Annotated in this window: 221 protein-coding genes, 2 tRNA genes and 1 riboswitch (2 of these 224 only partly in view); of the genes, 143 read left to right on the forward strand and 80 right to left on the reverse strand. The window is 70.7% G+C overall.

The genetic code is table 11. The features are described 5' to 3' along the window. On the forward strand, positions 1 to 30 hold the end of the coding sequence (locus tag K4B79_RS12330) for an HNH endonuclease (protein ID WP_232026559.1). It extends 504 nt beyond the left edge of the window; only the last 30 of its 534 coding nucleotides appear in the window; its start codon lies beyond the left edge, outside the window; its stop codon occupies positions 28 to 30. Positions 31 to 32: 2 nt separating this feature from the next. Here the strand turns inward: K4B79_RS12330 and K4B79_RS12335 are convergent, their stop codons facing one another. The 3 genes from K4B79_RS12335 to K4B79_RS12345 form a co-directional block, all read right to left on the reverse strand. Next, complete coding sequence (locus K4B79_RS12335; protein ID WP_232026560.1) at positions 33 to 257, reverse strand: hypothetical protein; 225 nt, start codon at positions 255 to 257, stop codon at positions 33 to 35. A gap of 323 nt (positions 258 to 580) precedes the next feature. Continuing rightward, positions 581 to 1,036 carry a DNA (cytosine-5-)-methyltransferase gene (locus K4B79_RS12340; protein WP_232026561.1) on the reverse strand — a complete coding sequence of 152 codons (456 nt, stop codon included), beginning with the start codon at positions 1,034 to 1,036 and terminating at the stop codon, positions 581 to 583. Then, the gene (locus K4B79_RS12345; RefSeq protein WP_308280431.1) at positions 993 to 1,607 is read right to left on the reverse strand and encodes a DNA cytosine methyltransferase; all 615 of its coding nucleotides are present in this window, start codon (positions 1,605 to 1,607) and stop codon (positions 993 to 995) included. Before K4B79_RS12345 ends, K4B79_RS12340 begins: the two co-directional genes overlap by 44 nt. Before the next feature lie 354 nt (positions 1,608 to 1,961). Here K4B79_RS12345 and K4B79_RS12350 point away from each other — a divergent pair, with 354 nt between their 5' ends. The 29 genes from K4B79_RS12350 (at position 1,962) to K4B79_RS12490 (ending at position 25,144) form a co-directional block, all read left to right on the forward strand. Beyond that, on the forward strand, positions 1,962 to 2,357 hold the full coding sequence (locus K4B79_RS12350) for a hypothetical protein (protein WP_232026562.1): 396 nt from the start codon (positions 1,962 to 1,964) through the stop codon (positions 2,355 to 2,357). Between the two features lie 805 nt (positions 2,358 to 3,162). Beyond that, a complete protein-coding gene (locus K4B79_RS12355) occupies positions 3,163 to 3,567 on the forward strand; it encodes a hypothetical protein (protein WP_232026563.1) in 405 nt (134 codons plus the stop codon). A gap of 83 nt (positions 3,568 to 3,650) precedes the next feature. Further along, on the forward strand, positions 3,651 to 4,421 hold the full coding sequence (locus K4B79_RS12360; protein WP_232026564.1) for a hypothetical protein: 771 nt from the start codon (positions 3,651 to 3,653) through the stop codon (positions 4,419 to 4,421). A 157-nt stretch (positions 4,422 to 4,578) separates the two neighbouring features. After that, positions 4,579 to 5,040: a hypothetical protein gene (locus K4B79_RS12365; RefSeq protein ID WP_232026565.1), complete on the forward strand. Its 462-nt coding sequence runs from the start codon at positions 4,579 to 4,581 to the stop codon at positions 5,038 to 5,040. 69 nt (positions 5,041 to 5,109) lie between these two features. Further along, the gene (locus K4B79_RS12370) at positions 5,110 to 5,355 is read left to right on the forward strand and encodes a hypothetical protein (protein ID WP_232026566.1); all 246 of its coding nucleotides are present in this window, start codon (positions 5,110 to 5,112) and stop codon (positions 5,353 to 5,355) included. A gap of 109 nt (positions 5,356 to 5,464) precedes the next feature. Continuing rightward, positions 5,465 to 6,184, forward strand: coding sequence for a DUF2786 domain-containing protein (locus tag K4B79_RS12375; RefSeq protein WP_232026567.1), 720 nt, complete (start codon positions 5,465 to 5,467; stop codon positions 6,182 to 6,184). 74 nt (positions 6,185 to 6,258) lie between these two features. Further along, positions 6,259 to 6,555, forward strand: coding sequence for a hypothetical protein (locus K4B79_RS12380; RefSeq protein WP_232026568.1), 297 nt, complete (start codon positions 6,259 to 6,261; stop codon positions 6,553 to 6,555). Positions 6,556 to 6,621: 66 nt separating this feature from the next. Continuing rightward, positions 6,622 to 6,807 carry a hypothetical protein gene (locus tag K4B79_RS12385; protein ID WP_232026569.1) on the forward strand — a complete coding sequence of 62 codons (186 nt, stop codon included), beginning with the start codon at positions 6,622 to 6,624 and terminating at the stop codon, positions 6,805 to 6,807. A 13-nt stretch (positions 6,808 to 6,820) separates the two neighbouring features. Next, positions 6,821 to 7,045 carry a hypothetical protein gene (locus K4B79_RS12390; RefSeq protein ID WP_232026570.1) on the forward strand — a complete coding sequence of 75 codons (225 nt, stop codon included), beginning with the start codon at positions 6,821 to 6,823 and terminating at the stop codon, positions 7,043 to 7,045. Positions 7,046 to 7,075: 30 nt separating this feature from the next. Continuing rightward, positions 7,076 to 7,486, forward strand: a complete 411-nt coding sequence (locus tag K4B79_RS12395; RefSeq protein WP_232026571.1) for a hypothetical protein — start codon at positions 7,076 to 7,078, stop codon at positions 7,484 to 7,486. A 20-nt stretch (positions 7,487 to 7,506) separates the two neighbouring features. Then, the gene (locus tag K4B79_RS12400; protein WP_232026572.1) at positions 7,507 to 8,106 is read left to right on the forward strand and encodes a hypothetical protein; all 600 of its coding nucleotides are present in this window, start codon (positions 7,507 to 7,509) and stop codon (positions 8,104 to 8,106) included. 72 nt (positions 8,107 to 8,178) lie between these two features. Further along, the gene (locus K4B79_RS12405; protein WP_232026573.1) at positions 8,179 to 8,880 is read left to right on the forward strand and encodes a hypothetical protein; all 702 of its coding nucleotides are present in this window, start codon (positions 8,179 to 8,181) and stop codon (positions 8,878 to 8,880) included. A gap of 26 nt (positions 8,881 to 8,906) precedes the next feature. Then, the gene (locus K4B79_RS12410; protein ID WP_232026574.1) at positions 8,907 to 9,470 is read left to right on the forward strand and encodes a deoxynucleotide monophosphate kinase family protein; all 564 of its coding nucleotides are present in this window, start codon (positions 8,907 to 8,909) and stop codon (positions 9,468 to 9,470) included. Positions 9,471 to 9,499: 29 nt separating this feature from the next. Beyond that, a complete protein-coding gene (locus K4B79_RS12415; protein ID WP_232026575.1) occupies positions 9,500 to 9,931 on the forward strand; it encodes a hypothetical protein in 432 nt (143 codons plus the stop codon). A 19-nt stretch (positions 9,932 to 9,950) separates the two neighbouring features. Next, entirely contained in the window at positions 9,951 to 10,199 is a 249-nt protein-coding gene (locus K4B79_RS12420; protein WP_232026576.1) for a hypothetical protein, read from the forward strand. Positions 10,200 to 10,218: 19 nt separating this feature from the next. Next, positions 10,219 to 10,461, forward strand: a complete 243-nt coding sequence (locus K4B79_RS12425; protein ID WP_232026577.1) for a hypothetical protein — start codon at positions 10,219 to 10,221, stop codon at positions 10,459 to 10,461. A 121-nt stretch (positions 10,462 to 10,582) separates the two neighbouring features. Next, positions 10,583 to 10,765 carry a helix-turn-helix domain-containing protein gene (locus tag K4B79_RS12430; RefSeq protein ID WP_232026578.1) on the forward strand — a complete coding sequence of 61 codons (183 nt, stop codon included), beginning with the start codon at positions 10,583 to 10,585 and terminating at the stop codon, positions 10,763 to 10,765. Between the two features lie 39 nt (positions 10,766 to 10,804). Then, complete coding sequence (locus tag K4B79_RS12435) at positions 10,805 to 12,052, forward strand: tyrosine-type recombinase/integrase (protein ID WP_232026579.1); 1,248 nt, start codon at positions 10,805 to 10,807, stop codon at positions 12,050 to 12,052. A 75-nt stretch (positions 12,053 to 12,127) separates the two neighbouring features. Beyond that, entirely contained in the window at positions 12,128 to 12,688 is a 561-nt protein-coding gene (locus K4B79_RS12440; RefSeq protein ID WP_232026580.1) for a hypothetical protein, read from the forward strand. A gap of 186 nt (positions 12,689 to 12,874) precedes the next feature. Further along, the gene (locus K4B79_RS12445; RefSeq protein ID WP_232026581.1) at positions 12,875 to 13,387 is read left to right on the forward strand and encodes a hypothetical protein; all 513 of its coding nucleotides are present in this window, start codon (positions 12,875 to 12,877) and stop codon (positions 13,385 to 13,387) included. A 106-nt stretch (positions 13,388 to 13,493) separates the two neighbouring features. Further along, on the forward strand, positions 13,494 to 14,324 hold the full coding sequence (locus K4B79_RS12450) for an oxidoreductase (protein WP_232026582.1): 831 nt from the start codon (positions 13,494 to 13,496) through the stop codon (positions 14,322 to 14,324). A 73-nt stretch (positions 14,325 to 14,397) separates the two neighbouring features. Beyond that, the gene (locus tag K4B79_RS12455) at positions 14,398 to 16,656 is read left to right on the forward strand and encodes a DEAD/DEAH box helicase (RefSeq protein WP_232026583.1); all 2,259 of its coding nucleotides are present in this window, start codon (positions 14,398 to 14,400) and stop codon (positions 16,654 to 16,656) included. Positions 16,657 to 16,800: 144 nt separating this feature from the next. Then, positions 16,801 to 18,363 (forward strand): S8 family peptidase, encoded by a 1,563-nt coding sequence (locus K4B79_RS12460; protein ID WP_232026584.1) that lies wholly within the window; start codon positions 16,801 to 16,803, stop codon positions 18,361 to 18,363. Between the two features lie 171 nt (positions 18,364 to 18,534). After that, the gene (locus K4B79_RS12465) at positions 18,535 to 19,665 is read left to right on the forward strand and encodes a DUF4190 domain-containing protein (protein ID WP_232026585.1); all 1,131 of its coding nucleotides are present in this window, start codon (positions 18,535 to 18,537) and stop codon (positions 19,663 to 19,665) included. 162 nt (positions 19,666 to 19,827) lie between these two features. Beyond that, positions 19,828 to 20,580 (forward strand): GntR family transcriptional regulator, encoded by a 753-nt coding sequence (locus K4B79_RS12470; RefSeq protein ID WP_232026586.1) that lies wholly within the window; start codon positions 19,828 to 19,830, stop codon positions 20,578 to 20,580. 345 nt (positions 20,581 to 20,925) lie between these two features. After that, positions 20,926 to 21,117: an SPOR domain-containing protein gene (locus K4B79_RS12475; RefSeq protein WP_232026587.1), complete on the forward strand. Its 192-nt coding sequence runs from the start codon at positions 20,926 to 20,928 to the stop codon at positions 21,115 to 21,117. Positions 21,118 to 21,151: 34 nt separating this feature from the next. Further along, the gene (locus tag K4B79_RS12480; RefSeq protein WP_232026588.1) at positions 21,152 to 21,556 is read left to right on the forward strand and encodes a (deoxy)nucleoside triphosphate pyrophosphohydrolase; all 405 of its coding nucleotides are present in this window, start codon (positions 21,152 to 21,154) and stop codon (positions 21,554 to 21,556) included. 195 nt (positions 21,557 to 21,751) lie between these two features. Next, positions 21,752 to 22,183: an ATP-binding protein gene (locus K4B79_RS12485; protein ID WP_232026589.1), complete on the forward strand. Its 432-nt coding sequence runs from the start codon at positions 21,752 to 21,754 to the stop codon at positions 22,181 to 22,183. Positions 22,184 to 22,519: 336 nt separating this feature from the next. Then, positions 22,520 to 25,144 carry a SpoIIE family protein phosphatase gene (locus tag K4B79_RS12490; protein ID WP_232026590.1) on the forward strand — a complete coding sequence of 875 codons (2,625 nt, stop codon included), beginning with the start codon at positions 22,520 to 22,522 and terminating at the stop codon, positions 25,142 to 25,144. Positions 25,145 to 25,174: 30 nt separating this feature from the next. Here K4B79_RS12490 and K4B79_RS12495 read toward each other — a convergent pair whose 3' ends face one another. Then, a complete protein-coding gene (locus tag K4B79_RS12495) occupies positions 25,175 to 26,641 on the reverse strand; it encodes a hypothetical protein (RefSeq protein WP_374208468.1) in 1,467 nt (488 codons plus the stop codon). 233 nt (positions 26,642 to 26,874) lie between these two features. Between K4B79_RS12495 and K4B79_RS12500 the strand changes: the two genes are divergently transcribed. The 3 genes from K4B79_RS12500 (at position 26,875) to K4B79_RS12510 (ending at position 30,155) form a co-directional block, all read left to right on the forward strand. Continuing rightward, positions 26,875 to 27,999, forward strand: coding sequence for a glycosyl hydrolase family 18 protein (locus tag K4B79_RS12500; RefSeq protein WP_232026591.1), 1,125 nt, complete (start codon positions 26,875 to 26,877; stop codon positions 27,997 to 27,999). A gap of 103 nt (positions 28,000 to 28,102) precedes the next feature. Further along, positions 28,103 to 29,113, forward strand: coding sequence for a phosphotransferase family protein (locus K4B79_RS12505; RefSeq protein WP_232026592.1), 1,011 nt, complete (start codon positions 28,103 to 28,105; stop codon positions 29,111 to 29,113). 91 nt (positions 29,114 to 29,204) lie between these two features. Next, positions 29,205 to 30,155, forward strand: a complete 951-nt coding sequence (locus K4B79_RS12510) for a class I SAM-dependent methyltransferase (RefSeq protein ID WP_232026593.1) — start codon at positions 29,205 to 29,207, stop codon at positions 30,153 to 30,155. A gap of 9 nt (positions 30,156 to 30,164) precedes the next feature. Here the strand turns inward: K4B79_RS12510 and K4B79_RS12515 are convergent, their stop codons facing one another. The 4 genes from K4B79_RS12515 to K4B79_RS12530 are packed head-to-tail and all read right to left on the reverse strand — an operon-like array spanning position 30,165 to position 34,047. After that, positions 30,165 to 30,941 (reverse strand): succinate dehydrogenase/fumarate reductase iron-sulfur subunit, encoded by a 777-nt coding sequence (locus tag K4B79_RS12515; RefSeq protein WP_232026594.1) that lies wholly within the window; start codon positions 30,939 to 30,941, stop codon positions 30,165 to 30,167. Further along, the gene (locus K4B79_RS12520; protein WP_232026595.1) at positions 30,938 to 32,881 is read right to left on the reverse strand and encodes a fumarate reductase/succinate dehydrogenase flavoprotein subunit; all 1,944 of its coding nucleotides are present in this window, start codon (positions 32,879 to 32,881) and stop codon (positions 30,938 to 30,940) included. The genes K4B79_RS12515 and K4B79_RS12520 overlap by 4 nt, the downstream gene beginning before the upstream one ends. Further along, on the reverse strand, positions 32,881 to 33,720 hold the full coding sequence (locus K4B79_RS12525) for a hypothetical protein (protein WP_232026596.1): 840 nt from the start codon (positions 33,718 to 33,720) through the stop codon (positions 32,881 to 32,883). Before K4B79_RS12525 ends, K4B79_RS12520 begins: the two co-directional genes overlap by 1 nt. A 36-nt stretch (positions 33,721 to 33,756) precedes the next feature. Then, positions 33,757 to 34,047, reverse strand: coding sequence for a hypothetical protein (locus tag K4B79_RS12530; RefSeq protein ID WP_232026597.1), 291 nt, complete (start codon positions 34,045 to 34,047; stop codon positions 33,757 to 33,759). Between the two features lie 309 nt (positions 34,048 to 34,356). On the opposite strand from K4B79_RS12530, the gene K4B79_RS12535 reads away from it, so the two are divergent. From K4B79_RS12535 to K4B79_RS12575, 9 genes are all read left to right on the forward strand, one after another. Continuing rightward, complete coding sequence (locus K4B79_RS12535; RefSeq protein WP_232026598.1) at positions 34,357 to 36,579, forward strand: ABC transporter family substrate-binding protein; 2,223 nt, start codon at positions 34,357 to 34,359, stop codon at positions 36,577 to 36,579. A 111-nt stretch (positions 36,580 to 36,690) separates the two neighbouring features. Beyond that, the gene (locus K4B79_RS12540) at positions 36,691 to 37,371 is read left to right on the forward strand and encodes a hypothetical protein (RefSeq protein ID WP_232026599.1); all 681 of its coding nucleotides are present in this window, start codon (positions 36,691 to 36,693) and stop codon (positions 37,369 to 37,371) included. A 138-nt stretch (positions 37,372 to 37,509) separates the two neighbouring features. Next, positions 37,510 to 39,417, forward strand: coding sequence for a translational GTPase TypA (typA, locus tag K4B79_RS12545; protein ID WP_232026600.1), 1,908 nt, complete (start codon positions 37,510 to 37,512; stop codon positions 39,415 to 39,417). 678 nt (positions 39,418 to 40,095) lie between these two features. Then, positions 40,096 to 41,721, forward strand: coding sequence for a peptide ABC transporter substrate-binding protein (locus K4B79_RS12550; protein ID WP_232026601.1), 1,626 nt, complete (start codon positions 40,096 to 40,098; stop codon positions 41,719 to 41,721). Between the two features lie 144 nt (positions 41,722 to 41,865). Continuing rightward, a complete protein-coding gene (locus K4B79_RS12555) occupies positions 41,866 to 42,798 on the forward strand; it encodes an ABC transporter permease (protein WP_232026602.1) in 933 nt (310 codons plus the stop codon). Next, on the forward strand, positions 42,791 to 43,741 hold the full coding sequence (locus K4B79_RS12560; RefSeq protein WP_232026603.1) for an ABC transporter permease: 951 nt from the start codon (positions 42,791 to 42,793) through the stop codon (positions 43,739 to 43,741). Before K4B79_RS12555 ends, K4B79_RS12560 begins: the two co-directional genes overlap by 8 nt. An 11-nt stretch (positions 43,742 to 43,752) precedes the next feature. Beyond that, the gene (locus K4B79_RS12565; RefSeq protein WP_232026604.1) at positions 43,753 to 44,802 is read left to right on the forward strand and encodes an ABC transporter ATP-binding protein; all 1,050 of its coding nucleotides are present in this window, start codon (positions 43,753 to 43,755) and stop codon (positions 44,800 to 44,802) included. After that, positions 44,795 to 45,943 (forward strand): ABC transporter ATP-binding protein, encoded by a 1,149-nt coding sequence (locus tag K4B79_RS12570; RefSeq protein ID WP_232026605.1) that lies wholly within the window; start codon positions 44,795 to 44,797, stop codon positions 45,941 to 45,943. Before K4B79_RS12565 ends, K4B79_RS12570 begins: the two co-directional genes overlap by 8 nt. A gap of 81 nt (positions 45,944 to 46,024) precedes the next feature. Next, complete coding sequence (locus K4B79_RS12575; protein WP_232026606.1) at positions 46,025 to 46,414, forward strand: VOC family protein; 390 nt, start codon at positions 46,025 to 46,027, stop codon at positions 46,412 to 46,414. Here K4B79_RS12575 and K4B79_RS12580 read toward each other — a convergent pair. From K4B79_RS12580 to K4B79_RS12605, 6 genes are all read right to left on the reverse strand, one after another. After that, positions 46,404 to 47,381, reverse strand: a complete 978-nt coding sequence (locus tag K4B79_RS12580; protein WP_232026607.1) for an ABC transporter ATP-binding protein — start codon at positions 47,379 to 47,381, stop codon at positions 46,404 to 46,406. The genes K4B79_RS12575 and K4B79_RS12580 overlap by 11 nt on opposite strands. Beyond that, positions 47,378 to 48,373: an ABC transporter ATP-binding protein gene (locus K4B79_RS12585; RefSeq protein ID WP_232026608.1), complete on the reverse strand. Its 996-nt coding sequence runs from the start codon at positions 48,371 to 48,373 to the stop codon at positions 47,378 to 47,380. Before K4B79_RS12585 ends, K4B79_RS12580 begins: the two co-directional genes overlap by 4 nt. Beyond that, positions 48,370 to 49,278: an ABC transporter permease gene (locus tag K4B79_RS12590; protein WP_232026609.1), complete on the reverse strand. Its 909-nt coding sequence runs from the start codon at positions 49,276 to 49,278 to the stop codon at positions 48,370 to 48,372. The genes K4B79_RS12585 and K4B79_RS12590 overlap by 4 nt, the downstream gene beginning before the upstream one ends. Beyond that, positions 49,275 to 50,318, reverse strand: a complete 1,044-nt coding sequence (locus K4B79_RS12595) for an ABC transporter permease (protein ID WP_232026610.1) — start codon at positions 50,316 to 50,318, stop codon at positions 49,275 to 49,277. Before K4B79_RS12595 ends, K4B79_RS12590 begins: the two co-directional genes overlap by 4 nt. Next, positions 50,311 to 52,179, reverse strand: coding sequence for an ABC transporter substrate-binding protein (locus K4B79_RS12600; protein WP_232026611.1), 1,869 nt, complete (start codon positions 52,177 to 52,179; stop codon positions 50,311 to 50,313). Before K4B79_RS12600 ends, K4B79_RS12595 begins: the two co-directional genes overlap by 8 nt. A gap of 330 nt (positions 52,180 to 52,509) precedes the next feature. Further along, positions 52,510 to 53,046 (reverse strand): hypothetical protein, encoded by a 537-nt coding sequence (locus K4B79_RS12605; protein WP_232026612.1) that lies wholly within the window; start codon positions 53,044 to 53,046, stop codon positions 52,510 to 52,512. A gap of 317 nt (positions 53,047 to 53,363) precedes the next feature. Between K4B79_RS12605 and K4B79_RS12610 the strand changes: the two genes are divergently transcribed. The 5 genes from K4B79_RS12610 to K4B79_RS12630 all read left to right on the forward strand — a co-directional run bounded on the left by K4B79_RS12610 (position 53,364) and on the right by K4B79_RS12630 (position 59,266). After that, positions 53,364 to 55,004, forward strand: a complete 1,641-nt coding sequence (locus tag K4B79_RS12610; RefSeq protein WP_232026613.1) for a peptide ABC transporter substrate-binding protein — start codon at positions 53,364 to 53,366, stop codon at positions 55,002 to 55,004. A 9-nt stretch (positions 55,005 to 55,013) separates the two neighbouring features. Continuing rightward, positions 55,014 to 55,937 carry an ABC transporter permease gene (locus K4B79_RS12615; protein ID WP_232026614.1) on the forward strand — a complete coding sequence of 308 codons (924 nt, stop codon included), beginning with the start codon at positions 55,014 to 55,016 and terminating at the stop codon, positions 55,935 to 55,937. Beyond that, a complete protein-coding gene (locus tag K4B79_RS12620; protein WP_232026615.1) occupies positions 55,930 to 56,937 on the forward strand; it encodes an ABC transporter permease in 1,008 nt (335 codons plus the stop codon). The genes K4B79_RS12615 and K4B79_RS12620 overlap by 8 nt, the downstream gene beginning before the upstream one ends. Positions 56,938 to 57,228: 291 nt before the next feature. Beyond that, positions 57,229 to 58,212 (forward strand): ABC transporter ATP-binding protein, encoded by a 984-nt coding sequence (locus K4B79_RS12625; protein ID WP_232026616.1) that lies wholly within the window; start codon positions 57,229 to 57,231, stop codon positions 58,210 to 58,212. Then, positions 58,196 to 59,266 (forward strand): ABC transporter ATP-binding protein, encoded by a 1,071-nt coding sequence (locus tag K4B79_RS12630; RefSeq protein WP_232026617.1) that lies wholly within the window; start codon positions 58,196 to 58,198, stop codon positions 59,264 to 59,266. Before K4B79_RS12625 ends, K4B79_RS12630 begins: the two co-directional genes overlap by 17 nt. Positions 59,267 to 59,437: 171 nt before the next feature. On the opposite strand, the gene K4B79_RS12635 is transcribed toward K4B79_RS12630, so the two are convergent. Further along, positions 59,438 to 61,555, reverse strand: coding sequence for a S9 family peptidase (locus tag K4B79_RS12635; protein ID WP_232026618.1), 2,118 nt, complete (start codon positions 61,553 to 61,555; stop codon positions 59,438 to 59,440). Positions 61,556 to 61,743: 188 nt separating this feature from the next. Between K4B79_RS12635 and K4B79_RS12640 the strand changes: the two genes are divergently transcribed. From K4B79_RS12640 to K4B79_RS12675, 8 genes are all read left to right on the forward strand, one after another. Next, complete coding sequence (locus K4B79_RS12640; RefSeq protein WP_053749487.1) at positions 61,744 to 61,938, forward strand: hypothetical protein; 195 nt, start codon at positions 61,744 to 61,746, stop codon at positions 61,936 to 61,938. 117 nt (positions 61,939 to 62,055) lie between these two features. After that, positions 62,056 to 62,940 carry an N-acetyl-1-D-myo-inositol-2-amino-2-deoxy-alpha-D-glucopyranoside deacetylase gene (mshB, locus tag K4B79_RS12645; RefSeq protein WP_232026619.1) on the forward strand — a complete coding sequence of 295 codons (885 nt, stop codon included), beginning with the start codon at positions 62,056 to 62,058 and terminating at the stop codon, positions 62,938 to 62,940. Beyond that, the gene (locus K4B79_RS12650) at positions 62,937 to 63,353 is read left to right on the forward strand and encodes a DUF6113 family protein (protein ID WP_232026620.1); all 417 of its coding nucleotides are present in this window, start codon (positions 62,937 to 62,939) and stop codon (positions 63,351 to 63,353) included. Before mshB ends, K4B79_RS12650 begins: the two co-directional genes overlap by 4 nt. Positions 63,354 to 63,511: 158 nt before the next feature. Beyond that, the gene (locus K4B79_RS12655; protein WP_232026621.1) at positions 63,512 to 66,094 is read left to right on the forward strand and encodes a hypothetical protein; all 2,583 of its coding nucleotides are present in this window, start codon (positions 63,512 to 63,514) and stop codon (positions 66,092 to 66,094) included. Between the two features lie 115 nt (positions 66,095 to 66,209). Then, positions 66,210 to 67,121, forward strand: a complete 912-nt coding sequence (locus K4B79_RS12660; protein ID WP_232026622.1) for an ABC transporter ATP-binding protein — start codon at positions 66,210 to 66,212, stop codon at positions 67,119 to 67,121. Continuing rightward, positions 67,118 to 67,858 (forward strand): ABC transporter permease, encoded by a 741-nt coding sequence (locus K4B79_RS12665; protein ID WP_232026623.1) that lies wholly within the window; start codon positions 67,118 to 67,120, stop codon positions 67,856 to 67,858. Before K4B79_RS12660 ends, K4B79_RS12665 begins: the two co-directional genes overlap by 4 nt. Next, entirely contained in the window at positions 67,858 to 69,018 is a 1,161-nt protein-coding gene (locus tag K4B79_RS12670; RefSeq protein WP_232026922.1) for a sensor histidine kinase, read from the forward strand. Before K4B79_RS12665 ends, K4B79_RS12670 begins: the two co-directional genes overlap by 1 nt. Continuing rightward, on the forward strand, positions 69,015 to 69,632 hold the full coding sequence (locus tag K4B79_RS12675; RefSeq protein ID WP_232026624.1) for a response regulator transcription factor: 618 nt from the start codon (positions 69,015 to 69,017) through the stop codon (positions 69,630 to 69,632). The genes K4B79_RS12670 and K4B79_RS12675 overlap by 4 nt, the downstream gene beginning before the upstream one ends. 106 nt (positions 69,633 to 69,738) lie before the next feature. Here K4B79_RS12675 and K4B79_RS12680 read toward each other — a convergent pair whose 3' ends face one another. Together K4B79_RS12680 and K4B79_RS12685 are read right to left on the reverse strand one after the other, a co-directional pair. Further along, positions 69,739 to 70,590: a transglutaminase family protein gene (locus K4B79_RS12680; RefSeq protein WP_232026625.1), complete on the reverse strand. Its 852-nt coding sequence runs from the start codon at positions 70,588 to 70,590 to the stop codon at positions 69,739 to 69,741. 32 nt (positions 70,591 to 70,622) lie between these two features. Further along, complete coding sequence (locus K4B79_RS12685) at positions 70,623 to 71,636, reverse strand: GNAT family N-acetyltransferase (RefSeq protein WP_232026626.1); 1,014 nt, start codon at positions 71,634 to 71,636, stop codon at positions 70,623 to 70,625. 140 nt (positions 71,637 to 71,776) lie between these two features. Between K4B79_RS12685 and fdxA the strand changes: the two genes are divergently transcribed. Both fdxA and K4B79_RS12695 read left to right on the forward strand, forming a co-directional pair. Continuing rightward, entirely contained in the window at positions 71,777 to 72,094 is a 318-nt protein-coding gene (gene fdxA, locus K4B79_RS12690; RefSeq protein ID WP_007384503.1) for a ferredoxin, read from the forward strand. 121 nt (positions 72,095 to 72,215) lie between these two features. Next, positions 72,216 to 73,313, forward strand: coding sequence for a bifunctional succinyldiaminopimelate transaminase/glutamate-prephenate aminotransferase (locus K4B79_RS12695; RefSeq protein WP_232026627.1), 1,098 nt, complete (start codon positions 72,216 to 72,218; stop codon positions 73,311 to 73,313). Between the two features lie 71 nt (positions 73,314 to 73,384). Here K4B79_RS12695 and K4B79_RS12700 read toward each other — a convergent pair whose 3' ends face one another. After that, entirely contained in the window at positions 73,385 to 73,837 is a 453-nt protein-coding gene (locus tag K4B79_RS12700) for an ATP-binding protein (RefSeq protein WP_232026628.1), read from the reverse strand. Between the two features lie 273 nt (positions 73,838 to 74,110). Continuing rightward, positions 74,111 to 75,082 carry a heavy metal transporter gene (locus K4B79_RS12705; protein ID WP_232026629.1) on the reverse strand — a complete coding sequence of 324 codons (972 nt, stop codon included), beginning with the start codon at positions 75,080 to 75,082 and terminating at the stop codon, positions 74,111 to 74,113. 83 nt (positions 75,083 to 75,165) lie between these two features. Between K4B79_RS12705 and dapE the strand changes: the two genes are divergently transcribed. Then, positions 75,166 to 76,245, forward strand: coding sequence for a succinyl-diaminopimelate desuccinylase (dapE, locus tag K4B79_RS12710; protein ID WP_232026630.1), 1,080 nt, complete (start codon positions 75,166 to 75,168; stop codon positions 76,243 to 76,245). Between the two features lie 147 nt (positions 76,246 to 76,392). After that, positions 76,393 to 77,151, forward strand: a complete 759-nt coding sequence (locus tag K4B79_RS12715; RefSeq protein WP_232026631.1) for an LOG family protein — start codon at positions 76,393 to 76,395, stop codon at positions 77,149 to 77,151. A gap of 228 nt (positions 77,152 to 77,379) precedes the next feature. Here K4B79_RS12715 and folP read toward each other — a convergent pair whose 3' ends face one another. After that, positions 77,380 to 78,240, reverse strand: a complete 861-nt coding sequence (gene folP, locus K4B79_RS12720; RefSeq protein WP_232026632.1) for a dihydropteroate synthase — start codon at positions 78,238 to 78,240, stop codon at positions 77,380 to 77,382. A 153-nt stretch (positions 78,241 to 78,393) separates the two neighbouring features. On the opposite strand from folP, the gene K4B79_RS12725 reads away from it, so the two are divergent. Then, positions 78,394 to 78,741 (forward strand): DivIVA domain-containing protein, encoded by a 348-nt coding sequence (locus K4B79_RS12725; RefSeq protein ID WP_232026923.1) that lies wholly within the window; start codon positions 78,394 to 78,396, stop codon positions 78,739 to 78,741. Beyond that, a complete protein-coding gene (locus K4B79_RS12730) occupies positions 78,738 to 79,319 on the forward strand; it encodes a DNA-3-methyladenine glycosylase I (RefSeq protein ID WP_308280433.1) in 582 nt (193 codons plus the stop codon). The genes K4B79_RS12725 and K4B79_RS12730 overlap by 4 nt, the downstream gene beginning before the upstream one ends. 36 nt (positions 79,320 to 79,355) lie before the next feature. On the opposite strand, the gene K4B79_RS12735 is transcribed toward K4B79_RS12730, so the two are convergent. Next, positions 79,356 to 80,147, reverse strand: a complete 792-nt coding sequence (locus tag K4B79_RS12735) for an enoyl-CoA hydratase/isomerase family protein (protein ID WP_232026633.1) — start codon at positions 80,145 to 80,147, stop codon at positions 79,356 to 79,358. Between the two features lie 377 nt (positions 80,148 to 80,524). Here K4B79_RS12735 and K4B79_RS12740 point away from each other — a divergent pair, with 377 nt between their 5' ends. Next, positions 80,525 to 80,692, forward strand: a complete 168-nt coding sequence (locus tag K4B79_RS12740; RefSeq protein WP_003966491.1) for a DUF3117 domain-containing protein — start codon at positions 80,525 to 80,527, stop codon at positions 80,690 to 80,692. Between the two features lie 87 nt (positions 80,693 to 80,779). Here the strand turns inward: K4B79_RS12740 and K4B79_RS12745 are convergent, their stop codons facing one another. Then, a complete protein-coding gene (locus tag K4B79_RS12745) occupies positions 80,780 to 81,412 on the reverse strand; it encodes an O-methyltransferase (protein ID WP_232026925.1) in 633 nt (210 codons plus the stop codon). 229 nt (positions 81,413 to 81,641) lie between these two features. Here K4B79_RS12745 and sigE point away from each other — a divergent pair, with 229 nt between their 5' ends. The 5 genes from sigE (at position 81,642) to K4B79_RS12770 (ending at position 86,927) form a co-directional block, all read left to right on the forward strand. Then, positions 81,642 to 82,415, forward strand: coding sequence for an RNA polymerase sigma factor SigE (gene sigE, locus K4B79_RS12750; protein WP_232026634.1), 774 nt, complete (start codon positions 81,642 to 81,644; stop codon positions 82,413 to 82,415). Continuing rightward, a complete protein-coding gene (locus tag K4B79_RS12755; protein ID WP_232026635.1) occupies positions 82,412 to 83,410 on the forward strand; it encodes an anti-sigma factor family protein in 999 nt (332 codons plus the stop codon). The genes sigE and K4B79_RS12755 overlap by 4 nt, the downstream gene beginning before the upstream one ends. Positions 83,411 to 83,517: 107 nt before the next feature. Beyond that, positions 83,518 to 85,356: a S1C family serine protease gene (locus tag K4B79_RS12760; RefSeq protein WP_232026636.1), complete on the forward strand. Its 1,839-nt coding sequence runs from the start codon at positions 83,518 to 83,520 to the stop codon at positions 85,354 to 85,356. Positions 85,357 to 85,556: 200 nt separating this feature from the next. Then, positions 85,557 to 86,000 carry a sec-independent translocase gene (locus K4B79_RS12765; RefSeq protein ID WP_232026637.1) on the forward strand — a complete coding sequence of 148 codons (444 nt, stop codon included), beginning with the start codon at positions 85,557 to 85,559 and terminating at the stop codon, positions 85,998 to 86,000. Positions 86,001 to 86,270: 270 nt separating this feature from the next. Beyond that, positions 86,271 to 86,927 carry a hypothetical protein gene (locus K4B79_RS12770; protein ID WP_232026638.1) on the forward strand — a complete coding sequence of 219 codons (657 nt, stop codon included), beginning with the start codon at positions 86,271 to 86,273 and terminating at the stop codon, positions 86,925 to 86,927. A gap of 112 nt (positions 86,928 to 87,039) precedes the next feature. On the opposite strand, the gene K4B79_RS12775 is transcribed toward K4B79_RS12770, so the two are convergent. From K4B79_RS12775 to K4B79_RS12785, 3 genes are read right to left on the reverse strand one after another with little or no spacing between them, the layout of a single operon-like run. Continuing rightward, on the reverse strand, positions 87,040 to 88,173 hold the full coding sequence (locus K4B79_RS12775) for an Mrp/NBP35 family ATP-binding protein (protein ID WP_232026639.1): 1,134 nt from the start codon (positions 88,171 to 88,173) through the stop codon (positions 87,040 to 87,042). Positions 88,174 to 88,216: 43 nt separating this feature from the next. Beyond that, positions 88,217 to 88,810 carry a DUF1003 domain-containing protein gene (locus K4B79_RS12780; RefSeq protein WP_232026640.1) on the reverse strand — a complete coding sequence of 198 codons (594 nt, stop codon included), beginning with the start codon at positions 88,808 to 88,810 and terminating at the stop codon, positions 88,217 to 88,219. Continuing rightward, positions 88,800 to 90,266, reverse strand: a complete 1,467-nt coding sequence (locus tag K4B79_RS12785; RefSeq protein ID WP_232026641.1) for a magnesium transporter MgtE N-terminal domain-containing protein — start codon at positions 90,264 to 90,266, stop codon at positions 88,800 to 88,802. The genes K4B79_RS12780 and K4B79_RS12785 overlap by 11 nt, the downstream gene beginning before the upstream one ends. 223 nt (positions 90,267 to 90,489) lie before the next feature. Here K4B79_RS12785 and K4B79_RS12790 point away from each other — a divergent pair, with 223 nt between their 5' ends. Beyond that, positions 90,490 to 91,239 (forward strand): hypothetical protein, encoded by a 750-nt coding sequence (locus tag K4B79_RS12790; RefSeq protein ID WP_374208457.1) that lies wholly within the window; start codon positions 90,490 to 90,492, stop codon positions 91,237 to 91,239. Positions 91,240 to 91,270: 31 nt separating this feature from the next. On the opposite strand, the gene K4B79_RS12795 is transcribed toward K4B79_RS12790, so the two are convergent. Then, positions 91,271 to 91,783 (reverse strand): hypothetical protein, encoded by a 513-nt coding sequence (locus K4B79_RS12795; protein WP_232026642.1) that lies wholly within the window; start codon positions 91,781 to 91,783, stop codon positions 91,271 to 91,273. A gap of 23 nt (positions 91,784 to 91,806) precedes the next feature. After that, positions 91,807 to 92,925 (reverse strand): magnesium and cobalt transport protein CorA, encoded by a 1,119-nt coding sequence (locus K4B79_RS12800; protein ID WP_232026643.1) that lies wholly within the window; start codon positions 92,923 to 92,925, stop codon positions 91,807 to 91,809. A gap of 464 nt (positions 92,926 to 93,389) precedes the next feature. Here K4B79_RS12800 and K4B79_RS12805 point away from each other — a divergent pair, with 464 nt between their 5' ends. Next, positions 93,390 to 93,986 carry a suppressor of fused domain protein gene (locus tag K4B79_RS12805; RefSeq protein ID WP_232026644.1) on the forward strand — a complete coding sequence of 199 codons (597 nt, stop codon included), beginning with the start codon at positions 93,390 to 93,392 and terminating at the stop codon, positions 93,984 to 93,986. Between the two features lie 42 nt (positions 93,987 to 94,028). On the opposite strand, the gene K4B79_RS12810 is transcribed toward K4B79_RS12805, so the two are convergent. Then, entirely contained in the window at positions 94,029 to 95,279 is a 1,251-nt protein-coding gene (locus K4B79_RS12810; RefSeq protein ID WP_232026645.1) for an MFS transporter, read from the reverse strand. A 171-nt stretch (positions 95,280 to 95,450) separates the two neighbouring features. Between K4B79_RS12810 and K4B79_RS12815 the strand changes: the two genes are divergently transcribed. From K4B79_RS12815 to K4B79_RS12825, 3 genes are all read left to right on the forward strand, one after another. After that, complete coding sequence (locus tag K4B79_RS12815) at positions 95,451 to 96,092, forward strand: DUF6758 family protein (RefSeq protein ID WP_232026646.1); 642 nt, start codon at positions 95,451 to 95,453, stop codon at positions 96,090 to 96,092. Positions 96,093 to 96,216: 124 nt separating this feature from the next. Continuing rightward, entirely contained in the window at positions 96,217 to 97,074 is an 858-nt protein-coding gene (locus K4B79_RS12820; RefSeq protein ID WP_232026647.1) for a PHP domain-containing protein, read from the forward strand. 181 nt (positions 97,075 to 97,255) lie between these two features. Then, positions 97,256 to 97,861, forward strand: a complete 606-nt coding sequence (locus K4B79_RS12825; protein ID WP_232026648.1) for a MarC family protein — start codon at positions 97,256 to 97,258, stop codon at positions 97,859 to 97,861. A gap of 79 nt (positions 97,862 to 97,940) precedes the next feature. Here the strand turns inward: K4B79_RS12825 and K4B79_RS12830 are convergent, their stop codons facing one another. After that, positions 97,941 to 98,093, reverse strand: a complete 153-nt coding sequence (locus K4B79_RS12830) for a hypothetical protein (protein ID WP_007384531.1) — start codon at positions 98,091 to 98,093, stop codon at positions 97,941 to 97,943. Positions 98,094 to 98,299: 206 nt separating this feature from the next. On the opposite strand from K4B79_RS12830, the gene K4B79_RS12835 reads away from it, so the two are divergent. Further along, positions 98,300 to 99,193 (forward strand): NYN domain-containing protein, encoded by an 894-nt coding sequence (locus K4B79_RS12835; protein ID WP_232026649.1) that lies wholly within the window; start codon positions 98,300 to 98,302, stop codon positions 99,191 to 99,193. A 43-nt stretch (positions 99,194 to 99,236) separates the two neighbouring features. Here the strand turns inward: K4B79_RS12835 and K4B79_RS12840 are convergent, their stop codons facing one another. Beyond that, positions 99,237 to 100,115 carry an alpha/beta fold hydrolase gene (locus K4B79_RS12840; RefSeq protein WP_232026650.1) on the reverse strand — a complete coding sequence of 293 codons (879 nt, stop codon included), beginning with the start codon at positions 100,113 to 100,115 and terminating at the stop codon, positions 99,237 to 99,239. 111 nt (positions 100,116 to 100,226) lie between these two features. Then, on the reverse strand, positions 100,227 to 103,022 hold the full coding sequence (locus K4B79_RS12845; RefSeq protein ID WP_232026651.1) for a DEAD/DEAH box helicase: 2,796 nt from the start codon (positions 103,020 to 103,022) through the stop codon (positions 100,227 to 100,229). A gap of 471 nt (positions 103,023 to 103,493) precedes the next feature. Between K4B79_RS12845 and K4B79_RS12850 the strand changes: the two genes are divergently transcribed. Next, the gene (locus K4B79_RS12850) at positions 103,494 to 104,261 is read left to right on the forward strand and encodes a ferritin-like fold-containing protein (RefSeq protein WP_232026652.1); all 768 of its coding nucleotides are present in this window, start codon (positions 103,494 to 103,496) and stop codon (positions 104,259 to 104,261) included. Between the two features lie 107 nt (positions 104,262 to 104,368). Here the strand turns inward: K4B79_RS12850 and K4B79_RS12855 are convergent, their stop codons facing one another. The 4 genes from K4B79_RS12855 to K4B79_RS12870 form a co-directional block, all read right to left on the reverse strand. After that, the gene (locus K4B79_RS12855; RefSeq protein ID WP_232026927.1) at positions 104,369 to 104,638 is read right to left on the reverse strand and encodes a hypothetical protein; all 270 of its coding nucleotides are present in this window, start codon (positions 104,636 to 104,638) and stop codon (positions 104,369 to 104,371) included. Positions 104,639 to 104,808: 170 nt separating this feature from the next. Beyond that, positions 104,809 to 105,036 (reverse strand): DUF3107 domain-containing protein, encoded by a 228-nt coding sequence (locus tag K4B79_RS12860; protein ID WP_019754243.1) that lies wholly within the window; start codon positions 105,034 to 105,036, stop codon positions 104,809 to 104,811. Positions 105,037 to 105,186: 150 nt separating this feature from the next. After that, complete coding sequence (locus tag K4B79_RS12865) at positions 105,187 to 105,828, reverse strand: TetR/AcrR family transcriptional regulator (RefSeq protein WP_232026653.1); 642 nt, start codon at positions 105,826 to 105,828, stop codon at positions 105,187 to 105,189. A gap of 213 nt (positions 105,829 to 106,041) precedes the next feature. Beyond that, on the reverse strand, positions 106,042 to 106,266 hold the full coding sequence (locus K4B79_RS12870) for a hypothetical protein (protein WP_232026654.1): 225 nt from the start codon (positions 106,264 to 106,266) through the stop codon (positions 106,042 to 106,044). A gap of 193 nt (positions 106,267 to 106,459) precedes the next feature. Here K4B79_RS12870 and K4B79_RS12875 point away from each other — a divergent pair, with 193 nt between their 5' ends. From K4B79_RS12875 to moeZ, 12 genes are all read left to right on the forward strand, one after another. Continuing rightward, complete coding sequence (locus K4B79_RS12875) at positions 106,460 to 107,479, forward strand: alpha/beta fold hydrolase (protein WP_232026655.1); 1,020 nt, start codon at positions 106,460 to 106,462, stop codon at positions 107,477 to 107,479. A gap of 8 nt (positions 107,480 to 107,487) precedes the next feature. Beyond that, a complete protein-coding gene (locus tag K4B79_RS12880; protein ID WP_374208458.1) occupies positions 107,488 to 109,113 on the forward strand; it encodes a DUF3152 domain-containing protein in 1,626 nt (541 codons plus the stop codon). 57 nt (positions 109,114 to 109,170) lie between these two features. Then, on the forward strand, positions 109,171 to 109,263 hold the full coding sequence (locus K4B79_RS48600; protein ID WP_374208459.1) for an Ms4533A family Cys-rich leader peptide: 93 nt from the start codon (positions 109,171 to 109,173) through the stop codon (positions 109,261 to 109,263). 164 nt (positions 109,264 to 109,427) lie between these two features. Further along, complete coding sequence (locus K4B79_RS12885) at positions 109,428 to 111,146, forward strand: ABC transporter substrate-binding protein (RefSeq protein ID WP_232026656.1); 1,719 nt, start codon at positions 109,428 to 109,430, stop codon at positions 111,144 to 111,146. Between the two features lie 4 nt (positions 111,147 to 111,150). Continuing rightward, complete coding sequence (locus tag K4B79_RS12890; RefSeq protein WP_232026657.1) at positions 111,151 to 112,146, forward strand: ABC transporter permease; 996 nt, start codon at positions 111,151 to 111,153, stop codon at positions 112,144 to 112,146. Further along, positions 112,143 to 113,141, forward strand: a complete 999-nt coding sequence (locus K4B79_RS12895) for an ABC transporter permease (RefSeq protein ID WP_232026658.1) — start codon at positions 112,143 to 112,145, stop codon at positions 113,139 to 113,141. The genes K4B79_RS12890 and K4B79_RS12895 overlap by 4 nt, the downstream gene beginning before the upstream one ends. Beyond that, a complete protein-coding gene (locus tag K4B79_RS12900) occupies positions 113,138 to 114,781 on the forward strand; it encodes a dipeptide ABC transporter ATP-binding protein (protein ID WP_232026659.1) in 1,644 nt (547 codons plus the stop codon). The genes K4B79_RS12895 and K4B79_RS12900 overlap by 4 nt, the downstream gene beginning before the upstream one ends. Before the next feature lie 190 nt (positions 114,782 to 114,971). Further along, the gene (locus tag K4B79_RS12905) at positions 114,972 to 116,660 is read left to right on the forward strand and encodes a DUF3492 domain-containing protein (protein WP_232026660.1); all 1,689 of its coding nucleotides are present in this window, start codon (positions 114,972 to 114,974) and stop codon (positions 116,658 to 116,660) included. Continuing rightward, positions 116,660 to 117,940 carry a hypothetical protein gene (locus K4B79_RS12910; protein WP_232026661.1) on the forward strand — a complete coding sequence of 427 codons (1,281 nt, stop codon included), beginning with the start codon at positions 116,660 to 116,662 and terminating at the stop codon, positions 117,938 to 117,940. The genes K4B79_RS12905 and K4B79_RS12910 overlap by 1 nt, the downstream gene beginning before the upstream one ends. A gap of 408 nt (positions 117,941 to 118,348) precedes the next feature. Then, positions 118,349 to 119,320 carry an NAD-dependent epimerase/dehydratase family protein gene (locus K4B79_RS12915; protein WP_232026662.1) on the forward strand — a complete coding sequence of 324 codons (972 nt, stop codon included), beginning with the start codon at positions 118,349 to 118,351 and terminating at the stop codon, positions 119,318 to 119,320. Beyond that, positions 119,308 to 120,096 (forward strand): spherulation-specific family 4 protein, encoded by a 789-nt coding sequence (locus tag K4B79_RS12920; protein ID WP_232026663.1) that lies wholly within the window; start codon positions 119,308 to 119,310, stop codon positions 120,094 to 120,096. The genes K4B79_RS12915 and K4B79_RS12920 overlap by 13 nt, the downstream gene beginning before the upstream one ends. Positions 120,097 to 120,159: 63 nt before the next feature. Continuing rightward, a complete protein-coding gene (gene moeZ, locus K4B79_RS12925; RefSeq protein WP_232026664.1) occupies positions 120,160 to 121,338 on the forward strand; it encodes an adenylyltransferase/sulfurtransferase MoeZ in 1,179 nt (392 codons plus the stop codon). A 101-nt stretch (positions 121,339 to 121,439) separates the two neighbouring features. Here moeZ and K4B79_RS12930 read toward each other — a convergent pair whose 3' ends face one another. From K4B79_RS12930 to K4B79_RS12940, 3 genes are all read right to left on the reverse strand, one after another. Next, positions 121,440 to 122,969 (reverse strand): alpha/beta hydrolase, encoded by a 1,530-nt coding sequence (locus K4B79_RS12930; protein WP_232026665.1) that lies wholly within the window; start codon positions 122,967 to 122,969, stop codon positions 121,440 to 121,442. Positions 122,970 to 123,219: 250 nt separating this feature from the next. Further along, on the reverse strand, positions 123,220 to 124,764 hold the full coding sequence (locus K4B79_RS12935; protein ID WP_232026666.1) for an alpha/beta hydrolase: 1,545 nt from the start codon (positions 124,762 to 124,764) through the stop codon (positions 123,220 to 123,222). 82 nt (positions 124,765 to 124,846) lie between these two features. Continuing rightward, on the reverse strand, positions 124,847 to 127,591 hold the full coding sequence (locus K4B79_RS12940; protein ID WP_232026667.1) for a lysylphosphatidylglycerol synthase domain-containing protein: 2,745 nt from the start codon (positions 127,589 to 127,591) through the stop codon (positions 124,847 to 124,849). A gap of 186 nt (positions 127,592 to 127,777) precedes the next feature. On the opposite strand from K4B79_RS12940, the gene K4B79_RS12945 reads away from it, so the two are divergent. The 5 genes from K4B79_RS12945 to nudC all read left to right on the forward strand — a co-directional run bounded on the left by K4B79_RS12945 (position 127,778) and on the right by nudC (position 138,155). Continuing rightward, positions 127,778 to 128,230, forward strand: coding sequence for an MGMT family protein (locus K4B79_RS12945; protein WP_232026668.1), 453 nt, complete (start codon positions 127,778 to 127,780; stop codon positions 128,228 to 128,230). 266 nt (positions 128,231 to 128,496) lie between these two features. Next, positions 128,497 to 131,901 (forward strand): ATP-dependent helicase, encoded by a 3,405-nt coding sequence (locus K4B79_RS12950; protein ID WP_232026669.1) that lies wholly within the window; start codon positions 128,497 to 128,499, stop codon positions 131,899 to 131,901. Between the two features lie 105 nt (positions 131,902 to 132,006). Continuing rightward, on the forward strand, positions 132,007 to 135,633 hold the full coding sequence (locus K4B79_RS12955) for an ATP-dependent helicase (protein WP_232026670.1): 3,627 nt from the start codon (positions 132,007 to 132,009) through the stop codon (positions 135,631 to 135,633). A gap of 10 nt (positions 135,634 to 135,643) precedes the next feature. Further along, positions 135,644 to 137,056: a dipeptidase gene (locus K4B79_RS12960; protein WP_232026671.1), complete on the forward strand. Its 1,413-nt coding sequence runs from the start codon at positions 135,644 to 135,646 to the stop codon at positions 137,054 to 137,056. A gap of 154 nt (positions 137,057 to 137,210) precedes the next feature. Next, positions 137,211 to 138,155 (forward strand): NAD(+) diphosphatase, encoded by a 945-nt coding sequence (nudC, locus tag K4B79_RS12965; RefSeq protein ID WP_232026672.1) that lies wholly within the window; start codon positions 137,211 to 137,213, stop codon positions 138,153 to 138,155. Positions 138,156 to 138,238: 83 nt separating this feature from the next. Here the strand turns inward: nudC and K4B79_RS12970 are convergent, their stop codons facing one another. After that, on the reverse strand, positions 138,239 to 138,481 hold the full coding sequence (locus K4B79_RS12970; RefSeq protein WP_009293545.1) for a mycoredoxin: 243 nt from the start codon (positions 138,479 to 138,481) through the stop codon (positions 138,239 to 138,241). Positions 138,482 to 138,662: 181 nt separating this feature from the next. On the opposite strand from K4B79_RS12970, the gene K4B79_RS12975 reads away from it, so the two are divergent. The 5 genes from K4B79_RS12975 to K4B79_RS12995 all read left to right on the forward strand — a co-directional run bounded on the left by K4B79_RS12975 (position 138,663) and on the right by K4B79_RS12995 (position 142,565). Next, on the forward strand, positions 138,663 to 140,870 hold the full coding sequence (locus K4B79_RS12975; protein WP_232026673.1) for an ATP-dependent DNA helicase UvrD2: 2,208 nt from the start codon (positions 138,663 to 138,665) through the stop codon (positions 140,868 to 140,870). A gap of 166 nt (positions 140,871 to 141,036) precedes the next feature. Next, positions 141,037 to 141,357, forward strand: coding sequence for a hypothetical protein (locus K4B79_RS12980; RefSeq protein WP_232026674.1), 321 nt, complete (start codon positions 141,037 to 141,039; stop codon positions 141,355 to 141,357). Positions 141,358 to 141,533: 176 nt separating this feature from the next. Next, complete coding sequence (locus tag K4B79_RS12985; RefSeq protein WP_019754617.1) at positions 141,534 to 141,902, forward strand: WhiB family transcriptional regulator; 369 nt, start codon at positions 141,534 to 141,536, stop codon at positions 141,900 to 141,902. Further along, entirely contained in the window at positions 141,899 to 142,222 is a 324-nt protein-coding gene (locus K4B79_RS12990) for a hypothetical protein (protein WP_232026675.1), read from the forward strand. The genes K4B79_RS12985 and K4B79_RS12990 overlap by 4 nt, the downstream gene beginning before the upstream one ends. 136 nt (positions 142,223 to 142,358) lie before the next feature. Continuing rightward, positions 142,359 to 142,565: a hypothetical protein gene (locus tag K4B79_RS12995; RefSeq protein ID WP_232026676.1), complete on the forward strand. Its 207-nt coding sequence runs from the start codon at positions 142,359 to 142,361 to the stop codon at positions 142,563 to 142,565. Between the two features lie 13 nt (positions 142,566 to 142,578). Here the strand turns inward: K4B79_RS12995 and K4B79_RS13000 are convergent, their stop codons facing one another. Together K4B79_RS13000 and K4B79_RS13005 are read right to left on the reverse strand one after the other, a co-directional pair. Further along, positions 142,579 to 143,949 (reverse strand): ABC1 kinase family protein, encoded by a 1,371-nt coding sequence (locus K4B79_RS13000; protein WP_232026677.1) that lies wholly within the window; start codon positions 143,947 to 143,949, stop codon positions 142,579 to 142,581. Continuing rightward, positions 143,942 to 145,186, reverse strand: a complete 1,245-nt coding sequence (locus K4B79_RS13005; protein WP_232026929.1) for a TOMM precursor leader peptide-binding protein — start codon at positions 145,184 to 145,186, stop codon at positions 143,942 to 143,944. The genes K4B79_RS13000 and K4B79_RS13005 overlap by 8 nt, the downstream gene beginning before the upstream one ends. 273 nt (positions 145,187 to 145,459) lie before the next feature. Here K4B79_RS13005 and K4B79_RS13010 point away from each other — a divergent pair, with 273 nt between their 5' ends. The 4 genes from K4B79_RS13010 to K4B79_RS13025 all read left to right on the forward strand — a co-directional run bounded on the left by K4B79_RS13010 (position 145,460) and on the right by K4B79_RS13025 (position 149,203). Further along, positions 145,460 to 146,056 (forward strand): M48 metallopeptidase family protein, encoded by a 597-nt coding sequence (locus K4B79_RS13010; protein WP_232026678.1) that lies wholly within the window; start codon positions 145,460 to 145,462, stop codon positions 146,054 to 146,056. 138 nt (positions 146,057 to 146,194) lie between these two features. Beyond that, on the forward strand, positions 146,195 to 147,763 hold the full coding sequence (locus K4B79_RS13015; RefSeq protein WP_232026679.1) for a TerD family protein: 1,569 nt from the start codon (positions 146,195 to 146,197) through the stop codon (positions 147,761 to 147,763). Between the two features lie 5 nt (positions 147,764 to 147,768). Then, positions 147,769 to 148,446, forward strand: a complete 678-nt coding sequence (locus K4B79_RS13020) for an AIM24 family protein (RefSeq protein ID WP_232026680.1) — start codon at positions 147,769 to 147,771, stop codon at positions 148,444 to 148,446. A 19-nt stretch (positions 148,447 to 148,465) separates the two neighbouring features. Then, a complete protein-coding gene (locus K4B79_RS13025) occupies positions 148,466 to 149,203 on the forward strand; it encodes an AIM24 family protein (RefSeq protein WP_232026681.1) in 738 nt (245 codons plus the stop codon). 90 nt (positions 149,204 to 149,293) lie between these two features. Here K4B79_RS13025 and K4B79_RS13030 read toward each other — a convergent pair whose 3' ends face one another. Together K4B79_RS13030 and K4B79_RS13035 are read right to left on the reverse strand one after the other, a co-directional pair. Further along, positions 149,294 to 149,809 carry an NUDIX hydrolase gene (locus K4B79_RS13030; RefSeq protein ID WP_232026682.1) on the reverse strand — a complete coding sequence of 172 codons (516 nt, stop codon included), beginning with the start codon at positions 149,807 to 149,809 and terminating at the stop codon, positions 149,294 to 149,296. Continuing rightward, positions 149,806 to 151,245, reverse strand: coding sequence for a zinc-dependent metalloprotease (locus tag K4B79_RS13035; RefSeq protein ID WP_232026683.1), 1,440 nt, complete (start codon positions 151,243 to 151,245; stop codon positions 149,806 to 149,808). Before K4B79_RS13035 ends, K4B79_RS13030 begins: the two co-directional genes overlap by 4 nt. A gap of 193 nt (positions 151,246 to 151,438) precedes the next feature. Here K4B79_RS13035 and K4B79_RS13040 point away from each other — a divergent pair, with 193 nt between their 5' ends. From K4B79_RS13040 to K4B79_RS13055, 4 genes are all read left to right on the forward strand, one after another. Beyond that, positions 151,439 to 152,551: an SDR family oxidoreductase gene (locus K4B79_RS13040; RefSeq protein ID WP_232026684.1), complete on the forward strand. Its 1,113-nt coding sequence runs from the start codon at positions 151,439 to 151,441 to the stop codon at positions 152,549 to 152,551. Between the two features lie 136 nt (positions 152,552 to 152,687). Further along, positions 152,688 to 153,149, forward strand: coding sequence for a molybdenum cofactor biosynthesis protein MoaE (locus K4B79_RS13045; protein WP_232026685.1), 462 nt, complete (start codon positions 152,688 to 152,690; stop codon positions 153,147 to 153,149). 126 nt (positions 153,150 to 153,275) lie between these two features. After that, positions 153,276 to 153,440: a hypothetical protein gene (locus K4B79_RS13050; protein ID WP_232026686.1), complete on the forward strand. Its 165-nt coding sequence runs from the start codon at positions 153,276 to 153,278 to the stop codon at positions 153,438 to 153,440. A gap of 53 nt (positions 153,441 to 153,493) precedes the next feature. After that, on the forward strand, positions 153,494 to 154,588 hold the full coding sequence (locus K4B79_RS13055; protein WP_232026687.1) for a YlbL family protein: 1,095 nt from the start codon (positions 153,494 to 153,496) through the stop codon (positions 154,586 to 154,588). A 9-nt stretch (positions 154,589 to 154,597) separates the two neighbouring features. Here the strand turns inward: K4B79_RS13055 and K4B79_RS13060 are convergent, their stop codons facing one another. Beyond that, complete coding sequence (locus tag K4B79_RS13060; protein ID WP_232026688.1) at positions 154,598 to 155,140, reverse strand: PPA1309 family protein; 543 nt, start codon at positions 155,138 to 155,140, stop codon at positions 154,598 to 154,600. Between the two features lie 164 nt (positions 155,141 to 155,304). On the opposite strand from K4B79_RS13060, the gene K4B79_RS13065 reads away from it, so the two are divergent. The 4 genes from K4B79_RS13065 (at position 155,305) to K4B79_RS13080 (ending at position 160,831) form a co-directional block, all read left to right on the forward strand. Then, complete coding sequence (locus K4B79_RS13065; RefSeq protein ID WP_232026930.1) at positions 155,305 to 158,238, forward strand: UPF0182 family membrane protein; 2,934 nt, start codon at positions 155,305 to 155,307, stop codon at positions 158,236 to 158,238. A 92-nt stretch (positions 158,239 to 158,330) separates the two neighbouring features. Beyond that, positions 158,331 to 158,404: transfer RNA gene (locus K4B79_RS13070), tRNA-Met, on the forward strand. A 229-nt stretch (positions 158,405 to 158,633) separates the two neighbouring features. Further along, a complete protein-coding gene (locus K4B79_RS13075) occupies positions 158,634 to 160,454 on the forward strand; it encodes a tetratricopeptide repeat protein (RefSeq protein WP_232026689.1) in 1,821 nt (606 codons plus the stop codon). Positions 160,455 to 160,757: 303 nt separating this feature from the next. Then, positions 160,758 to 160,831 (forward strand) — tRNA-Met (locus K4B79_RS13080). A 48-nt stretch (positions 160,832 to 160,879) separates the two neighbouring features. On the opposite strand, the gene K4B79_RS13085 is transcribed toward K4B79_RS13080, so the two are convergent. The 6 genes from K4B79_RS13085 to hisN form a co-directional block, all read right to left on the reverse strand. After that, a complete protein-coding gene (locus tag K4B79_RS13085; protein ID WP_232026690.1) occupies positions 160,880 to 162,019 on the reverse strand; it encodes an ABC transporter substrate-binding protein in 1,140 nt (379 codons plus the stop codon). After that, positions 162,016 to 162,879 carry an ABC transporter permease gene (locus K4B79_RS13090; protein ID WP_232026691.1) on the reverse strand — a complete coding sequence of 288 codons (864 nt, stop codon included), beginning with the start codon at positions 162,877 to 162,879 and terminating at the stop codon, positions 162,016 to 162,018. Before K4B79_RS13090 ends, K4B79_RS13085 begins: the two co-directional genes overlap by 4 nt. After that, positions 162,876 to 163,670, reverse strand: coding sequence for an ABC transporter ATP-binding protein (locus K4B79_RS13095; RefSeq protein ID WP_374208460.1), 795 nt, complete (start codon positions 163,668 to 163,670; stop codon positions 162,876 to 162,878). Before K4B79_RS13095 ends, K4B79_RS13090 begins: the two co-directional genes overlap by 4 nt. 162 nt (positions 163,671 to 163,832) lie before the next feature. Beyond that, positions 163,833 to 164,249: a Fur family transcriptional regulator gene (locus tag K4B79_RS13100; protein ID WP_232026692.1), complete on the reverse strand. Its 417-nt coding sequence runs from the start codon at positions 164,247 to 164,249 to the stop codon at positions 163,833 to 163,835. A gap of 150 nt (positions 164,250 to 164,399) precedes the next feature. Further along, positions 164,400 to 164,792: a CBS domain-containing protein gene (locus K4B79_RS13105; RefSeq protein WP_232026693.1), complete on the reverse strand. Its 393-nt coding sequence runs from the start codon at positions 164,790 to 164,792 to the stop codon at positions 164,400 to 164,402. Positions 164,793 to 164,984: 192 nt separating this feature from the next. Further along, entirely contained in the window at positions 164,985 to 165,785 is an 801-nt protein-coding gene (gene hisN / locus K4B79_RS13110; RefSeq protein WP_232026694.1) for a histidinol-phosphatase, read from the reverse strand. 177 nt (positions 165,786 to 165,962) lie between these two features. On the opposite strand from hisN, the gene K4B79_RS13115 reads away from it, so the two are divergent. Further along, positions 165,963 to 166,571, forward strand: coding sequence for a TetR/AcrR family transcriptional regulator (locus K4B79_RS13115; RefSeq protein WP_232026695.1), 609 nt, complete (start codon positions 165,963 to 165,965; stop codon positions 166,569 to 166,571). Between the two features lie 8 nt (positions 166,572 to 166,579). On the opposite strand, the gene K4B79_RS13120 is transcribed toward K4B79_RS13115, so the two are convergent. From K4B79_RS13120 to K4B79_RS13135, 4 genes are all read right to left on the reverse strand, one after another. Next, on the reverse strand, positions 166,580 to 166,903 hold the full coding sequence (locus tag K4B79_RS13120; protein WP_232026696.1) for a DMT family transporter: 324 nt from the start codon (positions 166,901 to 166,903) through the stop codon (positions 166,580 to 166,582). A gap of 140 nt (positions 166,904 to 167,043) precedes the next feature. Beyond that, positions 167,044 to 168,054 carry a ribosome small subunit-dependent GTPase A gene (rsgA, locus tag K4B79_RS13125; protein ID WP_232026932.1) on the reverse strand — a complete coding sequence of 337 codons (1,011 nt, stop codon included), beginning with the start codon at positions 168,052 to 168,054 and terminating at the stop codon, positions 167,044 to 167,046. Positions 168,055 to 168,064: 10 nt separating this feature from the next. Then, entirely contained in the window at positions 168,065 to 169,390 is a 1,326-nt protein-coding gene (gene aroA, locus K4B79_RS13130; protein ID WP_232026697.1) for a 3-phosphoshikimate 1-carboxyvinyltransferase, read from the reverse strand. Between the two features lie 52 nt (positions 169,391 to 169,442). Then, entirely contained in the window at positions 169,443 to 170,165 is a 723-nt protein-coding gene (locus K4B79_RS13135; RefSeq protein WP_232026698.1) for a M50 family metallopeptidase, read from the reverse strand. 50 nt (positions 170,166 to 170,215) lie between these two features. Between K4B79_RS13135 and K4B79_RS13140 the strand changes: the two genes are divergently transcribed. The 10 genes from K4B79_RS13140 (at position 170,216) to K4B79_RS13185 (ending at position 180,250) form a co-directional block, all read left to right on the forward strand. Beyond that, on the forward strand, positions 170,216 to 171,031 hold the full coding sequence (locus K4B79_RS13140; protein ID WP_232026699.1) for an SOS response-associated peptidase: 816 nt from the start codon (positions 170,216 to 170,218) through the stop codon (positions 171,029 to 171,031). Between the two features lies 1 nt (position 171,032). Next, positions 171,033 to 171,662, forward strand: coding sequence for an alpha/beta hydrolase family protein (locus tag K4B79_RS13145; protein ID WP_232026700.1), 630 nt, complete (start codon positions 171,033 to 171,035; stop codon positions 171,660 to 171,662). 258 nt (positions 171,663 to 171,920) lie between these two features. Further along, entirely contained in the window at positions 171,921 to 172,613 is a 693-nt protein-coding gene (gene sigR / locus K4B79_RS13150; protein ID WP_232026701.1) for an RNA polymerase sigma factor SigR, read from the forward strand. Next, the gene (gene rsrA / locus K4B79_RS13155; protein ID WP_232026702.1) at positions 172,610 to 172,912 is read left to right on the forward strand and encodes a mycothiol system anti-sigma-R factor; all 303 of its coding nucleotides are present in this window, start codon (positions 172,610 to 172,612) and stop codon (positions 172,910 to 172,912) included. The genes sigR and rsrA overlap by 4 nt, the downstream gene beginning before the upstream one ends. A 152-nt stretch (positions 172,913 to 173,064) precedes the next feature. Beyond that, positions 173,065 to 174,405, forward strand: coding sequence for an HD-GYP domain-containing protein (locus K4B79_RS13160; RefSeq protein WP_232026703.1), 1,341 nt, complete (start codon positions 173,065 to 173,067; stop codon positions 174,403 to 174,405). Next, positions 174,402 to 175,646, forward strand: a complete 1,245-nt coding sequence (locus K4B79_RS13165; protein WP_232026704.1) for an HD-GYP domain-containing protein — start codon at positions 174,402 to 174,404, stop codon at positions 175,644 to 175,646. Before K4B79_RS13160 ends, K4B79_RS13165 begins: the two co-directional genes overlap by 4 nt. A 104-nt stretch (positions 175,647 to 175,750) precedes the next feature. Further along, entirely contained in the window at positions 175,751 to 176,788 is a 1,038-nt protein-coding gene (locus tag K4B79_RS13170) for a tetratricopeptide repeat protein (RefSeq protein ID WP_232026705.1), read from the forward strand. Between the two features lie 74 nt (positions 176,789 to 176,862). Beyond that, positions 176,863 to 177,513 carry a peptide deformylase gene (gene def, locus K4B79_RS13175; protein WP_232026706.1) on the forward strand — a complete coding sequence of 217 codons (651 nt, stop codon included), beginning with the start codon at positions 176,863 to 176,865 and terminating at the stop codon, positions 177,511 to 177,513. A gap of 287 nt (positions 177,514 to 177,800) precedes the next feature. Further along, entirely contained in the window at positions 177,801 to 178,886 is a 1,086-nt protein-coding gene (cyc1, locus tag K4B79_RS13180; protein ID WP_232026707.1) for an epi-isozizaene synthase, read from the forward strand. After that, positions 178,883 to 180,250 carry a bifunctional albaflavenone monooxygenase/terpene synthase gene (locus K4B79_RS13185; protein WP_232026708.1) on the forward strand — a complete coding sequence of 456 codons (1,368 nt, stop codon included), beginning with the start codon at positions 178,883 to 178,885 and terminating at the stop codon, positions 180,248 to 180,250. Before cyc1 ends, K4B79_RS13185 begins: the two co-directional genes overlap by 4 nt. 18 nt (positions 180,251 to 180,268) lie before the next feature. Here K4B79_RS13185 and K4B79_RS13190 read toward each other — a convergent pair whose 3' ends face one another. Further along, the gene (locus K4B79_RS13190) at positions 180,269 to 181,234 is read right to left on the reverse strand and encodes a GlxA family transcriptional regulator (RefSeq protein ID WP_232026709.1); all 966 of its coding nucleotides are present in this window, start codon (positions 181,232 to 181,234) and stop codon (positions 180,269 to 180,271) included. Between the two features lie 92 nt (positions 181,235 to 181,326). On the opposite strand from K4B79_RS13190, the gene K4B79_RS13195 reads away from it, so the two are divergent. Beyond that, the gene (locus tag K4B79_RS13195) at positions 181,327 to 181,554 is read left to right on the forward strand and encodes a hypothetical protein (protein ID WP_232026710.1); all 228 of its coding nucleotides are present in this window, start codon (positions 181,327 to 181,329) and stop codon (positions 181,552 to 181,554) included. Here the strand turns inward: K4B79_RS13195 and K4B79_RS13200 are convergent. From K4B79_RS13200 to K4B79_RS13240, 9 genes are all read right to left on the reverse strand, one after another. Further along, on the reverse strand, positions 181,521 to 181,970 hold the full coding sequence (locus K4B79_RS13200) for a hypothetical protein (RefSeq protein ID WP_232026711.1): 450 nt from the start codon (positions 181,968 to 181,970) through the stop codon (positions 181,521 to 181,523). The genes K4B79_RS13195 and K4B79_RS13200 overlap by 34 nt on opposite strands. Positions 181,971 to 182,031: 61 nt before the next feature. After that, entirely contained in the window at positions 182,032 to 183,039 is a 1,008-nt protein-coding gene (locus K4B79_RS13205) for a ribonucleotide-diphosphate reductase subunit beta (RefSeq protein WP_232026712.1), read from the reverse strand. A 56-nt stretch (positions 183,040 to 183,095) separates the two neighbouring features. Continuing rightward, positions 183,096 to 185,462, reverse strand: coding sequence for a ribonucleoside-diphosphate reductase subunit alpha (locus K4B79_RS13210; RefSeq protein WP_232026713.1), 2,367 nt, complete (start codon positions 185,460 to 185,462; stop codon positions 183,096 to 183,098). 120 nt (positions 185,463 to 185,582) lie between these two features. Then, positions 185,583 to 185,711: riboswitch (cobalamin riboswitch) on the reverse strand. A 52-nt stretch (positions 185,712 to 185,763) separates the two neighbouring features. After that, on the reverse strand, positions 185,764 to 186,264 hold the full coding sequence (locus K4B79_RS13215) for a GNAT family N-acetyltransferase (RefSeq protein WP_232026714.1): 501 nt from the start codon (positions 186,262 to 186,264) through the stop codon (positions 185,764 to 185,766). Positions 186,265 to 186,407: 143 nt separating this feature from the next. Then, positions 186,408 to 188,036: a monocarboxylate uptake permease MctP gene (gene mctP / locus K4B79_RS13220; RefSeq protein WP_232026715.1), complete on the reverse strand. Its 1,629-nt coding sequence runs from the start codon at positions 188,034 to 188,036 to the stop codon at positions 186,408 to 186,410. Continuing rightward, a complete protein-coding gene (locus K4B79_RS13225) occupies positions 188,033 to 188,284 on the reverse strand; it encodes a DUF3311 domain-containing protein (RefSeq protein ID WP_232026716.1) in 252 nt (83 codons plus the stop codon). Before K4B79_RS13225 ends, mctP begins: the two co-directional genes overlap by 4 nt. 147 nt (positions 188,285 to 188,431) lie before the next feature. After that, a complete protein-coding gene (locus tag K4B79_RS13230; RefSeq protein WP_067439348.1) occupies positions 188,432 to 188,629 on the reverse strand; it encodes a YbdD/YjiX family protein in 198 nt (65 codons plus the stop codon). After that, on the reverse strand, positions 188,604 to 190,739 hold the full coding sequence (locus K4B79_RS13235; protein ID WP_232026717.1) for a carbon starvation CstA family protein: 2,136 nt from the start codon (positions 190,737 to 190,739) through the stop codon (positions 188,604 to 188,606). Before K4B79_RS13235 ends, K4B79_RS13230 begins: the two co-directional genes overlap by 26 nt. A 108-nt stretch (positions 190,740 to 190,847) precedes the next feature. Continuing rightward, complete coding sequence (locus K4B79_RS13240) at positions 190,848 to 191,612, reverse strand: GntR family transcriptional regulator (RefSeq protein ID WP_232026718.1); 765 nt, start codon at positions 191,610 to 191,612, stop codon at positions 190,848 to 190,850. 306 nt (positions 191,613 to 191,918) lie between these two features. Here K4B79_RS13240 and K4B79_RS13245 point away from each other — a divergent pair, with 306 nt between their 5' ends. From K4B79_RS13245 to K4B79_RS13260, 4 genes are all read left to right on the forward strand, one after another. Then, positions 191,919 to 193,205 carry an extracellular solute-binding protein gene (locus K4B79_RS13245; RefSeq protein WP_232026719.1) on the forward strand — a complete coding sequence of 429 codons (1,287 nt, stop codon included), beginning with the start codon at positions 191,919 to 191,921 and terminating at the stop codon, positions 193,203 to 193,205. Positions 193,206 to 193,351: 146 nt separating this feature from the next. After that, a complete protein-coding gene (locus K4B79_RS13250; protein ID WP_232026720.1) occupies positions 193,352 to 194,335 on the forward strand; it encodes a carbohydrate ABC transporter permease in 984 nt (327 codons plus the stop codon). After that, entirely contained in the window at positions 194,332 to 195,213 is an 882-nt protein-coding gene (locus K4B79_RS13255) for a carbohydrate ABC transporter permease (protein ID WP_232026721.1), read from the forward strand. Before K4B79_RS13250 ends, K4B79_RS13255 begins: the two co-directional genes overlap by 4 nt. Before the next feature lie 9 nt (positions 195,214 to 195,222). Continuing rightward, positions 195,223 to 196,722 (forward strand): glycoside hydrolase family 3 protein, encoded by a 1,500-nt coding sequence (locus tag K4B79_RS13260; RefSeq protein ID WP_232026722.1) that lies wholly within the window; start codon positions 195,223 to 195,225, stop codon positions 196,720 to 196,722. A gap of 272 nt (positions 196,723 to 196,994) precedes the next feature. Here the strand turns inward: K4B79_RS13260 and nagB are convergent, their stop codons facing one another. Then, positions 196,995 to 197,780: a glucosamine-6-phosphate deaminase gene (gene nagB, locus K4B79_RS13265; protein ID WP_232026723.1), complete on the reverse strand. Its 786-nt coding sequence runs from the start codon at positions 197,778 to 197,780 to the stop codon at positions 196,995 to 196,997. 169 nt (positions 197,781 to 197,949) lie between these two features. After that, on the reverse strand, positions 197,950 to 198,702 hold the full coding sequence (locus K4B79_RS13270) for an SDR family oxidoreductase (protein WP_232026724.1): 753 nt from the start codon (positions 198,700 to 198,702) through the stop codon (positions 197,950 to 197,952). Positions 198,703 to 198,799: 97 nt separating this feature from the next. Here K4B79_RS13270 and K4B79_RS13275 point away from each other — a divergent pair, with 97 nt between their 5' ends. Then, positions 198,800 to 199,432: a TetR/AcrR family transcriptional regulator gene (locus K4B79_RS13275; protein ID WP_232026725.1), complete on the forward strand. Its 633-nt coding sequence runs from the start codon at positions 198,800 to 198,802 to the stop codon at positions 199,430 to 199,432. Positions 199,433 to 199,840: 408 nt separating this feature from the next. Further along, positions 199,841 to 201,307: a sensor histidine kinase gene (locus K4B79_RS13280; RefSeq protein ID WP_232026933.1), complete on the forward strand. Its 1,467-nt coding sequence runs from the start codon at positions 199,841 to 199,843 to the stop codon at positions 201,305 to 201,307. 170 nt (positions 201,308 to 201,477) lie between these two features. On the opposite strand, the gene K4B79_RS13285 is transcribed toward K4B79_RS13280, so the two are convergent. Together K4B79_RS13285 and K4B79_RS13290 are read right to left on the reverse strand one after the other, a co-directional pair. Further along, positions 201,478 to 201,735: a WhiB family transcriptional regulator gene (locus tag K4B79_RS13285; protein ID WP_006142322.1), complete on the reverse strand. Its 258-nt coding sequence runs from the start codon at positions 201,733 to 201,735 to the stop codon at positions 201,478 to 201,480. Positions 201,736 to 202,054: 319 nt separating this feature from the next. Beyond that, a complete protein-coding gene (locus K4B79_RS13290; protein WP_232026726.1) occupies positions 202,055 to 203,023 on the reverse strand; it encodes a diacylglycerol/lipid kinase family protein in 969 nt (322 codons plus the stop codon). Positions 203,024 to 203,193: 170 nt separating this feature from the next. On the opposite strand from K4B79_RS13290, the gene K4B79_RS13295 reads away from it, so the two are divergent. Then, positions 203,194 to 203,643 carry a hypothetical protein gene (locus K4B79_RS13295; protein WP_232026727.1) on the forward strand — a complete coding sequence of 150 codons (450 nt, stop codon included), beginning with the start codon at positions 203,194 to 203,196 and terminating at the stop codon, positions 203,641 to 203,643. Between the two features lie 32 nt (positions 203,644 to 203,675). On the opposite strand, the gene K4B79_RS13300 is transcribed toward K4B79_RS13295, so the two are convergent. From K4B79_RS13300 to K4B79_RS13310, 3 genes are all read right to left on the reverse strand, one after another. Continuing rightward, positions 203,676 to 204,779: an RNA polymerase sigma factor SigF gene (locus tag K4B79_RS13300; protein WP_232026728.1), complete on the reverse strand. Its 1,104-nt coding sequence runs from the start codon at positions 204,777 to 204,779 to the stop codon at positions 203,676 to 203,678. 17 nt (positions 204,780 to 204,796) lie between these two features. Then, positions 204,797 to 205,210, reverse strand: a complete 414-nt coding sequence (locus tag K4B79_RS13305) for an anti-sigma regulatory factor (protein WP_004925829.1) — start codon at positions 205,208 to 205,210, stop codon at positions 204,797 to 204,799. Between the two features lie 285 nt (positions 205,211 to 205,495). Then, positions 205,496 to 205,756 (reverse strand): UBP-type zinc finger domain-containing protein, encoded by a 261-nt coding sequence (locus tag K4B79_RS13310; RefSeq protein ID WP_232026729.1) that lies wholly within the window; start codon positions 205,754 to 205,756, stop codon positions 205,496 to 205,498. An 84-nt stretch (positions 205,757 to 205,840) separates the two neighbouring features. Here K4B79_RS13310 and K4B79_RS13315 point away from each other — a divergent pair, with 84 nt between their 5' ends. Next, on the forward strand, positions 205,841 to 207,439 hold the full coding sequence (locus K4B79_RS13315; RefSeq protein WP_232026730.1) for a Na+/H+ antiporter: 1,599 nt from the start codon (positions 205,841 to 205,843) through the stop codon (positions 207,437 to 207,439). A gap of 9 nt (positions 207,440 to 207,448) precedes the next feature. Here K4B79_RS13315 and K4B79_RS13320 read toward each other — a convergent pair whose 3' ends face one another. After that, positions 207,449 to 208,342 (reverse strand): 1-aminocyclopropane-1-carboxylate deaminase/D-cysteine desulfhydrase, encoded by an 894-nt coding sequence (locus K4B79_RS13320; protein ID WP_232026731.1) that lies wholly within the window; start codon positions 208,340 to 208,342, stop codon positions 207,449 to 207,451. Between the two features lie 815 nt (positions 208,343 to 209,157). Further along, positions 209,158 to 209,748: an N-acetylmuramoyl-L-alanine amidase gene (locus tag K4B79_RS13325; protein ID WP_232026732.1), complete on the reverse strand. Its 591-nt coding sequence runs from the start codon at positions 209,746 to 209,748 to the stop codon at positions 209,158 to 209,160. 301 nt (positions 209,749 to 210,049) lie between these two features. Between K4B79_RS13325 and K4B79_RS13330 the strand changes: the two genes are divergently transcribed. The 3 genes from K4B79_RS13330 (at position 210,050) to K4B79_RS13340 (ending at position 213,457) form a co-directional block, all read left to right on the forward strand. Continuing rightward, positions 210,050 to 211,456: a family 2B encapsulin nanocompartment shell protein gene (locus K4B79_RS13330; RefSeq protein WP_232026733.1), complete on the forward strand. Its 1,407-nt coding sequence runs from the start codon at positions 210,050 to 210,052 to the stop codon at positions 211,454 to 211,456. Positions 211,457 to 211,584: 128 nt separating this feature from the next. After that, complete coding sequence (locus K4B79_RS13335; protein WP_232026734.1) at positions 211,585 to 212,664, forward strand: family 2 encapsulin nanocompartment cargo protein polyprenyl transferase; 1,080 nt, start codon at positions 211,585 to 211,587, stop codon at positions 212,662 to 212,664. Positions 212,665 to 212,866: 202 nt separating this feature from the next. Further along, a complete protein-coding gene (locus tag K4B79_RS13340) occupies positions 212,867 to 213,457 on the forward strand; it encodes a GNAT family N-acetyltransferase (protein WP_232026735.1) in 591 nt (196 codons plus the stop codon). A 45-nt stretch (positions 213,458 to 213,502) separates the two neighbouring features. Here K4B79_RS13340 and K4B79_RS13345 read toward each other — a convergent pair whose 3' ends face one another. Then, on the reverse strand, positions 213,503 to 214,096 hold the full coding sequence (locus K4B79_RS13345; RefSeq protein WP_232026736.1) for a TetR/AcrR family transcriptional regulator: 594 nt from the start codon (positions 214,094 to 214,096) through the stop codon (positions 213,503 to 213,505). A gap of 116 nt (positions 214,097 to 214,212) precedes the next feature. Here K4B79_RS13345 and K4B79_RS13350 point away from each other — a divergent pair, with 116 nt between their 5' ends. From K4B79_RS13350 to K4B79_RS13365, 4 genes are all read left to right on the forward strand, one after another. Then, positions 214,213 to 214,797, forward strand: coding sequence for a dihydrofolate reductase family protein (locus tag K4B79_RS13350; protein WP_232026737.1), 585 nt, complete (start codon positions 214,213 to 214,215; stop codon positions 214,795 to 214,797). Between the two features lie 26 nt (positions 214,798 to 214,823). Next, the gene (locus K4B79_RS13355; RefSeq protein ID WP_232026738.1) at positions 214,824 to 215,051 is read left to right on the forward strand and encodes a hypothetical protein; all 228 of its coding nucleotides are present in this window, start codon (positions 214,824 to 214,826) and stop codon (positions 215,049 to 215,051) included. A gap of 102 nt (positions 215,052 to 215,153) precedes the next feature. Beyond that, a complete protein-coding gene (locus tag K4B79_RS13360) occupies positions 215,154 to 215,573 on the forward strand; it encodes a YciI family protein (protein ID WP_232026739.1) in 420 nt (139 codons plus the stop codon). A 4-nt stretch (positions 215,574 to 215,577) separates the two neighbouring features. Further along, the gene (locus K4B79_RS13365; RefSeq protein ID WP_232026740.1) at positions 215,578 to 216,795 is read left to right on the forward strand and encodes an RNA polymerase sigma factor; all 1,218 of its coding nucleotides are present in this window, start codon (positions 215,578 to 215,580) and stop codon (positions 216,793 to 216,795) included. Between the two features lie 119 nt (positions 216,796 to 216,914). Here the strand turns inward: K4B79_RS13365 and K4B79_RS13370 are convergent, their stop codons facing one another. Genes K4B79_RS13370 through K4B79_RS13380 form a run of 3 tightly spaced genes read right to left on the reverse strand, consistent with a single transcriptional unit; the run spans position 216,915 to position 218,535 of the window. Then, positions 216,915 to 217,658 (reverse strand): VOC family protein, encoded by a 744-nt coding sequence (locus tag K4B79_RS13370; protein ID WP_232026741.1) that lies wholly within the window; start codon positions 217,656 to 217,658, stop codon positions 216,915 to 216,917. A gap of 43 nt (positions 217,659 to 217,701) precedes the next feature. Continuing rightward, complete coding sequence (locus tag K4B79_RS13375) at positions 217,702 to 218,112, reverse strand: VOC family protein (protein WP_232026742.1); 411 nt, start codon at positions 218,110 to 218,112, stop codon at positions 217,702 to 217,704. A 9-nt stretch (positions 218,113 to 218,121) separates the two neighbouring features. Continuing rightward, positions 218,122 to 218,535: a helix-turn-helix transcriptional regulator gene (locus K4B79_RS13380; RefSeq protein ID WP_232026934.1), complete on the reverse strand. Its 414-nt coding sequence runs from the start codon at positions 218,533 to 218,535 to the stop codon at positions 218,122 to 218,124. Between the two features lie 105 nt (positions 218,536 to 218,640). On the opposite strand from K4B79_RS13380, the gene K4B79_RS13385 reads away from it, so the two are divergent. From K4B79_RS13385 to ppk2, 3 genes are read left to right on the forward strand one after another with little or no spacing between them, the layout of a single operon-like run. Continuing rightward, on the forward strand, positions 218,641 to 219,801 hold the full coding sequence (locus K4B79_RS13385) for an inorganic phosphate transporter (protein ID WP_232026743.1): 1,161 nt from the start codon (positions 218,641 to 218,643) through the stop codon (positions 219,799 to 219,801). A gap of 17 nt (positions 219,802 to 219,818) precedes the next feature. Further along, positions 219,819 to 220,079: a hypothetical protein gene (locus tag K4B79_RS13390; RefSeq protein WP_232026744.1), complete on the forward strand. Its 261-nt coding sequence runs from the start codon at positions 219,819 to 219,821 to the stop codon at positions 220,077 to 220,079. Positions 220,080 to 220,111: 32 nt separating this feature from the next. Beyond that, entirely contained in the window at positions 220,112 to 221,011 is a 900-nt protein-coding gene (gene ppk2, locus K4B79_RS13395; RefSeq protein WP_232026745.1) for a polyphosphate kinase 2, read from the forward strand. 60 nt (positions 221,012 to 221,071) lie between these two features. Here the strand turns inward: ppk2 and K4B79_RS13400 are convergent, their stop codons facing one another. After that, positions 221,072 to 221,296: a hypothetical protein gene (locus K4B79_RS13400; protein WP_232026746.1), complete on the reverse strand. Its 225-nt coding sequence runs from the start codon at positions 221,294 to 221,296 to the stop codon at positions 221,072 to 221,074. A gap of 123 nt (positions 221,297 to 221,419) precedes the next feature. After that, the gene (sodN, locus tag K4B79_RS13405) at positions 221,420 to 221,815 is read right to left on the reverse strand and encodes a superoxide dismutase, Ni (protein WP_030928916.1); all 396 of its coding nucleotides are present in this window, start codon (positions 221,813 to 221,815) and stop codon (positions 221,420 to 221,422) included. A 145-nt stretch (positions 221,816 to 221,960) separates the two neighbouring features. Between sodN and sodX the strand changes: the two genes are divergently transcribed. Next, positions 221,961 to 222,395, forward strand: coding sequence for a nickel-type superoxide dismutase maturation protease (sodX, locus tag K4B79_RS13410; RefSeq protein WP_232026935.1), 435 nt, complete (start codon positions 221,961 to 221,963; stop codon positions 222,393 to 222,395). Here sodX and K4B79_RS13415 read toward each other — a convergent pair. Next, positions 222,299 to 222,928 (reverse strand): CGNR zinc finger domain-containing protein, encoded by a 630-nt coding sequence (locus K4B79_RS13415; RefSeq protein ID WP_232026747.1) that lies wholly within the window; start codon positions 222,926 to 222,928, stop codon positions 222,299 to 222,301. The two genes, sodX and K4B79_RS13415, sit on opposite strands and share 97 nt — an antisense overlap. 100 nt (positions 222,929 to 223,028) lie before the next feature. On the opposite strand from K4B79_RS13415, the gene K4B79_RS13420 reads away from it, so the two are divergent. The 4 genes from K4B79_RS13420 to K4B79_RS13435 form a co-directional block, all read left to right on the forward strand. Then, positions 223,029 to 223,799 carry a class I SAM-dependent methyltransferase gene (locus tag K4B79_RS13420; protein ID WP_232026748.1) on the forward strand — a complete coding sequence of 257 codons (771 nt, stop codon included), beginning with the start codon at positions 223,029 to 223,031 and terminating at the stop codon, positions 223,797 to 223,799. Positions 223,800 to 224,083: 284 nt separating this feature from the next. Next, the gene (locus tag K4B79_RS13425; protein WP_232026749.1) at positions 224,084 to 224,548 is read left to right on the forward strand and encodes a hypothetical protein; all 465 of its coding nucleotides are present in this window, start codon (positions 224,084 to 224,086) and stop codon (positions 224,546 to 224,548) included. 73 nt (positions 224,549 to 224,621) lie between these two features. Continuing rightward, positions 224,622 to 225,533: a hypothetical protein gene (locus K4B79_RS13430; RefSeq protein ID WP_232026750.1), complete on the forward strand. Its 912-nt coding sequence runs from the start codon at positions 224,622 to 224,624 to the stop codon at positions 225,531 to 225,533. Beyond that, a protein-coding gene (locus tag K4B79_RS13435) for an HlyD family efflux transporter periplasmic adaptor subunit (protein WP_232026751.1) crosses the window boundary here: on the forward strand, positions 225,533 to 225,756 show its beginning. It continues 961 nt past the right edge of the window; the window shows 224 of its 1,185 coding nt (coding positions 1-224); it begins with the start codon at positions 225,533 to 225,535; its stop codon lies beyond the right edge, outside the window. The genes K4B79_RS13430 and K4B79_RS13435 overlap by 1 nt, the downstream gene beginning before the upstream one ends.

The raw sequence follows: 225,756 nt of genomic DNA on the forward strand, positions 1-225,756 counted from the left end.
AGGCTCGCGGAGGCGCGCTCACTGAACTGACATCAGAACGTCCCGCCCGTCAGGAAGTGCGCGGAGAGCCAGGCGAGGAACACGACCAGGGCGAAGCGGCGCAGTCGGGTGGTCCGGTCCGGCACGGTGCCCTTCGCGGTGTGGAACCACTTCCAGACGTGCTCGGACAGGCTGTCGCCTGGCTGCTTCCGATACAGGGCGACGCCCTCGATCACGCAGAAGGCGGCGATCCAGCCGACCCATGCGGCAGTGAACACGGCCACCTCCTACATCAGGCCCGGATGGGCCTCCGTCCGTCTGAAGCGCTTGTCGATCCGCCGTCGTTGCGCGGCGAGCGCGAGGGCCCCCTCGCGAGAGGACTTGGCCCGGTGATGCCACCCGCAGAGCGATCTCAGGTTGGCTTCTCGGTGGTCGTCACCGGGCACGATGTGGTCCACGTCCGTAGCTGGCTCCTCGCAGCGCTGCCCGTACTGATCACGGGCCGTGCAGCGGTGTCCGTCTCTACGCAGGACGCGAATTCGGATCTTCGGCCAGTCAGCCGGCAACCTCTCGCGCCGGTCGGATGAAGCCCAGTTCGGCATCACACCCCCAGGTCGAGGAGCGCCGCGTACGCGGTCGTCGCCTGCTGTGGAACGACTCCGTTGCCGAGGATCTGGAGCTGTTGTCCGCGCGTCAGGCCGGGCACGTCGGTGACATGGCCGAGGGGGAGACCCATGAGCCACTCGACCCACACGGTGGTCACGCGCGGTCCGCCTTTGCGGCCGGGCTCGGTGGGTGGGGGAGCGGCGCGGCCGGTCACGGCCTCCCACTGCCGGATGGCGTGGAGGTATTCGCCCCACCAGTGCGCGGGGGAGTTGGGGCCGTCGACCGCTGACTCGGGCTCGCGGCCGTCGAGGATCGCCTCGGAGTACGGGAGCAGGTAGCACGCCTCGTCGTCGAGGGTGGGGCCGTGACCACCAGCTCGGCGCTCTGCGGGATGGCGAGCGCCGCCGTTAGAGCCGAGGTTGCTCGTCGGGGTCTTCAGGGGTCGCGACACAGAACCACCGGTCACGGAGGTGAGGGGCTTGAGCTGCGGTAGCTCGTACGCACACCCACCGTGCGCGGTACCCGATCGAGGCCAGGTCACCGAGGACAACTTCGAGCCCGCGCGTCCGGATGTTCGAGACGTTTTCCAGGAAGACGATCCTCGGTCGTATGACGCGAATTGCGTCAACGACGTGGACCCAGATTCCAGAACGAGTGCCTCGAATTCCAACCCGGTTCCCCGCAATACTGATGTCCTGGCAGGGCGTTCCTGCGGTAATTACGTCGACCAGGCCGACAAGCTCGGTCCAGTCGATTTCGCGGATATCGCCGAGGTTCGGGGCGTCCGGGTACCTCGCAGCGAGAATGGCGCTCGGGCCTGGCGCACTCTCCGCCACGTACACCACGCGGCCGTTCACGAGAGGGGCCACAGCCATGCCCAGGCCGCCGTACCCGGCGCAGAGTTCGAGGAGTCTCAAGCAGACCCCCTCGGGCGAAGACGTACGTACTCGCGTCTTTCGTCTTCGATCAGGGCCCCTTCGGGGCCAAGCCTGAGACTTGCGATGTACGTATGGCGTCTTCATGCAGGCGAGCCCCGTCAGGGGCTCAAGCCTCGCGAGCCTTGCGACTTACGTACTTACACTTAGAAGTCGCTAAATGATCTTGCTTTCGGAAACTAGAAACCCTGTGACCTCACTCACACTCCGACGGCGCCCGAAGGGCTACGGCGAAGGAGTGCAGCGGCGAAGGGCAGAGCCGGCCCCGAAGGGGCCGACAGAGGGAAGCCGGTAGACGACTGTGGCGGCCGGAGGCCGCCCCTTCAGGAAGTCTCGAAGACGTACAGACGTACTTCAGCCTGGCGAGCGCCACTGAACTTGATCGGGCGATGTCAGTTGATTGCCTGACAGGCGTGGGATGGGTCCGGTAGATCTGTGCTCGTGACTGACTCCACGCCCCCCGAGGACGGCGAGCCCACCTCCTTCCGCGAGAAGGCAAGGGGCTGGGCCGAGAAGCACCCCAGGACGATCCGCTTCGCCAAAGCCGCGGGCGCGACTGTAGGCATGGCTGTCGTGATCATGGTCCTCACGCCGCGCGGCATGGCAGAAGACGAAGCCGAGTTCGCCAGGCAGGCCGAGGGCACCGCAGGCACCGAGGACGCCGAGTCGGACGCCGACTCCACGGAGGAGACCGAGCAGCGGAAATCGCCCGACAAGCACAACGTCGTCCCGCACAAGAGGCGGCTCAAGGACGGCCGCGAGATCGACGTGTCGGGTTACGAGCGGGGCGGCTCCTCGGAGGCCGAGGACGAAGACCCTGGTGAAGCTGCGGCCTGACGCCTCTCATTCCTGTGCAGTGGCGACGCAGGCCCTACAGAACGCTCGCGCCGCCGCTGACCTGCGGAGATGTACGCGCTCGACCGTGTGAGTGCGAGGCCCTCGTCGACCCTGGAACCGTGGCAGAATCCGAGCTGCTAAGACGTGGCGGCCGGGAAAGTCATCGCCGAGGGGTCATACCCCCACCCCCACGACCGAGCGTGTCGAAACGGACATTGAGCCACCATGCCGGCCGTTCGCCGTCGAAAAGTGACATACGCGCTCATGCATTCGCATCGCGCGCAACGCGTTGCATAGCCGTACGTGAGCGCATGGCCAGGGCATTCACGCCACAGAGTCCATGAGCGGGCATGTGGAGGCAACGCAATGCACAGCGGGACAGGACGGGCCAGGCCCTACGCGTACGCGCGCGAGAGGGCAGGCAGGCCGGTTACGGCGGGGGTTGTGGTGAGGTCCGTCGGTCGTGTTAAGGTGTGACCACACCACGACGAACGGCCCGGCAACGGGGCGGACGGAATGGCGTGCAGGATCGGGAAACCGCAGCTCACGCAAAGGGGTTGCGGAGTAGTCCGAGAATCATGTTAAGGTGTGACCACGCCGAACGGGCCGCAAGGTTCGGGAGGGCAGCGATCCGGCCGCACGGTCCGGGCGGTAGGACAATGGGAGTGCCTACCGCTGACCAGGCCAGACGCGAAACTCCGAACGGCGAGAGTGATAAGGTGAGACCACGTCGAACCAGCCCGGTTCGGCAAATCAAATCGGCTGGTGTAAACTTGAGACCAGCTCACCCGAAAGGCAAGGTCACTTGACCGAGTACGTGTTCAGCGACGCCGACCGTGAGAACGGCAAGGCGGTCGGAGTGAAGAAGTCGGACGGCGACTTCCGGTGCTACCAATGTGTCGACTTCAGCTTCTACGAGCGGAACGTCACCGAGCGGGATGTCGAGGAGCGGTGCGCCTACTGCGGGGGATTCGTCTTCATCGCCCCCGAGGTGATCGCCCAGATCGAGGCGCCGAAGCCGGTTCGGCCGGTCAGCCTCGCCAAGCCCGAGGTTCAGCGGTTCGACCTGCTGACCATCGCCTACAACCTGCGCACCCGACTGGATGCGGTGTCGTACGCCCTCGACAAGTCCCGTCAGCGGGTCGCGGAGCTGGAAGCCCGGCTCGCTGACCGCGAGGGCGCCGGTCTTGTCGAGACCGTCGACGCCTAGGGCTCAGTGTAAACATGTAACCGGGTCGCCCCTTCCCATACAGGGAGAGGGCGGGGGCGACCCTCCGCTGAATGTGAGGACGCATGAAGATCACGCTGGACGAGGTGTTCGGGGGCGAGACGCTCGAAGCCCGAACCTTCCACGAACTGTGCGGTGAAGTTGCCCGACACGAACATGGGACCTGCAAGGACAACACGTGTGAGATCCCGAGCATGATCGAGCACGGCCACTACTTCGCCGCAGTGCATCGTCTTGCCGGCGCCTCGGAGTTCCCCGCCGTCGATGCCCTGTACGCCAAGTTCAGCCGGTGGCTGTCGATCAAGAAGTGCGACAAGGATGCCGACGAGTGGTGGAAGTTCGTCGAGCCCTTCAGCGTCAAGTGCCACGACTGCGGAGCCATCGTGTACGGCGACCCGGTGGACGAGACGTTCCCCGACGACAGGTGCTCGAACTGCTGGAAGCCGGTCGGAGTCGAGTCCTTCATCTCGACCTTCACGGAGTCCGTGAGTGAGTCACTCCTCTGGTCCACCCTCGTGTGGAACGCGGACGGGTCCGACGTAGGCAATGCCGAGGAGCACTTCGACGAGGGGGACATCCCCTCGGAGAAGCGGGACGAGATCGAGCAGATGTGCCGGGCCTTCGTGTCGGAGAACTGGGAGATCCTCGGCCACTACCAGGACGAGGCCCACAACCTCGGTCACGAGTACCTCGTGATGGCTGCACACCTCGACTCCGGGTTCTACCGGTACGTATCGGGCGAGCACGGTGACGCCCTGCGAGAACTGGCCCGCGCCGACACCCTGCCGGAGCTGCACGGCTACATCGGCGACGACGGTTCGTACCACCTCGACTGATCACCTGGCCGCCCCTCCTCAAACAGGGGGTGGGAGGGGGCGGCCCCCCAACGCAAAGGCGAAACACCCCACTTGGGGTGTCAGCGGCAGGCGGCTCCTGCCCTCTGACGATGCCAGCCCGCGTCAGTCCATCCCCATCACTCGAATGCGAGGACCCATGAACACCCATGTCCAATCCGCGGTGAAGGCTGCCGCCGGCACCCTGCTGCCCCACAGCGCGATCTACTGCCTTGCCTTGGGCTACGACCGCGAAGAGTTCCGGCTCATGGCCCGCAAGGCGGAGGACAAGGCGCTTCCGCACATGGCGAAGGAGTACCACCAGCGCGCCGACTTCGCCGCCGCACTGCAACACGCGGTCCTGTGGCGGTTCGTCGAGGACGACGAGCTGATCGTGACCCACTGGGAACTGCTCCTGGGTGCCGTCGTCCGCCGCGAGGCGTACGAGCTGGTTGAGGCCGACCGCGCCCGGAAGCTCCTTGCCGACAACCCGGACGACGAGATGTACCGCGACATCTGGACGTGGGAACGCGACCGCGCGGACAAGAACGCCGCCACCCTTGCCGAGCTGAAGTCCAAGCTCACCGCCGTGCGCGATACCGTCCGCGCCGCGACCGCCTGACCCTCCCCCTTCGGGCCTCTCTGCACACAGGGAGAGCGGGGAGGCCCCCTCGCGAAAGAGCACCCAGACATGATCAAGATTGACGACTCGATCGCCTTCATCGCCCCCGACTGCGGCGCGCTGTCCCTCCTCGTTCGTATCGGGGACGTGGTGGTCGCAGGGTTCTTCGAGCCGCTCGAAGACGACCCCAGCGCCCAGGTGATCACGAACTTCGACCTCCCGACGTACGAGGAGCGCGAGGCCGCAGCCAAGGCCCACATCGACAGCGCCGCGATCACTCACATCCTCGACGGCTGGGACCTGGTCTCCGCCTGACCTGCCCAAGCGCAAAGGCGAAACCTCCGAAAGGGGGTCGGCGGTAGGCGGTTCCTACCCCCTGACGATGCCAACCCGCGCGTCGGTACTCACTACCCAAGGTATAAACATGAGACCGGATGACGACAAGCTCGCAAAGATCCGCGCACTCCTCACGAAGGCCGAGGACCCGGCCGCCACCCCCGACGAGGCGCAAGCGTTCTTCGCGAAGGCCGCCGAGCTGATGGCGAAGTACGGCATCGAGCGGGCGATGCTCGCCGACTCCGACGCGAACGCCGACCGGCCGGGCGACCGTGTGATCGTGGTCGAGGGCCACTACGCGAGCGATCGGCTACACCTCCTCGGTCATCTTGCGCACGCGCTGCACTGCGACAGCGTGAAGAAGAGTGTGGAGCGGGGAAAGACCGAGGTTCATCTCTTCGGATACGAGTCCGACCTCGACCGCGTAGAGATGCTGTTCACCTCTCTCCTTCTTCAGATGTTCAACGGTGTCCGCCAGGGGCGCCCTGCGCCTGGCGAGAAGCTGGTCACCTACCGGAAGGCGTGGATGGCGGGATTCATCCTCCGCATCCACGAACGCCTCCTGGAGATCGAAGCCCGCGTCCAACAGGAAGCCCCGGCTGCCGCCTCGGGCCGCTCGGCCGAACTGGTCTTGGCAGACCGGAAGTCCGTGATTCAGGCCCGCCTCGCGGCTGCTTACCCCGGCGCCCGCACGCCCAGCGGCTCTACGCGCCGACGAGGAACCGGCCTCAATGCGGGGCGGGAGGCGGCGAACCGCGCTGACCTCGGACAGACCCGAGTCGGCGGACGCCGAGCCATCAGCGCCTGATCCCCAGCCATCGGCCGCCCTCTGCACACAGGGAGAGCGGGGGCGGCCCTCTTCGAACACAGAAAGAGCCGGACATGATGCCGTCCGTTGAGAACGCGGAGTCGATCCCGTTCGAAAAGATCAAAGAACTCGTGGCCAAGGTGCTCACGACCACGCGAGAGGTCGAGGCGTGGCGCCAGGACTACGACCCCAAGTCTGACGAGTGGTACACGCTGTGCGACCTCGCCGAGACCACCGAGAGCCTGGTCTTCGCCTTGCCCGTCGAGATGCTCCCTGAGAAGGAGTGGCGCTACGTCAGCCCCGCCGAATACGCGGCCTGCGACGAGCTGCTCACGATCCTCGCCGACACCGAAGCCGAACGGCAGGCGTAACCCCCTCCGCACGCAGGTGGCCCCTCCTCACAGGGAGCGAGGAGGGGCCACCCCGAAAGGCTACCAATGGTCACGATCATCTGCGCCGAGTGCGGACAGGCCCCCTTCGGCGTCCAGCCCTCCGGACTCTTCCGCTGCGACAACTGCGGCTCCGAGATCACCACCCGAGACCTGGTCTTCGACGAGGGCGAGGTCTGGGTCATCGACTCCGCCGGCACTCTCGGCTACCTCCCGGCCTCCGACCACTCCTGACCCAAGGACCCCCATGAAGAACCTCCGCGACCACATCGAACTGACCGCCGAGAAGGCGCAGATCGAGGCCGACATGAAGTACGCCGTGACCTTGGACTTCGGCCCGTACCTCGGCTACCTCGGCGCCTACGGCCAGACCCTCGACCGCATGGCGAGCGAGTACCAACAGCACGAGATCGCCCGCCGCATCCTCACCGCCTACGCCGACGAGGCCCTCGACCGAGCCAACGGCAACTGACTTACCCAACTCCCTGAAAGGCAAGGGCACATGACCGCTGAACCGTCCCTCTCCTCCTTCTTGCCCGACAACAAACGCAACCGCGACTCCCTCGCCGCCGCCTGGCTACGCATGCTCGAACTCGGCTACACCACCCGCGCCATGCCGGTCGACGAGCCCGAGGGGTGCACCCGCACCCGGTGTGCCGGAGTCCACGAGGGCTACCCCGGCAGTGAGCACCGGTGGGCCCTGCACTGCTTGCTGTGCGCCGTCGACATCGAGGTCTTCTACAGCCACATGCGCGAGCGCAAGGGCAAGAACCCGGCGCCGCCCCGCCGTCACAAGGGCTGCAAGTTCAGCGGCCCGACCCGCTCCTCGGCCCGCGCCGCCCGCTACACCGAACTCGGCCTCGCCCTCCCCGCCTGGGACACCGACGCCCACGCCGCCCGCCTCGCTGCCTGACGCACTCGAAGGAGACCAACATGTCTGCCGACGTTCTCGCCACCACCGACGACGGTCGCTTCCGCGTCCGCCTCGTCCGCGACGACCACCCCGAGAACCCCCGCAACGACGACGAGACGCTCGTCCACGTCATCACGATCGACACCCACGCCGGGCAGTACCACCCCGTCGACACGGACGGCGGCCCGCTCGCCGAAGTGTGGGAGCGCCTGAAGTGGAACCGCTGGACCGGTGTGGACACCTTCACCCGCTACGTCTCGATCATGCACGGCGGGATCGTGCTGGAGTCCAGCCCGGAAAGAGGCCCGCGCTCGCTCTGGTACGTGACCGGCGAAGAGGCCCGAGCCATCGACGGCGGCCTCCTCACCGAGGGGTACGTCGAGGCAGAGATGCAGGAGTACGAGGCGTGGGCCACGGGCGATGTGTGGGGTTTCGTGGTCGAGGAGCGCGTCGGCTGGACCCGCGACGACGATCCCGACGAGTCCATGGAGACCTGGGAGCACGTCGACTCTTGCTTCGGCTTCTACGGCAAGCCGTACGCCCGCAGCCAGGCCCGCGAGGCCCTCCGTTTCTACGCCGCCCGATCCGCTGGCAACGTCGCCATCCAGACCCAGGTGTAAACATTGACCCGGTCGCCCCTTCCCAAACAAGGAGTGGGCAGGGGCGCCCCCTCACGGAAAGCAGAGACCAACATGAGCACGACCGAGTTCGAGTACGCCGGGCATGTCGGCCTGTCCTTCGGCACCGTCTACTTCGAGCGCCTGGCCGAGGAGCCCAACGACAAGCCGTGGGCCACCACCGACCGGTCATGGGTAACCGCCTACCGAGTGACCGGTCCCCGAATCCGCGGGACGGTCCGGATCATTCCGAAGTACGACGAGCCGCTCGCCACCTGGCACAACAACGGCCCCAACGAGAACGCTTGGGAGTTCCTCCCGACCGGCTTCTACGTCGGGTACGGCCGAGCCCACCATGCAGACTGCGAAGGCGACCTCGAAGTGTGGGGGTCGACCCTGGCCGAAGGGGTGCACGTCTTCACGAAGCGCGACATGGACTGGAACTTCTCCGTGCGCCGCAGAGAAGGCGGCATCGACGACTACCCGGCGCCGAGGGGCACCCGCGACAAGGCGCGCGAACTGATCCGGGCCCTGGTCGAACTGCACCAGCAGGACGCCATGCACGTCTACACGAAGGCCGTCGCGCTCGCCCGCGAGAAGCGCGCCAAGCGCACGGCTGCCTTGCGCGAGGAGTACCGCGAGGTCGACCGGATACTCCGCGAACTCCAGGGCCGTCACGCCGAACTGCAAGTGCGCCGCAGCCTCATGGAGGGCGAGTGGTCCTTCGAGACCGCGATCGACGAAGCGGCCCCGACCGCCGACGCGCAGACCGCCTAACCCACCCCCGCGAAGGAGACAGACAGATGCCCGTTCCCTTGGTTGGTCTTGCCGGCGCCGCGCGCTCGGGCAAGGACACCGCTGCTCAGGCCCTTCTCGACATGGGCTGGACCCGCCGGGCCTTCGCCGACAAGGTGCGCGAGGTGCTGTACGCCCTCGACCCGGTGCTGATCGAGCCCCACTACCCCGAAGGAGTCACCTCCCTGCGGTACGAGGTCGACTCGTACGGCTGGGCCGACGTGAAGGAGATGTATCCGGTGGTACGCGGCTACCAACAGCGGCTCGGTACGGAGGGCGGCCGAGAGGTTCTCGGCGACGGAGTATGGGTCGACGCCCTGTTCCGCGACTTCGAGACGTGGGGCCCGACCGTCATCACGGACGTGCGATTCCCCAACGAGGCGAACGCGATCCGGGAGCGCGGAGGGCTGGTCGTGCGGATCGAGCGGCCCGGCCAGGAGCTGATTCGCGAGGCGGGCCACATCAGCGAGAACTCCCTCGCGGGATACCTGTACGACGACGTGATCCCCAACGACGGCACCGTGGCCCTGCTCCGCGACCGTGTGATGCAGCTCATTCCGCTCACTGTGTAAACATGAGACTGGAGTGTTAAGGTTGTTCTATGCGACTGACTCCCCGGAAGGAGGAGGTCGAGGCGATCAAGGCGCTCTTGGAGGACCCCACCTTCGAGAACGCCGACCAGATGGCCAAGGCCATCTACAAGGAAGCCGCCGATCTCATCCAGATGCGCAACACCCTGGCCCTCGTCCACACCTGGGCCGATGGTCACCGCGGCCTCAACTTCGGCCCGTTCGGCAGCGAAGCAGAGATCAAGACCTTCGCTTCGAAAATGGCGTTCGGAGGCACCGGCCGCCTCGTGCAACTCCACAGCCCTGGCGTGATGTTGGCGAACGTGGACGGCAAGAAGGGCTGGAAGGGCTACTGCTTCCACCCCGAATGCGGCCATGCACCCTTCACCCACTCCGCAGCGGGCGCCGGCAGAGGCGCTTGCCAACTGCCCACCTGCCCCTGCGGCAAGTTCCAGGCGAAATGACCCCCAGAACGGACCCGCCATGACCGAACTCCGCGCCCCCAGAATCACCACGGCACAGATCGCCGAACTGCGTTCCCTCCGTGAGGGCCCGCGCGTGACCAAAGCCTTCCTCGCCCGCCTGGCTGAGCACTACGTGAAAGCCGAGAACGAAGGCGTACTGAACCCCGCCCGCCACTTCGCCGACTATCTCGGAGTCCAACGTCAGACCGTCCTCACCTACATGCGGATGGCTCGGCGCGGTGGTCTCACCCCGAAGAACCGTCCCTGATCAGCCGAAGGAGTACCCCGTGAAGACCGTCGACTTCTACACCTGCGACTGCTCCGACAAACGAGCCTTCCCTGACAAGCGCTCCGCTGAGAAGGCTCTCGGCCGCGCGCAGGCCAAGCGCGACCGTCAGGCCCAGGCGATCCGAGGGCGTGGGCCGATCAACCGAGAGAACCGTGCCTACGAGTGCGAGTTCGGCATGTGGCACCTGACGAGGCAGTCCCGCCGCTCCTACGAGGAGTACACCTCCAACTGCGCGGCCTAACTGTAAACATTGGACCGAAAGGGATCATCATCGCGTATCGCGACGACATGACAGTCCATCTCGTCGAGCACGCCGTGTCGGGCGAGGCGCCCGGCGCCCGCGCTAACGGGCGGGTGGCGGCTTGACGGCAGGGGGGAGCAACCGGCTTCTGACGCCGGAGGAAGTCGCCGAATGGTTCAAGGTCAGCGAGATCACCGTCAAGAACAAGTACCGCGCCTGGGGGCTGAAGCCGCAAAAGGTCGGGCGCCTCCTGCGCTTTCGAGAGCGCGATGTCGTGACCTACCTCGAAGACCACTACGGCTAAACGCCACTCCCATGCCCGAACACATAGAAAGGGGGCTGCATGGCCACCGTATTTCAGAAGTGCAAGACCGACCCGCAGAGTAAGGAGTACCCCTGCGAGAAGACGCGTTGCGGACACAAGTGGACTGTCCGCTACAGAGAGCCCGGCGGGCGGACTGCACGCCAGCGTGAGAGAACCTTCGACAAGAAGACCGGCCCGGACGGCGCCGACGCCTTTGCCTCGAAGGTCGAGCACGACAAGGGGATGGGGATCTATCTCGACCCGCAGCGCGGGGCCATCACCCTTTGGGCCTGGTCGCGGGAATGGCTCGATCGGCAGATCCTCGCCGAGGGCACCATGCGCAACTACGAGGGGTTCACGAAGAACCACCTCGTTCCCCTTCTCGGCCGCAAGACCCTGGCAGGGCTCGCGACGGCCGACTTCGAGCGCTTCATAGCCACTCTCCACCGTGGCGGCGAGGGCATGGCCGCCTCGACGATCAACGACCGTATGAAGTTCGTGACGGCCATGCTTGAGTCGGCCATCGTCGAGAAGCGCATATCGGAGAACCCCGCGAGGGGTGTCAAGATCGCTCGGACGAGTTCGCTCGCCGTGGACGAGGACGAGATCCCCGACCTCGAAGAGGTCGAGCTGATCGCGAAGCACATCTCGCCGCAGTACCGGCTGACCGTCTACTTGCAGTCGGGAGCCGGGCTCCGGATCAGTGAGTGCCTGGGCTTCGCGAGAGAATGCCGGCGAACCGAGTTCATCCGCGTCCGCTGGCAGGTCAGCTCGAAGGCCAACCGGGGCGACTGCCGCACCACGTTCGTGCCCCTGAAGCATCGGGCCGAGGGGGAGTACAGGGACGTCCCGATCGCCCCCTTCATCGACGAGGAGATCGACGCCCACTTGGAGCAGTGGGACCCGATCCCCGTGACGTTCAAGGATCAGGCGGGCAAGGACCGGCAGCTCGACGTCTACTTCGCACCCCGCGAGCGGGGCAAAGGCACGATGCCCACGGCCACGACGTACGCGTACCACTTCAGGAAGGCGTGCAAGGCTGCGGGCCTGGTCGACGTCAACGGCAAGCCGAAGTACACGCCGCATTCACTGAGGCACTTCTTCGCCTCGACGGCCTTGGCGAACGGCATCCCGATCCACGAGGTCTCCCGGTGGCTCGGCCACAAGTCGATCAAGACGACCGTGGACATTTATGGCCATCTCGTTCCAGGAGCCTGGCACCGCTGCCGAGAGGTTATGCAGATCGCCATGCGGCCGAGCGTGGTCTCCACCGACTTGGCTGCTTAGCTTGGATGTCGGGCCGCTACCCATCTACCCGGCTATTCCGTCGCCAACGGATCGGCGCATGGCTAGCCTCTCGGCATGGGTGTTGACGAGCAGGCGATGCGCGACGAGTTTGAGCGTCGGGAGAAGAAGCGATCAGAGGCCTACAGCGAGATGATCGCAGTTGTGGGGAGGGTGGCGCAGGCCAGCGCTCGACTCGAACTCCAGCTCCGCCAGCTCATGCAGACGTTGCTGGATTCGAAGTATGCCCGGCTGGTCGCAGCTGGCCTTGCGGCGGGCGAGCTGATCGACACTTGCACCGTCTTGCTCCGGGTGAACAAGGAGATCAGCGAAGACCAGCGTACCGAGGGTCTGGATCTACTGGCTGGTCTCAAAGAGGTTCTCGGTGTCCGTAACAACCTTGTTCACGGCTTGATCGCGATGTCGGGCAGTGGGCTCCATGACCTGGAGGCTCCGGAGCCCGTGGTGGAAACGATTGCGCTGGTGAGTAAGAGGCGGAAGCCTGAGCTCATGGTCACCGTAACCGTGGCAGATGCTGAGAAGACCATCGAGGACCTCCACAAGCGAGCGGATGGCATCCTACGCTGGGTGGCCACATACCTTCCTGGTCCGCTCAACCGCGAGCAGGTTGTCAGCTAACCGCCCAAGTCACGGTGCCGTGCTGATTCTGTGCTGACTTAGATCTCTCAGAACCACGTTTCCGCAGGTGGGAGCGTTGTAGTCAACATTCCGCTTCAACGTCTGAGCACCGCGAAGGGGCCGGTTCCTGTGGAGCCGGCCCCTCTTCATGTGCCGCCGGCTCCGAAGCCCTGAAAGGGTGCGCTGATGGGACTCTTCGACAAGCTGAACGGAACCAAGTACCCCGCGGACGGTGTCGTGCCCGTCTCGGTCGGGGAAGTGCGGGGGGTGCTGCTCGGGCTCGGTGGGGGTGATGTGCCGTATGTCGTCAGGGACGGGGCTCCGGAGGGGGCCGATCTGGTGGCGGAGTGGCGGGTGGCGGAGCCGGCGTGGCAGAGCGTCTTCGTGCGGTCGCAGCTGACGCGTGCCGTCCGGTTCCGGATGCGGCTGGTCGAGAAGGAGCACGAGGTGCGGGTCATCGAGGAGGGGTGGCAGGTGAAGCGGGTCGGCAACCCGCCGAGGCTGGAGGTGTCGGGGGAGTACACGCGCGGGCCCGACCGGACCGTCTCCCGCAGCTACGCCGTCAAGCGCGGGGAGAGCGGCGGGATCGAGGCCACGGAGACGTTCCGTTTCGACAGTGCGGAGCTGCGTGATCCGCTTCAGGCCGCCGTCCTCAAGGCGGGCTGGATCTGGCGGGGAGTGATGTTCGGCAGGTTGTGAGACCGGTCTGCGGCGAAAACGGACGGGTCCGGGCGGGACCGGCGAACTAGCCTGGTTGCGAAGGCTGTTGAGGAGAGCGTCGACTTCGCACAGGACGGGGAGCGATATGGGCAAGGTCTGGCTGGTCACCGGTGCGAGCAGTGGGTTCGGGCGGGCGATCGCGGAGGCGGCCCTCGCGGACGGGGACTTCGTGGTCGGGGCGGCGCGTCGGACGGAGGCGTTGGACGAGCTGGTGGCGGCGCACCCCGGGCAGGTGGAGGCGCTGCGGCTGGACGTGGCCGACACCGCGGCCGCCGAGGAGGCGGTACGGGACGTGGTGGCCCGGCACGGACGCGTGGACGTGCTGGTCAACAACGCGGGCAGGACGCACGTCGGGGCCTTCGAGGAGACCGGCGAGCGGGAGCTGCGGGACCTGTTCGACGTGCACGTCTTCGGGCCCGCCGCGCTGGTGCGGGCCGTCCTGCCGTCGATGCGCGAGCGGCGCTCGGGCGCGATCGTGCAGATGAGCAGCATGGGCGGGCAGATGTCCTTCGCGGGCTTCTCGGCGTACAGCGGAACCAAGTTCGCCCTGGAGGGCATGTCCGAGGCGCTCGCGGACGAGGTGCGGGACTTCGGCATCAAGGTGCTGATCGTGGAGCCGGGCTCCTTCCGCACCGGTCTCTTCGAGACCGGCCGGGCCGGCACGAGCGCGGACAGCGGGGTCTACGGCAAGGTCAGCGAGACCCGGGGAGCCGTCGCCGGCGGTGACGGCTCCCAGCCCGGCGACCCGGCCAAGGCGGCCGCGCTCATCCTGGCCGCCCTCCGGGCCGACCCCACCCCGCTCCGCCTCCCCCTCGGCGACGACGGCGTCACCGCCGTCCTCGGCCATCTCGACCAGGTCCGCGAGGACATCGCGGCCTGGGAGAAGCGGACCAGGGCGACCGACTTCGACGACTGACGCGACCGGGCCCGTTGTCAGTGCCGGGTGCGACCATGGCTTGCGCGGGGGAGGACGGCACACGAGGGGCGTCATGGCGAAGGCCGAAGGGACACGATCCACGGGGGAGGCGTACGGCGCCCCACAGGCGCACGGCGTCGCCCCGCCCGTGGGCCGTCGCGTCCGGGACCTGCACACCCAGGGTGTGCGGCTGTACGACGCCGCCCGCACCCTGCGCGCCGACCACGCCCGCGCCCTGGAGGCGGTCCGCTCGGCCCTGAAGCCGCTCAGGGACGACCTCGTGGCCGAGGAGCTGGCGTCCATCCCGGTCTCCCGGCTGAAGGACGTCACCGAGGGGCGGCTGCGCCTGTCGGCCATCGAGGCGGCGGGCTTCGGCTCGGTGCGCGCGGTGCACGACGCGAGCCGGTTCGACCTGCGGCAGATCCCCGGTGTGGGCGCTCAGACCGCCGACCAGGCGCTCGCCGCGGCCCGGCAGATCGCGCGGGCGGTCGAGGAGACCGTCTCGGTGCGGATCGACGTCGATCACCCCGAGCCCAGGACCGCCGCCCTGGTCCGCGCGCTGTACCGGCTGGTCGAGGCGGGCCCCGAGCTGCGCCGCTGCCTGGACACCGCCGAGCGGCTGCACGACCGGCTCGGCGAGCTGCTCCCCGCCGCCCTCCCGGCCACCGGCCGGCTGCGGCTGGCCCTCTCCGGGCGGCACCGCCGGGAGACGGCGCTCGCGGCGGCCGTGGAGCTGCGCGCGCTCACCGCCGAGGCGGCGGAGACGGACGTACGGCTGCGGCTGACGCAGGCCTCGGCCGACCTGCTGCGCGAACCGGCCTCCGAGATCGAGGCCTGGGTCGACTTCGAGCTGCGCTCCGCCGAGTACTACAGCCAGCTCGCGGAGGTGTCCGCGCACCGCACGGACACCGCGGCGGCCGAGGGGTTCGTGCCCTCGGAGGTGGCCGAGCGGGTGCACGCCCAGCCGCTCGACGACACCCACCGCCGGGTCTCGCTGCGCGGCTACCAGTCCTTCGGCGCCCGCTTCGCCCTCGCCCAGCGCAGGGTCGTCCTGGGCGACGAGATGGGGCTCGGCAAGACGGTCCAGGCCGTGGCCGCGCTCGCCCACCTCGCGGCCGAGGGGCACGCCCACTTCCTGGTCGTGTGCCCGGCCAGCGTGCTGATCAACTGGACGCGGGAGATCCGCTCCCGCAGCACCCTGCGAGCCCTCCCGGTGCACGGACCCGAGCGGCAGGAGACCTACGCGGAGTGGCGCGAGCGCGGCGGTGTCGCCGTCACCACCTTCGACGTGCTGCACACCCTGCCCGAGCCGGACGGCACCCGGCCGGGCCTCCTCGTCGTCGACGAGGCCCACTACGTCAAGAACCCCGACACCCGCCGGGCGAGGTCGGTCGCGGTGTGGACCGAGCGCTGCGACCGCGTCCTGTTCCTCACCGGCACCCCGATGGAGAACCGCGTCGAGGAGTTCCGCACCCTGGTCCGCTACCTGCAGCCCGCGCTGGTCCCCGTCATCCGCGACAGCGACGCGGTCGCCGGACCGCACACCTTCCGCAAGGCGGTCGCGCCCGCGTATCTGCGCCGCAACCAGCAGGACGTACTGACCGAACTGCCCGCGCTGCTGCACGTGGACGAGTGGGAGGAGTTCAGCGCCGCCGACGAGGACGCCTACCGGGCGGCGGTCGCCGCCGGGAACTTCATGGCGATGCGCCGGGCCGCGTACGCCGACCCCGAGAAGTCCGCCAAGCTCCAGCGGCTGTGCGAACTGGTCGGGGAGGCCGCGGTCAACGGCCTGAAGGTGGTGGTGTTCTCGTACTTCCGCGATGTCCTGGAGAAGGTCCAGGGCGCCCTGGCGCAGCCGCGGGACGCGCTCGAAACCTCCCGGCGCACCCCGGGCGAGGGCGTGTTCGGACCCATGTCCGGCAGCGTCCCGGCCGCCCGCAGACAGCGTCTGGTCGACGACTTCACGGCCGCCGAGGGGCACGCCGTGCTGCTCTGCCAGATCGAGGCCGGCGGGGTCGGTCTGAACCTCCAGGCCGCCTCCGTGGTCGTGCTGTGCGAGCCGCAGGTCAAGCCGACCCTGGAGCACCAGGCCGTGGCCCGCGCCCACCGCATGGGCCAGGTCCGCCCGGTCCAGGTGCACCGCCTGCTGGCCACGGACAGCGTGGACGACCGGCTGCTGCACATCCTGGAGAGCAAGACCCGCCTCTTCGACGCCTACGCCCGCCGCAGCGACACCGCGGAGGCCACCCCGGACGCGGTCGACGTCTCGGACGACGGTCTGGCCCGGCGCATCGTGGAGGAGGAACAGCGCAGGCTGGCCGGGCGGCTCTGAGGCGCATCCGTGCAGGGCCCTTGTGCAATTCCTGTGCAGGCCTCAATCTTTCGGCGGGCACTCACGTGTCCCACCCGGGTGTGCACTCGGCTGTCCCACCCGGAATTGACATGAGCATGCTACCGATCGAGGAGGATCCCTCAGATGGCAGTGATGCGTCACCGAAGATCCGCAGGTCTCGCCGCGGCGGCCGTGACCGCCGCCCTCGCCGCGAGTCTCGTCTCGGCACTCCCCGCCCAGGCCGCCCCGCAGGGCGCCGTCCAGTACGAGGGCGCCGCGAACGCCGTGCCCGACAGCTACATCGTGACCCTCGAGTCCGGTGCCGCCCGCGCCGGTTCGGCCGAGGGCCGGGCGCTGGCCGCGAAGTACGGCGCCGACATCGAGCGGACGTACGGCAAGGCCCTCAACGGCTACGCGATCGAGGCCTCGGCGACCGAGGCGAAGCGGTTCGCCGCGGACCCGGCCGTCGCCTCCGTCGTCCAGAACCGCACCTTCCGCATCCAGGCGACCCAGCCCAACCCGCCCTCCTGGGGCCTGGACCGCATCGACCAGCGCAACCGCCCGGTCGACAGCTCGTACACCTACCCGGACTCGGGAGGGGCGGGCGTGACCACGTACGTCATCGACACCGGTGTCCGCATCACGCACAGCGACTTCGGCGGCCGTGCCTCCAACGGCTACGACGCCATCGACAACGACAACACCGCCCAGGACGGCCACGGCCACGGCACGCACGTGGCCGGCACGGTCGCCGGAAACGCGTACGGCGTCGCCAAGAAGGCGAACATCGTCGGCGTCCGGGTGCTCAACAACTCGGGCCAGGGCACCACCGCCCAGGTCGTCGCCGGTATCGACTGGGTCGCGGCCAACGCGGTCAAGCCCTCCGTCGCCAACATGTCCCTCGGCGGCCCGGGCGACACCGCGATCGACACCGCCGTACGCAACGCCATCGCCTCAGGCGTCACCTTCGCGGTCGCGGCGGGCAACGAGTCCACCAACGCCTCCACCCGCTCCCCGGCCCGGGTCACCGAGGCGATCACGGTCGGCGCCACGACCTCGGCCGACGCCCGCGCGAGCTACTCCAACTACGGCACGGTCCTGGACCTGTTCGCCCCGGGCTCGTCCATCACCTCGGCCTGGCGCACCAGCGACTCGGCCACCAACACCATCTCCGGTACGTCCATGGCGAGTCCGCACGTCGCCGGAGCGGCCGCGCTGTACCTGGCCGACAACCCGACGGCCACCCCCGCCCAGGTCTCCTCGGCGCTGACCGCCGCCGCGACCACCGGGGTCGTCACCGGCCCGGGCACCGGCTCGCCCAACCGGCTGCTGTACGTCGGCGGCGGCACGACCACCCCGCCCGGCCCGCGCTTCGAGAACACGGGGGACCACGCGATCGGCGACAACGCCACGGTCGAGTCCCCGGTGACCGTCTCCGGCGTCAGCGGCAACGCGCCCTCCGCCCTCGCGGTCGAGGTGCACATCGTCCACACCTACATCGGCGACCTCCAGATCCAGCTGGTCGCCCCCGACGGCACGGCGTACACGCTCAAGGCGTACGGCACCGGCGGCAGTGCCGACAACATCGACACCACGTACACGGTGAACGCCTCCTCCGAGGTCGCCAACGGCACCTGGCGGCTGCGGGTCGGTGACAACGCGGCACAGGACGTCGGACGCGTCGACGCCTGGGCGCTGCAGTTCTGATCCGTCGCTGATCCAGTGCTGATCCGTTTCTGATCCACCGTCGGCTCGGGTGACGACCTGGGTTCGGTCGCCGCCCGGGCCGCGCATACGATGCGCCTGTCGTACATCAGTTCCACCATCGGTTCCGCACGTCACTCTCGGTCCCGCCGCCCGAACGCAGGAGCACGGCTCGTGTCCATACCCCCGCCCCCGGAGGGGCCGTACCAGCATTACGGGCCGCCCTATCGGACGTGGGGGCAGGGCTACAGCCCGTACACCCGCCCCTCGCCGGTCAACGGGGTCGCCATCGCCGCGCTCGTGCTCGGCCTGCTCTGTTTCGTGCCCGCCGCCGGGCTGGTGCTCGGCGTGATCGCGCTCGCGCAGATCAGGAGGAAGGGGCAGAGCGGCAAGGGGATGGCGATCGCCGGGGTGGTCCTGTCGTCCGTGGGGCTCGCCCTGTGGGTGGTGACGCTCGCGACGGGCGCCGCCTCCGGGATCTGGCGGGACGTCAAGGACGGCGCGAGCGGCAACTCCTCGTTCTCGCTCGTCGCGGGCCAGTGCTTCGACGTCCCGGGCGGCTCGCTGGAGGGCCTCACCTACGACGTCGACGAGGTGTCCTGCGAGGGCGGGCACGACGGCGAGGTCTTCGGTTCCGTGACGATGAGCGGCGGCTCCGCCTTCCCCGGCGACGACGCCGTCAGCGAGACCGCCGACGAGAAGTGCACCCCCCTGGAGGGCGCGTACGTCCGGGACAGCTGGGTCCTCGACGAGGTCGACGTGTACTACTTCGGCCCCACCCGGGAGAGCTGGCGGTGGGGCGACCGCGCGATCGCCTGCGTCTTCGGCAGCACCGATGACGGCAAGCCCCTCAGCGGCTCCCTGCGCGCCGACGAGAGCAGCTTCGACGCGGACCAACTCGCCTTCCTGGAAGCCATGGACGCCGTCGACGCCGTGCTCTGGGAGGAGCCCGAGGAGAACGCCGAGGACGACCTCGCGGCCGGCCGGGACTGGGCCCGGGACGTCCGGGACGTGCTCGGCGAGCAGGCCGGGGTCCTGCGCGGGCACGCCTGGCCGGCCGACGCCGCACGGCCGGTGGCCGCCCTGCTGAAGGACATGGACGCGGCGCGCGAGGTCTGGGCGAAGGCGGCCGCCGCCTCCGACCCGGACACCTTCTACACGTACTACGACGACGGCTGGGCGTACATCGACGGCCCCACCACGGTCACCGCCCGCAAGGCTCTGGGCCTGGACACCACCCCGCCCTCGGGCGAGGAGTACGACGACGAGGACGACAGCTCCGGTGGCGGCAACCTGAATGTGTAAGCCCGAATGTGTAAGGGGCCCTATATACGGAGAGAAAGTGCCTGCGTAAAGCCCTCCACGGGCACAAGTCATCACATCGAGTGATTCTCTGGCCTTTGCTTGCATGGCGGAACCCACGGTTGCCACGCTGTTGCTGTCTGTACAACCTGATGGGAGCGGCCAGTGACATTCGGTGAGCAGCCCGCGTACCTGCGCGTCGCGGGTGATCTCCGCAAGAAGATCGTCGACGGTTCGCTGCCACCGCACACCCGCCTCCCGTCCCAGGCGAGAATCCGTGAGGAGTACGGCGTCTCGGACACGGTCGCGCTGGAGGCGCGCAAGGTGCTCATGGCCGAGGGGCTGGTCGAGGGCCGTTCCGGCTCCGGGACCTATGTGCGCGAGCGGCCCGTACCCCGCCGTGTCGTGCGCTCCGGGTACCGGCCGGTCAACGGCGCGACACCCTTCCGGCAGGAACAGGCCGACGGCGAGGTGCGCGGCACCTGGGAGTCCAGCAGTGAACAGGCCGAGGCGAGCGTCGCCGTCGCCGAGCGGCTCGACATCCGGCCCGGCGACCGTGTGATGTGCACCCGGTACGTCTTCCGGGACGCCGGCGAGGTCATGATGCTCTCCACGTCCTGGGAGCCCCTCGCCGTCACCGGCCGCACCCCCGTGATGCTGCCCGAGGAGGGCCCGCTCGGCGGCATGGGCGTCGTCGAGCGCATGGCCGCCATCGACGTGATCGTGGACAACGTCACCGAGGAGGTCGGCGCCCGCCCCGGCCTCGCCGAGGAACTCCTCGCCCTCGGCGGCGTCCCCGGCCATGTCGTCCTGGTCGTCCAGCGCACGTACTACGCCTCGGGCCGCCCGGTGGAGACGGCCGACGTGGTGATTCCGGCCGACCGGTACCGGGTCGCCTACCACCTGCCGGTGAAGTAGTCGCCTGCCGTTCACTCCGTCGCGGCGGCGCACGCCCTCTGGGCAGTTGCCTCGGGCCAGTGCTCAACGGGGGCCTGTGGACGCCGCGTTGGTATCCGGCCGTTCTCGCAGGTCGTGATGGGCGCCCGGGACACCCCGCCGACCGGATGCATCGACATGTCCTGGGGCGCGTGCGATGCCGCGCGCCCCTCAACGTGCCGGTCCGTCCTGGCTGGTTGCGTACCTCTTTGTGAAAAGCCGTGTTCGCTGCGTGAAGGTAGGGCGTAGGCTCGGGCATATGCGCATTGCGGTTTCCTTATCGGGTGGGGCGCGGCACACACCGCGGACGGGAAGTGGAGGGGCGCGATGAACGACGGCACGATCACTCTTCCCTGGCTCGTCATACGGCAGGACGACAACGGCAACCGCTACCGCGTGGGCAGGTACGCGACCCGGGCGGAGGCCCAGAAGATCGCGGACAGCCTCGACGGTCGCGGCCACAAGCAGCTCTACTGGGTCGAGCGGATAGGCCAGAACGGAACGGGCGCCGCCGGCTGATCGCCGACGCCTGCGCTCCCGTAGGCTCCGGCGCATGACGGAACGGATCGTGGTGGGGGCCGCCCTGATCGAGGGCGGCCGTGTGCTCGCCGCGCGGCGCAGTGCGCCCGCCGAGCTGGCCGGGCGCTGGGAGTTGCCCGGGGGCAAGGTCGAGCCGGGCGAGACGCCGGACGCGGCGCTGGTGCGGGAGCTGCGGGAAGAGCTCGGCGTCGATGCGGTGGTTGGTGAGCGGGTGCCGGGGGTGTGGGATCTGCGGGCGCCGTATGTGCTGTGGGTGTGGACTGCGCGGTTGCTTCCCGGGTCCCCCGAGCCGAAGCCGCTTCAGGATCATGATGAGTTGCGGTGGCTGTCTCTGGCGGAGCTGTGGGATGTGCCGTGGCTGGAGCAGGATGTGGCTGCTGTGCGTGAGGTGGCTGTGCGGTTGGGGCCGGGCGCCTAAAGGGTTGCCGGTACATCTTGTAGCGCGAGTGCGGGTCGTTTGTGGCTTGTCGCGCAGTTCCCCGCGCCCCTAAGGGGGCGTGCACTTGCCCTTGGTTTTGAAGTGACGTACGCCTTTCGTGCCACAGTGCGCCGTCCGGGGCGGTAATGGCTCCGTGATATCGGGTATGTGCCCATTAACCCCAAGAAACCGGACATGGGTGAGTGGCTGGCCCGGGATGTGATCGGCGTGATCGACAGCGAAGGCGACTGCGCCGAGTGGAGCTTCCCGGCGGACCCGGGGGCGGTGCGGGCCGCGCGGGACGCGGTGCGGGAGCGGCTGGGGGTGTGGGGGCTGGAGAGTCTGGCCGACCTCGCGGTCCTGCTGGTCAGCGAGTTGGTGACCAACTCGCTGCGGCACGCCAGCGGCCCGATCGGGGTGCGGCTGGTGCGGCCCGCGGGCCTGGACCGGGTGCTGCTGGTGGAGGTCTCCGACCCGCTGCCCGACCCGCCCCGCGAGCGGGCCGCGCGTCCCGACGACGAGAGCGGCCGCGGACTGCACCTGGTGGCGCACTCCTCCCGCCGGTGGGGCACCCGCCCCGGGGAGGCGGGCAAGACGGTGTGGTTCGAGCTCGGGGTCCCCGAATAGGGCCCGCATGGTGCCCGCACGAGGCCCACGCGGTGCCCACACGAGGCCCACGCGGTGCCCGCACGAGGCCGGAGTGCGCAGTGAGCCGGGACTGTACGCGTGGGGCGGCGCTGTCCACCGGCCGGTTCGGGCCAGTGACGGTTGTCGAAAGGGGTGGTTCGACGGGGTGTCCGCTGGTTAGAAGACTGTAGGTGTTGTCACGGTCCGGTCCAAAAACCATCGGGACCGTGCTGTGATCGTGAACACCGTGTTGTGCGGCGCCGTAGTGCTGGATACTGCGGGCAGCCGCCCCCGGTGACCGGTGCCGGACGCGGTGAGCTGGAGGGGACGGTTCGCGTGAGCGAGATACCAGCGAAGGCCACGGAGTCGGAGGACCCGTCGGACGGCGCGAGGACGGAGGCCGCGGGTGATGCCGTGCCAGAGATCCGTCCCGACGACGCGCCGCCCGGGGACGCCATGTGGCAGAGCAGTCCGCCCGGCTCCATCTACGACTACATCAAGGTCGCGTCCTTCTCCATCGGCCCCGACGGGCTGGTGGACCAGTGGAGCCTGCGCGCCGAGCAGCTCTTCGGTATCCGCGCGGACCACGCCGTCGGCATGGACCCCATCGCGGCGTTCATCGACCCCGATCTGCGGGCGCGCGGCCACCGCAAGATGGCGGAGATCCTCGACGGCCGCGAATGGACCGGTGTGGTCCCCTTCCGGGCCCCGGGTGCGACGCCCGGCGACAGCGGCCGACAGGGCCTCGCGGAGGTCTACGTCATGCCGACGCGGACCGAGGAGGGCGAGAAGGCCGCCGTCTGCATCGTCGTCGATGTGAGGACCCTGCGGAGCATCGAGACCGACCTCGCCGCCTCGCAGTCCATTTTCGGCCAATCTCCCTTCGGGTTCGTGCTGATCGACCCCGATCTGCGGGTACGCCGGGCCAACCACCGGTTCGCCTCGATCTTCGGCGGCACCCCCGACGACCACCGCGGCAAGACCGTCCACGACTACCTGCCGCGTCCCGAGGCCGAGCGGGTCGCCGCGACCCTGCGCCGGGTCCTTGAGACCGGCAACTCCATCACGGACATGCATGTCACGGGCTTCGTGCCGGACTCCGAGGAGCGCCGCCACTGGTCGGTCAACCTCTATCGCGTGCACAGCGGTTCCGGCCGGCCCATCGGCATCGCCTGGCTCGGCCTCGACGTCACCGCCCGCCGGGCCGCCGCCCGGGAAGCGGCCGCCGCGCGGCGCAATCTCGCCCTCCTGAACGAGGCCGGCGCCCGGATCGGCAACTCCCTGGACCTGGAGACCACCGCCCGCGAACTCCTCGACGTCGTCGTCCCCGGCTTCTGCGACCTCGCCACCGTCGACCTCTACCAGGGGCTGCTGGCCGGCGACGAGACCCCGCCCGGCCTCGCCGACGGCAGCGCGGAACTGCGCCGGGTCGCCTTCGCCAGCGCCGTCTCCGACGCGCCCTTCGCCGGCTCGGGCAAGCCGGTCGCGGTCGGCGCGGTCCACCACTACCCCTTCAACTCGCCCTGCGCGGACGCCCTGCGCACGGCCCGCCCGCAGCACATCCCCGGCGAGGAGGGCGGCCTCGTGCAGTCCACGCTCGCCGTGCCGATGGTCGCCCACGACACCGTCGTAGGACTGGCGCAGTTCGCGCGGACCAAGGGCAGTGAGCCGTTCGGGGACCGGGACCGGGCGCTGGCGGTGGAGCTGGCGGCGCGGGCGGCGGTGTGCATCGACAACGCGCGGCTGTACCGGCGCGAGCACGAGCGGGCATTGATACTCCAGCGGTCCCTGCTGCCCCCGGGCGACCCGGTCGCCTCCGGCCTGGACATCGCCTGCCGCTATCTGCCGGGCAACTCCTCCGCCGACCGGCCCAGCGAGGTCGGCGGCGACTGGTTCGACGTCATCGAACTGCCCGGCCACCGTACGGCGTTGGTCGTCGGCGACGTGATGGGACGCGGGCTGCGGGCGGCGGTCGCGATGGGTGAACTCCGGTCCGCCGTGCGCACCCTGGCCCTCCTCGACCTCGAACCGGCCGAGGTGCTCAGCGCGTTGGACGAGATCGCGCGCGGCCTCGGCGCGCCCGGCGGGGTGCAGCAGGCCACCCGCGCGGCCCGTCGCCCGCGTGAGGCCGACCTGTCCGAGGTGTACCTCGCGACCTGCGTCTACGCCGTCTACGACTCGGTGACCAGGCGCTGCACCTTCGCCAACGCCGGCCATCTGCCGCCGGTGCTGGTGGAACCCGGCGAGGACGCCCTCATGCTGGACGTGCCGCCGGGCATGCCGCTCGGCGTCGGCGGGGAGCCCTTCGAGGAGGTCGAGGTCGAACTTCCCGAGGGTGCTCTGCTCGCGCTCTACACGGATGGACTGGTCGAAAGCCGCGATCACCCCCTCGACGAGGGCCTCCAGGCCTTCGTGGGGGCGCTGACCGACCCCTCCGCGCCCCTGGAGGACGTCTGCGACCACGTCCTGAACACCCTCGACACCCACCACGGCGAGGACGACATCGCGCTGCTCATGGCGCGGGTCCAGGGCCTGCCCGCCGACTCGGTCGGCGACTGGACCCTGCCGCGCGAGCCGCGCAGCGTGGGCCGGGCCCGCGAGTACGCGCGCGGCCAGCTGATCAGCTGGGACCTGGAACCCCTGGTCGACACCACCGAGTTGCTGGTCAGCGAGCTGGTGACGAACGCCCTGCGGTACGGCGAGGGCGACATACGCCTACGGCTCCTGCTGGACCGCACCCTGGTCTGCGAGGTCTGGGACTCCGGCCTGGTCCAGCCGCGCCGCCGCCGGGCCCGTGACACGGACGAAGGCGGGCGCGGCCTCCAGCTCGTCGGTCTCCTCAGCGCGGCCTGGGGCTCCCGCCGGACGCCCCGCGGCAAGACGGTGTGGTTCGAACTCCCGCTCCCGGACGGCGAGAACGGCCTGGCGGACCCGGCGGAGGCGCTGCTCAGCCTGTTCTGACGGCCCTACGCGAGGGCACGGCGGGGGCGGTCACGCGACCGTACGGCGGCCACGGGTGCGCGGCCCGCCGAAGCTCAGGGGCACCCCGCCGTCCCCATCGCCGGGCTCGCCGCCTCCGCCCCCGCCCAGCAGGATCCCGCCGAGGACCGCCCCGGCGATCCCGCTCGCGTGTCCGGCCGCCCCGGCGACCGGATTGCCGTGCACCCGTACGTCCTGTTCGGCCAGGTCCCGGGCCTCCCGGGCCAGGGTGTCCGCGGAGACGTACGCGTCCTCGGCGAGCAGCCGTCGCGCCTCCGCCAGCCGCTCGCGGGCCGGGCCGCCCACCGCACCCCGGTGCGTGTCGACGAAGCCGTCCGCGAGGTCGGTCGAGGTACGGGCGACGAGCGCCCCGGCCGCCGACACCACCCCGGCCCGCCCCGCGTCCAGCGGCGTGAGCGCCCCGACGATCCGGCGCAGCACGTCGAGCGGGTCGTACGGCCCGGCGGCCACCTCTTCTCGTACGACGGTCAGGACCGCGTCGGCGTGCCGGACCCGCGCGTGCAGCTCGCCGGCCGGGATCCCCTCCGTCGCCGTGAGCCCGCGCACCTGGGTGAGCGCCGCCTCCGCGCCGGTCAGCGCGGCCGGCACCAGTCTCGCGGCCGCGTCCAGCGCCTCGGCGAGCCGGTCGACCCCGGCGACGAACACGGCGGCCTGGGCCACGGCCCCCTCGGCGGCGCGGAGATCACGGGCCGCGTGCTCCGGATCGCCGCGGTCGGCCGCCTGGCGGGCCTGGTTGAGGTGGACGGTGGCGAACACCAGGCGGTCCTTGGCCTGTTCGACGTAGCCGGTGACCGGCGCGCAGGCGGCGGGCGGGTACCGCTCGGCGAGGTTGGTGAGGGTCGTCTCCGCGGCCGCCGTGCGCCCGGCGAGCTCCCGGAACCGGGTCTCCGCGACCTCCAGGGCCGCGGCGGCGTCCCGTTCCAGGGCGCGGAGCTGGTCGAACGCGGGCGCCTCCGCGTCGAGCCGTCGTCCTGCCTCCTGGCACCGGCCCACGATCCCGGCGAGCACCTGCCGCCGGGAGTCCTCGTCCGCCGGGACGCCCTCGTCGTAGCGCCGCCGCATCCGGAAGGCGGCGGAGAGTTCGGCCTCGGCGTCCCGCACGGCGGCGGTGAAGGGGGCGACGGCCGCCTCGCCGAACCGGGCCGCGGCGAAGCCGAGTTCCGCACGGCTGGTGCGGATCCAGTCGTCGGCCTCGGCGAGGAGGGCGCGCGTCTGCTCGTCGAGGTCGGTGAGGGGAGGAGCCGAGGGGGAGGTGGCGGGGGCGCCGCCGGGGGTGGTGCGGGTCCGGGCCCGGCGGGTGCGTCGCAGGTAGCCGTATCCGGCGAGTGCGCCGGCCGTGGCCACCAGGACGAGCGGCAGCACGAGGTCGGTGGCCGAGGACTCGTCCTCCTCCGGCGCGGCGGCCACGGCCCGGACCTCGCCGGTCCTCGCAACCGGAACATCCGTGCTGATCGTCATCCCCGGCAACACCAGCCACACGACCCCGGCCACCCCGCCCACCACGGCATGCGCCACCCGCACGGATATGTGCGCGGCAGCACGCCGCGGTCGGCCCCGCATCAACGATGACGTCACATTTCGGAGCGTATGAGCAGGAATGCGGCGACGCGACCGGGGCGGGGTACGCGGGGTACGGGGCCCGAAGGGGAGGGGAACGCGTGACGCAGCGACCTGGGGGGACGGGTACGGAGATGAACTCGGACTCGGGCACGGGCCCGGACCCGGTGGAGCCGGAGCGGGCGACGACACCGGACGCGGCGCCGGAGGGCGCGGACGCCCCACCGGAGAAGGAGAGGAAACGGAGAGGACGGCCATGGGTGCGCAGAACGCGCCGCACGGCCCTGGCCGTCGTCCTGATCATCCTCCTCCCGGTCCTCGCCTCCCAGATCGCCCTGCGCGTCAACTACACGGGCGACCCGGCGGAGGGCACGTACACCAGGAACAAGGACGCGATCTGGCTCGGCCACGCCTGGGTCGACGGCCGCAAGAAGGACGCCGACGTCACCGCCCTCGTCCAGGACCTCGGGACCACCGGCATCCGCGACCTGTACGTCCACTCGGGCCCGCTGGAACACGACGGGACGCTTCCCAAGTCGGCGTATCCGCGGGCCCGTTGGTTCATCGACGCGATTCACCGCGCGGCCCCGGGCATCCGCGTCCAGGCCTGGCTGGGAGACGTCCTCGCGACGGAGAGCCCGGACGGCATGCGTCTGGGGCGCCCCGAGACCCGCGCGGCGATCGTCACCTCCACCCGCCAGATCCTCGCGACCGGCTACGACGGGGTCCACTTCGACCTGGAGCCCCTGCACTCCGACGACGGCGACTACCTGACCCTCCTGGACGACCTGCACGCCCTCACGCGCGCCCAGGACGCGCAGCTGTCGATCGCCGCCCACCAGATCGACCCGCTCCCGGGCTTCCACTCCTTCTGGGGCACGGTCGCCGGACACCCCAAGTGGTGGTCGCAGAAGTTCTTCGGCCAGGTGGCGCGCCGCGTCGACCAGATCGCGGTGATGTCCTACGACACGATGCAGCCGCTGGAGAGCACGTACGGGGGGTATGTGGCCCAGCAGACCTCGCTGGCGCTGGAGGTCACGCCCGAGTCCACGGACCTGCTGATGGGCATGCCCTTCTACCACGAGAACCGGTTCGGGCACTGGAATCACGCGGAGACGGTGGGGGCGGCGGTGCGGGGGGTGCGGTTGGGGTTGTCCCGGACGGATGCGGATCGGGCCAACTTCGGGGTTGCTGCGTACGTTGATTTCGCGGCGACGGAATCTGACTGGGCGGCTTACAGGTCCGGGTGGGTGCGGTAGTTGTCGATCTGCGGGTCGGTGGGGGCTGGTCGCGCAGTTCCCAGCGCCCCTATAGGGGCGCTGTAGCGCACCCTCGACGAGTTGGAACCCAAGGAGCCCGCCCATGACCCCCGCCCGCACCCCCCTCACCCGCGACGACCTCGCCCCTCTCGCCCGCGCCGCGACCGGTGGCCGTCGGGCCCTGATCGGCGTCGCTCGCCTCCGTGGCGGCTCCAAGAAGGGGGTCTACCGGCTGGTCTTCGACGACGACACGACCGCGATCGCCTACGTCTGGTCGCCGGAGGAGAACTACTGGGACCCGCAGCCCGCCGACCCGCGCGACCCCTTCCACGGCGCCGCCGGTCTCGCCGAGCTCACCGCTGCCCACGATCGCCTCGTCGCGGCCGGTGTCCGCACGCCCCGACTGCTGCACGCGGACGCCACGCGCACCCGTCTCCCGGCGGACGCGGCGGTCGTGGAGGACATGACCGGGGGCAGCCTGGAGGAGGCGATGGAGCGGGACCCGGTCGCGGGCCGCGCGGCCCTGGAGCGGCTGGCGGAGCAGCTCGCCGTGCTGCACGCGCACGAGGGGCCGGCCCTGGGCAAGGTGGTCCTCGTGGACGGTGGAGGCACCTCGTCCGCCCCGACCTGCGAGCAGCGCGTCACCGAGGGCGCTCTGCGCGACATCGACAGCAGCGTCGTACGGGACGAACGGATCGCCGCGGCGCGGGAGGACCTGGAGACGGCCGTGCGGGAGCTGTCCGCGGCGGTCCGGCCCCGTGCCCGGCACACGCTCATCCATGGTGAACTCGGCCCGGACCACGTCCTGCTGGACGCCGGGGGCAGGCCCGCCCTGATCGACGTCGAGGGGCTGATGTACTTCGACGTGGAGTGGGAGCACGTCTTCCTGGAGCTGCGCTTCCACGAGGCCTACGAGGTGCTGCGCGCCCCCGGCCTGGACGAGGACCGCCTGCGCCTGTACCGGCTGGCGATGCGGTTGTCGCTGGTGGCGGGACCGCTGCGGCTGCTGGACGGGGACTTTCCCGACCCGGGGTTCATGCGGGAGATCGCGGAGCACAACCTGCGCCGGGCACTGGAGCTGGCCGGACGTGGAGACCTGGCGTCGGCGACGTAAACATCCCGTGGCCCAGACGTCATGCGTGGTTCGTCTGTGGGGGCCCTTCCGTTGGTTGTGAGCCCGCTGTGGGCCCCCTACGGTCCAGCAGATGCGAGCGTTACTCACCAGCAAGGCCGCCCGACGCGCCCTGCGGCCGATAGCCGACCTCATCGATCAGCGCATAGAGCGCCATGTCCGCCGGGTCGTGGGCACCGCCCCGACCGCCCTGACCACCACGACCGGCACGCCGGACGCGGCGGCGCAGGAGGAGCTGAAGAAGCTGCGGGCCCGCCAGCGCCCTCTGGAGCTGTTCTTCGACGGCACCGGACGCGGCGCGTCCCGGCTGCCGTCCGGGCCCCACCTGAACCGCACGATCACCGAACTGGCGGAGGTGACCGGCGACCGGGACGGCGCCGAACGCAATGTCGCCCAGGCGTTCCGGCTGCTCATCGCGATGGAGGCGCTCGGCGTCGGCCGGATCGCCGGCGGCACGATGAACATCGTCGGCAAGCTGTCCGCCGTCCCGCTCCTCGACCCGCCGAACGACGAGGTGCTGGAGATCGGCACCCTGTACGGCATGTTCGGCGCGTCCCTGATCCGGATGCTGGAGCGGGCCGGACGCGCGCCGAGCCTGACGATCGTCGACCCGCTCGCGGGGACGCAGTTGCAGCCCGGCGCCACCATGGGCGACGACGCCTCCGGCACCCCGGTGAACGGGGCGGCGGTGCGCACCAACCTCGCCCTGGCGGGCGCGGCCGGTGCCGCCACCCGTATCCAGCAGGGTTTCTCCGAGGACCCCGAGGTGCGCGCCCTGGTCTCCGACCGGTCCTACGGCGTGGTCATCGTGGACGGCGACCACTCCGCCGCCGGTGTCGCGGCCGACCTGGAGTGGGCCGAGCAGATCGTCGCGCCCGGCGGCATCGTGGTCCTGGACGACTTCGGGCACCCCAAGTGGCCGGGGATCAAGGAGGCGTTCGAGAAGCACATGGCCGGCGACACCCGGTTCACCTTCCTCGGCCAGGTGGCGCACTCGGGGTACCTGAGGGCGGCCTCGGCCTGAGCGGCGGCCTCAGCCCGACGAACCCCGTCGCAGGATCTTGTCACCGAGCCAGACGAGCGGGTCGTACTTGCGGTCCACGGCCCGCTCCTTCAACGGGATCAGCGCGTTGTCGGTGATCTTGATGCCCTCGGGGCACACCTCCGTACAGCACTTGGTGATGTTGCAGTAGCCGAGACCGTGCTCGTCCTGCGCCGTCTTCTTGCGGTCGAGCCCGGTCTCCCCGGCCGCGTCCAGCGGGTGCATGTCCAGCTCCGCCACCCGCATCAGGAAACGCGGCCCGGCGAAGGCCGGCTTGTTCTCCTCGTGGTCCCGGACCACATGGCAGGTGTCCTGGCACAGGAAGCACTCGATGCACTTGCGGAACTCCTGAGACCGGTCCACGTCCTCCTGCATCATCCGGTACTCGCCGGGACCCAGCTTCTCCGGCGGCACGAACGCGGGCACCTCGCGCGCCTTGGTGTAGTTGAAGCCGACGTCCGTGACGAGATCGCGGACCACGGGGAAGGCACGCAGGGGAGTGACGGTGATCGTCTCCTCGCGCGAGAACACCGACATCCGGGTCATGCACATCAGCCGGGGCCGCCCGTTGATCTCGGCGGAGCACGAACCGCACTTGCCCGCCTTGCAGTTCCAGCGCACGGCGAGGTCGGGGGTCTGGGTGGCCTGGAGGCGGTGGATGATGTCGAGGACCACCTCGCCGTCGTTGACCTCGACCTTGAAGTCCTCCAGGCCGCCGCCCTCCGCGTCCCCCCGCCACACCTTGAAGTGGGCGTCGTAGCTGCTCATTCGTACAGCTCCTCTTCGGTGAGGTACTTGACCAGCTCCTCCTTGTCGAAGAGGGCGAGCAGGTCGGCGCGGACGGGTTCGGTGGTCTCGCGGGTGAGGTCGATCTGGCCGCGCACCGGATCGGTGGCCGCCAACCCGCCCGTGGGGTCGGTCAGTCGGCAGATCAGATTGATACGGCGCCAGTCGCGGTCCATCGTCGGGTGGTCCTCGCGGGTGTGGCCGCCGCGCGACTCGGTGCGCTCCAGCGCGGCTCGGGCCACGCACTCGCTGACCAGCAGCATGTTCCTGAGGTCCAGGGCCAGATGCCAGCCCGGGTTGAACTGACGGTGGCCCTCGACTCCGGCCCGCCGGGCCCGCACCCGCAGGTCGGCGAGCTTCTCCAGGGCCTGCTCCATCTCGGCCTCGCGGCGGATGATGCCGACCAGGTCGTTCATGGTCTGCTGGAGTTCCTGGTGGAGGGTGTACGGGTTCTCGGGCGGCTTCCCGTCCTCCTCGCCCGGTGCCGGACCCTCGGCGGAGAACGGCCGCAGGGCCTCGGCGGACGCCGCGTCGATCTGGGTGTCGTCCACGACGGGGCGACCGCCCGCGAGGCCCGTCGCGTACTCGGCGGCGTGCCAGCCGGCCCGGCGCCCGAACACCAGCAGGTCGGAGAGCGAGTTGCCGCCGAGCCGGTTCGAGCCGTGCATGCCACCGGCCACCTCGCCGGCCGCGTACAGTCCGGGCACCCCGCGCGCGGCGGCCGTGTCGGACTCGACCGCGATACCGCCCATCACGTAGTGACAGGTCGGCCCGACCTCCATCGGCTCCGCGGTGATGTCGACGTCCGCCAGCTCCTTGAACTGGTGGTACATCGACGGCAGCCGGCGCCGGATGACCTCGGCGGGCATCCGTGTCGACACGTCCAGGAACACCCCGCCGTGCGGGGAGCCGCGGCCCGCCTTCACCTCCGCGTTGATGGCCCTGGCCACCTCGTCGCGGGGGAGCAGCTCGGGGGGACGCCGGTTGTGGTCCGGGTCCTCGTACCAGCGGTCGCCCTCGTCCTCCGACTGCGCGTACTTCTCCTTGAAGACGTCCGGGATGTAGTCGAACATGAACCGCTTGCCCTCGGAGTTCCTCAGCACCCCGCCGTCGCCGCGCACCGACTCCGTGACGAGGATGCCCTTCACCGACGGCGGCCAGACCATGCCCGTCGGATGGAACTGCACGAACTCCATGTTCAGCAGCGGGGCCCCCGCGAGCAGCGCCAGCGCGTGCCCGTCCCCGGTGTACTCCCACGAGTTCGACGTCACCTTGAAGGACTTGCCGATGCCGCCGGTCGCGATCACCACGGACGGGGCCTGCAGGACGAAGAAACGGCCCGTCTCACGGTCGTAGGCGAAGACGCCCGAGACGCGCGAGCCGTCTTTGAGGATCCGGGTGACCGTGCACTCCTGGAAGACCTTCAGACGGGACTCGTAGTCGCCGGTCTCGCGGTGGTCCTCCTGCTGGAGCGAGACGATCTTCTGCTGGAGCGTGCGGATGAGTTCGAGGCCGGTGCGGTCGCCGACGTGGGCGAGGCGCGGGTACTCGTGTCCGCCGAAGTTGCGCTGCGAGATCCGGCCGTCCTTCGTACGGTCGAAGAGGGCGCCCCAGGTCTCCAGCTCCCACACCCGCTGCGGGGCCTCCTGGGCGTGCAACTCGGCCATCCGCCACTGGTTGAGGAACTTGCCGCCGCGCATGGTGTCGCGGAAGTGGACCTGCCAGTTGTCGCCGGAGTTCACATTGCCCATCGCGGCCGCGATGCCGCCCTCGGCCATCACCGTGTGCGCCTTGCCGAACAGCGACTTGCAGATCACGGCCGTCCGGGCTCCGCGCTCACGGGCCTCGATCGCGGCCCGGAGCCCGGCGCCTCCCGCGCCGACCACGACGACGTCCCACTCCTGCCGGTCGACCACGGACATCAGAACAACCTCGGATCGTCGAAGGCGCCGGAGGCGACCAGGTACACGTAGAAGTCGGCGAGCGCCACGCTCACCAACGAGGCCCAGGCGAGCGCCATATGACGGGCATTCAGCTTCCCGACCAGCTGCCAGGCCTTGTACCGCACGGGATGCTTGGAGAAGTGCTTGAGCTTGCCGCCGACGATGTGCCGGCAGGAGTGGCAGGACAGGGTGTACGCCCAGATCAGCACGATGTTGACCAGGAAGACCAGGGTGCCGAGGCCCATGTGGCCCCACGCGTAGTGCTCGTCGCGGAAGGCGAGCACGGTGTCGTAGGTCAGGATCCCGGCGACGACGATCGCGGCGTAGAAGAAGTACCGGTGGATGTTCTGGAGCACCAGCGGGAAGCGGGTCTCACCCGTGTACTTCTTGTGCGGCTCGGCCACCGCGCAGGCCGGGGGCGAGGCCCAGAAACCCCGGTAGTAGGCCTTGCGGTAGTAGTAGCAGGTCAGCCGGAATCCGAGCGGGAAGATCAGGATGATGATCGCGGGCGAGATGCCCCACCAGCTCCCGAAGATCTCCCAGTTGGGCCCGTGCCGCATCGGCTCGCAGCGCTCGGCCAGGCACGGGGAGTAGAACGGCGACACATAGGGGGCCGCGTAGTAGTCGGTGTCGGCGAAGGCCCGCCAGGTCGAGTACACGATGAAGGCGAGCAGCCCGGCGGCCGTGGCGGCCGGCGCCAGCCACCAGCGGTCGGTGCGCAGGTGCGGGGCGTCGATCGCGGCGCGCGTAGTGGTCCGTACGCCGCCGCGCGATGGATGGGGATCTTCTGTGGCTGGAGGTTCCGTACCAGTGGCCAATTCTTGACTCCGGTCGGGTCGGGACTCCGGACGGCTCTACGGGGCGCGACGGTCCCGGGCGCCGAGTCCCTCGTCGTCCGAGTCCGTCCACAGCGTGTTGTCGTACGGGGTGTCGGGGATCGATACGAGCTCGGGGCGCCGGGGTTTGGCGGGCCCGGCGTCGGCCTCCCGCAGCAGCGCGAGGCTCTCGCGCAGGCGGTCGGCGTCCGCACGGACGCGGCGCATCTCCAGGCCGCCGCTGCCCAGCTGCTGCTCCAGGCGTTTGACGTACCGCAGCAGTTCGTCGAGTGAGCGTTGGGCTGACGTCAGTTCGTCGTGCACGGACATGACGTGACCTCACTTCCGTGGGCGGCGTCGCCCTGGACGGGAACGGTCATGCGCCTGCGAGTGTTGCGCGTCACACCTGCCGGTGGGAAGGGACGTGCACGGATTGGCGGATCGTGAGCCTCCGTGCGCGCCCCCGTGTGCCGGACGTTGCGCCGCACGGGTGGGCTTCCGGGCCCTTCCCGCCGTGTTGCCGTCGCCTGCCGAACCCTTTCCTCTTCAGTGGCCGCATACATCTGATCAGCTCCATATACCCCCAAACGTGATCATAACTCCCGCTCGCGCAGGCGGCAGCCCCTGGAGGTAGCAGAGATGTCCCACGACGGCGTCACACTGCGCGCGATCACGCGCTCGGTCGCCTTCCTGACCGCGGGCGCGCTCGCGGTGCCGGCGGTCACCGGCTGCGGTTCCGAGGACCCGGCGGGCAAGCCCCTCGCGGGCCAGGACATCGCGCCCGCCGCCCGCGCCCTGGTCGCCGACGGCGGCACGCTGCGCTGGGCGGTGGACGCCGTACCGGAGACGCTGAACACGTTCCAGGCGGACGCGGACGCGGCGACCGGCCGGATCGCGCAGGCCGTACTGCCGTCGATGTACCGGTTGGACCGCAACGGCCGGCCGGAGCGCAACCCCGACTACCTGGAGTCGGCGAAGGTCGTCGAGACCGAGCCCAAGCAGGTCGTGCTGTACAAGCTGAACCAGCAGGCCGTGTGGAGCGACGGCCGGGAGATCGGCGCCGCCGACTTCGCCGCCCAGTGGCGTGCCCTGTCCGGCAAGGACACCGCGTACTGGACCGCCCGCAACGCCGGCTACGACCGCATCGAGCGGATCGAGCGCGGCTCGAACGACCTGGAGGTCCGGGTCACCTTCCAGCGGCCCTACGCGGACTGGCGCTCGCTGTTCTCCCCGCTGTACCCGAAGGACGTCATGGGCACCCCGGACTCCTTCAACGACTCCGCCAGGAAGAAGCTGAAGGTCACCGCCGGGCCGTTCGCCGTGACGAAGGTCGACCACAAGGGCGACGAGGTCGTCCTCGCCCGCAACCCGCGCTGGTGGGGCCACCCCGCGAAGCTGTCCGAGATCGTGCTGCGCGCCGTACCGCGCGACGAGCGGGCCGAGGCGCTGGCCGCCGGGAAGATCGACCTGGCCGAGATCGATCCCGAGTCCGCCGGGCGCGTCACCCTCGCCGGCCGGGCCAAGGGCACCGCCACCCCGCTCCAGGGCCCGGACTCCGCCAAGGCCCTGCGCTCCTGGGCCGTCGCCCACGGCTCCGACGAGGAGGCCGCCGACGAGGAGATCACCGCACGCGAGCAGCGGCGCCGGGAGATCGTCCGGTACGAGCGTCAGCAGCGGGCCCTTCAGGGCTTCGAGGTCCGCAAGTCCCTGGAGCCCGCCTACACCCAGCTGGCCCTGAACGGCGCCGACGGTCCGCTCGCCGACGAGCGGGTGCGCCGGGCCGTGGCCCGGGCCCTGGACCGCGAGGAACTGGCCAAGATCGTCCTCAAGCCGCTCGGCCTGCCCGCCGTGCCCGTCGGCAGCCACCTCGCCCTGTCCGGCCAGGCCGCCTACGCCGACAACAGCGGGGCGCTCGGCGGCCAGGACACCGCGGAGGCGCGGGCGCTGCTCGCGGACGCGGGGTGGGTGCTCGGCGGCCCGGTCGAGAAGGAGAAAGCGAAGAAGAAGGGGGAGAAGGCGGCCGGCGGGAAGGGCGAGAAGGCCGGCTCCGAGAGCTCCGAGAAGGCCGGCTCCGAGAAGGGGTCGGCCGGTGGCGACGAGGGCACGTACATCGTCGGCGAGGACGACAAGGGGCCCGGGGACGAGGAGGGCGCCGGCAAGCACCTCGCCCAGGACGGCAAGCAGTACGCCAACAAGCTGAAGCAGGGTGGGGCCCCCGGCGCCTACGCCCCCAAGGGCACCCCCGCCCCCGCCGGTGCCGCGGCCGGTCCGCTCGCCAAGGACGGCAAGCCGCTCACCCTCCGCTTCGTGCTCCCCTCGGGCCCGGGCTCCCGGACCCTGAACACGGTCGCCGACCGCATCACCCGCATGCTGCGCAAGGTCGGCATCCGCACCGAGATCTCCAAGGTCGAGGACGAGAGCTACTTCAAGGACCACATCGCCTCCGGCCAGTACGACCTCGCCCTGTACTCCTGGCCCGCCTCCGCCTTCCCCGCGACCGACGCCCGCCCGATCTTCGCCAAGCCGGTGCCGGCCGCCGACGGCTCCCTGAACGTCGAGCAGAACTACACCCGCGTCGGCACCGACCAGGTCGACCAGCTCTTCGACCAGGCCGCCGCCACGCTCGACGAGGGGGAGAGCAAGGGGCTCATCCGCAAGGCCGACGCCCGTATCTGGGCCGCCGCCGGGTCCATCCCCCTCTACCAGCGCCCCCAGCTCACCGCCGTCCGCAAGGACCTCGCCAACGTCGGAGCGTTCGGCTTCCGGACCCCTGTCTACGAGGACATGGGCTACCTGAAGAAGGGCGCGAAGCCGGGGCCGGGCGGATCCGCCGCGGCCTCCTCCTCCGCCTCGGCCGGCTGACCGGAACTGAAAACGCTTGCCATCAACGCCCGGTGCCCCCACCATGAACCTGACAGTGATCATGGTGCGGACGCCGGGCGCGGCCGTGCGACGGGGGAAGGACGCCGACGGATGCGCGGCATCACACGGAGGACCGGTGCGGCGGGGCTGGCCGCGGTGGCACTGGCGGCGGCGCTGACCGCCTGCACTGGTGGCGAGGGCAAGCGCGACAGCCGGAGCAGCGGCAAGGGCGACAAGGGCGCGGTCGTGAAGGCCTGCGCGGACGGGAACTTCACCTGGTCCGACGTCAAGAAGACGGACCGGCTGACCGGTGTCTCCGAGGTCGAGTCGTTGGGCGAGGGCGGCGGCAGGCTGACGATGCGGCTGGAGCGGGTGTACACGCCGCGGCCGTCGGTCAGGACCACGGGACCGGCCGTCTCCTCGGCGGAGGTCCTCTTCTCGCTGGGCAAGAAGATCGGTGAGATCAAGACCGACGCCCGCACCCTTGCGGAGGCGGACGGCGAGACGTGGAGCTTCACCGATGTGAACGTCAAGGCCCCGGACATCAACGACGGCGCCACCGAGACCGACGGCGCCGGAAGGTTCGTGCACTTTGCCGGGGTGCGGGAAGTCACAGGAGACTTCAGTTACGCCTGCCCGGGCGGCAGGACCACAACAGGTCACGCGCGGACCTGGCAGGTCGATATCACCGGTGTCCTCGCATGCGACGAGCGGGCGGGTGACTCCGACCTCGCCGCCCAGGCCGCCCGGCGCTCCTGCGAGGAGGGGTCCCCGGCCACCCAGGACGCCTGACCCCACCCGCCCGGCGAGCCACCGCGGCAGCGGCCCCGTACCATGGGGTGAGGCCGTGGCATGTTCCGCCCGGCAGGGTCCGCGTACCACCGACGTACGCAGCAGGGCCGTCCTCACACTCCGGGAGAACGCCGCAATATGGCCACGCGCCACGACATCCGCAACGTCGCCATCGTCGCCCACGTCGACCACGGCAAGACGACCCTTGTCGACGCCATGCTGAAGCAGGCCGGTGCCTTCGCGGCGCACGCCGCAGAGTCGCTCGACGACCGAATGATGGACTCGAATGACCTGGAGCGTGAGAAGGGCATCACGATCCTGGCCAAGAACACGGCGGTGAAGTACCACCCCAAGGACGGCGGCGAAGTCGTCACGATCAACATCATCGACACCCCCGGCCACGCCGACTTCGGTGGTGAGGTCGAGCGCGGTCTGTCGATGGTGGACGCGGTCGTGCTGCTGGTCGACGCCTCCGAGGGCCCGCTGCCGCAGACCCGTTTCGTGCTGCGCAAGGCGCTCCAGGCCCGCCTGCCCGTCATCCTGTGCATCAACAAGACGGACCGCCCCGACTCGCGCATCGACGAGGTCGTGAACGAGGCGTACGACCTCTTCCTCGACCTCGACGCCGACGAGGACCAGATCGAGTTCCCCATCGTCTACGCCTGTGCGCGGGACGGTGTGGCCTCACTGACCAAGCCGGAGGACGGCACCGTCCCGGCCGACAGCGACAGCCTGGAGCCGTTCTTCTCCACGATCCTGTCGCACGTCCCGGCTCCGGAGTACGACGAGGAGGCCCCGCTCCAGGCGCACGTCACGAACCTGGACGCCGACAACTTCCTCGGCCGTATCGCGCTGCTCCGGGTCGAGCAGGGCGAGCTGCGCAAGGGCCAGACCGTCACCTGGATCAAGCGTGACGGCACGATGTCCAACGTCCGCATCACCGAGCTGCTGATGACCGAGGCGCTCACCCGCAAGCCCGCCGAGATGGCGGGCCCCGGCGACATCTGCGCCGTCGCGGGTATCCCGGACATCATGATCGGCGAGACCCTCGCCGACCCCGAGAACCCGATCCCGCTGCCGCTCATCACGGTCGACGAGCCCGCGATCTCGATGACCATCGGCACCAACACCTCGCCGCTGGTCGGCCGCGGCGGCACCGGCAAGGGGGCGGAGAACAAGGCCGCGGTCAAGGACCGCAAGGTCACCGCCCGTCAGGTCAAGGACCGCCTCGACCGTGAGCTCGTCGGCAACGTCTCGCTGCGGGTGCTCGACACCGAGCGTCCGGACGCCTGGGAGGTCCAGGGCCGTGGGGAGCTCGCGCTCGCCATCCTGGTCGAGCAGATGCGCCGCGAGGGCTTCGAGCTGACCATCGGCAAGCCGCAGGTCGTCACCAAGGAGGTCGACGGCAAGGTCTACGAGCCCGTCGAGCGCATGACCATCGACGTGCCCGAGGAGCACATGGGCGCGGTCACGCAGCTCATGGGTGTCCGCAAGGGCCGTATGGACAACATGTCGAACCACGGCTCCGGCTGGGTGCGCATGGAGTTCGTCGTGCCGTCCCGCGGTCTCATCGGCTTCAGGACCGAGTTCCTGACCGGCACGCGTGGCACCGGCATCGCGCACTCCATCCACGAGGGCCACGAGCCGTGGTTCGGCACGCTGACGACCCGTAACAACGGCTCGCTGGTCGCCGACCGTGCCGGTGCCGTCACCGCCTTCGCGATGACGAACCTCCAGGAGCGCGGCGTGCTGTTCACGGAGCCGGGCACCGAGGTGTACGAGGGCATGATCGTCGGTGAGAACTCGCGCTCCGACGACATGGACGTGAACATCACCAAGGAGAAGAAGCTCACGAACATGCGGTCGTCCTCGGCCGACTCCTTCGAGGCGATCGTCCCGCCGCGCAAGCTCTCCCTGGAGCAGTCCCTGGAGTTCTGCCGCGACGACGAGTGCGTGGAGGTCACCCCGGAGGCCGTGCGCATCCGCAAGGTGAACCTGGACGCCCGCGAGCGCGCCCGCGCCGCGAGCCGCGCCAAGCACGGCTGATTCCGGCACCCGCCGGGCCACCGGGCACCTTCGCCGTCATGGCGGGGGTGCCCGTCGCCGTCGTGGACGGCATAGGGAAAACCCTTCAATTGCCTCGGCGACCCCGCACCGGCGTGCCGTGCGCACTACCCTGCTGCGGGAGTGGCTTGTCCGACGGCTGTGCGGCGTGTGTTCGCGAGCTGTGCCGTCGGTGCCGGGGCCCGCGCCCCCTCGGACCGGCGAACGGCCTTGCCGCAGCGGCCTGTTGAAGGACCGTCACGCAGAGCCACCGGCTCTGGTGCACCGCGCGTGTGCACCGGGCGGAGTGAGTACGGCCGCCACGGTACGCGCAACTGGTTTTCTCCCCTCTCTCCGTCCGGAATGCGGACACCTGATCCCGATAGATGTGTAACAAGTCCGTTTCGCAGGGATCTTTCGGCAAACCGTTTGTCCGGATTTTGGAAGAAGTAGGCGGCAGGTGTGATCGAACCGAGACCTTAGGGGTGTGGTTCGGTCATGGTGCATGGCAGATAGTTAGGCGCGTAGAGCTCGGATCAACGGGTCGTTCGCTGTCAGGCGGCGGCGGTCCGCGAGCGCGGGGGCACCTGAACCTTTCCGGCTACCGGCGACGGGCGGTGGACGGTTGTGTGTCATGTGCTCCCCTTTGCGGTGAACCAATGGACTCATGAGGAGGAACCCATGCGCGGTGCCAAGAGCGCCAAGTGGGTCGCGATAGCGGCGGTTGTGGCTCTGGGCGCGACCGCTTGCGGCGGGGGAAGCAGCGACAGCGGCGACGACAGCAAGGCAGCGATCGACCCGAACGGCAAGTTCTCGATCGAGGTCGGCGAACCGCAGAACCCGCTGCAGCCGGCGAACACCATGGAGTCCAACGGCAGCATCGTGACGCGCGCCCTGTTCACCGGGCTCGTGGACTATGACTCGAGCGGCAAGATCGTCTACATGAACGCTCAGTCGGTCGACAGCAAGGACAACAAGACCTTCACGGTCAAGCTGAAGCCCGGCTGGAAGTTCCACGACGGCACCCCGGTGACCGCCGAGTCCTACGTCAAGGCGTGGAACTGGGCCGCTGCCCCGGCCAACAAGCAGACCAACAGCTTCTGGTTCTCGGACATCCAGGGCTACGCCGACGTCGCCCCCGAGAAGGGCAAGCCCAAGGCCACCGAGATGTCCGGCCTGAAGGTCGTCGACGACAACACCTTCACCATCACCCTCACCAGCCCGATCCCGTACTTCGTGTACAAGCTGGGCTACGAGGTCTTCTCGCCGCTGCCGGAGTCCTTCTACAAGGACCCGAAGGCCGCGGGCGAGAAGCCGGTCGGCAACGGCCCCTACAAGTTCGTCAGCTGGGACCACAAGAAGTCCATCGAGGTCGCCCGCTACGACGACTACCAGGGCTCGAACAAGGCCAAGAACGGTGGTGTGATCTTCAAGAACTACACCAACCTGGAGACGGCCTACGAGGACCTGAAGTCCGGCAACGTCGACGTCCTGCGTCAGCTCGCGCCGCGTGACCTTCCGGTCTACAAGGCAGACCTCGGCGACCGTGCCGTGGACCAGGCCTACTCCGCGGTGCAGACGATCGCCCCGGCCTTCTACACCAAGCAGTGGAAGGGCATCGACCCGAAGGTCCTGCAGGGCCTGTCGATGGCGATCGACCGGAACACCATCACGAAGACCGTGCTCCAGGGCACCCGTGAGCCCGCCACCGGCTGGGTCGCCAAGGGCGTTCTCGGCTACCAGCCGAGCCTGGGCACCGACATCTTCACGTACGACCCGGCCAAGGCCAAGAAGCTCATCCAGGAGGGTGGCGGCGTCCCGGGCAACAAGATCTCCATCCAGTTCAACGCGGACGGCGGTCACAAGGAGTGGGTGGAGGCCGTCTGCGGCTCCATCACCAAGGCCACCGGCGTCGCCTGCACCGGCGACTCCAAGGCCGACTTCCAGGCCGACCTCCAGGCGCGCGACGCGCAGGAGGTCAAGTCGATGTACCGCTCCGGCTGGGTGCTCGACTACCCGTTCAACGCCAACTTCCTCCGCGACCTGTTCGGCACCAAGTCGTCCGGCAACCAGAGCGGCTTCTCCAACAAGGAGATCGACACTCTGATCACGCAGGCCGACGCCGCCAAGACGCAGGAGGAGTCGGAGAAGCTGTACCAGGAGCTCGAGAAGAAGCTCCCCGAGTACATGCCGAGCATTCCGCTCTGGTACTACAAGGTCAACGCGGGCTACTCGGAGAAGGTCACCGGCGTCAAGTACGCCCAGGACGGCGACCCGATCCTGACCGGCGTTCAGGTCAAGAAGTAACCGCTACGGACCGTTGTCCCGGGCGCGGCGCGACCGCGCCCGGGGAACGGCAGCGGCCGGGGGGCCCTTTCCACACGCATCTTCAGGTGGTGCGCGAGGAAAGGGCCCGTCGGCTGCCGCTGCCGTGACTGACATGGAGGCACGATGGGGCGCTACGTCGCACGACGACTGCTCCAGATGATCCCGGTGTTCATCGGGACAACCCTGCTGATCTTTCTCATGGTCTACGCCCTGCCCGGTGACCCCGTGCGCGGCCTCTTCGGCGACAAGGCCGGCAGCCCGCAGGTCATCGCGGCGCTGAGACATGAGTACGGCCTGGACCAGCCGATCCTGGTGCAGTACTGGAACTACATGAAGGACATGATCCTTCACGGCGACTTCGGCACACAGATCGCCAGTGGCCGTCCCGTCACGGAGGTGCTGGGCGACGCCTTCCCGGTGACCATGCGTCTGGCGTCTCTCGCCTTCGCCATCGAGGTCGTCCTGGGCATCGCCCTGGGTGTGGTGGCGGGCCTGCGCGCCGGCCGGCTCACCGACAACGTGGTCCTCCTGATCACGCTGCTGTTCATCTCGGTCCCGGTCTTCGTCCTCGGCTTCATCGCCAAGCTGGTCTTCGCCGAGCAGCTCGGCTGGATGGACCCGAACGTCAACGACTCGACGGACTACGGCCAGTTGCTGATGCCGGCGATCGTCCTGGCGACCGCGTCACTGGCCTATGTGACGCGGCTGACCCGGACCTCGATCGCCGAGAACCGGCGCGCGGACTACATCCGCACCGCGATCGCCAAGGGTCTGCCGAAGAGCCGTGTGGTGGGCGTCCACCTCATGCGCAACTCGATGATCCCGGTGATCACCTACCTGGGCACCGACATCGGTGCGCTGATGGGCGGCGCCGTCGTCACCGAGGGCCTGTTCAACATCCAGGGTGTGGGCGGCACGATCTACGAGTCCCTGGTGCGCCGCGAGGGCACCACGCTGGTCGGCCTGGTGACGATCCTCGTCCTCATCTATCTCCTTGCCAACCTGCTCGTCGACCTGCTCTACGCGGTCCTTGACCCGAGGATTCGCTATGCCTGACGTGACCAAGACCGACGTCAAGACCGACGCGGCGGACCCGGTGGGAGCGGCACCCGTGGCGAAAGCCGCCGAGTCCAAACCGGAGAAGTCCCGCAGCCTGTGGGGCGACGCCTGGGCAGACCTGCGCCGCAGCTGGATCTTCATCGTCTCCAGCGTGCTGATCTTCTTCCTGCTGCTGATCACCTTCTTCCCCGGCTGGTTCACCAGCGCGCAGCCGGTCCTCGGTGACCTGTCCAACCACTACCTCCAGAAGCCCAAGCTGGGGGAGGTCGGCTCGCCCGACTGGCTCGGCTACGACCAGCAGGGCCGCAGCGTGTACGCCCGTGTCATCTACGGCACCCGGGCCTCCGTGGCGGTCGGCTTCGGCACCACCATCCTGGTCACCCTCGTGGGCAGCCTGGTCGGCATGATCGCCGGGTACTTCGGCGGGATCGTCGACTCGATCCTGTCGCGGCTGACGGACGTCTTCTTCGGCATCCCGTTCCTGCTCGGCACCATGGTCGTGCTGAACTCCTTCCCGGAGCGCACCACCTGGGTGGTCATCGGCGCCCTGGGCTTCTTCGGCTGGACGCAGATCTCCCGCGTGATGCGCGGTGCGGTGATCACCACCAAGCAGTCCGACTACGTCCAGGCCGCCAAGGCGCTGGGCGCGAGCACCCCGCGGATCATGTTCCGGCACATCCTGCCGAACACCATGGCCCCGGTGATCGTCGTCGCCACCATCTCGCTCGGTGTCTACATCGCCGCCGAGGCCACGCTGTCGTTCCTGGGCCTCGGCCTCAGTGGCGTGTCGTGGGGCAACGACATCTCCGACGGCGGCAACTCGATCCGTGTCGCCCAGTGGATCATGCTCTATCCGTCGATCATGCTCAGCATCACGGTGCTGGCATTCATCATGCTCGGTGAGGCCGTACGCAACGCCCTCGACCCGAAGATGCGCTGAGGGAGGCGTACGTGACGATCATCGAAGAAACAGCCGTACCCTCGCCGCGCGAGGGCGACGGCGGCCCGCTGCTCGAAGTGCGGGACCTGCACGTCGAGTTCCACACCCGCGAGGGCGTGGTCCGGGCGGTCAACGGCGTCAACTACAACGTGCACGCGGGCGAGACGCTCGCCGTGCTCGGTGAGTCGGGCTCCGGCAAGTCCGTGACCGCGCAGGCGATCATGGGCATCCTCGACATGCCGCCGGCGAAGATCCCGCAGGGCGAGATCCTCTTCCGCGGCGAGGACATGCTCAAGATGTCCGGTGAGGACCGCCGCAAGATCCGCGGCCGCCGGATCGCCATGATCTTCCAGGACGCGCTCAGCTCGCTGAACCCGGTGCTCTCCGTGGGCTACCAGCTCGGCGAGATGTTCCGCGTCCACCAGGGCCTGTCCAAGAAGGACGCCAAGGCCAAGGCGATCGAGCTGATGGACCGGGTGAAGATCCCGGCCGCCGCGGCCCGGGTCAACGACTACCCGCACCAGTTCTCCGGCGGTATGCGCCAGCGCATCATGATCGCCATGGCACTGGCCCTGGAGCCGGACCTGATCATCGCCGACGAGCCCACCACGGCTCTCGACGTGACGGTCCAGGCCCAGGTCATGGACCTGCTCGCGGAGCTCCAGCGCGAGTACAACATGGGTCTCATCCTGATCACCCACGACCTCGGCGTCGTCGCCGACGTCGCGGACAAGATCGCGGTGATGTACGCGGGCCGGATCGTGGAGCGCGCCCCGATCCACGAGCTGTACAAGCGCCCCGCGCACCCGTACACGCGGGGTCTGCTGGACTCGATCCCGCGCCTGGACCAGAAGGGCCAGGAGCTCTACGCGATCAAGGGCCTGCCGCCCAACCTGCTGCACGTGCCGACGGGTTGCGCCTTCAACCCGCGCTGCCCCAAGGCCCAGGACATCTGCCGTACGGACGTCCCGGACCTCTTCCCGGTCACCGAGCGGGACGGCGGCGAGCTGCCCGGCCGCGCCTCGGCGTGCCACTTCTGGAAGGAGACGATCCATGGCTGAGCTCAGCAAGAACGACGAGCCGCAGGACGCCACGCCGAACGTCTCCGACGTCGAGGTCGTGGACGCCCACTCCGAGACGGAGGCGGTGGCCGCGATCGAGGCGCCCGTGGAGCGCGGTGAGCCGATCCTCCAGGTGCGCAACCTGGTGAAGCACTTCCCGCTCACCCAGGGCATCCTGTTCAAGAAGCAGATCGGCGCGGTCAAGGCCGTCGACGGTGTCTCCTTCGACCTGTACCAGGGCGAGACCCTGGGCATCGTGGGCGAGTCCGGCTGCGGCAAGTCCACCGTCGCCAAGCTGCTGATGAACCTGGAGCGGGCCACCGCCGGCGAGATCTTCTACAAGGGCCAGGACATCACCAAGCTGTCCGGGCGCGCGATGAAGGCGGTCCGCCGGAACATCCAGATGGTGTTCCAGGACCCGTACACCTCGCTCAACCCCCGTATGACGGTGGGCGACATCATCGGCGAGCCCTTCGACATCCACCCCGAGGTGGCCCCGAAGGGCGACCGCCGCAAGCGCGTCCAGGAGCTCCTGGACGTCGTCGGCCTCAACCCGGAGTACATCAACCGGTACCCGCACCAGTTCTCCGGTGGTCAGCGCCAGCGCATCGGCATCGCCCGCGGCCTGGCCCTGAACCCCGAGATCATCATCTGCGACGAGCCGGTGTCGGCCCTGGACGTGTCCGTCCAGGCGCAGGTCATCAACCTGATGGAGCGACTCCAGGACGAGTTCAACCTCTCCTACATCTTCATCGCCCACGACCTGTCGATCGTCCGGCACATCTCGGACCGCGTCGGCGTGATGTACCTCGGCAAGATCGCCGAGATCGGCACCGACGAGCAGATCTACGACCACCCGACGCACCCCTACACCCAGGCGCTGCTGTCGGCGGTCCCGGTGCCCGACCCGGAGGCCCGCGAGGGCCGCGAGCGGATCATCCTCTCCGGTGACGTCCCCTCCCCGGCCAACCCGCCCTCCGGCTGCCGCTTCCGCACCCGCTGCTGGAAGGCCGAGGACAAGTGCGCCAACGAGGTGCCGCTCCTCGCGATCCCCGAGCGCTTCAAGACCTCGGACACCCCGGCCGCCCACGAGTCGGCCTGCCACTTCGCCGAGGAAAAGGACGTCGTCCACGCGGCCTGACGCCTTGCGCCACGGTTCCCGGCACCCTCACGGGGGTGCCGGGAACGGTGTTTCCAGGACCGAGGAAGGCACAGAAGGAACATGCTGCACCACGTGGAGCTGTGGGTCCCCGACCTGCCGAGGGCGGCGGGGGAGTGGGGCTGGCTGTTCGACCGGCTCGGCTGGACGCCGTACCAGGAGTGGGAGCGGGGGCGGAGCTGGCGGCGCGGGCGGACGTACGTCGTCGTGGAGCAGTCCCCGGCGATGAGCGGCGAGCGGCACGACCGCACACGGCCCGGCCTCAACCACCTCGCGTTCCACGCGGGTTCCCGGGACGAGGTCGACGCGCTCGCCGGGGCCGCCCCCGCACACGGCTGGCTGCCCCTGTTCGCCGACCGCTACCCGCATGCGGGCGGGCCGGATCACTACGCCGCCTATCTGGCCAACTCGGACGGCTTCGAGGTGGAACTGGTCGCCGAGGTCACGCCCTGATCGTCGCCCGAGCCCAATGACAAGCCACCTGTGCCTCCCCGCCCCCCGACAACACCCCGGGATCCTCGCCCCGGCAGGCGCTCGCCACCCCCGCTCGCTCCGCCTCCCCGCCCGCGAGTACCTGGCAGCGGGCGTGGAAGCGGCAGCCGGAGGGGATGCGGGAGGGGTCGGGGGGTTCGCCGGTGAGGACGACGGGGGCCTCGGGGGCCTCGGGGAGCACCGACAGCAGGGCCTGGGTGTAGGGGTGGCGGGGTGAGGTCAGGATCTGCTCGACATCACCCGTCTCCACGATCCGGCCGAGGTACATCACCGCGACCCGGTCGGCGATGTTCCAGGCCAGACCCAGGTCATGGGTCACCACCAGTGCCGACAGGCCCAGTTCGTCGCGGAGGCGGAGGAGGAGGGCCAGGATCTCGCCGCGTACGGAGGCGTCCAGGGAGGCCACCGGCTCGTCGGCGACGAGGAGTTCCGGTTCCAGGACCAACGCGCCCGCGATGACGACCCGTTGACGCTGACCGCCGGACAGCTCGTGCGGGTAGCGCAGGAAGAAGCGCTCCGGGGGACGGAGGCCCGCCCGGGAGAGGGCCTCGGACACCGCTGCCCGTTCGTCGCCGCCGTAGCCGTGGATACGCAGGCCCTCGGCGACCGCGTCGTACACCGTGTGCCGTGGGTTCAGTGACCCGGACGGGTCCTGGAGGACCAGTTGGACGCGCCGGCGGTACGCCTTGAGCGCGCGGGAGGTGTAGTCGAGCGGGCGGCCGTCGAAGACCACCCGGCCCTCCGTCGGCGGCACCAGTCCCAGCAGCGACCGCGCCAGGGTCGTCTTGCCGCAGCCCGACTCGCCGACCAGGGCCACGATCTCGCCGGGCCGGATGTCGAGGTCGACACCGTCGACGGCCCGGGCGGGCGGCGCGCCGCGCCGGCCCGGGAAGGTGATGTGGAGGCCTTCCACGCTCAGGAGGGTCATGGGGTGCTGCTCCTCGCCGCTTCCGCCTCGGGGGCGCCGGACGCCTCGTACACGTGCACACAGGCCGCCCGTCGGCCCGCGCCCGCCTCCCGCAGCGCCTGGTCGTCCTGGGAGCAGGAGTCCAGGGCCACCGGGCAACGCGGATGGAAGGCGCAGCCGGAGGGTACGGACACCGGGTCCGGTGGGTCACCGGGCAGGCCGCGCGGGGCGAACCGGGACGCGGGGTCGCCGATGCGCGGGAACGCCTCCGACAGGGCCTTGCCGTACGGGTGCAGGGCATCGTCGTAGACCTGACGGGCGGGGCCCTCCTCTACCACGCGTCCCGCGTACATGACCGCGAGGCGGTCGCAGGTGTCGGCGAGGACGGCCAGGTCGTGACTGATCATGATCAGGGCGAGGTCCTGGTCCGAGACCAGTCCCTCGATCAGGCGCAGGATCTGGGCCTGGATCATCACGTCGAGCGCGGTGGTCGGCTCGTCGGCGATGATCAGGCCCGGGTCGCAGGCCAGGGCCATGGCGATCATCACGCGCTGGCGCTGGCCACCGGAGAGTTCGTGCGGATACGACGACGCCCTCGCCGCCGGCAGCCCCACCTGCTCCAGCAGCTCACCCGCCCGCTTCTTCGCTCCCGCCGGTGTCGCCTTCCGGTGCAGAAGGATCGGCTCGGCGATCTGGTCGCCCACGCGGTGCACGGCGTTGAGGGAGTGCATCGCGCCCTGGAAGACGATGGAGGCGCCGGCCCAGCGGACCGCCCGCACCCGGCCCCACTTCATCGCCAGCACGTCCTCACCGTTCAGAAGGATCTCCCCGGTGACCCGGGTGCCGGAAGGCAGCAGCCGTAGCAGCGCCAGCGCCAGCGTGGACTTGCCGCAGCCCGACTCACCCGCGATGCCGAGCTTCTCCCCGGCCGCCAGGGACAGGTTCACACCCCGCACCGCGGCCGCCCCGCCCGGGTACGTCACCTCCAGGTTCCTGACGTCGAGGAGACTCAACGCGCCACCCCCAGCCTGGGATTGAGGACCGACTCCACCGCGCGCCCGCACAGCGTGAACGCCAGCGCCACCACCGCGATCGCGATGCCCGGCGGCACCAGGTACCACCAGTCGCCCGCGCTGACCGCTCCGGCCTCCCGCGCGTCCTGGAGCAGCCCGCCCCAGGACACCACCGTGGGGTCGCCGAGCCCGAGGAAGGCGAGCGTCGCCTCGGCGAGGATCGCGGAGGAGATGATCAGCGTGGTCTGGGCGAGGACCAGCGGCATGACGTTGGGCAGGACGTGCCGGCTCATGATGTGCCCGTGCCCGCCGCCCAGCGCCTTCGCCCGCTCGATGTACGGCCGTGACTCCACCGCCAGCGTCTGCGCCCGCACCAGCCGGGCCGTGGTCGGCCAGGTGGTGACACCGATCGCCAGGACGATCGTGCCGAGGGAACGGGACATCACCGTCGCGAGGGCGATGGCCAGCACCAGCGTCGGCATGACCAGGAACCAGTCCGTGATCCGCATGATCACCGTGGCGTACCGGCCGCGGAAGTGCCCGGCGGTGATGCCGATGAACGCCCCGATCGCCACCGACAGCACGGCCGCGAGCAGCCCGACGAGCAGCGACACGCGGGCGCCCCAGATGAGCAGGCCGAGCAGACTGCGCCCGAACCGGTCGGTGCCGAGCGGGAACTCGCCGCTCGGGCTCTCCAGCGGCTGCCCGGGCGCCCGGGTCACGCTCTGCACGTCGGAGCCGACGGTCAGCGGCGCGGTGAGCGCGAGCAGCGCGAACAGGGCAAGGGTGGCGAGCCCGAAGAGGCCCGCGCGATGGGTGCGGTACTGCTTCCAGAAGCGCGCGGCCGAGTGGCGCCTGCGCTGCCAGGCGAGGGCGCGCGGACTGGCAGCCGTTTCTGTCGTCATCGGCCCACCCTCGGGTCGAGCAGCGGATACACGAGGTCGGCCACGGTGTTCATCACGATCACCGCCGCGGCGAAGAAGAAGAACAACCCCTGCACCAGGGGCAGGTCCGGCACGCTCAGTGCCTGGTAGAACAGCCCGCCGAGCCCCGGCCAGGAGAACACGGTCTCGACCAGGATCACACCCGCGACCGTCCGCCCGAGGTTGACGAAGACCAGCGTCACGGTCGGCAGCAGCGCGTTCGGCACGGCATGCCGGCGCCGGACCAGGTCGTCCCGGAGTCCCTTGGCGCGGGCGGTGGTCAGATAGTCGCCGCCCATCTCGTCCAGCAGCGCCGAGCGGGTGACCAGCAGGGTCTGGCCGTACTCGACCGCGACCAGCGTGATCACCGGCAGGATCAGATGGTGGGCGACGTCGAGGACGTAGGCGAATCCCTCCTCGCCGCCCGACTCCATGCCGCCGGTCGGGAAGAGGCCCGGGATCGGGCCGATGCCGACGGAGAACACGATGATGAGCAGCAGGCCCAGCCAGAAGGAGGGGACGGAGTACAGGGTCAGCGCCAGGCCCGTGTTGAGCTTGTCCCCGAGCCCGCCGTGCCGCCAGGCCGCGCGGGTGCCCAGGAAGATGCCGAGGGCGGTGTAGAGGACGAACGCCGTGCCGGTCAGCAGCAGCGTGTTCGGCAGCGCCTCGGTGATCTTGTCGAGGACCGGGGCGCGGAACTGGTACGAGGTGCCGAGGTCACCGGTGAGCGCCTTGCCGCAGTAGTCGGTGAACTGCTGCCACACCGGCAGGTCGAGCCCGAACTCCCTTCGGTACGCGGCCAGTTGCTCGGCGGACACCGGGCGGCCGCCGGTCATGGTCTTGACCGGGTCGCCCGGGATCAGCCGGAACAGGAAGAAGCCGGTGACCAGGACGGCGAGCAGGGAGACGGCGGCACCGCCCACCTTCCCGGCGCCGTAGCGGAGATAGGCCGGGCCGGACGTGCGGCGGGCCGCCGGTTCCGTGAGAACCGGAGGAGCGGCGGCCTTCTGGAGGCTACTCACGGTCGTCGGCGGTGGCCCTGCGGCGCATCGCGAAGAACAGTCCGGCACCCACGAGGACCGCCGCTCCCACGGCGCCGCCGATGACGACACCGGTCGAGGAGGAGTCGTCGGATGAGCCGCCGGAGTCCGCCGGGACGGCCGACCACCAGCTCCAGTAGCCGTCCTGGCCGTAGATGTTGCCCGCCCCGCTCGGCATGGTCCGGATCGACTTGATCTGGTCGGTGCGGTAGGCCTCGACAGCGTTCGGGTACGCCATGACGTTCATGTACCCCAGGTCGTACAGCCGCGACTCCATCTGCTGGACGATCGCCGCCCGTTTGGCGGGGTCGTACTCGGCGAGCTGGCGGGCGTACAGGTCGTCGTACCGCTTGTCGCAGATGAAGTTGTCGGTGGCTCCGGTGTCCTTGGGGGTGGCGGGCAGGGCCGCGCAGGTGTGGATGGACAGGACGAAGTCCGGGTCGGGGTTGACGGACCAGCCGTCGAAGGCGAGGTCATAGGTGCCGGCGAGCCAGGGGTCGGAGACGTTGTCCAGGCAGTCGAGGCGTACGCCGATGCCGAGCTTGCCCCACCACTCCTTCAGGTACTGGCCGACCGCCTTGTCGTTGGGGTCGGTGGCGTGGCACAGGACGCGGTAGGTGATCGGCCTGCCGTCCTTGCCGAGGCGTTCGCCGGCGCTGTTCTTCCTGTAGCCCGCCCGGTCGAGGAGGGCCGCCGCCTGCTCGGGGTCGTAGGCGAGTTCCTGGCTCGCCGAGGGCTTGAAGAAGTACTGCGAGAAGCGGGGCGGGATGTAGCCCTGGCCCTCGACGGCGTGGCCCTGGAAGACCTTGTCGATGATCGTCTTGCGGTCCACGGCCATGAACAGGGCGTGCCGGACCCGCTGGTCCAGCAGGGAGGGGTGGCCGTCACCGAACTTCTGGCCGTTCCTCGCCTTGGCGCCGGGGTTGGTGGCGATGGCGTAGAAGCGGCGGCCGGGGGCGTCGTTGACCTTGATGTCGTCCGCGTTCTTCAGGGAGGCGGCCTGGGCGGGGGTCAGCGCCGGCTGGCCCGCGACGAAGGAGACCTCGCCCTTGCGCAGGGCGGCGACGGCCGCGTCCTGGTCCTTGTAGTAGCGGAAGACCAGCTCGTCGAACTTGGGCGCCCCGCGCCAGAAGCCCTTGTTGGCCTTGAGCCGGACGTAGCTGTCGGCCTTGTAGTCGGTGAGGACGAACGGGCCGTTGCCGACGATGGGGAACTTCTTGTCGTTGTTGAACTCGGAGAAGTCGCCGACCTTCTCCCAGACGTGCTTGGGCACGATCGGCACGTCGAGTGCGGTCATCGTGGCCTGCGGTTTCTTCAGCTTGATGACCAGCTGGGTGGGGCTGGGCGCGGTGACCTTCTCGAAGTTGGCGACGAAGCTGCCGTTGGCGGTGGCGGCGCCCTCGTCGGTCATCATCTTGGTGAAGGTCCAGGCGGCGTCCTCGGCGGTGGCCCGCTGTCCGTCGGACCACTTGGAGTTCGAGCGGATCGTGTAGGTCCAGGTCAGCTTGTCCGGGGACGACTCCCACTTGGTGGCCAGGCCCGGGACGGCGTGGGCGTCCTTGGGGTCGTAGTTGGTCAGATATTCGTACGTCAGCCGGTGGATGCTGGTGCTGAGCAGCCGGCTGGCGAGGAACGGGCTGAGCGAGTCGACGCTCTGGGCGACGGCGACCGTGAGGACCTTGTCGCCGTCCGCGGCGGCGGCCTGCCGGGGGGCCGGGTCGAGCGGGGTCGCGAGCCCGGCCGAGAACACCAGGGCGGCGGCACCGGCGGTGGCGACGAGCCGGACCGTGCGGGGTCGTGATCGCGGGCCCTTCGGGCCCCTGCCGTGGACGTGTGTGCTCATGGGTCGTGACCTCGCGTCATCGCTCGCACAGAAACGGCTTGTCGGACTGCTGGATCGGACCTGGGGCCGGTGATTGATGAGTGTGTCTACCAGTGGCGCTCCGCGGGCGTCAACGGGGCACGACAGCCCATGTGGCCTGCGGAAACAACGAACTGACGTACGCGTGTCAGCCATTGGTCCACACCGGTGAAGAGCCGCTGGTGGAGAGTTGACGGCGTGTCGGGGGCCGCACGCAGCGACGCCCCGCCGGACCGGGGTCCGACGGGGCGTCAGGTGGGTGTCGGCTACCGGTAGCCTCCCGTGTTACCGGTCTCCGTCACCGCCGTGGGCTCAGCTGTACTGGATGCCCCACAGGTTGTTGTTGCGCTTGACCGGGGCCACGATCCCGGACTTCTTCCAGACCTTGACCTTCTTGCAGGTCTGCGAACCGGTCGGCTGGAGACGGTACTTGGTCACGCTGAAGCCCTTGGCCTCGTGGTACATCATCAGGCGGCCCTTGGTCTTGCCCGCCTTCTTCTTCACCGTCGCGGAGTACGTCCAGGTGTCCGACTTCGACCAGGTCTTGCCGACCGAGACGCTGAACGAGGTGGATGCCTTCGCAAAGATGACCCCCGCCTCGGCGCCGATGGTGGCGGTGCCCGTCGCGGTCCAACTGCCCGTCTTGTTCTTCGCGTAGCTGATGGTCACGCCCGGCTTCGCCCAGTCGCTGTGGACGTTGGTCGGCTTCCACACCGTCTTCTTGTCGCCGATGGAGTAGATCGGGTCGTCGGAGCAGACGATGCCCGCGGCGGCCGGGGCCGCGGAGACGGCGACGACTCCACCCGTGAGCAGGGCGGTGGAGAGGACCGCACCGATGGCACGCTTCATGAATCACCTTCCGGAGACTGATCTCTGCCCGAACGTGATCTTGTTCGGAACACGACAGATCATTCACTCGACGGCTGCGGGAGCAAAGGGTTTTGAGCGAATCTTGAGCTTGATCATCTGGTTCCCGGGTATACGTGAAAATTTCCTCCGGCATGCTGCACATACCGCTCTCACCTGGATGGATGACCTCCGGATGAGGGACGGCCGACCCGGACGGGTGCCGAGAACATGTGGTTCCTCATGACTGTGTGGATATTTGGCGCAAAGACCCTGCGCTCAGCTGCCCGGCGGCACAGCGCACTCATGAGGAGGCATCCATGCGCGGAGCCACGCACGCCAGATGGGCCGCGGGCGCGGCGGCCGTAGCCCTCGCGGCGACGGCCTGCGGGGGCGGCGGCAGCGACGGCGACAGCGGGGGTGGCGACAGCGCCGCCGTGCTGAGCTCCTCCTGGGGCGACCCGCAGAACCCGCTGGAGCCGGCCAACACCAACGAGGTGCAGGGCGGCAAGGTCCTCGACATGATCTTCCGGTCCCTGAAGAAGTACGACCCGGAGACCGGCAAGGCCGAGGACATGCTCGCCGAGAAGATCGAGACGAGCGACTCCCAGAACTTCACCGTCACCGTCAAGCCCGGCTGGACCTTCAGCAACGGCGAGAAGGTCACCGCCAAGTCCTTCGTGGACGCCTGGAACTACGGCGCGAGCCTGAAGAACAACCAGAAGAACGCGTACTTCTTCGGCTACATCGACGGCTACGACAAGGTCCACCCCGAGGACGGCGGCAAGCAGAGCGCCGACACCCTCTCGGGCCTGAAGGTCACCGGCGAGCGGACCTTCACCGTCAAGCTCAACCAGAAGTTCTCGACCTTCCCCGACACCCTCGGCTACCCCGCCTACGCCCCGCTCCCGCGGGCCTTCTTCACCGACCACGCGGCCTGGGTGAAGAAGCCGGTCGGCAACGGCCCGTACACCATCGAGTCGTACACCAAGGGCTCGCAGATGGCCCTGAAGAAGCGGGACGACTACCCCGGTGAGGACAAGGCGCAGAACGGCGGGGTGACCCTCAAGGTCTACACCGACAACAACACCGCCTACACCGACCTGATGGCCGGCAACCTCGACCTGGTCGACGACGTCCCCGCCTCGCAGCTCAAGAACGTCCAGAGCGACCTGGGGGACCGGTACATCAACACCCCCGCCGGCATCATCCAGACCCTCGCCTTCCCGTTCTACGACGCCAAGTGGAACAAGGCGGGGATGGAGAAGGTCCGCACGGGGCTGTCCATGGCCATCAACCGCGACCAGATCACCGAGACGATCTTCCAGAAGACCCGCACCCCCGCCACCGACTGGACCTCCCCGGTCCTGGGCGAGGAGGGCGGCTTCAAGGAGGGCCTGTGCGGCGACGCCTGCGCGTACAAGCCAGACGAGGCCAAGAAGCTGATCGAGGAGGGCGGCGGGCTCCCCGGCGGTCAGATCAAGATCACGTACAACGCGGACACCGGCTCCCACCGGGAGTGGGTCGACGCGGTCTGCAACTCCATCAACAACGCCCTCGACAACGACAAGGCGTGCGTCGGCAACCCGATCGGCACCTTCGCGGACTTCCGCAACCAGATCACCGACCGGAAGATGCCCGGCCCGTTCCGCGCCGGCTGGCAGATGGACTACCCGCTCATCCAGAACTTCCTCCAGCCGCTCTACTACACCAACGCCTCCTCCAACGACGGCAAGTGGACGAACAAGGACTTCGACCGGCTCGTGAACGAGGCCAACGCCGAGACCGACACCGCCACGGCGGTGGAGAAGTTCCAGGAGGCCGAGAAGGTCCTCCGGGACGCCATGGGCGCCATCCCGCTCTGGTACCAGAACGGCAGCGCCGGCTACTCGGAGCGGCTCTCCGACGTCAAGCTCAATCCCTTCAGCGTCCCGGTCTACAACGAGATCAAGGTCGGCTGAGGCGGCGTCATGGGACGGTACGTCGTCCGGCGCCTGCTCCAGATGATCCCGGTGTTCGTCGGGTCCACGCTGCTGATCTTCCTCATGGTGAACGTGATGGGCGACCCCGTCGCGGGCCTGTGCGGCGAGCGGCAGTGCGACCCGGCGACGGCTGCCCAGCTCAAGCGGGAGTTCGGCCTCGACAAGCCGGTGTGGCAGCAATACCTGACCTACATGGGCAACGTCTTCACCGGCGACTTCGGCACCGCGTTCAACGGCCAGAAAGTCACCGAGTTGATGTCGACGGCGTTCCCCGTCACCATCCGGCTGACCATCGTGGCCATCCTCTTCGAGATCGTCATCGGCATCGTGCTGGGCGTCGTCACCGGCCTGCGCCGCGGCCGTCCCATCGACACGGCGGTGCTGCTGCTCACCCTCGTGGTGATCTCGGTCCCCACCTTCGTCACCGGTCTGCTGCTCCAGCTCCTCCTCGGCGTCGAGTGGGGCTGGATCAAGCCCTCGGTGTCGACGGACGCCACCTTCGACGAGCTGATCGTGCCCGGCCTGGTCCTCGCGTCCGTGTCACTGGCGTATGTGACCCGGCTGACCCGCACCTCCATCGCGGAGAACAGGCGCAGCGACTACGTCCGTACGGCGGTGGCCAAGGGCCTGCCCCGCCGCCGGGTCATCACCCGCCACCTGCTGCGCAACTCCCTGATCCCCGTGGTCACCTTCATCGGCACCGACATCGGCGCCCTGATGGGCGGCGCCATCGTCACCGAGCGGATCTTCAACATCCACGGCGTCGGCTACCAGCTCTACCAGGGCATCCTGCGCCAGAACACCCAGACCGTCGTCGGCTTCGTGACCGTCCTGGTCCTGGTGTTCCTGGTCGCCAACCTTCTCGTCGACCTCCTCTACGCCGTCCTCGACCCCAGGATCCGCTATGCCTGAGCCGCTGCCGCAGGAGCCGTTCAAGTCGGGCGGGGGCCGGGCGCCCGAGGACGGCGTGATCGCCGCGACCGGGATGGGCGGGGCGATGGACCTCGCGACGAGCGAGGGCGAGACGCTGGAGCGCGGCCCCGGCCCCGGCGACGGCCCGTCGGGCAGACCCCGCTCCCTGTGGTCCGACGCCTGGCGCGACCTGCGCCGCAACCCCGTCTTCATCATCTCCGGCCTGGTGATCCTCTTCCTGGTCGTCATCTCCCTGTGGCCGTCCCTGATCGCCTCCGGCAACCCCCTCAAGTGCGACCTCGCCAAGGCCCAGGAGGGATCCCAGCCCGGCCACCCCTTCGGCTACGACGGCCAGGGCTGCGACGTCTACACGCGCACGGTCTACGGCGCCCGTACGTCCGTCACGGTCGGCGTCTGCGCCACGCTCTTGGTGGCGATCCTCGGCTCGGTGCTGGGCGGACTCGCCGGGTTCTTCGGCGGGTTCTGGGACTCGTTCCTGTCCCGGATCACCGACATCTTCTTCGCGATCCCGGTCGTCCTCGGCGGCCTGGTCCTGCTGTCCGTCGTCACCAGCAGCACCGTCTGGCCGGTCATCGGCTTCATGGTGCTGCTCGGCTGGCCGCAGATCTCCCGGATCGCCCGCGGCTCGGTCATCACCGCCAAACAGAACGACTACGTCCAGGCGGCCCGCGCCCTGGGCGCCTCCAACTCCCGCCTGCTGCTGCGCCACATCACCCCCAACGCGGTGGCCCCGGTGATCGTCGTGGCGACCATCGCGCTCGGTACGTACATCGCGCTGGAGGCGACCCTGTCCTACCTCGGCGTCGGCCTGAAACCGCCCACGGTCAGCTGGGGCATCGACATCTCCGCCGCCTCCGCCTACATCCGCAACGCCCCCCACATGCTCCTCTGGCCCGCCGGCGCCCTCGCCCTCACCGTCCTCGCCTTCATCATGCTCGGCGACGCGGTCCGCGACGCCCTCGACCCGAAGCTGAGGTGAGCGGTGTGCGGTGGGGCGTACGCGAGGGGTGCCGGGGATTCGGTCGCGAGGGCCGGTCGTCGCGCGCCATCGGGCCGGCCGTGTGTGGGCCGGGCGGGGCCGGTGGTCACCGTATCGGCGTTCATCCGCTCGGCGGCCCCCGCGCGCGACGCCCTCGGCCCGAGGCCGATGCGAGCGGCGGGCGGCGTGCGGCGTCCCGGGCGACGGCCTCGGCCGAGCCCGGGGTGTGCGGAGTGCTGCCGCTCGACATGCGTCACGTTCTACGACCCGAAGCCGAGGTGAGCCGTCGTCATGCTGCTCGAAGTGCGTGACCTGCAGGTGGAGTTCCGGACCAGGGACGGGGTCGCCAAGGCGGTCAACGGGGTCACCTACGGCGTGGACGCCGGGGAGACGCTCGCGGTGCTGGGTGAGTCCGGCTCCGGGAAGTCGGTGACCGCGCAGGCGGTGATGGGCATCCTCGACATCCCGCCCGGGCGGATCACCGGTGGCGAGATCCTCTTCCAGGGCCGGGGCCTGCTGAAGCTGAAGGAGGAGGAGCGGCGCAGGATCCGCGGCGCGGAGATGGCGATGATCTTCCAGGACGCGCTGTCCTCGCTGAACCCCGTGCTCAGCGTCGGCGACCAGCTCGGCGAGATGTTCGTGGTGCACCGGGGCATGTCCCGCAAGGACGCGCGGACGAAGGCCGTGGAGCTGATGGACCGGGTCCGCATCCCGGCGGCCAAGGAGCGGGTGCGGGACTATCCCCACCAGTTCTCCGGCGGTATGCGCCAGCGCATCATGATCGCGATGGCGATGGCCCTGGAACCGGCCCTGATCATCGCCGACGAGCCGACGACGGCCCTGGACGTGACGGTCCAGGCCCAGGTGATGGAGCTGCTCGCCGAGTTGCGGCGCGAGTACCACATGGGCCTGATCCTCATCACCCACGACCTGGGCGTGGTCGCGGACGTGGCCGATCGGATCGCCGTGATGTACGCGGGCCGGATCGTCGAGTCGGCCCCCGTCCACGACATCTACAAGGCCCCCGCCCACCCGTACACCCGCGGCCTCCTGGAGTCGATCCCGCGCCTGGACCAGAAGGGCCAGGAGCTCTACGCCATCAAGGGCCTGCCGCCCAACCTCATGGACATCCCGCCCGGTTGCGCCTTCCACCCGCGCTGCCCGATGGCCCGGGACGTCTGCCGCACCGACGTACCGCCGCTGTACGAGGTCGACGAGGACCGGGGCAGCGCCTGCCACTTCTGGAGGGAGTGCCTGCATGGCCTCGACGGCTGAGCCGATTCTCCAGGTGAGCGGACTGGTCAAGCACTACCCGCTCACCCGGGGCATCGTCTTCAGGAAACAGGTCGGCGCGGTCAAGGCCGTCGACGGCGTCGACTTCGCCCTCGGCAAGGGCGAGACCCTCGGCATCGTCGGCGAGTCCGGCTGCGGCAAGTCCACGGTCGCCAAGATGCTGGTCAACCTGGAACGGCCGACGGCGGGCGAGATCCGCTTCAAGGGCGAGGACATCACCAAGCTGTCCGGCAAGGCCCTGAAGGCGGTCCGCCGGAACATCCAGATGGTGTTCCAGGACCCGTACACCTCCCTCAACCCCCGGATGACGGTGGGCGACATCATCGGGGAGCCGTACGACATCCACCCCGAGGTGGCCCCGAAGGGCGACCGGCGCCGCAAGGTCCAGGACCTCCTGGACGTCGTCGGCCTCAACCCCGAGTACATCAACCGCTACCCGCACCAGTTCTCCGGCGGCCAGCGCCAACGCATCGGCATCGCACGCGGGTTGGCGCTCCGCCCGGAGGTCATCGTCGCCGACGAACCGGTCTCGGCCCTGGACGTCTCGGTCCAGGCGCAGGTCATCAACCTGATGGACCGTCTCCAGGGCGAGTTCGACCTCTCCTACGTCTTCATCGCCCACGACCTGTCGATCGTCCGGCACATCTCGGACCGCGTCGGCGTGATGTACCTGGGCCGGATCGTAGAGATCGGCAAGGACGCCGAGATCTACGACCATCCCACGCACCCCTACACCCAGGCGCTGCTGTCCGCCGTCCCCGTCCCCGACCCGGAGGCCCGCGAACACCGCGAGCGGATCATCCTCACCGGGGACGTGCCCTCCCCGACGAACATCCCCTCCGGGTGCCGCTTCCGCACCCGCTGCTGGAAGGCCCAGGAGCGCTGCGCCCTGGAGGTGCCGGCCCTCGCCGTGCCCGCGGAGTTCCGGCTCACCACCGGGCCCACGGCCCACGACTCGGCCTGCCACTTCGCCGAGGAGAAGCAGGTGGTGCCCCCGGAAGACCCGTCGGACGATCTTGCAAAAGGTCGGGAATAGCATCCCAAATGCACAGAAAACTCGTTAACACACAGGCAACTTGGCCGACCCGATCTCGATATACGGACGGTTCACTCTGAACGACGTACGGCCGTGCGGGTGCCGTAAACGGACCGGGGCGCGCCATGTCGCCCCGGTCCGTTGCCGTGTCACCGGGAGATCCCGGTCGGCTCAGGCCGGTCCCAACGCCCGCTTGAGGAAGTCGACCTGAAGCAGCAGCAGGTTCTCCGCGACCTGTTCCTGCGGGGTCATGTGGGTGACGCCCGACAGGGGCAGCACCTCGTGGGGTCGCCCCGCGGCCAGCAGCGCGGAGGACAGCCTGAGGGCGTGGGCGAAGACGACATTGTCGTCGGCGGTGCCGTGGACGATGAGCAGCGGGCGGTGCGGTTCCACGGGAGCGGAGAGGCCCTCGTCCGTCACCAGGGAGCTCTTGGCGTACGCCTCGGGGTTCGCCGCCGGGTCGCCGAGGTAGCGCTCGGTGTAGTGGGTGTCGTAGAGCCGCCAGTCCGTGACGGGGGCACCCGCGATGCCCGCGTGGAAGACGTCCGGGCGGCGCAGGACGGCGAGCCCGGCGAGCCAACCGCCGTAGGACCAGCCGCGGATGGCCACGCGGGAGAGGTCCAGGGGATACCGCCGGGCCAGGTCCTCCAGCGCCTCGACCTGGTCGTCCAACGACACCGTGAAGTCCTCGTGGAGCGCCTTCTCCCAGGCGGGGGAGCGGCCCGGGGTGCCCCGGCCGTCGGCGACCACGACCGCGAAACCCTGGTCCGCGAACCACTGGGAGGTGAGGTGGGTGTTGTGGGCGGCGAGCACCCGGGGGCCGTGCGGACCACCGTAGGGATCGAGCAAAACCGGAAGAGGGGCATCCTCTTGGTAGTCCTGTGGCATAAGCACGGCGCATGGGATTCGGCGTGCGCCCCCCTCGGTGAGGGTCACGCGCGGGGACATACCGGGATGTTCGGCGTGCGACGCCACCGTCGCGACCGGCTTTCCGTCGCGCAGGACCTGTGCCCGCGCCCCCGGCCGGTCGAGCGTCGCCGACACCAGGACCGTCACGCCCCCGGCGCGCACCGCCGAGTGCACGCCGGGTTCCTGTGACGCGCGCTCCATGCCGAGCTCGTTCACCCGGTAGACGTGCACCTCGCCCGTCTCGGGCCGCTCGGCGCCCTCTCCGGCCGACGCCGAGACCAGCACGTCGTCGTCCGAGACGTCGAGCACGGCACGGACGTGCAACTGCGGGCCCGTCAGCGGGCGTTCGCCCACCGCCAGCACCCGCGCGCCGCCCTCGTCCGCGACACGCACGAGCTGCCCGGACGGACTCCAGCTCGGTACCCCGGCGAAAAGATCAAGCCAAATTGGATCTTCGTCCGCGTGCACCATCCGGGTCGCCCCGGTCGCCGGATCCACGGCGAGGTACAACTGACTGCGCTGGTCGCGCGCTTGTACGAGCAGCAGGGGTGCACCCGCCGCTGACCAGTGCACATGCGCCAGATAGGGGTAACGGGCCCAGTCCCAGACAACCTCCGTGCGCATCCCGTCCAGGTCGATCAGGAACAGCCGGACGTCCGCGTTGTCCGTCCCCGCCGCCGGGTACGGCACGTGCTGCGGCTCACGATCCGGATGCGCCGGGTCGGAGATCCACCACCGTCGCACCGGCGTGTCGTCCACGCGCGCCACCAGCAGCCGGTCCGACTCCGGCGACCACCAGAACCCCCGCGACCGGCCCATCTCCTCCGCCGCGATGAACTCCGCGAGCCCGTAGGTCACGTGCTCCGCGTCCGGCTCGGCGAGCGCCCGGTCGCCCCCACCCTCGGCCCCGACGACCCAGAGGGCGCCCTGGACGACGTAGGCGATGTGCCGGCCGTCGGGGGAGGGGCGCGGGTCGATCACCGGGCCCGGGGCGGGGAGTTCGCGTGCCGTCCCGGCCCGCAGCTCCGCCGTGAAAAGCCGCCCGGACAAGGCGAAAGAGGCCAGCTCGACGGTTGTGTCGGTGGCGTAGCCGACGATGCCGGCGCCACCCTCGCGACTGCGTTCCCGGCGGGCCTTCTCCGCCGCGGAGAGGTGCTCGTCCGCGCCGCCCAGGAGGGCGCGCGGGTCCGCCGCCACGCGCTCCCGGCCGTCCGAAAGGTCCAGTACCCACAGGGAGTTGGCCCGGTCCGTGCCCGAGGACGAGCGCAGGAACGCGACCCGCGAACCGTCGGGCGCCACGCTGAACGCGCGCGGCGCGCCGAGCGTGAACCGCTGGGTACGGGCGTGGCGGCGGGGGAAGGAGTCAGCCTCGGTCGTCATGCCCCGACCATATTGGCCATGCGCCCCCTTGTGCGGCCGTGCGCCGACCGATGCGCACGTACGGATAGTTATGATCACTAGCGCATAGTGGGTATGAACCTGCTGGTTGATGCATGGATTTATCTGCCCCCATAGGTCCGTTCCCGTCCGACCCCCCACGTCCCTGGGTTCTTTGGAGGTGAGCCGCCGTGGCACTCTCGATTTCGGCGGTGGTGCTGCTGGCGATCGTCGTCTTCCTGCTGATCAAGAAATCAGGACTGAAGGGCGGGCATGCGGTCGTGTGCGTCCTGCTCGGCTTCTACCTGGCTTCCTCGACCGTCGCCCCGACGATCAGTGAGCTGACGACGAACATCGCGGGCATGATCGGCAGTATCAAGTTCTGACCCCGCGGCCGGGTTCCCGGCCGCGCACGTACGAAACGGGCCCATGCCGCCGGCGACGGCGAGCGGCGTGGGCCCGCTGCCGCGCCCGCTGTCGGTGCCGCCTCGTAGGGTGGACCCATGACGGAACCACCCGCCCGGCGCCTCCTCCTGGTGCACGCGCACCCGGACGACGAGTCGATCAACAACGGCGCGACCATGGCCAGGTACGCGGCCGAGGGTGCCCGGGTGACGCTGGTCACCTGCACACTCGGCGAACACGGCGAGGTCATCCCGCCCGAGCTCGCCCACCTCAGCGGCGCCGCCCTCGGCGAGTACCGCCTGCGGGAGCTCGCCCAGGCGATGCGCGCGCTCGGTGTCGAGGACTTCCGTCAGCTGGGCGGGGCGGGCCGCTACCGGGACTCCGGGATGATGGGCCTGCCGGACAACGACGACCCCGCGTGCTTCTGGCAGGCCGACGTCGAGGAGGCCGCCGCGTCCCTCGTCGAGGTGATCCGCGAGGTACGGCCCCAGGTCCTCGTCACCTACGACCCGAACGGCGGCTACGGCCACCCCGACCACATCCAGGCCCACCGCGTCGCCATGCGCGCCGCGGAACTCGCCGAGGAGGCCGGCCTCGGGATCGCCAAGGTCTACTGGAACCGCGTCCCGCGCTCCGTGGCCGAGGAGGCCTTCGCCCGGCTGGGACGGGAGCTGCCGGAGCTGCCCTTCGCCAAGGCGGCCGTCATCGACGACGTACCGGGCGTGGTGGACGACGAGCGGATCACCACCGAGATCGACGGCACCGCGCACGGCACCGGGTACGCCGCCGCCAAGGCCGCCGCGATGAGCGCGCATGCCACGCAGATCACCGTGGCCGAGCCCTACTTCCTGCTCTCGAACGAACTCGCGCAACCCCTGTTCACCACCGAGTACTACGAGTTGGTGCGCGGAGAACGGGCAGGCGAGAGGGAGACCGACCTGTTCGCCGGTATCCATGGAGCCGGTGTCGAGGAGGCGTCATGAGTGCCACGGACCGTTCCTCGATGCTGGCACAGCCGCTGCAGCGCCCCTCCCTCGGCCGGGCCGCCCTCTACCTGGGTCTGTTGGTGCTGGGTGCCGTGGTCGGCGTGGCCGGGGCGCTGGTCCAGGCGGGCTGGTTCCCGGGCGGGCTGCTCCTCGCGCTGGCCGGCGAGGCCGGGCTGCTGCTCGGCGGGGCGCGGGCCGCGAACAGCCGGGGCGGTGCCGTCGCGCCCGCCGCCGGCTGGATGATCGCGGTCGTCCTGCTCACCGCCAGCCGGCCGGAGGGCGACTTCGTCTTCGCCGCGGGAAGCGGCTCCTACCTCTTCCTGCTCGGAGGTATGGCAGTCGCTGTGATCTGCGCCACCCTTGGCCTGGGGCGGCAACCGGGCGGCGACGGCGTCCGACTTGGCAAGTGACGTACCACTTCGCCTGACCGAGTCCGTGCGAGTCCCGTGTGGGTTTCCCCATCGGTCGTGGGATACGCGTGAGAAGTGGCCAGTATGGTGGTGCGCGCCGCCGAGTCGCCCGAGAGAGGTCGTAACGCGGGCGGCGGAGCCAACCGGGAGAACCTGCCTTGAGTCGTGAAACTGACACTCCGTCCTCCGGGCCCAACGGGCGCGGCGGAGCCGCATACCCCTCCGGCACGCCGCCGTACGGGACGCCCGTGGCTCCCGACGGCGGTCCGGACGCGGGCCGTTCGGCCACGCAGCCGGAGGAACGCAAGACCGAGACCACGCTGACCACCCGGATCCGGATCAACATCCCCGGATCGCGGCCCATTCCGCCGGTGGTCGTGCGCCAGCCCGTCGGTGACAGCGAGAGCGCCGACGACACCCGTGCGGACGCCGAGGCGTCGGCGCCGGGTGCCGGCGCCTCCACGGGCACCGTTGAGATGCCCGCCGAGCCCGCGCCCGCCGAGGAGAAGGCGAGCGACTGGTTCGCGCCGCGCAAGTCCGGCCCGGCCAAGGGCGGTCCGGCCGGCGGCTCCACCAACGGGGCCGGTCTGCCCGGCGGTTCGGCGGCCGGCGCTCCCGGCGCGGGTCCCTCCGGCGCGGCGGGCGGTGCCCGACCCGGTGGTGCCAGGCCCGGTGGCGTGGTCGGCTCCATGAGCGTGCCGGGCGGTTCCCGCTCCGGCGGTACGAACGGCTCGGGGCTCCCCGGCGCCACCGGCGGCCCGGTGGCCCCCGGCCACGGCGGCGGCACCGGCTCCTTCGACGTGACCGAGGCGCTGGGCGGCTCCCGCCCCGGCCAGAACGGCTCCGAACCGCGCCGCGACGAGCTGCCGTACTTCGCGGAGAACGGCGGCGGCCAGAACGGCGGCCAGGACGGTGGTCGGAGCAACGGCCAGGGCCCGGGTTCGCAGAGCCCCCTGAGCGCCTACGACCAGGACCTCGGCGCCTACGGCGACCAGAACGGCCAGAACGGCCAGAGCCCGTACGGCGGTCAGGGCGGCCTCGGCGGCCCCCACGACCCCAGCGGTTACCACGGGCCGAACGGTTCCGGCGGCCCGGCGGGCCCGCACGGCCCCGCGGGCCCGACCGGCGGACCGGTCACCGGCGACGGCCCGATGGTCCCGCCCGCCGGCCCCGGCTCCGACCCCTTCGGAGGCTCCCGCGACTTCAACGGCCCCGACGGCTTCGCGGGCCCCGGCGGCCCGTCCGGCCCCGGCGGCTCGAATCCGCTCGGCGGTCCTTCCGGTGTCTCCGGCCCTTCCGGCCCCGGCGGCTCCAACCCCCTCGGCGGTCCTTCCGGCCCCGGCGGCCCGAGCGGCTCCACCGGCGTCCGTGGCCCCGGCGGCTCCGACCCGTTCGCCGGTCCGGGCGGTCCGGGCGGTCCAGGCGGTCCAGGCGGTCCAGGCGGTCCGGGCGCACCCGGTGGGCCGGGCGGCCCCGGTGCCCACGGCGCCCCGGGCCCCGGCACCGCCCCCGGCGCCCACGCCGCCGGCCTCGGCCCCGGTGGGGGGCTCAGTGACGACACCGCGATCCTCACCCCGCAGAAGCCGGCCCCCGAACCCGGCCCGCACGGCTACGGCGGGGCCGCGGACAACGTCTCCGGGCACACCGTCACCAGCGGCATCCCCGTCGTCCCGGCCGACCGCGCCGCGGCGTTCGGGTCCGGCGCGCCCGCCGACGGCTCGACCACGCAGGCCACCCCGAAGTTCCCGGAGCCGGCCGCGCAGCCCGCGCCCGCGGCGATCCCCGCGCCCAAGAAGAAAAAGGGGCGCAGCAAGGTCGGCCTGCTCGTCGGCGGCCTGATCGTGATCGGCGGTGGCGTCTACGGCGCCGGGCTGCTCATGAACCACTCCGACGTGCCCAAGGGCACCACCGTGTTCGGCGTCGAGATCGGCGGCGGCACCCGCGACGACGCCGTGGAGAAGCTCAACAAGACCTTCGACGGCCGGGTCAACAAGGACCTGAAGCTCTCGGTCGACGGCAAGACGGTCACGCTCAAGCCGGACCAGGCCGGGCTCCAGTTCGACATGGCGGCCACGGTGAGCACGGCCGCGAAGAGCGACTACAACCCGGTGTCCGTGGTCGGCTCGCTCTTCGGACAGCACCGGGTCGTGGAGCCGGTCATGCCGGTCGACCAGGAGAAGCTCCAGGCGGCCCTGGAGGACGCCGCGGGCGGCGCCGGCTCGGCCAGCGACGGCACGATCAAGTTCGAGTCCGGCAAGGCCGTCGCCGTGTACGGCAAGGCGGGCAAGGGCATCGACGTCGCCAAGTCGACCACCGCGGTCGAGGAGGCGTACCGCACCCAGGTGGAGACCGGCTCGGCCTCCGCGGTGCCGCTGCCGACCGTCACCAAGCAGCCGACGATCTCGAACGCCGAGGTCGACCGGATGATGAAGGAGTTCGCCGAGCCCGCGATGTCGGCCAACGTCGTCGTGGAGACCGACGCCGCGCACAGCATCCCGCTCGGCGCCCTGTCGCTGCCGAAGATCCTCGGCGTCAAGGCCGTCGACGGCAAGCTCGTGGAGACGTACAACCTCGAAGCGCTCAAGGAGGCGTACGGCACCACGTTCGACGGCGTGAAGGTCAAGACGGCGACCGGAGAGCGTGACGTCCTGCCGCAGGACGTCGTCAGCGTCCTGCGCAAGGCGCTGCGCGGCAAGACGACCGCCGAGCGCACCGGGGTCATCGACACCAACCCGAGCTGACCGCACGGAGCACAGAACACGGAGCACGGGGTGCCGCGTGACATGACATCTGTCATGCGGCACTCCGGACGCCCGACACTGACGGCGCCCGCACCGCCGAGGCCACCATGGCCGTATGACAACGACACCCCCGGTGGTCGCGTTCGACCAGGTGAGCAAGGCGTACGGCGATGTCCGTGCCGTGGACGGTCTGACCCTGAGCCTGCGGGCGGGGGAGACCGTGGCGCTGCTGGGCCCCAACGGGGCCGGCAAGTCCACCACCCTCGACCTGCTGCTCGGGCTGAAGAACGCCGACGACGGAACCGTCCGCCTCTTCGGCACCACCCCGCGTGAGGCGCTCGTCGCCGGGCGCGTGGGCGCCATGCTCCAGAGCGGCGGCCTGATGGACGAGGTGACGGTCGAGGAGCTGGTGCGGCTGGCCTGCGCCCTGCACCCGAGGCCGTACCCGGTCTCCGACGTGCTGTCCCGCGCGGGCATCGCGCGGTTCGCCGACCGCAAGGTCGACAAGCTCTCCGGCGGACAGGCCCAGCGGGTGCGCTTCGCCCTCGCCACGGCCGGGGACAGCGACCTGATCGTCCTCGACGAGCCGACCACCGGCATGGACGTCACCACCCGCCAGGGCTTCTGGGCCACCATGCGCGAACAGGCCGACCAGGGCCGTACGGTCCTCTTCGCCACCCACTACCTGGAGGAGGCCGACGCGATCGCGGACCGGGTGCTGGTCCTGCACCGCGGCCGCCTCCTCGCGGACGGCACCGCGGCCGAGATCAAGGCCAAGGCGGGCGTCCGGCGGATCTCCTTCGACCTGGCGGGCCGTATCGACGAACAGGCACTGCGCGGCCTGCCGTTCCTGACCACCCTCGCCGTCTCCGGACCCACCGTCCGCATCCAGTCCTCCGACGCCGACGCGACCGTCCACGCCCTGTACGGCCTCGGCCTCCACCCCCGCAACCTCGAAGTCGCCGGGCTCGGCCTGGAGCAGGCCTTCGTCGCCATCACCACCGCCGAGGAGGCGAAGCAGCAGTGAACGGCCTGATCAAGCTGGAACTGACCCGCGCCCTGCGCAACCGCAAGTTCCTGTTCTTCTCCGTGATCTACCCGTCGGTGCTGTTCCTGCTCATCGCGGGCAGCGCCGACAGCACCCAGAAGGTCGACGGCACCGGCCTCACCCTGCCGACCTACATGATGGTCTCCATGGCCTCCTTCGGCGCCCTCACCGCCGTCCTGATGGGCAACAGCGAGCGCATCGCCAAGGAGCGGGAGACCGGCTGGGTGCGTCAGCTGAGGCTGACCACGCTGCCGGGCCGCGGCTACGTCCTGGCCAAGACCGCCAGCGCCGCGGTGGTCAGCCTGCCGTCCATCGTCGTGGTCTTCGTCATCGCCGCGACCGTGAAGGACGTACGGCTGGACGCCTGGCAGTGGCTCGCCCTCACCGGCGCGATCTGGGCCGGCAGCCTCGTCTTCGCCGCCCTGGGTGTGGCGATCGGCTACCTCGCGAGCGGCGACGCGGTCCGCCCGATCACGATGATCACCTACTTCGGGCTGTCCATCCTCGGCGGTCTGTGGATGCCCACGACGACGTTCCCGACCTGGCTCCAGGACATCGCGAAGTGGGTGCCCACCCACGCGTACGCTGCCCTGGGACAGGCGATCGAGCAGAGCCAGGCCCCGCACGCCAAGGACATCGTCGTCCTCGTCTTCTTCTTCGTCCTGTTCACCGGCGGCGCGGCCTGGCTGTACCGGAAGGACACGCTGAAGGCGTGATGAGCAGCGTCGGCATCGGGCAGCGCCCGCAGAACCGCAGGCAGAGGGCCGTCAAGTCCCTCTGGATCGGCATCTGGCTCGTCTACCTGAGCGCGCCCGTGAACGACCTGCTGCACGGCGGGCACAGCGACGGCGTCCAGGTCCTCGGCTGGACCGGCCTGGTCGCCTTCATCGGCTGGTACCTGGCCCTGATCTTCCGCACCGGACGCGGCGAGACCAACGCCCTGGTCCTCGGCTCGCTGGCGGTCCTCGCCACCCAGTCGGCCGTCCTGAGCCTCACCCTGGGCCGCGAGTGGCTGGTGCTCTTCGTGTACGTGTCGATCTGCTCCGGTGCCGCGCTCCCCTTGCGCCTGGCCCGCTGGACCATCCCGGCCGCGTCCGCCCTGCTGACGGCGATCGCCTTCGCGGTCCCCGACGGCACCGCGTTCCTGGGCGGGCTGCTCCTGCCGGCGCTCCTCGGCGGCTTCTCCATGACCGGCGTACGCGAGATCATCCGTACGAGCGTCGAGTTGCGAGAGGCCCGCGCCACCGTCGCCCAGCTCGCCGCCAACGAGGAGCGGCTGCGCCTCGCCCGCGACCTGCACGACCTGCTCGGCCACTCCCTGTCCGTCATCACCCTCAAGAGCGAACTGGCCGGCCGGATGCTCCCCGACCACCCCGACAAGGCGGCTCAGCAGGTCGCCGACATCGAACAGGTCAGCCGCCAGGCCATGGTCGACGTCCGCGAGGCCGTCACCGGCTACCGCCGCCCCCGCCTGTCCACCGAACTCGCGGGTGCCCGGGTCGCGTTGACGGCGGCGGGCGTGGCCGCCGAACTGCCCGCCGAACCCGACCTCACCGACGTCCCCGAGGAGAGCGAGTCCGCCCTCGCCTGGTCGCTGCGCGAGGCGGTCACCAACGTCGTACGGCACAGCGGGGCCCGGCGCTGCACGGTGGACCTCGTCCGCCACCAGACCCTGGGCGGTCCGCTCCTCGAACTCATCGTGGAGGACGACGGCTCCGGCGGTCCGGGCGAGGGCCCCGGCAACGGCCTGACCGGCCTCACCGAACGCCTGGAGAAGGCCGGCGGCACCCTGGAGGCGGGCGGCACCCGGCACGGATTCCGGCTGGTCGCCCGTGTGCCGGCGGGTTCCGCGGCCGACGTAGGATCCGCCCCATGACGAGCCGCACGATCAAGGTCCTGCTCGCCGAGGACCAGTCGATGGTCCGCGAGGCCCTCGCCGCCCTGCTCGGCCTGGAGGACGACATCGAGGTCGTCGCCCAGGTGGCCCGCGGTGACGAGGTCCTGGCCGCCGCCCACGCCCACGACGTCGACGTGGCCCTCCTCGACATCGAGATGCCGGGCGCGACGGGCATCGAGGCCGCCGCCCGGCTCCACCAGGAACTCCCGGCCCTCAGGCTGGTCGTCCTCACCACCTTCGGCCGCCCCGGCTACCTCCGCGGCGCCATGGAAGCCGGCGCCGACGCCTTCCTCGTCAAGGACGCCCCCGCCGCCCAACTGGCAGAGGCGGTACGCAAGGTACTGGCGGGCGAGCGGGTCATCGACCCGACCCTGGCGGCGGCGGCCCTGGCCGAGGGCGCCAACCCCCTGACCGACAGGGAGCGCGAGGTCCTCAAAGCAGCCGAGAACGGCTCCACCAACGCCGAACTCGCCACCACCCTCCACCTCTCCCAGGGCACGGTACGCAACTACCTCTCCACGGCGATCCAGAAACTGGCGGCCCGCAACAGGGCGGAGGCGGTGAGGATCGCGCGGGAGAAGGGCTGGCTGTGATCCCAGGCCAGCGGCAGCACACCTAGGGGCGCGGGGCTGTATCGATGTGCGGCTCCGCCGCGTGGGCGCGACCAGCCCCCACCAGCCCGCAGCCGCGACACAACCGCTAGTTCAACATAGAACGCGCCGCATGAGCCTGCCGCCGAACCCGAGCCGCACCCGCCTCATCCACCGCACCCACCACCTCGGCATACGCCTCCAACTCCGAGGCCCCCGCCAGAAAATCCCCCCGTTGGACGAGCAACTGCGCCCGCTCATACCGCAACCGAGCAGGATGCGAAGGCAGCAACAGCGACAACTCGACCGCCCACAACGCCACATCCGACCGCTCGGGCCGAGCCGCGGCCCACGCCCGCACGTTGTTCAGGATGCGCAACACCACCTCCAGCGGCTCCGCGGGACCAAGCATCGACGGATCCAGCGAACCCCCCGTCGCCCCCGCGACCAGCACCTCCGCGTCGCCCCCGGTCAGCACCCGCCCCCCGTCGAAGGGATCCGCCAGCACCTGCTCCTCCGGCGGCCCGAACCCGACCACGAAGTGCCCCGGCAGCGCCACCCCGTACACCGGCGCCCCGGCCCGCCGCGCGACCTCCATCCACACCACGGACAGCAGGATCGGCAGCCCGCGCCTGCGCCGTAGCACCTCGTGCAGCAGCGAGGACTCCAGCCGCTGGTAGTCGACGGGCGCCCCGCGGAAACCGCGGCGGTCACCCAGCAGCTCCCGCAGCGCCACCGCCCAGGACCGCGGCCCGCCGGGCCGGAACGGCAGCTGTCCCGCCAGCTCGTCCAGTTCGATCTGCGCCGCGTCCAGCCCGGCCTCGTCCAGCGTGCCGTCCGCCTCCGCGCCGACCAGCAGGCACAGCGTCGACAGATCGGGCCGCTCGGCGCGCGCCTCTTCGGCGAACCGCCTCCTCAGCTCGGCGGACCGTTCGGGCGGCGGGGGTTGGGGGGTACGCATAGCTGGCTCGTGCCCTTTCACGGCGATCGCTACTACCGCGCCTCGCCGGAGGCCACCGGCTCGCGATAGTGGTGGTACGCGTGATGCGCCGCGAACCCCATACCGGCGTACAGGGCCCGCGCGCCCACGTTGTCCGCCTCGACCTGGAGCCACGCGGCCGACGCCCCCTCGTCCAGCGCCCGGAGGGCCAGCGCGGCCATCACCCGGGAGGCCAGCCCCTGTCGCCGGAGCGAGGGATCCACCTCGACGGCGGCGAAGCCGGCCCATCGCCCGTCCACGACACACCGCCCGATGGCGGCGGGAGCGTCCCCGCCCTCCGAGGGCACCGTCGCGAACCACACCGAAGGACCGCTGCCCAGTACCCGCAGGGCCACCTCGCCCACCCCCTTGCGCTGGTAGCGCGTGAGCCAGGACTCGTCCGCCTCCCGGGACAGCACCACCCCGGTGGCCTCGGCCCGGTCCGCGACCGGCGCCAGCCCTCCGGTCCAGAGCTCGGCGGTCACCTCCCGCGCCCACCCCCGGCGCTCCAGCTCCGCGCACAGCAGCTCCTGCGTGCCCTCGGCCCCGGTCGCGGTCTGCACATAGGCGGGCAGCCCGCGGTCGCCGTACCACCGGCGTACGACGGTGAGGGCCTCGTCGAGGGGCAGCCCCGGGTCACCGAGCGGCAGCACCGAGTTGGCCCGCCGGGTGAACCCGCCGGCGGCCCGCAGCTCCCACTCCCCGAGCCGCTCGCTCTCCACCGGCCGCCACGCCCGGGAGGCGACCCGCGCCAGTTCCCGGTACGAGGCCGCGGGACCCCGGCGGCGGGCCGGCTCGGCCGGCACGACCTTGCCCGCGACCAGCGCGGATTCCGGAATACGGACGCTCTGGCCGTCCCGCCGCGTGATCAGCAGCACACCGTCGTCCCATGATGTGAGAACACCCACCGTGTCGGTGAACTTCTCGTGCGTGGAACCGGGCTCCGTCGAGCGGCGGACGGAGACCCGTTTGCCCACGTCAGCTGCGGAGATACGCACCACAAGGCGTCCTGTCGCAGAGATTTCCACAGGTCGGTTCACCCCTCCTGTTCGGATCATGCCCAAGAACGGAGATACTAGGGGCGGGCATCGACGACGCCGCGCTCCCGCGCGCCAGGCGGCGGAGCCTGAGGAGGCCCGCCAGCGCCCTATCGAGGAGGAACGACAGCGTGACCTACGTCATCGCGCAGCCTTGTGTCGACGTGAAGGACAAGGCCTGCATCGAGGAGTGCCCGGTCGACTGCATCTACGAGGGCTCCCGGTCCTTGTACATCCACCCGGACGAATGCGTCGACTGTGGCGCCTGTGAGCCGGTCTGCCCGGTCGAGGCGATCTTCTACGAGGACGACACCCCGGATGAGTGGAAGGACTACTACAAGGCGAACGTCGAGTTCTTCGACGAGCTCGGTTCGCCCGGTGGCGCGAGCAAGCTGGGGCTGATCGAGCGGGACCACCCGTTCATCGCCGCGCTGCCGCCGCAGGCCTGAACATCCGGCACCCCCAGGCGTGCCGCCTCGGTCCCGTACGGCCTGATCGCACCGATCACCCCGTACGGGACCGAGGCGTTTGCCGTACGACCCGTACGACCCGAAAGCGAGCCCGAACGCCGTGTCCGCAGTCTCCGACCGCCTGCCCACCTTCCCCTGGGACAAGCTGGCGCCGTACAAGAAGACGGCTGCCGCGCACCCCGGAGGCATCGTCGACCTGTCGGTCGGCACCCCGGTCGACCCGGTCCCCGACCTGATCCAGAAAGCGCTGGTCGACGCGGCGGACTCCCCGGGCTACCCGACGGTCTGGGGCACCCCGGCGCTGCGTGACGCGATCTGCGGCTGGGTGGAGCGCCGCCTCGGCGCCCGCGAGGTCACCCACCGGCACGTCCTGCCGGTCGTCGGCTCCAAGGAGCTCGTCGCCTGGCTCCCCACCCAGCTGGGCCTCGGCCCCGGCGACCGGGTGGCGTACCCGCGCCTGGCCTACCCGACGTACGAGGTGGGCGCGCGGCTGGCACGGGCGGAGTACGAGGTCTACGACGACCCGACCGAGCTGGACCCCGAGGGTCTGAAGCTCCTCTGGCTGAACTCCCCGTCGAACCCCACGGGCAAGGTCCTGTCCAAGGCGGAGCTCACCCGGATCGTGGCCTGGGCCCGGTCGCACGGCATCCTGCTCTTCTCCGACGAGTGCTACCTGGAGCTGGGCTGGGAGGCCGACCCGGTCTCGGTCCTGCACCCTGACGTCAACGGCGGCTCGTACGACGGCGTCGTGGCGGTCCACTCGCTCTCCAAGCGCTCCAACCTGGCCGGGTACCGCGCGGCCTTCCTGGCGGGCGACCCGGCCGTCCTGGCGCCCCTGCTGGAGATCCGCAAGCACGGCGGCATGATGACGCCGATGCCGACCCAGGCGGCCGTCGTGGCGGCCCTCGGCGACGACACCCACGTCCACGAGCAGCGCGAGCGCTACGCCGCCCGCCGTGCCCTCCTGCGCGAGGCCCTGCTCGCCCACGGCTTCCGCATCGAGCACAGCGAGGCGAGCCTCTACCTCTGGGCCACCCGCGAGGAGTCCTGCTGGGACACCGTCGCCCACCTCGCCGACCTCGGCATCCTCGTGGCCCCCGGCGACTTCTACGGCGAGGCGGGCGCCACGTTCGTCCGCGTGGCCCTGACGGCCTCGGACGAGCGGGTGCGGGCCGCGGTGGAACGACTGGCGCGGTAACCGCCGCCGAACACAGTGATGGGGCCCAGGAAGTGATTCCTGGGCCCCATCACTCGGCCGAAGCCAGGTGCTCAGCCGAGCGGCAGGCTCTTGACCGGCAGCTGGTCCGTGGCCGGCAGGCCGCCGCCCTTGGTCACGGAGTCCGTCGGCAGACCGCCCTTCGTCGCCGTGGACGCGGTGTCACCGACGATGTCCCCGGCGGAGCCCGCCGCGTCACCCGCCGTCTTCTGGGCCGCCGGCGTCGCCTTCTTCACGGCCTTTCCGCTGGTCTTGCCCGCGGCCGGCACCGCCTTCTGGACCGTCTTGCCGCCGGTCTCGCCCGCGGTGCCGGTCAGGTTCTGCGCGGCACCGTCGACGGTGTTGCCGACGCTCGCCCCGTCCAGGGCGGTCAGTCCGCCGAGGTTCGGGGCTGCCGGCAGCTCGGGGGCCGCACTGGCGGAGCCGGCCGCACCGACCCCGGCAGCCGCTCCCGCAGCGACGAGCAGCGCGGCACGGGCGATCCGTCGGGTCAGGGGGAGGGACATGGTGCTCCTTTGACGGAGGAAACGATCTCGGACGCAGTGACTACCGCTCGAAGCCCCGGAAGGTTGCGGCGGCCCAACGTAAAGAGTTGGTAATGCGTCGCATTATCAGCTGCGGATAAAATCGGGCAAAAAGCGCCCGGTTCGGCGGTCCGTCGAATCCTTACAGCCCTTTGTTTTCAAGGGTTGTGGCGGATACGGGAGTGACAGGGCGAAAACCTGCGCACACCCGCGCCCGAATCCACCGGACGTAGCCCGTCCGGGTGACCTCCCGCACTACTGCGCAGTCACGATGCGCACGGAGCCGGTGGTCCGCTCCGTCCCCGCCGTCCCGCCGTCCGTGCCGGTCGGCAGCCACTGGCTGTCGGTGTTCCCGGCCGTCCACTGCCGTCCGGCGTACGCGACCCGCTCGATGCGCAGCGCGGAGGCGTTGGCCACCGCCCAGTGCGCCAGCTGCCAGCCGCGCTGTTCCAGGCTGCGGCCGGAACCGGAGGTGGTGTCGGCGGTCACGGGCAGCGTCACGGTCCGCCCGTCGCCCGTGTCCGCGGACGGCGCCGGCGACTCCGCCGCCCCCACCTCGGCGGAGGCCGTCTCCAGCACGTCCCGCCCGAAGTCCCGTACGAGCGCGGAGCGCACCGCGTCCGCGCCGGCGGCCTGCGCGGTGCCCGGACGCCCGGCGCAGGTCAGGGTGGCCGCCGACTCCCCGGTGAGGGCGGCGGCGAGCAGCGTGGCGTCCGGCTCGTGCTTCGCGTACGCCGTCGGGAAGCCGCTGCGCTGCACCTTCTGCGCGGCCACGGTCAGCGGAAGCTCCTGGTAGCCGCGGACCTTGGCGAGGTGCTCGTAGAAGATGTTGGCCGCGTAGGCCGGGTCCATGATCTCCTTCGGCGTGCCCCAGCCCTGCGAGGGCCGCTGCTGGAACAGGCCGAGCGAATCACGGTCGCCGTGGCTGATGTTGCGCAGCGCCGACTCCTGGAGCGCGGTGGCGAGCGCGATCGTCACGGCCCGCTCGGGCATCCCGCGCCCGGTGCCGACGGCGGCGATCGTCGCCGCGTTCACCGCCTGCTCGGGCGTGAACTCGTACGTCTTTCCCGCCCCCGTGCCCGAGACGACTCTGCACCCCGGGGCGCCGGCCCCGCCCGTCACGTACTGCACCACCAGATACCCGGCGACAGCGCACAGGACCACGAAAGCCGCCCCGCAACGGAAGAGGCGGCCGCGACGCTTGGAAGGAGGGGACTGCTCTGGCATCCGCACAAGATACTGGAGAGTACGGAGTCGCGTGTGCCGGGTGGGAAAGTCTGTGCCCGGTCCCGGGCACTAGGGTCGAGAGTATGGCTGACACCCCACTTGACCTCACCCTGGACGCCGCGCGGCTGACCGCGCAGCTCGTCGACTTCCCCTCCGAGAGCGGCACCGAGAAGCCCCTCGCGGACGCGATCGAGACCGCGCTGCGCGCCCTCCCGCACCTGACGGTCGACCGCTACGGCAACAACGTCGTGGCCCGGACGAACCTCGGCCGTCCGGAACGTGTCATCCTCGCCGGCCATATCGACACCGTCCCCATCGCGGCCAACGTCCCCTCCCGGCTGGACGACGAGGGATACCTGTGGGGATGCGGCACCTGCGACATGAAGTCCGGGGTGGCGGTGCAGCTGCGCATCGCGGCGACCGTGCCGTCCCCCAACCGCGACCTCACCTTCGTGTTCTACGACAACGAGGAGGTCACCGCGGACCTCAACGGCCTCAAGCACCTCTCGGAGGCCCACCCGGAGTGGCTGGAGGGCGACTTCGCGGTCCTGCTGGAGCCGACGAACAACCAGGTCGAGGGCGGCTGCCAGGGCACCCTCAGGATGTTCCTGAAGTTCACCGGGGAGCGGGCTCACTCCGCGCGCGCGTGGATGGGCTCCAACGCGATCCACGCCGCCGCCCCCGCCCTCGCCAAGCTCGCCGCCTATGTGCCGCGCAAGCCGGTCGTGGACGGCCTGGAGTTCCACGAGGGCCTCAACGCCGTACGCATCGAGGGCGGGGTCGCCACCAACGTCATCCCGGACGCCTGCACGGTCGTCGTCAACTTCCGGTACGCGCCCGACCGCACCGAGGAGGAGGCCGAGGCCTTCGTCCGCGACTACTTCGCGGACTGCGGTGTCGACGAGTTCGTCGTAGACGACCACGCGGGCGGCGCCCGCCCCGGCCTGAACCATCCGGCCGCGCAGGCCTTCATGGCGGCCGTCGGCGGCGAGGCCTTCCCCAAGTTCGGCTGGACGGACGTGGCCCGCTTCAGCTCGCTGGGCGTGCCCGCGGTGAACTACAGCCCGGGGGAGCCGCTGCTGGCCCACAAGGTCGACGAGCGAGTGAAGGCGGCGCTGATCCCGGTGGCGGAGGAACGCCTCAAGGCCTGGCTGACGTCCTGATCCAGGACTGGTCCTGGATCCGTTCCTGGATCCGTCCCCGGCGGGTGTGTGTGACGGCGCTTCATGGCGGACATGCCTATGTCCCCCGTCCGTAACCCGCGTAGATCTACGCTGAGGTGGAAAGACCCGCAAGCGGAGGGAGCGCACATGGCTACAGGCAACCCCGAGGGCACGCAACGGCCACCGGAGGAGAAGCGCCTGGGACCGGTCCTCCGCAGGCGCGGCCAGGTCCAGGCGAGCACGACCGACCAGCGGCTGCTGGACGCGGGCGGCCCGTCCGACTGGGTCCACACCGACCCCTGGCGCGTCCTGCGCATCCAGTCCGAGTTCATCGAGGGCTTCGGGACGCTCGCCGAACTCCCGCCCGCCATCAGCGTGTTCGGCTCCGCGCGGACACCGGCGGACTCGCCGGAGTACGAGGCGGGCGTACGGCTCGGCCGCGGCCTGGTGGAAGCCGGGTTCGCGGTGATCACCGGCGGTGGGCCGGGCGCCATGGAAGCGGCCAACAAGGGCGCCTGCGAGGCGAACGGCATCTCCGTCGGCCTCGGCATCGAGCTGCCCTTCGAGCAGGGGCTCAACCCCTACGTCGACATCGGCCTCAACTTCCGGTACTTCTTCGTCCGCAAGATGATGTTCGTCAAGTACGCGCAGGGTTTCGTGGTCCTCCCCGGTGGTCTCGGCACCCTCGACGAACTCTTCGAGGCCCTCACCCTCGTCCAGACCCAGAAGGTCACCCGCTTCCCGATCGTCCTGTTCGGCAGCGAGTACTGGGGCGGCCTCGTCTCCTGGCTCAAGAACACCCTGATCGCCCAGGGCAAGGCGTCGGAAAAGGACCTCCTGCTGTTCCACGTGACGGACGACGTGGACGAGGCGGTGGCCCTGGTGTCGAAGGAGGCGGGCCGCTAGCAACTTCTTCCGCCCCCGCCGCCCCTACCCGTCCCCGATCTGCGGGTGGGTGGGGGCTGGTCGCGCCCGCGCGGCGGTAGCCGCATATTCAGCACAGCCCCGCGCCCCTGGGTCTTTCAGCCCGTCCGGCGTTTGAGGACGAGGCCCCTCAAGGGCCGACAGCGGGGGTCTGGGGGCGGCAGCCCCCAGGGATGGGACGGGTAGGGGCGGCGGGGGCGAAAAAGGTGCCTACGCCAGCCCCCGCCGGGCCACCGCCGGAGGCCGGTGGCCCGCGATCGACGCGACCATGTCCAACACCTGCCGCGTCTCGGCGACTTCGTGCACCCGATACACCCGCGCCCCCAACCACGCGGACACAGCGGTCGTCGCCAGAGTCCCCAGCACCCGTTCCTTCACGGGCTTGTCCAAGGTCTCCCCGACGAAGTCCTTGTTGGACAACGACACCAGCACCGGCCACCCGGTCCCCACCATCTCCCCGAGCCGCCGAGTCGCCTCCAGACTGTGCCGCGTGTTCTTCCCGAAGTCGTGCCCGGGATCGATCAGCACGGACTGACGAGGCACCCCGAGCGCCACGGCCCGCTCGGCCAGCCCGACCGTCACCCGCAGAATGTCGGCCATGACGTCGTCGTACGTCACCCGATGCGGCCGCGTCCGCGGCTCCGCACCGCCCGCGTGCGTGCACACCAGCCCCACCCCGTACCGCGCGGCGACCTCCGCCAGCCCGGGATCCACCCCACCCCACGCGTCGTTCAGCAGATCCGCCCCGGCCTGGCACGCGGCCTCGCCGACGGAGGCCCGCCAGGTGTCCACGCTGATGACGACATCGGGGAAGCGCCGCCGCACCTCGGCCACGAACCCGACGGTCCGCCGTGCCTCCTCCTCGGCGGACACCTCCTCGCCGGGCCCGGCCTTGACCCCGCCGATGTCGATGATGGCGGCACCGTCGGCCACCGCCTGCTCCACGCGCGCGAGGGCGGGCTCGTCGCGGAAGGTCGCCCCCTGGTCGTAGAAGGAGTCGGGGGTGCGGTTCACGATCGCCATGATCACCGGCTCGTGAGCGCCGAATTCACGCCTGCCCAGCCTGAGCATCCCCTGCGACCTCACTTCGTACGTCCCGCGTTGTCGGCGTCTGTGGCCGCCTGCGACCCTAACTGTCGGACGCGCATGGCACGATCGGACCCTGACACATCCGACGCCGGCGGCCGGCCGCCGGCACCGACCATGGGGACCTCAGCGATGGTTATGTTCTTGTTCCTGGTCATCGCGCTCGCGGTCGTGGTCGCCGCGGTGACGCTCGCCGTGGTGGGCGGCGGCGAGGGCGACGGCCCCCTGCCCGAGGTGGCCCCCGAACGGCTCCAGGACCCGTTGCCCCCGGACCGCCCGGTCAACCGTGCCGACATCGAGAGCCTCCGCTTCCCGCTGGCCGCCCGCGGCTACCGCATGGCGGACGTCGACGACGCCCTCGGCCGCCTCGGCGCGGAACTCGCCGAGCGGGACGCCCGGATCGCCGACCTGGAGTCCGCCCTGGCCGGCGCCCGGACCGCCGCCCACATGTCCATGGAGAAGCACGCCGAGGAGGACCACCAGTGAGCGACGGCGGTGCCCTCGCCGGCTTGGACGGCGCGCTGCGCTGCCCCTGGGCCCTGTCCACCCCGGACTACGTGACGTACCACGACGAGGAGTGGGGCCGCCCGGTCCACGGCGACGACGCCCTCTATGAACGGCTCAGCCTGGAGGCCTTCCAGTCCGGCCTCTCCTGGATCACCATCCTCCGCCGCCGCGAGGGCTTCCGCGCCGCCTTCGCCGGCTTCGAGATCGCCAAGGTCGCCACCTTCACGGACGCCGACGCCGACCGCCTGCTCACCGACACCGGCATCATCCGCAACCGGGCCAAGATCGACGCCACCCTCGCCAACGCCCGGGTCCTGGCCGACTGGGCCCCGGGCGAGCTGGACGAGCTGATCTGGTCGCACGCCCCGGCTCGCGGCCCGGCCCCGAAGACCCTCGGGGACGTCCCGGCGGTCACTCCGGAGTCGACGGCCCTGTCCAAGGCCCTGAAGAAGCGGGGCCTGCGCTTCGTCGGCCCGACCACGGCGTACGCCCTGATGCAGGCGTGCGGCCTGGTCGACGACCACCTGGAAGCGTGCGTCGCCAGGAACACGCCTTAGGGACACGCTTCGGGGGTGCGGGGCGCTACGGCGACGTCACCGCCCCAGGTACTTCGGCTTCTCCTTGTCGACGAAGGCCCGCACCGCGATCGCATGGTCCTCCGAGGCACCGGCCCGAGTCTGGAGCTCGTCCTCCTTCTCCAGCGTCTCCGCCAGGGAGTGCGAGAACCCGAACGCCACGGACTCCTTGATCGCCCCGTAGGCCACCGTCGGCCCCCCGGCCAGCGCACGGGCCACCTTCGCCGCCTCGGCGTGCAGGTCGGCCGCCGGCACGAGCCGGTTCGCGATCCCCCACTCGTACGCCTCCTGCGCCGTGACGGTCCGGGGGAAGAGCAGCAGATCGGTGGCCCTGCCCGGCCCCACCACCCGCGGCAGCGTCCAGGAGATGCCGGAGTCCGCGGTCAGCGCCACCCCGGCGAACGACGTGTTGAAGCCCGCGGTGTCCGCCACCACCCGGTAGTCGGCGGCCAGCGCCAACCCGAACCCGGCCCCCGCCGCGACGCCGTTCACCCCGGCCACCACCGGCTTCGGCATCTCCGTCAGGGCCCGCACGACCGGGTTGTAGTGCTCCCGGACCGTGCTCATGACCTGCTGCGAGCCCTCCGCGAGCAGCCCGATGTGCTCCTTGAGGTCCTGGCCCACGCAGAACGCCCGGTCCCCGGCGGCGGTCAGCAGCACGGCCCGTACCGCGTCGTCGGAGGCGGCCGCCTGTACCGCGTCCCGCAGGGCGACCTTGGTCGCGATGTTCAGCGCGTTCATCGCCTCCGGACGGTTCAGCGTGATCGTCGCGAGTCCGTCGCTCACCTCGTACAGCACGGTGTCGGCCATGGCGTGTCCCCTCCGGTCTGCCCGTTCGGACGTACCGGTCAGTACGTCCTTGTGTCCGAAGACAGCATGGCGGAGATCACCGCGGGAGGACCGCACCGGACGTGTGACCTGCGTCAAAGAATTCCGTACGGCTTCTGGTCGGCAGAACTCCGCGCGGCGGCGCAGTATCGCAGTCACATCGCCGAATTGAGTGGTTTTGCTCGCGCGCGTTGCCCAAGCGATGCCGACTGATGTTGGTCATCGGGTCCTGAGATGCGGGATAATGGCCTGGAAGCAATGTGTTCGATGCCGGTGTCGCGTGTCCCACTCCAGGAGCACGCGTGCCCTCCAGGGCTGTCGGCTTTGACTATGAGCTGGTTTCAGGAAGGGGAACGAGCATGGCGGCCATGAAGCCGCGGACGGGCGATGGCCCGCTCGAGGTGACCAAGGAGGGGCGGGGCATCGTCATGCGCGTTCCGCTCGAAGGCGGCGGTCGGCTCGTCGTCGAGCTGACCCCTGACGAGGCCGACGCGCTCGGCGACGCCCTCAAGAAGGTCGTCGGCTGACGCGCGGAAGCGACCATACCCTTTCGGCCGCCCAGGCACCGCACGCGGTGCCTGGGCGGCTTTTCAGGGCCTTTTTGGTCCTCTTGCTCAGCGTTTGACCGCGCACAGCAGGCCGTCGCCCACCGGCAGCAGGGACGGCACCAGTTCCTGGGTCTCGCGCACCGTGCGCAGCAGCTCCCGCAGCCGCAGGACCTCCGTGGGCTGCGGGCCCGAATCCACCGTCCTGCCGTTCGCGAAAACACCCTCGAACACGACCAGGCCACCCGGACGCAGCAGGCGCAACGATTCAGCGAGATAGTCCAGGAACTCCAGCCGATCGCCGTCGCAGAAGACCAGGTCGTAGCCGGCGTCCGCGAGCCGGGGCAGCACGTCGAGGGCGCGGCCGGGGATGAAGCGGGCCCGGTTGCTGGCGAAGCCGGAGGCACGGAAGGCCTGGCGGGCGAACTGCTGGTGCTCCGGCTCGGGGTCGACGGTGGTCAGCACCCCGTCCGGGCGCATGCCGTGCAGCAGATGGATGCCGGAGACGCCGGTGCCGGTGCCGATCTCGGCCACCGCCTTGGCGTCCACGGAGGCGGCCAGCAACCGCAGCGCCGCGCCCGTGCCGGGCGACACCGAGCGCAGGCCCGCCTCACGAGCCCGGTCACGGGCCCAGCGCAGCACCTCGTCCTCGGCGACGTAGGCGTCGGCGAACGCCCAGCTCGTCTGCCGGTTGCCGGTAATGGCCCTCTCCTTGCCCCGTGGTTGCCTGGGCGTGACTGTATCCGTTGGCGCCGGGAACCCGCAGATGGGACCGGGCGTTTAGAGGGGTGGGAGACGGAGCGGGGGGACACAGTTGGATCACGACGCGGGGCCGGGGTTCGAGCAACTGCTGACGCAGGGGGCCGAGCCGTATCAGCCCAGATCAAATTCTCGTAAAACCGCTTATCCGGAGCTAACGGGCGAGGTGGCTATGGTAGGGGCTCCACTGGACACCACCAGAGCCGACAGGGGAGGTGCGGCCGTACCCGGAGATCGGGGCGGAGTGCTGCGGCGCTTCCTCGGATCGGCGGGCAGGCCGAAATCCGTGAACGACACCGCTGCTGACCACAGCCACGCCGGCGACTACGCCCAGACCGCGACCTTCTCCACCGACGCGGACGGCCAGGCGTGGACTCCGCCCACGTGGGAGGAGATCGTCAGCACGCACAGCGGCCGCGTCTACCGGCTCGCTTATCGACTGACGGGCAACCAGCACGACGCCGAGGACCTCACCCAAGAGGTGTTCGTCCGCGTCTTCCGCTCGTTGTCGACGTACACGCCCGGCACCTTCGAGGGCTGGCTGCACCGCATCACCACCAACCTCTTCCTGGACATGGTCCGGCGCAAGCAGCGCATCCGCTTCGACGCCCTCGGCGAGGACGCGGCCGAGCGCCTGCCCAGCCGTGAGCCGTCGCCCCAGCAGGTCTTCAACGACGCGCACTTCGACGCCGACGTCCAGCAGGCGCTGGACACCCTCGCGCCCGAGTTCCGCGCCGCGGTCGTCCTGTGTGACATCGAGGGACTGTCGTACGAGGAGATCGCCGCGACCCTGGGCGTCAAGCTGGGCACGGTCCGGTCCCGGATCCACCGCGGCCGCTCGCAGCTGCGGAAGGCTCTCGCGCACCGCTCGCCGGAGGCCCGGGCCGAGCGTCGCTCCTTCATGGCCCGTGTCCCCGCCCTGGGGGGAGGGGGCGCGACCGCGTGAGTGGATCACGGCCCGAACCCGGCGAGGGGCGCCTCGCGGAACAGCATCTGGGAGACCGACTCGCCGCCCTGGTGGACGGCGAGCTCGGTCATGAGTCGCGGGACCGCGTCCTCGCGCACCTGGCCACCTGCGCCAAGTGCAAGGCCGAGGCGGACGCCCAGCGCCGACTGAAGAACGTCTTCGCGGAGGCGGCCCCGCCCCCGCCCTCGGAGAGCTTCCTGGCCCGGCTCCAGGGGCTTCCCGGGGGAGGTGACTCCGAGGACGGCGACGGTTCGCCGTTCGGCGGGGGAGGATTCGGCGACGGACTCTCCGCGCGCCCCGGAGCCACCGGGGTCTTCGGCCTGAAGCGCGGCGAGCGCTTCGAGTTCGGCTATGTCCCGGCGCGCCCGCACGGCGCCCCGGTACTGCCGCCGTCCGCCGCGAACCGCGGCGGCTTCCGCATCCATGACGTCAGCCGTCACGAGGCCGAGCGGTCGTCCTCGCGCGGGCTGCGGTTCGCCTTCGCCGCGGCCGGCGCGGTGTCGCTCGCCGCGATCGCGCTGGGCGGGGTCACCACGGTGACGCCGACCGACACCGGCGCCGACGCGCGCGGCGGGACCGGCACGGGCAGCAATGTGACACCGGCGCGCAGCCCGGGCACGGGAGTCGCCACGTCCGAGAGCCAGCGACGCCGCGGCTCCGGCCCGCTGCTCGCCCAGGGGCAGGGCCAGACGCGTGGCAGCGCCCCGGTCGCCCCGACCGAGGTGTCCGCGCCGCTGCTGCCGGGGGTGCCCACGCCCGCGGGGCGGTACGAGGAGGTCGTCCACGAGCTGGCCGCCCCGGTGATGGCCGGCGCGGCCGCCATGTCGCCTCTGATACGCCCGCTCCGTGCCACGCCGCCGCTCTCCCTGACCACGTGGTCCGAGTCCTCGGACCTCTCCGGTCCGGATCTGCTCGCCTCGCCCGCCCCCGACGCCACCCCCGCTCCTTCCCCCGGTTCCGCCGTCACCCGCTGACCGGCCCCTGCGCCGCCGCGCGTCAACCTGGTTGAATCCAGGGGAGTCGACGAACGGCGGCCACCGCCGACGAACCGCGCCGTGGCCGTTCCGTGACTGGGGAGAGCATGAACGAGGGGAAGCCCACGACAGTGGGCGGGGTGGACGACGTCGCCGGATCCGGTGCACACACCGAGGCGTCCGACGGCGATTTCGAACTGAGGGCGCCGGAGGAAACGGCCGCCCCAGGCTCTGGCATCAAGGGGCCGACGGGGGAGTCCGGGAGCGAGGGCGACTTCGAGCTGGCCCGTCCCGGGACGTCGGCGACTGTGCCGGTGGAGGAGACAGGGGCGGAAGTGACAGGGACGGGCGCGCCTGCGGCGCCCCCCGGAACGGCGGGGGAGACCCCGGCCGCACCTCCCGGCAGCAACGTTTCGGCTACGGCCACCGAGCGGCCCGGGCCCCTGCACGACCCCGATCCTTACAGCACCCCGCCCTACGGCGAGCCCGGCCCCTGGGCGCCCGCTCCACCGGTTCAGCATCCGGCGACCACACCGGCGCAGGGCACGCCGACGCAGGGCACGGCCGTGCCGGGTCCTGCGATGCCGGCGCCGGTGCCTCCGGTGCCGCCGTCCAGCGCTGCCCAGGCGCCGTCTCCCGCCCTGCCGGACCAGGCTCCGGAGCCGATCCCGGCTCCCATTCCGGCTCCCGCCCCTGCCCCCGCCACCGGCATCCAGGACCCCGGCGCCCCCGAGCCCCCTCCCACTCCCTGGCAGAACTACGACCCTTGGGCCCCCGCGGCCGCCGCGCCCCTTCAGCAGACCGGGGAGGCCGTGCTCAGCACCGGGCAGCGGCGCAGGCGGGTCCGGAAGGCGCTGGCCGGGGCGGCCGTGCTGCTCGCGCTCGTGGCCGGGGGCGTCGGAGGCGCCGTAGGGGCGTATCTGGAGCGCAACGGGGGCATCGGTGAGGTGGAGTTGCCGCAGGCGGGCCCGGAGCCCGCCGGGCGGGCTCCGGACAGCGTGGCGGGGATCGCCGCGCGGGCGCTGCCGAGCGTGGTGACCCTGCATGTGTCCGGCGCCGGGGAACAGGGCACCGGCACCGGCTTCGTGCTGGACGACCGGGGCCATGTCCTCACCAACAACCACGTCGTCGAACCCGCCGGCGCCGACGGCGAGATCACCGTGACCTTCCACAGCGGCGACACCGCCAAGGCCACCGTCGTGGGCCGGGACAGCGGCTACGACCTCGCCGTGGTGAAGCTGAGCGGCGTCAGCGGGCTCAAGCCCCTACCGCTCGGCAACTCCGAGAACGTCCAGGTCGGCGACCCGGTCGTCGCCATCGGCGCCCCCTACGAGCTGGAGGGCACCGTCACCTCCGGCATCATCAGCGCCAAGGAACGGCCCATCACCGCTGGGGGCGAGAGCGAGGACGGGAGCGACGTGTCGTACGTGGACGCGTTGCAGACCGACGCGCCGATCAACCCCGGCAACTCCGGCGGCCCGCTGCTCGACGCGCGGGGCCGGGTGGTCGGTATCAACTCCGCGATCCGCTCGGCCGGCAGCGGCTCCGCCCCGGACGGCGGTCAGGCCGGCTCGATAGGTCTCGGTTTCGCCATCCCGATCAACCAGGGCAAGCGCGTCGCCGAGGAACTGATCAACACGGGCAGGGCGACCCACCCGGTGATCGGCATCACCCTCGACATGGAGTACCCGGGTGACGGCGCCCGCGTCGGCGCCAAGGGCAACGACGGCGGGCCCGCGGTCACCGTCGGCGGCCCCGGTGACAAGGCCGGCATCAAGGCGGGGGACGTCATCACCGCGGTCGACGGCCGCCGTATCCACTCCGGCGACGAGCTGATCGTCAAGACCCGCGCCCACCGCCCCGGGGACCGTCTCGAACTCACTCTGGAGCGCGACGGCCGGGAGCGGACGATCTCGCTGGTGCTGGGGTCGTCCGCCGGTGATTGACGCAAACCTCACAGATGGGGCGTTCCTCCCCCGTCCCACAAGGCAAACAACCCGGAAAACCGCCGACGTGGACACGGTCGGAACCCTCGGGACAGTACCGGTCGTACAGGAACGCCGGGTACCGTGGACCCGGCCCGGACCACGGAAGACCGCACTGACCCCCGAGGGCCGAGGACCGAGGACATCGCAAGGAGCTTCAGGTGTTCAATGACATAGGACCGCTCGAGGTCGTGACGCTCGTTGTCCTCGCCGTGCTCGTCTTCGGTCCGGACAAGCTCCCGAAGGTCATCCAGGACATCACCCGGACGATTCGCAAGATCCGGGAGTTCTCCGAGAGCGCCAAGCAGGACATCCGCAGCGAACTGGGCCCGGAGTTCAAGGACTTCGAGTTCGAGGACCTCAACCCCAAGACGTTCATCCGCAAGCAGCTGGACAACGACGAACTGGGGCTCAAGGAGATCCGCAACGGCTTCGACCTGAAGAAGGAGATGGCCGAGGTCACGGACGCGGTCCACGGCCGTGAGGCCGAGTCCTCCTCGTCCGCGGACTCTTCGGGTGCGTCCGGCGGGCGTGTCGACATGACCAAGAAGGCCGAGGAGCCGGGCAAGGACGACCGCCCGCCCTTCGACGCGGACGCCACCTGAGCCGTGTGACACCTGAGGCGTACGCCGTCTGAGGCCGTACGCCGGTCGTGCCGCACGTGATGCGTTTCATACTCCGCATACTTCGGACAGGCCTCGTCGCGGCCTGAACACGCCCCTCCCGGCCCCCCGCGCGCCGGGAGCCTTCGTCGCTGCTCGGAGCGGTGTGGCTATGCTGCCGAGTTGTTGTGCGGGCCGTACTCCGACGAGTAGCGCCGCCCGAAGGGGGGCGGGCCGTCCCGGTCCGACGAGAACGAGGAGGCGTCCGGGTACATGGAGACGACGAGTCGGGCAGCCGCGCAGGCGCCGGCCGCGGAGGGTGGGCAACAGGTCCCCTCCGCCCGGCGTACGGTCGACGGCTACCTGGAGGCGCCCTTCCCGTGGTACGGCCTCGACGAGGCCTTCACGGGGCCGAGATGGCTGATGCAGGTCGGTACGGCGGCCGACGGTGCCGTCGAGCACGGGTCGATCGGGCACGGTGACGAGCCCTCGGTCCGCCACGAGGGCACGGAGGACAAGGAGAAGTTCGCGGTGGTGGTGACCGTCGCGGCGAACCCGTCCCGCAGGAGCGCCGACGGTACGGGGCTGCTGGAGGCCACGTCGGTCTCCTCGGCGGCCTGGCTCGCCGGGGTGGGGCTGCTGTCGTTCACCTGGCCGGGCCAGATGGACCACACCCTCCGGGACGACTGGCTGGACCAGCAGACGGAGACGGCGTGGGCGCTGGCCGACGACCTCTCCGGCTCCGAGTGGTCCACGCTGTCCCTGCCGGTGGACGGCGTTCCGACACCGTTCCACTACCGCGAGTCCGAGTTCGGCTGGGTCCTGGCCGGCTCGACCCCGGCGGGGGTGCACGTGGGGGCGTACGGGAGAGGGATGAGCGCCTACGGGCTCGGGTTCGCGATGATCAAGGACATCGGCGAGTACGCCTAGCGCCGAGCCGCGTGGGCCGTCGGCCGGCTGTGGCCGGTCGCGCCCACGCGGCGGAGCCGTACATCGATACGGCTCCGCGCCCCGCGGGAGTGTTCCTCTCGAACTTGTTCTTCTAGAACTTGTTCTTCGGGGTGATCCCCAGCGACAGCCCCGAAAGGCCCCGCTGGCGTCCTCCCAGCTTCCCCGCGATCGCCCGCAGCGCGGAGCCCGCCGGGGAGTCCGGGTCGGTCAGGACGACCGGCTTGCCCTCGTCGCCGCCCTCCCGGAGGCGGACGTCGATCGGGATGGAGCCGAGGACCGGGACCGAGGCGCCCGTCGTGCGGGTGAGACCGTCCGCCACGGACTGGCCGCCGCCCGTGCCGAAGACGTCGACCATCTCGCCGCAGTGCGGGCAGGGCAGGCCGGACATGTTCTCGACCACGCCGACGATCTTCTGGTGGGTCTGGACGGCGATGGAGCCGGCCCGCTCGGCCACCTCGGCCGCGGCCTGCTGAGGCGTCGTCACGACCAGGATCTCGGCGTTCGGGACCAGCTGGGCCACCGAGATGGCGATGTCGCCGGTGCCCGGGGGCAGGTCCAGCAGGAGGACGTCGAGGTCACCCCAGTAGACGTCGGCCAGGAACTGCTGGAGGGCCCGGTGCAGCATCGGCCCGCGCCACACCACCGGGGCGTTGCCCGGGGTGAACATGCCGATCGAGATGACCTTCACGCCGTGCGCCGACGGCGGCATGATCATGTTCTCGACCTGGGTGGGACTGCCGTCGGCACCCAGCATGCGCGGCACGGAGTGGCCGTAGATGTCGGCGTCCACGACACCGACCTTCAGGCCGTCCGCCGCCATCGACGCCGCCAGGTTCACCGTCACCGAGGACTTGCCGACGCCGCCCTTGCCGGAGGCGACCGCGTACACCCGGGTCAGCGAGCCCGGCTTGGCGAAGGGCACCTCGCGCTCGGTCTGGCCGCCGCGCAGCGCCGTCGCCAGCTCCTTGCGCTGCTCGTCGCTCATCACGTCCAGCGTGACGTCGACGCGCGTGACGCCCTCGACCGCCGAGACGGCGTCCGTCACGCGCTGCGTGATCGTGTCGCGCATGGGGCAGCCGGAGACCGTCAGGTACACGGTGACCGCGACCGCCCCGTCCGCGCCGATCTCGACCGACTTGACCATCCCGAGCTCGGTGATGGGGCGGTTGATCTCGGGGTCGTTCACCGTCGACAGTGCTTCACGCACCGCGTCTTCCGTAGCCATGAGAACGATGGTACGGCGCCCCGCCGCGGCCCCGTCATGCCCGTCACCGGTCGTCTACGTCACGTCCCCTCGGCCGTTCTGCCGGGAATACGACATGCCCGTCCCGCCGCTCCTCCAGCTCCTTCACCATGTCCTGGAGCTCCGAGCGGATCCAGTCACGGGTGGCCACCTCGCCCAGGCCGATCCGCAGGGCCGCGATCTCCCGGGTCAGGTACTCGGTGTCCGCGATGGACCGCTCGTTCTGCTTGCGGTCCTGTTCGAGGTTGACCCGGTCGCGGTCGTCCTGCCGGTTCTGCGCGAGCAGGATCAGCGGGGCCGCGTAGGAGGCCTGGAGCGACAGCATCAGTGTCAGGAAGATGAACGGGTAGTGGTCGAAGCGCATGTCGTACGGCGCGAAGATGTTCCACAGCACCCACAGGATGATGACGACCGTCATCCAGACGATGAACCGTCCGGTGCCCAGGAAGCGCGCGATGCGTTCCGAGAGCCGTCCGAAGGCCTCCGGGTCCCACTCGGGCAGGACCCGGCGCCGGGGCGGGCGCGGCTGGTCCAGCCGGGGGCGGGAGCGGGTGGTGGCGGTCGCGCCCGCGGGGGTGCGCTCGCGGGTCACGGTCGTGGTCTCACGCTCAGGCGTCATGGGAACCCGCCTCCTCACCCTTGCCGTGGCCTTCGCGGCCGTTGCGTGTGCCGTCCGCGCCCGTGTCGTCCGGGCCTGTGTCTGTGTCTGTGTCTGGGCCCGTACTTTCGTCGACCGGGTCGTCTTCCAGTACGTCGTCCAGTTCGTCGCGTCCGTCGCCGTCGGACGCGTCGCTCCCGGGTTCGTCGTCCTCGTGTCCCTCCGTGAGGTGGAACTCCGTCTCCCGCCAGTCCTCCGGAAGCATGTGGTCCAGTACGTCGTCCACGGTCACCGCGCCCAGCAGCGCACCGGACTCGTCGACGACGGGCGCCGCGACCATGTCGTACGTCGCGAAGAACCCGGCGACGACGGGCAGTGCCGCGTCCGGCTCCAGGGCTTGCAGGTCGTCGTCGATCATCGCGCTGACCAGGGTGTACGGAGGGTCGCGCAGCAGCTTCTGGAAGTGGACCGTGCCGAGGTACTTGCCGGTCGGGGTCTCGTCCGGCGGCCGGCAGACGTAGACCTGGGCGGCGAGCGCGGGCGAGAGGTCGGCGTTGCGGACGCGGGCGAGCGCGTCGGCGACGGTCGCGTCCGGCCGCAGGATGATCGGCTCGGTGGTCATCAGACCGCCCGCGGTGTGCTCCTCGTACGCCATCAGGCGCCGCATGTCGGCGGCGTCGCCGGGCTGCATCAGGCTCAGCAGCCGCTCCTGCTCCTCCGTGGGCAGCTCGGAGAGCAGGTCGGCCGCGTCGTCCGGGTCCATGGCCTCCAGGACGTCGGCGGCACGTTCCTCCTTCAGCTTGCCGAGGATCTCGATCTGGTCGTCCTCCGGCAGCTCCTCCAGGACGTCGGCCAGGCGGTCGTCGTCGAGGGCGGCCGCGACCTCGACGCGCCGCTTGGGGGAGAGATGGTGCAGGACGTTGGCCAGGTCGGCCGGGCGCAGCTGCTCGAAGGTGGCCAGGAGGCTCTCGGCGCCCTGTCCGTGCTCCTCCAGGGCGAAGCCCGTGACCGCGGACCACTCGACCGTCAGCGTCTCGCCCTTGCGGCGGAAGGCGCCGCCCTTGCCGCCCTTGCGGACGAACACCCGGTCGATCTCCCAGTCCCGGCGGGCCGGCAGCTGCTGCACCGACAGGTCCAGTACGGTCACCTCCTCGCGGCTCTCGACAAGAGTGACGCGCCGGTCCAGGAGCTCGCCGAACACCAGCCGCTCGGTGGGCCGCTGCTCGAAGCGGCGGACGTTGAGGACACCGGTGGTGATGACCTGGCCGGACTCGACCCCGGTCACCCGGGTCATGGGCAGGAAGATGCGGCGGCGCGTGGCGAGTTCCACGACCAGCCCGAGCAGCCGGGGCGGCCGGCGCCCGACACGCAGCATGACGACCAGGTCGCGCACGCGGCCCACCTGGTCACCGGTCGGGTCGAAGACGGCGACGCCGGAGAGATGGGAGACGAAGATCCGGGGGGCGCCCGCTGCCATGACTGTGCTTCCTTTTCGTGCGGGATTCGTAGGGAGGTACTGCGTCGGAAGATCGGTGGCTCTCTGTTCCGAATTGCCCGCTCGGGTGGGCTTCAGGCTAGCCCGTCCCGATCGGATACGCCCTGGTGAGCGGTCCGGACGGACTGGCTCCGTCCGGGCGGTGGGACCCCGGTACGCTGCCCCTCGCCGCTGAAGGACCTCTGTCAGAAAGGCAGCCCCACCTGTGACTGCGATTCCCCGGCGCCACACCTCCACGGCAGCACTGGCGAGCGCGATGTGCGCCCTGGCCGTCACGGGGACGGGCCTGACCGGATGCGGCGAGGATCCGGACGCGGGCACCAACGGTGTCGGCAAGCTGCCGGCCGAGCAGATCCAGTCCAGGACCCGTACCGCCGCCGACGCCGCCGACTCCGTACGCCTCGCGGGCAATGTGGTGGCCGGCGGGCGAACGTACCGGCTCGACATGCGGCTGAAGGCCGACGGCGCCACCGGGTCGGTCACCGCCGAGGGGACGACCTTCCAGCTGCTGCGGGTCGGCGAGGCGCTCTTCCTCAAGGCGGACGCGGACTTCTGGTCCCACGCGGACGACAAGGGCGGCGGTTCCGACACGGCGGCCGCCGACAAGCTGGGCGGCAAGTACGTGAAGGTGCCGCAGGGCGACCCCTCGTACAAGAAGTTCAGCGGTTTCACGGACATGGACGTTCTCCTTGAGAGTCTGCTGACCCTGCACGGCTCGCTGGGCACCGACGGCCACCACGAACTGGCCGGTGTGCGCACCATCCGCGTCACCGGCGACAAGGGCTCCGGCGGCACCCTGGACGTCTCCCTGGAGGGCGAGCCCTACCCGCTCCGCCTGGCGCGTGCGGGCGGTGCGGGCACCCTGACCTTCTCGGCCTGGGGCAAGGACTTCCCCCTGACCGAGCCGGAGAAGGACGACACGGTGGACTACGGCAAGCAGCTGCCGACGTCGTGATGTTCGGGGGCCGAGCCGAGCCCGGCCCCGACTACTTCCGTTTGCGCCGCTTGAGCAGCAGCCGCGGCAGCCCCGCCGGGATCGGCTGCCGCGTCGTCGCCGGCGTCGGCAGCGGCGCCGCGGCCAGGTCACCGTCGGGCAGAGGCGCCGTCGCCCCCGCCGGTTCCAGCCTGAGTACCCGGCACTCGCGGGACCAGCGCTCGGTCATCGCCTCGCCGTCGGGGGCGTTGAGACGCTTGCCCTTCAGCTCCGCGACGGCGGCCTCCCAGTCCTCGGACCCCGGGGCGAGTTCCACGACCCTCGCCGGCCACGAGACCAGCCGGCCGCCCTTGTCCTTGCTGCGGACCGTGACCTCGGCAGCGGTCCCGTCGGCCAGACCGGGCAGCGGCTGCTCCCCGGGCCCGTCGCCGACCAGACAGGCCGCGCCCTCGTGCCACACGTGCCACAGGGCGCGAGCCGGGCCGCCGGGACCCTTGACCCAGATGAGGCCGGACTTCTTCGTGGCCTCCTCGACGAGGGCCTGGTCGAGCAGCTCGCTTGTCATGGGCTCAGCCTATCCACGCGCCCTCACAGCCAGCCGTTGCGCTTCAGCGTGCGGTGGATGCCCACACAGAGGGTCACCGTGATGCCGATGACCAGCGGGTATCCGAACTTCCAGCGCAGCTCGGGCATGTAGTCGAAGTTCATGCCGTAGACCCCGCACACCATCGTCGGTACGGCGATGATGGCCGCCCAGGACGTGATCTTCCGCATGTCCTCGTTCTGTGCGACGGACGCCTGCGCGAGGTTGGCCTGGAGGATGGAGTTGAGCAGCTCGTCGAAGCCGAGGACCTGCTCCTGGACGCGGGCCAAGTGGTCGGCGACGTCCCGGAAGTACTTCTGGATGTCCGGGTCGATCAGCCGCATCGGCCGCTCGCTCAGCAGCTGCATGGGCCGCAGCAGCGGCGCCACGGCCCGCTTGAACTCCAGCACCTCACGCTTGAGCTGGTAGATCCGCGCCGAGTCCACACCGCGCGAGACCCCGCCCCGGCGCCCCGGCGAGAAGACCTCGGTCTCCACCTCGTCGATGTCGTCCTGCACGGCGTCGGCGACCGCGATGTACCCGTCGACGACGTGGTCGGCGATCGCGTGCAGCACCGCCGAGGGGCCCTTGGCGAGCAGCTCCGGGTCGTCCTGGAGCCGGTGCCGGAGCGCCCGCAGGGAACCCTGGCCGCCATGCCGGACGGTGATGAAGAAGTCCCGTCCGGTGAAGCACATGACCTCGCCGGTCTCCACGACCTCGCTGTTGGCGGTCAGTTGGTCGTGCTCGACGTAGTGGATGGTCTTGAAGACGGTGAACAGCGAGTCGTCGTACCGCTCCAGCTTGGGCCGCTGGTGCGCCTGCACGGCGTCCTCCACGGCCAGCGGGTGCAACCCGAACTCACCGGCGATACCGGAGAATTCGGCCTCGGTCGGCTCGTGCAGACCGATCCAGACGAAGCCTCCGTCGCGGCGCACCGTGCGCATCGCCTCGTGCGGGGTCAGCGGCTTGTCGGTGACGACGCGCGCGCCGTCGCGGTAGATGGCGCAGTCCACGACGGCGGAGGGCGTCGAGGGGTCGCGGGTGGTGTCGTAGGCGCCGGTGTCCTTGCGCAGGGAGACGCGGGACGGGCGGACCACGGCACGCAGGTCGCGGATCATCGACATGGCAGGCTCCTTCGTGACAGGCAACGAAAGGCCGCCGACGACGGGTGGAACTACCCGGAATGGGGACGTCCTGACTGCGGAGGTTTGGCACGTCCACAAAGCGGGGAGCACCGCAGCGTCGCGGTGGCGAACTTCGCTACTGATACAGCTGGGGAATCAGCTCAGACAGATCAGGCAAAACGAACGAAGCGCTCTTCCGCGGTGAAGCGAGTGCGAGAGGTGGCAACCAGCCGGAGCCAGAGCAACGAGTCAGCGGCGCGGAGAGCGGGTGCTACTGCACGGTCGACTTCGATCCATTGCAGCCCCACCTCCTCCGGCCGGTCCCTCGTAAGGGAGTGTCGTCGGCGTCGGGGCTTGATCGCGACGCTTCTGCGTGCTGCCCCGAACCACCGGGCAAGAGTAGCAGTCACCGAAACTGTCAAGGCGCTGCTTTGCCCGGTACTGACGAGTTCTATGCTCGCCGCATGGCTGATGTTCTTCCTCTGGTCGAGGCCCGGTTGCGCACCGCGCTGGGCGAGCCGGACGCGCGCGCGGCGGTCACCTTCCTCGGTACGGACCGCATCGAGGTGCTGCGTTTCCAGGGCGACTCCAGGGAGGGCGCGGTCGTTCGCTACGCCACGCTCGGCATGTCCGCCCAGCCGATGAGCGACCCCACGGCGATGATCGCCGACCCGGTCGCGGGGCCCCGCGCCGAGCTGGTCCTCTCGGTCCGTTCCGGTCCCGCCGACACCGACAAGGTACTCCGTCCGCTCGCCGTGCTCGCCGCGTCCCCGCAGGTGGAAGGCCTGATCGTGGCTCCCGGCGCCTCGCTGGACGTCGGTGGGCCGCTGTGGCCCGGCGCTCCCTTCACCTCGGTCCTGGTCGCCGAGCCCGGCGGCCTGGTCGAGGACCTGGAGCTCGACGCGCCCCTCGACCCCGTGCGGTTCCTTCCCCTGCTCCCCATGACCCCGAACGAGGCCGCCTGGAAGCGGGTGCACGGCGCCCAGGCACTCCAGGAGCGCTGGCTCACGCACGGCACGGACCTCCGGGATCCGTCCCGGAAGTCCGTACCGCTGGACTGACCCGGCCAGTGAGCAAGCTCACCAACCGGTGGCCGAGAAGCGTCAGTTGGCGAAGACGGTGACACTGTCCTCGGTCGCGTGCCTCGGCTCCAGCTCCTCGGCCTCGTGCGTGAGCGCCTTGCGCCGTACGACGACCACGAGCGCGCCCGCCACCGCGGTGACCGCGGCGACCACGAACGGCATGTGGATGTCGCTCCACTCCTCGATCTTCGGCGCGAAGTAGGGCGCGGCGGCGGCCGCGAACCAGCGCACGAAGTTGTAGCCCGCGCTCGCCACGGGACGCGGGGCGTCCGAGACGCCGAGCGCCAGCTCCGTGTACACGGTGTTGTTCACACCGATGAAGGCACCGGACAGGATCGTGCAGACGATCGCCGCGGAGTGGTTGCCGTAGCCGAGGACGAGCACGTCGGCCGCGAGCAGCACCAGCGAGCCGCCGAGCACCTTCAGCGAGCCGAACCGCTCCTGCATGCGGGGCGCCACGATGACGGAGAAGACGGCGAGCAGCACACCCCAGGCGAAGAACACGGCACCCGACTTGTACGGCGTCATGTCCAGCACGAACGGCGTGAAGGCCAGCACGGTGAAGAACGTGTAGTTGTAGAAGAACGCCGAGACCGCCGCCGAGGCCAGGCCGCCGTGGCCGAGCGCCCTGATCGGGTCCAGCAGTGAGGTCTTGCGGGCCGGCTTCGGCTGCTCCTTGAGGAACACCGTGATGCACAGGAAGCCGACGGCCATCAGGAAGGCCGTACCGAAGAAGGGGTAGCGCCAGCTGGCGTCACCGAGCAGTGCGCCCAGCAGCGGGCCGCACGCCATGCCGAGGCCGAGGGCGGATTCGTAGAGCAGGATCGCCGCGGCGCTGCCGCCGGCCGCCGCGCCGACGATGACGGCGAGGGCGGTGGAGACGAACAGGGCGTTGCCCAGACCCCAGCCGGCCCGGAAGCCGACCAGCTCGTCGACCGAGGTGGAGGTGCCCGACAGGCCCGCGAACACCACCACCAGAGCGAGGCCGAGCAGCAGGGTCTTCTTGCCGCCGATACGGCTGGAGACGAAGCCGGTGACCAGCATCGCGATCGCGGTGATCAGGAAGTACGAGGTGAAGAGCAGGGAGACCTGGCTGGCGGTGGCGTCCAGGCCGGAGGCGATCGACGGCAGGATCGGGTCGACGAGCCCGATGCCCATGAAGGCCACGACGGACGCGCCGGCGGTCGCCCAGACCGCCTTGGGCTGCCGGAGGATGCCGCCGGCTCCCGTGTCGAAGGGGTCCTGCTGTGCGGGGGCCTTGCTCGCGCCCATCGCGATTCTCCCATCCCGGCGAAGGTAGTTGGTATATGCATATAGTAAGTTAGCTCGGCTAATTAATGCAAGCCACATCTAGTCTTCGCCGGTGAAGCCGGTGCAAGGGTTCCGCCCGGACGGGTGATCGTCCCTTGACGTGGGGGACCGGGGGTAGGACCGTGGGGCCCTATGAGGGGCGAACCCAGTTGCCCGAAGTGTGGTGGCCGGGTCAGGGCTCCCGGACTCTTCGCCGACACCTGGCAGTGCGATGTGCACGGCGCCGTGCATCCGGTGCAGCCGGTGATACCACCCAGCGTCGAGGCCCTCGGCGTCGTCGTGCACCGCACTCAGGTGCCCGTGTGGATGCCGTGGCCGCTGCCGGTCGGCTGGCTGTTCACGGGCGTGGCCTGCGCGGGCGACGACCGCAGCGGCGGCCGTGCCACGGCGGTGGCGTGCACCGGGCCCGGACCGCTCGGCGGCATGGGCGAACTGATCCTGGTCGCCGAGGAGCTCGGCGTCGGCCTCGGTGCGCGGTACGCCGGCATCGACGGGCCCGACCCGGGGCCGTACATGAGCGTGGAGAAGCCGCCCCAGGCCAAGGTCCTGGCCGCGGGCCGGCCGACTCCGCTGTGGCATGTGTCCGGGGCGCCCGACGACCGGGCGGTCTTCGCGGGCGAGGCCTTGGGGCTGTGGCTGTGGGCCGTGGTGTGGCCCGAACAGTCCGGGCTGCTGATGTACGACGAGCTGGTGCTGACGGATCTGCGCGACGCGGGGGCCGAGGTGGAACTGGTGCCCTGTGGGGCGCTGTCGCCGCGCCTGCTGAAGCCGTAGCGCTCCCCGGAGTAGGGGGCGCTGAGCAGTTTTGGGTGTGACCGGGACATCGGAAAATCCGGTTATCCTTGAGCGTCCCGCTTCTGTGAGCGCCCTGTTCCCTCTGGTGTCTGGAGTCCGCCGCGTGCGCATCGATCTGCACTGCCACTCCACCGCCTCCGACGGTACGGACACCCCCGCCGAGCTGGTGCGGAACGCTGCCGCCGCCGGGCTGGACGTCGTGGCGCTGACCGATCACGACACCACCCGTGGCTATGCCGAGGCGGTCGCCGCGCTGCCCGCGGGGCTGACGCTGGTGACCGGGGCGGAGCTGTCCTGTCGTATCGACGGCGTCTCCCTGCACATGCTGGCCTACCTGTTCGATCCCGAGGAGCCGACGCTGCTGGCCGAGCGGGAGCTGGTGCGGGACGACCGGGTGCCTCGGGCGCGGGGGATGGTCGCCAAGCTCCAGGAGCTGGGTGTGCCGGTGACGTGGGATCAGGTGGCGCGGATCGCCGGGGACGGCTCCGTGGGCCGGCCTCATGTGGCGACCGCGCTCGTCGAACTCGGGGTCGTACCGAGTGTGAGCGACGCCTTCACGCTGGACTGGCTGGCCGACGGCGGCCGGGCGTACGTGGAGAAGCACGAGACGGATCCCTTCGAGGCGATCCGCCTGGTGAAGGCGGCGGGCGGCGTCACGGTCTTCGCTCATCCCGGCGCGAGCAAGCGGGGGCGGACGGTTCCGGAGTCCGCGATCGTCGAGATGGCCGCGGCCGGGCTCGACGGCATCGAGGTCGACCACATGGACCACGACCCGGACACACGGGCACGGCTGCGGGGGCTCGCGGCCGAGCTCGGGCTGCTGACGACGGGGTCCTCCGACTACCACGGCAGCCGCAAGACGGTCGCCCTCGGCGAGTACACGACGGATCCCGAGGTCTACGGCGAGATCACGCGGCGGGCGACGGGCGCGTTCCCGGTGCCGGGGGCCGGGGGAGCGTGACGCGGGCGCTGGCTCGGGTGGATCGGGTGGGTCCGGGGTTCAAGCTTCTACGGGGCTGAGTCCACCGTCGGCGTGAGTTCACCGTCGGCCTGAGTCCACCGCGGGTCTGAGTCAGGCCCGGGGCCGCGGCCCCCTTCCTTCCATCCATGTTCATCCCTCTCCCGGCAAGGCCTGTTCCGTCATGTTCGACGTCGCCGTCTTCGGCTCCCTCTTCCTCACCCTGTTCGTCATCATGGATCCCCCCGGGATCACACCGATCTTCCTCGCGCTGACCTCCGGCCGGCCCGCCAAGGTGCAGAAGCGGATGGCCTTCCAGGCCGTCTGTGTCGCGGGCGGTGTCATCACCGTCTTCGGGCTGCTCGGGCACCAGATCCTGGACTATCTGCACGTGTCCGTGCCCGCGCTGATGATCGCGGGCGGGCTGCTGCTTCTGCTGATCGCGCTGGACCTGCTCACCGGCAAGACGGACGAGCCGAAGCAGACCAAGGACGTCAACGTCGCCCTCGTACCGCTGGGCATGCCGCTGCTGGCCGGGCCCGGGGCGATCGTGTCGGTCATCCTCGCCGTACAGAAGGCGGACGGCGTGGCCACACAGGTGTCCGTGTGGGTGGCGATCCTCGCCATCCATGTCGTGCTGTGGCTGGTGATGCGGTACTCGCTGCTGATCATCCGCGTGATCAAGGACGGCGGTGTGGTCCTGGTGACCCGGCTCGCGGGCATGATGCTCTCCGCGATCGCCGTGCAGCAGATCATCAACGGCGTCACCCAGGTCATCCGGGGGAGCTGAGCCCCGTTACGCGCAGAGCCCCCGCCCGGCATCGGTGCCGGGGCGGGGGCTCTGAAGCTTCTGCGGTGATCCGCGGCTGTTACGAGGCCGAGGTGTCGGCCGGACGGATCCACAGCCGCTGCCCGATGGCGGCGGCCTGCTGAACGATCCGGTTGACGGAGGCGGCGTCCACGACGGTGCTGTCCACGGGCGTACCGTCGACGTCGTCGAGTCGCATGATTTCGAAGCGCATTGGCTTCTCCCTTCGTCTGGTCATCCTCCTGCGGAGAATTGCTGCGTACGTAGGTAGTCAACGGGATGCGTGTTACAAACATTCCCTACGCTAAAGAAATTTTTCGAACGGCTAATTACTGACCGGTAAGAGGTTGGGGAGAGGCCGGAAGGAGACTGACCGGGACCAGTTGTGTTCGCAGCGTGACCGCCGGGACAATGGAAGCGATGAACGACGACCTCACGGCCCTCAGTGCCCGCATCGATCGCACCAACGAGCTGCTGCAGCGCATGCTCGCCGAGGTGGCGAAGACGCCGTCGACGCACGCCATCTTCGTCGACGCGGGATATCTGTACGCGGCCGCGGGACGTCTGGTGGCCGGCACCGAGGACCGCCGGGCCTTCGACCTCGACACCGAGGGCCTCATCGAGGCGCTCATCGACCGGGCCCGCACGATCTTCGCGGACAGCAGGCTGCTGCGGATCTACTGGTACGACGGAGCCAGACGCCGCATCCACACCGCCGAGCAGCAGTCGATCGCCGAACTCCCGGACGTCAAGGTCCGGTTGGGCAACCTCAACGCCAACAACCAGCAGAAGGGCGTCGACTCGCTCATCAGGTCCGACCTGGAGTCCCTGGCACGCCACCGGGCCATCAGCGACGCCGCCCTGCTCGGCGGCGACGAGGACCTGGTCTCGGCGGTCGAAGCGGCCCAGGGGTACGGCGCCCGCGTCCACCTCTGGGGCATCGAGGCGCCCGAGGGCCGCAACCAGGCCGAGCCCCTGCTCTGGGAGGTCGACAGCCAGCGCACCCTCGACCTCGACTTCTTCAAGCCGTACGTCTCCCGGCGCGCGGCCCTCCCCTACGAGGCGACGGCGACCCGGCCCACCCGCGAGGACGTCCGTTTCGTCGGCGCGCAGATCGCGGCGAAGTGGCTGGCGGCGCGGGGGCGTGACGCGCTGGTCGAGCTGCTGCCGGGGCACCCCTACCTGCCCGGCTCCGTCGACCAGGATCTGCTGGTGGAGGCGGAGGGGCTGTTGCAGTACTCCCTGCGGGGGCAGGCGGATCTGCGGCGGGCGCTGCGGGACGGGTTCTGGGAGCACCTTCAGACGCAGTACTAGGCGCCGCAGTATTAGGGCGCCGCAGTATTAGGGCGCCGCAGTACTAGGGCCGCTCGTCGCTGAGGCCGTCCCAGAAGTCGGCCAGGGCTCGGGCCGTCGGGAGTGGCTGGTCGGCGTTGGGGGAGTGCTCGGCGCCGGGGACGACCGTCCGGTGCGCGTGGAGGCGTACGGCCATGTCGTCGAGGAGAGGCACCGGCCAGGTGTCGTCGCGGGCGCCCGACAGGACGTGGAAGGGGAGCGGGACGGCGGCCAGTTCTCCGACGCGGTCCGGTTCGGTGCACAACTGGCGTCCGGTGACGAGCAGTTGGGCGGGCTTGGTGCCCAGCCAGCGGCGCCGCAGCTGGTCCGCGTCGCCGATGCCGACGGCGGGCCCGCCGACCTCCTCCGGTGGCCCCATCGCCTGGATGGCCTCCCACACCTTGGCCATGCTCATCACGGCGAGCGCGTCCCGCAGCAGCTTCACGCGCTGCTGCTGGGAGTCGGAGATCTGCGCCGGACCCGAGGACATCAGGGTCAGCGAGCGGAAGGGCGAGTGGTCGAGCAGGACGGCCGCACGGGCGATCTGCCCGCCGCAGGAGTGCCCCAGCAGGTGCACGGGAGCGCCCACGGCATCCACCTGGGCATGTACGTCACGCGCCAACTCAGCTTGCGCGTAAGCCGATTCGTCGGTCTCCGGCCCGTCCGACTCGAACTGGCCCCGGCCGTCCACGGCGACCGTGCGGTACCCGCGCGCCGAGAGCGGCTCGTGCAGCAGCGTGAAGTCCTCCTTGCTCCCCGTGAACCCGGGCAGCATCACCACCACGCCCTTCGGTTCCGCACCGACGGCCACGGGCGAATCGACGACCGCGAACACTCCGCGGGCGGTGCGCAGGGGGTACGCGCGGGCGGTGGGGGGCGGGGTGAAGGACACGCGGCGACTCACGCGGAGGAGGCTATCGGGTCGGCTCCCGGCCCGGGCCCACGGCCCCGGGCGAGGGCCGGATACGCCGACGGCCCGGCCCACGCGTGGTGGACCGGGCCGTCGGGTGAGCGATCAGCTCTCCGTGGACTCCACGGCTACGGCCTTCTTGCGCGTCGTACGACGCGCGCGGGGCTTCGCCTCGGAGTCGGAGGACTGCGCCGGGATCTCCGCGGTGGGCTCCGCGGCCGCCACGGCTGTGGTCGCCGAGGTGGCAGCGGTCGCCTTGCGGGTGCGGCGGGCCTTCGGCTTCGCCTCGACGCCTTCGGCGGTGTCCACCGCGGTTTCCGCGGCCTCCGCCGCCTTGGTCGCCGCGGTCTTGCGGGTGCGGCGCGGCTTGGCTTCCGTCACTTCGGACGCGGTGGCCGTGTCGTCCGTGGCCGTGGCCTTGGTGGCCGCCGTCTTGCGGGTGCGGCGGGCCTTGGGCTTCGCCTCGACGCCTTCGGCGGTGTCCACCGCGGCTTCGGCGGCCTCGGCCGCCTTCGCCGCTGCCGTCTTGCGCGTACGACGCGGCTTGGCCTCCGCGACCTCCGCGACCTCGGCGGTCTCCGTGGCTTCGGCGCTCACGGCAGGCGCGGCGGCCTTGCGGGTACGACGCCGGGGCGTGGTCTCCGCGGCCTCGGCCGTGTCGTCAGTGGGAGTGACCGTGGCCGTGGTGGCCTTGGTGGTCGCCGTCTTGCGGGTGCGGCGGGCCTTGGGCTTCGCCTCGACACCCTCGGCGGTGTCCACCGCGGCTTCGGCCGCCTCGGCGGTGTCGGCCGCCTTGGCCGCCGCGGTCTTCCGCGTACGACGCGGCTTGGCCTCGGCGGTCTCCGGCTCCTGGGTCGTCTGGGCCGGGATCTCGGCGGTGACGGCCGCGGCCGGCTCGACGGCCTTGCGGGTACGGCGGGTCCGCGGCTTCGCCTCGGTGGCCTCCGCGGTGTCCACGGCGGCTTCGGCGGCGGATTCAGTGGCCTCCGCCGTCTTGGTCGCCGCGGTCTTCCGAGTACGGCGGGGCTTGGTCTCGGTCGCCTCCGGGGCGGCCTCGACGGTCCCCTCGGCCGTGTCGACCGCGGCCTCGGCGGCGGTCGTGGCGGTGGCCGGGGCCGTGACCGCGGTCTTGCGGGTACGACGGCGCGGCCTGGCGGGAGCCTCAGGCTCCGCCGCCTCGGACACCTGCGGTGCCTCGGTGACCACGTCGGCGACCGGCGTCGCCTGCGGCTCGGTCGGCGTCACCGCCGTCTCCGCGGACTTGCGGGTACGACGACGGCGCGACTTCGCCGGGGCCGCGGGGGCGTCCGGCGCGATCGTGCCCTCGGCCGTCGCCACGGCGGTCTCCGCGGCGGCCTCGGGCGCCTCGGACGTCACCGACTCGACCGCCACATCGACCACGGCCTCGCCCTGCGCTCCGCCACGGGTGCGGCGACGGCGGCGCGGGGTGCGGGGCGCGGTGACGTCCTCCGTCGTGGTGGTCTGCTCCGGTGCGACCGCCCCCGTGGGAGCCGCCGCGTCCAGCGCGCTGCCGCCACGGGTGCGACGGCGACGACGCGGCGTACGGGCCGCACGCTCGCCGTCGGCGGAACGCGAGTCGTCACGGCGGGAGTCGTCCCGGCGGGACTCGTCACGCCCACCGCGGCCGTTCCGGTCGCCACGGCCACCTCGGTCACCTCGGTCACCGCGACCGCGGCCACCGCGGCCGCCGGTCTCGCCCAGGTCCTCCAGCTCCTCCGCCCCGAGCCCGGCGCGGGTGCGCTCCGAGCGCGGCAGGACACCCTTGGTGCCCGCGGGGATGTTCAGCTCCTCGAAGAGGTGCGGGGAGGTGGAGTACGTCTCCGGCGGGTCGTTGAACTTGAGGTCCAGCGCCTTGTTGATCAGCTGCCAGCGCGGGATGTCGTCCCAGTCGACGAGAGTGATCGCGATGCCCTTGGCGCCCGCGCGGCCGGTGCGGCCGATGCGGTGCAGGTACGTCTTCTCCTCTTCCGGCGACTGGTAGTTGATGACGTGCGTCACGCCCTCGACGTCGATGCCACGGGCGGCGACGTCGGTGCAGACGAGGACGTCCACCTTGCCGTTACGGAAGGCGCGCAGCGCCTGCTCGCGGGCGCCCTGGCCGAGGTCGCCGTGGACCGTGCCGGCGGCGAAACCGCGCTGCTGGAGCTGGTCGGCGAGGTCGGCCGCGGTGCGCTTCGTACGGCAGAAGACCATGACCAGTCCCCGGCCGTCGGCCTGCAGTATGCGGGCGACCATCTCGGGCTTGTCCATGTTGTGCGCGCGGTAGACGTACTGCGCGGTGTTCGCGACCGTCGCGCCCGCGTCGTCCGGTGAGGTGGCGCTGATGTGCGTGGGCTGCGACATGTAGCGGCGCGCGAGGCCGATGACCGCGCCCGGCATGGTCGCCGAGAACAGCATCGTCTGGCGGCGGGCCGGCAGCATGTTGATGATCTTCTCGACGTCGGGCAGGAAGCCCAGGTCGAGCATCTCGTCGGCCTCGTCCAGGACGAGCGCCTTGACGTGCTTGAGGTTGAGCTTCTTCTGGCCGGCGAGGTCCAGCAGACGGCCCGGGGTGCCGACGATCACGTCGACGCCCTTCTTGAGGGCCTCGACCTGGGGCTCGTAGGCCCGGCCGCCGTAGATGGCGAGAACGCGTACGTTGCGCACCTTGCCCGCGGTCAGCAGGTCGTTGGTGACCTGCGTGCACAGCTCGCGCGTGGGGACGACGACGAGCGCCTGCGGGGCGTCGGTGAGGTCCTCGGGCTTGGCGCGCCCGGCCTCGACGTCGGCGGGGACGGTGACGCGCTCCAGGAGCGGGAGACCGAAGCCCAGCGTCTTGCCGGTGCCGGTCTTGGCCTGGCCGATGACGTCCGTGCCCGAGAGGGCGACGGGGAGAGTCATCTCCTGGATGGGGAAGGGGGTGACGATACCGACGGCCTCAAGGGCTTCGGCGGTCTCGGGGAGGATTCCGAGGTCTCGGAAAGTCGTAGTCAGGGTGCTGCCTCTTCTGTGTGGGCGGTGCGAGGCGAGCGCGGGGGTCGTCTAGGACCGTGCTGGGGACGTCGACTGCCTTACGGGCTAGCCGTATGACACGGGACCACTGCCGACGCTCTAGCGCTCGAACCGCTGAGGGTCCCCCTCCGGATTCCGTACGCACAGTGCCGTACGGACGAGGAGGGCTGTCGGGTCGGAGCCGATCGGGCCACCGACCGGGCATCCTCATAACGTGCGGCCCGTCGGGTACGTCAGAGTACTCAGCGGGCGCATTACCACCATACCCCGGAATCGCGCACATGCGATGGCCGATTTGGTCACGTAGTGGTCGTCACAGTGATTGACCAGGGACTTCCGCCGTGCTGCGGGCGGGCTATTGTGCGCTTCATGACCACGCCTGACAACACCTCTGACGCACCCGCAGAAGCCTCGGAAGCCGCCGCCGGGGCGACCGGGGTCGCCGCCCAGGACTGGGCACAGGCCTCCGCCGATCCGCAGTACCGGGCCGCGGTCGTCGACCTGCTCGGCGCGCTCGCCTACGGGGAACTGGCGGCCTTCGAGCGCCTCGCGGAGGACGCCAAACTGGCGCCGACGCTGGCGGACAAGGCGGAGCTGGCGAAGATGGCGTCGGCCGAGTTCCACCACTACGAGAAGCTGCGGGACCGCCTCACCGAGATCGGTGAGGAGCCGACGCAGGCGATGGAGCCGTTCGTCGCCGCGCTGGACGGCTTCCACCGGCAGACGGCGCCCTCGGACTGGCTCGAAGGGCTCGTCAAGGCCTACGTCGGCGACTCGATCGCCAGCGACTTCTACCGCGAGGTCGCCGCCCGGCTCGACATGGACTCCCGTGAACTGGTGCTGGCCGTTCTCGACGACACGGGACATGCCGGGTTCGCCGTGGAGAAGGTGCGCGCGGCGATCGACGCGGATCCCCGTGTCGGCGGTCGACTCGCGCTGTGGGCGCGGCGGTTGATGGGGGAGGCGCTGTCGCAGTCGCAGCGGGTGGTCGCCGACCGGGACGCGTTGTCCACGATGCTCGTGGGCGGTGTCGCGGACGGGTTCGACCTCGCCGAGGTGGGGCGGATGTTCTCGCGGATCACCGAGGCGCACACCAAGCGGATGGCCGCGCTGGGCCTGGCGGCGTAGCGCTCCGCGGGGGCGCCTAAGGGGGTTGAGGGTTCGGGACGCTGGGCGGCTGCGGGCCGTTCGTGGCTGGTCGCGCCGTTCCCCGCGCCCCTTGGGTATGCCTTTGCCTACGCGGGTGCTGATCTGCGTCGGAGTCGGCCCGCCGGGCGCAGCAGGAGCGAGAGCGAGGCCGCCGAGACGACCACGGCGCCGATGAGGGTGAGCAGGACGCCTCCGGCGTCCAGCGCGCTGTGGGTGACGAAGGCGCCGAACAGGGCGCCGGCGACGCCGGTGGCGAGGACGAGGGAGCGGGCGGGCAGGCGGTGCGAGAGACGGTGGACCGCCGCCCCCGCCAGCACAAGACCGAGCAGAGCGGAGCCGAGCGCTTCGAACAACATCATGGGGTCCCTCCCACACGGCCACACTGCGCGTTACGGTCGTAGCCCGTCCTACCCGTGACCTGCGGAATGCAATCCTCCCCGGCACCGGACTTGTGCTCCATCCGTGAAGAAGAACGGGAGGGGCCCGGCGACACCTGATGTCGCCGGGCCCCTCCCGTGGCGTCTGCCTACAGCGCGCCGAAGCCCACCTTGCGCGGGGCCGGCTCCCCGAGCTCGACGTACGCGAGACGGTCGGCCGGGACGAGGACCTTGCGGCCGTGCTCGTCCACGAGGCTCAGCAGCTGCGACTTGCCGGCCAGCGCCTCGGACACCGCCCGCTCGACCTCCTCGGCGCTCTGACCGCTCTCCAGAACGATCTCGCGGGGCGCGTGCTGCACGCCGATCTTGACCTCCACGGCTATGTCCCTCCGACGGTCAGTGAAGTGCGCGACCTTCCGCGCTGTACCCAGCACACATTAGCCCGGTGAGGGGACGTACATGTTCCGCCCGAGAACGCCAGGAGCGAACAGCGGACGGGAACAAACGCGCCCCACGCGCGCGTGCGGTCAGTGAGCGTCCGTGCCGTGCAGCGGGAAACCGGCGATGCCCCGCCACGCGAGCGACGTCAGCAGTTGGACCGCCTGGTCGCGCGGGACACTGCGGTCGCTGTGCAGCCAGGAGCGGGCCACCACCTGTGCGAGGCCGCCCAGGCCCGAGGCCAGGAGCATCGACTCCGCGGGCGAGAGGCCGGTGTCCTCGGCGATCACGTCGCGGATCGCCTCGGCGCACTCGTTCGTCACCTTGTCGACACGCTCGCGCACCGCCGGCTCGTTCGTCAGGTCCGACTCGAAGACCAGCCGGAAGGCGCCGCCGTCGTCCTCGACGTACGCGAAATAGGCGTCCATGGTCGCCCGTACGCGCTGCTTGTTGTCGGTCGTCGACGCGAGAGCGTGGCGTACGGCCTGGATGAGGGACTCGCAGTGCTGGTCCAGCAGCGCGAGGTAGAGGTCGAGCTTGCCCGGAAAGTGCTGGTAGAGCACCGGCTTGCTGACGCCGGCGCGCTCGGCGATGTCGTCCATCGCGGCGGCGTGGTAGCCCTGCGCCACGAAGACTTCCTGGGCGGCGCCCAGCAGCTGGTTCCGTCGGGCACGGCGCGGCAGGCGCGTGCCTCGCGGGCGTGCCGCCTCTGTCTGCTCGATGGCTGTCACGCCGCCTCCCAATGTCGTCCAAGTGCGGTGTGCGCCGCGCGGCCATCGTACTTTTCGGTAACCGTGGTGTGCGCGGTGCGAGCGCAGAATTTCACGGACCGGACGGCGGCGAAAGCCGTACAGAGGGTTTCAAGCCGGGGCCTACCGGGCACGACGGCACCCCGCCGCTGCTCAGCGGCGGTCTCGTCGGCCGGTGTGCGGCGGCCCCGGTCGTCACCGATAGTCGTCCTCGTCCAGGGAGACCACACGGGCCTGTTCGATGAGATCGGCCTCGCTGGCCCGGTCCGGGTCGACGTCGGTCAACGGGTCGTCGCGGTCCGGCGCGACATCCGCGTGCTGCTCCGCCGCGTCGACCTCGGGGGCCTCGACGTCGTATTCCTGGGGTTCCTCGGTGTTGTCGTCCACGAACGTCTCGGGATCGGTGGGATCGACGGCCATGGTGGGGCTCCCTTCCTAGAACATCCCTGAGTGGAACAGGGGGCCACATGCGGGTGCCCTGCGTACGAGCCTAGGAGACACCCGATCTGTACGCCATCGATCCGCGCGCCCTTCCAGCGGCGATGGCATGGTCACGCCTACCTGTGAGGGCGAACACATGAACTATCGCGTGATCGTCTCGTAACATTGCCGCATGTCTTCGACCGAGCTGCCCTTCGTGCCGCCCGCCACCATGCTTCCCAAAGTGGCGCCCGTCCGGGTCGCGGAGGGTGAGCGGCTGAGGTCGGTCGGGCTGCCCGGGATCACGCTGTCGGTCCGGTCGAGGCCACCCGCGCGCGAGGGACTGCCGCCCGCTCTCTACGTCCATGGCCTGGGCGGTTCCTCGCAGAACTGGTCGGCGCTGCTGGAGCAGTTGGACGACACGGTCGACGGTGAGGCCGTCGATCTGCCGGGGTTCGGCGACTCGCCACCGCCGGACGACGGCGACTACTCGATCACCGGGCACGCGCGCGCGGTGATCCGTTTTCTCGACTCCTCGGGGCGCGGTCCGGTGCATCTCCTGGGGAACTCCCTCGGCGGCGCGGTCTCCACACGCGTCGCCGCGGTGCGCCCCGACCTCGTCCGCACGCTCACGCTCGTCTCGCCGGCGCTGCCGGAGATCCGCGTCCAGCGCAGCGCCGTGCCCACGGGCCTGCTGGCGGTGCCCGGCGTGGCCGGGCTGTTCACCCGGTTCACCAGGGAGTGGACGGCCGAGCAACGGGTCCGCGGGGTCATGGCGTTGTGCTACGGCGACCCCGGCCGCGTGACGCCGGAAGGTTTCCGCCACGCCGTCGAGGAGATGGACAGGCGACTCCAACTGCCGTATTTCTGGGACGCGATGACGCGCTCGGCGCGCGGGCTGGTGAACGCGTACACGCTCGGCGGCCAGCACGCGCTGTGGCGCCAGGCCGAGCGGGTCCTGGCACCGACGCTCCTCATCTACGGTGGACGTGACCAACTCGTCGGCTTCCGTATGGCGCAGAAGGCCGCCCGTGCCTTCCGCGACTCGAGGCTGGTCACCCTGCCGGAGGCGGGGCACGTGGCGATGATGGAATACCCGGAGACGGTGGCGGCGGCGTTCCGCGACCTCCTCAAGGACACGGAGGCCCCCGGCGGCGGGGGCACGACATCGAGTACCGACAGCCGATCGAGTACCAGTAGCCAAGGGAGCTGAGGGCCGACGTGGGACGCCACAGTCGACGCGGACCTGCCCCCAGGAGTGCCCCGAAGGGCGACAACGGCAGCGGTGACAGCACCTACAGCGGCACCGCGGATGTGACGAGTACAGCGAATACGGCGGGTGCGGCGGCGAGCCGGACCCTGGCGCCCGGGCGCCAGGCGCCGGTGGGCGGGCTGCCGCCCGGCTTCGAGTACGGGACCCCCGCGCGCGGGGTGCCGCGGTTGCCGGACGGGACCCCCGCGCACGGCATGCCCCGGCTTCCCGACGGTACGCCTGCGCACGGCATCCCCAGGCTTCCCGACGGCACTCCGGCTCGTGGGGCTCCGCAGGTCCGTGGAGGGCATCCCGAGCATCGGGAAGCCGGCGGCGGCTGGGGCGAGCCGAGCGGGCGGGGCGGTGCCGGGTACGGCCGTCCGGGACCCGCCGGGCCCGCCATACCGCATCAGCGGCCGGCACCGCCGAACGGACCGCGGCAGGACTATCTCGACGCCTTCGAGGCGGACGACGACGTCTTCGCGCCCCGCGCCCCGTCGGACGGCCGCCGTGGCCCGTTCGACGCGCCGCACCGCCCTTCCTCCGGCGCTCCCCGCACCCGGACGACCGCGCTCGCCTCCGACCCGTACGGCTCCGTCACCGACTGGCCGGCCGATTCGGGTGTGGACGGCCGTGATCGCCTCGACGGTCGTCTTGACCGCGGCCCCGCGGATGTTGACCACCTTGACCGTCTTGACGGCATGGGCCGTGTTGATGGGGTTGACGGGGGCGACGGCACCGATGCCGACGACGCGCCCCCGACCGGTGAACCCGCTCCGGGCAAGGGGTCCAAGGGGCGGACCTTCACCGGGATCGCCGCGGCCGCCGTCACCACCGTGCTGGCCATCGTCGTGGCCGGACAGGTCGCGGACGGGGGCGACGACAGCGCCGTACGGTCGCAGTCGGCCACCGACCAGGCGCGGGACGCCCGGGACTCCGCCTCGCGGATCGGCGGGCGGCCGACGCCCTCCGAGGCGCCGGAGGCGGCACCGCTGACGTACGAGCAGGCGATGGGCCGGACGTACCCGCTCGGTGCCGAGCTGAAGGCGTCGGGGAAGTTCGACGCGATTCCCGGCATCGCCAAGGGGCCCACCAAGGGGCAGAAGTACACCTACCGCGTGGACGTGGAGCAGGGGCTCGGCCTCGACGGCGAGCTCTTCGCGGAGGCCGTGCAGAAGACGCTCAACGACAACCGGAGTTGGGCGCACAACGGCGCTCTGACCTTCGAGCGCGTCTACTCCGGCAAGTCCGACTTCGTGATCACGCTCGCCAGCCCCGGCACCACCGCCGAGTGGTGCGCCAAGTCCGGTCTGGACACCACCGAGGACAACGTGTCGTGCGACTCGGCCGCCACCGAGCGCGTGATGATCAACGCGTACCGCTGGGCCCAGGGCTCGGAGACGTACGGTGACGACCAGATCCACGCCTACCGGCAGATGCTGATCAACCACGAGGTCGGTCACCGGCTCGGCCACGGCCATGTCACCTGCGACAGGAACGGCGATCTCGCGCCGGTCATGCAGCAGCAGACCAAGTTCCTCGACCACGACGGGATCCGCTGCAAGGCCAACCCCTGGCCCTACCCCCGGAGTTGACGTCCGGGGGGCGAACCCACGTTGACATGCGCAGAAAAGTCGTACATATTGCTGCGCATGTCGCCCCGTCCCGCCCTCCCGTGCGCCGCCATCGAGCTGGCGCTGATCGGCGTGACCCCGCTCTGCGTGGCCGACATTCTCTGTCGCTGACGCCCGCCCCGCGCGCGTGCGTCGCGATTCTTCTGTTCCTCCCGTGATCCGGTCACGGTTTTCCGACGCCATGACGCCGGGGCAGACGTGTGCTCAGATCTGTCTCACTCCTCGTCAATCTGTCTCGTGATGCGAGACTCGCCCTTTCGAGAGGTCGTCTTCCGATGCGTCAACCGTCCCTCACAGCGCGCCGCGTGGCCGCGGCAACCGTAGGCCTGGTCCTGGCGGCGGGCGCCGCCGCCTGCGGCCCCGAGGACAACGATGCCAAGGCCTCGGGCGGCGACTCCACGCCCCACAAGGGCGGCACGCTCACGGTCCTGAACGCCAACCCGACCCAGGACTTCGACCCGGCCCGGCTCTACACCTCCGGCGGCGGAAACGTTCCGTCCCTGGTGTTCCGCACGCTCACCACCCGCAACCGCGAGAACGGCGCGGCCGGCACCGAGGTGGTCCCGGACCTCGCCACCGACACCGGGCGCCCCAACAAGGACGCGACCGTGTGGACGTACACCCTGAAGAAGGGCCTCACCTACGAGGACGGCACGGCGATCACCTCGGCCGACATCAAGTACGGCATCGAGCGCTCCTTCGCCCCCGAGCTCTCCGGCGGCGCGCCCTACCTGCGGGACTGGCTGGTCGGAGCGGCCGACTACCAGGGGCCGTACAAGGACAAGAAGGGCCTGTCGGCGATCGGGACGCCGGACGCGCGGACCATCGTCTTCCACCTGAACAAGCCCGAGGGCGAGTTCCCCTACCTGGCCACGCAGACGCAGTTCACGCCCGTCCCGAAGGCCAAGGACACCGGCACCAAGTACGAGGAGCACCCGGTCTCGTCCGGCCCGTACAAGGTCGTCTCGAACCAGAACGACGGCGAGCGGATCGTCCTGGAGCGCAACACGCACTGGTCCGCCGCCACGGACGCGGAGCGCAAGGCGTACCCGGACAGGATCGACGTACGGTCCGGGCTCGACTCCTCCGTGATCAACCAGCGGCTGTCCACGTCCCAAGGGGCGGACGCGGCCGCGGTCACCACGGACACCAACCTCGGCCCGGCCGAGCTGGCCAAGGTCTCCGGTGACAAGGAACTGGCCGCGCGCGTGGGCACCGGTCACTTCGGCTACACCAACTACATCGCGTTCAACCCGACCGTGAAGCCGTTCGACAACCCCAAGGTGCGGCAGGCGATCTCGTACGCCGTCGACCGCTCGTCCGTGGTCAACGCGGCCGGCGGCTCCGCCCTCGCCGAGCCCGCCACCACCTTCCTGCCGAACCAGAAGTCCTTCGGCTACGAGCCCTACGACCTGTTCCCGGCCGGCAAGGCGGGCAACGCGGCGAAGGCCAGGGAACTGCTGGCGCAGGCCGGCTACAGGAACGGGCTCACCGTCACGCTGACCCACTCCAACGCCAAGGACTTCGAGACCAGCCCCGAGATCGCGACCGCGATCCAGGACGCGCTGAAGAAGGCCGGTATCACCGTCAAGCTCCAGGGCCTGGAGGAGAACGACTACTCGGACAAGATCCACAACGTCAAGACCGAGCCCGGTTTCTTCCTCGCCCACTGGGGTGCCGACTGGCCCTCCGGCGGCCCCTTCCTCGCCCCGATCTTCGACGGCCGGCAGATCGTCAAGGACGGTGCGAACTTCAACACGGGCCTGCTCGACGACAAGTCGGTCAATGCGGAGATTGACGCGATCAACAAGTTGACCGATCTTGACGCCGCTGCCAAGAGGTGGGGCGCGCTGGACAAGAAGATCGGCGAGCAGGCGCTGACCGTGCCGCTGTTCCACCCCGTCTACAAGCGGCTGTACGGCAAGGACATCAAGAACGTCGTGATCAGCGACTGGACCGGCGTGCTGGACATCTCCCAGGTCGCGGTGAAGTAGCGCCGTGAGCGAGGCACTTGTCGCCGCCGAGGTCGCCGGGACGGGCGTGGATCCCGTCCCGGCGGCCTCGGGGGCCCGTCAGTTCTGGCGGCGGCTGCGAGCGCAGCGCGCCGCCCTGGTCGCGGGGGCCCTCGTCGCCCTGCTCGTCCTGGTCGCGCTCGCCGCGCCGCTGCTGACCGCGCTGGAGGGCCAGGACCCCACCACGTACCACCCCGCCCTGGTGGACTCGGCCCGCGGCGGCGTGCCCATCGGGTCCTTCGGAGGCATCGGTGGGGACCACTGGCTCGGCGTGGAACCGCAGACCGGCCGCGACCTGTTCGCGCGGCTGGTCTACGGGGCGCGGGTCTCCCTGGGGGTCGCGCTGGCCGCGACCGTCGTCCAGGTCGTCATCGGCGTGACGCTCGGTGTCGCCGCCGCGCTCGGGAACCGATGGGTTGATCAACTGTTGAGCCGGTTCACGGACATCATCGTGGCGATGCCGCTCATGATCATGGCGCTGGCGTTGCTGGCGATCGTGCCGTCGAGCTTCCCGCGGCCCGTGCTGGTCGCCCTCGTCATCGGGCTCATCGGGTGGGGCAACATCGCGAAGATCGTGCGCGCCCAGACGCTCACCCTCAAGGAACTCGACTACGTCGCCGCGGCCCGGCTCAGCGGCTGGGGGACCTGGCGGATCGCCCGCCGCGAACTGCTGCCGGGGCTCGCCGCGCCGGTCATCACCTACGCGGCACTGCTCGCCCCGTCCAACATCACCGTCGAGGCCGCTCTGTCCTTCCTCGGCGTCGGCGTGAAACCGCCCACGCCGTCCTGGGGGCAGATGCTCACCGCCGCCGACGTCTGGTACCAGGCCGCCCCGCAGTACCTGCTGCTGCCCGCCGGAGCGCTCTTCCTGACCGTCCTCGCCCTGACCGTCCTCGGCGACGGCGTCCGCACGGCGCTGGACCCGCGCGCGGCGTCCCGGCTGCGCATCGGCACCGGCCGCAAGAGGGAGGCCAGGGCATGAGCGGCTTCGGCGGATTCCTCCTGCGCCGGCTCATCGGCGCCCTCGTCACCCTGCTCGCCATCTCGGTGATCGTCTACGTCGTCTTCTACGTCACTCCCGGCAACGTCGCCCAGATCACCTGCGGCCCGCGCTGCTCGCCCGCCCAGATCCAGCAGGTCGCCGAGCAACTGCATCTCCACGACCCGCTGTACGTGCGCTACTGGCACTTCCTGGAGGGCCTCGTGGCCGGACAGGACTACTCGACGGGCACGTCCGTGCAGCACTGCTCGGCGCCGTGCCTGGGCCTGTCGTACCAGAGCGACCAGCAGGTCACCCAACTGATCCTGACGAAGCTGCCGGTCAGCCTGTCGCTCGTGTTCGGCGCGATGGTGATCTGGCTGGTCCTCGGCGTCGGCACCGGCGTCCTCTCCGCCTGGCGGCGCGGCCGGCTCACCGAGCGGCTGCTGACCGGCGTCACGCTCGTCGGCGTGGCCACACCGGTCTTCGTCATCGGCCTGGTCCTGATGATCGTCGTCTGCGGACAGCTCCAACTGCTGCCGTTCCCGCAGTACGTCGGCCTCACCGACGACCCGGAGCAGTGGGCGTGGAACCTGCTGCTGCCCTGGCTCTCGCTCGCCCTCATCGAGGCCGCCGCGTTCGCCCGGCTGACCCGCTCGTCGATGCTGGAGACGCTGACCGAGGACCACATCCGGACCTTCAGGGCGTACGGCGTCGGCGAGCGGGCCGTCGTCGCCCGGCACGCGCTGCGCGGAGCACTCGCGCCCGTCATCGCGCTCAACGCCAACAACTTCGGCAGCGCGGTCGGCGGCGCGGTGCTCACCGAGACACTCTTCGGCCTGCCCGGCATCGGACAGGAACTGGTCCACGCGGTCAACGTGGTCGACCTCCCGGTCGTCGTCGGGATGGTCCTGGTCATCGGATTCTTCGTGGTCGTCGCCAACGCCGTCGCGGACGTGCTGTACGCGGTGGCCGACCGACGGGTGGTGCTGGCATGAGTCTGGTGAACGTCACGGACCTGACGGTCGAGTTCGGGTCCCTGCGGGCCGTCGACGGGCTCTCCTTCACGCTGGAGCAGGGCGCCGCCCTCGCCCTGGTCGGCGAGTCCGGTTCCGGCAAGTCCACGGTCGCCGCCGCCCTGCTGGGGCTGCACCGCGGCACGGGCGCGCGCGTCGCCGGCTCGGTCGAGGTGGCCGGGACCGACGTAGGAGCTGCCTCGGAGGACGAACTGCGGCGGCTGCGGGGCGCCAAGGCCGCGATGGTCTTCCAGGACCCGCTGTCGTCCCTGGATCCGTACTACGCGATCGGCGACCAGATCGCCGAGGTGTACCGCGTGCACACGCGCGCGTCGCGACGGGCGGCACGCGCGCGTGCGGTGGAGGTCCTCGACCGCGTGGGAATCCCGGACGCCGTACGGCGATCCCGCTCCCGCCCGCACGAGTTCAGTGGCGGCATGCGCCAACGCGCCCTCATCGCCATGGCGCTGTCCTGCGAGCCCGACCTGCTGATCGCCGACGAGCCGACGACCGCGCTCGACGTCACCGTCCAGGCCCAGATCCTCGACCTGCTGCACACGCTGCGCGAGGAGACCGGCATGGGCCTGCTGCTCGTCACGCACGACGTGGGTGTCGCCGCCGAGAGCGTGGACGACGTCCTGGTCATGCGGCACGGGCGGGCGGTGGAGCGCGGGCGGGTCGGCGCGGTGCTGGCGGCGCCGTCCGAGGCGTACACGAGGGAACTGCTGGACGCGGTACCGCGGGTGGACGCGCCGAGGGCCCGGACCCAGGCGTCCTTGGCGTCCTCGGGGTCCTTGGCGTCCTCGGGATCCGGGGCGGCCGGGTCCGCCGAGGTCGTCGTCGAGGCGGTCGGCCTGCGACGGGAGTTCGGGCGCGGGAAGCGGGCGTTCGCGGCCGTGGACGACGTGTCGCTCACGATCCGCCGCGGCGAGACGCTCGGCATCGTGGGGGAGAGCGGCAGCGGCAAGACGACCCTGGGCCGCATGCTCGTGGGGCTCCTGGAGCCGACGGCGGGGGAGGTCCGCCACGACGGGCACGCGCGCTTGGGCGTGAATCCGGCCGTGCAGATGGTCTTCCAGGACCCCGTCTCCTCCCTCAACCCCCGCCGCACCGTGGGCGAGTCGATCGCCGACCCGCTCCGCGCGAGAGGCGAACGCGACGAGGCCCGCATCAGGGGGCGCGTGCGGGACCTGCTGGAGCGTGTGGGACTGGAGGCGGCGCACCACGACCGCTACCCGCACGAGTTCAGCGGCGGACAGCGCCAGCGCGTGGGCATCGCGCGGGCGCTCGCCGCCGACCCGCGCGTCATCGTCTGCGACGAGCCCGTCTCCGCGCTGGACGTCACCACCCAGGCCCAGGTGGTCGCCCTGCTCGGCGAACTCCAGCGCGAACTGGGGCTGGCGCTCGTCTTCGTCGCGCACGACCTCGCCGTCGTCCGCCAGGTCAGCGACCGGGTCGCGGTGATGCGCCGCGGCCGGATCGTCGAGTCGGGCCCCGCCGACGAGGTGTACGACACCCCGCGCGACCCCTACACCCGGCAACTCCTGGCCGCCGTACCGGCACTCGACCCGGAGGCCGCCACCCGGCGCAGAACGGCCCGACGCGAACCGGCCGCGACCTGACGAAACGTAACTGCTTGATCTCTTAGCGCGATCGAACGCGATCCGCACGGGAAAGTTACGTCCGTTCACCCCTTTTGGTGGCGCGATGGACAACCGTCCGTCGCGCCACCGCCTTGTCCGCATACGTTCGTCCCGCTGCGAGCCGCCGGGCCAACGGCGGCTCCCCATACGGGAGATCGGGGGTGCACTCGTGCGTATAGGACTGCTTACGGAGGGTGGCTATCCGTATGTGAGCGGTGACGCCAAGCTCTGGTGCGACCGGCTCGTACGCGGGCTCGATCAACACGAGTTCGACATCTATGCGCTCAGCCGCAGCGAGGCCCAGGAGGACGAGGGCTGGGTCCCGCTGCCGCCGCAGGTCAACAGGGTGATCACCGCGCCGCTGTGGACGGCGGAGGACGACGGCGTCGTCCACGGACGACGGGCGCGCAGACGGTTCACCGAGTGCTACGGCGAGCTGGTGGCGGCCCTGTGTGCAGGGGGCCCCGTGGAGGCTCCGGCCACTGAGGCGGACCGTTTCGCCAACGCGCTGTACGGGCTCGCCGAACTCGCCCGCGACGAGGGCGGGCTGGTGGGAGCACTCCGCTCCGAGGGGGCCGTGCGCGCCCTGGAACGCGCCTGTCGCGCGCCGGGCGCTCCCCGTGCGGCGCGCGAGGCGCGCGTCCCCGATCTGCTCGCTGTCGCCGCGCACCTGGAACAAGCCCTGCGCCCCCTCTCGCTCGACTGGTACGAGGACGACGGCCTCGGCGCGGTCGACCTGTGCCACGCGACCTCCGGCGGCCCGGCCGCCCTGCCCGGCCTGCTCGCGCACCACTTCGCCGGCGTGCCCCTGCTGGTCACCGAGTACGGCGTGCGGCTGCGCACGCACTACCTGAACGCCGCGGAGTCCTCGCCCGCCGTCCGCGCCCTGCTCACCGCCTTCCACGGCAGGCTCGCCGCCGAGACCTACGGCCGGGCCACGATCGTCACGCCCGGCAACGCCCACGCCCGCCGCTGGCAGGAGCGCTGCGGCGCCCACCGCGACAAGCTCCGCACGGTCTACCCCGGCATGGACGCCACCCGCTTCGCGGAGGTCGGCGAGTCGCCGGAGTGCGCCGACCCGGAGACCCTCGTCTGGGTGGGCCGGGTGGAACCGGCCAAGGACCTGGTCTCGCTGCTGCACGCCTTCGCGGACATCCGCAAGGAGGAGCCCAAGACCCGCCTGCGGATCATCGGCGCGCCCTCCGGCCCCGAGGGCAAGGCCTACCTCGGCCACTGCCGGGCCCTGGCCGCCCAGCTCTTCCCCGACGAGGCCGACGGCCCGCACGCCGTCGGCGACAACCCCGTCTCCTTCGAGGAGATCGGCGGCCCGGAGCTGCCCACCCTCGCCGACGCGTACGCCGCGGGCGCCGTGACCGTCCTGTCCAGCGTGGTCGAGGGTTTCCCGCTCGGCCTGGTCGAGGCCATGTTCTGCGGCCGGGCCACCGTGTCCACCGACGTCGGCGCCGTCGTGGAGGTCATCGGCGGCACCGGACTCGTCGTCCCCCCGCGCAACCCACGGGCGCTCGCCGAGGCGTGCGTGGTGCTGCTGCGCGACCCCGAGCGCCGCGCACGCCTGGGCGCGGCCGCCCGGGCCCGCGCGCTCGAACTGTTCACCGTGGAACAGAACATCACGGCATTTCACGGCATTTACCTGGAGATCGTCTCGCGCACCCCCGTCCGCCGCGTGCTCCTGGACGACACCGGTGAACCCCTGCCCTTCGCCGCCCCCGCCGAGGCCCACGTCCCCGGCCGCTGGACCGGCCCGACGGCCCGCCTCGTCGCCCGCGGCGGCCCCACCTGGGCCGCGGGTCCCCCGGTACGGGCGACCACCCCGATCCCCGCGACGGAGGGAGCGTGATGAGCGACCTCGGCGAACTGGACCGCCCCGGCCCTCCCGCAGGCGCCGCGGCATGGGACGAACGATCACAGGAGTGGCTCCCGGAGACGACGAACACCGAGGAGCAGCCCGCCCCGGTCGCACCCCCCGAACTCCATGAACCGTCCGCCGAGCGGGCCCCCGGCCACACCCCACCCCCGACCACCACTCGCCGTACCGCGGCCGACCCGGTGAAGGCCCTGATGCACCGGCACCGCGAACTCTGCGAACGGGCGGTCGACCCCCTGGAGATCGCGGCAGGCCTGGAGGCCCACGGCGTCACCGACCGCACGGCGGCCCGCTTCCGCCACCGAGACGTCTTCTCCCTCGCGGAGGAGATGTACGCGAGGATCCCCCGCGACGGCGACACACCCACACCCCTCGCCCCGCCGGAGCCCCCCGGCTCCCGCGCCGGCTGGGCCCTGAGGGCGCTCCTCCCCGGCACGCTCTGCACGGCGACACTGGCCGGCCTGCACCTCACCCACGGCAGGGCACGCCTCGCGGTGGCCGCCGTAGGCATCCTCGCCGTGGCCCTGGCCGTGCGCGCGGCACTCGCCCGAGGCCCGCTGAGCACGAGAAGGCCCGCCACCCACCGGCCCGGCTCAAGCACCTGGACGTACTGGCTCCTCGCCTACGCCCTCCTCGGCGACGGCCTGCTCCGAGCGGCCCTGACCGGCGGCCCCGACAGCCTGCCCGACGGCACTCCCGACAGCCCCTGGCCCCTCGTCACCACCCCGGCCCTCGCCCTCACCTGGGCCTGCGCCCCCGCGGCCTGGAGCGCCCACCTCCTGGCAGCCCGCGCCCGCCGCAAACTGACGGCCAGCCGAGGCCTGGAGGACTTCGCCGCCTCCGTACGCCCGCTCCTGCTCGGCACGTTCACCCTGTTCCTGGCCACCCTCGCCGCCCTCCTCGCGGTCTCCGGCCCGACCCTGAACGAGCCGCCCCCCTACGCCCAGACCCTCACCCTCGGCGCCCTCCTCCTCCTGGCCCGCCTCCTCACCGTCCACGGCTTCACCCACGCCCCGGTGGTCATCCTCAGGGCCACCGCAGCGGCCCAGGCCACCGCCCTGGCCACGGTCTTCGCCGCCCGCCTCCCCGGCTGCGACGCCCTGGCCGCCCCCGTCCGAACGCTCACCACCCTCTGGGGCCCGACCACCATCCAGACCCTCACCTGCGGCACCGGCGCGCTGATCCTCCTCATCCACGCAACCCGCACGCTGACGCGAGCATCGGCCCACGCACAACCGGAGCGAGGGTGCTGACGCAACGGGAGTGTTCCACGGGGGGTGCCGCGGAAGGTCGTAGGACGTCTGCAGGCGCATCGTGGCTGGTCGCGCAGTTCCCCGCGCCCCTGAGGTGGGGACAGCCGCCCGGTGTGTTCGAAGTAGCCGCCGACGGCGGTGAGGGGACGGGGCGGGGGGTGTCCGCCCGCAGCGGCCGGCGTCCGACACGCAGTACTACCCGGAGACACAGTTCCGCCGGACCGAGGACGGAGACCCCCCGCCCCGGCCCCGACCCACCCCCCGAACCGTAGGCGCTACGCGCACCCCCACCGAAGCCGCACAGGCGCCGCAGGCATCCGCACCGCAACCCACCACCCCCAGCCCGCCCCCTCCGAAGGAGCCCACCCACATGACCACCTCCCGCCCCAAACCCCCGGGAGCCCCCCGATGAGAGTCCTGCTGATCGGAGCCAACGGCTACATCGGCCGCTACGTCGCCGACCGCCTCCTGGCCGACCCCGCCGTCCAGCTCACGGCCCTGGGCCGAGGCGACGACGCCGACGTCCGCTTCGACCTGGCGTCCGGCAGCCCCGGCGCCCTCACCCGCTTCCTCGACGCGGTCCACCCCGGCGTAGTCGTCAACTGCGCCGGCGCCACCCGAGGCGGCGCCCGCGACCTCACCCGCCACAACACCGTCGCCGTCGCCACCGTCTGCGAGGCCCTCCGCCGCAGCGGCTGCGGCGCCCGGCTCGTCCAGATCGGCTGCGGAGCCGAGTACGGCCCCAGCCAGCCCGGCTCCTCCACGGCTGAGGACGCGGTCCCCCGCCCCGGCGGCCCGTACGGCGTCAGCAAACTCGCGGCCACCGAACTCGTCCTCGGCTCAGGCCTGGACGCGGTGGTCCTCCGCGTCTTCTCCCCGGCAGGCCCCGGCACCCCGGCCGGCTCCCCCCTGGGCCGCCTGGCCGAGGCCATGCGCCGCGCCATGCAGTCCGGCGACGGCGAGCTCAAGCTCGGCGGGCTGGGCGTCCAACGCGACTTCGTCGACGTACGCGACGTCGCCCGCGCCGTGCACGCCGCCTCGCTCTCCGCCGCACAGGGCGTCATCAACATCGGCTCGGGCCGCGCCATCCGACTCCGCGACGCCGCCGCGACCCTCGCCCGGGTCGCCGGATACGGCGGCGCCCTCCACGAACTGGACGGCCCGCCCGGTCCGCCCGGCCCGCACCTCAGGCCGACCATCGGCCACCCCCGCGCGGAGCCGGACCACACCGCCCCGGTCGCGTACCCGTACCCGGACGGCTGCGGCAGCTGGCAGCAGGCCGACGTACGCACCGCCCGCGACCGGCTCGGCTGGCGCCCCCGGATCAACCTGGAGGAGTCCCTCGCCGACATCTGGATGGAGGCGGCATGCCGCATCTGACCAGCACGCGAACGATCACGCCCCGGACCGAACTCCGCCCCGGCTTCGGCATCCCGGGCCTCGCCCACCCGCTCGTGGCCCCGGCCGAGTGGGGCGAACTCACCCGCCCCGACACCCCCTTGCACTGGGTCGTCCTCCACGTCACCGACGACGGCCCCGGCAGCCGCCCCGACCCGCACTGCCTGGAGGCGGCCGGACGTCTGCGCAACGCGGGCGTCCGGGTCCTCGGCCACCTCGACACGACGTACGGCGCCCGCGTCTTCGGGGAGGTGATCTCCGACGCGCACCGCTACATCGAGTGGTACCAGGTCGACGGCTTCCTCCTGGACCACTGCCCGTCCGACCACACCGCGCTCCCCGAGATCCGCCGCACGGTCACCACGCTCCGCGCGCTCCGGGACAACGCCCACATCGTCCTCGGCCACGGCGTCCACCCGTATCCCGGCTACGCCGAGATCGCCGACCAGTTGGTCACGTTCTCCGGTCCGTGGAGCGAGTACCGCTGGTCCCAGGCGCCCGAGTGGACCGCCGACCACCCGCCCGACCGCTTCTGCCACCTGGTCCACGGCGTGCCCGGCCCCCACTTGGAGGAGGCTCTCCGCATCGCCCGCTGGCAGGGTGCGGCCACCATCTACTTCACGGACCGCACGAACATTACAAACAGCATGGACCGCACAAACCGCGCGAACCGCTCCGTCCGCAACGCCCCATGGCAGACCATGCCCGGCTACTGGGACGACATCGTCTCGCGGATCGGAACAGGTGTCTCGGAATGAAAAAGGCCATGGCACTGTTACGGGGAGAACAACCGTAATGATTGACCGACCAACGGAGTCCCCGTGTCGCTGCCACCCCTGGTCGAGCCCGCTGCCGAGCTCACCGTAGACGAGGTCCGCAGGTACTCCCGCCACCTGATCATCCCCGACGTCGGGATGGACGGGCAGAAGCGGCTGAAGAACGCCAAGGTGCTCTGTGTGGGCGCCGGCGGCCTGGGCTCGCCGGCGCTGATGTACCTCGCCGCGGCGGGCGTGGGCACGCTGGGCATCGTGGAGTTCGACGAGGTCGACGAGTCGAACCTCCAGCGCCAGATCATCCACAGCCAGGCCGACATCGGCCGCTCGAAGGCCGAGTCCGCGCGCGACTCCGTCCTCGGCATCAACCCGTACGTGAACGTGATCCTTCACGAGGAGCGGCTCGAGGCCGACAACGTGATGGACATCTTCAGCCAGTACGACCTGATCGTGGACGGCACGGACAACTTCGCCACCCGCTACCTGGTCAACGACGCCTGCGTGCTGCTGAACAAGCCGTACGTGTGGGGCTCGATCTACCGCTTCGACGGCCAGGCCTCCGTCTTCTGGTCCGAGCACGGCCCCTGCTACCGCTGCCTCTACCCGGAGCCCCCGCCCCCCGGCATGGTCCCCTCCTGCGCCGAGGGCGGCGTGCTCGGCGTGCTGTGCGCGTCCATCGGCTCCATCCAGGTCACCGAGGCCATCAAGGTCCTCACCGGCACGGGCGAGCCGCTCGTCGGCCGCCTGATGATCTACGACGCCCTGGAGATGCAGTACCGCCAGGTCAAGGTGCGCAAGGACCCGAACTGCGCGGTCTGCGGCGAGAACCCGACCGTCACCGAGCTCATCGACTACGAGGCCTTCTGCGGCGTCGTCTCCGAGGAGGCCCAGGAGGCGGCCGCCGGCTCGACGATCACTCCCAAGCAGCTCAAGGAGTGGATCGACGACGGCGAGAACATCGAGATCATCGACGTCCGCGAGATCAACGAGTACGAGATCGTCTCGATCCCCGGCGCCAAGCTGATCCCGAAGAACGAGTTCCTCATGGGCACCGCCCTGGAGAGCCTCCCGCAGGACAAGAAGATCGTCTTGCACTGCAAGACGGGTGTCCGTAGTGCGGAAGTCCTCGCGGTCCTGAAGTCCGCGGGCTTCTCGGACGCCGTGCACGTCGGCGGCGGTGTGATCGGCTGGGTCAACCAGATCGAGCCGAGCAAGCCGGTGTACTGAGCAGGCTTCCTCGCCCTGACGGTGAGAGCCGTCGTGTCGGTGAGAACCGTTGTGTCGGCGGGGGTTCCGGGCGCTGTGGGTGCCCGGGACCCCCGCCGCCGTCATGAGCAGACCTTGCCGTCCTCGGGCACCTCGCCCTCCAGCAGATACGCGTTCACCGTCGCGTCGACACAGTCGCTCCCCCTGCCGTACGCCCCATGCCCCTCGCCCTTCCAGGTGAGCACCACTCCGACACCCTCGCCCAGCTCGTCCGCCATCCTGCGGGTGCCCTCGTAGGGCGTCGCCGGGTCGCCCGTGTTGCCCACGACGAGGACCGGTGCCGCCCCGGGCGCGCTCACCTCCGGGGTGTCGTACTGCCCGGCCACCGGCCAGTCGTGGCACGAGCCGGCGGTGTCCCAGCCCAAGGCGCTCCCGAACACGGGCGAAATCTTCTCCAGCCTCGGCAGCAGCTTCTTCGCCTCCGCGACCGTCGGCCGCTGCCTGTCGTCCAGGCACGATATGGCCCGTTGGGAATGGGAGGCCGTGCCGTAGTGCCCCGACGGGTCGCGCTCGTTGTACTCGTCGGCGAGGGCCAGGAGCTCCGAACCGTCGCCCCGCTCGGCGGCCTCCAGGGCGCTGGTGAGGGTCGGCCAGCCGTCCTGGCTGTACAGCGGCAGGATGATGCCGATGAAGGCGAGCGCCTGGGTCAGCTTCCGTTCCGATGCCGTCGGCAGCGGATCGGCGTCGATCCGGTCCAGCAGCGCGGCGATCCTCCGTGATCCCCGCTCGGGATCCTCTCCGGTGGATTCGAGGTAGGAGTTCAGCGCGCGCTGGAATCCCCGGGCCTGGTTCTCCCGGTGCCCGACGACGTCGGCGCTCGGGTCGACAACCGCGTCGAGGACCAGCCTGCCGACCTTGCGGGGGAACAAATGGGCGTACACGCCCCCGAGTTCGGTGCCGTACGAGATGCCGAAGTAGTGGGTCCGGCGGTCGCCGAGCACCTGCCGGAGCAGGTCCATGTCGCGGGCGGTGTCGGTGGTCGAGACGTGGCCCAGCAAGGGGCCGGCGTTCCTCGCGCAGCCCTTGCCGAAGGTGCTGGAGTCCTGGAGGTAGGCCCGCTCCTCGGCCTGGGTGTCGGGAGTGATGTCCACCGACTCGGAGGCCTGGATCTCCTCGTCGTCGCGGCAGCGGACACGCTTGCTCAGGCCCACCCCGCGCGGATCCCAGCTGACCAGGTCGTACCGCTCGCGCAACGAGGAGACGACAGCGGCGTACGCGGGCATGGTGGAGACCCCCGAGCTGCCGGGACCGCCGAAGTTGAACAGCAGTGACCCGATGCGGTCCTCACCTCGAGCTCTGGTCCGGATCAGCGCCAGGCCGATCGTCTCGCCGTCGGGCTTCGCCCAGTCCAACGGCACCTTCAGCGTCGCGCACTGCCAGTCCCTGCCCGGCGCGGTGGAGTCCGCGGTGGCCGTGCAGCGGCCCCAGTCGGGCTTCTGCGAGGTCAGGGAGGAAGGCAGCGCGAGGGCGGTGGCGGAGGGCCCCTCCGGCGAACCACCCGCCTTGTCGTCCCCCGACGATCCGCCGCTGCACCCGGCCACGAGCACCGCGGCCGCGGCACACCAGGCCGTCCACCATCCGAATCGCGTCATCGCACGTCCCCCCTCGCAGGCCGTCCGCCGTGTGCCGCGGATGGCAGTCAGGCCATGGTAGGCAGACGATCCGTCGATCGCGGAGACCTGTGGATAACTCTCTGACCTGCACATACGTCGAGGCGGGGCGGTGGTGCGGGTGGGACAGAGCGGTGGTGCGGATGGGACAGAGCGGTGGTGCGGGTGAGGCAGGACGGTGGTGCGGGCAGGACAGAGCAGCGGTGTGGGCGAGACGGGACGATGGCGCGGGTCAGGAGCACACGGTCCCAGCCGCCGGAACCCTCCCGTCCAGCAGATAGCCGTCCACCGCGGCCCGTACGCACGGGTCCTTGCTGTCGTAGGCCCCGTGCCCCTGCCCCTTGTACGTCAGCTCGACGCCCACCCCCTTGCCCAGGGCGTCCACCATCTTCCGCGCGCCCTCGTACGGCGTGGCCGGGTCGCCGGTGTTGCCCACGACGAGGATCGGCGCGGATCCCGGCGCGCTCACGTCCGGATGGTCGGCGGCGCCCGTCACGGCCCAGTCGGCGCAGCTGAGCATGGACCAGGCGAGGTAGTCGCCGAACAGGGCGGAGGCCGCCCGGAACCCGGGCAGCTTCCGCTGCACCTGGGCTGCCGTGTAACGCGGCTTGTCGTCGGCGCAGTTGATGGCCACGTTGGCCGCGGTGAGGTTGCTGTACTCGCCGTTCTGGTCGCGCCCGTTCATCGCGTCGGACAGGAACATCAGCATCTGGCCGTTGCCGTCGTAGGCCTGGTCGAGGCCCTCGGTGAGGAAGTCCCAGTAGTCCTTGGAGTACAGGGCCTGGGCGACGCCGCCGGTCGCCGCGGTCTGGGTCAGCCGGCGCGGGCCGATGCCGGGCAGGGGCTTGCCGTCCAGGTCCTTGAGCAGCTTGGCGATGCGGTTCACGACGTCCTGCGCGCTGTCGCCGATCGGGCAGTCCTCGGTCTTCGAGACGCAGTCCTCGGCGAAGTTGTCGAGGGCCAGCTGGAAGCCCCTGGCCTGGCTGAGCGAGCCCTGTTCGGGGTCCTGCGTCGGGTCGACGACCGCGTCGAAGACCGCGCGGCCGACGCGCCCGGGGAACAAGTGGGCGTAGACGCCGCCGAGTTCGGTGCCGTAGGAGATGCCGAAGTAGTGCAGTCTGTCGTCGCCGAGGACCTGGCGCATCAGATCCATGTCGCGGGCCGCGTCGGTGGTGTGCACATGCGGGAGCACCTTCGCGGAGTTGTCCTCGCAGGCCGCGTTGAACTCCTTGGTGTTGTCGAGCAGTTCGGTGCGTTCGGCCGCGTCGTCGGGCGTCGCGTCCTGCTGGAAGTACGCGTCGAGCTGCCCGTCGTTCAGGCACTCCACCCCGGCGCTGCGACCGACCCCGCGGGGGTCGAAGCTCACCAGGTCGTAGCGTGTGCGCAGTTTCTCGTAGTCCGCGCCGAAGGCGGGCAGCGTGGTGACGCCCGAACCGCCGGGACCGCCGAAGTTGAAGATCAGCGAGCCGATCCGCCGGCTCTCTTCGCCGCTCGCCCTCGCCCGGATCAGCGCCAGGCCGATCCTGTCGCCCTTGGGCCTGTCCCAGTCGAGCGGTGCCTTCATGGTGGCGCACTGCCACTCGCCACCGCCGGGCAGAGGCGAAGGGGCGTCACCACCGCCCTGCGCCGGGGACGGGGCAGGGCAGTCCTTCCAGCTCAGCTTCTGGGCCGTCAGATCCTGGTCCTCGGAGTCGTCGCCGCAGCCCGCCAGGAGGGTGGAGAGCAGGGCGACGGAGGCGGTCAGGGCAACGGCGCGCAGGCGGGGAGGATTCGGCATGCTCCCATCCTGCGGTCGCCCACGGACGAACGCTCGGGACACGAGCCGTACGAGGTACGCACGCGTGCCCGTCTCTACAGCTCTACAGCGATCCCTTGCGGGACAGGTGGTTGAAGGCCAGCCAGCCCGGCAGCACCGGAAGCCACAGCGTCAGCAGTCGGAACAGCAGGACCGCCGGGGCGGCGACCTCCTTCTCCAGACCCACGGCGATCAGACCGACCGTCAGGGTCGCCTCCACCGCGCCCACACCACCCGGGGTGGGGGCCGCCGAGCCCAGCGCGTTGCCCGCGAGGAACACGACGGCGACGCTGGCGATGCTGATCGAGGACCCCTCGGTGCCGAAGGCGCGGATCGACGCGTCCAGGCACATCACGAAGCAGGCGGTCAGTGCGAGCATGCCGCCGATGCCGGTGACCAGCTTCTGCGGCCGCTGGAGCACGTCGAGCATGCGCGGCACGACACCCGCGAACAGCGACCTCACGCGCGTGACGACGAATTTCCTGAGGAACGGCACCGAGGTCACCACGAGCACGAGCACGGCCACCGTCAGCAGACCCGCGATGACCGTCCGGGACGGCGAGAGCGACGGCGTCTTCTCGGTGCCGGTCAGATAGCCGAAGGACAACAGCATCACGATGTGGCAGCCGAGCCCGAACAGTTGCGACGCGCCGACACTCGCCACGGCGAGCCCCGGCCGCACCCCCGCGCGCTGAAGGAAACGCGTGTTGAGGGCGACGCCGCCCACCGCCGCGGGCGCGACGATCTTCACGAACGAACCGGCGACCTGCGCCGCCACGGTCCGCACGAACGGCACCCGCTCCGGCACGAAGCCCAGCAGGGCCATCGCCGCCGCCACATAGCTCAGCGCGGAGAACGCGACGGCCGCCGCGACCCAGCCCCACTCGGCGTTCTCGATGAGCGGACCGAACTCGATGTGCGTGAGCTGCGTCAGCAGGAAGTACGCGCCGATCGCGCCGGCGATGAAACTGATCAGCGTCCGCGGCCGCACCCGCTCCAGCCGGGCCGGTTCGACCGGTGCCTGCGGCCGGATCAGCAGCACCTGGTGGCGGATCTGGGTGAGCAGATCCTCCTCACGGGCCTCCTCCACCGCCTCGTCGATGGCCCGCTTCTCGGCCCGCTGCTCCGCCTTCACGGCCTTCTTGTCGGGCTTTTCGAGTACGGGCCTGGTGTCCTCGGAGGCCTCCTCCAGGCGGGCCTGCTTGGCATGCCGGGACGCCTCCAGGATCGCGTCGCGCTCGCGCTGGGCGCGCTCCCTGGCCAGGGAGCGCAGCGTCGCGCGCGTGGAGCGGCTCAGCGCGATGGGCTGGAGCATCGGCAGACAGTCGGCCACCGCGTCGGGTCCGAGCACGCTCAGCGCCGCGTCCACCGCGCGTTCGGCGCCCACTCTGAGGCCGAGCGTCACCAGCAGCTGGGAGACGTCCATCCGCAGCAGCAGATCGCCCGCCGCGATCTCGCCGACGCGCAGGTCGGTGAGGATCACCGTGCCGGAACGATCCACCAAGATCGCGTCACCCACCAGCCTGCGGTGCGCGATACGCCGGGACTGCAGGGCCCGTACCTGGTGCCAGGTCTCCCGCAGGAGGTCGTCGGTGATCTCCTCGTCCGGGAGCGAGTCGAGCGTGCGGCCTCCGGTGTGCTCGTAGACGAGCATCACCGCGTCGGGACCCAGCTCGGAGGTGGCGATCAGCTTGGGCGCGTTGGCGCCGGCCGCGATCGCCGCGTACGCCAGCAGCGCCTCCTGCTCCAGTGCCTGCCGCAGCGACGGGAGGCTGGAGCGGGTGGCGAAGCCGCGCAGCGTCAGGTTGCGCCAGGCCCGGTAGAAGAAGCCCTGGGCCTGCTGTTCCCGGTCGACGACCGTCACGTCCAGCGGCGGGCCGTCCTCCAGGGTGACGAAGTAGCGCCGGCCGCGGTCGCCGGTCTCCGCGGTCTCGTGTGCCTCCTCACGGGCCGCGCTCACCGGGCGGAAACCGACCGTCCGCAGGCCCGCCATCAGGGTCCGGCCGGTGGGACGCACATTGGGCGAGCCGACCGCGTACAGCGTGCCGTAGGCGACGGTCCAGCCGATCAGCACCGTCAGGATGATCGAGAACGGCGTGGTGTAGCCGGTGACGAGCATCGAGAACGCGTCGAGCATCAGCACGATCCACAGCACCGCCCGCCAGCGCGGCCTGCGCGACATGCCGACGGCCGTCATGTAGGCGATGACGGGGGCCAGATAGCCGTGCACGGGATCGGTGAGCGCGTGGATGTCGCCGGGGGAGGGCTGGGTCAGCGCCTCCTGGATCGAGTCGGGGGCGGCCTGGGCGACCCACAGGTCGGTGGCGAGCGTCACCCCGTGCGCGAGCACCGCCGCGAGCACACCGTCGGCGATGCGCAGGCCGTCCCGCTTGATGAGCCGCTCGATGGCGAACGCGACGGGCACGAGGAGGATCGCGATGCTGGAGGCCAGTCCCGCGATCTTGATCAGCAGGTCGGGTGCCTGCCCGGTGCCCTTGTTGATGTCCTGTTCGAGCCCCGAGGTGGTGCCGTGCGCGAACGCGGCGATCCCGATGAGCAGGGCGACGGCCAGCACGCCGACCACCAGCCGCATCAGGTCCGAAGGGCGGTGCACGCGCGCGGGGAGCAGCGGTTCGTCGCCCTCCACCTCGTCGGCGTAGACCTCGTCCGGTTCCTCGGCGGCCGGCGCGGGCTTGTCCGCAGGCGGCTTTTTGGCGGTGTCCGGTGTGCCCGCCTCGCCGGTGCCCGGGCGCGACGAAGCATCAGAGGTGCTCTCCGCATCCTCCGGGTGTACACCCTGTTGCTTCATCGTCTCTTCTTGATCTCGTATCACCGGTCACCGCCCGCACGATGGTGGCATGCCCCACCGACACGCGGGGGTATCAGGGTGCACATGCGGGGGCGCACAGTCTGCCCGAAGCGCTGCCCGGGGGCGAGGGATACGCCCGGTGACGAGCGCGTCACGTTGTCGGTGGGGTGGGGCAGGATGGGACGGATGAGCGAGGAGAGCCTTCCGGACGACCGCCGTGCCGACGCCCGCCATGCCGAGGACAGCCTTCTCAACGGCAGCCATTCCGGCAGCCGTGGCGAGCCAGTCGAGCCCGCGGACGCGCTGCCGGAGTACGCCGAGCGGGTCCTCGACGTCGCCGAGGGGATCCCGCCAGGGCGGGTCATGACCTACGGCGACGTCGCCGAGTGGCTGGAGGAGGGCGGCCCCCGTCAGGTCGGTCGCGTCATGGCGCTCTACGGGGGCGCCGTTCCGTGGTGGCGCGTCGTGCGCGCGGACGGTGCCCTGCTCCCGGGCCACGAGCTGGAGGCGCTCGGCCACTACCGCGCCGAGGGGACGCCGCTGAAGCAGGCGGGCAGAGCCGCCGAGAGCCACCTGCCGCGCCTCGACATGAGACGGGCGCGCTGGGACGGCGGTGAAGGCGCGGAGGGTCACACCTGACAGCTTCCGCCATCGGACCGGTCCAGGGGCACCTTGACGTCCGTACGAGGGACACAGGACAAACCGGGCACGTCCGTGGCATGCCGTACGTTCGTGGGGCGAGGGGCGTCCGTGGCACGGGTGCCGTGAGGGAAGAAGGGGAAGCCCTGCTTCCGCACCTCTCGTCGGCGTAGCGTCGGCTGCGCGCGTCCCCCTCATCCCCCGGCCACCGCCCTCCACGCGTGGTGGTCCTTCCAACAGCACACCCACCAGGACCGGCGAACCACGTGAGCTCCTCTTCCTCCACCAGGCGCCTGTCGCACTCCCAGGTGCGACAGGGGAACCGTGGCGCTTACCGACTGGTGCGTACCCCGCCGGCCCGTCCGGACCCCCCTCGTCTGGACGCCGCACAGCGCTCCGTGGTTGACCACCGCACCGGCCCTCTGCTCGTTCTCGCAGGTCCGGGCACCGGGAAGACCACGACGCTCGTCGAGTCGGTGGCGGCGCGAATCGCCCGGGGCGGTGACCCCGCGCGCGTGCTCGTGCTGACGTTCAGCCGCAAGGCGGCCGTCGAGCTGCGCGACCGCATGGCGCTGCGCACCGGAGCGGCGCGCGCGCCCCAGGCGACCACCTTCCACTCGTTCTGCTACGCCCTGGTCCGCGCCCACCAGGACAGCGACCTGTTCGTGGAGCCGCTGCGGCTGCTGTCCGGCCCCGAACAGGACGTCGCCGTACGCGAGCTGCTCGCGGGCCAGCCCGACCTGGAACGGCTCGGCCTCGCGCACGTGCGCTGGCCGGACGACCTGCGCGCCTGTCTGACCACCCGTGGCTTCGCCGACGAGGTCCGCGCGGTCCTCGCCCGCAGCCGCGAACTGGGCCTCGGCCCCGACGCCCTGGACGCCTTCGCCCGCCGCATCGGCCGCCCCGACTGGCGTGCCGCGGCCGCCTTCCTCGCCGAGTACCTGGACGTCCTCGACCTCCAGGGTGTGCTCGACTACGCCGAGCTGGTCCACCGCGCCGTCCTGCTCGCCCACCGCCCGGCGGTCGCCGCACGGCTCGCGGGGCAATACGACGCCGTCTTCGTCGACGAGTACCAGGACACCGACCCGGCACAGGTACGGCTGCTGCACGCCCTCGCCGGCGGCGGCCGCACCCTGGTCGCCTTCGGCGACCCCGACCAGTCGATCTACGCCTTCCGCGGTGCCGACGTGAACGGCATCCTGGAGTTCCCCCAGGACTTCCCGCGCGCGGACGGCCGCCCCGCCCCCGTCGAGGTGCTGCGCACCTCCCGCCGCTCCGGCGCCGCGCTGCTCACCGCGACCCGGCTGCTGACCCAGCGCATGCCGCTGACCCGGCTCCCCGCCGACAAGGTGCGCGCCCACCGGGAACTGGCCCCTGTCCGGGACGGCGGCCGCGTCGAGGTCTACACGTACCCGACGCCCGGCACCGAGCTGGACAACATCGCCGACATCCTGCGCCGGGCGCATCTGGAGGACGGCGTCCCCTGGGGCGAGATGGCCGTCCTGGTCCGCGCCGGCTCCCGCACCATCCCGACGGTCCGCCGTGCGCTCACCTCCGCCGGTGTCCCCCTGGACATCGACGGCGACGACCTGCCGCTGCGCCACGAACCGGCCGTGGCACCCCTGCTGACGGCCCTACGGGCGGTGGCGGCGGCGGAGACGGCGGAGGCCGTCGAGCGGGACGCCGAAGCCGAACGCGCAGAGGAAGGCTCAGAGGAGGGCACCGAAGAACGCGCGGAGGACGTAAGCACCGAGGAGACCGCCCCCGACGCCGGCGGTGAGCCGCGCTCCGACACCTCCTGGCTCGACACCGAAACCGCTCTGAGCCTGCTCGCCTCCCCCCTCGCCGGCATGGACGCCGCCGACCTGCGCCGGCTCGGCCGTGCCCTGCGCGACGAGGAGCGGGCAGCCGGGAACCCCCTGCCGCCGCCCTCCGACGAACTGCTCGCGCGGGCGCTGGCCGAGCCGGAGCGCCTGGCCGTGCACGACCCCGTGTACGCGCGCGGTGCCCAGCGGCTCGGCGCGCTGCTCAGGAAGGCCCGTGAGCGCCTCGCCGGCGGCGGCACGGCCGAGGAGGCGCTGTGGGACCTGTGGGAGGGCACTCCGTGGCCCGCGCGCCTGGAGCGGGCCGCCCGGCGCGGCGGCGCGGCCGGACGCAACGCGGACCGTGATCTCGACGCCGTGTGCGCGCTGTTCGCGACCGCCGCGCGCGCGGAGGAGCGCACCGGCGGCCGAGGCGCCCTCAACTTCCTGGAGGAGATCGACGCCGAGGACATCGCCGCCGACACCCTCACCCGGCGTGCCGTGCGTCCCGACGCCGTCCGTCTGATGACCGCGCACCGCTCCAAGGGGCTCCAGTGGCGCCTGGTGGTCGTCGCGGGCGTCCAGGAGGGACTGTGGCCGGACCTGCGCCGCCGGGGCTCCCTCCTGGAGGCCGACCGCATCGGCCGCGACGGACTCGCCGAACCGCTCACCCCGGGCGCGCTGCTCGCCGAGGAGCGCCGCCTGTTCTACGTGGCCGCCACGCGCGCGCGTGAGCGCCTCGTCGTCACGGCGGTGAAGGCCCCGGCCGACGACGGAGACCAGCCCTCGCGCTTCCTGACCGAACTCGGCGTCGAACCCAGGGACGTCACCGGCCGCCCCAGCCGCCCGCTGTCCGTGGCCGCCCTCGTCGCCGAACTCCGCGCCACCACCGTCGACCCGCGCGTCTCGGACACCCTCAGGGAGGCGGCGGCCCAACGGCTGGCCCGCCTCGCCGCGCTCGCCGACGAGGACGGCCGCCCCCTGGTGCCGTCCGCCCACCCCTACCGCTGGTGGGGCATGTTCGAGCCGACCGAGTCCAAGGTGCCGCTGCGCGACCGCGACCAGCCCGTCGTGCTCTCCGGCAGCGCCCTCGACCAGCTCGCCAACACCTGCGCCCTCCAGTGGTTCCTGGGCCGCGAGGTGAAGGCCGACGCGCCCGCGACAGCCGCGCAGGGCTTCGGGAACGTCGTACACGTCCTCGCCGACGAGGTGGCCTCCGGACACTCCCCGGCCGACCTCGCCGTCCTCATGGAACGCCTCGACTCCGTGTGGAACGCGCTCGCCTTCGACGCCCCCTGGAAGTCGGAGCAGGAGAAGGCCAACGCGCGCGTGGCGCTCGAACGCTTCCTGAAGTGGCACGTCATGGACCGCACCGGACGCACTCCGGTCGCCAGCGAGCACGACTTCGACGTCACCCTCGAAGCGGGCGACGTCGAGGTGCGCATCCGCGGCCAGATGGACCGCGTGGAGACCGACGCCGAGGGCCGCGCCTACGTCGTCGACTTCAAGACGGGCAAACAGTCCGTGAGTTCCGCCGAGGTGGAGCGCCACCCGCAGCTCGCCGTCTACCAGCTCGCCGTCCGCGAGGGCGCCGTCGACGAGGCCTTCGACGGCGTACGCCCGGAGCCCGGCGGCGCCGAACTCGTCCAGCTGCGCCAGGGCGCCGCCAAGCGGGACGGCGGCGAGACCCTGCCCAAGGTGCAGGCGCAGGATCCGCTGGAGGGGGAGTGGGTCGGCGACCTGCTGGCCACGGCCGCCGGCAAGGTCCTCGACGAGCGGTTCACACCGACTGCGGGCCAGCACTGCTCGCACTGCGCGTTCCGGGCCTCGTGCAGCGCACAGCCCGAGGGACGGCACGTGGTGGACTGAGCGCACCGGTGTGATCGGTTGCACCACGCGTGCTGACCTGCGCTTCCTGCGACCCGAGGGCCGATTCGTCCTCGACTGTCAGTGTGCGCCGCTAGCCTCTCCGACATGCCCGCCCGTATCACCGATCCCGATCAGCTCAAGGAGCTCCTCGGTATCCCGTTCACCCCGGAGCAGACGGCCTGCATCACCGCGCCGCCCGCACCGCAGGTGATCGTGGCCGGTGCCGGGTCGGGCAAGACGACGGTGATGGCGGCCCGCGTGGTCTGGCTGGTCGGCACCGGCCAGGTCGCCCCCGAACAGGTGCTCGGTCTGACGTTCACCAACAAGGCCGCCGGCGAACTCGCCGAGCGGGTGCGCAAGGCGCTGATCAGGGCGGGCGTCACCGACCCCGACGTCATCGACCCGGACAACCCCCCGGGCGAGCCGGTGATCTCCACCTACCACGCCTTCGCGGGCCGCCTGCTGACCGACCACGGCCTGCGCATCGGCCTGGAGCCGACCTCCCGCCTGCTCGCCGACGCCACCCGCTTCCAGCTCGCCGCCCGGGTGTTGCGCGAGGCACCCGGCCCCTACCCGGCCCTCACCCGCTCCTTCGCCGACCTCGTCAGCGACCTCCTCGCACTGGACGCCGAACTCGCCGAGCACCTCGTCCGCCCCGAGGCCCTCCGGTCGTACGACTCCGAACTGCTGCGCACCCTGGAGGGCGCCCGCCTCACCAACGACGCCCTGCGCAAGGTCCCCGAGGCGGCCGCCGCCCGCCGTGAACTCGCCGACCTGGTGGTCCGCTACCGCGCCGCCAAGCGCGAGCGCGACCTGCTCGACTTCGGTGACCAGATCGCCCTGTCCGCCCGGCTCGCACAGATCCCCGAGGTGGGCAGCATCCTGCGGGAGGAGTTCCGCGTGGTGCTCCTCGACGAGTACCAGGACACCTCCGTGGCCCAACGGATCCTCCTGGCGGGCCTGTTCGGGGGCGGCACCGGACATCCGGTCACCGCCGTCGGCGACCCCTGCCAGGCCATCTACGGCTGGCGGGGCGCCTCGGTCGCCAACCTCGACGACTTCCCGGAGCACTTCGCCCACGCCGACGGCCGCCCCGCCACCCGCCAGTCGCTCAGCGAGAACCGCCGCAGCGGCGGTCGCCTCCTGGACCTCGCCAACGGCCTCGCCGAGCCCCTGCGCGCCATGCACGCGGGCGTGGAGGCCCTGCGCCCCGCGCCCGGCGCCGAACGCGACGGGCTGGTGCGCTGCGCCCTGCTGCGCACCCACGCCGAGGAGATCGACTGGATCGCCGACTCCGTCGCGCACCTCGTGCGGACCGGGAAGGCGCCCGGGGAGATCGCCGTCCTGTGCCGTACCGCCACCGACTTCGCCGAGATCCAGGGCGCGCTCGTCGCCCGGGACGTCCCCGTCGAGGTCGTCGGCCTCTCCGGCCTGCTGCACCTGCCCGAGATCGCCGACCTGGTCGCCGTCTGCGAGGTCCTCCAGGACCCCGGAGCCAACGCCTCCCTGGTCCGCCTGCTGACCGGACCGCGCTGGCGCATCGGCCCACGCGACCTCGCCCTCCTGGGACGCCGCGCCCGGTTCCTGGTGTCCCACGCGCGCGTGGACGCCGACGACGACCCGGACCGCCGCCTGGCCGAGGCCGTCGAGGGGGTCGACCCCTCCGAGGTGATATCGCTCGCGGACGCCCTCGACACGTTCCTGGAGACTCCCCTCTACGGCACCGACGGCGACAGGGACGACGACGGGCTGCCCTTCTCCCCGGACGCGCGCGTGCGGTTCGCCCGCCTGGCCGCCGAACTGCGCGACCTGCGCCGCTCCTTGGCCGACCCCCTGATGGACGTCCTGCACCGCGTCCTGGCCGTCACCGGCCTGGAGGTCGAGCTCTCGGCGTCCCCGCACGCCCTGGCGGCCCGCCGGCGCGAGACCCTGTCGAACTTCCTCGACGTCGCCGCCTCGTTCGCCGCCGGCGACGGCGAGGCCTCCCTGCTGGCCTTCCTGGGCTTCCTGCGCACCGCCGCCCAGTACGAGAAGGGCCTCGACAACGCCCTCCCCGGCGGCGAGAACACCGTCAAGGTGCTCACCGCGCACAAGTCCAAGGGCCTGGAATGGGACGTCGTGGCCGTCCCCGGCCTGGTCACCGGCACGTTCCCCAGCACGCAGGGTCGTGAGAAGTGGACCGCCCAGGGCAAGGTGCTCCCGCACGACCTGCGCGGCGACGCCGACACCCTGCCCGACGTCGCCTCCTGGGACTCCCGCGGTCTGAAGGCCTTCCAGGAGGCCATGAAGGACCACCAGCACACCGAGGAACTCCGCCTCGGCTACGTCACCTTCACCCGCCCCCGCTCCCTCCTCCTCGGCTCCGGCCACTGGTGGGGCCCCACCCAGAAGAGGCCGCGCGGCCCGTCCGACTTCCTGCGGGAGCTGTACGACCACTGCGCGGCGGGCTTCGGGGAGATCGAGGCCTGGGCCGACGAACCGGCCGAGGACGAGGAGAACCCCGTCCTGCACCAGGAATCCGCCGACCAGGTGTGGCCCCTGCCCCTGGACGACACCGCCCTGGCCCGGCGCCGGGCGGCCGCCGAGACGGTCCTCGCCCACCTGGAGGACCTCGCCGCCTCCCACACGGACACCCACCCGGCGGCCACACACGGCCCGGACACCTACGACGACCCGGACTGGCCGACACCCCCCGACGAGGAGGAGCCGCCGTACGGAGAACCGCCCTACGCGGAGCCGCACCACGAGGACGAGCCGTTCCCGGAGGACTTCGACGACCCCGCGGACCCCGTCGACCCCGCGGCCTTCGTGGATCCCGGGGACGACGACTGGGACTCCTGGACGACGGCCCGCCCGGCCGTCCCGCACCAGGCCACGGCCCCGGACACGAACAGCCACGCGGGCGCCCCCGAGGGCCCGCGCGCCCACCCCACGGACCCCGACACCCGACACACGCCTCCCCGCGCCCCGGAGCGCGCCCGGAAGGGCAGGCCCGCCCGCCTCACTCCGGAGGAGGCCCGTGCCGTCGCCTCCTGGGACCGCGACCTCGACGCCCTCACCGGTGAGCTGCTGCGCGCCCGCGAAGGCGTCACCGACGTCCTCCTGCCCGCGTCGCTGACCGCGTCCCAGCTGATGCGCCTGGCAGCCGACCCGGACGGCTTCGCCCAGGAGCTGGCCCGCCCGATGCCCCGCCCGCCGCAGCCCGCCGCCCGTCGCGGCACCCGCTTCCACGCCTGGGTCGAGTCCCGCTTCGAGGAACTCACCCTGCCCATGCTGGAGCCGGAGGAATTGCCCGGAAGCGAGGCCGAGATCGCCGACGAACGCGACCTGGAAGCCCTCAAGGACGCCTTCGAACGCACCGCGTACGCCCGGCGCACGCCCCACCGCGTCGAGGCGCCCTTCCAGCTGGAGATCGCGGGCCGCGTGGTCCGGGGCCGTATCGACGCCGTCTACAAGGAGGGCGACGGCGCGGAGACGACGTACGAGATCGTCGACTGGAAGACCAACCGCACCCGCAGCGCCGACCCGCTCCAGCTCGCCGTCTACCGGCTCGCCTGGGCCGAGCAGCAGGGTGTGCCCCCGGAGTCGGTCACCGCCGCGTTCCTGTACGTGCGCAGCGGCGAGGTCGTACGGCCGGACGATCTGCCGGACCGTGCGGCACTGGAGCGGCTTCTGCTGGCGGAGCCGGAGGGTGAGGAACCGCACGACCAGGATGTCGGTACGGGCCGATAGGCTCGTGACCATGAGCCCGCCCGTTGACAGTGCCGTCAGCGCCGTCCGTTCGTACATCGAGCAGCACCGTGCCGCCTTCCTCGACGACCTCGCCGAATGGCTGCGCATCCCGTCCGTGTCGGCCCAGCCCGACCACGCGCCCGATGTACGCCGCAGCGCCGACTGGCTCGCCGCCAAACTCCGCGAGACCGGCTTCCCGACCGCCGAGGTCTGGGAGACGCCGGGCGCCCCGGCCGTCTTCGCCGAGTGGCCCTCCGACGACCCCGAGGCACCCACCGTCCTGGTCTACGGCCACCACGATGTACAGCCCGCCGCCCGCGAGGACGGCTGGGACAGCGAGCCCTTCGAGCCCGTCGTGCGCGACAACCGTCTGTACGCGCGCGGGGCGGCCGACGACAAGGGGCAGGTGTTCTTCCACACACTCGGCGTCCGCACCCACCTCGCCACCACCGGCCGCACCGCCCCGGCCGTGCACCTGAAGCTGCTGATCGAGGGCGAGGAGGAGTCCGGGTCCCCGCACTTCCGTGCGCTCGTCGAGGAGCGGGCGGGTCGGCTCGCCGCCGACGCGGTCATCGTCTCCGACACCGGTATGTGGTCCGAGGACACCCCGACGGTGTGCACCGGCATGCGGGGCCTCGCCGAGTGCGAGATCCGGCTGCACGGCCCCGACCAGGACCTCCACTCCGGCTCCTTCGGCGGCGCCGTCCCCAACCCGGCCACCGCCGTCGCCCGCCTGGTCGCCGCCCTGCACGACGAGCACGCGCGCGTGACGGTCCCCGGCTTCTACGACGGCGTAGTGGAACTCACCGACGAGGAGCGCGCGCTCTTCGCCGAGCTGCCCTTCGACGAGAAGCAGTGGCTGCGCACCGCCAAGTCGTACGCCACCCACGGCGAGGCCGGGCACACCACCCTGGAGCGCGTCTGGGCCCGGCCCACGGCCGAGGTCAACGGCATCGGCGGCGGCTACCAGGGCCCCGGCAGCAAGACGGTCATCCCGTCCTCCGCGATGGCGAAGCTCTCCTTCCGGCTGGTCGCGGGACAGGACCCCGACCACATCGAGAAGATCGTCCGCGCCTGGGTCGAGGAGCGGGTGCCCGCCGGGATCCGCTGCGAGATCACGTTCCTCGCCGCCACGCGCCCGTGTCTGACGCCGCTGGACCACCCGGCCCTGCAGTCCGTCGTCCGCTCCATGGGCCGCGCGTTCGACCGGCCCGTGCGCTTCACCCGCGAGGGCGGCTCAGGACCGGCCGCCGACCTCCAGGAGGTTCTCGGCGCACCCGTGCTCTTCCTCGGCATCTCGATCCCCTCCGACGGCTGGCACGCACCGAACGAGAAGGTCGAGCTCGACCTGCTCCTCAGAGGCGTCGAGACCACCGCCTACCTGTGGGGCGACCTCGCCGAGCACTGGCGCCACTCGCCCTGATCGTCCCGAAGCGTCCGGATCGGCATGACGGGCGGGGCACACTGGAAGAACTGTCCCGTACCACCACGCTCCGCCGGACCCGGTCGCCTCCCGCCGTACGTCCCGCTGAACCGCCCGTGAAACACCCTTTCCACCGGGGGAGTTGGAAGCACCCGTGACCACCTGGACCGACCACACCGCCGATCGCCCCATCTCGCTCACCGCCCCGAGCAGCATCGACCGGGCCGCCCACCACCGGCTCGACGAGGCCTGGCTCGCGGCGGCGTGGAGCCACCCCACCACCCGCTGCTTCGTGGTCTCCGGCGGCCAGGTCCTCATCGACGAGACGACGGACGGCCGTACCGAACTCGTCATGACCCCGGCCTTCGAGGCCCCCCTGACCGAGGCGCACCGCTACTTCCTCGGCATCGACGAGGACGGCGTGCGCTACTTCGCGCTTCAGAAGGACGCGCTGCCCGGCCGCATCGACCAGTCCGCCCGCCCGGCGGGCCTGCGCGAGGCCGGCCTGCTGCTGTCGGCGCGCGAGATCGGCCTGATGGTGCACGCGGTCGGTCTGGAGAACTGGCAGCGCACGCACCGCTTCTGCTCGCGCTGCGGCGAGCGCACGGTCATCGCTGCGGCCGGCCACATCCGCCGCTGCCAGGCCTGCGGCGCCGAGCACTACCCGCGCACCGATCCCGCCGTGATCATGGCCGTCACCGACGAGGACGACCGCATCCTGCTGGGCCGCCAGGTCCACTGGCCCGAGGGCCGCTTCTCGACGCTGGCCGGCTTCGTCGAGCCCGGCGAGTCCATCGAGCAGTCGGTGCGCCGCGAGGTCTTCGAGGAGGCCGGCATCACCGTCGGCCAGGTCGAGTACGTCGCCAGCCAGCCCTGGCCGTTCCCCTCCAGCCTCATGCTCGGCTTCATGGCGCGCGCCACCTCGACCGAGATCAACGTCGACGGCGACGAGATCCACGAGGCCCGCTGGTTCTCCCGCGACGAACTGCGCGCCGCCTTCGACTCCGGCGAGGTCCTCCCGCCCTACGGCATCTCCATCGCGGCCCGCCTCATCGAACTCTGGTACGGCAAGCCCCTGCCGACGAGGAACTTCCTCTGAGGGACGGACACACAAACGGACACACAAGAGGGCGGCCCCTGAAGCGCCTCAGGGACCGCCCTTGGAAACCCGCCGCGGCGCGGCTACGCGCCGATCTTCTGCTTCACCTGCGCCAGCGAGGGGTTCGTGAGCGTCGAGCCGTCCGGGAACAGCACGGTCGGAACCGTCTGATTGCCGCCGTTCGCCTTCTCGACGAACGCGGCGGACTCCGGGTCCTGCTCGATGTTGATCTCGTTGTACGCGATGCCCTCGCGGTCCATCTGGCTCTTCAGCCGGCGGCAGTAGCCGCACCACGTGGTGCTGTACATCGTCACAGTGCCCGGCATGTCTCAGGTGCTCCTCGGCGGCTCGGAGATAGGGGTGGCAGTGGGATAACGCGCACGGCCCGGCCACCATTCCCGCCGGGGGTATGCCGCGCACATCACGCCTGCCGCATTAGTACGACTGCGGGTACCCGCCTGTGGACAACCGGCTCAGCCGTCTCCGGCGACCTGGCAGCATGGCCGTGTGACAGCAGCAACGCACTCCACGCTCTTCCCGCAGACACCGGGCTCGCCCGACGCGGTGCTCGAAGGGCTCGACCCCGAGCAGCGCGAGGTCGCCACCGCCCTGCACGGCCCGGTGTGCGTGCTGGCGGGCGCCGGCACCGGCAAGACCCGGGCGATCACCCACCGCATCGCCTACGGCGTCCGGGCCGGGATCCTCCAGCCCTCCAGCGTGCTCGCCGTCACCTTCACCAACCGCGCGGCCGGTGAGATGCGCGGCCGGCTGCGTCAGCTCGGGGCGGCCGGCGTCCAGGCCCGCACCTTCCACTCGGCGGCCCTGCGGCAGCTGCAGTACTTCTGGCCCAAGGCGGTCGGCGGCTCCATGCCCCGGCTGGTCGACCGCAAGGTCCAGCTGGTCGCCGACGCGGCCGCCGCCTGCCGCATCCGGCTCGACCGCGGCGAGCTGCGGGACGTCACCGGTGAGATCGAGTGGTCCAAGGTCACCCAGACCGTCCCCGCCGACTACCCGCTCGCCGCCGCCAAGGCCGGCCGCGACGTCCCCCGGGCCCCGGCCGAGATCGCCCAGCTCTACGCCGCCTACGAGGACGTCAAGCGCGACCGGGCGGTCATCGACTTCGAGGACGTCCTGCTGCTGACGGTCGCGATCCTCCAGGACCGGCACGACATCGCCGAGCAGGTCCGCTCCCAGTACCAGCACTTCGTGGTCGACGAGTACCAGGACGTCAGCCCCCTCCAGCAGCGCCTGCTGGAACTGTGGCTCGGCGAGCGGGACAACCTGTGCGTGGTCGGTGACGCCAGCCAGACGATCTACTCGTTCACGGGAGCAACTCCCGACCATCTGCTCGACTTCCGCACCCGGCACCCCGGTGCCACCGTCGTCAAACTGGTCCGCGACTACCGCTCCACACCCCAGGTGGTCCATCTCGCCAACGGGCTGCTCGCCCAGGCCCGCGGCCGCGCGGCCGACCACCGGCTGGAGCTGGTGTCCCAGCGCAAGCCGGGCCCCGAGCCCGGCTACACCGAGTACCCCGACGAGCCCGCCGAGGCCGAGGGCGCCGCCCGCCGCATCCGCGAGCTCATCGACTCCGGGGTCCGGGCCAGCGAGATCGCCGTGCTGTTCCGCACCAACTCCCAGTCCGAGACCTACGAACAGGCCCTCGCCGACCTCGGCGTCCCGTACCAGCTGCGCGGCGCCGAGCGCTTCTTCGACCGCCCCGAGGTCCGCAAGGCGGGCGTCGCCCTGCGCGGCGCGGCCCGCTTCGGTGGCAACGACTCCCTTCTGGACGACGCCGTCGACCTGCCCTCGCAGGTGCGTGCCGTGCTGTCGGGCGAGGGCTGGACCACCGAGCCCCCCGCCGGTTCCGGGGCCGTCAGGGAGCGCTGGGAATCCCTGGCCGCGCTGGTGAACCTCGCGCAGGACTTCGCCGCCGCCAGACCCGGCGCCACCCTGAGCGACCTGGTGGCCGAACTCGACGAGCGGGCGGGCGCCCAGCACGCCCCGACCGTGGAGGGCGTCACCCTCGCCTCCCTGCACTCCGCCAAGGGCCTGGAGTGGGACGTCGTCTTCCTGGCCGGTGTCGCCGAAGGCATGATGCCGATCACCTACGCAAAGACCGACGAGCAGATCGAGGAGGAACGCCGTCTCCTCTATGTCGGTGTCACCCGGGCCCGGGAACACCTTTTCGTCTCCTGGGCGCTCTCCCGCTCGCCCGGCGGCCGCCCGAGCCGCCGCCCCAGCCGTTTCCTCGACGGCCTGCGCCCCGGCTCCACGGCCGTCGCGTCCCGTGCCGCCGTCGGTGGTGCGGGCGGTGCCGGCGGGGTGGAGCGCGGCTTCGCCTCCGGCGGGCCGAGTGCCGTTCGGCGCCGGACCCAGCGCAGCCCGGCCCGCTGCCGGGTGTGCGGGCGTACGCTCACCGACGCCGGCGAGATGAAACTGATGCGCTGCGAGGACTGCCCGTCCGACATGGACGAGGGCCTCTACGAGCGGCTGCGCGACTGGCGCGCGGTCCAGGCACAGCGCAGCGGACAACCCGCCTTCTGCGTCTTCACCGACAAGACACTGATCGCGATCGCCGAGGCCGCCCCCGACGACGAGGGGGAGTTGGCCCGCATCCCGGGAGTCGGGATGCGTAAGCTCAACCGCTACGGAGCCGATGTCCTCGCCATCTGTGCAGGTCGGGAGCCCGGGACGGAAGAAGACGGGAACTGATCCGAACTCGTCGGAAAAATAGTTTGCGCATGCCCCAGCAATCCCCATAGGTTCTTAGCCACGGGGACGGAGGCCTTCTCGGAGGCCCCGATTCCGTGTTCTACTTGCATATCCGTCGGACTGGCTCACCCCCAGTCCCCCGAGACGCCGAGAGGAGGCGATTCCAGTGATCAGCATCAACATCAGCTCCAGCCGCACCGCCAAAATGACCGATCGCTCGGTCGTCTCCGCGTGCATGCTCGGCGTTTCGAACCTGGGCACCGGTCTGTCCGGCATTCCTGCCGTGCGTCCGGCCTCCGCCCTGTCCCTGGCGGACCTTCCCGTCCGCGAGCGGAATGAGCGACCGACCAAGGCGCTGGAAGCAGTAGTGGCACAGGCGCACGCCTATGCCTTTGCGGCGGCCGGTGCCGGAAACCGGAAGCAGACGACGCAGCACCACCAGATGTGGGCCTTCCGTGGGCCAGAACCCTGGAGTGATCCAGCCTGATCGACGATCAGGTCGGCGCCTTCAGGGCCGCGGAACCCCATCCGGGATCCGCGGCCCTTCTGTTTTCCCCGAACGGGGACGACGGAGCGAAGGAGCCTCGGGACAAGAAAAGAACCCGGTACCAAGCCGACACCCGATCCAACAGGACCGGACCGACCAGACGAGGAAGACCAACCGTGCAACTCGAAGCGCACGCCCCGTCCGTACCGCCTTCCGACACGATCCCCAAGCCCGGTCTCACGGAGGACTCCACCTTGACTCCGCTCACTGCGCTCACCGCGCTCGACGACGCCATCGAGAACCTCGGCGTGCCCGTCCCCTGCCGTTCCTACGACCCGGAGGTCTTCTTCGCCGAGTCGCCGGCGGACGTCGAGTACGCCAAGTCCCTCTGCCGCACCTGCCCGCTGATGGAGGCCTGCCTCGCAGGCGCCAAGGAGCGGCGTGAGCCCTGGGGCGTCTGGGGTGGCGAGCTGTTCGTGCAGGGTGTCGTCGTCGCCCGGAAGCGGCCGCGTGGTCGCCCGCGCAAGAACCCGGTCACAGCATGAACACCGCAGGAACGATCGACCGCCCCCTTACGCACGACCCCAAGAAGCAGGCCCCGATGAAGCCGTCCACCAACGAGCCCGCAGGCGCGACGCCTGAAGACTTCTCCACAAGTGGCGCCATGGACTCGCGCCAGAACAGGACCCGAGAAATGCAACTCATTCCAGAAGCCCTGGCACGTGCGCATATGCACGAGCTACTGCACGAGGCCGAGCGGGACCGACAGGCCCGCCGCCTGGTGACCGCCCGCCGGATGCAGCGCAAGGCGGAGCGCGCCTCGCTGCGTGCCCGCCGGGCGCTCGCCATGGCTGTCATGCAGTAAGTCCGACACACCCTGAAGCGGTGGCCTCCCGGACAGGGAGGCGAAGCTCTCCCCGCGGGGGCCGGTCCGTCCGAACGGACCGGCCCCCGCGGTGCGTTGTACCCCGATCCGCGGGCCGCGGCGTTATCGTCGCCGGGTGACGAGTCCTTCCGGAGGCAGTGACGCCGACTCCGCCGAGGCGCCCGCGTCCCTCGTGTGCGCCCGCTGCGGCACCGTGGCCGAGGAGCCGCAGCCCATCTGGACCTGCTCCGTGGAGAACGGTGTCCGTCAGTACCTCTGCGACACCTGTTCCCGGGAGAACCTCAGGGCGATCGAAGGGCGGCTGGACTCGGCCTGGTGGTGAAGCCGCCCCGCTGTCACGCCTCCGCCGCCGGCTCCTCCTCGTCCAGGGGCTCCTGCGGCACGAACCCCGGCAGCCACTCCTCCAGTTCCTCACGCAGCCGCACCGTCGCCCCCAGCTGACACAGCACACCGATGGTGCTCAAGGTCACCCGGTGGATGAGGAGATAGGCCGGAGGCAGGTTGAGCTGTTTGCCCAACTGGTACGCGGGGGAGCGGGGGTCGGCGATCCGCGCCGCCTGGCTGCGCATCCAGCCGCGGGTGAAGGTGAACTCCTCGACCTCGGCCGGCTCGATGATGGGCAGCAGGTAGTCGAGTACGGCGTCGGGGTCCAGCTCTATCGACTCCTTGACGAAGCCCTCGGTGGACAGGAGTTCGTAGACGGCCTCCGCCTCGCCGTCCAGCGTCATCCTCAGGGAGGTGCCGATCGGCGTCGGCAGACCGCCCGGAAGACGGTCGACCGTGCCGAAGTCCAGGACACCGAGGCGCCAGTCGCCCTCGCCGTCCGGGCCGCCGGGCAGCAGCCGGAAGTTGCCCGGGTGCGGATCGGCGTGCAGGAGCCCGGTGCGGGCGGGGCCGGAGAAGAGGAATCGGGCCAGGAGCTGACCGGCCCGGTCACGCTGCTCCTGCGTACCGTCGGCGATCACCTCCGACAGCGGGATGCCTTCCATCCACTCCGTGACCAGCACCTGTTCGCACTGGTGGACCACATCGGGCACCGCCACGTCCGGATCGTCCGCGAACTCCTCGGCATGGGCGCGCTGGGCCTGCGCCTCCAGGCCGTAGTCCAGTTCCTCGGAGACCCGGTCCTTGAGTTCCGCGATCAGCGGTTTGATGTCCATACCGGGGATCAGCGGGCCCAGCAGACGGGCGAAGCGGCTCAACTGGCTCAGGTCGGACAGCAGGGCCTCGCCGGCGCCCGGGTACTGCACCTTGACCGCCACCTCACGGCCGTCGTGCCACACCGCGCGGTGCACCTGGCCGATCGAGGCGGCCGCGGACGGCTTGTCCTCGAATGTGACGAACAGCTCGGACCAGTCCTCGCCGAGCCGCTCCGCGAGCACCGAGTGCACGGTGCGCGTCGGCATCGGCGGGGCCGCTTCCTGGAGTTTCGTCAGCGCCGCCCGGTAGGGCCCGGCGACCTCCTCCGGAAGCGCGGACTCGAAGACCGACAGGGCCTGGCCGAACTTCATCGCGCCGCCCTTGAGCTCCCCGAGCACCTTGAACAGCTGCTCGGCGGTGCGCTGTTGCAGCTCGCGACCGACCAGTTCCGCGGACTCGCCGACGATCCGCTTGCCGAGTCCCCAGGTCGCCCGTCCGGCGAATCCGAGCGGGAGCGCGGCGAGCTTGGCGGTGCGGGTTACCGCCTTCCGGGGAAGATCAGACATGCGCCCTCCAGGTACCTGCCGGCCGCGTCGCGTCGGTGCTACGGCGTACCTCCGTCGACGGTCGTTGCTCCGCCATTGTCTCGTGTGACTCCTCGGCCTTGGAGGTGCGTTCCCCCTTAGCTTTCTCCGCTGCCCCGCACGGACATGCGGGATGCCCCGGGACCGGCCGAGCGTGCCAGGTCAGAGCGGGTAGCGAGACTTCCCAGCGGGCACCCGCGCTGGACGGAAGCCGGCCGTCCAGGAAGGCGAGGGCGTGCGCGGCGGCCAGTCCCGCCACCGTGGTGGCCAGCGTCAGGTCGCAGGGCCGCTCCCGGCGGGGCCGGCCGGAGCGCCACTGGGTGACCAGGCGGGGCCATTCCCGGTCCCGGTCGATCCGTGCCTCCTGAAGACAGCCCGCGCAGCCCGTCTCCCCGGGCAGGACGAGCGGCCCCACCACTCCGGTCGCCTCCACGACCCCGGCGTACAGATGGGGTGTGCCGGACGCGATCAGGGACTCGGCGGCGCTCGGGGCGGGCGCGTGCACGTCGATGTCGTCCCGCGGGGCGAGGATCACCAGGGACAGTCCGGCTTCCTCGCTGTCGAACGGCGTGCGCGGCGGGCGGCGCGGCGGCCGGTCCGGTGCGGCACGGCGGACGGCCCGCCGGGCGGCCTCGTCCCTGCGGTCTCCGACGGACTCGGCGGGCAGCCCGCCCGGTGCGACGTCCCCGTGCTCCACGCGCCCCATGTCCCGCACGTCGACCTCGCCGATCCCCGCGCCCGACAGTAGTGAGGCCAGGACCGTGCCCACCCGGCCGGCGCCCCGGACCTGGACCCGCAGGGAGCGCCGGGCGGCCAGCAGCGCGATCGCCTCACCCGGTGCGGAGGTGGTCAGGGACAGCGAGGCCAGATCGGGCCGCAGCCGGTCGAGGACCTCCTTCTTGCCGCGCAGCGTGTCGGCGGCCGGTCCGCCGCCCTTGGCGTCGTCGACCAGCCCGGCCCGCGCCAGCCGCTCCACGAGCGCGTCGACATGGCCGTCGGGCAGGTCCATGCGCCGGCCCTCCTCCCGCAGGAGCTCCAGTCCGCGCGTGCCGTTGAGCAGGTCGAGGAAGCTCGCCGTCGCCGTGTCCAGCGGGCCCAGCGTCATCGCGTGCGCCGGAGTCATCCCGAACTGCACGGTGTTGCGATCGCGCCAGCCGCGCCTGAGCGCGGGCTTCACGATCGGAACCCTCGGACCCGCAACCCCCGCGGTCGACACCATGTGCTCCATGACAAGGCCCCCGTAGCCCTCGTAGAACGTCCCCGTGTGCCGGTGGAACCGGTCGTGGGTCGGCCGGAGGTCGGTCGGACCCCGGCGCGGTGCCACCGGCTGGAGCCAGCATGCCCAAGTCCGCCGCCGGGTGGCGAAAGTTGTCCACAGGCGGCGGGTATTAGTCGTACAAGTCAGTCGTGCGCATCAAACGCCTGTGGCGGATCGGAACCCAACCGCCCCGGACTCGGGACTTCCCCCGTGTGCAGCGGGTAACGTCGGGGCGTGCCCGCCGACCCCCTGCACCGCGCCGGAACGCCACAGCGCAGCACGACGAGCCAGCCGCCGAGCGGCTCGGGGGCGAGCGCGATCGAGGTCCGCAGGAGCGCCCGGCGACGCCGGACGGTCTCCGCGTACCGCGAGGGCGATCGCACCGTCGTGCTCATCCCTGCCCGGATGTCCGAGGCGGAGGAGCAACGCTGGGTGAGCGTCATGCTCGACAAGCTGGCCGCCCAGGAGAGCAAACGGGTCCTCGGCGACACCGAACTGGCCGAGCGGGCCGAGCGCCTGTCCGCCCAGTACTTCGACGGGCGGGCCCGCCCGTCCTCAGTGCGCTGGGTCACCAACCAGAACACGCGCTGGGGGTCGTGCACCCCCGCCGAGGGCAGCATCCGGCTGTCCCACCGCCTCCAGGGGATGCCCGAGTACGTCGTCGACTACGTGCTGCTGCACGAGCTCGCGCATCTGCTCGTCCCCGGACACGGACCCCGTTTCTGGCGGCTGCTGGAGGCGTATCCGCGCACCGAACGGGCGAAGGGCTATCTCGAAGGAGTGGTCGCCGCCGAGCGGTTGCCGCACCTGCCGGGCGCCCGCGGCGAGTGACATTCGCCCCGGCTCTTCGACGTATCGGTCACGGAGCGGGATTTTGTACCGGATCTGTACCGACTTCGGCCGGTGTCCGAGTTTGCCGTTAGCCTGTCGCGACGCACTCACATTCGGGATGGGGGACGGTCGTTACGCATGGCCAGGGAATTCCAACGCGGCCACAAGGCCAAGATCAGTGACCTCACCGCGGGGACGGATCTGTACGTAGGCGTACAGATCTCCGGTCCCGGGCTGACCTTCGACATCAGCTGCTTCGGTCTCGACGCCGACGAACAACTCTCGGACGACCGGTACTTCATCTTCTTCAACCAGCCGAAGTCACCCGAGGACGCCATTCAGCTCCTGGGCGCACAGTCGGGTGACACCGAGTCCTTCCGGGTCACGCTCGATCGGATTCCGCAGCAGATCCAGAAGCTGTCGTTCACCGCGACCATCGACGGCGCCGGCCAGATGTCACAGATCGCTCCCGGATACGTCCGTATCGTCGCCGGCGGCGAGGAGGTGGCCCGGTACTCCTTCGACGGCTCGGAGTTCTCCACCGAACGGGCCGTGATGCTGGGCGACTTCTATCTGAAGGACGTCTGGCGGTTCGCCGCTGTCGGACAGGGCTTCGACGGTGGCCTGGACGCGCTGCTGAGGAACTTCGGCGGCGAGGTCGCCGAGGAGGAGCCCGCGCCCGCCGCGCCGGAGCCGGCCCCGTCGCCCGCCTTCGCGCCGCCGCAGCAGCAGGCCGCGCCGCCGCCCGCCTTCGGCGCCCCCGCTGCGCCGCCCGCGCCTGCCCCCGCCCCGGCTCCGTCGGTCCACAACGCCCCCACGATCGTCGGGAGCACTCCGCCCGCCGGCGTCGGCACCCCGCCGGGCGTGCCCCCGCAGGCACCCCCGGCGCCGACCAGCCCCCAGATGTTCACGCCGCCCGGAGCGCCCCCCGGTCAGTTCGCGCCCCCGGGAGCGCCCGCCGGTCAGTTCACCCCTCCGGGCGCCTCGGCCTTCCCCGGTCAGGCGCAGCCCTTCGGCGGCGGGACGCAGCTGGCGCCCGTGCCGCCCGAGGCGAACGTGCGCGTCGTCCTGACGAAGTACGCGGAAGCCCCCGTCGGCGACCGCTGGACCGAGCAGAACCCGTATCTCGTGCGGGCCACGCTCACCAAGGACGCGCCCATCCTCGCCAAGCAGGGCAGCATGGTCGCCTACCAGGGCGACATCGACTTCGCCCACAAGGGCTCCGGACTGCTCGGCAAGCTCACCGGCGCGCTCACCGGCCAGGGCATGGCCCTGATGCGCTGCACCGGCAACGGCGAGGTGTTCCTCGCCGACGAGGCCAGCCGGGTCTTCGTCATCCGACTCCAGGGCGAGCAGCTCTACACCAGCGCGCGCGGGGTGCTCGCCTTCGACGAGTCGCTGGACACCGAGATCCGCCGCATCGAGGGCGCGGGGCTGGAGGGCGGGGGCCTGTTCAGCATGCTCTTCTCCGGCACCGGAGCGGTCGCCGTGAAGACCCGCGGTGTGCCGGTCGTCATCCCCGTGGGCCCGGCCACCTATGTCGACGGCAACGCGGTCATCGCCTGGTCCGCGGGCGCCCAGGCGGTCACCACGACCTCGCTCAGGCTGCGTCGCTCCGGGTACGCCCGCCAGACGGCCGAGGCCGTGAACCTCCAGTTCCGCGGCGCCCCCGGCAACTTCGTCGTCGTACAGCCCTTCGAGGTGTGAGGCCCATGGACACCCAGACTCTCAACGCGCACCGGGCCGCTCCGACCGGCCTCCGCATGAGCGTGCACAGCTCCAAGACGCTCAAGGTCACCATGGTCAGCGGGCAGGACCTGATCGCCAAGGCCGGCTCGATGATCGCCTACGAGGGCTATGTGCAGTTCGACGGGGCACCCGCGAGCCTGCGCCGCTCGGCCGAGGAGATGGTCACCGGCGAGGGCGGCAGGCTGATGCTCTGCCGCGGTGACGGCGACCTCTACCTCGCCGACTACGGCGGCGACGTCATCGTCCTGCACCTCAACGGCGAGGCGCTCTCGGTCAACGGCGCCACGCTGCTGGCCTGCGACGCCTCGCTGGAACTCGCCATCGAACCGGTCAAGGGACTCGCCAAGCTGTCCGGCTCGGGCCTGACGAACCTGGTCGTCAAGGGCACCGGCTGGGTCGCGCTGGTCAGCCGGGGCGTTCCGATGGCCCTGGACTGCGCCGAACGGGAGACCTACGTCGACCCGGACGCGCTCATCGCCTGGACGACCGGTCTGGAGATGAAGGCCCGGCGCACCATCAAGGCGAGTGCGCTGATCGGCCGGGGCAGCGGAGAGGCCTTCCAGATCGGCTTCAAGGGGCAGGGCTTCGTGGTCGTCCAGCCGAGCGAGGACACCGGCGACCGATTCAAGATCCGGGGCTGAGGGGAGCACCAGGCACATCATGCACAGCACACTCTTCGCACACGTCCCGGTGGAGTCCACCGGCCGCTACACCCTGCAGAACCCGCAGCTCCTCAAGACCGACGTCACCCAGGGAAGCAGCGCCGTGCTCGCCCGCCAGGGTGCGATGGTGGCCTTCGAGGGCCAGGTGGAGTTCGACAGCCAGTACCGCAACCGCAGCTGGCGCAACGTCGAGCGGATGACCGGCGAGCGCCTGGAACTCATGCGCTGCAAGGGCAACGGCATCGTCTACCTGGCCAACTTCGCCCAGCACCTGCACGTCATGGAGGTCGGCCGGGGGATCACCGTCGACAGCTCCTCCGTCCTCGCCTTCGACGGCTCGCTCGGCGTCGGCATCGTCGCCGTGGACAGCGCCGTCGAGGTGGCCTCCGCGGGCGCCTACAACCTGGAGCTGTCCGGCTCCGGGCAGGTCGTGCTGATGACCTCGGGCGAGCCGCTGGTGCTGGAGGTGGGCCCGGAGAAGAACGTCTGCGTCGACTCCGACGCCGTCATCGCCTGGTCCACGTCCCTGCGCACCCAGCTCCAGGCGCCCACCTCCACCTCCTCCGTGTGGCGCCGCCGCGGCACCACCGGCGAGGGCTGGGAGATGCACTTCTCCGGCACGGGCCACGTCCTGGTCCAGCCGAGCGAGCTGCTGCCGCCGCAGGGCATGCGCAACGGCGGAATGCTCGGTCAGTTCGGCATGCGCGGGAACTCCCTCGGGGGCAGCAACAGCTGACCGCGCGGACGGCGGACGTAAGGGGCGGCCGCCCATGGTGGTCGCCCCTTACCCGTGCGCTCACCCGCGCTCACCGTCGCCGCGTGCGGGTCACAGTCGGGCGCGGGTCGCTTCCAGCAGGCGTACGACCGACTCGTCGGCGACGCCGGCGACCTCGTCGTAGGCGAACCAGCGCAGGTCGAGGGACTCGTCGCTGATCGCCTCGACGGCGCCCGCGGGAGCCAGGGCCGCGTACTGGACGTCGAGGTGCCAGGCACAGGGGGTGTGGTGGCGGTCCAGGCGGACCGGGCCGCCGGGCAGCAGGTCCAGCCCCGCGATGCCCGACTCCTCGGTCCCCTCGCGCAGCGCGGCGTCGGCCAGCGTCCTGTCGCCGGGTTCGCAGTGGCCGCCCATCTGGAGCCACATGCGCAGCTTCTTGTGGAGGGTCAGCAGGACCCGCTCGCGCGACGGGTCGATCACCAGGGCGCTCGCCGTGATGTGCCCGTCCGCGCAGGCCTTCCACATGCCGTCCGGGTGAGCCTCCAGATGGTCCAGGTACGCCTGGCGAAGGTCCGCCTGATCCTCGTACCCCTTGAGGACCAGGGCGGCATCGTCGTGAAGGCTCACTCGGTGTCGTCGTCCTTCTTCTTGAGGTCGGGCTTCGTGGCGTCGGGCTTGTCCGCGGCCTCTCCCAGCATCTTGTCGAGCTCGGAGAAGTCCAGCTGCTCGCGGTGCACGAAGCCGTCCGGGTCGTCCAGGTCGGAGGCCGTCGGCAGCATGTCCGGGTGGGCCCACAGGGCGTCCCGGCCGTCGACACCGCGCGCGTCCGTCAGAGAGGCCCACAGGCGGGAGGCGTCGCGCAGCCGGCGGGGGCGCAGCTCCAGGCCGATCAGCGTGGCGAACGTCTGCTCGGCCGGGCCGCCCGAGGCACGACGGCGGCGCAGGGTCTCGCGCAGCGCGTCCGCGGACGACAGCCGGGGCTTGGCGGCCGCGTGGACCACCGCGTCCACCCAGCCCTCGACGAGCGCCAGCGCGGTCTCCAGACGGGCCAGGGCGGCCTTCTGCTCGGGCGTGTCCTCCGGCTGGAACATGCCCTGCTGGAGGGCGTCCTGCAACTGCTCCGGGTTCTGCGGGTCGAACTGGCCGACCACGTCCTCCAGCTTCGCGGTGTCGACCTTGATCCCGCGCGCGTAGCCGTCGACCGCGCCGAACAGATGCGAGCGCAGCCACGGCACGTGGGCGAAAAGACGCTGGTGGGCGGCCTCGCGCAGGGCGAGATACAGCCGCACCTCGTCCTTGCCCACGCCGAGGTCCTTGCCGAAGGCCTCGATGTTCACCGGCAGCAGCGCGGCCTTGCCGGCCGGGCCGAGCGGCAGGCCGATGTCGGTCGAGCCGACGACCTCGCCCGCGAGCACGCCGACGGCCTGCCCGATCTGCGTGCCGAACATGGCGCCGCCCATCGAGCGCATCATGCCGATCAGCGGGCCCGCCATGGCCTGCATCTCCTCCGGCAGGACGTCACCCATGGCCGCGCCGACACGCTCGGCGACCGGGTCGACGAGCTCCTTCCACGCGGGCAGGGTCGCCTCGACCCACTCCGCGCGGGACCACGCCACCGCGGAGCCGGCCCCGGAGGGCAGGGACGTGGCGTCGTCCAGCCACAGGTCGGCCAGGCGGACGGCCTCCTGGACGGCGGTGCGCTCGGCGGGGCCGACGCTCGCGTCCTTGGTGCCGTCGGCAGTGCCCTGGGAGACCGTCTGGCGGGCGATCTGCTTGGCCATGTCCCAGTTCACCGGGCCGCCCTCGTAGGAGAGCATCTGGCCCAGCTGCTGGAAGGCGGCGCCCAGGTCGGTGGGGTTCAGGGAACCGAACATGGCGGCGAGCGGGTTGTCACCACCCGGGCCGCCCGGGCCACCGAAGCCACCGGCTCCGGGCAGCCCGCCGAAACCGAACGGGTTGGCCGGGCCCTGACCACCACCGCTCTGCTGGTCCTTCTTCTTGCCCTCGTCGCCGTCTTCCGGCTCCTCCGGCGGAAGGCCGAATCCGAATGGGGTGTCACTCACGGGATCCCTCGGCTGGTAAGGCCGCCGGTTTCTCTCCGGCGGCGCGACTGCCCGATAACACCACCCAGCGTAGACACCATGGGCGGTTCGGGCCTCGGTGCTTCGCCGACTCTCGGCCTGCGGCAGGATGGATGCCACCTGGTACGTACGCGTCACTCGCGTTCGTACTGAAGACAACCGCTGGAGACGCCTGGTGAGTTCCCCAGATCCGCAGGTTCGCGCAGCGCGAAACCACTCAACCCCGCCCAGTATGCGCGGGCCCGTCGTCGCGGTCACCGGTGCCGCGTCGGGTGTCGGCGCGCTGCTCACCGAGCGGCTGGCCGCGTCGGACGAGATCAAGCAGGTCATCGCCCTGGACGAGCGGCGGGGCGAGTGCGCGGCGGCGACCTGGCACATCCTGGACGTACGGGATCCGGCCATCGCGGAGAAGCTGCGCGGGGCGGACGTGGTGGTCCATCTGGCCCTCGACCTCGACCTGGAGACCGACGCGGCCGCCCGAACGGCCTACAACGTGCGCGGCACCCAGACCGTGCTGACCGCGGCCGCCGCGGCCGGGGTCCACCGCGCCGTGCTGTGCACCTCCTCCATGGTCTACGGCGCCCTGCCCGACAACGAGCTGCCGCTGTCCGAGGACGCCGAGCTCAGGGCCACCGCGGAGGCGACCGGCGTCGGCGACCTGCTGGAGATCGAACGGCTGGCACGGCGGGCCCCGCGCGCGCATCCCGGCCTCAATGTCACCGTGGTCCGCCCCGCCGTCCTGGTGGGAGGCACGGACACCGCGCTGACCAGGTACTTCGAGTCGCCCCGGCTGCTCGTCGTGGCCGGCTCGCGGCCGGCCTGGCAGTTCTGCCACGTCGAGGACCTGTGCAGCGCCCTGGAGTACGCCGTCCTGGAGAAGGCGGACGGAGAACTCGCCGTCGGCTGCGACGGCTGGCTGGAGCAGGAGGAGGTCGAGGAGCTCAGCGGGATCCGCCGGATGGAGCTGCCGTCCGCCGTCGCGCTGGGGGCCGCGGCCCGGCTGCACCGGATCGGGCTCACACCGTCCCCGGCCGGGGACCTCGCCTACACGATGTACCCCTGGGTGGTCAGCGGGAGCCGGCTCCACGACGCCGGATGGCGGCCGCAGTGGACCAACGAGGAGGTCCTCGCGGAGCTTCTCGACGAGGTCTCCGGACGGCACACGGTGGCCGGACGGCGGCTGGGACGCAAGGACGCGACGGCCGCGGGCGCCGCGGGTGCGACGGTCGCGCTGCTGGGCGCGGCCGCCGTGGTGCGCCGGGCCCGGAAGGCGCGCAGACGGATCTGACGGCACCGTCCGGCTGCCGGACCGGCGCGGCACCTCCAGGAGGCTCCGAACCTGGAGGAGGCTCCAAACGCGCACACGCGCGTGCCGGGCGATACGGCTATTCCGCCTGATCCGCGCGGTGCGGCACGATGGGGGCATGGCACCCACACATGACCACCCCGGCGAGCAGGCAGCGCAGGACCCCGTGAAGCTTCTGGCCATCCGCGAGACGGCACTCTCCCTGGACGAGGTCTTCCGGGCCGTCGGGGACGACGCCGCCGGGGGGACCGCGCTCTTCGTGGGGACCGTGCGGAACCACGACGGCGGTGCCGACGTCGACGAACTCGGCTACTCGTGCCATCCCAGCGCCGAGGCCGAGATGCGGCGGATCGCCGAGAAGGTCGTCGCCGAGTTCCCGGTGCGGGCCCTGGCGGCTGTGCACCGGGTGGGCGACCTGAAGGTGGGTGATCTCGCCGTCGTGGTGGCCGTCTCCTGTCCCCATCGGGGCGAGGCCTTCGAGGCGTGCCGCAAGCTGATCGACGACCTCAAGCACGAGGTGCCGATCTGGAAGCACCAGAAGTTCTCCGACGGCACCGAGGAGTGGGTGGGGGCCTGCTGACGCCGAGCCCGCCACCCGACCGGCCTCCGGTTGCGTAACCGCACCCCTGGCGTGAGCGTTGTCCCTGCGGATGATTAATCTGCTGATCAGTCAGTTGTGATGGCTCAGGTGGGGTTGGAGGTCGGCATGGGGGCGCTCGTCTGGTTGCTGATTCCGCTGCTGGCCGCGATCGGCGCCGGTGTCTGGGGAAGTTGGGCCACCCGTACCAGAAGGGTGCGCGGCGACGGCCCGGAGCTCGACGGGTACGCCCGGTTCCGGGCCGCCATGGAGAAGCCGCCCTTCCGCACCTGACCCGGACGGCGCCCTGACGGTGCGCCGACAGGAGCGTCCCGTACTGTCGTGCCATGCCACGCCGCACCGCGACGATGCTCGCCTCCACCCTGATGCTGATCGCGCTCCTGTGCGCGGGAGTCTTCATCAATGTGCCGTACTCGGAGATGTCGCCGGGTCCGACGGTGAACACCCTCGGGGACCACGACGGCGAGCCGGTGCTCCAGATCTCCGGGCGCAAGACGTACGCGACGAGCGGGCACCTGAACATGACCACCGTGCGGGTCACCAGCGCCGACTACAAGATGAACCTCGTCGAGGCCGTCTACGGGTGGCTCGCCCACGACAACAAGGTCGTGCCGCACGACACGCTCTACCCCGACGGCAAGACCGAGGAGCAGTCCACCCAGGAGAACGCCGAGGAGTTCAGCCAGTCCCAGGAGAGCGCCAAGGTCGCCGCCCTGAAGGAGCTGGACGTGCCCGTGAAGTCCTGGGTGATCGTCTCGACCGTCGTCAAGGGCTCCCCGGCGGAGGGCAAGCTGCACGCCGGTGACGTGATCAAGGCCGTCGACGGTACGACGGTGAAGGAGCCCTCCGACGTCGCCGAGCTGGTGACCAAGCACAAGCCCGGCCAGGACGTCGTCTTCACGATCGTGCCCGCCAAGGAGCAGGCCGCCGCGGAGAAGGAGAACCGGACGGCGACCAGGACGCAGAAGATCACCATCACCACGAAGACCTCCGACGACGAGGGCGAGAAGCGTGCCATCGTCGGGATCTCCGCGGGGACGGACCACACCTTCCCGTTCACCATCGACATCAAGCTCGCCGACGTCGGCGGCCCGAGCGCCGGCCTGATGTTCGCGCTGGGCATCTACGACAAGCTCACCCCGGGCAGCCTGACCGGCGGCACGTTCGTGGCCGGTACCGGGACGATCGACGACGCCGGCAAGGTCGGCCCGATCGGCGGCATCGAGATGAAGACGGTCGGCGCGCGCAGCAAGGGCGCCCGCTACTTCCTCACCCCGGCCGACAACTGCGCCGCCGCCGCGAGCGACACCCCCGCGGGCCTCACCCTCGTGAAGGTGAACACCATCGACGACGCCCTGGGCGCGCTGAAGGACATCCGCAGCGGCGACACCGCCGACCTTCCCCGGTGCACGACGAAGTAGCCCGCAGGGCTACTCCTCGAACGTCGCCGACAGAGCCTCCGCGAGGCCGGGCACCAGATCGCCGCCCGTGAGGACCTCCGTCGGGGAGTCCTTCTCCCGCAGCCGCAGCGCCGAGTCGCGGGTGCCGTCCCGCAGGACCGCGACCGTCATCCGGACCTCCTGACGGTCCGGATGCTCGGCGACCCACTGGGTGAGCTTCTTCTCGCTCAGCCCCTCCGGAACGGACGCCTCGGCGGACGGCGGCAGCATCAGACGCTCCACGGTGAGCGCGCAGCCGACCACCGCGTCGGGCCAGGCGATGGTGCCCAGGAACTCGTCGAGCGGCTTGCCCGTTGGAATCTCGTCCTGCTCGATCGGGGTGAGGCCGGTGGTCGCCTGCTCCTCCTCGAGGCCGAGCTGGGCGGCGAGGGCGGGTTCCTGGGCCTTCAGCCGGGCGGTGTCTACGAGGGCGAAGAGGCGGGCGGGCTGGTCCCAGCCGAGGCCGGAGGCGTACTCGTCGATTTCGAGAACCGCCCGGGTCAGCGGGCTCGCCGCCATGGGAGTGTTGGACATGGTCACAATCCTGCCTCGTTCCCTGCCGGAATCGGGAACCGAGTAAAGCGTGAGTAAGTTGCATAGGTGGGGGCCTACGATCACGAGGCCCATGCCAGGGCCCGTGAACACGCGGGTCTGACGGATCAACAGCGAACTTCGAGGTGCGCACCTTGGCTTTCCAGATGCCGGACCGCGGCGGAGGCCCGACGGGGCCACGGATCAGAGTGGGCCGCCCGTCCCGGCGTGTCCGGACCCTGCTCATGACGCTGGGCGTCCTTGCCGTTCTCGGCATGGCGTTCACCATGTTCGCCGGGTTCTGGACGGACTGGCTCTGGTACCGGTCGGTGAACTACTCGTCCGTGTTCACGACCACGCTGTGGACCAAGATCGGACTGTTCTTCGTCTTCGGCCTGCTGATGGCCCTCGCGGTCGGCTTCAACATCTGGCTGGCGCACCGGCTGCGTCCGCCGCTGAGCGCCATGTCGATGGAGCAGCAGAGCCTCGACCGCTACCGGATGGGCATCGCGCCCTACAAGAAGTGGCTGCTGCTCGGGATCACCTCCCTGGTCGGTCTGATCGCGGGCGCCTCCGCCTCCGGGCAGTGGCGGACCTGGCTGATGTGGGTCAACGGCGTGCCCTTCCACCAGAAGGACCCGCAGTTCCACCTCGACGTCGCCTTCTACGCCTTCGACCTGCCCTGGTACCGGTTCCTGCTCGGCTTCGGCTTCGCCACCGCGATCCTCTCCGTGATCGCCGCCGCGCTCACCCACTACCTGTACGGCGGACTCCGGGTCACCTCCCCGGGCGCGCGGGCCACGGCAGCCGCGACCGGTCATCTCTCGGTGCTGCTCGGCATCTTCGTCGCCCTGAAGGCGGTCGCCTACTGGCTCGACCGGTACGGACTGGCCGTGAAGTCGAGCGACTTCAAGGCCACGGACAGCTGGACGGGCCTGAGGTACGTCGACGCCAACGCCTATCTGCCGGCCAAGACGATCCTGTTCTGCATCGCCGTCATCTGCGCCCTGCTGTTCTTCGCCACGCTGTGGCGGCGCACCTGGCAGCTGCCCGTGATCGGCTTCGGCCTGATGGTGCTGTCCGCCATCCTCATCGGCGGCCTGTACCCGGCGATCGTTCAGAAGTTCCAGGTCCAGCCGAACGAGCAGGCCAAGGAAGCGCCGTACGTCACGAAGAACCTCAAGGCGACGCGTGAGGCCTACGGCATCGACGACGCCAAGGTCTCCGAGTACGCGGGCACGTCCACCACCACGGACAAGACCAAGCTGCGGGACGACGCCACCGACGCGGCGAGCATCCGCATCCTGGACCCGAACATCGTCTCGCCGACCTTCCAGCAGCTCCAGCAGATCAGGAACTACTACGCGTTCCCGACCAACCTGGATGTCGACCGCTACAGCAAGGACGGCACCGACCAGGACACGGTCATCGGTCTGCGCGAGCTGAACCTCGCCGGCATCCCGAAGAACAACTGGATCAACGACCACTTCCGGTACACCCACGGATACGGCGCGGTCGCAGCCAAGGGCACCGAGGCCGACTCGCAGGGCCGCCCGGTCTTCACCGAGTCCGACCTGCCCTCCAAGGGCGACCTCGGCACGTACCAGCAGCGGGTCTACTACGGCGAGAAGACCAACACGTACTCGATCGTCGGCGGTCCCCAGAAGGAGATCGACTACTCCGACGACAACGGCGAGAAGACCTTCAGCTACACCGGCAAGAGCGGGGTCAACCTCTCCAACCCGATAAACCGCGCGGCGTACGCGGTGGCGTTCAACGAGCCGCAGATCCTCTACTCCGGTGCCATCGGCGAGGGTTCGCGGATCCTGTACAACCGCACTCCGAAGGAGCGCGTTGAGGCGGTCGCCCCGTGGCTGACCATCGACGGTGACGCCTACCCGGCGGTCGTGGGCGGCAAGATCCAGTGGATCGTCGACGCGTACACGACCACCAACGGATATCCGTACGCCTCCCGTACGACCCTGGGCGACACGACGGCCGACTCGCTGACCGCGACCAACAACTCGCGTGCGGTGGTGGCCCAGCAGAACCAGGTCAACTACATTCGCAACTCGGTGAAGGCGACCGTCGACGCCTACACCGGCCAGGTCAAGCTCTACCAGTGGGACACCAAGGACCCGGTCCTGAAGACCTGGATGAAGGCGTTCCCGGGCACGGTCGAGCCCAGGTCCGACATCTCGGACGCGCTCATGGCCCATCTGCGGTACCCGCAGGACCTGTTCAAGGTCCAGCGCGAGCTGCTCAGCCGGTACCACGTCGAGGACGCCACGACGTTCCTCAGCGGCAGCGAGGTGTGGCAGGTGCCGGACGACCCGACCAACAAGTCGGGCAACGCGGTGCCGCCGTACTACCTGAGCATGAAGATGCCCGACCAGTCCTCGCAGGTGTTCTCCCTGACGACGACGTTCACGCCCAACGGCCGGGACAACCTCAGCGCGTTCATGTCGGTCGACGCCGAGGCGGGGACCAGCGACTACGGCAAGATCAGAATCCTGAAACTGCCGACCAACACGACGGTCAACGGGCCCAAACAGGTGCAGAGCCAGTTCAACTCCAAACCGGACATCGCGGAAACCATCAGCCTGCTGAACCGCGGTGATTCGACGGTGGAGTACGGCAACCTGCTGGCGGTGCCCCTGGACGGCGAGCTGCTCTATGTGGAACCCGTCTACGTCCGCGGTGGTGGCCTCAAGTACCCACTGCTGCGCAAGGTGTTGGTGACCTACGGAGGCAACACCGCCTTCGAGGACACCCTCGGCGCCGCCCTCAACAAGGTCTTCGGGGCGGACGGTTCGACCACCGAGCCACCACCGCCGGCGGACGACGGCGGCACGACCACACCGCCGCCGACATCCACCAACCCGACGGTCCAACAGGCGCTGAACGACGCCCAGAAGGCCTTCGACGCCGGCCAGGAAGCCCTGAAGAAGAACGACTGGGTGGCGTACGGCGAGGCGCAGAAGGACCTGGAGGAGGCGCTGCGGAGGGCCGAGGAGGCACAGAACCGGGCCGACGAGGGCGGTGGAGGCACCAGTAGTCCGAGCCCCAGTCCCAGTCCTAGTTCCAGCCCCAGTGGCTAGCGCAGCGGACCGTCAGGGGCTGATCAAGGCCTGAGCTGCTGCTCCGTGGTCAAGAGCCCGTCCCGCGCCGTGATACGGTTCTCAAACAACGGCGCGGGGTGGAGCAGCTCGGTAGCTCGCTGGGCTCATAACCCAGAGGTCGCAGGTTCAAATCCTGTCCCCGCTACTGAAGTCGACGACATCGGTCGTAGGCCGGCGAAGGCCCGGATCCTGAAAAGGATCCGGGCCTTTGTCGCGTGCGAACGCATGTGCCGGGACCTGGGACGGCCGTGCCGCCGAGGGGAGTTGGGGGTTCTGTGTTTGACTTGTCTCTCTGTGGGCATGTCGACAAAACGCTGTAGTGACCTCAATGGCTGCGGTATACCAGGTGTACCCAGGTTGCAGGTGGTGCGACGATGGACGTTATGGGGGACAAGGCAACTCTGTTCGAGACAGGGCGTTTTGTGCAGCCTTCCGGGCCGGTCGAAGCCGCGGAGGCGGCTGACGATGCCGCCGAGGAGGTCCGCCAGAGGCTCGCCGCGGAAGCCGGTGACGTCGAGGCGATGAGCGTCCTCGGGGCCATGCTGCTGCGCCGCGGAGATCTCGACGGAGCCGAGTCCCATCTGCGTGCCGCCACCGCGGCCGGCGACCGCGCCGCCGCCAACAACCTCGGAGTCCTGCTTCACCAGCGCGGCTACGGCGACGAGGCCGCCGGATGGTGGCGGATCGCCGCCGTCGCCGGGTCCGCCGCGGCCGCGCACGCGCTGGGCCGGTACCACCGCGAGCGGGGTGACGAGCCCGCCGCCGAGTACTGGCTGCGCCAGTCCGCCGAGCAGGGACACACGCTCGGCGCCTACGCGCTCGCCGACCTCCTGGAGCACCGCAACGACCCGAGGGCCGAGCAGTGGATGCGGGTGGCCGCCGAGCGCGGGCACCGGGAAGCGGCGTACCGGCTGGCGCGCGCGCTCGACCGCAGGGCGGGGCACGCGGAGGAGACCGGCACCGACGCCGGTGCCGCCCTGCTGGAAGAGGCCGAGCAGTGGTATCGGCAGGCCGCCGCGCGCGGACACCGCCGGGGCGCGCTGCACCTCGGCACCATCCTGGAGAAGCGCGGCGAGCTCAAGGAGGCCGGTCGCTGGTACCTGACCGCCGCCAAGGACGGGGAGATGCGGGCCGCCTGCGCGCTCGGATTCCTGCTGCGCGACGCGGGCGACACCGAGAACGCCGCGCTGTGGTGGCTCAGAGCCGCTCAGGAGGGCGACGGCAACGCGGCCAACGCGCTGGGCGCGCTGCACGCCGAGCGGGGGGAGCAGCAGACCGCCGAGCGGTGGTACCGGGCCGCGATGGACGCCGGGGACGACAACGGCGCGTACAACCTCGGGCTGCTCTGCGCCGAGCAGGGACGTACCGCGCAGGCCGAGCAGTGGTACCGGCGGGCCGCCTACGCCGGGCACCGCGAGGCGGCCAACGCGCTGGCGATCCTGCTGCTCCAGGGCGGGGACGCGGCCGGGGCCGAACCGTGGTTCTCCAAGGCCGCGGAGGCCGGGAGCGTGGACGCCGCGTTCAACCTCGGCATCCTCTTCGCCGGGCGGGGCTCCGAGGAGGGCGCCGCCGAGGCGCTGCGCTGGTACGAGCGGGCGGCTGCCGCCGGGCACACGGAGGCGGCCCTCCAGGTCGGGATCGCGCGGCTGCGGGACGGGGACGAGCTCGCCGCCGAGCGGCATCTGCGGTGCGCCGCGGGTGGGGGGAGTGCCGAGGCGGCGTATCGGCTGGCGACCGTGCTGGACTCGCGGCGGCCGCCGGCGCCCGCGCACGAGCTGGGCGAGCCGGCGCATGAGAAGACCGAGTGCGAGGAGTGGTACGAGCGGGCGGCGTCCCAGGGGCATCGGCGGGCTCAGGTGCGGGTCGGGATGCTGGCCGCGGCCCGGGGTGATGTCGTGGAGGCGGCCCGGTGGTACCGGGAGGCGGCGGAGGCCGGGTCTCGGAACGGGGCCTTCAATCTCGGGTTGCTGTTGGCGCGTGAGGGGAGTGAGCCGGAGGCTGCCGTGTGGTGGGCTCGGGCGGCCGATGCGGGGCATGGGCGGGCGGCGTTGCGGCTGGCCCTCGTCTACGCGCGTCGTGGGGAGCTGGCGGAGGGGCAGCGGTGGGCTGATCGGGCGGTGACGCTGGGGCCGGGGGAGGTGGCTGAGCGGGCGGCGCGGTTGCGGGACGCGTTGCGGCAGGAGCTGTCCGCGTGACGGTCCCCTGGGGTGGGGGTGGGTGTCGGGTTCTCGGTGACTGTGGTTGCCGGGACGGTGTTTTCGCCCCCGCCGCCCCTACCCGTCCCATCCCCAGGGGCTGCCGCCCCTTCGACCCCGCCCAGGGGGCTCCGCCCCCTGGACCCCCTGTCGGCCCTTAAGGGGCCTCGTCCTCAAACGCCGGACGGGCTGACAGTGCGGGCTAGTCCCAACACCGGACGGGCTGGCGGTGACCTGGGGTTATGCGGAGCGGTAAGCGATTTGCTTCTGGTGGTGGTCTTCACGTAACGTTGCATTCATCGCCGCGGGGTGGAGCAGCTCGGTAGCTCGCTGGGCTCATAACCCAGAGGTCGCAGGTTCAAATCCTGTCCCCGCTACTGATGCCGAGGGCCGGAATCCGAAAGGGTTCCGGCCCTCGGTGTTTTTCAGGGGCGGTGACCTACGGCTTCGGCGTAGAGGGATCGGTTGACGGTCCTGGATTCGGGGAGAGGGTCGCTCTCGGAGACGCCCTGGGCGCGGTAGGCGGACTGGAGGCGGTCGGTCGTGCCGGCGCGGATCTCCCAGTCCATGCGGAGCGAGGGGGTCGAGGCGAGGATCTTCGCGTCGGACTTCAGGAGCTTCGCCAGGTAGGCGACGAAGGACGCGTTCTTTTTGTAGTCGGCGGTGAAGTAGGTGTTCACCGTGCGGATGTAGGCGCGGACGAGGGCCACGCCCGCGTCCACGTCGTCGTCGAGGAGGCTCGGGCCGTACAGCAGGCCGCCCAGGGGTTCGCCGGGGGGCTGGCCGCCGAGGAAGGCGTAGCCGGGTGTGCCGTCGACCCTGCGCCAGACCGGGTCGAGGAGCCAGGCGGAGTCGACGCCGCCGTTCTGGAGGGCGGTGAGGACGTCGGCGGAGCCGAGCTGCTGGTACTGGATCTTGTCCAGGCCGCCGCCGTGCTGTTCGAGGGCCTTCTCCATGGGGTACGCGATGACCGAGCCCTTGCCGATCATCGTGCCGAGCTTGCGGCCGGCCATCGCCACGCGGTCCGCGCTCTCGCCGTCCTTCAGCCGTACCCACAGGCCGCTCTTCGAGGTGGGCGCGGGTGAGAAGTTGCCCGCCACCCATCGGATGTCGAAGCCGCCGTGGATGCCGTTCATGACGGCCGCCTCCGGGGCCGCCCAGAGCGCGTCGATGTCGCCCTTCGCGAGCAGGGGGAGGGCGTCGGGGGTCGGCAGGACCTTGAGGGTGACGTCCAGGCCCTCCTTCTTGAACTCGCCCTTGTCCAGGGCCACCTGGAGGGGCGCCACGTACTCCGCGCTCAGTGTGCCGGTGGCGATCGTCAGCTCGCGGGAGTCGGGGAGGGGCCGCGGGGCCGGTGTGCCGGGGGCGCAGCGGGCCGGGCGGCGGGTGGGGGAGAGGTCGGAGGGGTCCGTCCAGGAGGGGGCGGCGCAGCCCTGCACGGGGCGGATCGTGCGGGTGTGCGTGTCCGCCTTCGACGCGGTGCCCTCGTCGGCCGGCGACGCGCACGCGGCCGACGCCAGCAGGACACCGACGGCGACCGCGGCACCGTACGGAAGTCGCCTCATGACTGCCCCCGTCCTCGGTCCCTGGGTGCCCAGGGGGTGAGCAGCCGGCCCACCAGTCGGATCAGTTCGGAGAAGAGCACGCCCAGGACGGCCACGCAGACGATGCCGACGAACATCACGTCGTTCTGGAAGAGGGCGCGCGAGTCGAAGATGAGATGGCCCAGGCCGTCGGTCGCGGCGATCTGTTCCGAGGCGACGATCACCAGCACCGCCACGCCCGCCGCGATGCGGGCGCCCACCAGGACCGCGGGAAGCGATGCCGGGAGCAGGACGTGACGGAACATCTGCCAGGGGGAGGCGCCGAAGACCTGGCCCGCGTCGCGGTGGCCGGAGGGGATCTGCATGACCGCCGACATGGTCGAGATCCACACGAAGAAGAACACCGTCGTCGCCACCAGGGCCACCTGCGGGCCCTCGCCCAGGCCGAACATGTTCAGGAAGATCGGCAGCAGGGCCAGTTTGGGGACGACGTACAGGGCGTCGAGGAGGGGTTCCAGGGCCGCGCGGACCAGGGAGAGTGAGCCCATCAGCAGGCCCAGGGCGTAGCCCGCGGCGGTGCCTACGGCGTAGCCGGCCAGGACGCGTTTCAGCGTCGCCCACACGTCCGGCCACAGGTCGCCGGCGGCGGCGCGGTCCCAGCCGTCGGCCAGGATCGTGGAGGGGGCGGGGTAGACGCGGTCGTCGATCCAGGCCCGGGTGGCGGCCAGCTGCCACAGCAGGACCAGCAGCAGGGGGACGGCGACGGCCAGGGTCAGCTCCAGGGCGCGTCGGCGGCGGTGTGTGCGGACGGGGTCGAGTTCCCGGGGGCCGGGGCGGCGGATCAGGACCGACTCGGCCGGTGCCTTCACGGTCGTCGTCATGCCGGGACCGCCTCCTTGCGCAGCAGGTCCCACAACGCGCTCTTCAGGGAGGTGAACTCGGGGGCGGAGCGGATGTCGCCGGTGCGGGGGCGGGGGAAGGGCGGGCGGTGCTCGGCGAGGATCCGGCCCGGGCGGGCGGACATCACCAGGACGCGGTCGCCGAGGACGATCGCCTCCTCCAGGCTGTGGGTGATGAACAGCGTGGTGGTCCGGGTGGTCTGGGTGAGGTCCAGCAGCTCGTCCTGGAGGATCATCCGCAGCTGGGCGTCGAGGGCCGCGAACGGCTCGTCCATCAGCAGCAGTTCCGGCTCCACGGCCAGCGCCCGCGCGATCGCCACGCGCTGGCGCATACCGCCGGAGAGGGTCGCAGGGTAGGCGTCAGCGAAGTCCGACAGGCCCATGCGGGCCAGCCAGGCGTCGGCGCGGGCGTTCGCCTCGCGGCGCGGGACGCGTTGAATGTCCAGGCCGAAGCGGACGTTGGTGCGGACCGTCTTCCAGTCGTAGATGCCGTAGTCCTGGAAGATCATGGCGGCCGGGCGGGGCGCTGACGTGCGGATCTCCAGGGTGCCCGTGCTCGGGCGGAGCAGGCCCGCGGCGATGCGCAGCAGCGTGGACTTCCCGCAGCCCGAGGGGCCGACCAGGCAGACGAACTCGCCGGGGGCGACGGTGAGGTCCAGGGGGCCGAGCGCGTCGACGGCGCGGGGCGGGCGGCCGAAGGTGCGGGTCAGGCCGGTGGCGTGGAGGGTGGGGTGCGGAACCCCTGCGGTGGGTTTCGGGTGCGGGTCTCCCACGGTTGCTCCTTGCGGAGTGCGGTACGGAGAGGGGGTGGCCGCACGACGATATGACGACCCGTCAGATTCAGGAACCCTGTGGACACCGTGAATGCCTGTACGCAGCACAAAGCCCCGGCGTCCGTGCGGGATACCAGGGCTTCGGTGAGGAGGTGCGGGCTGTTACGCCGCCGCGCAGTTGGGGCACACGCCCCGGTACGTCACCTCGACGTCCGAGACGGTGAAGCCGAAGCGCTCCGAGTCGGGGAGGTCGGACAGCGGGTTGCCGGTCGGGTGGACGTCCCGGATGGCACCGCACCGGGCACAGACCAGGTGGTGGTGCGGCTGGTGCGCGTTCGGGTCGTACCGCTTGGCGCGCTTGTCGGTGGCGACCTCGAGCACTTCGCCGAGGGTGACCAGCTCGCCCAGGGTGTTGTAGACCGTCGCCCGGGAGATCTCGGGCAGCTTGGCGACGGCCCTGGCGTGGACCTCGTCGGCCGTCAGGTGGACGTGTTCGCCGTCGAGGACCTCGGCCACGACACGCCGCTGCGCGGTCATCCGCCATCCGCGCCCGCGCAGTCGTTCCAGAAGGTCGCTCATACGGCCCAGCCTAACAGCCGGGGGACCAGATCCCGAACAGATGTGGTTTTAGATCTCTGCTCGACTTGGATGAAGTCCAATATCTGGTCCGAGGGGCGGCACGCATCGTCGGCGAGCCGGCCCGCGTCGTCGGCGAGCCGGCCCGCGTCGTCAGGCAGGGATGTGCTGTCGTGCCGGGGCCCAGCAGCGGATGATGTCGCGGACCGAGACGATGCCCACGGGCTCGCCGCCGTCGAGGACGATCAGGTGCCGGAAGCCGCCGTGGGTCATCGCGTGCGCGGCCTCCTCCAGGGTCCAGGTCGGGGCGGCGAAGACGACGTCGGTGGTGGTGTGGGCGTGGGCGTGTTCCGTGTCCGGGTTCTGGCCGAGGCCGACGGAGTTGAGGACGTCGCGTTCGGTGAGGATGCCGATGCCGATGCCGTCGGGATCGAGAACGACGGCCGCGCCGACCCGGCGGGCGGACATCAGGGCGGCGGCCTGGCGGAGGGTATGGGCGGGGCCGATGGTGAGAACCACCGTGCTCATGGCGTCGCGGACGAGCATGGGTGCGGAGTCACCTCCAATGAATCCCTGTTTGTTCAAGGATTCACAAGTTCACAAATGAGGGTCCTCTCAGAGTCGCAGGCAAAGCGAGGGTCAACAAGAGGGCGCACGTCGCCGATTGAGGGCGTGCGCGCTCATCTGTGCTCGCGGCGAGCGCCGGTTGGTGCTGGTCGCGCTCGCCGGCCGCGCTCGCTAGTAGCGCTCGTTGAGATACCCGAGGAACTCGTCGTGCAGCAGGCCGTTCGACGCGGCCGCGTTGCCGCTGTGCGGCCCCGGGCGGCCGTCGAGGCCGGTGAAGGTGCCGCCCGCCTCCGTCACGATGATCGCGTTCGCGGCCATGTCCCAGAGGGAGAGCTCCGGTTCGGCGCAGAGGTCGACCGAGCCCTCGGCGACCATCATGTACGGCCAGAAGTCGCCGTACGCGCGCGTGCGCCACACCTCGCGGGTCAGGTCCAGGAAGCCGCCCAGGCGCCCCTGGTCCTCCCAGCCGGTGAGCGAGGAGTACGCGAAGGAGGCGTCCGTGAGCTTCGAGACCCGGGAGACGTGCAGCCGGGAGGCCGAGGTGAGGCTGCGGCCGGAGAACGCGCCGTGGCCCTTCGCGGCCCACCAGCGGCGGCCCAGCGCCGGGGCCGAGACCACGCCCACGACGGGCTGGTAGCCGCCCTCGGCCGCCTCCATCAGGGAGATCAGCGTGGCCCAGACGGGCACGCCCCGCACGTAGTTCTTGGTGCCGTCGATCGGGTCGATGACCCAGCGGCGGGGGCCGGTGCCCTCGACGCCGTACTCCTCGCCGAGCACCGCGTCACGGGGGCGGGCGCGCTTGAGGTGGCCCCGGACGAGTTCCTCGGCGGCCTTGTCCGCCTCGCTCACCGGGGTCATGTCCGGCTTCGTCTCGACCTTGAGGTCGAGGGCCTTGAAGCGGTCCATGGTGCCCGCGTCCGCCGCGTCGGCGAGGACATGGGCGAGGCGCAGGTCGTCGAGGTAGTCGGGCATGTGACGAACGGTATCTGCCGTGGTCGGTGCGGGGCTACCGGGGGACCGGGGTGCGGACAGGGGGCGGTCCTGTGGCTCGCGGTGACGGACGGGCGCCCCCGCGTGCCTTCGCGAACCCTTGACAGTGCCTCCATGCGCGTCAAATCTGGGGCGCAGAGCCGATCGCCCAGGGAGGCGATGATGCCTGCAGCGCGGGAATCCCTGCTGGATGCCGCTTATACGGCGCTGGCGCGCCGACCGTGGGCTGCCGTGCGGATGGTGGACGTGGCCGCGGCGGCCGGAGTGTCCCGGCAGACCCTGTACAACGAGTTCGGGAGCAAGGAGGGCCTGGCTCGGGCGCTCGTCAGGAGAGAGGCGGACGGCTATCTCACCGGGGTCGAGCGGGCGCTGACCGCGCACGGCGACGCCCGGGAGCGGCTGACCGCGACCGCCGAGTGGACCGCCTCCACCGCCCGCGAGAACGCGCTCGTACGGGCCATGCTCACCGGCTGCTGGAGCGAGAAGCTGCCCTCCCCGACGCTGAAGGCCGTGCCGTCCTCCTCGGCCGTGCCGGCGCAGCGCCGGGCGGACGGCCCGCTGCCGTCACCCGGTGACTTCGTGGCCCTGGTGCGCGATCGCGCGGTGACGGTCCTCTCCGGTCCCGGCACGCCCAAGTCGGACCTCTCCGACCTCGCCCGCTCCTGCGAACTGGTCGTCCGCCTCGCCCTGTCCTGCGTGGCGGCCCCGCCCGGGGAGGGCGGCGTCGCGGACCTGGTGCGCAGCGCCTTACACCGGCAGTACGCGTGAGCGGTGATCTAGTGCGAGGATCCCGACAGTTGGAGCCCGATCACGCCGATGATGACCAGGCTGATCGAGACGATCTTCAACGTGGACACCAGGTCGTCGAGGAAGATCATTCCGTAGATCGCGGTCCCGGCCGCGCCGATGCCCGTCCACACGGCGTACGCCGGGCCCACGTCGAGTTTCTTCAGGGACAGGGTCAGCAGACCGAAGCTGCCGAGCGCGAAGACGCAGAACGCGATCGTGGGCCACAATCGCGTGAAACCGTGCGAGAGCTTCAGACACACGGCGAAACCGGTCTCGAGCAACCCGGCCACCACCACCAGCAGCCACGCCATGTGCTGTCCTCCCGTATGTCCGGCTCGGTGCGATTATGCCTTTACCTGACCCGCGAGGGGACAAACAACGCGGAGGTCAGCCCACTTCCTCGGCCCACTTCCTCGGCCCACTTCCTTGGCCGCTTCCCCGGCCCGCTTCCTCAGTCGCCGTCCGTCCGCTCCCGCGTGGAGAGCAACCGGCGCAGCGAGTACAGGCGGGCGGGGTCGGCGTGCCCCTCGGCCACCCACTGGTCCAACGCGCAGTCCGGCTCATCATGACTGCACGCGCGCGGGCAGCCCTCGGTTCCCGGTTCCAGGTCGGGGAAGGCGTGGATCACCCGGGAGGGGTCCACGTGGTGCAGACCGAACGACCGCACGCCCGGGGTGTCGATCACCCACCCCTCGTCGCCGTCCAGCGGCAGGGCCAGCGCCGAGGTCGTGGTGTGGCGGCCGCGGCCCGTCACCGCGTTCACATGGCCGGTCAGACGGCGGCGGTCCTGCGGGACCAGCGCGTTGACCAGGGTCGTCTTTCCTACGCCGGAGTGGCCGACGAACGCCGTGATCCTGCCGTCCAGTTGCTCGCGCACGCGGCCCACCGCCACGCCGTTCTCCAGCTCCTCGCGGCTGGTGACGACGTAGGGGATGTCCAGGTGGCCGTAGAGCTCCAACAGCTTGTCGGGCGAGGCCAGGTCCGACTTGGTCATGACCAGGAGGGGTTCCAGGCCGGCGTCGAACGCCGCGACCAGACAGCGGTCGATCAGACGCGGGCGGGGCTCGGGGTCGGCGAGGGCCGTGACGATGGCGAGCTGGTCGGCGTTGGCGACGACCACGCGCTCGTACGGATCGTCGTCGTCCGCCGTGCGGCGCAGGACCGAGGTGCGCTCCTCGATGCGGACGATGCGGGCGAGGGTGTCCTTCTTCCCGGTCAGGTCGCCGACGATGGCCACCCGGTCGCCGACCACCGCCGCCTTGCGGCCCAGCTCGCGGGCCTTCATCGCCAGGACGATCCGGTCGTCGACGAGGCAGGTCAGGCGGCCCCGGTCGACGGTGAGGACCATGCCCTCGACCGCGTCCTCGTGCTTGGGCCTGATGTGCGTACGCGGTCGGTTGCCCTTGCGGTTCGGGCGGGAGCGGATGTCGTCCTCGTCGGTGTGCTTGCCGTAGCGGCGCATGGCGTCTCCCCTACGCCCCATCGCTCCCGAGCATGGCCGTCCACAGGTCCGGGAAGTCCGGCAGGGTCTTGGCCGTCGTCGCCACGTTCTCGATCCGCACGCCCTCGACCGCGAGGCCGATGATCGCGCCGGCCGTCGCCATGCGGTGGTCCTCGTAGGTGTGGAAGATCCCGCCGTGCAGCGCGCGCGGCCGGATGTGCAGACCGTCGGCGGTCTCGGTCACGTCCCCGCCGAGTTCGTTGATCTCCTTGGTGAGCGCGGCCAGCCGGTCCGTCTCGTGCAGCCGCAGATGGGCCACGCCCCGCAGGGACGAGGGGGAGTCCGCGAGGGCCGCGACAGCCGCGATGCCGGGGGTCAGCTCGCCGACCTCGCTCAGGTCGACGTCGATGCCGTGGATCGAGCCCGATCCGGTGAACACCAGGCCGTATTCGGTGAGTTCGCAGGAACCGCCCATTTCGGTGAAGATCTCGCGCAGCCGGTCACCGGGCTGGGTGGTGCGGGCCGGCCAGTCGGGCACGACGACCCGGCCCCCGGTCACCAGCGCCGCCGCCAGGAACGGCTGGGCGTTGGACAGATCCGGCTCGACCGTCAGGTCCCGGCCCAGCAGCGCGCCCGGCGTCACCCGCCACACGTTCGGCTCGCCGCCCGACTCGGGGGTGTCCACCTGCGCGCCGACCGAGCGCAGCATGTCGACGGTCATCCGGATGTGCGGCATGGACGGCAGCGGGCCGCCGACATGGCGGACCTCGACACCCTGGTTGAAGCGCGGGCCGGAGAGCAGCAGCGCCGAGACGAACTGCGAGGACGACGAGGCGTCGATCTCCACCTGGCCGCCGTCCAGGGCACCGCCGCCGTGCACGGTGAGCGGCAGCGCGCCCCGGCCGTCGTCGTCGATCCGGGCGCCGAGCACGCGCAGCGCGTCGATCACGCCGTGCAGGGGGCGTTCGTACGACCTCGGGTCGCCGTCGAAACGGATGTCGCCGTCGGCGAGGGCGGCGACGGGGGGCAGGAAGCGCATCACGGTGCCGGCGTTGCCGACGTCCACGGTCGCCGGGCCGCGGAGCCCTGCCGGGAGGACGCGCCAGGTCTCGCCGGTGCCGTCGGGGCCGACCCCCTCCTCGATGCCCACGCCCATCTCGCGGAGCGCGGCGGCCATGAGGAGGGTGTCCCGGGAGCGGAGGGGGCGGCGCAGCCAGCCCGGCTCGCTCGCGAGGGACGCCAGGACCAACGCGCGATTGGTGACCGACTTGGACCCCGGGACGTGGACCGTCGCGTCGACGGCTCCGCTCGCGTGGGGGGCGGGCCAGAGGGCGGTGTCTGAGGGGTTCAAAGCCATAGGGTCACTTTAGTAGGGGGTGGTGTCCCGGGTGCAGCGCTGTCATGGCTGGTCACACCTCCAGCAACCATCTGCCACCGCCTATCAGTGAGCACAGGCTCACCGCGTGGAACAGGAACAACCACAGGCCTGCCGGTGCGTGCGTCAGACGGGACAGCTGGTCCGCGTCGGAGTCCCCTGCCCCGCCCCGCGCCCGCTTCGCCTGCAACTCGAAAGCGGGACGGACACCGCCCAGCAACAGGAACCACACGACCGCGTACGCGAACGCCGCCTGCACCTGGGGACCCGCCAGCCACGACACCACCACGAACGTGCCGCCGGTGACGATCACCGTCAGGGCGCCGTAGGCGTTGCGGATCATGACGAGCATGGCGATGAGGAGGGCGGTGGCCACCCACAGCAGCAGGGTGATGCGGCCCGCGGCCAGCAGTGCCGCGCCGCCCAGGCCCAGCAGCGGGGGAGCCGTGTAACCGGCGGCCGCCGTGAGGATCATGCCGAGGCCGTGCGGCTTGCCGCGGCTGACGGTGAGGCCGCTGGTGTCGGAGTGCAGGCGGATGCCGTTGAGCTGGCGGCCGGTGAGCAGGGCGACGAGACCGTGACCGCCCTCGTGGGCGATGGTGATGGCGTTGCGGGAGATGCGCCACAAGGTGTGCGGGACCACTATGGCCAGCGCCGCGACCATGGTGGCGAGCACCACCCACAGATCGGGGTCGGGCTGGAGGCCCACGAGCCGGTCCCAGAGGTCGGGCAGCGCGGTGGATGCGGTGCTGTCCATGTTTCCCGGTGGCTCCCTCTCGTCGTACGGAGTCTGGCAGTGTGGCACGTATGTGCGGACGGTATGCAGCCAGTCGTGGGCCCGAGGATCTCGCAGGAATCTTTGAGGTCGAGAAGTGGGAGCCCGAGGAGACACTGGCACCCGATTACAACGTGGCCCCGACCAAGGAGGTCTACGCCGTCCTCGACCGCCCTCTTAAGGACGTCGAGGACCCGAAGCCGGTTCGGCAGCTGCGAAAGCTGAAGTGGGGGCTGGTGCCGAGCTGGTCCAAGACCCCCGAGGGCGCAGCCCGGATGATCAACGCGCGGGCCGAGACGGTGCACGAGAAGCCCTCCTACAAGCGGGCCTTCTCCACCCGCCGCTGCATCATCCCCGCCGACGGCTACTACGAGTGGGTCACCGGCGCGCAGGAGCGGGACCTGGAGGTCGAGGGGAAGAAGAAGCGGCCGCGCAAGCAGCCGTACTTCGTGCTGCCCGCCGACGGGTCGGTGTTCGCGATGGCCGGGCTCTACGAGTTCTGGCGGGACAAGACCCTCCCCGACGACCATCCGCAGGCCTGGTGGGTGACCTGCTCGGTGATCACGACGGAGGCCGAGACGGGCCCGCTGGCCGTCTCCCCGGCCGACGGACCGCGCACGCTCGCCGAGATCCACCCCCGGATGCCGCTCATGCTCACCCCGGACCGCTGGGACTCCTGGCTCGACCCGTCCCGCACCGACGTCGAGGACCTGCGCTCCCTGCTCGCCCCGCCCCCGGAGGGCCTGATGCGGGCCTACCCGGTGAGCACGGCCGTCAGCAACGTCCGCAACAACGGCCCGGAGCTGCTGAAGGAGCTGGAGGGGCCCGAAGAGGGCACACTCTTCTAGCGTGAAGACCGAGATCATCAACACCGAGGCGGGGGACGCCCGCATCACCTGGCACCCGGCGCGGAAGGCGCGCCTGGTTCTGGCAGTCAGCCATGGCGCGGGCGGCGGCATCGAGGCGCGCGATCTTCAGGCGCTGGCCCAGGTGCTCCCGGGGCACGGCGTGAGCGTCGCCCTGGTGGAGCAGCCCTGGCGGGTGGCCGGGAAGAAGCTGGCACCGGCGCCGAAGACACTGGACGTGGGGTGGCGGGGGATCTGGCCCGCGGTCGCGCGGGCCGGGCTGCCGGTGATCTCCGGCGGGCGCAGCGCCGGGGCCCGCGTGGCCTGCCGTACGGCCGTCGAGCTGGGGGCGCACGCCGTCCTCGCCCTGAGTTTTCCGCTGCACCCGCCGGGCAGGCCCGAGAAGTCCCGCGCGGGCGAGCTGCTCGGGTCCGGGGTGCCCACCCTGGTCGTCCAGGGCGGCAACGACCCCTTCGGCAAGCCGGAGGAGTTCCCGGACGGCTCCTACGAGCTCGTCGAGGTGCCGTACGGCGATCATGGCTTCGTCGTGCCGAAGCGCGCGGCGATCACGCAGGAGGACGGAGTGGCGATCATCACGGAGGCGGTCGTGAAGTGGTCCGGGTCACTGGGGTAAAGGCTCGGGAATGTTGGGCCGCGGACCTCTGTTGAGGCGGACAGAAGTGCTGAGAGAGCAGCACCTACCGTCGTAGGAGAGGAAGTCCGCCGCATGGGTTCGACCATCTGCCCGAGCCGCAGCAGCCGCACTGACCTGGACTGGACGGTGCTGCACGCGGCCAAGACCGCGCCTATTCGGGCGGCGGGCGGACCGGATCGTGTTCTATCCTCCGATTCTGGTGGCATCGGTCTCGGTGCTGCCCGGAATCTTGAGGAGGTGGGTCCGGTTCCCGGTACCGACGCAGGGACCGAACACGGCCAGGCGGAGCAGCCCGAGGGCCAGGGCACGAGTGTGGTGACCACGGAGTCGACGGCCGAGCGCAGCGCGCGCTTCGAACGGGACGCGCTCGAATTCCTCGACCAGATGTACTCGGCCGCGCTGCGCATGACGCGCAACCCGGCCGACGCCGAGGACCTGGTGCAGGAGACCTACGCCAAGGCGTACGCGTCCTTCCACCAGTTCCGCGAGGGCACCAACCTGAAGGCCTGGCTGTACCGCATCCTCACCAACACCTTCATCAACTCGTACCGCAAGAAGCAGCGCGAACCCCAGCGCTCCGCGGCCGAGGAGATCGAGGACTGGCAGCTCGCGCGTGCCGAGTCGCACATGTCGACGGGGCTGCGCTCCGCCGAGTCGCAGGCGCTCGACCACCTGCCCGACTCGGACGTGAAGGAAGCGCTCCAGGCCATCCCCGAGGAGTTCCGCATCGCCGTGTATCTCGCCGACGTAGAGGGCTTTGCGTACAAGGAGATCGCGGACATCATGGGGACACCCATCGGTACGGTGATGTCCCGGCTGCACCGGGGCCGCCGTCAACTGCGCGGCATGCTCGAGGACTACGCCCGTGAGCGCGGGCTCGTCCCGGCCGGCGCCGGAGAGTCGAACGAAGCGAAAGGCTCGGGCTCATGAGCTGCGGAGAGCCGCACGAGACGGAATGCAGCGAGATTCTCGATCATCTCTATGAGTTTCTCGACCGGGAGATGCCCGACAACGACTGCACCAAGTTCGAGCAGCACTTCGAGGAGTGCTCGCCGTGCCTGGAGAAGTACGGGCTCGAACAGGCCGTCAAGAAGCTGGTCAAGCGCTGCTGCGGTCAGGACGACGTGCCGACCGACCTGCGGTCCAAGGTGATGGGGCGGATCGATCTGATCCGCTCCGGCCAGACCGTGCCCGAGCACGACATCACCGCGACCCCGCAGGAGTCGTGACCCCGGGGGAGCTGTGACACCGCCTCGCGAACGCTTGTGCGGGCGCGAGAATGTCGGTCACTCGAACGTGCTAATCCGCAGTTCATCGGCCCACGCCGTCCCGCCCTCGCCCTAGGCTCCTGCCTGAAAAGGCTCGGCCGGGGAGGGGCGTGATGGAGGCGGTTCCGGCACGGGCCCGTGCGTACGTCGCCTGTGTCGCCGGCGGCGCGTTGATCTGCCTGGCTCCTCTGCCCGACGTGCGCACCCCGTGGTGGCCGGTGCTCCTGCTCGCCGTGCTCTACGCCGGGTGCGAGCAGGCCGCCGCGCGCTGGCGGTTCGCCGGCACCTTCTACCCCGTGCTGCTCGCCGGCGCCTTTCTGCTGCCGCCCCCGGCCGCCGCCCTGGTCGCGCTGCCGGGGGCTCTGCTCTCACCCGTCGACCAGCGGCCCCGCCGGCTGCGGCGGGTGTGGCGCGCGGCCCAGCTCGTCGTCGGGGTGTGGGTCGCCGCGCGGGTGCACTGGGCGCTGGGCGGCCGGGACGCCGTCGCCGCCCCCGACTTCCCCTTCGCGCTCCTGCCCGCCGGAGCCGCCGTGCTCGCGTTCTGCCTGGTCCTGAGCCTGCTGGACGGCGGGATCCTCGCGCTCGCCACAGGGGCCACGCCCACGCCCTTCGGGCAGTGGGGGAGCGCCCCGCTGCGGCGGGCCTGGCGGGGGCTGTTCCCGCGCACCCTGGCGCCGGTCGCCGTGCACGGGCTGGCGGGGCTGATGATGGCCGTCCTGTGGCGCAGCCCCTACGGCCCCGTCGCCGCGCTGCTCGTCCTGCTGCCGATGTGCGTGTCCTGGTGGGTGTTCGCCCAGTACCACCGGGAGCGCGCCGCCCACCAGGCGACCATCCGGGCGCTCGTCCAGGCCGTCGACATCAAGGACGAGTACACCCGCGGCCACAGCGAGCGGGTCGGACAGGCCTCGATGATGATCGCGCGCGAGCTCGGCATGGACGAGGGGCGCGTCGAGGTGCTGCGGTTCGCCGGGATCCTGCACGACGTGGGGAAGCTGGGCGTGCCCACGCGGCTGCTCCGCAAGGACGGTCCCCTGACGCCTCAGGAGCGGCGGGTCATCGAGCTGCATCCCGAGTACGGACACGAGATGGTCCGGGGGATCTCCTTCCTCGGGGAGGCCCGGGCCGCCGTGCTCCACCATCACGAACGGATCGACGGGAGCGGCTATCCGTACGGGCTGGTGGGCAGCCAGATCCCGGAGTCGGCGCGGGTGGTGGCGGTGGCGGACGCCTTCGACGCGATGACGTCCACCCGCTCCTACAGCCGGGCCCGGCCCGTCCCGGTCGCGGTGGAGGAGCTGCGGCGGTGTGCCGGGACGCACTTCGACCCGCGGATGGTGGAGGCCTTCGTCCGCGCACTGGGCAGGCACGGCTGGCATCCCGCGGTGACCGCCGACGAACCGCTGCCGCCCCGACCCCGCACGGGGGTCTCCAGCAGGCCGGGAGTACCCCGGTGAGCGGGCGCCGGCGGCCCGCCCTCCTCGTCCTCATCCACCTGAGCGCCGCCCTCCTCGCCGCGCTCTCCCTCGCGGTCACCCTCTGGACCGGCCTGGAGGAGCGCGGGGTCGCCCTCGCCTTCGGGGTGCTGGTCGCCGTCGGTGAGCTCGCCCGGTGGACCGGCGCCCGGGTCAGGGAGGCCGCGCCGCTCGGGGCCGCGGGGGCGATGGCGTACGCCCTGCTCGGAGCGGACGGCGGGCAGCCCACCCATCACGGCGCCTTCCAGGTCGTCGCCGTCGTGCTCGCCGCCTCCCTGCTCGGCAGCGTGCCGCACATCGCGCGGGGGCAGGGCCCGGCCCGCGACCAGATGGCCCGCCGGGTGCTGACCGTCGGGTTCACCGCCGTGTGCTTCCAACCCCTGTACAACCGGGGCACGTTCGCCGAGTGGGGGACCGCGTACGCGCTGCTGCTGCTCGCGCTGCTGACCCTCACCGCGCTCTGCGACGCCGTGCTCGCGGCCGCCCTGGCCCACTCGCGCACCCGGTGGCCCTTCGGCCCCCTCCTGCGGGACGAGCTGCGGGCCCTGCTCGGGATCGGCTCCGCGGTCTGCGCGACCGGGGCGGTGATGGCGCTCGCGGTGGCCGTCGTGGGCCTGTGGGCGGTACCGGTGTTCTCGCTGCCGCTGCTGCTCACCCAGCTGTCCTTCAAGCGGTACGCCGCCGTCCGGGCCACCAACCGGCAGACCATCGCCTCCCTCGCCCGTGCCACCGAGATCGCCGGATACACCCCCGCCGGGCACGCCCGCCGCGTCGCCTCGCTCAGCCGGGCCGTCGGGCGGGACCTGGGGCTGTCGGCGCCCGAGCTCACCGTGCTGGAGTACGCGGCCCTGATGCACGACATCGGACAGCTCAGCCTCGTCGACCCGGTCCCGGCCGGGGCCACCGCCGCGCTGCCCGCCCCGGAACAGCGCCGCATCGCCCTGCTCGGCGGGGCCGTCGTACGGCAGACCGGGGTGGATCCGTCCGTCGCCGTGGTCGTGGAGCGGCAGGCCGACCCCTGGCCGGAGCAGCCGGTCGCTGCCAGGATCGTGCGGGCGGTGAACGCGTACGAGGAGAAGGCGCGGGACGCCGGACCCGGCGGGCCCCTGACGGCGCTGGAGGAGCTGCGCTGGGCCACCGCCGGGCAGTACGCGCCCGAGGTGGTCGAAGCGCTGGCCAGGGTCCTGACACGGGACTGTCTGACCCTGGCCGTGGTTGGGTAACCCATGGGTAATGAGCGCCCTTCCAGCCGTACGTGGTTGGATGCGAATGAGAGGGTGTCCGGGGGCACAGCCAGCCCACTGAACGGAACTGGCAGGCGGGAATCGTGAGGATCTTCGGCAAGGGACGGCACCGGCCCTCCGCCTCCTGGCGGCAGGCCACGGACCGCGCGTTCACGCTGATCGGCGACGGCCGGTACGAGGACGCGGGCGCGCTGCTGACACGCGCCGCGGACCTGGAGCCGTGGCTGTCCGAGTCCTGGTTCAACCTCGCCCTGCTCCACAAGTTCCGGCACGACTGGGAGCAGGCCCGTGCGGCCGGGCTCAGGGCGGTGGCCCTGCTCGACCGGGAGACGGGCGCACCCGACTGGTGGAACGTCGGCATCGCCGCCACCGCGCTCCAGGACTGGCCGCTGGCCCGCCGGGCCTGGCAGGCCTACGGACTGCGCGTGCCGGGCGGCGTCACGGCTGGAGTAAGGAGGGGCGAGCGCGAAGCGCTCTCTGGCGAGGGTGGTGGTGGGCGACGGGTGGGAGAGCCGGTCGGCATGGACCTCGGCAGTGCCGCCGTACGGCTGTCCCCGGAGGGGGAGGCCGAGGTGGTGTGGGGGCGGCGGCTGGACCCCGCCCGCATCGAGGTGCTGTCCATTCCGCTTCCCTCGTCCGGGCGACGCTGGGGCGAGGTCGTCCTGCACGACGGAGTGCCGCACGGCGAGCGGACGACCGCCTCGGGGCACGCGTATCCGGTCTTCGACGAGATCGAGCTGTGGGCGCCGTCGCCGGTGCCGACCTGGGTGGTGCTGCTGGAGGCGGCCACCGAGGCCGACCGGGACGCGCTGGAGCAGCTGGCGGCCGACGCCGGGTTCGCGGCGGAGGACTGGTCGTCGTCGGTGCGGCTGCTGTGCCGGATGTGCTCGGAGTCCCGGATGCCGTCCGACGAGGGCGACGGCGAGCATCTCGATCCGCACGACCACAGTGAGCCGGGGCATCCCGGGCCGCTCGGGCACCGGACCGACGGGCAGCTGTGGGTGCCGGAGCGGGAGTGCGGGGTGGCCGCGCCGGCTTCGCTGGTTCGGGGGTTGTTGGACGGGTGGGTCGCGGACAGTCCGGATTCCCGGGACTGGCGGGATCTGGAAGAGGTCTGCTGAGCCTTCCTCCCCGTACGGCTCCCTTTAGGCTGTACCCGGAATTTCTCAGGATTGCAGGAAGGCATACGTCGGTCATGGCGCAGCAGGACACCGATCAGCAGCACGCGGGCGTGCTCCCCGTGGACGACGAGGGCTTCGTCATCGACACCGAGGACTGCGAGGAGCGGGAGGCGGCGTTCCGTGAGCGCGGCACCTCGCGGCCGATCACCGTCGTGGGGAACCCGGTGCTGCACAAGGAGTGCAAGGACGTCACCGAGTTCGGTGAGGAGCTGCTGAAGCTGGTGGACGACATGTTCGCCTCGCAGCGCACCGCCGAGGGCGTCGGCCTGGCCGCCAACCAGATCGGGGTGGACCTGAAGGTCTTCGTCTACGACTGCATGGACGACGAGGGCAGGCGGCACGTCGGTGTCGTGTGCAACCCGAAGCTCGTCGACCTGCCCGCGGACAGGCGCCGCCTGGACGACAGCAACGAGGGCTGCCTGTCGGTGCCCACCGCCTACGCGCCGCTGGCCCGCCCGGACTACGCCGAGGTGACCGGGCAGGACGAGCAGGGCAACCCGATCAAGGTGCGCGGCACCGGCTACTTCGCTCGCTGTTTGCAGCACGAGACCGACCACCTCTACGGCTACCTCTACATCGACCGGCTCTCCAAGCGCGAACGCAAGGACGCGCTGCGGCAGATGGCCGAGAACGAGCCCCGGTACCCCGTCGTCGCCAACGACTGAGCCCGCGCGGGTCGCACAGGTCCCTTCCGTACGGCGTCTGTTCAGGAGCACCCTCCCGAACAGGCGCCGTTCGTCTGTCCGTCGCACATCCGATCGCTTGCGCTCGTCCGGTTATCCAAAATCGGTCAGGTGAGGGGAGAATCTCGGCACCGTGGGGTAGTGAGTGGAGCAAATCCGTTCCCAGAATGGTCAGTTGTAGTGCTCAATGGGAAGTGCGGGGATACGCAACGGCGCACGCCCGGTACGGCGGGAGGGCGCGCGCACTGGCGGCTGGAAGGGGTTTGTTCGTGTCTGCTTTCCCACACAGCACCACATCGACGCCGACGGCGATCGCGGTCCCACCATCGCTCTCTCTTCCGGTGATCGAGGCGGCGTTTCCCCGGCAACTGCACCCGTATTGGCCACGGCTCCAGGAGAAGACCCGGACCTGGCTTCTGGAAAAACGGCTCATGCCGGCCGACAAGGTGGCCGAATATGCCGACGGTCTGTGCTATACGGACCTGATGGCGGGGTACTACTTGGGCGCCCCCGACGAGGTCCTCCAGGCGATCGCGGACTACAGCGCGTGGTTCTTCGTCTGGGACGACCGACACGACCGCGACATCGTGCACCGGCGCCCGGCCGCCTGGCGGCGGCTGAGGTTCCAGCTGCACGCGGCCCTCGAATCCCCCCGGACCCACCTGTACCACGAGGATCCGCTGGTCGCCGGGTTCGCGGACAGCGTGACGCGGCTGTACTCGTTCCTGTCGCAGTCGTGGAACCAGCGGTTCGCCCGGCACTTCCACCAGGTGATCGACGCCTACGACCGGGAATTCCGGAACCGCACCGAGGGAGTCATCCCGACGGTCGAGGAATACCTGGCCCTGCGTCGGCTCACCTTCGCCCACTGGATCTGGACCGATCTGCTGGAACCCAGCGCGGGACTGGAACTCCCGAACTCCGTGCGGAAACACTCGGCATATCAGCGGGCCGCACTCCTGAGTCAGGAATTCGCCGCCTGGTACAACGACCTCTGTTCGCTGCCCAAGGAAATAGCGGGCGACGAGGTCCACAATCTCGGAATCAGCCTCATCAAGCACGAGGGGCTGACCCTGGAGGAAGCGGTCGCCGACATGAGGCGGCGCGTCGAGAGGTGCGTCGAGGAATTCCTTGTCGTCGAGCAGGACGCCCTGAGGTTTTCCGACGACCTCGCCGACGGAACCGTACGCGGAAAAGAACTCAGTGCCGCCGTGCGGGCCTGCGTCCGCAACATGCGGAACTGGTTCAGCACCGTCTACTGGTTCCACCACGAGTCCGGCCGGTACCGGGTCGACAGCTGGGACGACCGGTCCACTCCCCCGTACGTCAACAACGAAGCGGCAGGTGAGAAATGACCGTCGAGTCCGTCAAGCCCGAGGCCTTCCCGGCCCCGGAAGCGCGTGAGGCGCCCCTCGCGGGCGGAGGTGTCCCGGGTCTGGGACACGGCTGGAAGCTGGTGCGCGACCCGCTGGGCTTCCTGGCCCGGCTGCGCGACGACGGCGACCTGGTACGGCTGCGCCTGGGCCCCAAGACCGTGTACGCGGTGACCGCGCCGCACCTCGTCGGCGACATGCTGACGAGCCCCGGCTACGAGATAGGCGGACCGCTCTGGGACACCCTGGACGTGCTGCTCGGCAAGGGGGTCGCGACCAGCAACGGGCCGCGGCACCGGCGCCAGCGGCAGACCATCCAGCCCTCCTTCCGCAAGGAGGTGATCCCCGAGTACGAGCGGGTCATGGTCGAGGAGTCCCTGGCCTTCGCCGCGCGCTGGCGGCCGGGGGACACCGTCGACGTCACGGCGGAGGCGTTCCGGGTGGCGGTGCGGATGACCGCCCGGTGCTTCCTCCAGATCGAGCGCATCGACGATCTCGCCGAGCGGCTGAGCGCCGCGCTCGCCACCGTGTTCGGCGGCATGTACCGGCGGATGATCCTCTCCTTCGGGCCGTTCTACCGGCTGCCCCTTCCCTCACACCGTGAATTCGACCGGGGACTGGCCGAGTTGCACCGGCTGGCCGACGAGGTCATCGCCGAACGCCGGGCCGCGAGCGAGAAGCCCGATGATTTGCTGACGGCATTGCTGGAGGCGAAGGACGAAAAAGGTGAACCGGTCAACCATCAGGAGGTCCACGATCAGGTCATAGCGATACTCACCCCGGGCAGCGAAACCGTCGGATCCCAGTTGATGTGGATCTTGCAGTTGCTGGCCGAACATCCGGAACAGGCGGACCGGGTGAGCGAAGAGGTGAAATCGGTCGTGGGTGACGCGCCTGTCACTTTCGGCGACCTCAGGAAGCTCACCCACACGAACAATGTCATCACGGAGGCGCTGCGCATACGGCCGGCCGTATGGATATTGACGCGGCGGGCCATGGCCGAAACCGAACTCGGCGGGTATCGCATTCCGGCCGGGGCGGACATCGTGTACAGCCCACTCGCCCTCCAGCGTGATCCGCGCTCCTACGACCAGCACCTCGACTTCGACCCGGACCGCTGGCTCCCGGGCCGCTCCAAGGAGGTGCCGAAGTACGCGATGGGGCCCTTCAGCGCGGGCAACCGCAAATGCCCGGCCGACCACTTCTCGATGGCCCAGCTCGCCGTCATGCTGGCGACGGTGATCCCCAGGTGGCGCTTCGAACGGCTGCCGGAGGCCGACGAGTCGCCCCGGGTGGGCATCACCCTGCGCCCGAAGCGGCTGCTGCTCAAGGCGGTGCCCAGGTGAGGGGAGCGCGGCGGGCGTTCAGGCGGCCTCGGTCCCTCTGAACGTGCGGCGATAGGCGTTCGGGGTGGTCCCGACCGCACGGACGAACTGGTGGCGCAGCGCGGCCGCGTTGCCGAACCCCGTTCGACCGGCGATCGCGTCCACCGTCTCGTCCGTCGCCTCCAGCAACCGCTGGGCCAGCAGCACGCGTTGGCGCAGGATCCAGCGGTACGGTGTCGTGCCGGTCTCCTGCTGGAAGCGGCGGGCGAAGGTGCGCGGTGACATGTGCGCCAGCTCGGCCAGCTGCTCGACCGTGACGTCCTGGTCGAGGTGCTGCTCCATCCACACCAGCACCTCGCCGACGGTGTCGCACTGCGAGCGGGGCAGCGGCCGCTCGATGTACTGGGCCTGGCCGCCGTCCCGGTGCGGCGGCACGACCATCCGCCGGGCGATCCGGTTGGCGACCTCCGGGCCCTGTTCCTTGCGCACGATGTGCAGACAGGCGTCGATGCCGGCGGCGGTGCCCGCGGAGGTGATCACCGGGTCCTCGTCGACGTAGAGCACGTCCGGCTCGATGATCGCCCGGGGGTTGCGTACGGCGAGCTCGTCCGCGTGCATCCAGTGCACGGTGCATCGCCGGCCGTCGAGCAGACCGGCGGCGCCGAGCGCGAAGACGCCGGTGCACACGCTGAGCACCCGGGTGCCCCGGTCCACCGCGCCGACCAGGGCGTCCAGCAGAGCGGGCGGGAAGTCGCGGGTGACGTAGTCGCTGCCCGCCGGGATGGCGATCAGGTCGGCCTCCGCCAGCCGCTCCAGGCCGTACGGCGTGGAGACGGTGAGGCCGCCGACATGGGTGGCCAGCTGCGGGCCCTCGGCGGAGACCACGGCGAAGTCGTAGGGCGGCAGGCCCTCGTCGCTGCGGTCGATGCCGAACACCTCGCAGACGACGCCCAGTTCGAAGGGGTGCACGCCGTTCAGGAGGACGGCGGCGACGTTTTTGAGCATGCTGCCAGTGTGCCTCGTAAGTGGCAGTAAATCGAGGGTGGGCGACAGTCCTGCCACTGTTTGTAAGGAGTCTCCGGCGCGACAGTGGTGTCATGACTACCGCGCAGACAGAAGGACTGATCGGAATGCTCGCCGTCCTCGGAATCCTCGTCCTGCTGGTGCTCCCGTCCGTGATCGGGATCGTGCACGACCGGCGCATCGACCGTCAGATCCGACAGGCCCAGCAGGCCCACCGGGCGGCCGAGGGCTCGCGCCCGAAGACGGAGCGTCCCAAGGCCCGCCAGGGCTACCTCACCACCACGGTGACCCCCCACTCCTGAAGCGCGTCGCACGAGATCCGGCCGGGCTCCTTGGAGCACACCGGGCGCGACGAACGCAGCCGCGCCCGCCCCGCCGAGACCGCCTCGAACGCGGCGCTCGCGTCCCCCGGCAGCAGCACGACACCGCTGTTCGTGGCCTTCAGGCCGCCGCCGTCGGACGTGACCGGCTCCCACGGGCGGCTCCTCGTGCCGTCCAGGGAGACCCGGACCGTCCCGCCCACGGCCACGCACACCGTGCGGCCGTTGTCGGCGGCACCGAGTGCACCCGGGGACGCGCAGGCCGACGGGGGTGACGAGGGTGCCGGGGACGCCGAGTCCCCGGCACCCCCGTCGCCGCCCGCTCCGGTGCCGCACCCCGCGAGCAGCAGCGTCAGTGCGGCGAGGGCGAGGGGAGTGCGGTGGATCGTAGGGCGCATGGCAGGGCCTCCTTGCGGATGAGACGTGCCGGCCGTGCGCCCGGATCCGCCGTCGGAGGGGTCAGAAGTCCTCGTCCAGGTCGACGCTGCCCTCCACCGCGACCTGGTACGCCGACGGACGCCGCTCGAAGAAGTTGGTCAGCTCCTGGACGCCCTGGAGCTCCATGAAGGAGAAGGGGTTCTCGGAGCCGTACACCGGGGCGAAGCCGAGGCGCGTGAGGCGCTGGTCGGCGACGCACTCCAGGTACTGCCGCATCGAGTCGGTGTTCATGCCCGGCAGGCCGTCGCCGCACAGGTCGCGCGCGAACTGCAGCTCGGCCTCGACGGCCTCCCGCAGCATGTCGACGACCTCCTGCCGGAGCGCGTCGTCGAAGAGCTCCGGCTCCTCCTTGCGGACGGTGTCGACGACGTCGAAGGCGAAGGACATGTGCATCGTCTCGTCGCGGAACACCCAGTTGGTGCCGGTGGCGAGGCCGTGCAGCAGACCCCGGCTGCGGAACCAGTAGACGTACGCGAAGGCGCCGTAGAAGAACAGGCCCTCGATGCACGCGGCGAAACAGATGAGGTTGAGCAGGAAGCGGCGGCGGTCGGCCTGCGACTCCAGGCGGTCCAGGTTGTCGACCGAGTCCATCCACTTGAAGCAGAAGGCTGCCTTCTCGCGGATGGAGGGGATGCTCTCCACGGCGTCGAAGGCCGCGGCCCTGTCCTCCGGGTCGGGGAGGTAGGTGTCGAGCAGGGTCAGGTAGAACTGGACGTGCACGGCCTCCTCGAAGAGCTGGCGGGACAGATACAGCCGCGCCTCGGGGGAGTTGATGTGCTTGTACAGCGTCAGCACGAGGTTGTTCGCGACGATCGAGTCGCCCGTCGCGAAGAACGCCACCAGTCGGCCGATGAGGTGCTGCTCGGCGGGGCTGAGCTTGGCGAGGTCGCTGACGTCCGAGTGGAGGTCGACCTCCTCGACGGTCCAGGTGTTCTTGATGGCGTCCCGGTAGCGCTCGTAGAAGTCCGGGTAGCGCATGGGGCGCAGGGTCAGCTCGAAGCCGGGGTCGAGCAGGTTCTGGGTAGTCATAACAGTCGGCGCGAAGCGCCGTCCTCCAGGGGTGGTGGTCGGGTGGCGGGTGGGAATTACTGGCAGGCCTCGCAGGACTCGGGGTTTTCCAGGGAGCAGGCGACCGCTTCGGGGTCGGGGGCCGCCTGCACGGGGGCAGCGGCCTGCGCGGCGCGGGCGATGCGGGTCGCCGGGCGCGAGCGCAGGTAGTACGTCGTCTTCAGGCCCGACTTCCAGGCGTACGCGTACATCGAGGAGAGCTTGCCGATGGTCGGCGTCTCCAGGAACAGGTTCAGGGACTGCGACTGGTCGAGGAACGGGGTGCGGGCCGCGGCCATGTCGATCAGGCCGCGCTGCGGGATCTCCCACGCCGTGCGGTAGAGCCGTCGTACGTCCTCGGGGATCCAGGCGAAGTCCTGGACGGAGCCGTTCGACTCGCGCAGCGCCTCACGCGTGCGGGCGTCCCAGACGCCGAGCGCCTTCAGCTCCCGCACCAGGTAGGAGTTGACCTGGAGGAACTCGCCGGACAGTGTCTCGCGCTTGAACAGGTTGGACACCTGCGGCTCGATGCACTCGTAGACACCGGCGATGGAGGCGATGGTGGCGGTCGGGGCGATGGCCAGCAGGAGCGAGTTGCGCAGCCCGGTGGCCGCGATCCGCTCGCGCAGGGCCGCCCAGCGCTCCGGCCAGGTCAGCTCCGTGTCGTAGTGGTCGGGGTGCAGGACGCCCCGGGCGGTACGGGTCTTCTCCCAGGCCGGCAGCGGGCCGCTGCGCTCGGCGAGGTCGGCGGAGGCCTCGTAGGCGGCGAGCATGATCCGCTCGGCGATCCGGGTGGACAGCCGCTGGGCCTCGGGGGAGTCGAAGGGCAGCCGCAGCTGGAAGAAGACGTCCTGGAGGCCCATCGCGCCCAGGCCCACCGGGCGCCACTTGGCGTTCGACCGGCCCGCCTGCTCGGTCGGGTAGAAATTGATGTCCACGACCCGGTCGAGGAAGGTCACGGCCGTGCGGACGGTGGCGTCCAGCCGCTCCCAGTCGATGTCCCCCGTCGACGTGTCGACGAACGCGCCGAGGTTCACCGACCCCAGGTTGCAGACCGCCGTCTCCCCGTCGTCCGTGACCTCCAGGATCTCCGTGCAGAGGTTGGAGGAGTGCACGGTGTGGCCCGGCTCGGCCGTCTGGTTGGCGGTGCGGTTGGCGGCGTCCTTGAAGGTCATCCAGCCGTTGCCGGTCTGCGCGAGGGTGCGCATCATGCGGCCGTAGAGGTCACGGGCGGGGATGGTCTTCTTCGCGAGCCCCGCCTCCTCGGCCTTGCGGTAGGCGGCGTCGAACTCCTCGCCCCACAGGTCCACCAGCTCGGGCACGTCGGCCGGGGAGAACAGGCTCCACCGCGCGTCGGCGTTCACCCGGCGCATGAACTCGTCCGGGATCCAGTGCGCGAGGTTCAGGTTGTGCGTACGGCGGGCGTCCTCACCGGTGTTGTCGCGCAGCTCCAGGAACTCCTCGATGTCGGAGTGCCAGGTCTCCAGGTAGACCGCGGCGGCGCCCTTGCGCCGGCCGCCCTGGTTCACGGCGGCGACACTCGCGTCCAGGGTCTTCAGGAACGGCACGATGCCGTTGGAGTGCCCGTTCGTGCCGCGGATCAGCGAACCGCGGGAGCGGATGCGGGAGTAGGCGATGCCGATGCCGCCCGCGTGCTTGGAGAGCCGGGCCACCTGGTGGTAGCGGTCGTAGATGGAGTCCAGCTCGTCCTTGGGGGAGTCGAGGAGGTAGCAGGACGACATCTGGGGGTGCCGGGTGCCGGAGTTGAACAGTGTGGGGGAGGAGGGCAGGTAGTCGAGGCGGCTCATCAGCCGGTAGAGCGCGGCGACCTCGTCCACGGACCGCGAGGTGTCGTCCTCGGCGAGACCGGACGCCACCCGGAGCATGAAGTGCTGGGGCGTCTCGATCACACCGCGGGTGATCGGGTGCCGGAGCAGATAGCGGCTGTGGAGCGTGCGCAGGCCGAAGTAGCCGAAGCGGTCGTCGGCGGTGGTGTCGATCAGCGCGTCGAGGCGGGCCGTGTGCAGTCGCGCGAACTCGGCGGTGCGGTCGGCGATCAGCCCCTCGCGGTGGCCGGTCGCCACCGACTCGGAGAAGGACGTGACGCCTTGGGAGGCGGCCTCGGCGCGGATGCTCAGGGTGAGCAGGCGGGCGGCGAGCCGCGAGTAGGCGGGGTCCTCGGAGATGAGGCCGGCGGCCGCCTCGGTGGCCAGCTCGCGCAACTCCGCCTCGTCGGCCCGCGCCGACCTGCCGCGCAACGCGGCGGCGGCGACCCGGCCGGGGTCGGCGTCGGGGAGGTCGGCGGTCAGCTCGGTCAGGGTCCGCAACAACGCGGCTCCGGGACCGTCTTCGTCCACTGAAGTGGTCGTGATCGCTGAAGCCGGGTCGGCTGGCGCGATGGTCACGTGGGGCACTCCCTCGCTGGGCACGGGGCCTGGCGGAGGGCAGCGGACAGCACGAGCGCGCACGGCGTCGCGTCCACCGGCCCACTCCACGAGGCCCGGACGTCAGGCACCCGGACCGGACGGCCGGGCGCACTGTCGGCAGGTCCTCGGACTGACGCTCATGTGCGCATATGCACGCATGAGTACACCGTTGCGGGACAGTTCCGGATTCACACCGGATTCCCCTGCGGCGACAGCGAGCATGAGCATACATCTTGTGCCGGGTTCGGGTGACACCCCCAGATGTTGTGTCGCGGTGGTTTCAGAGCGTCAACTCATAGGCGAGGAGAGTGAACTCCTCACCCGGGATCGGGTTCCAGTCGCGGTCCGGGACGCGGGTGAAACCGAGGCGTTCGTAGACGCGGTGGGCGGCGTGCATGAGGGGCTGGGTGCACAGGACGATGCCGGTGCGGTCGGCGGCTCTGGCGCGGTCGACGCAGGCCCGGACGAGGGCTTCTCCGGCGCCTTGGCCGCGGGCCTCTCGGGCCACGGCGAGCATGCGGATCTCCGCCTCGCCGGGGCGGGCGAGGTCGGCCATGGGGCCGACGGAGGGGACGTAGGTGACGCCGCCGAGGAGTTGGTCGGCCCGCGTTGCCACGAGGACGTCCGCCTCGGCGGCTCTCTTGGCCACGTTCTTGAGTTCGGCGAGGTACCAGTCGCTCTCGCCGAAGGTGAGGAGGCCGTCCTGGAGGTAGGCCTGGGCGGTGATCTCGCCGAGGGCGGCGTATTCGGTGGGGTCGGCTCGCCGGATGTGGATGTCCATGCGGTGAGTGTGTACGACAGCGGGCCGCCGTGGTGCTTGGTTTTCGGCGGCCCGCTGCGGGTTGTGTGTGGCTGGTCGCGCCCACGCGGCGGAGCCGCATATTGGTACAGCCCCGCGCCCCTAGGTGGGTGTGGCCACTGGTGTTAGTGGGCCGCCCCCGCCGTCGCCGGCGGGAGTTCCACCTTCACGCCCGGGTCGCCCGCGTCCGCCGTGTAGTCCTCCGGGCTCGTCTCGTCGATGCCCTCGGGGGCCTTCAGGGCGCGGAGGACGAAGGTGAGGACGACCGTGACGACCACGTTGAGCACGAAGGCGGTGAGGCCGATGTAGCCGATCTCGCCGATGCCCGGGATCTCCTTGGCGGAGCCGCCGAAGTGCTTCTGGGTCGGGGAGGCGACGCCGTACGCGGCGACCGTGCCGTAGATCATGCCGACCGCCCAGCCGCCGAGCAGGGCCCAGCGGTGGAACCAGCGGGTGAACAGGCCGCCGACCAGGGCGGGGAAGGTCTGCAGGATCCAGATGCCGCCCAGGAGCTGGAAGTTGATGGCGACGGTCTTGTCCATGGTGAGGACGAAGGCCAGGGCGCCGACCTTCACCAGCAGGGACACGAGCTTGGAGACCTTGGTCTCCTGTTCCGGTGTCGCGTCGGGCTTGATGAAGTCCTTGTAGATGTTGCGGGTGAAGAGGTTCGCGGCCGCGATGGACATGATGGCCGCGGGGACCAGGGCGCCGATGCCGATCGCCGCGAAGGCCACGCCCGCGAACCAGGCCGGGAACATGGTCTCGAACAGCTGCGGGATGGCCAGCTGGCCGTTGGCCACCTTGATCCCGGCCGCGATCGCCATGAAGCCCAGCAGGGCGAGCAGGCCCAGCATGAGGGAGTACAGCGGCAGGATCGTGGTGTTGCGGCGGATGACCTCACGGCTCTTGGAGGACAGCGTCGCGGTGATCGAGTGCGGGTACATGAACAGCGCGAGCGCGGAGCCCAGCGCCAGCGTGGCGTAGGTCCACTGGCCCGCCTCACCCGGCGCCAGCGCACCGCGTGGCGCGCCCGTGGCCGGGTTGGTCTGGCTGTACGCCTCGCCCGCCTTGGCGAAGATCTCGTCGAAGCCGCCCAGCTTGATCGGGATGTAGATGATCGCCACCGCGATGACGATGTAGATCAGCGTGTCCTTCACGAAGGCGATCATCGCGGGGGCGCGCAGGCCCGAGGAGTAGGTGTACGCGGCCAGCACGCCGAAGGCGATCAGCAGCGGCAGGTCCTTGATGAACCAGTTGGTGTCCTCGCCGCCGCCGACGCCCATCACGTCCAGCACCGCCTGGATGCCGACGAGCTGGAGCGCGATGTACGGCATGGTCGCGAGGATGCCGGTCACGGCCACGGCCAGGGACAGGCCCTTGGAGCCCCACCGGCCGCGCACGAAGTCGGACGTCGTCACATAGCCGTGCTTGTGCGAGACCGACCAGAGGCGGGGCAGGAAGGTGAAGATCAGCGGGTAGACCAGGATCGTGTACGGCACCGCGAAGAAACCGGCCGCGCCCGCCGCGTAGATCGCCGCCGGGACGGCCACGAAGGTGTACGCGGTGTACAGGTCGCCGCCGAGCAGGAACCAGGTGATCCAGGTGCCGAAGGACCGGCCGCCCAGGCCCCATTCGTCGAGGCTGTTCTCGTTCTCGGCCTTGCGCCAGCGCGAGGCCAGGAAGCCCATGACCGTGACGGCCAGGAAGAAGAAGATGAAGACGGCGAGTGCGACGCCGTTCACGCCGTCGTTCACTTGGTACCTCCGTGACGGGCGCGCTGGTCACGCTGCCACAGCTTGTACGCGATCATCGTGAGCGCGGTGGAGATCAGCACCCACGCCATCTGGTACCAGTAGAAGAACGGGATGCCGATGAAGGTGGGGTCCACCTTGGCGTACGAACCCACCCAGAGCATCGCCACGAAGGGCGCGACGAGGCAGACAGCGATGACCACGCGGACCGGTGTCACCACCGGTGGTCCCACTTCTGGCGCTTCCGACATACCTCGGCTCCGTCCCCTCACGATCACCTGTGATCACCTGTGTAATGCGCAGGCAATCTAGGCGACGGTGTCGGGAGAGCGGAAGACCTCGTCCGCATATCGGTATGTGTCGGTTCCGTGTGGGACACGGATGCCCGAGGGCGCGCCTCAGCAGCAGCGGAAGCCCTGCCGGGGATCGGCCTCCTGCCGGTCGGTCCGCATCCGCTCGAACGCCCGCCGGGTCGGCACCGGAGCCTGCGGATGGTCCTTGCGGACATGGGCGACATAGCGGTCGTACGCCGACTCGTCGGTCAGCTCGCGCACGTACCAGCGCACGGTCCTAAGGGCCCGCCGCAGTGACCGCATCGCGCGCCTCCTCCTTCTCCTTCTCGGTCGGGAACAGTCCGGCCGGGGCGACGATCCTCGACTCGACGTACGGCGTCTCGCTGAGCGTGGACAGGGCGGGGCGGCGGACGTGCCGGACGCAGACGCGGGCCGCGTCCACGATGACGACGACGATCAGCAGGGCGAGGACCGCCGAGAGGACGCCGTCCACCGTGGAGTTGGTGACCACCGTGTGCATGTCGTCCATGGTCTTGGCGGGCGGCAGCACCTCGCCCCGGTCGATCGCGTCCTGGAAGACCGAACGCTGCTTGAAGAAGCCGACCTTGGGGTCACTGGAGAACACCTTCTGCCAGCTGGCCGTCAGGGTCACGGTCGCGTCCCAGGCGAGCGGAACACCGGTGATCCAGGCCCACTTCAGGCGCCCGGACTTCACCAGCAGGGTGGTGCAGACGGCCAGGGCGACCGCCGCGAGCAGCTGGTTGGAGATGCCGAAGATCGGGAACAACTGGTTGATCCCGCCCAGGGGTTCGTGGACGCCCACCCACAGGAAGTACCCCCACAGGGCGCAGACCGCCGCGCTGGTGACGACCAGTCCTGGCTTCCAACTGACGTTCCGGAAGGGCCGGTAGACGTTGCCCAGCATGTCCTGGAGCATGAACCGGCCCACGCGGGTGCCGGCGTCCAGGGCGGTCAGGATGAACAGCGCCTCGAACATGATCGCGAAGTGATACCAGAAGGCCTTGAGGCTGCCGCCCGTGACCTCGGAGAAGATCTCCGAGACGCCGACCGCGAGGGTGGGCGCGCCGCCGGTGCGGGAGAGCAGGGTCGCCTCCTCGACGTTCTTCGCCGCCTGGGCGAGTTCGCCGGGGGTGATGGAGTAGCCCCACCCGGTCACCACCTGCGAGGCGCTCTCGACCGTCGTGCCGATCGCGCCGGCCGGGGCGTTCATCGCGAAGTACAGGCCGGGGTCGATGATGCTCGCCGCGACCAGGGCCATCACGGCGACGGACGACTCCATCAGCATGGAGCCGTAGCCGATCATCCGGACCTGCGTCTCCTTCTGGATCATCTTCGGCGTCGTACCGGAGGAGATCAGGGAGTGGAAGCCGGACAGCGCGCCGCAGGCGATGGTGATGAAGACGAACGGGAAGAGCGAGCCCGCGAAGACCGGGCCGTCGCCGCGGGAGGCGAAGTCCGTGACCGGGTCCATCTTCAACGTCGGCAGGGCGATGACGACACCGAGGGCGAGCAGGAAGATCGTGCCGATCTTCATGAAGGTGGAGAGGTAGTCGCGGGGCGCCAGCAGCATCCACACCGGCAGGATCGAGGCGATGAAGCCGTACGCCACCAGCCAGATGACCAGGGTGGAGGGCGCGAGCGTGAAGGTGTCGGCCCATGAGGACTCGGCCACCCAGCGGCCCGAGACCAGGGCGAGCAGCAGCAGTGCCACGCCGATCAGCGAGACCTCGGTGACCCGGCCGGGGCGCAGGACGCGCAGGTAGAAGCCCATCAGCAGGGCGATCGGGATCGTCATCGCGATGGAGAAGGTGCCCCACGGCGAGGCCGCGAGCGCGTTGACGATGACCAGGGCCAGCACACCCAGCAGGATGATCATGATGGCGAAGGCGGCCAGCAGGGCCGCCGCTCCGCCGAACGGGCCGATCTCCTCGCGGGCCATCTGCCCCAGCGACCGGCCGTCCCGGCGCGTGGAGAAGAACAGCACCACCATGTCCTGGACCGCGCCCGCGAAGATGACGCCGACGATGATCCAGATCGTGCCCGGCAGATAGCCCATCTGCGCGGCCAGCACCGGCCCGACCAGCGGTCCGGCACCGGCGATCGCGGCGAAGTGGTGGCCGAGCAGCACGCGCCGGTCGGTGGGGTGGAAGTCGATGCCGTTGTCGAGGCGTTCGGCCGGGGTGGCCCGGGTCGCGTCGACCTTCAGCACCTTGTGGGCGATGAACTTCGAGTAGAAGCGGTAGCCGATCGCGTACGAGCCGAGGGCGGCCGCGACCATCCAGGCGGCCGAGACCTCCTCGCCCCTCGACAGCGCGAGTACGGACCAGCCGGCGGCGCCGATCAGGGCGACGAGGCTCCAGACGACGATGGTTCGGACGTTCGCGGTACGCACAGGGCGGTCCTCCCGTCCATACGGAGACGGGAGGACCGTAGAGCAGGAAGAGCGGTTTGCCTACACCGCGTGCACTAGAGCCTGTCGTGTGGACGACAACGACCGGCCCTAGTCGACCGGTCGTTTCAGACGGGCGACGAACTTGTACCTGTCCCCCCGGTACACCGACCGCACCCACTCCACCGGCTGGCCCTCGCGGTCCAGGGAGTGGCGGGAGAGCATCAGCATCGGCAGGCCCACGTCGGTGCCGAGGAGGCCGGCCTCGCGGGGAGTGGCCAGGGAGGTCTCGATGGTCTCCTCGGCCTCGGCGAGGTGGACGTCGTAGACCTCGGCCAACGCCGTGTAGAGGGACGTGTACTTGACCAGCGACCTGCGCAGGGCGGGGAAGCGCTTGGCGGAGAGGTGGGTGGTCTCGATGGCCATGGGCTCGCCGTTGGCCATGCGCAGGCGCTCGATGCGCAGCACCCGCCCGCCGGCCGTGATGTCGAGGAGCTCGGCGAGCCGGTCGTCGGCGGTGACGTAGCCGATGTCCAGCAGCTGCGAGGTGGGTTCGAGACCCTGGGCGCGCATGTCCTCGGTGTACGAGGTGAGTTGCAGTGCCTGCGAGACCTTGGGCTTGGCGACGAAGGTGCCCTTGCCCTGGATGCGCTCCAGGCGTCCTTCGACCACCAGCTCCTGAAGGGCCTGGCGCACGGTGGTGCGCGAGGTGTCGAACTCGGCGGCGAGCGTGCGCTCGGGCGGTACCGGCGTGCCCGGGGACTGGGTCTCCGTCATGTCGAGCAGGTGCTTCTTCAGGCGGTAGTACTTGGGCACGCGCGCGGTACGGACACTCGCCCCACCCTCGTTCTCCGCACTGCTGACCTCGGTGCTCATGCTCTGCCTTCCCGGCTCCGGACGCGGGTCACGTCGTGATCCCTTCTGTATACCGTCGCCACCACTTCTGGTCTAGTCCACAGAGGTAAGTGGTCTAGCGGACGAGAGTACTCCGGCGACACGGTTTTCGCTGGCTTCTTACTTAAAGGTCCCTGCATATGTAGGTCGCATAACAGCTGGTCAGAGCGGTTCCAGCCCTCTTGACAGTGGTATTGGCCTGGTCCAAGCTCCGGGTACTGGTCTACACCATTGGTCCAGGTCCCGGCTCCATGGGCGGGGGGTGTGGGCATCCCTGAGGAGGGTGGCGTGAAGCGCAAGCTGGCAGCCGCGATCGGTATCGCGGGCATGATGGTCTCCATCGCGGCGTGCGGGGGCGACGGTGGCGACGGCGGCTCGGACAAGAGCGGTGCGGACGCCAAGGAGCTGACGGTCTGGCTCACGGTCGACGCGCAGAACAACTGGCCGGAGCTGGTCAAGGCCGCCGACGCGGCGGTGACCAAGAAGCACCCCGGCATCAAGATCAACCACGAGTACTACGGCTGGCCCGACAAGAACGCCAAGCTCGACGCCGTCCTGGCCACCGACAAGGCCCCCGACGTGGTCGAGATGGGCAACACCGAGATGCTCGGCTACATGGTCAAGGGTGCCTTCGCGCCCCTGGACGCCGGGCAGTTCGACAACTCCGCCGCCTGGCTGGACGGCCTGAAGGCCTCCGTCACCTACGAGGGCAAGACCTACGGCGTCCCCTACTACGCCGGCGGCCGCGTGGCCAACTGGCGCAAGGACGTCTTCTCCTCCGTGGGCGTCAAGTCCGCCCCGAAGACCTACGCCGAGCTGACCTCCGCCCTGGACAAGGTCCAGAAGAAGGAGGGCGACAAGTTCAGCGCCTGGTACCAGCCCACCCGTGACTGGTACGCGGCCATGTCCTTCGTCTACGACGCCGGCGGCTCCATCGCCGTCGAGTCCGGCGGCCAGTGGAAGGGCAACCTCTCCTCGCCGGAGTCGATCAAGGGCCTGAAGGAGTTCCAGAAGGTCGTCGACACGTACATGCACGGCGACAAGACCAAGGACGAGTCCGACCGGTACATCGTCTACGGCCAGGGCAAGTCCGGCATGATCTTCGCCCCCGCCTGGGAGGGCGCGACCGCCGCGGCCAAGGAGAACGACAAGACCGGCAAGCTCGAAGGCAACGTAGAGAACTTCGTGATGCCCGGCCCGTCCGGCAAGAACCTGCCCGTCTTCCTCGGCGGCTCCGACCTCGCCGTCCCGGTGAAGTCCGACGCGCAGGCCGTCGCCGCCGAGTGGATCAACGCCTTCACCGGTTCCGCCGGCCAGAAGGGCCTGATCGCCAAGGGCAACCTGCCCAACAACAAGACCGACCTCGCCACGCTCAAGAACGACCCGGCGACGGCGGTCCCGGCCACCGCGGCCGAGTCCAACTGGTTCGTGCCCATGGCGCCCGGCTGGGGCCAGGTCGAGAAGGCCCAGGTCCTGCAGACCATGCTGCAGTCCATCGGCACCGGCAAGAAGTCCGTCGAGGCCGCCGCGAAGGACGCGGACGCCGCGATCGACAAGGTCATCAACACGAAGTGACGTGAGAGCGGGGTCCCGCCGGGAGCGGGGCCCTGCTTCTCGTACGGACTGCCACGTACGAATCGCCTCGTACTGGCTGCCTCGTACGGCCTGCCGCGTGCGGGTCTGCTTGCGTACGACCCGAGGGACCGCTGAGGAGCGCACGGATGAGTGCCGACACGACCACCCCCGCCAAGGTGCCGCCGCCGCGGCAGGCACCCCCACCACCCCTGTTGGACGCGCCTCCCGGGAAGCGGCCGTCGAGCGGCGCCGGCACGCCCTGGCTGCTGCTCGCCCCCTGCCTGGGCATCCTGGCGCTCGTCCTCGGCTATCCGCTGGTCCGCCTGGTCACCCTGTCCTTCCAGGAGTTCGGACAGTCCCAGCTGTGGGGCTTCAAGCAGGCCGAGTCGGTCGGCTTCGACAACTTCACCAAGGTGCTCGGCGACAGCGAGTTCTGGGCGGTCGTCGTCCGGACGATCGTCTTCGCGGCCGGCTGCGTCATCTTCACGATGGTCGCCGGCATGCTGATCGCGCTGCTGCTCCAGCGGGTCTCCGGCTGGGTGAAGATCCTGGTCAACATCGCGCTCGTGGCCAGCTGGGGCATGCCCATCATCGTCGCCACGACCGTCTTCAAATGGCTGTTCGACGCGGACTACGGCATCCTCAACGCGCTGCTCAGCAAGCTGCCCGGCGTGGAGATGATCGGCCACAACTGGTTCGCGAGCGGACCGCAGGGCCTGGCCGTGATCATGCTCCTGGTGGTCTGGGGAGCCGTGCCCTTCGTGGTCATCACCCTCAGCGCCGGCCTCACCCAGGTCCCCAAGGAGATGGAGGAGGCGGCCCGGCTGGACGGCGCGGGCGCCTGGGGCGTCTTCCGGTACGTCACCCTGCCCATCCTCAAGCCGATCATCGTGATGCTCACGACCCTGTCGGTCATCTGGGACATGGGCGTCTTCCCCCAGGTCTTCGTGATGCGCAACGGCCACCCGGAGGCCGAGTTCCAGCTCCTGACCACCTACTCCTACGACCGTGCCTTCGTCGTCAACGACTACGCGCAGGGCTCGGCGATCGCCCTGCTCACCGTGGTGCTGCTGCTCGGGGTGGTCGCCGTGTACATGCGGCAGATGCTGAAGATCGGAGACGTCGAATGAGCACGATCGCCACGAGTGGCCGGAGCGGCGGGAAGATCGCGGCGAGTGGCCGGGGCCGCCGGAAGTCCGGGCGGCTCGGCTGGAACCTCCTCGGCCTCCTCGTCTTCGTCACCGCCGGCTTCCCCGTCTACTGGATGCTGAACACGGCGTTCAAGCCGGCCGCGGACGCCATCGACCCGGATCCGAGCCTGCTGCCCACCGCCCTGACCCTGTCCAACTTCGGCCGGGCACTGGACATCGCGGACTTCTGGGGCCCGGTCGGCCGCAGTCTGATCGTGTCCCTCGCGGTCGTCGTGATCGGCATGGCGGTGGGCCTGCTGGCCGCGCTCGCCATCTCCCGGTTCGCCTTCCGCGGCCGCAAGATCGTGATCGTGGGCATCCTGGCCGTCCAGATGGTCCCGCTGGTCGCCATGATCATCCCGGTCTTCCTGCTCCTCAACGACCTGGGCCAGTACGACCGGCTGACCGGCCTGATCATCACCTACCTGACCTTCATCCTCCCCTTCACGGTGTGGACCCTGCGCGGCTTCATCGTCAACATCCCCAAGGAGCTGGAGGAGGCGGCGATGGTCGACGGCTGCTCCCGCACCGGCGCCTTCGTCCGGGTCGTCTTCCCCCTGCTCGCCCCGGGCATGGTCGCCACCTCGGTCTACGGCTTCATCCAGGCCTGGAACGAGTACCTCTACGCCCTCATGCTGCTCAGCCAGAAGAACCAGACCGCGACCGTGTGGCTCGGCAACTTCACCACCAAGCACGGCACCGAATACGCCCCGATGATGGCCGGATCCACCATGATGGCCGTGCCGATCGTGGTCCTCTTCCTCCTCGTCCAGCGCAAGATGGCCGCGGGCCTCACCGCGGGCGCCGTGAAGGGATAACGCCCCCCGATGACGACTTTCGCCAGCGGTACCGACACCCTGACCCGCGACGCGCTCACCGTGCTCCAGCCCGGCTTCCCCGGAACCACCGCCCCCGACTGGCTGCTGCGGCGCCTCGGCGAGGGCCTCGCCTCGGTCGGCCTGTTCGGCCGGAACATCGCCTCGCCCGAACAACTGGCCTCCCTCACCGCCCAGCTGCGCGCCGAACGCGAGGACGTCCTGGTCGCCATCGACGAGGAGGGCGGCGACGTGACGCGCCTGGAGGTGCGCACGGGCTCCAGCTTCCCCGGCAACAACGCGCTCGGCGCCGTGGACGACGTGGCGCTCACCCGCGAGGTGGCCGCGGAACTCGGCCGCCGCCTCGCGGCCTGCGGGGTCAACCTCAACTGGGCCCCGTCGGCGGACGTGAACTCCAACCCGTCCAACCCGGTCATCGGCGTCCGCTCCTTCGGCGCCGACCCCGACCTGGTCGCCCGGCACACCGCCGCCTACGTCACCGGCCTCCAGTCGGCCGGGGTCGCCGCCTGCACCAAGCACTTCCCCGGTCACGGCGACACCGCGGTCGACTCCCACCACGCCCTGCCGCGCATCGACGCCCGGGCCGCCGTCCTCGCGGCACGCGAACTCACCCCGTTCCGCGCGGCGATCGACACGGGCACCCGCGCCCTGATGACCGCCCACATCCTGGTCCCCGCCCTGGACCCGGACCACCCGGCCACGCTGTCCCGCCGCATCCTCACCGAACTGCTCCGCGGCGAACTCGGCTACGACGGCCTCATCGTCACCGACGGCATGGAGATGCAGGCCATCGCCGGCACCTACGGCATCGAACGCGGCAGCGTCCTCGCCCTCGCGGCCGGCGCCGACGCCATCTGCGTGGGCGGCGGCCTGGCGGACGACGAGACGGTACGCCGCCTGCGCGACGCCCTGGTCCTGGCCGTACGCTCCGGCGAACTCCCCGAATCCCGCCTGGCCGACGCGGCGGAACGCGTCCGCGCCCTGGCCCGCTGGACGAGGACCGCCGCCACCACCGAGACCGGCAGTCACGCGGGCGACGACGTCGGCCTGCGCGCGGCCCGCCGCGCCCTCGGCGTCACCGACGGCTCCACCGGCGCGGGTTCCTTCACCCCCCTCACCGAAGCCCCCTACGTCGTCGCCCTCACCCCGGTCGCCAACATCGCCGTCGGCGACGAGACACCCTGGGGCGTCGCCGCCGAACTGGCCCGTCTCCTGCCCGGCACCGAGACCGGCAGCTACGCGGGCGACGATGCGGGAACCGCGGCCCTCGCGGCGGCGGGCCCGCGCCGGATCGTGGCCGTCGTCCGCGACGAACACCGCCACCCCTGGATGGCCGCGGCCCTCGACACCCTCCTCGCGGCCCGTCCCGACACGGTCATCGTCGAGATGGGCCTGCCCCAGGCCACCCCCCGCGGTGCCCTCCACATCGCCACGCACGGCGCGGCTCGGGTGTGCGGACGCGCGGCGGCGGAGGTCATCGTCGGCCGGTGACGCACACACCGACGGCGCCGGCCCCTCCCCGCGGACCGGCGCCGTCGGCGTGTCCGGGAGCGAAGTGGCCGCAGCCACAGCCGGGACCGCAGCCGGGCCGGTATCGGCCAGGGCCGGTACTGGTTCCGCAGTGTCGTGCCGTCCACAGCGCCGGCCCGGTGGACCGCGCGCTCCTGCCCCGCCTGGAGACGTCGCGCCTGCTCGACGAGGAGCCCGTCGACGTTCGTGGTGGCGCTGTTGCGCCGACGCAGCAGGATGACGACGAGACGGAACTAGATTCCCTGCCAGTCCGGCTTGTTGGCGAAGGTATGGCGGAAGTAGTCCGCCAGCTTCAGCTTGGACGCGGCGGCCTCGTCCACCACGACCGTGGCGTGCGGGTGGAGCTGGAGTGCCGAGGCCGGGCACACCGCGGCGACCGGCCCCTCGACGGTCGCGGCGACCGCGTCGGCCTTGCCCTCGCCGGTCGCGAGGAGGACCAGGTGCCGCGCCTCCAGGATCGTGCCGATGCCCTGGGTGATGACGTGGTGGGGCACCTGCTCGATGTCACCGTCGAAGAAGCGCGCGTTGTCGATCCGGGTCTGCTCGGTCAGGGTCTTGATCCGGGTCCGTGAGGCCAGCGAGGAACACGGTTCGTTGAACCCGATGTGTCCGTCGGTCCCGATCCCCAGCAGCTGGAGATCGACCCCACCGGCCTCGGCCAGCGCCCTGTCGTATGCCTGGGACGCCCCCCGCACGTCCTCGGCCGTGCCGTCGGGACCGAGGAAGGCGTCCATCCCGACCCCGAGCGGCTCCAGCACTTCGCGTCGCAGCACCGAACGGTAGGACTCCGGATGGTCGGCGGGCAGCCCCACATATTCGTCGAGCTGCGCGATCCGCGCCCGCGAGACGTCCACGGCACCGGAACGGACCTTCGACGCCAGCGCTTCGTAGACGGGCAGCGGTGTCGAGCCGGTCGCCACGCCGAGCAGGGCGTCGGGCTTGCGCCGGAGCAGCTGCGCCATGGCCTCGGCGATCAGCTCGCCGCCCGACCTGGCATCCGGAACGATGACAACTTCCACGCTGGGCCTGCCGTTCTCAAGGGGCTGCACGGTGTATGTGGTTTAGACCAATCCAGCCTCCAATCTAACAGAACCGTGCCCTGCCTCCCAGGTCTGCCGGGTGTCCCGCAGATGACCGAAAAGCCTCGGCGCGCACGCCGCTCGCCCCGGGCATCGCGCGCCCCGGTCCCTAGGTCAGCGAACCTCCGGTCACATCCACCCAGCTACCGGTTATCCACCGGCCTCCATCCGACGCCAGGAACGCCACCACGTCGGCCACGTCGGCCGTGTCCCCCACTCCGCCCAGCGCGGACAGCGACGCGATCTCCTCCCACGCGTCCTCGCTCGCGTGCAGCAGGTCATGGGTGTTGTCGGTGTATATGACGCCCGGCGCCACCGAGTTCACGGTGATCCTCCGCGAGCCCAGCACCTTGGACAGGTCACGGGAGAGGACGTCCAGCGCGCCCTTGGTCATGGCGTACGCCATGTTGTTCGGCATCGCGGCGGTCCGGGCCAGCCCCGAGGAGACGTTGATGACCCGGCCGCCGTCGCGCAGCCGTGTCATGCCGTGCTTGACCAGGAAGAACGGTGCCTTCACATTCACCGCGAAGACCGCGTCGTACTCCTTCTCGTCGATCTCCTCGATGGGCCGGGTGTTTCCGATCCCCGCGTTGTTCACCAGGATGTCCAGTCCGTCCGCGTGCCGGTCGAACTCCGCCCAGAGGGCCTCGGCGTCGCCCGGCAGCCCCAGTTCCACCCCGATCGTGAAGGCCGAGCCGCCCGCCGCCTCGATGGCGGCCACCGTCTCCTTCGCCGCCGTCTCGTTCCTGCCGTAGTGCACCCCGACCCGGGCGCCGTCCTGCCCGAGCCGCTCGGCGATCCCTCGCCCGATGCCCCTGCTCGCTCCCGTGACCAGAGCCGTCCTGCCCGCAAGCACGCCCATGTCGGCGCCCCCTTCGCATTTACCTAGTGGTCGCTACAGAAAAGACCGTACAGCAGGCCGCGGACATTTCTCTAGCACCCGCTATACAATTCACTCCATGGTGAGCAGCGAGGGTACGAAGGCGCAGGTCGGAACCGCACCCAAGCCCCGTGGCCGACCGCGCTCCTTCGATCGCGCCACGGCGCTGGAGAAGGCCCTCCTCGCCTTCTGGGAGCACGGCTACGAGGCCACGTCCGTCTCGGACCTCACCCGCGTCATGGACATCGGCGCCCCGAGCCTCTACGCGGCCTTCGGCGACAAGCGCTCACTGTTCGAGGAGGTCGTCCGGGAGTACGGCGTGAAGTACGGCTCCTTCGGTGACCGCGCCCTCGCCGAGGAGCCCACCGCCCGCGCCGCCGTCGAACGCACGCTGCGCGAGGCGGCCGCCGAGTACACCGACCCGGCGCACCCCTACGGCTGTCTCGTCGTCCACGCGGCCACCAACTGCTCGACGCCCGAGGTCGAACAGTCCCTGCGGGAGCGGCGCAACGCCAACATCGCCGCGTTCGAGAGCCGTATCAGGGCCGACATCGCCGCCGGTGAACTGCCGGCCGGTACCGACGCCGCCGCCCTCGCCCGGCATGTCGGGGCCATGATCCAGGGCATGTCCCAGCAGGCGCGCGACGGCGCGAGCCGTACGGATCTGGAGGCGCTCGTGGAAATTGCCATGGCCATCTGGCCCCGCACATGAACCCACACGCGTTAGGCTGCGTGAAGGATGCTAGGGCGTCCTAATAGGTGGAGCGCGACGGGGAAAGTCCCAACAACAAACAGCCTCCAACGCATGGACACACCCCAGTGGTCTAGTCCACAATCGTCAAGAGAACTGAAAACGCACAGACTTCCGTCCTCCCCGCACAGGAGGACGGACGAGGAGCCGGAGCTCTCTGCCCTGACTGCGCCGGATCCTCATCCTCGGCCGACCGGGACCGCACACCCCGCGGCCGATGTTGCTCCGGGCTGCGGTGCCGGGAGGGCTGAGGGTCCCTCCCAGGCGCCGCGGCCCGCGGGTGCTTTCGGCACAGTTCTCAGGGCGCCCGCGGGCCCCGTGTTTTAGGACGTCCACATACCCCCAGGTACGCTCGCACACGTGCCCTCCATGAACGAACTGGTCCGCCAGCACACCGCCCTCGACGACTCCGACCTCGAGTGGCTCCATCTGCTGGTCTCGGAGTGGCAGCTGCTCTCCGACCTCTCCTTCGCCGACCTCGTCCTGTGGGTCCCCACCCGCGACGGCACCCGCTATGTCTCCGTCGCCCAGATGCGGCCCAACACCGGCCCCACCTCCTACCAGGACGACATGGTCGGCCACCTGGTCCCGCGCGGCCGCCGCCCCATGCTGGACGCCGCGCTCGACGAGGGCCGGATCGTGCGCGAGGGCGACCCGGAGTGGCGCGAGGAGGTCCCGGTCCGCATCGAGTCGATCCCGGTACGACGGGAGGGACGCGTCCTCGGTGTCATCGCGCGCAACACCAACCTCCTGACCGTGCGCACCCCCAGCCGCCTGGAGCTCACCTACCTCCAGAGCGCCTCGGACCTCGCGCAGATGATCGCGGCCGGCGCCTTCCCGTTCGCGAACCAGCAGGTCGACATGGACGCCTCGCCCCGCGTCGGCGACGGCCTGATCCGCCTCGACGCGGACGGTCTCGTCCAGTACGCCTCCCCGAACGCGCTGTCCGCCTACCACCGCCTCGGCCTCGCCGCCGACCTCGTCGGCCACCACCTCGGCATGACCACCGCCGAACTCGCCCCGACCCACGGGCCGGTGGACGAGGCGCTCGCCAAGGTCGCCAGCGGCTGGGCGCCGCGCGAGTTCGAGATCGAGTCCGGCGACGGAGTCATCCAGTTCAGGGCCATTCCGCTCAAGCCCAAGGGCACGCGCATCGGTTCGCTGGTCCTGCTGCGTGACGTCACCGAACTGCGCCGCCGCGAGCGCGAGTTGATCACCAAGGACGCGACCATCCGGGAGATCCACCACCGCGTGAAGAACAACCTCCAGACGGTGGCGGCCCTCCTGAGGCTCCAGGCCCGGCGCATCGAGTCCGATCGCGGCCGCGAAGCCCTGGAGGAGGCGGTACGACGGGTCGGTTCGATCGCGATCGTGCACGAGACGCTCTCCCAGAACCTGGACGAGCGCGTCGAGTTCGACGAGATCGCCGACCGTGTGCTGGCGATGGTCGCCGAGATCTCCCCGGGCAAGGTCACCGGCCGGCGCACCGGCCGCTTCGGCATCCTGGACGCCGAGGTCGCCACCCCGCTGTCGATGGTGCTGACCGAGATCCTGCAGAACGCCCTCGAACACGGCTTCCGCGAGGGCGAGACCGGCACCGTCGAGGTCTCCGCGGTCCGCGGCGGCACCACCAAGGAGGCCCGCCTCCTGGTCACCGTCCAGGACAACGGCGTCGGCCTGCCGGAGGGCTTCGACCCGCACACCGCGGGCAACCTCGGCCTCCAGATCGTACGGACGCTGGTGGAGGGCGAGTTGGGTGGCACCTTCGACATGGTCCCGGCACCGGAGCGGGGGACCCGGGTGATCCTGGACATTCCCGTGCGCGCACAGAAATAGTGCGCGCACAGAAACAGCAAAGAGCCCCAGCCCGTTCAGGGGGCTGGGGCTCCATATGCTCGTTGCCGGCATTCGCCGCGCATCGGGGGTACTGCGCGCTGCGGCTCGGGGGCGGGAGAAGCGTACGCGGTGTACGCGCCGCCAAGCTCAGGCTTGGTGGGGTGGGTGTGTCAGGCGGAGGCCTGACGGGCCCGGTTGCGGGCGGCACGGCGCTTCATGGCGCGACGCTCGTCCTCGCTGAGACCACCCCAGACGCCGGAGTCCTGACCGGACTCGAGCGCCCACTGCAGACACTGATCCATAACGGGGCAGCGACGGCAGACGGCCTTGGCTTCCTCGATCTGCAGCAGCGCAGGACCGGTGTTGCCGATGGGGAAGAAGAGCTCGGGGTCTTCCTCGCGGCAAACGGCGTTGTGACGCCAGTCCATGGCTGCTACCTCTCCTTGGTATTACATGCACGTTGCTTGTGAATGTGAACGCTTTCACGAATCCCTCAACAAGTGAAGGGCCGAACGCCGGACGCGCCAGCGTGGTCCTGTGAGTGAAGAGGGGTTCCGGTGATCTTGTGGGGGCCGGTGTTGCGGGCCGCCCCGATCGCCACGTAGAGACTCGCAAACCTCAGCGGCGGATACAACCCCTTCTGGAAAGTTTTTTTTGATTCCTCGGTGTCGACTAGGTCACAGCCGTACTTCCATGGGGTGGATCCTGGCCTAAACGTTCGAGTGAAAGGACTTTAGCCCCTTCTGCTCACACAATCACACGCAGTGCACGGCGTACGCCTGTGAACGTCACGCTGGTACGCAGCCCGAGGTGGTCGCCGTCCATCTGGAGGGGGAGCGGCACCTTCGAATGCAAGGTGAACCGGTCCAGGTCGTGCAGGGAGACCGCGTGCTTGCCATGGGGGCCGCGCTCGGGGGACGAAGTGAGCAACTGGGTGCCATACCGGGCAACCGCGGTCGTCGTCATACGGCTGAGACCGAGTACGTCGAGGCCTTTATCGAACGAGGCCTTAGGCGACGCGTACATCGGGTGATTGCCGAGGAAGGTCCATGGAGAGGTGTTCGAGACTATGGAAAGGACCAGATCGGTCACCGGCTCCACGTCCGGTCGCTCCAGCGTGATCGTCCCGTGCCGGCGGTGCGCCTCCCCGAAGAACTGGCGCAGCGCCTGGCGGACGTAGAGGGCATGGGTGGATTTCCTGCCGCGCTCGCGCTGCTGCTCCACGCGTCCGACCACGCCGGCGTCGAAGCCGAGTCCCGCGTTGAAGGTGAACCAGCGCGCCGGTACGGCCTCGTCCTCCGTGCCCGGGGTGCCCGAGGCCAGACCCAGTCCGACCGTCCGTTCGCTGCCCTGGCGCAGGGCGTCCAGCAGGGCGCCGGTGGCCTCCACGGCGTCGTTGGGCAGGCCGAGGGCGCGGGCGAAGACGTTGGTGGAGCCGCCGGGGACCACGGCGAGGCCGGGCAGTCGCTCCGGGGCGGGGCCCGCGTGCAGGAGGCCGTTGACGACCTCGTTGACGGTGCCGTCGCCGCCGAGGGCGACGACCAGATCGATGTCCGTGCTCTCCGCCGCCTGCCGACCCAGGTCGCGCGCGTGGCCGCGGTACTCGGTGGTGACCGCCTCGAGTTTCATCTCGCTCGCGAGCGCGTGGATCAATACATCGCGCGTACGTGCGCTTGTGGTGGTTGCCGCCGGATTGACCACGAGAAGTGCACGCATGAGTTGCAGGGTACCTACTGGGTGGTACCGGGCACAGGCCGAGGTAGGGATCACGTAAGACTTCCCTGCGTGAACCTCGACACGGAGGTGTCGGTCAACCTCACGGTGCACAGCCGCGTCACCGGTGCCTGGCCGAGGGGGCGTCCCCCGGTGAGGGCTACGCTGCTGGGGTGAGCAGCGAGCAGACTCCCACCACTGCCGAATCCGCCGGTCCGCGCCCGCGGCGCCTGACGTACGCCGCCGCGCTGGCCGCGTGCGAAGGGCTCGCGCTGGTCGTCGGGGGCGCCTGGATGCTCGTGGAGGGCTTCACGGGGGAGCCGGACGACCGGCGGTCCGCCGTCACCGCGGGTGTCACCCTGATCGTGCTCGCGCTGCTGCCGCTGCTCGCCGCGCGCGGACTGCTGGGCCGGCGCAGCTGGAGCCGGGGGCCGGCCGTCATCACTCAGATCATGGCGCTGCCGGTGGCCTACAACCTGCTGCAGGCCGACAGCATCGCGATTCCGGCCGGGATCGCGCTCGCTGCGGTCGCGATCGCCTCCCTGGTCCTGCTGGTCAACCCGGCGACGACCGAGGCCCTGGGGATCCGAGGGCCCGGTCGTCCGCAGGAACCGAACCGGTAGTCCCGTACCGGGGGAGTGGCCCGCGGGTCGGGCTACTCCTCCACCAGCAGCTTCTCGCGGAGCTGGGCCAGGGTGCGGGCCAGCAGGCGCGAGACGTGCATCTGCGAGATCCCGACCTCCTGCGCGATCTGCGACTGGGTCATGTTGCCGAAGAAGCGCAGCAGCAGGATCCGCTTCTCGCGCGGGGGCAGGTCCTCCAGGAGCGGCTTGAGCGACTCGCGGTACTCGACGCCCTCCAGCGCCTCGTCCTCCGCGCCGAGGGTGTCGGCGACCGCGGGGGACTCGTCGTCGGTGTCGGGGACGTCCAGGGACAGCGTGGAGTACGCGTTGGCGGACTCCAGGCCCTCCAGGACCTCCTCCTCCGAGATGGCCAGCTTCTCGGCCAGTTCGTGCACCGTGGGCGAGCGGCCGTGCTGCTGGGACAGCTCGGCGGTGGCCGTGGTCAGGGCCAGGCGCAGCTCCTGGAGGCGCCGCGGTACCCGCACCGCCCAGCCCTTGTCGCGGAAGTGCCGCTTGATCTCACCGACGACCGTCGGGGTCGCGTATGTGGAGAACTCCACGCCGCGGTCCGGATCGAAGCGGTCGACCGACTTGATCAGGCCGATGGTGGCGACCTGGGTGAGGTCGTCCAGCGGCTCGCCGCGGTTGCGGAAGCGGCGCGCGAGGTGCTCCACGAGCGGCAGGTGCATCCGGACCAGCTGGTTGCGCAGCTCCGCGTACTCCGGGCTGCCCTCCTTCAGGGCGCGCAGCTCGACGAACTTGGCGCGCGCACCGCTGCGGTCCTGAGGGTCGTGCCGCGTGACCTGCACACGCTGCGCGCCCGTCGCGTCGTCCTCGGAGTTTCGCTCGTGCTCGCTCATCGTCCCGCCCGTAGCCCTTCCCCGAGCCCTCGCCTCGGCTCGGACAGGGGTGACCCCGATCCGTCCGTCCAGAGGAGTGCTCTGCACGGCACCTTCCCGTTCTCGCTGCCCGCCGTCCGGGAAGTCCGCCGCCGTGGTGCCGGCGTCGTCCTCCGGATGCGGCCGGGCCTGCTCGGGGATGCCGTCGATGCCGTCCGCCATGCGTCGGGACGTGCTCGGACCGCCCGTGCCTTCGGCGGCCGGCAGCTCCCGTGTGCCGCGCTCTTCGTCCCGCACCGGCCCGTCCCCGTTCCTCACGCCGGCCCGGGTCCCGCGCCGCGCTGTTTGTAGAGGCTGATCGAAACGGTCTTGTCCTCGTCGACGGCCGACGAGACCTTGCCCGCGAGGGCCGACAGCACGGTCCAGGCGAAGGTGTCGCGTGACGGAGCGTGACCGTCCGTGGTCGGCGCGGAGACGGTGACCTCCAGCGAATCGTCGACGAGGCGGAACACGCAGCTGAGCACGGAGCCCGGCACGGCCTGCTGAAGCAGGATCGCGCAGGCCTCGTCCACCGCGATGCGCAGATCCTCGATCTCGTCGAGGGTGAAGTCCAAACGGGCCGCGAGGCCGGCCGTGGCCGTACGCAGCACCGACAGGTAGGCACCCGCAGCCGGCAGCCGGACTTCCACGAAGTCCTGGGTCGCGGGCTCGCCTGCGATCTGGGACACCCTCACCTCCAAGGTGGTACAAGCTTTTCGGGGCCGAGGGTCGCCCCCCGGGGTAACGCGATACGTGGTTCAGCGGTGACGCTACCGCGCTCCGAACTTTCCTGTCCCCGGGACCCCAACCCCTTGCTGTCACTCATAGTAAACACACGGATACGCTCCGTGGCTAGGGGGTCTGCGGGCCCAATTGGGAAGAGCGCGCGCCGGGTTGACGTACCCAGGCGTCGGGCGGTCGAACCGTCCGGATCCGTGGTCGTCTCCGGGCCTACAGGGTCACACAGAACGAGCTCATACGAGGACGTGGTCGACGAAACACCAGCGCCACGCCTCGCCCGGCTCGAAGGTCCGCATGATTTCGTGGCCCGAGTCCTTGTAGTGCTCCGTGGCGTGGCGCCCCGGAGAGGAGTCGCAGCAGCCGACGTGGCCACAGGTGAGACACAGCCGCAGTTGTACCGGGTGCTGTCCGTCCGCCAGACACTCCAGACAGGTCTCGCTGAGCGGTTCCGGTTCCGGGTGCGGCAGCGCGTCGGCGTGCGTGCACTGTTTCATGATTGCCAGATTACGACGGGTGTGCGGACGGCGCGGACAAAAGACCGTGGGCGTGCGACGAGGAACGAGGGCGGGCGAGGACCAATGGACGTGATGCCACTGCTGTTGCTGGTGGCGGGCAGCGCGGTGATCGCCGCGGCCGCGCGGCGGACACCCGTGCCCGCGCCGCTGCTGCTGGTCACGGCGGGACTCGTGATCAGCTACATCCCCGGTGTCCCCGACTACACCCTCGACCCCCATGTGGTGCTGCCGCTGCTCCTGCCGCCGCTGCTGTACACGGCCGCGACCGACAGTTCGTACCTCGACCTGCGCGCGCAACTGCGGCCGGTGGCGCTGCTGTCCGTCGGGTACGTCCTCTTCGCGACCCTCGCCGTCGGCTGGGCCGCCTACCTGATCGTGCCGGACCTGCCCCTGACCGCGGCGCTGGTACTGGGCGCGGTGGTGGCGCCGCCGGACGCGGTCGCGGCGACGGCGGTCGCCCGCCGGGTGGGGCTGCCCTCCCGGATCACCACGATCCTCCAGGGCGAGTCCCTGGTGAACGACGCCACGGCGATCACCGCCTACCGGGTCGCCGTGGCGGCGGCCGTCGGCGAGGGCGCCACCTGGGCGGGCGGGATCGGGGAATTCCTGCTCGCGGCGGTCGGGGGCATCGGGTTCGGGCTGGTGCTGATGGTGCCGCTGCACTGGCTGCGCACCCACCTCAAGGAGGCGCTGCTGCAGAACACGCTCTCCCTGCTCATCCCGTTCGTCGCGTACGCGGCCGCCGAGCAGGTGCACGCCTCCGGTGTCCTCGCGGTCGTCACCGTCGCGCTCTACCTCGGACACCGCGCGTGGGAGGTCGACTTCGCGACCCGCCTCCAGGAGGAGGCCGTGTGGAAGATGGTCGCCTTCGTCCTGGAGTCCGCGGTGTTCGCGCTGATCGGACTGCAACTCCCGGTGATCCTCAAGGGCCTCGGCGAGTACGAGGGAGGCCGTGCCGCCCTGTACGCGGTCGCCGTCTTCCTGGTGGTGGTCGTCTCCCGGTTCGCGTGGGTGTACCCGGCGACCTATCTGCCGCGTCTGCTGTCGGCGCGGATCAGGGAGCGCGAGGAGGATCCGGGCTGGAAGGCCCCGTTCGTCATCGCCTGGGCCGGGATGCGGGGTGTGGTCTCCCTGGCCATCGCCTTCTCCATCCCGCTGACCACGCACGGCGAAGGAGCCTTTCCCGAGCGCAATCTCATCCTGTTCCTGACCTTCACCACGGTCATCGGGACGCTGGTCCTCCAGGGCCTGACCCTGCCCCCGCTGATCCGCTTCCTGAAGCTCCCGGGCCGCGACGCGCAGGCCGAGACGCTCGCCGAGGCCAACGCCCAGGCCCAGGCCTCCCGGGCCGCCGAACGCCGCCTGGACGACCTCCTCTCCGACGAGCGCAACGTCCTGCCGCCGCCGCTGGCCGACCGCCTGCGCACCGTCCTGGAGCGCCGCCGCAACGCCGTCTGGGAGCGCCTCGGGCAGGTCAACCCCCTCACCGGCGAGACCGTCGACGACACCTACCGCCGGCTGTCCCGCGAGATGATCAGCGCCGAGCGCAGTGTCTTCGTCAAGCTCCGCGACGGGCGCTACATCGACGACGAGATGCTGCGCACCCTGCTGCGCAGGCTGGACCTGGAGGAGGCGGCGGCCTACCGGGAGGCGACCCAGTAGGCGCGCGGCTCAGGGGAAGGGGCGGCCCGTGACGACGGCCGCGACCGTCGTCCCGCGCGCGAAGGCGCCCTCGTGCGCCAGGGCGACAAGTCCGTACAGCAACTTGGCGACATAGAGCCGCTCGACGGGCAGGTCGTGGCGGCTCTCGAAGTCGCGCGCGAAGGCGTCGAGTTCGGGTGGGGTACGGCCGTAACCCCCGAAGTGGAAGCGCTCGTCCAGGGACCAGGTGCCGCGGGGGCCGCCGAAGGCGTGCTCCTGGAGGGCGCGTATCCCCGTGGTCAGGAAGCCGCCCTTGAGGACGGGGACGCCCAGGGCTCGCTGGTCGGGGGCGAGTCCGGCGGCCAGGCCCGCGAGGGTGCCGCCGGTGCCGCAGGCGATCGCCACGACGTCCGCCCGACCGGCCAGTTCCTCGCCGAGCGCGCGGCATCCCCGTACGGCCGGCACGTTGCTGCCGCCCTCCGGCACGACGTACGCGTCCTCGGCGTGCGCCGCGCGCAACAGGGCGGCCAGGGTCTGCGGCTCGGTCTTGCGGCGATACGTCGATCTGTCGACGAAGTGCAGTCGCATGCCGTCGGCCGTGCACCGGGCGAGGGAGGGGTTCAGGGGGCGGTCGGCCAGTTCGTCGCCCCGGACGACCCCGACCGTGTGCAGGCCCAGGAGGCGGCCCGCGGCGGCCGTGGCGCGCAGGTGGTTGGAGTACGCGCCGCCGAACGTGACGACGGTACGGCCGGCCGCCGCGGCGAGGTTCGGCGCGAGCTTGCGCCACTTGTTGCCGACGAGTTCCGGGTGGATCAGGTCGTCCCGCTTGAGCAGAAGCCGGACGCCCTGCCCCTCGAAGCGGGAATCCGACAGCTCCTGCAAAGGGGAGGGCAGTCGCGGCCGCAGGACGTCGAGGCTGGTCACGGCTCCATTGTCCCCGCCGACAGCGACCCCATGCGGCACGCCCCCACACCCGACCCCTGCCCTCAGGGCACCCGGTCCCCCCGGCGGGTGCCCTGAGGGCAGGGGCGCGGCCGGGGTCTTGGGGCGTTTGCCCCGCGCAGGCGCTCACCCTGTGTGCCGCGCGGCGGGTGCTCTTCGTGCCGGGCTTGTGCCGTGGCCTGACGGCGGGGGCGCGGCCGGGGTCTTGGGCGTTTGCCCCGCGCAGGCGCTCACCCTGTGTGCCGCGCGGCGGGTGCTCTTCGTGCCGGGCTCGCGCCGTGGCCTGGCGGCAGGGGCGCAGCTGGGGCCCTGGGCGGTTGCCCGAACACCGGCGTCCCCCGGCGTGCCCGGCGGACGGGTTCTTCCCACAGGCACAATCCATGACGGGAGGGCCCGCGTCGTGTGCCCCGACGGCAGGCTCGCAGCCGGGGCCGCGCGGTACGTGCCGGCACGCCGGAGCCGACGCCACCTGCCTCCACGGAGGGGGCCGCACGGCAGGCGCCCGCCCACCGGCGCCCACGCTGCCCGCCCCACAGGGGGGAAGTTCACGGCGGCTGCCCGCCCGCCGGGCCCTCGCCGGTGCGGCCCTCACGACCGGACCCCACGGCGGTTGCCCTCACAGCCGGGCAGCCGCCGACGCGCCTACGGCGGTCACCCGCGTGGCCCCGCCTCGCCGATGTGCCCACGGCGGTCACCCTCGCAGCCCGGCCGCCCCGGCCGATGCGCTCAGCCCGCCCCCCCCTCGCAGCCGGGCCCTCATGGCAGTTGCCCGCACGTCGAGTCCGTGCCTCGTGGGCTTACTTCAGGCGGTCGCGGACGCGCTCCCGCATGGAGGTCATGGTGAAGCCCCGTGGGTCCACCTTGCCCGGTTGCCACTCCAGGTGTCCGATGACCGACCGCTCCGACCACCCGTGGTGTCGGCACAGTGCCGCCGCGGCCTTCTCGATGGCCTCCAGCTGGACGGCGGGCCAGGGGTCCAGGCCGTCGCCGAGGTTCTCGCACTCGAAGCCGTAGAAGTGCCGGTTGCCGTCGGTGTTGGACTCGTTGTCGTGCGGCAGCGCCTTCTCGGCGATCACCGCGCGCAGGACGTCGTCGTCGCCGAGTCCGGCGTGGTTGGCGCGGCCGTGGCCGACGAGGTGGACCCTGCCGTCCTTGGTGATGACGCCGTGGCACAGCGGCCCCGGCAGGCTCGCGTAGCCGTCCCGGCAGAGCTCGACGGTGTACGCACTGCCCTTGGTCACCGTGTGATGGATCATCACGCCGTGCACCGGGCCCCACGGGCCCTTGTGGTTGCGGTTGTGATGTTCCCAGTCGCCGACCTCGACGACGGTGAGACCCTCCGCCCTCAGGACGGCCAGGAAGCTGCCCGCGGACATGGGTGAGGCCATGACCGCCTCCTTCGCGCTGCGCGCCGGCCGCCGTGCGCGGCCGCCTCGTACCGCTGCTTGTACCGGAACGGGACGATCCGGACTACTCGTTCGCACAGCGTGCGAGCCGATCCGGACAGGGCCGTTCCGTTCGGGACGCGTGTCGGGTTCGACGGAAATCGCTCACGTGCCCCAGTCGGTGGTGATCCAATCCCGCTCTTTCGTGTAATAGCACCGGCACGGTCCGTGCTGGAAGGCTTACCCGTGCACATCGATGCGCGGCGCACATCGGCGCCCCGCGCGACCGGGAGGGCAATTCTTTATGTCGGTAGGCGAAGAGGTCCGCAGCGAGCAGGAACGGCCGCAGCAGAGTCTCGGCACGGCGGCCGCGCGGAACCTGGCCACCACCACCAAGTCCGCACCTCAGATGCAGGAGATCAGCTCCCGCTGGCTGCTCCGCATGCTGCCCTGGGTGAACGTGCAGGGCGGTACGTACCGGGTCAACCGGCGACTGTCCTACGCCGTCGGGGACGGCCGGGTGACGTTCGTGAAGACCGGCGACCGCGTGGAGGTGATCCCCGCCGAGCTGTGCGAGCTGCCCGCGCTGCGGTCGTACGAGGACGAGGAGGTGCTCACCGAACTCGCCCGGCGCTGCGAGCAGCGTGAGTTCGGCCCCGGCGACGTGATCGCCGAGTTCGGCAGCCCGACCGACGAGGTCTTCCTGCTGGCGCACGGCAGGGTGGAGAAGCTCGGCACCGGCCCGTACGGGGAGGACGAGTCCCTCGGGGTCCTGGCCGACGGCGCCTACCTGGGCGACCGGGCGCTGCTGGACGCCGACGCCATCTGGGAGTACACGGCCCGCGCGATCACCGCGTGCACGGTCCTCGCGCTGCCCCGGAACTCCGTCGAGCAGGTCGCGGAGCGCACCGACACCCTGCGCGAGCACCTCCAGGAGCAGCGCTCCATCCCCTCGCAGCGCACCAACAAGTATGGCGAGAAGGAGATCGACCTCGCGGCGGGCCACGACGGCGAGCCGGACATCCCGCACACCTTCGTCGACTACGAGGCCAGGCCCCGCGAGTACGAGCTGAGCATCGCCCAGACCGTGCTGCGCATCCACTCCCGCGTGGCCGACCTCTACAACCAGCCGATGAACCAGACCGAGCAGCAGATCCGGCTGACGGTCGAGGCGCTGAAGGAGCGCCAGGAGCACGAACTCGTCAACAACCGCGAGTTCGGGCTGCTCAACAACTGCGAGTACGACCAGCGGATCCAGCCGCACGACGGCGTCCCCAGCCCCGACGACCTGGACGAACTGCTCAGCAGGCGGCGCGGCACCAAGCTGCTGCTCGCCCACCCGCGCGCGATCTCCGCGATCGGCCGCGAGCTCAACAAGCGCGGACTGGTCCCCGAGACCATCGAGATGGCCGGCAACCGGATCCCCACCTGGCGGGGCGTGCCGATCTACCCGTGCAACAAGATCCCGGTCACCGAGGCCCGTACGACCTCGATCATCGCGATGCGTACCGGCGAGGCCGAGCAGGGTGTCATCGGTCTTCAGCAGGCCGGTATCCCGGACGAGATCGAGCCGAGCCTGTCCGTGCGCTTCATGGGCATCAATGAGCAGGCGATCATCAAGTACCTGGTGACGGCCTACTACTCGGCGGCGGTGCTCGTGCCGGACGCGCTCGGCGTCCTGGAGAACGTCGAGATCGGCCGCTGGAGGTGACGTTTCCGCACCTGAAGGCCGTGTCCGCGCCCTTCGGGGCGGGTACACCCCGGTCGTACGCGCCCGGCCGCGGCGCGGGCCACCCCGGCGCGCGCGCAACCGACCGCGGACTCTCCGAGGGGGATCCCATGGCCGACTGCATGGGGGAGGCGAAGCAGCACTCCACCACCGGCGCGCCGGGGCCCGAGGGGGACGAGGCCGCGGAGATCCTGGAGCGCACCCGGGCGTCGGTCGACCCCGAGCTGCGCTCCGCGATCGACTCGCTGCCCGGGCCCATGCGCCGGGTCGCGCGCTACCACTTCGGCTGGGAGCACGCGGACGGCACACCGGCCGCCGGCAACGCGGGCAAGGCCATCCGCCCCGCGCTCGTCCTCACCGCGGCCGCCGCGCTCGGCGGACCCGAGGCACGGGCGGCGGCGGTACGGGCGGCCGCGGCGGTGGAACTGGTCCACAACTTCACGTTGCTGCACGACGACGTGATGGACCGGGACGCCACCCGGCGGCACCGGCCGACCGCGTGGACCGTGTTCGGCGACGCCGACGCGATCCTCGCCGGGGACACGCTTCAGGCGCTGGCCCTCAGGCTGCTCGCCGAGGACCCGCATCCGGCGTCCGCGCAGGCCGCCGCCCGGCTCGCCGACTGTGTCGTCGAACTGTGCGCCGGGCAGCACGCGGACACGGCCATGGAACGGCTCGGACCGCGGGACGTCACCCTCGACGAGGTGCTCGCCATGGCCGAGGCCAAGACGGGTGCGCTGCTCGGATGCGCCTGTGCCCTGGGCGCGCTGTACGCGGACGCCGTACGGGAGGACGTCGAGGCGCTGGACGCGTTCGGCCGGGAGGCCGGGCTCGCCTTCCAGCTCATCGACGACGTGATCGGCATATGGGGCGACCCGCGCAGCACCGGCAAGCCGGCCGGCGCGGACCTCGCCGCCCGCAAGAAGTCGCTGCCGGTGGTCGCGGCGCTCGCCTCGGGCACCCCGGCGGCCGCGGAGCTGGCCGAGCTGTACGAGGCGCCGTACGCGGAGGAGGACCTGGAGCGGACCACGCTGGCCGTGGACCGGGCCGGGGGGCGGGAGTGGGCGCAGGGCCAGGCCGCCGACCGGATGGCCCGCGCGATGCACGAACTGTCCCGCGCGGTCTCCGACCCGGAGGCGGCGGGCGGTCTGCTCTCCCTTGCCGAGTTCGTGACACGGCGCAGCAGTTGAGCCGAGGCACCCGCCGAGGGGGGAGGGTGCCTCAGATCCCGGACGTCCCCGCCGCGCGGTTCCTGACCCCGCACGGCGGGGATTTCAGGCCGGCGGGTCCCGCACATCCCCACGGTGTGCGGGCCCCGCCCCTTTCCCGGACGGTCCCGTAATAGGGTCAACTCCCGTGTCATCAGTGGCTGTTGGGGACAAGGGGCGGGACATGGGTGTGGCGATACGTACGGCGGGCGCGGCGGACCGGGAGCTGATCGTCCGGCTGCTGGACACGGCGTTCCAGGACGATCCGGTCAGTGGCTGGGTGTTTCCCGAGGCGGAGCACCGGCGGGAGAAGCACCCCGCGCTGATGGCCGCGTTCACCGACATCGTGCTCGCGGAGGGCCGTATCGATGTCACCGAGGACGGCACGGCCTGCGCGTTGTGGCTGTCCGTGCCCGCGGGCCACCAGGACGACGAGGACGGTCCGGCCCAGGTGCGGGCGGCCGTCGATCCGGAGAACGAGCGGGTCGAGGTGATCGGCAGGCTCACGGCCGGGATCCATCCCGCCGACCGGGCCCACGAGTACCTCTGGATGATCGGCGTGGCACCCGGGCGCCAGGGCGAGGGCCTGGGCACCGCGCTCATCACGGCGGTCCTCGACCGCTGCGACCGCGAGGGTCTGCCGGCCTATCTGGAGGCGAGCAGCGCCCGCAGTCGCTCGCTGTACGAGCGGCTGGGGTACGCGCTCCTCGACCGCCCCCTGGACCTGCCGGACGGCCCGCAGATGTGGCCGATGTGGCGCGAGCCCAAGGGCTGAGCCGGCACCGGCGCCGGGTCGGGCGGGCAGCGGTGACGACAGGGCCTAGGGAGCTTCCGGTACGACCGTCGCCACGATCCGCTCGACGAGGCCCTCGGGCACGCTCACCCCGGGCAGGACGCCGTCCAGGACGTCCGGCAGGGTCAGGTGCTCCAGCAGCAGCCCGAGGACCGCGAGGTAGAGCACGGTGACGGTCTCGTCGCCGCCGGGCAGCCCGGCGTCCCGGTGGAAGGCGATGCCCTCCTCCAGATCCCCGCGCACCGACTTGGTGTAGGAGGCGCGCAGTTCGGGGCGCCGGGTGGCTTCTAGGCGGAGCTCCAGCAGGGCCAGATAGCCCGTGCGGTCGCGGGTCGCGCGGCCCATCAGGTCGTGCATGAACGCGGTGACCAGGGAGCGGTCCTTGGGTCTGGTCATCAGGTCGGCCACCACGGCGGGGTCGGGCGCGAGCCGTATGTGCAACCGGGCGTCGATCTGCCGCAGCAGGTCGTCCCGGCCGGTGAAGTAGTTGGAGGCCGTGCCCACCGGCACCCCCGCCTCGGTGTCCACCGCGCGGAACGTCAGCCCGCGCGCCCCCTCGCGGGCGAGTACCTCGACACCCGCGTCGACGAGCGCGGCCCGCCGCCCCGGATTGCTGACCATGCGGAATCCCCTCTCCCAGTTGCGTCCGGATCCGAAAATACCCTTGCAACCACTACAAGTGAAGCACTACAAATGCAGTTGTTCACACGGACGCAGCCTACGGAAAGAGGCCCGGCTTGCGAAAGCTCACCTACTTCATCGCCTGTTCGATCGACGGCTTCATCGGGGACGAGAGCGGCGACGCGTCGTTCATGTATCCCTTCGTGGACGAGGAGTTCTTCGAGTTCCTCAAGACCGAGTACCCGGAGACCATGAGCAGCGGCGGTCGCCGGGCCCTCGGCCTCGACGACCTGGAGAACCAGAAGTTCGACACGGTCATCCAGGGCCGGGCCAGCTACGACGTGGGCCTGAAGGAAGGCATGACCAGCCCCTACGCCCATATGCGCGAGTACGTCGCCTCGCGCACCCTGAAGGAGTCGCCCGACCCGCACGTCGAGATCGTCTCCGAGGACGTGGTCGCCAAGGTGCGCGCGCTCAAGGCGGAGGAGGGCGGCCTCGGGGTCTACCTGTGCGGCGGCTCGGTGCTCGCCGGTGAACTGCTGGACGAGGTCGACGAACTCGTCATCAAGACGTACCCGGTGGTCATCGGCAGCGGTATGCCCATGTTCGGGTCCGGCTTCGCGGTCACCGAGTTCACCCTGGAGGACGTCCGCACCTTCAAGAACGGCGTCCTGGTGAGGACGTACAGCAGGAAGCGCTGACGGCCCGTTCGCTCTACTCTGAAGGCATGGACAGCGACAAACATGTCTGTCCCGCCTGCGGACAGTCCGTCGAAACGGTCGTCCGGCGTCACAAGACGCTGGGCGCGTGGGTGCCGGTGTGGGTGGCCGGCCCGTGCCACAACCCCCGGTGCGAGGCGTACGCCGAAGAGGGCGCCGAGCCCGAATCCGCGAAGAAGCCCGAGAAGAAGTACGGCAGAGCGGCGGCCCGGAAGCCCGCCGCGAAAAAACCCTGAGAAAAGTTCCCGAGCGGTGTCGAGCATCCGGAACCGGCTCCGACGTCCCCTGTGAAAGCCCCGACCGAGGGGCACGACCCGAGGCAGCGAAGGAGCGGAATCATGGCGAAGTACCTGGTCATGGTGCAGGGCACGCAGGCGGACTACGAGACGATGAGCGGCAGGGCCGCGCCGGGCTCCGCCGTCTGGACCGAGAAGGACCTCCAGGCGATGTACGCCCACATGGGCGCGATCAACGACGACCTGGCCGAGTCCGGCGAGCTGCTCGACGCACAGGGCCTGGCGGCACCGGCGCAGGCCCGGACGGTCGACATCGGCCAGGACGGCAAGGCCGTGATCACCGACGGGCCGTACAGCGAGACGAAAGAGGTGATGGCGGGCTACTGGGTGCTGGAGTGCGCGAGCCTGGATCGGGTCACCGAGATCGCCGAGCGCGTCAACCGCTGCCCCGTGCCCGAGGGTGCCCCCGTCTACCCGGTGGTGATCCGGCAGATCATGGGCGGCGCCGGGGACATCGACTGACACCGTGAGAGGCACCACCGACGCGATCGAGGACCTGCGCCGTCACGCGCCGCAGGTCCTCGGCGCGCTGGTCAGGCGGTACGGCCATTTCGACACCGCCGAGGACGCCGTACAGGAGGCACTGCTCGCCGCGGCCGGGCAGTGGCCCTCGGAAGGGGTGCCGGAGAACCCGCGCGGGTGGCTGATCAGGGTCGCCTCGCGGCGGCTGACCGACGCGCTCCGGTCGGAGGAGGCGCGGCGGGCGCGGGAGGAGCGGGTGGCGGCGCTGGCTCCTCGCGACGCGTTCGTCACCACGGACGACCGGGCGCCGCGCGAGGACGACACCCTCTCGCTGCTCTTCCTGTGCTGCCATCCCGGTCTGACCCCGTCCGCGCAGATCGCGCTCACCCTGCGCGCGGTCGGCGGTCTGACCACGGCGGAGATCGCCCGCGCGTATCTGGTGCCCGAGACGACCATGGCGCAGCGGATCAGCCGGGCCAAGCAGAAGGTGCGCGGAGTGCGGTTCGGGCGGCCCGACGACTGGGGTCGGCGCCTGCCCGCCGTCCTGCACACCCTCTACCTGATCTTCAACGAGGGCCATACGGCGACCTCGGGCCCCAGCCTCCAGCGGCGCGACCTGGCCGGGGAGGCGATCCGGCTGACCCGAGAGGTGCACCGGCTGCTCCCCGACAACGGCGAGGTGGCCGGACTCCTCGCCCTGATGCTGCTCACCGACGCCCGCCGCGACGCCCGCACCGGGAAGCACGGCGAGCTGATCCCGCTCGACGAACAGGACCGCGACCGCTGGGACAAGGCCGCGATCGAGGAGGGCGTCGCCCTGGTCACCCGGGCCCTCGGCAGCGGACCCGCCGGCCCCTACCAGCTGCGGGCCGCCATCACCGCCGTACACGACGAGGCCCCGTCCGCCGAGGCCACGGACTGGCGCGAGATCCTCGGCCTCTACGACGTCCTCCTGCGCCTGGTGCCCGGCCCCGTCGAACGCCTGGGCCGCGCGGTCGCCGTCGCCATGGTCCACGGTCCGCGCGCCGGGCTCGCCGAACTCGACGCGCTGGAGGACGAGTTGAGCGCGGGACATCGGCTCGACGCGGTCCGCGGGCATCTGCTGGAGCGTGCCGGAGCGTACGAAGAGGCCCGCGCCGCCTACGAGTCGGCGGCCGGGAAGACCCTGAGCGGGCCGGAACAGCGGTATCTGCGGGAGCGGGCGGCGCGGTTGAAGGGGTGAAGGGGGCGGCGCCGGTTGTGACGGTGGGTCGTCGTGGTGCGGGCGGTTCCAGGAGACCCGGGGCCCGAGCCGCACGGCACGGGCGGAGGAGCGGGAGACCGGCGGCTGCGCCCACGGCGTCATGTGCCGGGCCGGCCGCCCGTCTCCGGGTCCCGGCCCGTCAGGCAGTACAGGCCGCCGGCCGGATCACGCATCACCGTCCAACTGGCGCCGGCGCCGACCGTCGTGGCGCCCAGCCGCTCGTGCTCGGCGCGGGTCGCCTCGATGTCGGCGCAGGCGAGGTCGAGGTGGGCGGAGGCCGGGCGCTCCTCGCCGAGCCGTTGCAGCAGGACGCGGATCGGCAGGCCGGGCGGCGGCACGAGCGCGTGGAACTCGGGGAGGGAGCTGGGGCGGAGCTCCCAGTCGGGCAGCAGCGCGCTCCAGAAGGCGACTTCGGCGTGGTAGGACGAGGGCGGGACGTCGAGGCAGACCTGGTCCAGGCGGCTGCCGCGCACCACCGGCGGCCGGACCGACCCGCCGTGCCACCGCACCGCGCAGAACGGCAGACCGGCGGGGGAGCGGAGCACCACCAGGGTGTCCTCGGCGCTCACCGTCCGCGCCCCGAGCCGCAGCGCCGACGCCACGAACTCCGCTACGTCGGCCACCCCGAGGTCGAGATGCGCGCCGCCCTCGCCGTCGAGCACCCCCTGCACCCGGACGCAGGCGTCGGCCCCGTCCGGCAGCAGGGTGACGAACTCCTGCCGCTCGCCGCGCGGTTCGGACAGCCGCGTGTCCGTGACCGCGGTCCAGAACGCGCGGGCCCGGCCGAACCGGTCGTAGGGACGGTCGATGAAGGCGTCGGTCCACAGCGCGGTTCGGCTCATGACGGTGATCGTAGAGCGGGGGAGCGCAGGGGGCCCGCGGATTTCAGGAGCGCTGCATGAACCGCAGCATGTTCCCCGCGGGGTCCCGGAAGGCGCAGTCCCGCACGCCGTACGGCATGTCCGTCGGCTCCTGGATCACCTCGGCGCCGGACTCCTGGACGCGGCTGAAGAGGGCGTCGACGTCGTCGGTGCTGAAGTTGACCCCGCGCAGCAGCCCCTTGGCCAGCAGCTGGGCCAGGGCCTCCCGGTCGGCCGGCGAGGTGTCCGGGTCCGCCGCGGGCGGCTCCAGCACGATCTCCACGTCCGGCTGGAGGGGCGAGCCGACGGTGACCCAGCGCATCCCCTCGAACCCGACGTCGCCGCGCACCTCGAGGCCCAGCACGTCCCGGTAGAAGGCGATCGCCTTGTCGTGGTCGTCGACGGCGATGAAGCAGTGGTGCAGTTTCACGTCCATGGGCTCACGCTAGGCGCCCGGGCCCGGTCGTGCAGGTCTTCTGGGGCGGGTGTACTTGCGGGCCACGCAGGGCGGGATCGCGGCGCTCGCCTCGTGGGAGCGGGCCTTGTAGGCGCTCGGGGTCTCGCCGACCAGTTCCGTGAAACGGGAGCTGAAGGAGCCGAGGGAGGTGCAGCCGACGGCCATGCACACCTCGGTCACGGAGAGGTCCCCGCGGCGCAGCAGGGCCTTGGCGCGCTCGATGCGCCGGGTCATCAGGTAGCCGTACGGCGTCTCGCCGAACGCCTCGCGGAAGCTGCGCTGGAAATGGCCGGGTGACATCAGCGCGGTGCGCGCGAGCGCGGTGACGTCGAGCGGCTCGGTGTACTCGCGGTCCATCCGGTCGCGCGCCCGACGCAGCCGGACCAGGTCGTCGAGGTTCACACGGGCCAGCATCGCACGCGCCGTCTTCACCCGTGTGCGTGTTTCCTGGGACAGCCTTTGCCCCGGGTTCGCCTCGACGTGGCCTGCGCTTGTTTGCATGGGGGAATGGACCACATCACGTTGCTCGTGGCGGTCGTCATCGTCACGGCGCTGGCCTTCGACTTCACCAACGGATTCCACGACACGGCGAACGCGATGGCCACCTCCATCGCCACCGGCGCCCTCAAACCGAGAACAGCGGTGATCATCAGCGGCGTCCTGAACGTCGTCGGCGCCTTCCTGTCCACCGAGGTCGCCAAGACGATCTCCGGCGGCATCGTGGACGACACCCTGGTCACTCCCGGCATGATCTTCGCCGGACTGGTCGGGGCCATCCTGTGGAACCTGATGACCTGGCTGGTCGGGCTGCCGTCGAGCTCCTCGCACGCGCTGTTCGGCGGGCTGATCGGAGCGGTGTGGGTCGGTGCGGGCGCCCACGGCGTGCACTTCGACAAGGTGGTCGAGAAGGTACTGATCCCGGCGGTGGCCTCGCCGATCGTGGCCGGGGTGGCGGCGCTGCTGGCGACCTACCTCGCCTACAGGCTCACCGCACGCGCCCGCGAGAAGTCGGTGACCAGGGGCTTCCGGGCCGGACAGATCGCCTCCGCCTCGCTGGTCTCGCTCGCGCACGGCACGAACGACGCCCAGAAGACCATGGGCGTCATCACGCTGACCCTGATCTCGGCGGGCGCACTCGGCCATGACGCCGGCCCGCCGGTGTGGGTGATCGCGTCCGCGGGTCTGGCCATCGGCCTGGGCACCTACCTGGGCGGCTGGCGGATCATCCGCACCATGGGCAAGGGCCTCACCGAGATCCAGTCGCCCCAGGGCTTCGCCGCCGAGACCGCCTCCACCACGGTCATCCTGACCTCCGCCCACCTCGGCTTCGCCCTGTCCACCACCCAGGTCGCCTCGGGCAGCATCCTCGGCGCGGGCCTCGGCCGGCGCCTCGCGGAGGTCCGCTGGGGCGTCGCGGGCAAGATGGTCGTCGCCTGGCTGATCACGCTGCCGGCCGCGGCGCTGGTCGGCGGTGTCTCCGCGAGCGTGGTCGTCAACGGCGGGGACCTCGGCACCATCGTGGTCGCGCTGGTCGGCGCGGCCGTAGCCGCGGGCATCGTCGTCCTCTCCCGGCGCAACCCGGTGAGCGCCAACAACGTCAACGACGCCCACGAAGTCGCCATCCGCGCCACCACGCCGGCCGACGCCGACGTCCGTACGGCCGCCTGAGCCAAGGGAGTTCACACATGAGCCTCGACTGGACCGCACTCGGCCAGGTCACCGCGGTGAGCATCGGCGTCACCGTCGCCGTGGTCGTCGTCTTCGCCCTCGGCGTCCTCGGCCTCGGCCGCCTCGAAGGGGCGCGCGAGCAGGAGGCCACTGGGGAGGGCGGCGGGGAGGGCGGCGGCACCTCCGCCCTCGGCTTCGCGCAGGCCACCCTCTGCTTCGCCGCGTGCGCCGCGGTGGTGGCGTACGGCATCTACCTGATCGTGCCGCAGTTCCACTGACCGGAAGTCCACTGACCGGAAGGCAGGGCCAGATGGCGACCTCACCCTTGTTGTCCGAGCTGACCGACCTGCGGGTCGACTACAGCGACCACGACGACCCCGTCCTCGTCCGGCCGGACGGCAGCCCGGTCGACACCTGGCGGGAGAACTACCCGTATCCGCACCGCATGCAGCGCGCGGAGTACGACCTGCACAAACGGCTCCAGCAGATCGAGCTGCTGAAGCTCCAGAGCTGGATCAAGGAGACCGGGCGCCGGCTGGTCATAGTGTTCGAGGGCCGGGACGCGGCCGGCAAGGGCGGCACCATCAAGCGGTTCACCGAGCACCTCAACCCGCGCGGCGCCCGGGTGGTGGCCCTGGAGAAGCCGACCGAGCGCGAGCGCGGCCAGTGGTACTTCCAGCGGTACGTCGAACACCTGCCGACCGCCGGCGAGATCGTGCTCTTCGACCGGTCCTGGTACAACCGGGCCGGCGTCGAACGGGTCATGGGCTTCTGCACCGACGACGAGTACCAGCGCTTCACGCGCCAGGCGCCGCTGTTCGAGCGGATGCTCGTGGACGACGGCGTCGACCTGGTGAAGTTCTGGTTCTCGGTCTCGCAGGGCGAGCAGCGCACCCGCTTCACGATCCGCCGGATCGACCCCGTACGGCAGTGGAAGCTCAGCCCGATGGATCTGGCCTCGCTGGACCGCTGGGACGACTACACCGCCGCCAAGGTCGCCATGTTCCGGGCGACGGACACCGAGTACGCGCCCTGGACCGTGGTCAAGAGCAACGACAAGAAGCGGGCCCGCGTCGAGGCCATGCGCAGTGTGCTGGCACGCTTCGACTACTCCGACAAGGACGAGGAGGTCGTCGGCGTCCCCGACCCCCGGATCGTGGGCGCGGCGGCGGGGCTGCTGGAGGCGGGGGAGGACGACACGGGGAGTTGACGGCCGGGCCGGCTCACCCCTCCGTCGGGCCGGATCACCCCTCCATGGGGCCTGTGCGGGTCACCCCTCCATGGTGTCTCTGATCTGCTCCCGCAGCATCGTCTGTTCGCGGGCGCTCAGCGAGGCGCCCTCGACGGCATGGACGGCCCACGGTGTCCCGCACGGGCCCTCGTGGCCCGGGTCCGGGCACAGGACGTCCACGAACCGGTCGGTGAGCGCCTCCACCTCGTCCGGCGTGGCCTCCAGGGCGATGACGACCTTCCACAGCCCGGATGTCTCAGTCATGCGCGGATCATGCCACGAGCGGCACACCGAAGGGGCCCGGCCGACGTATCGGCCGGGCCCCTTCGGACGCCCGTGGACCTGCGATGGTGCACCGACCGCGGGTCGGAGCGAACAGCCCCTGGATCAGGCCTTCTTGGTCTCCCAGAAGATCTTGTCGATCTGGGCGATGTAGTCCAGGGCCTTCTGGCCCGTGGCCGGGTCGGTCGAACCCTTGGCGGCCGAGAGGGCCTTGAGGGCGTCGTTGACCAGCTGGTGCAGCTCCGGGTACTTCTCGAAGTGCGGCGGCTTGAAGTAGTCGCTCCACAGCACGGAGACGTGGTGCTTGGCCAGCTCGGCGCGCTGCTCCTTGATGACGGTGGCGCGCGCCTGGAAGTGCGGGTCGTCGTTGCCGGCCATCTTCTCCTGGACAGCCTTGACCGACTCCGCCTCGATGCGGGCCTGGGCCGGGTCGTACACGCCGCACGGGAGGTCGCAGTGGGCGCTGACCTTTACCTTGGGGGCGAACAGGCGGGAAAGCATGGAGCAGTCCTTCCTCGTGATCGTCTTCTCAGGTGCGACATTACTCCCCGGGAGAGGGGTTTTCGCGAGTGCCCCCATGGGCTTAGGACAAAAGTCCGGGGTGAGACTGAGACTGGTGGATGAACGGACCGGGGAGGTGCCGGAGATGCCGGAGCTGTCGCAGGAGACCGAGCGCAGGGGGGCCCTGCTGCCGTTCGGGCCGGCGGAGGTGACCGGACCGTCCATGGTGCCCACGCTGCATCACGGGGACCGGCTCCTGGTGCAGTGGGGGGCCAGGGTCGGGCCGGGTGACGTGGTCGTGCTGCGTCATCCCTTCCAGCAGGACCTGCTGGTCGTCAAGCGGGCCACCGAACGCCGTGAGGGCGGCTGGTGGGTGCTCGGGGACAACGCGTACGCCGGTGGCGACAGCACGGACTACGGCGTCGTGCCCGACGAACTGGTGCTGGGCAAGGTCCGCTTCCGTTACCGGCCGCGCCGGCCGGATCAGCGCTCGCTGTTCGCGGTGGTGCGCTGGGCGCTGTCGGCCGCCAGGCCCGTGCTCTGCGACCGGTCGGCCTCCAGGCGTTTGCGGGCGCGGTAGGCGGCCACGTTGGCGCGGGTGGCGCAGCGGTCGGAGCAGTAGCGCCGGGAGCGGTTGGTCGAGGTGTCCAGGTAGGCGTTGCGGCACGGCGGTGCCTCGCACAGGCCGAGGCGGTCCACGCCGTACTCCGTCAGGTGGAAGGCCAGGCCCATCGCCGCGATCGCCGCGTAGCCCGCGGTCGCGTTCGACGGGTGGTCCGCCAGGTGCATGTGCCACAGCGGGCGGCCGTCGTCGTCCCGGAAGTCGTGTCCGGAGATCTGCGGGCTGACCGGGAACTCCAGGAGGAGGGAGTTCAACAGGTCCACGGCGAGCGTCTCGTCGCCGCCGTCCGCCGCCTCGAAGACCGCGCGCAGCCGACCGCGGACCGAGCGGAACCGGGTCACGTCCGCCTCGGTGGCGCGCCGGGCCGCCGAGGAGTTGCCGCCGAACAGATCGCGGACGGCCTCGACCGAGGTCAGCGTGTCCTTGCCCCGCGCCGGTTCCTCGCTGTTGACGAGACGTACCGCGTAGTCCGAGTAATAGGCCAGTTCCACTTGTAGTCCTTACGGAGGCGTTCTATGGTCGTGGTGCGGTCGGAGTAACAGCCGGTCGTGCATCCAGGGTATTACGTGACGTACGCGATGGAGGGGCTCGATGACGGACACCGACCTCACGACGGCGGGAACCGACTGGCGGGCGTGGCAGGAGAGCTGGGACCGCCAGCAGGAGTGGTACATGCCCGACCGGGAGGAGCGCTTCCGGATCATGCTCGACATGGTCGAGGCCCTCGTCGGCACCGCCCCGCGCGTCCTCGACCTCGCCTGCGGCACCGGCAGCATCACCGCCCGCCTGTTCGACCGCTTCCCCCGGGCCACCAGCACCGGCGTCGACCTCGACCCGGCCCTCCTCGCCGTCGCCGAGGGCACCTTCGCGGACGACCGCCGCGTCACCTTCGTCACCGCCGACCTCAAGGACCCCGACTGGCCCTCGAAGCTGCCGTACGACTCCTACGACGCCGTCCTGACCGCCACGGCCCTGCACTGGCTCCACAGCGAACCCCTCGCGGCCCTCTACGGTCAGGTCGCGGAACTCCTCCGCGACGGCGGTGTCTTCATGAACGCGGACCACATGATCGACGACAGCACCCCCCGGATCAACGCGGCCGAGCGCGCCCTGCGGCACGCCCGCATGGATCAGGCCAAGGGCGACGGCACCCTCGACTGGGCCGAGTGGTGGAAGCTCGCCGCCGCGGACCCCGTCCTCGCCGGACCGACCGCCCGCCGCTTCGAGATCTACGGAGAGCACGCCGACGGTGAGATGCCGTCCCCCGCCTGGCACGCGCGCGTGCTGCGCGAGAAGGGGTTCGGGGAGGCACGGCCGGTGTGGTGCTCGCCCTCGGACACGCTGCTGCTGGCGCTGAAGTAGGGCATCGGGGACGGGCACCAGGGCGGCACGGACTCCGTGCCGCCCTGGCGGCTTTACGTCAACCACCGCGGGAGCCCCATGAATCCCTTGAGCCCCTGCTGACCCGAGGCTACGTTTGCGGCCGCGTCCAGGGGATCTCGACCGCTCCGCATGGCGCACACAGTCAGCGACCGGGGGCGATCGTCGCTGCGGGGGAGAGTTTCGTCATGCCGCGACGACGTCGGCTTCTCGCGCATGCCATGACCGCGCCCGCGTGCTGCGCTCCCCTCCTGAAGGGAAACAGAGTGAGACGCAAGATTCCTGCCCTCGCGGCAGCAGCGGTGGCACTGGGGCTTGGTATGTCCACCCCGGCCCAGGCGAACACCGGGTTCGAGAACCAGACGAGCCCCGAGGCCTGCTCGAAGTCCCAGGCGGCATCGGACTTCAAGTACGCGATCTACTACAACTCCAACTACGGCGGTGCCTACCGGAACATCGGCTATAGCGTCTGGGACTTCGCCGACGAGCGCGTCGGCGGCGCCCCGCAGGGCGGCACCCAGCCGCTGAACTTCTGCCACGGCGGAAACGGCCAGGGCCAGGGCATCAAGAACAACGCCGCGTCGGTGAAGAACAAGCACACCACCTACTACGCCGTGACGTACTACAACAGCGGCTACAAGGGCTCCGCGGACTGGACCAGCCCCCGTGGGCAGAACAACCTCTCGGTGACGAAGAACGAGAACGCCTCCTTCGCCTGGCAGACCCTCTGACCTGCCCCTGGACCGCTGCCGCGCCCCGACGGGCGGCAGCGGTCACGCCCTTTTCCGACAGCGGGAACATGGAATGCTGAGAAGAATCAAGCGCACAGGCCTCGGGGCGCTCGTGGCCGCCGTATCGGTGCTGTCGGCCACCGGCTGTTCGGCCGACGGAGCGGGGGACCACACGATCGCCACCCCGGAACCGACCCTTCCGTTCGACGCCGCCGACCCCGCCACCTGGGTCCTGCCCATCGAGGGCTACCTGCCCTCGGACAGCGAGCGGAAGCAGGTCTCGCAGGCGCGCAAGGCGGTCGCCGGCGACTGCATGAGGCGATTCGGCCTCACCTGGCAGCCCGCCCCGGACCTGCCGCGCCTGGGCCCCAAGACCCTCGTCGACTGGCGCTACGGCATCCACGACATGGCGCTCGCCGAGGAGCGCGGATACAAGCCGGCCGCCGCGGAGCAGGAGGCCTACGACCGGGCCGCCGACGTCGGCGCCCTGGACCGCACGTCGCAGACGGGACCGGACACGCGGGTGCTGCAAGGCGGCATCAAGGAGGTGGGCGGCAGGCCCGTCCCCGCCGGAGGCTGCCTCGGCGAGGCCGAGCGGAAGGTCTCCTCCCACGCCTTCGACACCACGCTCGCCCAGACCATCAGCAACGAGGCCTTCGCGGAGTCCCAACGCAGTCCCGAGGTCGTGAAGGCGTTCAAGGCCTGGTCGACCTGCATGAAGGCGAGCGGATTCGCCTACGAGCGGCCGCTGGACGCGAGTGACGATCCCCGGTTCGGCTCCCAGGAGGTCACCCCGCTGGAGATCAGGACGGCGACCGCCGACATCTCCTGCCGGGACCGGAGCGATGTCGCCAAGGTCTGGTTCGACGCCGAGGTCGTCATCCAGCGCGAGAAGATCGAGGCACACGCCGAGCGGCTGAACAAGGAACGCACGTCCCTGGACGAGGCCGTGAAGAAGGCCGCCGACGTCGTGGCCGGCGTCTGATGAGCGGCCTCGTACGCCGTCGGCGGGCCCTCGGCCTCCTGGTCACGGCCTGCTTCGTGTGCACCGGTGCCGGGGTGGGGTCGGCGCTGGTCGTCAAGTCGCCCGCGCAGGCCGCCGCGGACACGGCACCACCGCCGGCGTCCGTCCTGACGGCGGCGGTCGAGCGGCGGGTGATCTCCCAGTCCCTGATCACCCGGGGAGAGGTCACCGCCTCCCAGCACGT

It is taken from the genome of Streptomyces lincolnensis (genome assembly GCF_021173675.1).
GTDB classification, from domain to species: domain Bacteria; phylum Actinomycetota; class Actinomycetes; order Streptomycetales; family Streptomycetaceae; genus Streptomyces; species Streptomyces lincolnensis_B.

Coding starts and splice junctions, on each gene's coding strand:
- K4B79_RS12345 (WP_308280431.1), bottom strand. CDS start 1,607: ATGAAGACGCCATACGTACATCGCAAGTCTCAGGCTTGGCCCCGAAGG.
- K4B79_RS12360 (WP_232026564.1), top strand. CDS start 3,651: ATGAAGATCACGCTGGACGAGGTGTTCGGGGGCGAGACGCTCGAAGCC.
- K4B79_RS12365 (WP_232026565.1), top strand. CDS start 4,579: ATGAACACCCATGTCCAATCCGCGGTGAAGGCTGCCGCCGGCACCCTG.
- K4B79_RS12370 (WP_232026566.1), top strand. CDS start 5,110: ATGATCAAGATTGACGACTCGATCGCCTTCATCGCCCCCGACTGCGGC.
- K4B79_RS12375 (WP_232026567.1), top strand. CDS start 5,465: ATGAGACCGGATGACGACAAGCTCGCAAAGATCCGCGCACTCCTCACG.
- K4B79_RS12380 (WP_232026568.1), top strand. CDS start 6,259: ATGATGCCGTCCGTTGAGAACGCGGAGTCGATCCCGTTCGAAAAGATC.
- K4B79_RS12385 (WP_232026569.1), top strand. CDS start 6,622: ATGGTCACGATCATCTGCGCCGAGTGCGGACAGGCCCCCTTCGGCGTC.
- K4B79_RS12390 (WP_232026570.1), top strand. CDS start 6,821: ATGAAGAACCTCCGCGACCACATCGAACTGACCGCCGAGAAGGCGCAG.
- K4B79_RS12395 (WP_232026571.1), top strand. CDS start 7,076: ATGACCGCTGAACCGTCCCTCTCCTCCTTCTTGCCCGACAACAAACGC.
- K4B79_RS12400 (WP_232026572.1), top strand. CDS start 7,507: ATGTCTGCCGACGTTCTCGCCACCACCGACGACGGTCGCTTCCGCGTC.
- K4B79_RS12405 (WP_232026573.1), top strand. CDS start 8,179: ATGAGCACGACCGAGTTCGAGTACGCCGGGCATGTCGGCCTGTCCTTC.
- K4B79_RS12410 (WP_232026574.1), top strand. CDS start 8,907: ATGCCCGTTCCCTTGGTTGGTCTTGCCGGCGCCGCGCGCTCGGGCAAG.
- K4B79_RS12415 (WP_232026575.1), top strand. CDS start 9,500: ATGCGACTGACTCCCCGGAAGGAGGAGGTCGAGGCGATCAAGGCGCTC.
- K4B79_RS12420 (WP_232026576.1), top strand. CDS start 9,951: ATGACCGAACTCCGCGCCCCCAGAATCACCACGGCACAGATCGCCGAA.
- K4B79_RS12435 (WP_232026579.1), top strand. CDS start 10,805: ATGGCCACCGTATTTCAGAAGTGCAAGACCGACCCGCAGAGTAAGGAG.
- K4B79_RS12440 (WP_232026580.1), top strand. CDS start 12,128: ATGGGTGTTGACGAGCAGGCGATGCGCGACGAGTTTGAGCGTCGGGAG.
- K4B79_RS12445 (WP_232026581.1), top strand. CDS start 12,875: ATGGGACTCTTCGACAAGCTGAACGGAACCAAGTACCCCGCGGACGGT.
- K4B79_RS12450 (WP_232026582.1), top strand. CDS start 13,494: ATGGGCAAGGTCTGGCTGGTCACCGGTGCGAGCAGTGGGTTCGGGCGG.
- K4B79_RS12455 (WP_232026583.1), top strand. CDS start 14,398: ATGGCGAAGGCCGAAGGGACACGATCCACGGGGGAGGCGTACGGCGCC.
- K4B79_RS12460 (WP_232026584.1), top strand. CDS start 16,801: ATGGCAGTGATGCGTCACCGAAGATCCGCAGGTCTCGCCGCGGCGGCC.
- K4B79_RS12475 (WP_232026587.1), top strand. CDS start 20,926: ATGAACGACGGCACGATCACTCTTCCCTGGCTCGTCATACGGCAGGAC.
- K4B79_RS12480 (WP_232026588.1), top strand. CDS start 21,152: ATGACGGAACGGATCGTGGTGGGGGCCGCCCTGATCGAGGGCGGCCGT.
- K4B79_RS12485 (WP_232026589.1), top strand. CDS start 21,752: ATGGGTGAGTGGCTGGCCCGGGATGTGATCGGCGTGATCGACAGCGAA.
- K4B79_RS12495 (WP_374208468.1), bottom strand. CDS start 26,641: ATGACGATCAGCACGGATGTTCCGGTTGCGAGGACCGGCGAGGTCCGG.
- K4B79_RS12500 (WP_232026591.1), top strand. CDS start 26,875: ATGAACTCGGACTCGGGCACGGGCCCGGACCCGGTGGAGCCGGAGCGG.
- K4B79_RS12505 (WP_232026592.1), top strand. CDS start 28,103: ATGACCCCCGCCCGCACCCCCCTCACCCGCGACGACCTCGCCCCTCTC.
- K4B79_RS12510 (WP_232026593.1), top strand. CDS start 29,205: ATGCGAGCGTTACTCACCAGCAAGGCCGCCCGACGCGCCCTGCGGCCG.
- K4B79_RS12515 (WP_232026594.1), bottom strand. CDS start 30,941: ATGAGCAGCTACGACGCCCACTTCAAGGTGTGGCGGGGGGACGCGGAG.
- K4B79_RS12520 (WP_232026595.1), bottom strand. CDS start 32,881: ATGTCCGTGGTCGACCGGCAGGAGTGGGACGTCGTCGTGGTCGGCGCG.
- K4B79_RS12530 (WP_232026597.1), bottom strand. CDS start 34,047: ATGTCCGTGCACGACGAACTGACGTCAGCCCAACGCTCACTCGACGAA.
- K4B79_RS12535 (WP_232026598.1), top strand. CDS start 34,357: ATGTCCCACGACGGCGTCACACTGCGCGCGATCACGCGCTCGGTCGCC.
- K4B79_RS12540 (WP_232026599.1), top strand. CDS start 36,691: ATGCGCGGCATCACACGGAGGACCGGTGCGGCGGGGCTGGCCGCGGTG.
- typA (WP_232026600.1), top strand. CDS start 37,510: ATGGCCACGCGCCACGACATCCGCAACGTCGCCATCGTCGCCCACGTC.
- K4B79_RS12550 (WP_232026601.1), top strand. CDS start 40,096: ATGCGCGGTGCCAAGAGCGCCAAGTGGGTCGCGATAGCGGCGGTTGTG.
- K4B79_RS12555 (WP_232026602.1), top strand. CDS start 41,866: ATGGGGCGCTACGTCGCACGACGACTGCTCCAGATGATCCCGGTGTTC.
- K4B79_RS12560 (WP_232026603.1), top strand. CDS start 42,791: ATGCCTGACGTGACCAAGACCGACGTCAAGACCGACGCGGCGGACCCG.
- K4B79_RS12570 (WP_232026605.1), top strand. CDS start 44,795: ATGGCTGAGCTCAGCAAGAACGACGAGCCGCAGGACGCCACGCCGAAC.
- K4B79_RS12575 (WP_232026606.1), top strand. CDS start 46,025: ATGCTGCACCACGTGGAGCTGTGGGTCCCCGACCTGCCGAGGGCGGCG.
- K4B79_RS12580 (WP_232026607.1), bottom strand. CDS start 47,381: ATGACCCTCCTGAGCGTGGAAGGCCTCCACATCACCTTCCCGGGCCGG.
- K4B79_RS12590 (WP_232026609.1), bottom strand. CDS start 49,278: ATGACGACAGAAACGGCTGCCAGTCCGCGCGCCCTCGCCTGGCAGCGC.
- K4B79_RS12600 (WP_232026611.1), bottom strand. CDS start 52,179: ATGAGCACACACGTCCACGGCAGGGGCCCGAAGGGCCCGCGATCACGA.
- K4B79_RS12605 (WP_232026612.1), bottom strand. CDS start 53,046: ATGAAGCGTGCCATCGGTGCGGTCCTCTCCACCGCCCTGCTCACGGGT.
- K4B79_RS12610 (WP_232026613.1), top strand. CDS start 53,364: ATGCGCGGAGCCACGCACGCCAGATGGGCCGCGGGCGCGGCGGCCGTA.
- K4B79_RS12615 (WP_232026614.1), top strand. CDS start 55,014: ATGGGACGGTACGTCGTCCGGCGCCTGCTCCAGATGATCCCGGTGTTC.
- K4B79_RS12620 (WP_232026615.1), top strand. CDS start 55,930: ATGCCTGAGCCGCTGCCGCAGGAGCCGTTCAAGTCGGGCGGGGGCCGG.
- K4B79_RS12625 (WP_232026616.1), top strand. CDS start 57,229: ATGCTGCTCGAAGTGCGTGACCTGCAGGTGGAGTTCCGGACCAGGGAC.
- K4B79_RS12630 (WP_232026617.1), top strand. CDS start 58,196: ATGGCCTCGACGGCTGAGCCGATTCTCCAGGTGAGCGGACTGGTCAAG.
- K4B79_RS12635 (WP_232026618.1), bottom strand. CDS start 61,555: ATGACGACCGAGGCTGACTCCTTCCCCCGCCGCCACGCCCGTACCCAG.
- mshB (WP_232026619.1), top strand. CDS start 62,056: ATGACGGAACCACCCGCCCGGCGCCTCCTCCTGGTGCACGCGCACCCG.
- K4B79_RS12650 (WP_232026620.1), top strand. CDS start 62,937: ATGAGTGCCACGGACCGTTCCTCGATGCTGGCACAGCCGCTGCAGCGC.
- K4B79_RS12660 (WP_232026622.1), top strand. CDS start 66,210: ATGACAACGACACCCCCGGTGGTCGCGTTCGACCAGGTGAGCAAGGCG.
- K4B79_RS12670 (WP_232026922.1), top strand. CDS start 67,858: ATGAGCAGCGTCGGCATCGGGCAGCGCCCGCAGAACCGCAGGCAGAGG.
- K4B79_RS12675 (WP_232026624.1), top strand. CDS start 69,015: ATGACGAGCCGCACGATCAAGGTCCTGCTCGCCGAGGACCAGTCGATG.
- K4B79_RS12680 (WP_232026625.1), bottom strand. CDS start 70,590: ATGCGTACCCCCCAACCCCCGCCGCCCGAACGGTCCGCCGAGCTGAGG.
- K4B79_RS12700 (WP_232026628.1), bottom strand. CDS start 73,837: ATGTCCCTCCCCCTGACCCGACGGATCGCCCGTGCCGCGCTGCTCGTC.
- K4B79_RS12705 (WP_232026629.1), bottom strand. CDS start 75,082: ATGCCAGAGCAGTCCCCTCCTTCCAAGCGTCGCGGCCGCCTCTTCCGT.
- dapE (WP_232026630.1), top strand. CDS start 75,166: ATGGCTGACACCCCACTTGACCTCACCCTGGACGCCGCGCGGCTGACC.
- K4B79_RS12715 (WP_232026631.1), top strand. CDS start 76,393: ATGGCTACAGGCAACCCCGAGGGCACGCAACGGCCACCGGAGGAGAAG.
- folP (WP_232026632.1), bottom strand. CDS start 78,240: ATGCTCAGGCTGGGCAGGCGTGAATTCGGCGCTCACGAGCCGGTGATC.
- K4B79_RS12725 (WP_232026923.1), top strand. CDS start 78,394: ATGTTCTTGTTCCTGGTCATCGCGCTCGCGGTCGTGGTCGCCGCGGTG.
- K4B79_RS12735 (WP_232026633.1), bottom strand. CDS start 80,147: ATGGCCGACACCGTGCTGTACGAGGTGAGCGACGGACTCGCGACGATC.
- K4B79_RS12740 (WP_003966491.1), top strand. CDS start 80,525: ATGGCGGCCATGAAGCCGCGGACGGGCGATGGCCCGCTCGAGGTGACC.
- sigE (WP_232026634.1), top strand. CDS start 81,642: ATGGTAGGGGCTCCACTGGACACCACCAGAGCCGACAGGGGAGGTGCG.
- K4B79_RS12760 (WP_232026636.1), top strand. CDS start 83,518: ATGAACGAGGGGAAGCCCACGACAGTGGGCGGGGTGGACGACGTCGCC.
- K4B79_RS12770 (WP_232026638.1), top strand. CDS start 86,271: ATGGAGACGACGAGTCGGGCAGCCGCGCAGGCGCCGGCCGCGGAGGGT.
- K4B79_RS12775 (WP_232026639.1), bottom strand. CDS start 88,173: ATGGCTACGGAAGACGCGGTGCGTGAAGCACTGTCGACGGTGAACGAC.
- K4B79_RS12780 (WP_232026640.1), bottom strand. CDS start 88,810: ATGACGCCTGAGCGTGAGACCACGACCGTGACCCGCGAGCGCACCCCC.
- K4B79_RS12785 (WP_232026641.1), bottom strand. CDS start 90,266: ATGGCAGCGGGCGCCCCCCGGATCTTCGTCTCCCATCTCTCCGGCGTC.
- K4B79_RS12795 (WP_232026642.1), bottom strand. CDS start 91,783: ATGACAAGCGAGCTGCTCGACCAGGCCCTCGTCGAGGAGGCCACGAAG.
- K4B79_RS12800 (WP_232026643.1), bottom strand. CDS start 92,925: ATGTCGATGATCCGCGACCTGCGTGCCGTGGTCCGCCCGTCCCGCGTC.
- K4B79_RS12805 (WP_232026644.1), top strand. CDS start 93,390: ATGGCTGATGTTCTTCCTCTGGTCGAGGCCCGGTTGCGCACCGCGCTG.
- K4B79_RS12810 (WP_232026645.1), bottom strand. CDS start 95,279: ATGGGCGCGAGCAAGGCCCCCGCACAGCAGGACCCCTTCGACACGGGA.
- K4B79_RS12815 (WP_232026646.1), top strand. CDS start 95,451: ATGAGGGGCGAACCCAGTTGCCCGAAGTGTGGTGGCCGGGTCAGGGCT.
- K4B79_RS12825 (WP_232026648.1), top strand. CDS start 97,256: ATGTTCGACGTCGCCGTCTTCGGCTCCCTCTTCCTCACCCTGTTCGTC.
- K4B79_RS12830 (WP_007384531.1), bottom strand. CDS start 98,093: ATGCGCTTCGAAATCATGCGACTCGACGACGTCGACGGTACGCCCGTG.
- K4B79_RS12835 (WP_232026649.1), top strand. CDS start 98,300: ATGAACGACGACCTCACGGCCCTCAGTGCCCGCATCGATCGCACCAAC.
- K4B79_RS12845 (WP_232026651.1), bottom strand. CDS start 103,022: ATGACTCTCCCCGTCGCCCTCTCGGGCACGGACGTCATCGGCCAGGCC.
- K4B79_RS12855 (WP_232026927.1), bottom strand. CDS start 104,638: ATGTTGTTCGAAGCGCTCGGCTCCGCTCTGCTCGGTCTTGTGCTGGCG.
- K4B79_RS12870 (WP_232026654.1), bottom strand. CDS start 106,266: ATGGCCGTCGATCCCACCGATCCCGAGACGTTCGTGGACGACAACACC.
- K4B79_RS12875 (WP_232026655.1), top strand. CDS start 106,460: ATGTCTTCGACCGAGCTGCCCTTCGTGCCGCCCGCCACCATGCTTCCC.
- K4B79_RS48600 (WP_374208459.1), top strand. CDS start 109,171: ATGTCGCCCCGTCCCGCCCTCCCGTGCGCCGCCATCGAGCTGGCGCTG.
- K4B79_RS12885 (WP_232026656.1), top strand. CDS start 109,428: ATGCGTCAACCGTCCCTCACAGCGCGCCGCGTGGCCGCGGCAACCGTA.
- K4B79_RS12895 (WP_232026658.1), top strand. CDS start 112,143: ATGAGCGGCTTCGGCGGATTCCTCCTGCGCCGGCTCATCGGCGCCCTC.
- K4B79_RS12900 (WP_232026659.1), top strand. CDS start 113,138: ATGAGTCTGGTGAACGTCACGGACCTGACGGTCGAGTTCGGGTCCCTG.
- K4B79_RS12910 (WP_232026661.1), top strand. CDS start 116,660: ATGAGCGACCTCGGCGAACTGGACCGCCCCGGCCCTCCCGCAGGCGCC.
- K4B79_RS12915 (WP_232026662.1), top strand. CDS start 118,349: ATGAGAGTCCTGCTGATCGGAGCCAACGGCTACATCGGCCGCTACGTC.
- K4B79_RS12920 (WP_232026663.1), top strand. CDS start 119,308: ATGCCGCATCTGACCAGCACGCGAACGATCACGCCCCGGACCGAACTC.
- K4B79_RS12930 (WP_232026665.1), bottom strand. CDS start 122,969: ATGACGCGATTCGGATGGTGGACGGCCTGGTGTGCCGCGGCCGCGGTG.
- K4B79_RS12935 (WP_232026666.1), bottom strand. CDS start 124,764: ATGCCGAATCCTCCCCGCCTGCGCGCCGTTGCCCTGACCGCCTCCGTC.
- K4B79_RS12940 (WP_232026667.1), bottom strand. CDS start 127,591: ATGAAGCAACAGGGTGTACACCCGGAGGATGCGGAGAGCACCTCTGAT.
- K4B79_RS12945 (WP_232026668.1), top strand. CDS start 127,778: ATGAGCGAGGAGAGCCTTCCGGACGACCGCCGTGCCGACGCCCGCCAT.
- K4B79_RS12955 (WP_232026670.1), top strand. CDS start 132,007: ATGCCCGCCCGTATCACCGATCCCGATCAGCTCAAGGAGCTCCTCGGT.
- K4B79_RS12960 (WP_232026671.1), top strand. CDS start 135,644: ATGAGCCCGCCCGTTGACAGTGCCGTCAGCGCCGTCCGTTCGTACATC.
- K4B79_RS12970 (WP_009293545.1), bottom strand. CDS start 138,481: ATGCCGGGCACTGTGACGATGTACAGCACCACGTGGTGCGGCTACTGC.
- K4B79_RS12990 (WP_232026675.1), top strand. CDS start 141,899: ATGAACACCGCAGGAACGATCGACCGCCCCCTTACGCACGACCCCAAG.
- K4B79_RS13000 (WP_232026677.1), bottom strand. CDS start 143,949: ATGTCTGATCTTCCCCGGAAGGCGGTAACCCGCACCGCCAAGCTCGCC.
- K4B79_RS13005 (WP_232026929.1), bottom strand. CDS start 145,186: ATGGTGTCGACCGCGGGGGTTGCGGGTCCGAGGGTTCCGATCGTGAAG.
- K4B79_RS13015 (WP_232026679.1), top strand. CDS start 146,195: ATGGCCAGGGAATTCCAACGCGGCCACAAGGCCAAGATCAGTGACCTC.
- K4B79_RS13020 (WP_232026680.1), top strand. CDS start 147,769: ATGGACACCCAGACTCTCAACGCGCACCGGGCCGCTCCGACCGGCCTC.
- K4B79_RS13025 (WP_232026681.1), top strand. CDS start 148,466: ATGCACAGCACACTCTTCGCACACGTCCCGGTGGAGTCCACCGGCCGC.
- K4B79_RS13045 (WP_232026685.1), top strand. CDS start 152,688: ATGGCACCCACACATGACCACCCCGGCGAGCAGGCAGCGCAGGACCCC.
- K4B79_RS13050 (WP_232026686.1), top strand. CDS start 153,276: ATGGGGGCGCTCGTCTGGTTGCTGATTCCGCTGCTGGCCGCGATCGGC.
- K4B79_RS13055 (WP_232026687.1), top strand. CDS start 153,494: ATGCCACGCCGCACCGCGACGATGCTCGCCTCCACCCTGATGCTGATC.
- K4B79_RS13060 (WP_232026688.1), bottom strand. CDS start 155,140: ATGTCCAACACTCCCATGGCGGCGAGCCCGCTGACCCGGGCGGTTCTC.
- K4B79_RS13065 (WP_232026930.1), top strand. CDS start 155,305: ATGCCGGACCGCGGCGGAGGCCCGACGGGGCCACGGATCAGAGTGGGC.
- K4B79_RS13075 (WP_232026689.1), top strand. CDS start 158,634: ATGGACGTTATGGGGGACAAGGCAACTCTGTTCGAGACAGGGCGTTTT.
- K4B79_RS13085 (WP_232026690.1), bottom strand. CDS start 162,019: ATGAGGCGACTTCCGTACGGTGCCGCGGTCGCCGTCGGTGTCCTGCTG.
- K4B79_RS13090 (WP_232026691.1), bottom strand. CDS start 162,879: ATGACGACGACCGTGAAGGCACCGGCCGAGTCGGTCCTGATCCGCCGC.
- K4B79_RS13100 (WP_232026692.1), bottom strand. CDS start 164,249: ATGAGCGACCTTCTGGAACGACTGCGCGGGCGCGGATGGCGGATGACC.
- K4B79_RS13105 (WP_232026693.1), bottom strand. CDS start 164,792: ATGCTCGTCCGCGACGCCATGAGCACGGTGGTTCTCACCATCGGCCCC.
- hisN (WP_232026694.1), bottom strand. CDS start 165,785: ATGCCCGACTACCTCGACGACCTGCGCCTCGCCCATGTCCTCGCCGAC.
- K4B79_RS13115 (WP_232026695.1), top strand. CDS start 165,963: ATGATGCCTGCAGCGCGGGAATCCCTGCTGGATGCCGCTTATACGGCG.
- K4B79_RS13120 (WP_232026696.1), bottom strand. CDS start 166,903: ATGGCGTGGCTGCTGGTGGTGGTGGCCGGGTTGCTCGAGACCGGTTTC.
- rsgA (WP_232026932.1), bottom strand. CDS start 168,054: ATGCGCCGCTACGGCAAGCACACCGACGAGGACGACATCCGCTCCCGC.
- aroA (WP_232026697.1), bottom strand. CDS start 169,390: ATGGCTTTGAACCCCTCAGACACCGCCCTCTGGCCCGCCCCCCACGCG.
- K4B79_RS13135 (WP_232026698.1), bottom strand. CDS start 170,165: ATGGACAGCACCGCATCCACCGCGCTGCCCGACCTCTGGGACCGGCTC.
- K4B79_RS13140 (WP_232026699.1), top strand. CDS start 170,216: ATGTGCGGACGGTATGCAGCCAGTCGTGGGCCCGAGGATCTCGCAGGA.
- rsrA (WP_232026702.1), top strand. CDS start 172,610: ATGAGCTGCGGAGAGCCGCACGAGACGGAATGCAGCGAGATTCTCGAT.
- K4B79_RS13160 (WP_232026703.1), top strand. CDS start 173,065: ATGGAGGCGGTTCCGGCACGGGCCCGTGCGTACGTCGCCTGTGTCGCC.
- def (WP_232026706.1), top strand. CDS start 176,863: ATGGCGCAGCAGGACACCGATCAGCAGCACGCGGGCGTGCTCCCCGTG.
- K4B79_RS13185 (WP_232026708.1), top strand. CDS start 178,883: ATGACCGTCGAGTCCGTCAAGCCCGAGGCCTTCCCGGCCCCGGAAGCG.
- K4B79_RS13190 (WP_232026709.1), bottom strand. CDS start 181,234: ATGCTCAAAAACGTCGCCGCCGTCCTCCTGAACGGCGTGCACCCCTTC.
- K4B79_RS13195 (WP_232026710.1), top strand. CDS start 181,327: ATGACTACCGCGCAGACAGAAGGACTGATCGGAATGCTCGCCGTCCTC.
- K4B79_RS13200 (WP_232026711.1), bottom strand. CDS start 181,970: ATGCGCCCTACGATCCACCGCACTCCCCTCGCCCTCGCCGCACTGACG.
- K4B79_RS13205 (WP_232026712.1), bottom strand. CDS start 183,039: ATGACTACCCAGAACCTGCTCGACCCCGGCTTCGAGCTGACCCTGCGC.
- K4B79_RS13215 (WP_232026714.1), bottom strand. CDS start 186,264: ATGGACATCCACATCCGGCGAGCCGACCCCACCGAATACGCCGCCCTC.
- K4B79_RS13225 (WP_232026716.1), bottom strand. CDS start 188,284: ATGTCGGAAGCGCCAGAAGTGGGACCACCGGTGGTGACACCGGTCCGC.
- K4B79_RS13230 (WP_067439348.1), bottom strand. CDS start 188,629: ATGCGGTCACTGCGGCGGGCCCTTAGGACCGTGCGCTGGTACGTGCGC.
- K4B79_RS13240 (WP_232026718.1), bottom strand. CDS start 191,612: ATGAGCACCGAGGTCAGCAGTGCGGAGAACGAGGGTGGGGCGAGTGTC.
- K4B79_RS13250 (WP_232026720.1), top strand. CDS start 193,352: ATGAGTGCCGACACGACCACCCCCGCCAAGGTGCCGCCGCCGCGGCAG.
- K4B79_RS13255 (WP_232026721.1), top strand. CDS start 194,332: ATGAGCACGATCGCCACGAGTGGCCGGAGCGGCGGGAAGATCGCGGCG.
- K4B79_RS13260 (WP_232026722.1), top strand. CDS start 195,223: ATGACGACTTTCGCCAGCGGTACCGACACCCTGACCCGCGACGCGCTC.
- K4B79_RS13270 (WP_232026724.1), bottom strand. CDS start 198,702: ATGGGCGTGCTTGCGGGCAGGACGGCTCTGGTCACGGGAGCGAGCAGG.
- K4B79_RS13275 (WP_232026725.1), top strand. CDS start 198,800: ATGGTGAGCAGCGAGGGTACGAAGGCGCAGGTCGGAACCGCACCCAAG.
- K4B79_RS13280 (WP_232026933.1), top strand. CDS start 199,841: ATGAACGAACTGGTCCGCCAGCACACCGCCCTCGACGACTCCGACCTC.
- K4B79_RS13285 (WP_006142322.1), bottom strand. CDS start 201,735: ATGGACTGGCGTCACAACGCCGTTTGCCGCGAGGAAGACCCCGAGCTC.
- K4B79_RS13290 (WP_232026726.1), bottom strand. CDS start 203,023: ATGCGTGCACTTCTCGTGGTCAATCCGGCGGCAACCACCACAAGCGCA.
- K4B79_RS13310 (WP_232026729.1), bottom strand. CDS start 205,756: ATGAAACAGTGCACGCACGCCGACGCGCTGCCGCACCCGGAACCGGAA.
- K4B79_RS13315 (WP_232026730.1), top strand. CDS start 205,841: ATGGACGTGATGCCACTGCTGTTGCTGGTGGCGGGCAGCGCGGTGATC.
- K4B79_RS13325 (WP_232026732.1), bottom strand. CDS start 209,748: ATGGCCTCACCCATGTCCGCGGGCAGCTTCCTGGCCGTCCTGAGGGCG.
- K4B79_RS13330 (WP_232026733.1), top strand. CDS start 210,050: ATGTCGGTAGGCGAAGAGGTCCGCAGCGAGCAGGAACGGCCGCAGCAG.
- K4B79_RS13335 (WP_232026734.1), top strand. CDS start 211,585: ATGGCCGACTGCATGGGGGAGGCGAAGCAGCACTCCACCACCGGCGCG.
- K4B79_RS13340 (WP_232026735.1), top strand. CDS start 212,867: ATGGGTGTGGCGATACGTACGGCGGGCGCGGCGGACCGGGAGCTGATC.
- K4B79_RS13345 (WP_232026736.1), bottom strand. CDS start 214,096: ATGGTCAGCAATCCGGGGCGGCGGGCCGCGCTCGTCGACGCGGGTGTC.
- K4B79_RS13355 (WP_232026738.1), top strand. CDS start 214,824: ATGGACAGCGACAAACATGTCTGTCCCGCCTGCGGACAGTCCGTCGAA.
- K4B79_RS13360 (WP_232026739.1), top strand. CDS start 215,154: ATGGCGAAGTACCTGGTCATGGTGCAGGGCACGCAGGCGGACTACGAG.
- K4B79_RS13370 (WP_232026741.1), bottom strand. CDS start 217,658: ATGAGCCGAACCGCGCTGTGGACCGACGCCTTCATCGACCGTCCCTAC.
- K4B79_RS13375 (WP_232026742.1), bottom strand. CDS start 218,112: ATGGACGTGAAACTGCACCACTGCTTCATCGCCGTCGACGACCACGAC.
- K4B79_RS13385 (WP_232026743.1), top strand. CDS start 218,641: ATGGACCACATCACGTTGCTCGTGGCGGTCGTCATCGTCACGGCGCTG.
- K4B79_RS13390 (WP_232026744.1), top strand. CDS start 219,819: ATGAGCCTCGACTGGACCGCACTCGGCCAGGTCACCGCGGTGAGCATC.
- ppk2 (WP_232026745.1), top strand. CDS start 220,112: ATGGCGACCTCACCCTTGTTGTCCGAGCTGACCGACCTGCGGGTCGAC.
- K4B79_RS13400 (WP_232026746.1), bottom strand. CDS start 221,296: ATGACTGAGACATCCGGGCTGTGGAAGGTCGTCATCGCCCTGGAGGCC.
- sodN (WP_030928916.1), bottom strand. CDS start 221,815: ATGCTTTCCCGCCTGTTCGCCCCCAAGGTAAAGGTCAGCGCCCACTGC.
- sodX (WP_232026935.1), top strand. CDS start 221,961: ATGCCGGAGCTGTCGCAGGAGACCGAGCGCAGGGGGGCCCTGCTGCCG.
- K4B79_RS13420 (WP_232026748.1), top strand. CDS start 223,029: ATGACGGACACCGACCTCACGACGGCGGGAACCGACTGGCGGGCGTGG.
- K4B79_RS13430 (WP_232026750.1), top strand. CDS start 224,622: ATGCTGAGAAGAATCAAGCGCACAGGCCTCGGGGCGCTCGTGGCCGCC.